The organism is Saccharopolyspora indica (assembly GCF_027853965.1).
In the GTDB taxonomy this organism is placed as follows: Bacteria; Actinomycetota; Actinomycetes; order Mycobacteriales; family Pseudonocardiaceae; genus Saccharopolyspora; species Saccharopolyspora indica.
Genome location: NZ_JAQGLB010000003.1, coordinates 457,318 through 682,962, shown reverse-complemented (window position 1 = coordinate 682,962; position 225,645 = coordinate 457,318). Strand labels below are relative to the sequence as shown.

The 225,645-nt window shown below is 70.1% G+C and carries 216 protein-coding genes and 1 tRNA gene; 120 read left to right on the top strand and 97 right to left on the bottom strand.

Annotated features, from left to right (window positions below):
- Positions 1-35: 35 nt before the first annotated feature.
- A complete protein-coding gene (locus OU416_RS10585; protein ID WP_270926702.1) occupies positions 36-1,376 on the top strand; it encodes an MFS transporter in 1,341 nt (446 codons plus the stop codon).
- Positions 1,377-1,382: 6 nt separating this feature from the next.
- Positions 1,383-3,035 carry an amidohydrolase gene (locus OU416_RS10580; protein ID WP_270926701.1) on the top strand — a complete coding sequence of 551 codons (1,653 nt, stop codon included), beginning with the start codon at positions 1,383-1,385 and terminating at the stop codon, positions 3,033-3,035.
- Positions 3,036-3,047: 12 nt separating this feature from the next.
- On the opposite strand, the gene eutH is transcribed toward OU416_RS10580, so the two are convergent.
- Complete coding sequence (gene eutH / locus OU416_RS10575) at positions 3,048-4,247, bottom strand: ethanolamine utilization protein EutH (protein ID WP_270926700.1); 1,200 nt, start codon at positions 4,245-4,247, stop codon at positions 3,048-3,050.
- A gap of 11 nt (positions 4,248-4,258) precedes the next feature.
- On the bottom strand, positions 4,259-5,509 hold the full coding sequence (locus tag OU416_RS10570; protein WP_270926699.1) for a D-arabinono-1,4-lactone oxidase: 1,251 nt from the start codon (positions 5,507-5,509) through the stop codon (positions 4,259-4,261).
- Positions 5,510-5,641: 132 nt separating this feature from the next.
- On the opposite strand from OU416_RS10570, the gene OU416_RS10565 reads away from it, so the two are divergent.
- Positions 5,642-6,244, top strand: coding sequence for a helix-turn-helix domain-containing protein (locus tag OU416_RS10565; protein ID WP_270926698.1), 603 nt, complete (start codon positions 5,642-5,644; stop codon positions 6,242-6,244).
- Here the strand turns inward: OU416_RS10565 and OU416_RS10560 are convergent.
- Positions 6,228-7,292 (bottom strand): DUF2855 family protein, encoded by a 1,065-nt coding sequence (locus tag OU416_RS10560; protein ID WP_270926697.1) that lies wholly within the window; start codon positions 7,290-7,292, stop codon positions 6,228-6,230. The genes OU416_RS10565 and OU416_RS10560 overlap by 17 nt on opposite strands.
- Positions 7,293-7,424: 132 nt before the next feature.
- On the opposite strand from OU416_RS10560, the gene OU416_RS10555 reads away from it, so the two are divergent.
- From OU416_RS10555 to OU416_RS10515, 9 genes are all read left to right on the top strand, one after another.
- Positions 7,425-8,603 carry an NAD(P)/FAD-dependent oxidoreductase gene (locus OU416_RS10555; protein ID WP_270926696.1) on the top strand — a complete coding sequence of 393 codons (1,179 nt, stop codon included), beginning with the start codon at positions 7,425-7,427 and terminating at the stop codon, positions 8,601-8,603.
- An 11-nt stretch (positions 8,604-8,614) separates the two neighbouring features.
- Positions 8,615-8,926, top strand: coding sequence for a (2Fe-2S)-binding protein (locus tag OU416_RS10550; RefSeq protein WP_270926720.1), 312 nt, complete (start codon positions 8,615-8,617; stop codon positions 8,924-8,926).
- A complete protein-coding gene (locus OU416_RS10545) occupies positions 8,923-10,311 on the top strand; it encodes an FAD-dependent oxidoreductase (protein WP_270926695.1) in 1,389 nt (462 codons plus the stop codon). Before OU416_RS10550 ends, OU416_RS10545 begins: the two co-directional genes overlap by 4 nt.
- Entirely contained in the window at positions 10,311-11,222 is a 912-nt protein-coding gene (locus tag OU416_RS10540) for a dihydrodipicolinate synthase family protein (RefSeq protein WP_270926694.1), read from the top strand. The genes OU416_RS10545 and OU416_RS10540 overlap by 1 nt, the downstream gene beginning before the upstream one ends.
- Positions 11,222-12,223, top strand: coding sequence for a proline racemase family protein (locus tag OU416_RS10535; RefSeq protein WP_270926693.1), 1,002 nt, complete (start codon positions 11,222-11,224; stop codon positions 12,221-12,223). The genes OU416_RS10540 and OU416_RS10535 overlap by 1 nt, the downstream gene beginning before the upstream one ends.
- Before the next feature lie 118 nt (positions 12,224-12,341).
- Complete coding sequence (locus tag OU416_RS10530) at positions 12,342-12,845, top strand: hypothetical protein (protein WP_270926692.1); 504 nt, start codon at positions 12,342-12,344, stop codon at positions 12,843-12,845.
- Between the two features lie 57 nt (positions 12,846-12,902).
- Positions 12,903-13,433, top strand: coding sequence for a GNAT family N-acetyltransferase (locus OU416_RS10525; protein WP_270926691.1), 531 nt, complete (start codon positions 12,903-12,905; stop codon positions 13,431-13,433).
- Between the two features lie 71 nt (positions 13,434-13,504).
- Positions 13,505-14,095 carry a TetR/AcrR family transcriptional regulator gene (locus OU416_RS10520; RefSeq protein WP_270926690.1) on the top strand — a complete coding sequence of 197 codons (591 nt, stop codon included), beginning with the start codon at positions 13,505-13,507 and terminating at the stop codon, positions 14,093-14,095.
- Positions 14,096-14,133: 38 nt separating this feature from the next.
- Positions 14,134-15,795, top strand: a complete 1,662-nt coding sequence (locus tag OU416_RS10515) for an ABC-F family ATP-binding cassette domain-containing protein (protein WP_270926689.1) — start codon at positions 14,134-14,136, stop codon at positions 15,793-15,795.
- A gap of 450 nt (positions 15,796-16,245) precedes the next feature.
- Here the strand turns inward: OU416_RS10515 and OU416_RS10510 are convergent, their stop codons facing one another.
- Positions 16,246-16,485 carry a hypothetical protein gene (locus OU416_RS10510; RefSeq protein WP_270926688.1) on the bottom strand — a complete coding sequence of 80 codons (240 nt, stop codon included), beginning with the start codon at positions 16,483-16,485 and terminating at the stop codon, positions 16,246-16,248.
- A 418-nt stretch (positions 16,486-16,903) separates the two neighbouring features.
- On the opposite strand from OU416_RS10510, the gene OU416_RS10505 reads away from it, so the two are divergent.
- Together OU416_RS10505 and OU416_RS10500 are read left to right on the top strand one after the other, a co-directional pair.
- Entirely contained in the window at positions 16,904-17,752 is an 849-nt protein-coding gene (locus tag OU416_RS10505; protein WP_270926687.1) for a helix-turn-helix domain-containing protein, read from the top strand.
- On the top strand, positions 17,749-17,922 hold the full coding sequence (locus OU416_RS10500; protein ID WP_270926686.1) for a DUF397 domain-containing protein: 174 nt from the start codon (positions 17,749-17,751) through the stop codon (positions 17,920-17,922). Before OU416_RS10505 ends, OU416_RS10500 begins: the two co-directional genes overlap by 4 nt.
- Positions 17,923-18,080: 158 nt before the next feature.
- Here the strand turns inward: OU416_RS10500 and OU416_RS10495 are convergent, their stop codons facing one another.
- Positions 18,081-19,133, bottom strand: a complete 1,053-nt coding sequence (locus tag OU416_RS10495) for a Glu/Leu/Phe/Val dehydrogenase family protein (protein ID WP_270926685.1) — start codon at positions 19,131-19,133, stop codon at positions 18,081-18,083.
- A gap of 79 nt (positions 19,134-19,212) precedes the next feature.
- Here OU416_RS10495 and OU416_RS10490 point away from each other — a divergent pair, with 79 nt between their 5' ends.
- Positions 19,213-19,683: an Lrp/AsnC family transcriptional regulator gene (locus tag OU416_RS10490; protein WP_270926684.1), complete on the top strand. Its 471-nt coding sequence runs from the start codon at positions 19,213-19,215 to the stop codon at positions 19,681-19,683.
- Between the two features lie 13 nt (positions 19,684-19,696).
- On the opposite strand, the gene OU416_RS10485 is transcribed toward OU416_RS10490, so the two are convergent.
- Positions 19,697-21,328 (bottom strand): class I adenylate-forming enzyme family protein, encoded by a 1,632-nt coding sequence (locus tag OU416_RS10485; protein ID WP_270926683.1) that lies wholly within the window; start codon positions 21,326-21,328, stop codon positions 19,697-19,699.
- Between the two features lie 203 nt (positions 21,329-21,531).
- On the opposite strand from OU416_RS10485, the gene OU416_RS10480 reads away from it, so the two are divergent.
- The 10 genes from OU416_RS10480 (at position 21,532) to OU416_RS10435 (ending at position 31,753) form a co-directional block, all read left to right on the top strand.
- A complete protein-coding gene (locus tag OU416_RS10480) occupies positions 21,532-22,281 on the top strand; it encodes an SDR family NAD(P)-dependent oxidoreductase (protein WP_270926682.1) in 750 nt (249 codons plus the stop codon).
- Positions 22,282-22,363: 82 nt separating this feature from the next.
- Complete coding sequence (locus OU416_RS10475) at positions 22,364-23,593, top strand: NADH:flavin oxidoreductase (RefSeq protein ID WP_270926681.1); 1,230 nt, start codon at positions 22,364-22,366, stop codon at positions 23,591-23,593.
- Positions 23,593-25,239, top strand: coding sequence for an AMP-binding protein (locus tag OU416_RS10470; RefSeq protein WP_270926680.1), 1,647 nt, complete (start codon positions 23,593-23,595; stop codon positions 25,237-25,239). The genes OU416_RS10475 and OU416_RS10470 overlap by 1 nt, the downstream gene beginning before the upstream one ends.
- 25 nt (positions 25,240-25,264) lie before the next feature.
- Positions 25,265-26,431, top strand: a complete 1,167-nt coding sequence (locus tag OU416_RS10465) for an acyl-CoA dehydrogenase family protein (protein ID WP_270926679.1) — start codon at positions 25,265-25,267, stop codon at positions 26,429-26,431.
- Positions 26,432-26,601: 170 nt separating this feature from the next.
- On the top strand, positions 26,602-27,474 hold the full coding sequence (locus OU416_RS10460) for a bifunctional MaoC family dehydratase N-terminal/OB-fold nucleic acid binding domain-containing protein (RefSeq protein ID WP_270926678.1): 873 nt from the start codon (positions 26,602-26,604) through the stop codon (positions 27,472-27,474).
- Between the two features lie 13 nt (positions 27,475-27,487).
- Positions 27,488-28,552, top strand: coding sequence for an acyl-CoA dehydrogenase family protein (locus OU416_RS10455; protein ID WP_270926677.1), 1,065 nt, complete (start codon positions 27,488-27,490; stop codon positions 28,550-28,552).
- Positions 28,549-28,971, top strand: a complete 423-nt coding sequence (locus OU416_RS10450) for a MaoC family dehydratase (protein ID WP_270926676.1) — start codon at positions 28,549-28,551, stop codon at positions 28,969-28,971. Before OU416_RS10455 ends, OU416_RS10450 begins: the two co-directional genes overlap by 4 nt.
- Positions 28,968-30,140 carry a lipid-transfer protein gene (locus OU416_RS10445; protein WP_270926675.1) on the top strand — a complete coding sequence of 391 codons (1,173 nt, stop codon included), beginning with the start codon at positions 28,968-28,970 and terminating at the stop codon, positions 30,138-30,140. Before OU416_RS10450 ends, OU416_RS10445 begins: the two co-directional genes overlap by 4 nt.
- Entirely contained in the window at positions 30,137-30,928 is a 792-nt protein-coding gene (locus tag OU416_RS10440; protein ID WP_270926674.1) for a MaoC/PaaZ C-terminal domain-containing protein, read from the top strand. The genes OU416_RS10445 and OU416_RS10440 overlap by 4 nt, the downstream gene beginning before the upstream one ends.
- A gap of 63 nt (positions 30,929-30,991) precedes the next feature.
- On the top strand, positions 30,992-31,753 hold the full coding sequence (locus OU416_RS10435; protein ID WP_270926673.1) for an SDR family oxidoreductase: 762 nt from the start codon (positions 30,992-30,994) through the stop codon (positions 31,751-31,753).
- A 36-nt stretch (positions 31,754-31,789) separates the two neighbouring features.
- Here OU416_RS10435 and OU416_RS10430 read toward each other — a convergent pair whose 3' ends face one another.
- The 4 genes from OU416_RS10430 to OU416_RS10415 form a co-directional block, all read right to left on the bottom strand.
- A complete protein-coding gene (locus OU416_RS10430; protein WP_270926672.1) occupies positions 31,790-33,142 on the bottom strand; it encodes an MFS transporter in 1,353 nt (450 codons plus the stop codon).
- 99 nt (positions 33,143-33,241) lie between these two features.
- Positions 33,242-33,979, bottom strand: a complete 738-nt coding sequence (locus OU416_RS10425; protein ID WP_270926671.1) for an SDR family NAD(P)-dependent oxidoreductase — start codon at positions 33,977-33,979, stop codon at positions 33,242-33,244.
- Positions 33,972-34,646: a GntR family transcriptional regulator gene (locus tag OU416_RS10420; protein ID WP_270926670.1), complete on the bottom strand. Its 675-nt coding sequence runs from the start codon at positions 34,644-34,646 to the stop codon at positions 33,972-33,974. Before OU416_RS10420 ends, OU416_RS10425 begins: the two co-directional genes overlap by 8 nt.
- Positions 34,647-34,663: 17 nt before the next feature.
- The gene (locus tag OU416_RS10415; protein ID WP_270926669.1) at positions 34,664-35,203 is read right to left on the bottom strand and encodes a VOC family protein; all 540 of its coding nucleotides are present in this window, start codon (positions 35,201-35,203) and stop codon (positions 34,664-34,666) included.
- A 267-nt stretch (positions 35,204-35,470) separates the two neighbouring features.
- Here OU416_RS10415 and OU416_RS10410 point away from each other — a divergent pair, with 267 nt between their 5' ends.
- Positions 35,471-37,651: an alpha-ketoacid dehydrogenase subunit alpha/beta gene (locus OU416_RS10410; protein ID WP_270926668.1), complete on the top strand. Its 2,181-nt coding sequence runs from the start codon at positions 35,471-35,473 to the stop codon at positions 37,649-37,651.
- Between the two features lie 20 nt (positions 37,652-37,671).
- Positions 37,672-38,907: a dihydrolipoamide acetyltransferase family protein gene (locus OU416_RS10405; protein ID WP_270926667.1), complete on the top strand. Its 1,236-nt coding sequence runs from the start codon at positions 37,672-37,674 to the stop codon at positions 38,905-38,907.
- Between the two features lie 262 nt (positions 38,908-39,169).
- Here OU416_RS10405 and OU416_RS10400 read toward each other — a convergent pair whose 3' ends face one another.
- Positions 39,170-40,804: an MDR family MFS transporter gene (locus OU416_RS10400; RefSeq protein WP_270926666.1), complete on the bottom strand. Its 1,635-nt coding sequence runs from the start codon at positions 40,802-40,804 to the stop codon at positions 39,170-39,172.
- Positions 40,801-41,385 (bottom strand): TetR/AcrR family transcriptional regulator, encoded by a 585-nt coding sequence (locus tag OU416_RS10395; RefSeq protein ID WP_270926665.1) that lies wholly within the window; start codon positions 41,383-41,385, stop codon positions 40,801-40,803. The genes OU416_RS10400 and OU416_RS10395 overlap by 4 nt, the downstream gene beginning before the upstream one ends.
- 271 nt (positions 41,386-41,656) lie before the next feature.
- Here OU416_RS10395 and OU416_RS10390 point away from each other — a divergent pair, with 271 nt between their 5' ends.
- From OU416_RS10390 to OU416_RS10375, 4 genes are all read left to right on the top strand, one after another.
- Positions 41,657-42,850: an MFS transporter gene (locus OU416_RS10390; protein ID WP_270926664.1), complete on the top strand. Its 1,194-nt coding sequence runs from the start codon at positions 41,657-41,659 to the stop codon at positions 42,848-42,850.
- 60 nt (positions 42,851-42,910) lie between these two features.
- Positions 42,911-43,495, top strand: coding sequence for a TetR/AcrR family transcriptional regulator (locus OU416_RS10385; RefSeq protein WP_270926719.1), 585 nt, complete (start codon positions 42,911-42,913; stop codon positions 43,493-43,495).
- Positions 43,496-43,585: 90 nt separating this feature from the next.
- Positions 43,586-45,946 carry an arylsulfatase gene (locus OU416_RS10380; protein WP_270926663.1) on the top strand — a complete coding sequence of 787 codons (2,361 nt, stop codon included), beginning with the start codon at positions 43,586-43,588 and terminating at the stop codon, positions 45,944-45,946.
- Entirely contained in the window at positions 45,939-46,817 is an 879-nt protein-coding gene (locus OU416_RS10375; protein WP_444420563.1) for a formylglycine-generating enzyme family protein, read from the top strand. Before OU416_RS10380 ends, OU416_RS10375 begins: the two co-directional genes overlap by 8 nt.
- 7 nt (positions 46,818-46,824) lie before the next feature.
- Here OU416_RS10375 and OU416_RS10370 read toward each other — a convergent pair whose 3' ends face one another.
- The 4 genes from OU416_RS10370 to OU416_RS10355 all read right to left on the bottom strand — a co-directional run bounded on the left by OU416_RS10370 (position 46,825) and on the right by OU416_RS10355 (position 51,483).
- Positions 46,825-47,427, bottom strand: coding sequence for a TIGR03086 family metal-binding protein (locus OU416_RS10370; protein ID WP_270926662.1), 603 nt, complete (start codon positions 47,425-47,427; stop codon positions 46,825-46,827).
- Between the two features lie 57 nt (positions 47,428-47,484).
- Positions 47,485-49,020 carry a UxaA family hydrolase gene (locus OU416_RS10365; RefSeq protein ID WP_270926717.1) on the bottom strand — a complete coding sequence of 512 codons (1,536 nt, stop codon included), beginning with the start codon at positions 49,018-49,020 and terminating at the stop codon, positions 47,485-47,487.
- Positions 49,021-49,117: 97 nt separating this feature from the next.
- Positions 49,118-50,026, bottom strand: a complete 909-nt coding sequence (locus OU416_RS10360; RefSeq protein WP_270926661.1) for a GlxA family transcriptional regulator — start codon at positions 50,024-50,026, stop codon at positions 49,118-49,120.
- Positions 50,027-50,151: 125 nt separating this feature from the next.
- Complete coding sequence (locus OU416_RS10355) at positions 50,152-51,483, bottom strand: GntP family permease (RefSeq protein ID WP_270926660.1); 1,332 nt, start codon at positions 51,481-51,483, stop codon at positions 50,152-50,154.
- Between the two features lie 203 nt (positions 51,484-51,686).
- Between OU416_RS10355 and OU416_RS10350 the strand changes: the two genes are divergently transcribed.
- From OU416_RS10350 to OU416_RS10335, 4 genes are all read left to right on the top strand, one after another.
- Positions 51,687-52,028: an MmcQ/YjbR family DNA-binding protein gene (locus OU416_RS10350; RefSeq protein WP_093149523.1), complete on the top strand. Its 342-nt coding sequence runs from the start codon at positions 51,687-51,689 to the stop codon at positions 52,026-52,028.
- 280 nt (positions 52,029-52,308) lie between these two features.
- Positions 52,309-53,520 carry a CaiB/BaiF CoA transferase family protein gene (locus OU416_RS10345; protein ID WP_270926659.1) on the top strand — a complete coding sequence of 404 codons (1,212 nt, stop codon included), beginning with the start codon at positions 52,309-52,311 and terminating at the stop codon, positions 53,518-53,520.
- Entirely contained in the window at positions 53,520-54,416 is an 897-nt protein-coding gene (locus OU416_RS10340; protein WP_270926658.1) for a hydroxymethylglutaryl-CoA lyase, read from the top strand. Before OU416_RS10345 ends, OU416_RS10340 begins: the two co-directional genes overlap by 1 nt.
- Before the next feature lie 3 nt (positions 54,417-54,419).
- Positions 54,420-55,052, top strand: a complete 633-nt coding sequence (locus OU416_RS10335; RefSeq protein WP_270926657.1) for an IclR family transcriptional regulator — start codon at positions 54,420-54,422, stop codon at positions 55,050-55,052.
- On the opposite strand, the gene OU416_RS10330 is transcribed toward OU416_RS10335, so the two are convergent.
- The 3 genes from OU416_RS10330 to OU416_RS10320 form a co-directional block, all read right to left on the bottom strand.
- The gene (locus OU416_RS10330; protein WP_270926716.1) at positions 55,049-55,714 is read right to left on the bottom strand and encodes a DNA alkylation repair protein; all 666 of its coding nucleotides are present in this window, start codon (positions 55,712-55,714) and stop codon (positions 55,049-55,051) included. The two genes, OU416_RS10335 and OU416_RS10330, sit on opposite strands and share 4 nt — an antisense overlap.
- A 103-nt stretch (positions 55,715-55,817) precedes the next feature.
- The gene (locus tag OU416_RS10325; protein WP_270926656.1) at positions 55,818-56,408 is read right to left on the bottom strand and encodes a cysteine hydrolase family protein; all 591 of its coding nucleotides are present in this window, start codon (positions 56,406-56,408) and stop codon (positions 55,818-55,820) included.
- Between the two features lie 69 nt (positions 56,409-56,477).
- Positions 56,478-57,287: a thioesterase family protein gene (locus OU416_RS10320; protein WP_270926655.1), complete on the bottom strand. Its 810-nt coding sequence runs from the start codon at positions 57,285-57,287 to the stop codon at positions 56,478-56,480.
- Between the two features lie 165 nt (positions 57,288-57,452).
- On the opposite strand from OU416_RS10320, the gene OU416_RS10315 reads away from it, so the two are divergent.
- Together OU416_RS10315 and OU416_RS10310 are read left to right on the top strand one after the other, a co-directional pair.
- Positions 57,453-59,954: a M14 family zinc carboxypeptidase gene (locus tag OU416_RS10315; RefSeq protein ID WP_270926654.1), complete on the top strand. Its 2,502-nt coding sequence runs from the start codon at positions 57,453-57,455 to the stop codon at positions 59,952-59,954.
- 136 nt (positions 59,955-60,090) lie between these two features.
- On the top strand, positions 60,091-61,662 hold the full coding sequence (locus OU416_RS10310) for an alkaline phosphatase D family protein (protein ID WP_270926653.1): 1,572 nt from the start codon (positions 60,091-60,093) through the stop codon (positions 61,660-61,662).
- 45 nt (positions 61,663-61,707) lie between these two features.
- Here OU416_RS10310 and OU416_RS10305 read toward each other — a convergent pair whose 3' ends face one another.
- Complete coding sequence (locus tag OU416_RS10305; protein ID WP_270926652.1) at positions 61,708-62,892, bottom strand: ROK family transcriptional regulator; 1,185 nt, start codon at positions 62,890-62,892, stop codon at positions 61,708-61,710.
- Between the two features lie 158 nt (positions 62,893-63,050).
- Between OU416_RS10305 and OU416_RS10300 the strand changes: the two genes are divergently transcribed.
- From OU416_RS10300 to OU416_RS10280, 5 genes are read left to right on the top strand one after another with little or no spacing between them, the layout of a single operon-like run.
- The gene (locus OU416_RS10300; protein WP_270926651.1) at positions 63,051-63,977 is read left to right on the top strand and encodes a BadF/BadG/BcrA/BcrD ATPase family protein; all 927 of its coding nucleotides are present in this window, start codon (positions 63,051-63,053) and stop codon (positions 63,975-63,977) included.
- Complete coding sequence (locus tag OU416_RS10295) at positions 63,974-64,864, top strand: amino acid ABC transporter permease (protein ID WP_270926650.1); 891 nt, start codon at positions 63,974-63,976, stop codon at positions 64,862-64,864. Before OU416_RS10300 ends, OU416_RS10295 begins: the two co-directional genes overlap by 4 nt.
- On the top strand, positions 64,861-65,619 hold the full coding sequence (locus OU416_RS10290) for an amino acid ABC transporter ATP-binding protein (protein ID WP_270926649.1): 759 nt from the start codon (positions 64,861-64,863) through the stop codon (positions 65,617-65,619). The genes OU416_RS10295 and OU416_RS10290 overlap by 4 nt, the downstream gene beginning before the upstream one ends.
- A 41-nt stretch (positions 65,620-65,660) precedes the next feature.
- Positions 65,661-66,566, top strand: a complete 906-nt coding sequence (locus OU416_RS10285) for an ABC transporter substrate-binding protein (protein ID WP_270926648.1) — start codon at positions 65,661-65,663, stop codon at positions 66,564-66,566.
- Positions 66,567-66,577: 11 nt separating this feature from the next.
- Positions 66,578-67,576 (top strand): SIS domain-containing protein, encoded by a 999-nt coding sequence (locus tag OU416_RS10280; protein WP_270926647.1) that lies wholly within the window; start codon positions 66,578-66,580, stop codon positions 67,574-67,576.
- A gap of 41 nt (positions 67,577-67,617) precedes the next feature.
- Here the strand turns inward: OU416_RS10280 and OU416_RS10275 are convergent, their stop codons facing one another.
- Positions 67,618-68,106: a SixA phosphatase family protein gene (locus tag OU416_RS10275; protein ID WP_270926646.1), complete on the bottom strand. Its 489-nt coding sequence runs from the start codon at positions 68,104-68,106 to the stop codon at positions 67,618-67,620.
- A 160-nt stretch (positions 68,107-68,266) separates the two neighbouring features.
- On the opposite strand from OU416_RS10275, the gene OU416_RS10270 reads away from it, so the two are divergent.
- Complete coding sequence (locus OU416_RS10270) at positions 68,267-69,934, top strand: acyl-CoA dehydrogenase family protein (RefSeq protein WP_270926645.1); 1,668 nt, start codon at positions 68,267-68,269, stop codon at positions 69,932-69,934.
- Here the strand turns inward: OU416_RS10270 and OU416_RS10265 are convergent.
- Positions 69,931-70,545 carry a TetR/AcrR family transcriptional regulator gene (locus OU416_RS10265; protein ID WP_270926644.1) on the bottom strand — a complete coding sequence of 205 codons (615 nt, stop codon included), beginning with the start codon at positions 70,543-70,545 and terminating at the stop codon, positions 69,931-69,933. The genes OU416_RS10270 and OU416_RS10265 overlap by 4 nt on opposite strands.
- Before the next feature lie 44 nt (positions 70,546-70,589).
- Between OU416_RS10265 and OU416_RS10260 the strand changes: the two genes are divergently transcribed.
- On the top strand, positions 70,590-71,009 hold the full coding sequence (locus tag OU416_RS10260) for a hypothetical protein (protein ID WP_270926643.1): 420 nt from the start codon (positions 70,590-70,592) through the stop codon (positions 71,007-71,009).
- Here the strand turns inward: OU416_RS10260 and OU416_RS10255 are convergent.
- Both OU416_RS10255 and OU416_RS10250 read right to left on the bottom strand, forming a co-directional pair.
- Positions 70,999-71,520 (bottom strand): GNAT family N-acetyltransferase, encoded by a 522-nt coding sequence (locus tag OU416_RS10255; RefSeq protein ID WP_270926642.1) that lies wholly within the window; start codon positions 71,518-71,520, stop codon positions 70,999-71,001. The two genes, OU416_RS10260 and OU416_RS10255, sit on opposite strands and share 11 nt — an antisense overlap.
- Positions 71,517-72,017 (bottom strand): GNAT family N-acetyltransferase, encoded by a 501-nt coding sequence (locus tag OU416_RS10250; protein ID WP_270926641.1) that lies wholly within the window; start codon positions 72,015-72,017, stop codon positions 71,517-71,519. Before OU416_RS10250 ends, OU416_RS10255 begins: the two co-directional genes overlap by 4 nt.
- Before the next feature lie 132 nt (positions 72,018-72,149).
- Between OU416_RS10250 and OU416_RS10245 the strand changes: the two genes are divergently transcribed.
- Together OU416_RS10245 and OU416_RS10240 are read left to right on the top strand one after the other, a co-directional pair.
- On the top strand, positions 72,150-72,899 hold the full coding sequence (locus tag OU416_RS10245) for an SDR family NAD(P)-dependent oxidoreductase (RefSeq protein ID WP_270926640.1): 750 nt from the start codon (positions 72,150-72,152) through the stop codon (positions 72,897-72,899).
- 178 nt (positions 72,900-73,077) lie between these two features.
- Complete coding sequence (locus tag OU416_RS10240; protein ID WP_270926639.1) at positions 73,078-73,266, top strand: hypothetical protein; 189 nt, start codon at positions 73,078-73,080, stop codon at positions 73,264-73,266.
- Between the two features lie 6 nt (positions 73,267-73,272).
- On the opposite strand, the gene OU416_RS10235 is transcribed toward OU416_RS10240, so the two are convergent.
- The gene (locus OU416_RS10235; RefSeq protein ID WP_270926638.1) at positions 73,273-74,661 is read right to left on the bottom strand and encodes an Nramp family divalent metal transporter; all 1,389 of its coding nucleotides are present in this window, start codon (positions 74,659-74,661) and stop codon (positions 73,273-73,275) included.
- 197 nt (positions 74,662-74,858) lie between these two features.
- On the opposite strand from OU416_RS10235, the gene OU416_RS10230 reads away from it, so the two are divergent.
- Complete coding sequence (locus tag OU416_RS10230; protein ID WP_408642283.1) at positions 74,859-76,235, top strand: hypothetical protein; 1,377 nt, start codon at positions 74,859-74,861, stop codon at positions 76,233-76,235.
- 94 nt (positions 76,236-76,329) lie between these two features.
- Positions 76,330-78,693: a xanthine dehydrogenase family protein molybdopterin-binding subunit gene (locus OU416_RS10225; RefSeq protein ID WP_270926636.1), complete on the top strand. Its 2,364-nt coding sequence runs from the start codon at positions 76,330-76,332 to the stop codon at positions 78,691-78,693.
- Positions 78,694-78,732: 39 nt separating this feature from the next.
- Here the strand turns inward: OU416_RS10225 and OU416_RS10220 are convergent, their stop codons facing one another.
- Positions 78,733-79,263, bottom strand: coding sequence for a CGNR zinc finger domain-containing protein (locus OU416_RS10220; protein WP_270926635.1), 531 nt, complete (start codon positions 79,261-79,263; stop codon positions 78,733-78,735).
- 77 nt (positions 79,264-79,340) lie between these two features.
- On the opposite strand from OU416_RS10220, the gene OU416_RS10215 reads away from it, so the two are divergent.
- A complete protein-coding gene (locus OU416_RS10215) occupies positions 79,341-80,180 on the top strand; it encodes an alpha/beta fold hydrolase (protein WP_270926634.1) in 840 nt (279 codons plus the stop codon).
- Here the strand turns inward: OU416_RS10215 and OU416_RS10210 are convergent.
- Both OU416_RS10210 and OU416_RS10205 read right to left on the bottom strand, forming a co-directional pair.
- A complete protein-coding gene (locus OU416_RS10210) occupies positions 80,164-80,559 on the bottom strand; it encodes a GNAT family N-acetyltransferase (protein WP_270926633.1) in 396 nt (131 codons plus the stop codon). The two genes, OU416_RS10215 and OU416_RS10210, sit on opposite strands and share 17 nt — an antisense overlap.
- 37 nt (positions 80,560-80,596) lie before the next feature.
- A complete protein-coding gene (locus OU416_RS10205; RefSeq protein WP_270926632.1) occupies positions 80,597-83,557 on the bottom strand; it encodes a GH116 family glycosyl hydrolase in 2,961 nt (986 codons plus the stop codon).
- Between the two features lie 334 nt (positions 83,558-83,891).
- Here OU416_RS10205 and OU416_RS10200 point away from each other — a divergent pair, with 334 nt between their 5' ends.
- A complete protein-coding gene (locus tag OU416_RS10200; protein ID WP_270926631.1) occupies positions 83,892-85,229 on the top strand; it encodes an MFS transporter in 1,338 nt (445 codons plus the stop codon).
- Positions 85,230-85,304: 75 nt separating this feature from the next.
- Here the strand turns inward: OU416_RS10200 and OU416_RS10195 are convergent, their stop codons facing one another.
- Positions 85,305-85,784 (bottom strand): NUDIX domain-containing protein, encoded by a 480-nt coding sequence (locus OU416_RS10195; RefSeq protein ID WP_270926630.1) that lies wholly within the window; start codon positions 85,782-85,784, stop codon positions 85,305-85,307.
- A gap of 60 nt (positions 85,785-85,844) precedes the next feature.
- Here OU416_RS10195 and OU416_RS10190 point away from each other — a divergent pair, with 60 nt between their 5' ends.
- Positions 85,845-86,876 (top strand): DNA polymerase IV, encoded by a 1,032-nt coding sequence (locus OU416_RS10190; protein WP_270926629.1) that lies wholly within the window; start codon positions 85,845-85,847, stop codon positions 86,874-86,876.
- Here OU416_RS10190 and OU416_RS10185 read toward each other — a convergent pair.
- Positions 86,873-87,514, bottom strand: a complete 642-nt coding sequence (locus OU416_RS10185; RefSeq protein ID WP_270926628.1) for a TetR/AcrR family transcriptional regulator — start codon at positions 87,512-87,514, stop codon at positions 86,873-86,875. The two genes, OU416_RS10190 and OU416_RS10185, sit on opposite strands and share 4 nt — an antisense overlap.
- 92 nt (positions 87,515-87,606) lie before the next feature.
- On the opposite strand from OU416_RS10185, the gene OU416_RS10180 reads away from it, so the two are divergent.
- From OU416_RS10180 to OU416_RS10165, 4 genes are all read left to right on the top strand, one after another.
- On the top strand, positions 87,607-88,431 hold the full coding sequence (locus tag OU416_RS10180) for an oxygenase MpaB family protein (protein WP_270926627.1): 825 nt from the start codon (positions 87,607-87,609) through the stop codon (positions 88,429-88,431).
- Positions 88,432-88,647: 216 nt separating this feature from the next.
- Positions 88,648-90,369 (top strand): TIGR03767 family metallophosphoesterase, encoded by a 1,722-nt coding sequence (locus OU416_RS10175; RefSeq protein WP_270926715.1) that lies wholly within the window; start codon positions 88,648-88,650, stop codon positions 90,367-90,369.
- 78 nt (positions 90,370-90,447) lie between these two features.
- Positions 90,448-91,353, top strand: coding sequence for a universal stress protein (locus OU416_RS10170; RefSeq protein WP_270926626.1), 906 nt, complete (start codon positions 90,448-90,450; stop codon positions 91,351-91,353).
- Positions 91,354-91,908: 555 nt separating this feature from the next.
- Entirely contained in the window at positions 91,909-93,036 is a 1,128-nt protein-coding gene (locus OU416_RS10165) for an NDMA-dependent alcohol dehydrogenase (RefSeq protein WP_270926625.1), read from the top strand.
- 54 nt (positions 93,037-93,090) lie between these two features.
- Here OU416_RS10165 and mftR read toward each other — a convergent pair whose 3' ends face one another.
- Positions 93,091-93,969 (bottom strand): mycofactocin system transcriptional regulator, encoded by an 879-nt coding sequence (gene mftR, locus OU416_RS10160; RefSeq protein WP_333779630.1) that lies wholly within the window; start codon positions 93,967-93,969, stop codon positions 93,091-93,093.
- 86 nt (positions 93,970-94,055) lie between these two features.
- Between mftR and mftA the strand changes: the two genes are divergently transcribed.
- The 14 genes from mftA (at position 94,056) to OU416_RS10090 (ending at position 106,880) form a co-directional block, all read left to right on the top strand.
- Positions 94,056-94,157, top strand: coding sequence for a mycofactocin precursor MftA (gene mftA / locus OU416_RS10155; RefSeq protein WP_093149417.1), 102 nt, complete (start codon positions 94,056-94,058; stop codon positions 94,155-94,157).
- Positions 94,157-94,429, top strand: coding sequence for a mycofactocin biosynthesis chaperone MftB (gene mftB, locus OU416_RS10150; protein ID WP_270926624.1), 273 nt, complete (start codon positions 94,157-94,159; stop codon positions 94,427-94,429). Before mftA ends, mftB begins: the two co-directional genes overlap by 1 nt.
- 15 nt (positions 94,430-94,444) lie before the next feature.
- Positions 94,445-95,632 carry a mycofactocin radical SAM maturase gene (gene mftC / locus OU416_RS10145; RefSeq protein WP_270926623.1) on the top strand — a complete coding sequence of 396 codons (1,188 nt, stop codon included), beginning with the start codon at positions 94,445-94,447 and terminating at the stop codon, positions 95,630-95,632.
- Positions 95,629-97,527, top strand: coding sequence for a mycofactocin system FadH/OYE family oxidoreductase 1 (locus OU416_RS10140; RefSeq protein WP_270926622.1), 1,899 nt, complete (start codon positions 95,629-95,631; stop codon positions 97,525-97,527). Before mftC ends, OU416_RS10140 begins: the two co-directional genes overlap by 4 nt.
- Positions 97,524-99,473 carry a mycofactocin system FadH/OYE family oxidoreductase 2 gene (locus OU416_RS10135; protein WP_270926621.1) on the top strand — a complete coding sequence of 650 codons (1,950 nt, stop codon included), beginning with the start codon at positions 97,524-97,526 and terminating at the stop codon, positions 99,471-99,473. Before OU416_RS10140 ends, OU416_RS10135 begins: the two co-directional genes overlap by 4 nt.
- The gene (locus tag OU416_RS10130) at positions 99,470-100,408 is read left to right on the top strand and encodes a mycofactocin-associated electron transfer flavoprotein alpha subunit (protein ID WP_270926620.1); all 939 of its coding nucleotides are present in this window, start codon (positions 99,470-99,472) and stop codon (positions 100,406-100,408) included. Before OU416_RS10135 ends, OU416_RS10130 begins: the two co-directional genes overlap by 4 nt.
- The gene (locus OU416_RS10125; RefSeq protein ID WP_270926619.1) at positions 100,401-101,693 is read left to right on the top strand and encodes an FAD-dependent oxidoreductase; all 1,293 of its coding nucleotides are present in this window, start codon (positions 100,401-100,403) and stop codon (positions 101,691-101,693) included. The genes OU416_RS10130 and OU416_RS10125 overlap by 8 nt, the downstream gene beginning before the upstream one ends.
- Positions 101,694-101,702: 9 nt before the next feature.
- A complete protein-coding gene (locus OU416_RS10120) occupies positions 101,703-101,990 on the top strand; it encodes a ferredoxin family protein (RefSeq protein WP_270926618.1) in 288 nt (95 codons plus the stop codon).
- A gap of 1 nt (position 101,991) precedes the next feature.
- Complete coding sequence (locus OU416_RS10115; protein WP_270926617.1) at positions 101,992-102,831, top strand: mycofactocin-associated electron transfer flavoprotein beta subunit; 840 nt, start codon at positions 101,992-101,994, stop codon at positions 102,829-102,831.
- A gap of 46 nt (positions 102,832-102,877) precedes the next feature.
- Positions 102,878-103,660 carry a mycofactocin-coupled SDR family oxidoreductase gene (locus tag OU416_RS10110; RefSeq protein WP_270926616.1) on the top strand — a complete coding sequence of 261 codons (783 nt, stop codon included), beginning with the start codon at positions 102,878-102,880 and terminating at the stop codon, positions 103,658-103,660.
- On the top strand, positions 103,657-104,994 hold the full coding sequence (gene mftF / locus OU416_RS10105) for a mycofactocin biosynthesis glycosyltransferase MftF (protein ID WP_270926615.1): 1,338 nt from the start codon (positions 103,657-103,659) through the stop codon (positions 104,992-104,994). Before OU416_RS10110 ends, mftF begins: the two co-directional genes overlap by 4 nt.
- Positions 104,991-105,677: a mycofactocin biosynthesis peptidyl-dipeptidase MftE gene (gene mftE, locus OU416_RS10100; RefSeq protein ID WP_270926614.1), complete on the top strand. Its 687-nt coding sequence runs from the start codon at positions 104,991-104,993 to the stop codon at positions 105,675-105,677. Before mftF ends, mftE begins: the two co-directional genes overlap by 4 nt.
- 54 nt (positions 105,678-105,731) lie before the next feature.
- Positions 105,732-105,805: transfer RNA gene (locus OU416_RS10095), tRNA-Pro, on the top strand.
- A gap of 115 nt (positions 105,806-105,920) precedes the next feature.
- Positions 105,921-106,880: a tyrosine-type recombinase/integrase gene (locus OU416_RS10090; protein WP_270926613.1), complete on the top strand. Its 960-nt coding sequence runs from the start codon at positions 105,921-105,923 to the stop codon at positions 106,878-106,880.
- A gap of 357 nt (positions 106,881-107,237) precedes the next feature.
- Here the strand turns inward: OU416_RS10090 and OU416_RS10085 are convergent, their stop codons facing one another.
- The 5 genes from OU416_RS10085 to OU416_RS10065 form a co-directional block, all read right to left on the bottom strand.
- Positions 107,238-108,188 carry a tyrosine-type recombinase/integrase gene (locus tag OU416_RS10085; RefSeq protein WP_270926612.1) on the bottom strand — a complete coding sequence of 317 codons (951 nt, stop codon included), beginning with the start codon at positions 108,186-108,188 and terminating at the stop codon, positions 107,238-107,240.
- A gap of 479 nt (positions 108,189-108,667) precedes the next feature.
- Complete coding sequence (locus OU416_RS10080; RefSeq protein WP_270926611.1) at positions 108,668-109,828, bottom strand: MAB_1171c family putative transporter; 1,161 nt, start codon at positions 109,826-109,828, stop codon at positions 108,668-108,670.
- The gene (locus OU416_RS10075; RefSeq protein WP_270926610.1) at positions 109,828-110,370 is read right to left on the bottom strand and encodes a hypothetical protein; all 543 of its coding nucleotides are present in this window, start codon (positions 110,368-110,370) and stop codon (positions 109,828-109,830) included. The genes OU416_RS10080 and OU416_RS10075 overlap by 1 nt, the downstream gene beginning before the upstream one ends.
- Positions 110,367-111,185 carry an alpha/beta fold hydrolase gene (locus OU416_RS10070; RefSeq protein WP_270926609.1) on the bottom strand — a complete coding sequence of 273 codons (819 nt, stop codon included), beginning with the start codon at positions 111,183-111,185 and terminating at the stop codon, positions 110,367-110,369. Before OU416_RS10070 ends, OU416_RS10075 begins: the two co-directional genes overlap by 4 nt.
- A gap of 111 nt (positions 111,186-111,296) precedes the next feature.
- Positions 111,297-111,695 carry a helix-turn-helix transcriptional regulator gene (locus OU416_RS10065; protein WP_270926608.1) on the bottom strand — a complete coding sequence of 133 codons (399 nt, stop codon included), beginning with the start codon at positions 111,693-111,695 and terminating at the stop codon, positions 111,297-111,299.
- A 791-nt stretch (positions 111,696-112,486) separates the two neighbouring features.
- Between OU416_RS10065 and OU416_RS10060 the strand changes: the two genes are divergently transcribed.
- The 11 genes from OU416_RS10060 to OU416_RS10010 are packed head-to-tail and all read left to right on the top strand — an operon-like array spanning position 112,487 to position 123,841.
- Positions 112,487-113,680, top strand: coding sequence for a hypothetical protein (locus OU416_RS10060; protein ID WP_270926607.1), 1,194 nt, complete (start codon positions 112,487-112,489; stop codon positions 113,678-113,680).
- Positions 113,677-113,982, top strand: coding sequence for a hypothetical protein (locus OU416_RS10055; RefSeq protein WP_270926606.1), 306 nt, complete (start codon positions 113,677-113,679; stop codon positions 113,980-113,982). Before OU416_RS10060 ends, OU416_RS10055 begins: the two co-directional genes overlap by 4 nt.
- Positions 113,983-113,985: 3 nt before the next feature.
- Positions 113,986-114,801, top strand: a complete 816-nt coding sequence (locus OU416_RS10050; protein WP_270926605.1) for a hypothetical protein — start codon at positions 113,986-113,988, stop codon at positions 114,799-114,801.
- 1 nt (position 114,802) lies between these two features.
- Entirely contained in the window at positions 114,803-116,170 is a 1,368-nt protein-coding gene (locus OU416_RS10045) for a hypothetical protein (RefSeq protein ID WP_270926604.1), read from the top strand.
- The gene (locus tag OU416_RS10040; RefSeq protein WP_270926603.1) at positions 116,167-117,672 is read left to right on the top strand and encodes an SCO6880 family protein; all 1,506 of its coding nucleotides are present in this window, start codon (positions 116,167-116,169) and stop codon (positions 117,670-117,672) included. Before OU416_RS10045 ends, OU416_RS10040 begins: the two co-directional genes overlap by 4 nt.
- Entirely contained in the window at positions 117,669-119,192 is a 1,524-nt protein-coding gene (locus OU416_RS10035; protein WP_270926602.1) for an ATP-binding protein, read from the top strand. Before OU416_RS10040 ends, OU416_RS10035 begins: the two co-directional genes overlap by 4 nt.
- Complete coding sequence (locus OU416_RS10030) at positions 119,189-120,319, top strand: C40 family peptidase (RefSeq protein ID WP_270926601.1); 1,131 nt, start codon at positions 119,189-119,191, stop codon at positions 120,317-120,319. Before OU416_RS10035 ends, OU416_RS10030 begins: the two co-directional genes overlap by 4 nt.
- On the top strand, positions 120,316-122,187 hold the full coding sequence (locus tag OU416_RS10025; protein WP_270926600.1) for a type IV secretory system conjugative DNA transfer family protein: 1,872 nt from the start codon (positions 120,316-120,318) through the stop codon (positions 122,185-122,187). Before OU416_RS10030 ends, OU416_RS10025 begins: the two co-directional genes overlap by 4 nt.
- Positions 122,184-122,789, top strand: a complete 606-nt coding sequence (locus tag OU416_RS10020; RefSeq protein ID WP_270926599.1) for a hypothetical protein — start codon at positions 122,184-122,186, stop codon at positions 122,787-122,789. The genes OU416_RS10025 and OU416_RS10020 overlap by 4 nt, the downstream gene beginning before the upstream one ends.
- A gap of 21 nt (positions 122,790-122,810) precedes the next feature.
- Complete coding sequence (locus OU416_RS10015; RefSeq protein WP_270926598.1) at positions 122,811-123,476, top strand: GGDEF domain-containing protein; 666 nt, start codon at positions 122,811-122,813, stop codon at positions 123,474-123,476.
- The gene (locus OU416_RS10010) at positions 123,473-123,841 is read left to right on the top strand and encodes a WhiB family transcriptional regulator (RefSeq protein WP_270926597.1); all 369 of its coding nucleotides are present in this window, start codon (positions 123,473-123,475) and stop codon (positions 123,839-123,841) included. The genes OU416_RS10015 and OU416_RS10010 overlap by 4 nt, the downstream gene beginning before the upstream one ends.
- 265 nt (positions 123,842-124,106) lie before the next feature.
- On the opposite strand, the gene OU416_RS10005 is transcribed toward OU416_RS10010, so the two are convergent.
- From OU416_RS10005 to OU416_RS09990, 4 genes are all read right to left on the bottom strand, one after another.
- A complete protein-coding gene (locus OU416_RS10005) occupies positions 124,107-124,520 on the bottom strand; it encodes a hypothetical protein (protein ID WP_270926596.1) in 414 nt (137 codons plus the stop codon).
- Positions 124,517-126,388 (bottom strand): hypothetical protein, encoded by a 1,872-nt coding sequence (locus OU416_RS10000; RefSeq protein ID WP_270926595.1) that lies wholly within the window; start codon positions 126,386-126,388, stop codon positions 124,517-124,519. Before OU416_RS10000 ends, OU416_RS10005 begins: the two co-directional genes overlap by 4 nt.
- A gap of 414 nt (positions 126,389-126,802) precedes the next feature.
- Positions 126,803-131,932 carry a MobF family relaxase gene (gene mobF / locus OU416_RS09995; RefSeq protein ID WP_270926594.1) on the bottom strand — a complete coding sequence of 1,710 codons (5,130 nt, stop codon included), beginning with the start codon at positions 131,930-131,932 and terminating at the stop codon, positions 126,803-126,805.
- Positions 131,933-132,351: 419 nt separating this feature from the next.
- On the bottom strand, positions 132,352-133,326 hold the full coding sequence (locus OU416_RS09990; RefSeq protein ID WP_270926593.1) for a hypothetical protein: 975 nt from the start codon (positions 133,324-133,326) through the stop codon (positions 132,352-132,354).
- 1,004 nt (positions 133,327-134,330) lie between these two features.
- Here OU416_RS09990 and OU416_RS09985 point away from each other — a divergent pair.
- Positions 134,331-134,909 (top strand): hypothetical protein, encoded by a 579-nt coding sequence (locus tag OU416_RS09985; protein WP_270926592.1) that lies wholly within the window; start codon positions 134,331-134,333, stop codon positions 134,907-134,909.
- A gap of 32 nt (positions 134,910-134,941) precedes the next feature.
- Here OU416_RS09985 and OU416_RS09980 read toward each other — a convergent pair whose 3' ends face one another.
- The 29 genes from OU416_RS09980 to OU416_RS09840 form a co-directional block, all read right to left on the bottom strand.
- Complete coding sequence (locus tag OU416_RS09980) at positions 134,942-135,373, bottom strand: hypothetical protein (protein ID WP_270926591.1); 432 nt, start codon at positions 135,371-135,373, stop codon at positions 134,942-134,944.
- 121 nt (positions 135,374-135,494) lie between these two features.
- Positions 135,495-135,770: a hypothetical protein gene (locus OU416_RS09975; RefSeq protein ID WP_270926590.1), complete on the bottom strand. Its 276-nt coding sequence runs from the start codon at positions 135,768-135,770 to the stop codon at positions 135,495-135,497.
- On the bottom strand, positions 135,767-136,153 hold the full coding sequence (locus OU416_RS09970) for a hypothetical protein (protein WP_270926589.1): 387 nt from the start codon (positions 136,151-136,153) through the stop codon (positions 135,767-135,769). The genes OU416_RS09975 and OU416_RS09970 overlap by 4 nt, the downstream gene beginning before the upstream one ends.
- Positions 136,150-136,395, bottom strand: a complete 246-nt coding sequence (locus OU416_RS09965) for a hypothetical protein (protein WP_270926588.1) — start codon at positions 136,393-136,395, stop codon at positions 136,150-136,152. The genes OU416_RS09970 and OU416_RS09965 overlap by 4 nt, the downstream gene beginning before the upstream one ends.
- 154 nt (positions 136,396-136,549) lie before the next feature.
- Entirely contained in the window at positions 136,550-137,092 is a 543-nt protein-coding gene (locus OU416_RS09960; protein ID WP_270926587.1) for a hypothetical protein, read from the bottom strand.
- 123 nt (positions 137,093-137,215) lie between these two features.
- Entirely contained in the window at positions 137,216-137,668 is a 453-nt protein-coding gene (locus OU416_RS09955) for a single-stranded DNA-binding protein (protein WP_270926586.1), read from the bottom strand.
- Positions 137,669-137,962: 294 nt separating this feature from the next.
- The gene (locus OU416_RS09950; RefSeq protein WP_270926714.1) at positions 137,963-139,012 is read right to left on the bottom strand and encodes a DUF4192 domain-containing protein; all 1,050 of its coding nucleotides are present in this window, start codon (positions 139,010-139,012) and stop codon (positions 137,963-137,965) included.
- Between the two features lie 347 nt (positions 139,013-139,359).
- Positions 139,360-140,274, bottom strand: coding sequence for a bifunctional DNA primase/polymerase (locus tag OU416_RS09945; protein ID WP_270926585.1), 915 nt, complete (start codon positions 140,272-140,274; stop codon positions 139,360-139,362).
- Positions 140,271-140,783, bottom strand: a complete 513-nt coding sequence (locus tag OU416_RS09940; protein ID WP_270926584.1) for a hypothetical protein — start codon at positions 140,781-140,783, stop codon at positions 140,271-140,273. The genes OU416_RS09945 and OU416_RS09940 overlap by 4 nt, the downstream gene beginning before the upstream one ends.
- A 39-nt stretch (positions 140,784-140,822) precedes the next feature.
- Positions 140,823-141,401: a hypothetical protein gene (locus OU416_RS09935; protein WP_270926583.1), complete on the bottom strand. Its 579-nt coding sequence runs from the start codon at positions 141,399-141,401 to the stop codon at positions 140,823-140,825.
- Between the two features lie 17 nt (positions 141,402-141,418).
- Positions 141,419-141,556, bottom strand: a complete 138-nt coding sequence (locus tag OU416_RS09930; protein ID WP_270926582.1) for a hypothetical protein — start codon at positions 141,554-141,556, stop codon at positions 141,419-141,421.
- Between the two features lie 199 nt (positions 141,557-141,755).
- Positions 141,756-142,157 carry a hypothetical protein gene (locus OU416_RS09925; RefSeq protein ID WP_270926581.1) on the bottom strand — a complete coding sequence of 134 codons (402 nt, stop codon included), beginning with the start codon at positions 142,155-142,157 and terminating at the stop codon, positions 141,756-141,758.
- Positions 142,157-142,309 carry a hypothetical protein gene (locus tag OU416_RS09920; RefSeq protein ID WP_270926580.1) on the bottom strand — a complete coding sequence of 51 codons (153 nt, stop codon included), beginning with the start codon at positions 142,307-142,309 and terminating at the stop codon, positions 142,157-142,159. Before OU416_RS09920 ends, OU416_RS09925 begins: the two co-directional genes overlap by 1 nt.
- A gap of 50 nt (positions 142,310-142,359) precedes the next feature.
- Positions 142,360-142,575 carry a hypothetical protein gene (locus tag OU416_RS09915; protein WP_270926579.1) on the bottom strand — a complete coding sequence of 72 codons (216 nt, stop codon included), beginning with the start codon at positions 142,573-142,575 and terminating at the stop codon, positions 142,360-142,362.
- Between the two features lie 106 nt (positions 142,576-142,681).
- Positions 142,682-143,353: a hypothetical protein gene (locus OU416_RS09910; protein WP_270926578.1), complete on the bottom strand. Its 672-nt coding sequence runs from the start codon at positions 143,351-143,353 to the stop codon at positions 142,682-142,684.
- A gap of 178 nt (positions 143,354-143,531) precedes the next feature.
- On the bottom strand, positions 143,532-144,131 hold the full coding sequence (locus tag OU416_RS09905; RefSeq protein WP_270926577.1) for a hypothetical protein: 600 nt from the start codon (positions 144,129-144,131) through the stop codon (positions 143,532-143,534).
- A 391-nt stretch (positions 144,132-144,522) separates the two neighbouring features.
- Complete coding sequence (locus OU416_RS09900) at positions 144,523-145,599, bottom strand: DUF932 domain-containing protein (protein WP_270926576.1); 1,077 nt, start codon at positions 145,597-145,599, stop codon at positions 144,523-144,525.
- A 140-nt stretch (positions 145,600-145,739) separates the two neighbouring features.
- Positions 145,740-146,171, bottom strand: a complete 432-nt coding sequence (locus OU416_RS09895) for a hypothetical protein (protein WP_270926575.1) — start codon at positions 146,169-146,171, stop codon at positions 145,740-145,742.
- Between the two features lie 110 nt (positions 146,172-146,281).
- Positions 146,282-146,476, bottom strand: a complete 195-nt coding sequence (locus OU416_RS09890; protein WP_270926574.1) for a hypothetical protein — start codon at positions 146,474-146,476, stop codon at positions 146,282-146,284.
- A 268-nt stretch (positions 146,477-146,744) separates the two neighbouring features.
- Complete coding sequence (locus tag OU416_RS09885) at positions 146,745-146,984, bottom strand: hypothetical protein (protein WP_270926573.1); 240 nt, start codon at positions 146,982-146,984, stop codon at positions 146,745-146,747.
- Positions 146,985-147,131: 147 nt separating this feature from the next.
- Positions 147,132-147,371, bottom strand: a complete 240-nt coding sequence (locus OU416_RS09880) for a hypothetical protein (RefSeq protein WP_270926572.1) — start codon at positions 147,369-147,371, stop codon at positions 147,132-147,134.
- A 93-nt stretch (positions 147,372-147,464) separates the two neighbouring features.
- Positions 147,465-147,635: a hypothetical protein gene (locus tag OU416_RS09875; protein WP_270926571.1), complete on the bottom strand. Its 171-nt coding sequence runs from the start codon at positions 147,633-147,635 to the stop codon at positions 147,465-147,467.
- A 268-nt stretch (positions 147,636-147,903) separates the two neighbouring features.
- The gene (locus OU416_RS09870; RefSeq protein ID WP_270926570.1) at positions 147,904-148,338 is read right to left on the bottom strand and encodes a hypothetical protein; all 435 of its coding nucleotides are present in this window, start codon (positions 148,336-148,338) and stop codon (positions 147,904-147,906) included.
- Positions 148,339-148,590: 252 nt separating this feature from the next.
- Complete coding sequence (locus OU416_RS09865; RefSeq protein ID WP_270926569.1) at positions 148,591-149,532, bottom strand: hypothetical protein; 942 nt, start codon at positions 149,530-149,532, stop codon at positions 148,591-148,593.
- Positions 149,533-149,646: 114 nt separating this feature from the next.
- Positions 149,647-150,147, bottom strand: coding sequence for an NADAR family protein (locus OU416_RS09860; protein WP_270926568.1), 501 nt, complete (start codon positions 150,145-150,147; stop codon positions 149,647-149,649).
- Between the two features lie 304 nt (positions 150,148-150,451).
- Positions 150,452-150,826: a hypothetical protein gene (locus OU416_RS09855; protein WP_270926567.1), complete on the bottom strand. Its 375-nt coding sequence runs from the start codon at positions 150,824-150,826 to the stop codon at positions 150,452-150,454.
- Positions 150,827-151,062: 236 nt separating this feature from the next.
- A complete protein-coding gene (locus tag OU416_RS09850; protein WP_270926566.1) occupies positions 151,063-151,257 on the bottom strand; it encodes a hypothetical protein in 195 nt (64 codons plus the stop codon).
- A 108-nt stretch (positions 151,258-151,365) separates the two neighbouring features.
- Positions 151,366-152,097 (bottom strand): hypothetical protein, encoded by a 732-nt coding sequence (locus OU416_RS09845; RefSeq protein WP_270926565.1) that lies wholly within the window; start codon positions 152,095-152,097, stop codon positions 151,366-151,368.
- 72 nt (positions 152,098-152,169) lie between these two features.
- On the bottom strand, positions 152,170-152,415 hold the full coding sequence (locus OU416_RS09840) for a hypothetical protein (RefSeq protein WP_270926564.1): 246 nt from the start codon (positions 152,413-152,415) through the stop codon (positions 152,170-152,172).
- A gap of 219 nt (positions 152,416-152,634) precedes the next feature.
- On the opposite strand from OU416_RS09840, the gene OU416_RS09835 reads away from it, so the two are divergent.
- Positions 152,635-152,877: a hypothetical protein gene (locus OU416_RS09835; protein ID WP_270926563.1), complete on the top strand. Its 243-nt coding sequence runs from the start codon at positions 152,635-152,637 to the stop codon at positions 152,875-152,877.
- Between the two features lie 495 nt (positions 152,878-153,372).
- Here the strand turns inward: OU416_RS09835 and OU416_RS09830 are convergent, their stop codons facing one another.
- From OU416_RS09830 to OU416_RS09805, 6 genes are all read right to left on the bottom strand, one after another.
- Entirely contained in the window at positions 153,373-153,792 is a 420-nt protein-coding gene (locus OU416_RS09830; protein ID WP_270926562.1) for a hypothetical protein, read from the bottom strand.
- A gap of 409 nt (positions 153,793-154,201) precedes the next feature.
- Entirely contained in the window at positions 154,202-154,570 is a 369-nt protein-coding gene (locus OU416_RS09825) for a hypothetical protein (protein WP_270926561.1), read from the bottom strand.
- 91 nt (positions 154,571-154,661) lie between these two features.
- Entirely contained in the window at positions 154,662-155,987 is a 1,326-nt protein-coding gene (locus OU416_RS09820; RefSeq protein ID WP_270926560.1) for a hypothetical protein, read from the bottom strand.
- The gene (locus OU416_RS09815) at positions 155,972-156,985 is read right to left on the bottom strand and encodes a DUF3560 domain-containing protein (protein ID WP_270926559.1); all 1,014 of its coding nucleotides are present in this window, start codon (positions 156,983-156,985) and stop codon (positions 155,972-155,974) included. Before OU416_RS09815 ends, OU416_RS09820 begins: the two co-directional genes overlap by 16 nt.
- Positions 156,986-157,880: 895 nt before the next feature.
- Positions 157,881-158,102, bottom strand: coding sequence for a DUF397 domain-containing protein (locus OU416_RS09810; protein ID WP_270926558.1), 222 nt, complete (start codon positions 158,100-158,102; stop codon positions 157,881-157,883).
- On the bottom strand, positions 158,099-158,977 hold the full coding sequence (locus tag OU416_RS09805; RefSeq protein ID WP_270926557.1) for a helix-turn-helix domain-containing protein: 879 nt from the start codon (positions 158,975-158,977) through the stop codon (positions 158,099-158,101). The genes OU416_RS09810 and OU416_RS09805 overlap by 4 nt, the downstream gene beginning before the upstream one ends.
- Before the next feature lie 318 nt (positions 158,978-159,295).
- Between OU416_RS09805 and OU416_RS09800 the strand changes: the two genes are divergently transcribed.
- The 17 genes from OU416_RS09800 (at position 159,296) to OU416_RS09720 (ending at position 171,214) form a co-directional block, all read left to right on the top strand.
- On the top strand, positions 159,296-159,691 hold the full coding sequence (locus OU416_RS09800) for a hypothetical protein (protein ID WP_270926556.1): 396 nt from the start codon (positions 159,296-159,298) through the stop codon (positions 159,689-159,691).
- On the top strand, positions 159,688-159,906 hold the full coding sequence (locus OU416_RS09795) for a hypothetical protein (RefSeq protein ID WP_270926555.1): 219 nt from the start codon (positions 159,688-159,690) through the stop codon (positions 159,904-159,906). Before OU416_RS09800 ends, OU416_RS09795 begins: the two co-directional genes overlap by 4 nt.
- Positions 159,907-159,909: 3 nt before the next feature.
- The gene (locus tag OU416_RS09790; RefSeq protein ID WP_270926554.1) at positions 159,910-160,635 is read left to right on the top strand and encodes a hypothetical protein; all 726 of its coding nucleotides are present in this window, start codon (positions 159,910-159,912) and stop codon (positions 160,633-160,635) included.
- On the top strand, positions 160,632-160,823 hold the full coding sequence (locus OU416_RS09785; protein ID WP_270926553.1) for a hypothetical protein: 192 nt from the start codon (positions 160,632-160,634) through the stop codon (positions 160,821-160,823). The genes OU416_RS09790 and OU416_RS09785 overlap by 4 nt, the downstream gene beginning before the upstream one ends.
- A 269-nt stretch (positions 160,824-161,092) precedes the next feature.
- Positions 161,093-162,025 carry a Gfo/Idh/MocA family oxidoreductase gene (locus OU416_RS09780; RefSeq protein WP_270926552.1) on the top strand — a complete coding sequence of 311 codons (933 nt, stop codon included), beginning with the start codon at positions 161,093-161,095 and terminating at the stop codon, positions 162,023-162,025.
- Entirely contained in the window at positions 161,994-163,232 is a 1,239-nt protein-coding gene (locus OU416_RS09775; protein WP_270926551.1) for a methionine adenosyltransferase, read from the top strand. Before OU416_RS09780 ends, OU416_RS09775 begins: the two co-directional genes overlap by 32 nt.
- A 25-nt stretch (positions 163,233-163,257) precedes the next feature.
- Positions 163,258-164,343, top strand: coding sequence for a hypothetical protein (locus tag OU416_RS09770; RefSeq protein ID WP_270926550.1), 1,086 nt, complete (start codon positions 163,258-163,260; stop codon positions 164,341-164,343).
- Positions 164,344-164,386: 43 nt separating this feature from the next.
- Positions 164,387-164,668, top strand: coding sequence for a helix-turn-helix domain-containing protein (locus tag OU416_RS09765; protein ID WP_270926549.1), 282 nt, complete (start codon positions 164,387-164,389; stop codon positions 164,666-164,668).
- A gap of 87 nt (positions 164,669-164,755) precedes the next feature.
- Positions 164,756-165,181 (top strand): hypothetical protein, encoded by a 426-nt coding sequence (locus OU416_RS09760; RefSeq protein WP_270926548.1) that lies wholly within the window; start codon positions 164,756-164,758, stop codon positions 165,179-165,181.
- Positions 165,182-165,190: 9 nt separating this feature from the next.
- Positions 165,191-165,901: a helix-turn-helix domain-containing protein gene (locus OU416_RS09755; protein ID WP_270926547.1), complete on the top strand. Its 711-nt coding sequence runs from the start codon at positions 165,191-165,193 to the stop codon at positions 165,899-165,901.
- Between the two features lie 26 nt (positions 165,902-165,927).
- On the top strand, positions 165,928-166,671 hold the full coding sequence (locus OU416_RS09750) for a helix-turn-helix domain-containing protein (RefSeq protein WP_270926546.1): 744 nt from the start codon (positions 165,928-165,930) through the stop codon (positions 166,669-166,671).
- A complete protein-coding gene (locus OU416_RS09745; protein ID WP_270926545.1) occupies positions 166,671-166,979 on the top strand; it encodes a helix-turn-helix domain-containing protein in 309 nt (102 codons plus the stop codon). The genes OU416_RS09750 and OU416_RS09745 overlap by 1 nt, the downstream gene beginning before the upstream one ends.
- Positions 166,980-167,112: 133 nt before the next feature.
- Complete coding sequence (locus OU416_RS09740; protein ID WP_270926544.1) at positions 167,113-167,925, top strand: SANT/Myb-like DNA-binding domain-containing protein; 813 nt, start codon at positions 167,113-167,115, stop codon at positions 167,923-167,925.
- 19 nt (positions 167,926-167,944) lie between these two features.
- The gene (locus OU416_RS09735; RefSeq protein ID WP_270926543.1) at positions 167,945-169,537 is read left to right on the top strand and encodes an aminotransferase class I/II-fold pyridoxal phosphate-dependent enzyme; all 1,593 of its coding nucleotides are present in this window, start codon (positions 167,945-167,947) and stop codon (positions 169,535-169,537) included.
- Positions 169,538-169,764: 227 nt separating this feature from the next.
- Complete coding sequence (locus OU416_RS09730) at positions 169,765-170,079, top strand: TSCPD domain-containing protein (protein ID WP_270926542.1); 315 nt, start codon at positions 169,765-169,767, stop codon at positions 170,077-170,079.
- Positions 170,076-170,879 (top strand): class I SAM-dependent methyltransferase, encoded by an 804-nt coding sequence (locus OU416_RS09725; RefSeq protein ID WP_270926541.1) that lies wholly within the window; start codon positions 170,076-170,078, stop codon positions 170,877-170,879. The genes OU416_RS09730 and OU416_RS09725 overlap by 4 nt, the downstream gene beginning before the upstream one ends.
- Positions 170,876-171,214 carry a hypothetical protein gene (locus tag OU416_RS09720; protein ID WP_270926540.1) on the top strand — a complete coding sequence of 113 codons (339 nt, stop codon included), beginning with the start codon at positions 170,876-170,878 and terminating at the stop codon, positions 171,212-171,214. The genes OU416_RS09725 and OU416_RS09720 overlap by 4 nt, the downstream gene beginning before the upstream one ends.
- 51 nt (positions 171,215-171,265) lie before the next feature.
- Here the strand turns inward: OU416_RS09720 and OU416_RS09715 are convergent, their stop codons facing one another.
- The 4 genes from OU416_RS09715 to OU416_RS09700 all read right to left on the bottom strand — a co-directional run bounded on the left by OU416_RS09715 (position 171,266) and on the right by OU416_RS09700 (position 176,471).
- Positions 171,266-172,531, bottom strand: coding sequence for a DUF1173 family protein (locus OU416_RS09715; RefSeq protein WP_270926539.1), 1,266 nt, complete (start codon positions 172,529-172,531; stop codon positions 171,266-171,268).
- 161 nt (positions 172,532-172,692) lie between these two features.
- Positions 172,693-173,247 (bottom strand): class IV adenylate cyclase, encoded by a 555-nt coding sequence (cyaB, locus tag OU416_RS09710; protein ID WP_270926538.1) that lies wholly within the window; start codon positions 173,245-173,247, stop codon positions 172,693-172,695.
- Complete coding sequence (locus OU416_RS09705; RefSeq protein ID WP_270926537.1) at positions 173,228-174,292, bottom strand: aldo/keto reductase; 1,065 nt, start codon at positions 174,290-174,292, stop codon at positions 173,228-173,230. Before OU416_RS09705 ends, cyaB begins: the two co-directional genes overlap by 20 nt.
- Positions 174,293-174,317: 25 nt before the next feature.
- Positions 174,318-176,471: a B12-binding domain-containing radical SAM protein gene (locus OU416_RS09700; RefSeq protein ID WP_270926536.1), complete on the bottom strand. Its 2,154-nt coding sequence runs from the start codon at positions 176,469-176,471 to the stop codon at positions 174,318-174,320.
- Between the two features lie 437 nt (positions 176,472-176,908).
- Here OU416_RS09700 and OU416_RS09695 point away from each other — a divergent pair, with 437 nt between their 5' ends.
- Together OU416_RS09695 and OU416_RS09690 are read left to right on the top strand one after the other, a co-directional pair.
- On the top strand, positions 176,909-178,132 hold the full coding sequence (locus OU416_RS09695; protein ID WP_270926535.1) for a helix-turn-helix domain-containing protein: 1,224 nt from the start codon (positions 176,909-176,911) through the stop codon (positions 178,130-178,132).
- A gap of 10 nt (positions 178,133-178,142) precedes the next feature.
- Positions 178,143-178,799 (top strand): YdcF family protein, encoded by a 657-nt coding sequence (locus OU416_RS09690; RefSeq protein ID WP_270926534.1) that lies wholly within the window; start codon positions 178,143-178,145, stop codon positions 178,797-178,799.
- Between the two features lie 164 nt (positions 178,800-178,963).
- On the opposite strand, the gene OU416_RS09685 is transcribed toward OU416_RS09690, so the two are convergent.
- Positions 178,964-182,014, bottom strand: a complete 3,051-nt coding sequence (locus OU416_RS09685) for an SNF2-related protein (protein ID WP_270926533.1) — start codon at positions 182,012-182,014, stop codon at positions 178,964-178,966.
- Positions 182,015-182,085: 71 nt separating this feature from the next.
- Positions 182,086-183,711, bottom strand: a complete 1,626-nt coding sequence (locus OU416_RS09680; RefSeq protein ID WP_270926532.1) for a DUF262 domain-containing protein — start codon at positions 183,709-183,711, stop codon at positions 182,086-182,088.
- 861 nt (positions 183,712-184,572) lie between these two features.
- Between OU416_RS09680 and OU416_RS09675 the strand changes: the two genes are divergently transcribed.
- On the top strand, positions 184,573-185,355 hold the full coding sequence (locus tag OU416_RS09675; RefSeq protein WP_270926531.1) for a DUF1963 domain-containing protein: 783 nt from the start codon (positions 184,573-184,575) through the stop codon (positions 185,353-185,355).
- Positions 185,356-185,497: 142 nt separating this feature from the next.
- Here OU416_RS09675 and OU416_RS09670 read toward each other — a convergent pair whose 3' ends face one another.
- On the bottom strand, positions 185,498-187,981 hold the full coding sequence (locus tag OU416_RS09670; protein WP_270926530.1) for a heavy metal translocating P-type ATPase: 2,484 nt from the start codon (positions 187,979-187,981) through the stop codon (positions 185,498-185,500).
- A gap of 229 nt (positions 187,982-188,210) precedes the next feature.
- Between OU416_RS09670 and OU416_RS09665 the strand changes: the two genes are divergently transcribed.
- The 3 genes from OU416_RS09665 to OU416_RS09655 all read left to right on the top strand — a co-directional run bounded on the left by OU416_RS09665 (position 188,211) and on the right by OU416_RS09655 (position 190,045).
- Positions 188,211-188,426 carry a hypothetical protein gene (locus tag OU416_RS09665; RefSeq protein ID WP_270926529.1) on the top strand — a complete coding sequence of 72 codons (216 nt, stop codon included), beginning with the start codon at positions 188,211-188,213 and terminating at the stop codon, positions 188,424-188,426.
- Positions 188,427-188,655: 229 nt separating this feature from the next.
- Positions 188,656-189,084 (top strand): CBS domain-containing protein, encoded by a 429-nt coding sequence (locus OU416_RS09660; protein WP_270926528.1) that lies wholly within the window; start codon positions 188,656-188,658, stop codon positions 189,082-189,084.
- A gap of 91 nt (positions 189,085-189,175) precedes the next feature.
- Positions 189,176-190,045, top strand: coding sequence for a universal stress protein (locus tag OU416_RS09655; RefSeq protein ID WP_270926527.1), 870 nt, complete (start codon positions 189,176-189,178; stop codon positions 190,043-190,045).
- 62 nt (positions 190,046-190,107) lie between these two features.
- On the opposite strand, the gene OU416_RS09650 is transcribed toward OU416_RS09655, so the two are convergent.
- Entirely contained in the window at positions 190,108-191,106 is a 999-nt protein-coding gene (locus OU416_RS09650) for an Acg family FMN-binding oxidoreductase (protein WP_270926526.1), read from the bottom strand.
- Positions 191,107-191,265: 159 nt separating this feature from the next.
- Between OU416_RS09650 and OU416_RS09645 the strand changes: the two genes are divergently transcribed.
- Positions 191,266-192,153, top strand: a complete 888-nt coding sequence (locus tag OU416_RS09645; protein ID WP_270926525.1) for a universal stress protein — start codon at positions 191,266-191,268, stop codon at positions 192,151-192,153.
- 5 nt (positions 192,154-192,158) lie between these two features.
- On the opposite strand, the gene OU416_RS09640 is transcribed toward OU416_RS09645, so the two are convergent.
- Complete coding sequence (locus OU416_RS09640; RefSeq protein ID WP_270926524.1) at positions 192,159-192,989, bottom strand: universal stress protein; 831 nt, start codon at positions 192,987-192,989, stop codon at positions 192,159-192,161.
- Positions 192,990-193,108: 119 nt separating this feature from the next.
- On the opposite strand from OU416_RS09640, the gene OU416_RS09635 reads away from it, so the two are divergent.
- Together OU416_RS09635 and OU416_RS09630 are read left to right on the top strand one after the other, a co-directional pair.
- On the top strand, positions 193,109-193,519 hold the full coding sequence (locus OU416_RS09635) for a DUF3040 domain-containing protein (protein ID WP_270926523.1): 411 nt from the start codon (positions 193,109-193,111) through the stop codon (positions 193,517-193,519).
- Positions 193,520-193,525: 6 nt separating this feature from the next.
- Positions 193,526-193,795, top strand: coding sequence for a DUF1876 domain-containing protein (locus tag OU416_RS09630; protein WP_270926522.1), 270 nt, complete (start codon positions 193,526-193,528; stop codon positions 193,793-193,795).
- A gap of 19 nt (positions 193,796-193,814) precedes the next feature.
- Here OU416_RS09630 and OU416_RS09625 read toward each other — a convergent pair whose 3' ends face one another.
- On the bottom strand, positions 193,815-196,238 hold the full coding sequence (locus tag OU416_RS09625; RefSeq protein WP_270926521.1) for a glycoside hydrolase family 65 protein: 2,424 nt from the start codon (positions 196,236-196,238) through the stop codon (positions 193,815-193,817).
- Positions 196,235-197,809, bottom strand: coding sequence for a trehalose-phosphatase (otsB, locus tag OU416_RS09620; RefSeq protein ID WP_270926520.1), 1,575 nt, complete (start codon positions 197,807-197,809; stop codon positions 196,235-196,237). Before otsB ends, OU416_RS09625 begins: the two co-directional genes overlap by 4 nt.
- Before the next feature lie 131 nt (positions 197,810-197,940).
- On the opposite strand from otsB, the gene OU416_RS09615 reads away from it, so the two are divergent.
- The 3 genes from OU416_RS09615 to OU416_RS09605 all read left to right on the top strand — a co-directional run bounded on the left by OU416_RS09615 (position 197,941) and on the right by OU416_RS09605 (position 202,469).
- Positions 197,941-200,646, top strand: coding sequence for a bifunctional acetate--CoA ligase family protein/GNAT family N-acetyltransferase (locus OU416_RS09615; protein WP_270926519.1), 2,706 nt, complete (start codon positions 197,941-197,943; stop codon positions 200,644-200,646).
- Positions 200,647-200,731: 85 nt separating this feature from the next.
- Entirely contained in the window at positions 200,732-201,388 is a 657-nt protein-coding gene (locus tag OU416_RS09610; RefSeq protein WP_270926518.1) for a hypothetical protein, read from the top strand.
- A gap of 85 nt (positions 201,389-201,473) precedes the next feature.
- Positions 201,474-202,469, top strand: coding sequence for an Acg family FMN-binding oxidoreductase (locus OU416_RS09605; protein ID WP_270926517.1), 996 nt, complete (start codon positions 201,474-201,476; stop codon positions 202,467-202,469).
- Positions 202,470-202,473: 4 nt separating this feature from the next.
- Here the strand turns inward: OU416_RS09605 and ppsA are convergent, their stop codons facing one another.
- From ppsA to OU416_RS09585, 4 genes are all read right to left on the bottom strand, one after another.
- Positions 202,474-204,732: a phosphoenolpyruvate synthase gene (gene ppsA, locus OU416_RS09600; protein WP_270926516.1), complete on the bottom strand. Its 2,259-nt coding sequence runs from the start codon at positions 204,730-204,732 to the stop codon at positions 202,474-202,476.
- Between the two features lie 34 nt (positions 204,733-204,766).
- Positions 204,767-204,997 carry a DUF1918 domain-containing protein gene (locus tag OU416_RS09595; protein WP_270926515.1) on the bottom strand — a complete coding sequence of 77 codons (231 nt, stop codon included), beginning with the start codon at positions 204,995-204,997 and terminating at the stop codon, positions 204,767-204,769.
- 182 nt (positions 204,998-205,179) lie between these two features.
- A complete protein-coding gene (locus tag OU416_RS09590; RefSeq protein WP_270926514.1) occupies positions 205,180-205,863 on the bottom strand; it encodes a response regulator in 684 nt (227 codons plus the stop codon).
- A 223-nt stretch (positions 205,864-206,086) separates the two neighbouring features.
- The gene (locus OU416_RS09585; protein WP_270926513.1) at positions 206,087-206,275 is read right to left on the bottom strand and encodes a ubiquitin-like protein Pup; all 189 of its coding nucleotides are present in this window, start codon (positions 206,273-206,275) and stop codon (positions 206,087-206,089) included.
- Positions 206,276-206,419: 144 nt separating this feature from the next.
- Between OU416_RS09585 and OU416_RS09580 the strand changes: the two genes are divergently transcribed.
- The 6 genes from OU416_RS09580 to OU416_RS09555 all read left to right on the top strand — a co-directional run bounded on the left by OU416_RS09580 (position 206,420) and on the right by OU416_RS09555 (position 212,833).
- Complete coding sequence (locus OU416_RS09580) at positions 206,420-206,941, top strand: hypothetical protein (protein WP_270926512.1); 522 nt, start codon at positions 206,420-206,422, stop codon at positions 206,939-206,941.
- Between the two features lie 261 nt (positions 206,942-207,202).
- Positions 207,203-208,042, top strand: coding sequence for a universal stress protein (locus OU416_RS09575; protein WP_270926511.1), 840 nt, complete (start codon positions 207,203-207,205; stop codon positions 208,040-208,042).
- A gap of 25 nt (positions 208,043-208,067) precedes the next feature.
- Positions 208,068-208,754, top strand: a complete 687-nt coding sequence (locus OU416_RS09570; RefSeq protein ID WP_270926510.1) for a phosphoribosyltransferase — start codon at positions 208,068-208,070, stop codon at positions 208,752-208,754.
- Positions 208,755-208,924: 170 nt separating this feature from the next.
- Complete coding sequence (locus tag OU416_RS09565; RefSeq protein WP_270926509.1) at positions 208,925-211,633, top strand: cation-translocating P-type ATPase; 2,709 nt, start codon at positions 208,925-208,927, stop codon at positions 211,631-211,633.
- Between the two features lie 52 nt (positions 211,634-211,685).
- On the top strand, positions 211,686-212,294 hold the full coding sequence (locus OU416_RS09560; protein ID WP_270926508.1) for an Rv1733c family protein: 609 nt from the start codon (positions 211,686-211,688) through the stop codon (positions 212,292-212,294).
- A gap of 38 nt (positions 212,295-212,332) precedes the next feature.
- Complete coding sequence (locus OU416_RS09555; protein WP_270926507.1) at positions 212,333-212,833, top strand: universal stress protein; 501 nt, start codon at positions 212,333-212,335, stop codon at positions 212,831-212,833.
- A 70-nt stretch (positions 212,834-212,903) separates the two neighbouring features.
- Here OU416_RS09555 and OU416_RS09550 read toward each other — a convergent pair whose 3' ends face one another.
- Positions 212,904-213,737 carry a universal stress protein gene (locus OU416_RS09550; protein ID WP_270926506.1) on the bottom strand — a complete coding sequence of 278 codons (834 nt, stop codon included), beginning with the start codon at positions 213,735-213,737 and terminating at the stop codon, positions 212,904-212,906.
- A 9-nt stretch (positions 213,738-213,746) separates the two neighbouring features.
- Entirely contained in the window at positions 213,747-214,568 is an 822-nt protein-coding gene (locus OU416_RS09545; RefSeq protein ID WP_270926505.1) for a universal stress protein, read from the bottom strand.
- A 142-nt stretch (positions 214,569-214,710) separates the two neighbouring features.
- Between OU416_RS09545 and fbp the strand changes: the two genes are divergently transcribed.
- Entirely contained in the window at positions 214,711-215,829 is a 1,119-nt protein-coding gene (fbp, locus tag OU416_RS09540; protein WP_270926504.1) for a fructose-1,6-bisphosphate aldolase/phosphatase, read from the top strand.
- A gap of 1 nt (position 215,830) precedes the next feature.
- Positions 215,831-218,545 carry a cation-translocating P-type ATPase gene (locus tag OU416_RS09535; protein ID WP_270926503.1) on the top strand — a complete coding sequence of 905 codons (2,715 nt, stop codon included), beginning with the start codon at positions 215,831-215,833 and terminating at the stop codon, positions 218,543-218,545.
- A gap of 67 nt (positions 218,546-218,612) precedes the next feature.
- Here the strand turns inward: OU416_RS09535 and OU416_RS09530 are convergent, their stop codons facing one another.
- A complete protein-coding gene (locus OU416_RS09530) occupies positions 218,613-218,984 on the bottom strand; it encodes a CBS domain-containing protein (protein WP_270926502.1) in 372 nt (123 codons plus the stop codon).
- Positions 218,985-219,019: 35 nt separating this feature from the next.
- Positions 219,020-219,607, bottom strand: coding sequence for a CBS domain-containing protein (locus OU416_RS09525; protein WP_270926501.1), 588 nt, complete (start codon positions 219,605-219,607; stop codon positions 219,020-219,022).
- A 316-nt stretch (positions 219,608-219,923) separates the two neighbouring features.
- On the opposite strand from OU416_RS09525, the gene OU416_RS09520 reads away from it, so the two are divergent.
- The gene (locus tag OU416_RS09520) at positions 219,924-220,367 is read left to right on the top strand and encodes a DUF7144 family membrane protein (RefSeq protein WP_270926500.1); all 444 of its coding nucleotides are present in this window, start codon (positions 219,924-219,926) and stop codon (positions 220,365-220,367) included.
- 59 nt (positions 220,368-220,426) lie between these two features.
- Here OU416_RS09520 and fdhF read toward each other — a convergent pair whose 3' ends face one another.
- From fdhF to OU416_RS09505, 3 genes are read right to left on the bottom strand one after another with little or no spacing between them, the layout of a single operon-like run.
- Entirely contained in the window at positions 220,427-223,114 is a 2,688-nt protein-coding gene (fdhF, locus tag OU416_RS09515; protein WP_270926499.1) for a formate dehydrogenase subunit alpha, read from the bottom strand.
- On the bottom strand, positions 223,114-224,799 hold the full coding sequence (locus OU416_RS09510; protein ID WP_270926498.1) for an NAD(P)H-dependent oxidoreductase subunit E: 1,686 nt from the start codon (positions 224,797-224,799) through the stop codon (positions 223,114-223,116). Before OU416_RS09510 ends, fdhF begins: the two co-directional genes overlap by 1 nt.
- Before the next feature lie 27 nt (positions 224,800-224,826).
- Complete coding sequence (locus OU416_RS09505; RefSeq protein ID WP_270926497.1) at positions 224,827-225,645, bottom strand: universal stress protein; 819 nt, start codon at positions 225,643-225,645, stop codon at positions 224,827-224,829.

The window sequence follows — 225,645 nt, the reverse complement described above, 5'->3', positions numbered from 1 at the left end:
CCACCACTGAAAATCGCGGAGAGGCGGCACTGCGCATGACCGTCCCCAGCTCCGCTACCCGGGAAGGGCTCCGCGGCGCGTCGAGCCAGGCTCGCCGCGCGGGCATCGCGTCGTTCGTCGGCACCACCATCGAGTGGTACGACTTCTACATCTACGGAACGGCGTCCGCGCTGGTCTTCGGGAAGCTGTTCTTCCCGGACGCCTCGCCCGCCGCCGGCGTGCTCGCCTCCTTCGCGACGTTCTGGGTGGGCTTCCTCGCCCGGCCGCTCGGCGGCATCGTCTTCGGCCACTTCGGCGACCGGATGGGCCGCAAGGGAACGCTGATCACCACGCTGCTGATGATGGGCGTGGCCACGTTCCTCATCGGCGTGCTGCCGACCCACGCGCAGATCGGGGTCGCCGCACCGTTCCTGCTGGCGCTGCTGCGCGCCGTCCAGGGCATCGCCGTGGGCGGCGAGTGGGGTGGCGCGGTGCTGATGGCGGCGGAGAGCGCGCCCAAGGGGCGGGCGTCGTTCTTCGCGATGCTGGTGCAGCAGGGTTCTCCCGCTGGGGCGGTCCTGGCCACGCTGGTCTTCCTCGCCGCGGGTTCGCTGGACGACGCGGCGTTCGCCGCGTGGGGCTGGCGGGTGCCGTTCCTGCTGTCCGGGGTGCTCGTCCTCGTGGGCCTGCTGATCCGCATGAAGGTCGAGGAGTCCGGCGAGTTCGAGCGCGTCAAGGACAGCGGCGAGGTGGTGCGGCTGCCGATCGCCGAGGTGCTGCGCACCGCCTGGCGCAGCGTGCTGCTGGGCATCGGCGCCTCGATCATGGGCATCTCCGCCGCGTACTTCACCAACACGTTCGTGCTGTCCTGGACCACCAACGAGCTGGGCATGGACCGGCAGACGATGCTCTACGTCCTGCTCGGGATCTCCGTCGTGCAGTTCATCTGGCAGCCGATCGCGGCGCTGATCTCCGAGCGCGTCGGCGAGGCCCGGTTCATGGTGTGGTCGCTGCTCGTCCAGGTCGCCGTCGCCGTGCCGATGTTCCTGCTGATCGGCACGACGCAGCCGGTCCTGGTCTTCCTCGGCGTCGCGCTGGCCACGATCTCGGGCTCCGGGTACTACGCGGTGCTGGCGGGGTTCCTCGCCCGCGCGTTCACCTCCCGAGTCCGCTACACCGGGATCTCGCTGTCCTACCAGCTGTGCTCGACGCTCATCGGCGGGACGACGCCGCTGGTGGCCCAGTTCCTGCTGACCACCAGCGGCTCGATCTGGCCGGTGGTCGGGTTCTACGCGGTCCTGCTGCTGATCACCACGGGGTGCGTCGCGGCGCTCGCCGCGGTCACCGCCCGTCGGGAGCCCGCGATGGCCGCCCGGGTCCTCTCGAACAGGAGTTGACGAACCTTGCGCCTCGACGCCATCTTCCACAACGGACGATTCAGCACCCTCGACCGGGAACGCCCCGCGGCGAGCCGGATCGGCGTGCTCAACGGGCGGATCGCCTGCCTGGACGAGGAACTGGACGGGTGCGACGCCGATGTCGTCGTCGATCTCGGCGGTGCACCGGTGGTGCCCGGTTTCAACGACGCGCACCACCACCTGAGCCTGATGGGCAAGGGGATCCGCGAACTGGACGTCTCCTTCGCCGCCGCGTCGAGTCTGGACGCGCTCTACGAAGTGGTGGCGCGGCGGGCCGCCTCGCTGCCCGCCGGTGCCTGGGTCGTCGGCTCGGGCTACGACCAGAACAAGATCGGCGGCCACCCGACGGCCGAAGCGCTGGACCGGGTCGCCGGTGGGCGGCCGGTCTGGTTGATGCACACCTCGCACCACATGGCCGTGGCCAACACCGAAGCCTTCGCGCGCGCCGGATTCACCGACCTCGCGGCGCTGCCGGAGGTGACCGGTGGGCGCGTCGTGCGCGACGCGGGCGGTCGCGCGGAAGGGCTGCTCCAGGAGACCGCGATGCAGCTGGTCGAGCGCGTGCTGCGGCCCGAGCCGGCAGCGGAGTGGATCGCCAACATCGAAGCGGCGTCGCAGGCCGCTCTCTCGGTGGGGCTGACCAGCGTGACCGAACCGGGCATCGGTGTTGCCGACGGCATCGGCAACGGTCCCGCCGACCTGGACGCGTTCATGCAGGCGCGGGAACGCGGTGCGCTCGGGGTCCGGATGACGCTGATGCCCTACATCACCGCGCTGCGCGAGATCGGCGCGCTCGAACCGGGCAACACCTGGTACGGCCTGGACCTCGGTCTGCGCACCGGTTTCGGCGACGAGCGGTTGCGCATCGGGCCGACGAAGATCCTCTCAGACGGTTCGCTGATCGGCCGGTCCGCCGCGATGTGCTGCGACTACCACGACACCCCCGGCAACAGCGGGCTGCTGCAGTTCGAGCGCGAGCAGATCCGCCGCTTCATCCTCGAAGCGCACCGCTGCGGTTGGCAGGTCGCCACGCACGCGATCGGCGACGCGGCCCTGGACGTCGTGCTCGACTCCTACGAGGAGGCGCAGCGGCTGCACCCGCGCGCGGACGTGCGTCACCGCATCGAGCACGCCGCGGTGACCAGCGAGCAGCAGGTGGCGCGGATCGCGGCGCTGGGCCTGATCCCGGTGCCGCAGGGGCGGTTCCTGTCGGAGATCGGGGACGGGCTGCTGGCGGCCCTCGGCCCGGAGCGCAGTCGGCTGGCCTACCGGATGCGGTCGTTCCTGGACGCGGGTGTGGTGCTGCCGGGCTCCACGGATGCTCCGGTGGTCGCGCAGGACCCGCTGCTGAGCATCCACGACATGGTCAACCGCCGCACCGCCTCGGGCGCACCGATCGGCCCGCAGGAAGCGGTGACGGCGGAGGAAGCGCTGCGCGCTTACACGATCGGCTCGGCCCACGCCGTGCACGAGGAGCACATCAAGGGCACCCTCGCGCGCGGCATGCTCGCGGACTTCGCGGTCCTCAGCGACGACCTGCTGAGCGTTGCTCCGGACCGGATCGGGGAGTTGGCGGTGGGTGCGACCGTCGTCGGCGGCCGGATCGCCCACGACGCGGGGGCGTTGCAGGTCTCCTGAGCACCCGTCCGGTCAGCTCTGCGCTGTGTCCAGCTTCCGGACCGAGGGCAGCGCGATCAGGTGGGCCAGGAGGATCGCCAGCACACCGCCGGCGAGCTTGCCCGCCAGCAGCGGCAGGATGAGGTTCGGCTGGAAGTTGGCGGTGAACGCCAGGTGGTCGCCCACCAGGAACGCCGCGCACACCGCGAAGGAGATGCACAGCACCTTGTCCTTCGCCGGCATGTGCTGCACCAGCCGGAACAGCGCGAGCACGTTCGCCGATGCCGCGAGCAGCCCCGCGGTGCCCTCGGGGCTCATCCCGATGCGGCGCCCCAGCGCGCCCAGCGGCCGCGTCAGCCCCTTGCGCAGCACGTAGACCATCGGGAACGCGCCCGCCAGCATGATCCCGATGTTGCCCGCCACCTCCAGCGCCCGGTACTGGTCCTCGGCGTCGGCGATGACCGGGTCGAAGCCCCAACCGCCCAGCAGCGCGCTGAAGGCGCCGGTGAAGTGCTCGACGATGGACACCGCGAGCACGATCTTGAGCGCGGCGTCCAGGAAGCGGCCGAACCACATGAACAGCCGGATCATCGCGGTCGGCCACAGCCGCAGCGCCACCGCCAGCACCACCACGAACGCGATCAGCGGCAGCAGGTTCAGCAGCATCGCCGGAGCGTCCAAACCGGACAGCGGCGCGTCCGACGGCGCGTCGGCGGAGACCTCGCCGCGCACCGTCGTCCCGCTGGCCAGCAGGATCGTGGTGGTGACCAGGACGCCGACCGGGATGGTGAGCACGCCCGACATCACGCCCAGCGCCAGGAACCGGTGGTCGGCGCGGTCCAGGACGGCCAGCCCCACCGGCACCGTGAAGATGATCGTCGCACCGGCCAGGTAGCCGACCACCGAGGCCATGATCCAGCCGCCGGTGGACTGCGCGGTGGCCTGCGCCAGCTGGTAGCCGCCCATGTCCACCGCGATCAGGCTCGTCGCGGCGATCGCCGGGTCCGCGCCGATCGCGCCGAACAGCGGTCCCGCGGTGCGCTCGACGAAGGCCGACAGGTAGGGGATCGCGGCCATGATCCCGGCCACCGGCAGGAAGATCTGCCCGATCGAGCGCAGGCCCTCCACGAACTCGCGGCCCAGGCCGGTCTCCGCGTCGCGGATCGAGGCCACCGCGCCGACGAGCACGAATCCCATCATCAGGTAGATGATCGAGTTCCCGACGAGCTCCATCGCGGGCGCCCTCAGCCGAGCAGCGGGCGGAGGTGGTCGTTGAGGAAGGTGCCCGCGGGGTCGAACTCCCGCCGCACGTCGAGGAAGGTGCCGAACTCGTCGAACAGCTCGGTCATCCGCTCCCGCGTCATGAAGTGGATCTTCCCCCAGTGCGGCCGCGCCCGGAACTCCCGCAACCGCTCGTCGACGGCCCGCAGGAACGGCCAGTAGTCGGTGCCCGGCGCGCCGGAGACGGAGATGACGGTGGTCGCCCGGCGGTGGTTCGGCGACAGGTAGGCCTCGTCCGCGGCTGTCCACCGCACCTCGATCGGGTAGCGCTGGTCGGGGTGCTCGGTGCGCATGAGCTCGCGGATCGCGCTGACCGCGGTGAACCCGTGCTCGGCCGGGACCATGTACTCCATCTCGTGGAACGGCGTGTCGTACCCGCCCGGGTAGACGCGGTAGGCGCGGTCGACCCGGTGCCCCACGGTGGTGACGATGCCGTCCGGCTCGTCGACCTCGACCTCGTCGTAGACCTTGACGTAGCAGTGGTCGGCCATCGGCTGGTCCGGCGGCGCGGGCAGCTGGTAGAGGTCGACGGACTCGTCGCCGGGGCACCAGAAGAAGGAGAAGTGCCGGTGCCGCGCGACCAGCTCGTCCCAGGCCTCGGCGATCTCCTGCCACGGCCGGTAGCTGATCTCCTCGGTGAGGTGGTAGGCGGGGGAGACGGCGAGCTCGACCTCCAGCACCACGCCCAGCGCGCCGATCGACACCTGCGCGGCCCGCAGCCGCCGCGGATCGGACTCGTCGATCTCGACGACCTCGCCGCTGCCGTCGACCAGCCGGACCCGCCGCAGCGCCGCGGAGAAGCTCGGCAGGTCGATGCCGGAGCCGTGGGTGCCGGTGGCGATGGCCCCGGCGATCACCTGCTTGTCGATGTCGCCCTGGTTGGTCAGCGACAACCCGGCGTCCCACAGCAGCGGCCCGAAGTCGCCGACGGTGGTGCCCGCCAGCGCCGATGCCCGCAGCCGGTCCGGATCGGTGGCGGTGATGCCGGTCAGCCGCGTCAGGTCGAGCAGCATCCCGCCGGTGGTCACCACCGGGGTGAACGAGTGCCCGGCGCCCGCGACCCGGACGTTGAGCCCGCGGCTGATCGCGTGCCGGACCGCGGCGAGCACCTCGTCCTCGTCGCGGGGCCGCGCGAACACCGCGGCGGTGCAGGTCTGGTTGCCCGCCCAGTTGGTCCAGATCCGGTCGGTGGTCGGCAGATCGGTCGAGCTCATGCGGGAACCTCCGGATTTCGGCGGTGGTACCACACGTTTCCGGAGCTCGGCGGACGGCGAAAGGGTAGGACGGGTGATGTGGCACGCCGATCGGGTGCGGCGGATAGTCTGCCTGCTGGAGGGAGGTGCCGGATGGCGCAGCTGGAGGCGGTGGGGGTGCTGGCGGCGAATCTGCGCGCGTTGCGCGCCGACCAGGGGCTGTCGCTGTCCGAGGTGGCGCGGCGCTCCGGCATCGCCAAGGGCACGCTGTCCCAGCTGGAGTCCGGGGTCGGCAACCCGACGATCCAGACGGTGTTCAGTTTGTCGAACGCTCTGCAGGTGCCGGTGTCGACCCTGCTGACCGAGCGGACCGCACCCGACGTGGTGCTGGTGCGCTCGGCCGGGCTGGAGGTGCTCAGCAGCAACGCCGTGGACCTGCGCATGCTGCGCCGCCTCGACCTGGCCTCGGCGGTGCTGGAGGTCTACGACCAGCGGGTGCGACCGGGCGAAGTCCAGCACTCGCACGGGCATCCGGGCCGCGAGCACGTCGTGGTCACCGAGGGAACGCTGCGGGTCGGCCCGGCGGAGGCGCCGCACGAGCTGGGGCCGGGGGACTACGTCTGCTTCCCGGCGCACGTCCCGCACACCTACGAGACGGTGGGCGGGCCGGTGACCTCGGTGCTGCTCCTGGAGTACCCGAGCGAGGCGGAGAGCCCGGCGCTCCGCCACCACCCGTCCGTCACGCCGGGACGATGATCGCCGCGGTCAACGGGTCGGCGTCCCCGCGCTCGATCCGCTGCCAGACGCTCCGGGCCTGATCGAGGCCGGTGGTCCGCTCCACGCCGAGGTGTTCTGCGGCCCAGGCCGCGAGCGATCCGCGGGCGGCCCGTTCGCGGGCCTCCATCTCCGGCTCGCCGATCCGGGCCGCGACCTCGATCCGGCGTGCTCCGACGTTGAACCTCTCGACGGGCGGCCCGGGCGGCGTGGCGGGCCCGGACGGGGTGGCGGTGTGCGTGACGCCGACTCCCACGCTGCGAACGAGGGCCGAGCCCAACGTCCGGTGCACCGCGGCCGTGACCGCCGGATTCCCGGCTATGTCGACGTAGACCGTGTCCGCGACCGCGGGGAGGTCGGCGATGTCGTCGTAGGGCAGGACGACGTCGAAGACGCCGGTGCGGGCGGCGATCCCGGTGCGCTCGGCCGCGGTCAGCCCGATGATCCGCGTCCCCGCCTCCCGCAGCACCACGGCGGTCGTGAGCGCGGTGCGGCTCGTGGCGCTGGAGAACACGACCTGAGCGGGACTCCGCTCGCCGAGGTCGTCGGCGAGGTGGGCCGCCGTCGGCGCCACTCCTGCCGTGACGGCGAGCTCCGCATCGCCGACGGAGTCGTCGATGCGGGTCAGGTCGCGGTAGAGCGGGTGCATGTCAGCGCGTTCCGGAGCGGTGGCGCGCAACCCGTCCGGCCGCGGCTCCGCCCGCACGAGCACGTGGGTGGCCATCGGGAGGAAACCGGTGAACAGCTCGCCGGGAGCTGCCAGCGCCGGGTCTCCGTCGACGATGCGCGCAGCGCCCCAGGCGGGCACTCGACCCCATTCGGGGGCCCGCGCCGGGAACGGGGCCCAGTAGCCGAGCTGCCTGCCGAAGCGGGCGTAGGTGAGGTTGTTCGACGTCAGCACGAAGCGCTCGACGCGGAGCAGAACGCTCCCCGATGCCGGGCGGGGCAGCGGGTCCGGTACCACCCGCTGGGTGTGCAGCGGGTCGCTGAGCAGGAACTCCAGGGCTCGGGAGGCCGGTGGTGAGGGCACGGGCCGATGCTACTCAGCCGGTCGGACGACGAGCCTCCGTCGCCGGAGCTCACCGGATGGCGGGCTTGACCGGGTTCGCGGCGGGGTTCTAACGTCGGGAGTGTTCATTTTAGTGAACGCTTGGTGGTGGGCATGGCTCAGTTCCCGGACGTCGTGGTGGTCGGAGCCGGCATCGTCGGGGCCGCCTGCGCGGAGGCGTTGAGCTCCGCAGGACTGGTCGTCCAGGTGCTCGACCGGCACGCGCCCGCGGCGGGCACCTCGGCGGCGGGCGAGGGCAACGTGCTGGTCTCGGACAAGCCGCCGGGAGCGGAGCTGCGGCTGGCACTGGCGAGCCGGGAGCGCTGGCCCGAACTGGCGGGCGCCCTGCGCGAAGAAGTCGGCGGCACAGCGGATTTCGAGTGGCAGGCCAAAGGCGGCGTCGTAGCCGCGACCACAGTGGACGATTCGGTCGCGCTGGAGGCGTTCGCGGCGGAGCAGCGCGCCGCCGGGGTCGATGCGCGGGTCCTGGCTCCTGACGATGCCTTCCAGCTCGAACCGCACCTGACGCGCGAAACCGCGCTCGCCGTGCACTACCCGCAGGACGCGCAGATCCAGCCGGTGCTGGCGGCGTCCGCGCTGCTCGCAGCCGTGCGCAAGCGCGGTGGAACCGTGCGGAGGGCAACCGCTTCCGGTGTGGAGCGCGGAGCCGATGGACGCGTGACCGGCGTGCGCACCGATCGCGGAGTTCTCCCTTGCGGCGCAGTGGTGAACGCGTGCGGGCCGTGGTCGGCGGAGTTCGCCCGCGCCTGCGGGGCTCCGATCGCGATCCACCCGCGCCGCGGCGTGGTCCTGGTGACGGCGCCGGTTCCGGCGGGCACCGTGCGGCACAAGGTCTACGACGCGGACTACGTCGGTGCGGTGGAGAGCGGCGACGCCGACCTGCAGACCTCGACGGTCGTGGAGAGCACCCGGGCGGGCACCGTGCTGATCGGGTCCAGCCGCGAGCGCATCGGCTTCGACGACACCATCCGGATCCACGTCCTGCGCGAGATCGCGCGCAAGGCCGCCGCGCTGTTCCCGGTCCTCGGCCGGGTGCCGGTGATGCGCGCCTACGGCGGTTTCCGCCCCTACGCCCCGGATCACCTCCCGGTGATCGGCGAGGACCCGCGCGTGCCGGGACTCTGGCACGCGACCGGCCACGAAGGCGCGGGTGTCGGCCTGGCGGCAGCCACCGGGCAGCTGCTCGCGGACCTGCTCACCGGCCGCACCCCGCAGGTCGACCCGGAACCGTTCCGGGCCGATCGTCCCGCATTGCTGGAGGAGGTCCCGTGAGCGGCCCGTACCTGGTCCCGGAGCGGGGAGATCCGGCCCGCCCGCAGCGCACCGCTGAGTTCAGCGTCGAGGTCGACGGGAAGCGGGTGGTCGCGAAGCCCGGTCAGACGGTGGCGGCGGTGTTGATGACGATTGGCCGCACTTCGTGGCACAGCACGCGGCAGCACGGGAAGCCACGCGGCCTGTTCTGCGGGATCGGTGTCTGCTTCGACTGCCTGCTGGTGGTGAACGAGGTGCCGGATGTCCGTGCGTGCCAACGGGTTGTGGCACCCGGTGATGTCATCCGCACCCAGCACGGGGCCGAACTGGGAGGTGATTCGTGAACGTCGTGGTCGTCGGCGGCGGTCCGGCCGGGATGAACGCCGCGGTGCAGGCCGCGCGCGGCGGTGCCGAGGTGGTGCTGGTGGACGGCGCCGAGCAGCTCGGCGGGCAGTTCCACCGCCAGCTGCCGACCGAGTTCGCGGCCCGGCGACCGGGGCGCATCCAGCACGGCCAGCGGATCTTCCGGTCCCTCCGGGAGGAGGTCCTCACCCATCCCCGCATCCGCCACCTGCCGCGCAGCCAGGTCTGGGCGCTGGAGGACGGCCAGGTGCACGTCCAAAGTGGACCATCAGATGCACCGGGGCGCGTTCCGCTCGCATTGCGCGCCGACGCGCTGGTGCTCGCGACCGGCGCGCACGACCGGGTGCTGCCGTTCCCCGGTTGGGACCTGCCCGGCGTGTTCAGCGCCGGTGCCGCGCAGGCGATGGCGAAGGGTCAGCGGATCGCGGTCGGCCGCCGGGCGCTGGTGGCGGGCACCGGCCCGTTCCTGCTGCCGGTGGCGGAGTCCCTGCTCGACGTCGGGACCGAGGTCCGAGCTGTGCTGGAAGCCGGGAACCCGCTCGCCTGGCTGCGCCACGCACCTGCCGCGCAGCTGAGCAAGCTCGGTGAGCTGGCGGGCTACGCGGCCAGGTTCGCTGGCCGGATTCCCTACCGCACCCGCACGGCGGTCGTCGCGGCGCACGGCGACGATCGGGTCCGCGAGGTCGAAGTGGCCGAAGTCGACGGAAGTTGGCGGGTGGTCACCGGTTCCGAGCGGCGGATCGAAGTGGACGCCCTGTGCGTCGGGCACGGGTTCGTGCCGCAGCTGGAGCTGGCGCTGGCCGCCCGGTGCCGGATCGCGGACGGGTTCGTCGCGGTCGACGCGGCGCAGCGCACTTCCACGCCTGGCGTGTTCGCCGCTGGCGAGCTGACCGGCATCGGCGGAGCGGATCTCGCTGCGGCGGAAGGAGCGGTTGCGGGCTCGGCCGCGGCCGTGCACGTCGGGACCGCCACCTGGGACGACGTCGAGCACCAGGTCCGCAGATCGCTCCGGGAGGTCCGCCGCGGCCGGGAATTCGCCCGCGCACTGGCCGCGGTGCACCCGATCGGCTCCGAGTGGTCGCGATGGCTGACGCCGGGCACGCTGATCTGCCGGTGCGAGGAAGTCCCGTACCGGGCACTGGAAACGGCGGTGCGGCAGCGAGGAGCGCGCAGCGCCCGGTCGCTGAAGCTGCTGTGCCGGGTCGGCCTCGGCCACTGCCAGGGCCGCATCTGCGGTCGCACCGCGACCGAACTCGCCGAGGGGCTGCTCGGCGCACCGCTGCCCGACCGCGACACCACCTCACGCCGGCCGATCGCAGCCCCGATCAGGCTCGAAGACCTGGCCCGAACCCCAGAGGAGCAATGATGATCAGTCATGACCTGGGCGGCGTCGTGGTGGCCACGGCGCTGCCCTACGCGGAGGACGCGTCAGCGCCGGGCGGTCTGCGCGTCGACTACGACCGCTACGCCGAGCACTGCCGGTGGGTGATCGACAATGGGTGCAGCGGTGTCGGCCCGAACGGATCGCTCGGCGAGTACTCCTCGCTGACGCCGGAAGAACGCCGCCAGGTCGCCCGCACCGCGATCGAAGCGGTGGGGGAGCGCGCCGCGGTCATCGTCGGCGTGCACGCGCCCAGCGCGCACGAAGCGCGGCACTGGGCGGAACTGGCGGCCGAGGACGGGGCGGACGGCGTGCTGTGCCTGCCACCGACGATCTACCGCGCGAACCGCGGTGAGATCCTGCACCACTTCGAGCAGGTCGCCGCGGCAGGGCTGTCGGTCATGGTCTACAACAACCCGATCGACACCAAGGTCGACCTCACCGCCGACCTGGTGCGCGAGATCGCGCAGATCGACGGCATCACCGCGATCAAGGAGTTCTCCGGAGACGTGCGGCGGGTGCTGGAGATCCGCGAGCGGGCACCGGGCCTCAACGTCGTGGCCGGCGCCGACGACGTGGTGCTGGAGTCGCTGCTGATGGGCGCGGGCGGCTGGTTCGCGGGCTTCCCGAACGTGTTTCCCGCCGAGTCCGTCGAGCTCTACGACCTCGCCCGCCGCGGCGAGGTGGCGGCCGCGCGGGCGCTCTACGAGCCGCTGGTGGCCGCGTTCCGCTGGGATTCGCGCACCGAGTTCGTGCAGGCGATCAAGCGCGGCATGGACATCGTCGGACGCCACGGCGGCCCGTGCCGCCCGCCGCGCGGTCCGCTGCCCGAGCAGATGCGCGCGCAGGTCGACGCCGACGTGCAGCGAGCCGTGCAGTACCTGAAGGAGCGGTGATGCGCGCGAATCGGTACTTCAGCGCGGTCGACTCGCACACCGAGGGCATGCCGACCAGGGTGATCACCGGCGGCGTCGGGGTGATCCCCGGTGCGACGATGGCCGAGAAGCGCCTGCACTTCCTGGCCGAGCTCGACCACGTGCGGGAGCTGCTGGTCAACGAGCCGCGCGGGCACTCGGCGATGAGCGGCGCGATCCTGCAGCCGCCGACCCGGCCCGACGCCGACTGGGGAGTGCTCTACATCGAGGTGTCCGGCTGCCTGCCGATGTGCGGGCACGGCACCATCGGCGTGGCCACCGTGCTGGTGGAGACCGGGATGGTGGAGGTGACCGAACCGGTCACCGAGGTGCGGCTGGACACCCCGGCGGGTCTGGTGCTGGCCGAGGTCGCGGTGCGCGACGGGCACGCCGAATCGGTGACCATCCGCAACGTGCCGTCCTTCGCCGTCGAACTCGACGCGGTGGTGGCCGTGCCCGGGCTCGGCGAGATCCGCTGCGACATCGCCTTCGGCGGCAACTTCTACGCGATCACCCCGCTGGCCGGTCTCGGCATCCCCTTCGACAAGGCGGAGAAGGGGCGAATGCTGGACGCGGGCCTGGCGATCATGGCCGCGATCAACGAGCAGCGCCGCCCGCAGCACCCGCTCGACGCGGGGATCGCCGGCTGCAAGCACGTGTACCTGGAAGCGCCGGGCAGCGACGCGGCGCACTCCCGCCACGCGATGGCGATCCACCCCGGCTGGTTCGACCGCTCTCCGTGCGGCACCGGCACTTCCGCGCGCATGGCGCAGCTGCACGCGCGCGGGCAGCTCGGCCTGAACACCGACTTCGTCAACGAATCCCTGATCGGAACGCGGTTCGTGGGCCGCCTGGTGGACACCGCGCAGGTCGGTGACCGGCCCGCGGTGATCCCGGCGATCACCGGCCGCGCCTGGATCACCGGCACGGCCCAGTACCTGCTCGACCCCACCGACCCGTTCCCCACCGGCTTCACCCTCTGAGCCCGGCCCCCGGGCGGGTGGAAGGTCAGGGTCGGGTCGGGGAGTTCCCGGGCCTGCCGCCGGAACCGGTGACCGAGGATCGGTTCCGATCTGCTCGAACCCACCGGGAGGTAATCCGTTGACCGCACTCGCCGCTGACAGACCTGCCCTGCGACCGGGTCCGTGGACCGCACCGCTGCTCGTGCTGACCGGCCTGGCATCGGTGATCTTCACCATCGGCACCGCGGTGCACGGGTTCCTCGTCGTCAACGAGCAGACCCTGCGCCAGATGATGGAACTGGCCGGGGTGGCACCGGAATCCGCGGCCGAGCAAGTGCCGGGGTTCCTGCTCGGGTTCCGGGCGGTGGGCTGCCTGTACGTGATCGGCAACGCGCTGGGCGTCCTGGCGCTGCGGCGGCGGCCGTCCCGCTGGCTGTTCTGGGTGGTGCTGGCGGTGAACGCGACCCAAGCGGCTGGTGTGGTGATGGTGCCGCCCGCGATGTTCACCGCGGCGCGGGAGACCTTCGGCGTGGTGGGAGTGCTGCCGTCCCTGGTCACCGATGCGGGTGCGGGTGTCCTGGCGCTGGTCCTGATCGTCGTTTCGATCTCCACCCGAGGGGCCTGGGGTCAGGTCCGGCGATGAACCCGGCGGCGCGGAAATCGGTCGCGGGTGCGGGCTGGCGCTGCCAGGGTGGTCCGCATGACCGACATCCGCGCCGCGCACACCGCAGACCTCGACCCCATCACGACCAAGGCCGTCCGGACCCTGCTCTGGGACGTCTTCGAGGAGATGCCCGAGCAGGACTGGGACCACTGCCTGGGCGGAATCCACGTGCTGGCGCGGGAAGGCGCGGAACTGATCGGGCACGCCTCGGTGGTCCAGCGGCAGCTGGTGCACGGCGGCCGGGCGCTGCGGGCCGGTTACGTCGAAGCGGTCGCGGTCCACGGCGACCACCGCCGCCGGGGGATCGGTGGCCTGATGATGGCGGAGATCGAGCGCGTCGTCCGCGGCGCCTACGACCTCGGGGCGTTGGGCGCGAGCGATGTGGGGGCGGCGATGTACGAGAGCCGCGGCTGGCAGCGCTGGCAGGGCCCGACCTCGGCGCTGACACCGGCCGGTGTCGAGCGAACGCCGGAGGAGGACGGCGGCGTCTTCGTCCTGCCGGTGGACGTGCCGCTGGACCTCACCGGCGAGATCACCTGCGACTACCGCGAAGGCGACCTCTGGTAGCTGCGACCTGGGCGGATACCGGCCGGAAAATGGTTCGCGGCGACTATCACGGGCGTGATAGCTTCCGCTGCATGAGCTCGTCAGCCGCCAGTTCGCCGAGGAAGCGGATCGTCGACGCCGTGTTCCGGCTCGTCGCCCGGGGCGGCGTCGCGGAGGCTTCGCTGCGCAAGGTCGCCGACGAGTCGGGGATCAACATCGGTTCGGTGCGGCACTACTTCGGCAACCACGAGGGCCTCATGGTCGCCGCAGCGGAGGAGGTCGGCGCGCGCATGGAGCGGCGGCTCAACGCCGCGCTGCCCGCGGCGGATGCCGAGCTGGACGCGGCCGGGCGGCGCGAGCTGGTGGAGGCGGCGTGCCACGCGGTGCTGCCGCTGGACCGCAGCGGCCGGGCGGAGCTGATCGTGCTGGTCGAGCTGATCACCGCGGCCCGGCTGCACCCGGAGTTCCGGTCGCTGTCCACGCGGATGGGCGCCGATCTCCGGACGGTGTTCCGGGAAGTGCTGGCGGTCGCCCGCGTTCCGGATGCCGAACTGGAGGCGGAGCGGCTCACCGCGCTGATCGGCGGGCTGACCTTCGACCTGGTGTACCCGCACGGGGCGCAAGACATCACGGTCACGTCGGACGTGCTGCGCCGCCACATCACCGCGCTGATCCCGGAATGACCTGACGAACTTCTGCGGAACTAGGGGGAACGACTGCCATGGGGCACGTTGAGGTGCAGAAGGTGCACTACGTCCTGCCGGACGGGCGGGTGCTGCTCGACGACGTCTCGTTCCGGGTGGGCGACGGCGCGAAGGCCGCGCTGGTCGGCCCGAACGGCGCGGGCAAGACGACGCTGCTGCGCCTGGTGTCCGGTGACCTCGCGCCGACCGAGGGCAGCATCGTCCGCTCCGGCGGGCTCGGCGTGATGCGCCAGTTCATCGGCCACGCCCGCGACGAGTCAACGGTGCGGGACCTGCTGGTCTCGCTGGCCCCGCCGAGGCTGCGCGCGGCGGCGGAGAAGCTGGAGCGGACCGAGAACCGGCTCATCGAGCAGGACGACGACGCGACGCAGCTGGCCTACGCCGAGGCGATCGCGGAGTACACCGACGCGGGCGGCTACGACGCGGAGGTGCTCTGGGACGTCTGCTGCACCGCCGCGATCGGCGTGCCCTACGACCGGGCGCGCTTCCGCGAGCTGCGCAAGCTCTCCGGCGGCCAGCAGAAGCGGCTTGCGCTGGAGGCGCTGCTGCGCGGCCCGGACCAGGTGCTGCTGCTCGACGAGCCGGACAACTACCTCGACGTGCCGGGCAAGCAGTGGCTGGAGGAGCAGATCCGGGACACGCCGAAGAGCGTGCTGTTCGTGACCCACGACCGGGAACTGCTGCACCGCACGGCGAACCGGATCGTGACGGTCGAGCTGGGCGCGGTGGGCAACCGGACCTGGGTGCACGGCGGAGGTTTCGCCACCTACGACCAGGCGCGCGAGGACCGGACGTCCAGGTTGGACGAACTCCGCCGCCGCTGGGACGAGGACCGGGCGAAGCTGGTGCGGCTGGTCCAGACGCTCAAGCAGAAGGCCTCGTACAACGACGGCATGTCCGCCCGCTACCAAGCGGCGCAGACCAGGCTGCGCAAGTTCGAGGAGGCGGGCCCGCCGGAAGCGGTGCCGCGCGAGCAGCGGGTGCAGGTCAAGCTCGCGGGCGGGCGCACCGGCAAGCGCGCGGTCGTCTGCGAGGACCTGGCGATGGACGGGCTGACCAAGTCGTTCACCAGCGAGATCCGCTACGGCGAGCGCATCGCGGTGCTGGGCGCCAACGGCACCGGCAAGTCGCACTTCCTGCGGCTGCTGGCCCGCGGCGGCAGCGACGACGTCGCGGTGCCGGACCAGGAAGCGCTGACCCCGGTGGCGCACACCGGCCTCGCGCGCCTGGGCGCGCGCGTGGTGCCGGGCATGTTCGCGCAGACCCACGAGCACCCGGAGTTCGCCGGGCGCACGCTGCTGGAACTGCTGATGGGCGGCGGAGAACGCCGCTCGGGCATGACCCGCGAGCAGGCCAGCCGCCTGCTCGCCCGCTACGACATCGTGCAAGCGGCCCAGCGGCCGTTCGACACGCTCTCCGGCGGCCAGCAGGCGCGGTTCCAGATCCTGCTCCTGGAGCTGGAAGGCGCGAACCTCCTGCTGCTCGACGAGCCCACCGACAACCTGGACCTGGTCTCGGCGGACGCCCTGCAAGTAGGCCTGGACGAGTTCGACGGAACGGTGGTCGCGGTGACCCACGACCGCTGGTTCGCCCGCTCCTTCGACCGCTTCCTGGTCTTCCACGCCGACGGCCGAGTCCGCGAGTCGGCCGAACCGGTGTGGCAGGAGGAGACCCGGTGACCGCGTGGGGCCGAACGCGGGCAACGCGCTTCGGCCGCGCCGGAGAAAGTTGGATTTGTGCAGCTCAGAGGCCATGTGTCCATTGACGCGCTGGTCGAACGGGTGTCTACTGAAAGTGCGGTTGAACGACTGAGAGCTCGGTCAGCCGGGGGCTGCAGAGGTGGCCCCGAATGGGATGCATCGTCCAACGCCAGGACGTTCGTAGTCCTGAGACCCGCCAGATCCTGAGGAGCAGGGCGGAGTTCAGAAGTGCGAAAGACGCTCGTTGAACTCGAGCAGGCGTCCCGGACTGAGGGTCTTCGCGGGAGCGGAGGCCCTCGGTTCACGCCTGGCCCCGGGGGCCGTGAGCTTTTCGAGGACGGGGCCCGGTAGCCGGGCCGGGTCGGGGCAGAGCCCGGCTACCGGGAGGACCGGCGCGCTGTCGGGGAGGGAGTCGACGCACCGGCCCGGTCAGGAGGTCTTCTGTCGCCCGGAGTCGGGCAGCGGCGCGGTGTCACCGGGCCATTCGCGCAGCCGGTGGCGGCCGGTGTACTCGGCGGCGCGTTCGGCCTCGACGTCGCCGATCAACCGCCACACGTCGTGGGAAGCATCGCCGGAAGCCCCGTGCTGCCGGTGGGACGACGGTAAGAGCAGCATCGCGAAGATGATGACGTTGATAGCAACGAGAGTCCCCAGCTGAAGCCAGAACACGATGCACCCTCCAATCGTCCGAAGTGGATTCTCAACGACCGGACCGCTTGACGCACCCCTGACCGCGAAGCCCCGCAGGCCCGCGCCGAGCGCTGCGGACCGGAACACCCGAGGAAGCCCGCTGGCAGACCCAGCAGCGCGGCCGAGTGGTGGTCGGATGCCCCACGGCGGCCCACATCACGACGGCCCCACAAGCCCCGCTCCCACCAGGCCGATCGACGAAGTGCGTCTCCAACGACCGCAACCCCGGCGAAGGCAACCACCGAGGCCAACTCTCAACACCGAACATCCGCTGCCTCCCTGGTTCTGATTGATCGCACTGGTTGCGTAGACACCAGCGTGGTTGGTTGCCGAGGTGCACCACCAGTGATCTAATCGGGTGGTCTGTTTGCGCAGGTCAACCGATAGGATGTGGTGCATGCCCGCAACCGCAGGTGCGCCGCGTGCCAGGGCACTGTCGGCAGCTCTCCGCGAAGCCCGGCTGACGAACGGCATGGGATCACGCGAGCTGGCAAGACATCTGGAGCTGTCGCACACCCAGATCTCGCACTGGGAGAACGGCCACCGCGTACCCAACGTCGAGAACGTCGCGATGATCCTCACCGCGCTGCGAATTTCACCGCGCGAACGCGAGAGAATCTTGGATCTGGCGCGGAACGTGGCCGAACCGAACTGGCTCACGGTCGGCATGAACGGCATTCCCCAGCAGCTGGCGGGCGTGGTCGAGTGCGAGCGCTCGGCCACATCCATCGTCGAGTGGTCCCCGATGGTGATCCCAGGCCTGCTTCAAACCTCGGACTACACCCGAGCGATCAAGGAAACGGGTGGTTTGCCGCAGACTGATGTCGAGCTGAGAGTCATGCTCGGCGCAAGTCGCCGTGAAGTGCTCACCGGCCGAGAACCCCTTCAGCTGCACGCGATGATCGGTGAACCCGCACTGCACGAGCCGATTGGTCCAGAGGGCGTGATGCTCGACCAGCTCAGGCACCTGGCGGAGATGGCGAAGCTCCCGAATGTCGTCGTGCAGTTCGTCCCGTTGCGGATCGGATGGCACCCGGGCTGGTCAGGTCCCTTCGTGCTCTACGAGTTCACGAACACCTCGCCGGTCGTTCACTTCGAACACCACAGCTCGGGAGCGTTCATCCCCACCGAGCACGACGTGGCTGAGTACAAGAAGGCAGTCGGATGGATCGGCCGCATCGCGATGGGTGAGGTGGAATCCCGGGATCTGATCGCCCAGACGATCTCCAGCCTGGAGGAGAAATGAACACCCGCAAGTGGCAGAAGTCCAGCTACTCCAACCTGAACGGAAACTGCGTGGAGTTATCCAACCCGCGCGGCTTGATCCGCGACTCGAAGGACCCCGACGGACCGCGCCTCGCGGTTGACGTCGCTGCTTTCCTCGGCGCTGTGAAGGCCGGGCGGTTCGAGCGGTGAGTGTGGTCGTGAGTGGGAAGTGGTGCTGGAGCCCTGTTTCGCGCTCACGACCCCTGTTCGGGTGAGGGGTGAAGGGCACCTTTCGCCGAGTATGTTGGTGGAAGGTGCCCTTCACCTGGGTGCGACCGCTTCGCGTCGTGATCGACTCGCGGTGGCGATCAGGCGTTGTGGGTGGGGGCGGTGGTGAGGCGGTGCTCGGCGATCTGCTGGGCGGTTCGGAGCGGTGTGGTGCCGGTCGAGCGCGCTAGGTCGAGGACTTGGGTCACTGTTTCGCCGATGGTTTCCACTCGCTCGTGGGCGGCTTCGTGGCTGTAGCCCTCCGCTTCCCGGCTGAGCACGTAGACGACGCCGCCCGCGCTGGCGACGTAGTCGGGGATCCAGACGATGCCTCGGTCCGCGAGGGCGTCCGCGACGGAGTCCTCGGTGAGCTGGTTGTTCGCCGGGCCGACGATCAGCGGGGCGGTGAGCCGGGGGACCGTCGACTCGCTGAGCACGCCGCCGATGGCGGCCGGGACGAGGACGTCGGCCGGTGCGGACAGGGCCTGCTCGGGTTCGACCCATCCGTAGCCGCTGGCCAGCGCGACGTCTTTGCGGGACTGGTCGACGTCCGACACCGCGACGTGCGCTCCCTCGGCGGCCAGGCCCGCTGCGATACCGCTGCCGACCGAACCGAATCCGCTGATGATCACCCTTCGGCCGGTGCAGGAGGCGTCGCCGAACACGTGCCGGGCGCCGGCGCGCAGGGCAGCGAGGACACCGGTGGCGGTGGGGCCGCCGGAACTGCCGATCCCGCCGTGCTCCTCGGGCGCGCAGTAGGCGTGCGGCGAGAAGCGCCGCAGCACCGCCATGTCCTCCGGACCCGTGCCGACGTCGGGGCCCGCGCGGTACGACCCCTGGAAGGAAGCGACCAGCTCGCCCAAGTCCTCGAGCGCCGCTTGCCGCAGGTCCGCGGTGAGCTCGGTTTCCCGGTCGAGGGCGATCACGCTCTTGCCGCCTCCGAAGTCGAGCCCGGCCACCGCGGCCTTGTACGTCATGGCCTCCGACAGGCGCAGCGCATCGGCCAGTCCGTCCTGCCAGGTGTCGTAGCGGCGCAGTCGGCAGCCGCCGGCTGCCGGTCCCAGTTCCCGGGAGTGGACGGCGACGATCAGGGGCAGCTCGGAGCGGCTGCCGCGCCGCACGACGACCTCTTGGTGCGCGAATGCTCGGCTCATGCCTCTGAAGCTAGGCTGATGTGCGGAGCATTCGGCTCTGCGCCGAATGAAATTCAGCGGCCGAGTTCGGGGGGTAGTCGTGGATGAACTTGATTCGGCGATCGTGCGCCATCTGCAGGCAGATGGCCGGCAGTCCAACCGGGCCCTCGCCGAGAAGCTCGGCATCGCACCGTCCACCTGCCTCGAACGCACCAGGCTCCTGCACAAGCGCGGCATCATCCGCGGGTACCGGGCCGAGGTGTCGTTGCGCGCGCTCAACCGCTCGGTCCAGGCGATGGTGTTCACCCAGGTCCGGCCGCTGCGCCGGGACGTCGTCACCGCCTTCGAGCAGTCGGTGACGCAGCTGCCCGAAGTCGTCTCCGTCTACACGATGGCCGGCAGCGACGACTTCCTCGTCCACGTCACGGCCCAGGACATCGACCACCTGCACGCCTTCCTGCTGGACCAGTTCACCAACCGCCGCGAGATCGTCAGCTTCCGCACCTCGATCATCTACCAGCACCTCACCAACCCGGTGCTCGACGCCCTGCCCGGGCGGGAAGACGCGTGAGCGGGAGGCGGCATCAGCCGGTGGTGCGGACCTCGGTCCGGATCACCTTGCCGGTGGCGTTGCGGGGGAGCGGGTCCTGCGTGATCCGCCACCGGGACGGGACTTTGAAGTGCGCGAGCTGCTCCCGGGCGTAGTCGTGCAGCTGCTGCTCGGTGAGGGCGCTCCCGGTTGCGATGACCACGACCGCGAACACCTCCTGGCCGAGGTCCGAGTGGGGGACGCCCAGCACGGCGCACTCCTGGACCTCGGGGTGCTCGGCGAGCACGCCCTCGACCTCCGCGGGGTAGACGTTCTCCCCGCCGCGGATGATCAGGTCCGAGCGGCGGCTGCTCAGCCGGAGCCTGCCCTGCTCGACGACGCCGATGTCACCGGTGTGCAGCCAGCGGTCTTCGCGGACGGTGTCGGCGGTGGCCCGCGGGTCGTTCCAGTAGCCGAGCATGTTGTAGGCGCTGCGGACGCACACCTCGCCCTCCTCACCGTCGGGCAGGGGTGTGCCGAGCGGATCGCGGATCTCCAGCTGCACACCCGCGATCGGTCGTCCGAGCGTCTCCGGGGCTTCTGCCAGGTCGGCGGGTGATGCCGCGGTGAGCGCGGTGCACGTCTCGGTCATCCCGTAGCTGTCCACCAGGGACTTCTCCGCCACCGGCAGCCGCTCCCGCAGCCGCTGCTTGAACGCGGCCGACGACGGTGCGGAGGCCAGCGAGAAGGTGGTGAGCGACGACAGGTCGTACTGCGAGATGTCGCCGTGCTCGAGGATCCGGTGCGCCTGGGTCGGCACGGCACCCCAGTTGGTCACCCGCTCGCGCGCCACCAGGCCCAGCACCCGGTCCACGTCGAAAGCGCCCTGGTGCATGACCACGGTGCTGCCGGTGGCCAGCCGCGGCACGGCGAGGTTGTGCAGGCAGGCGATGTGGAAGAGGGGCAGCGCCAGCAGGTACCGCCGGTTTCGCGGGTCGATCGGATCGCCGTGGGCCGCGGCGAGGGCGTCGTTCATGCGGTGGTACTCGACGACCGAGCACACGTTGCGGTGCGAGTGGACCGCGCCTTTGGGGCGTCCGGAGGTTCCGCTGGTGAACAGGATGATCGCGGGATCGTCCTCGGCGACGTCCACGGCGGGCATCGGTGCCCTCGCGTACCGCTGGGCCAGCTCGTCGACCTGCTCCAGCGGGAGCAGCGCAACGGGCGAGCCGGTCAGCAGCGCGGCTCGCTTGGCGTCGGCGACGATCAGGGCCGGTTCGGTCAGCCGCACGCCGTGGTCGAGCTCGCGGGCCGACCACCAGGCGTTGCAGCCGACCGCGACGGCACCGACGGACATCGCCGCCCAGAACGCGAGGATCCACTCCGGTGCGTTGGCGGCCGCGATCGCGACCCGGTCGCCCTTGCCGACGCCGTACTCCTCGCGCAGCGCCGTGGCCAGCGCGGCGACCTGGTCGGCGTGCTGGCGGAAGGAGATCCTCCGGTCCGCGGTCACGATGTAGTCGCGGTCGCCGTGGCGGGCGGAGGCGGTGACGAGCTCGGCCAGCGACCTCGCGCGGTTGCGGAACACCGGGAGCCGGGTGCCGAGCACGTCCTGCTCCACGAGTTCGAATTCGCCACCGGGGCCGGTCAGAGCGGGGGCGGCGGTGCCCGGATCGATCGTGCTCATGTGCTGGCGTTCCTCCTGCTGCTGGCCGGGAATCTGCGCGGCACAGCGTGCGGCACCGGACGGCGGCGAGCGGCGTCCGTTTCCGTTCATCGGGACCCGCGCTCGGCCGCGTTCCCGCTGAGCGGGACAGCGCGCTCGGCGTTCCCGCGATCACACCACTGTTGCGGGCGGACGGGAAGCGCACGGCGATCGGGAGGTGCTGCATGCGGGGCAAGGTCGCGCTGATCACGGGAGCAGGGCAGGGCGTCGGGCAGGGCATCGCGCTCGCGCTGGCCGGGGAGGGGGTGGCGGTGGCGGTGGCGGGGCGCACCGAGGCGAAGCTCAACGCCACCTGCGAGCTGATCCGGGAACGCGGCGGCCGGGCCGAGCCGTTCCCGGTCGACGTGGCCGACACCGGCGCCGTGCCAGCCGTGGTCGAGCAGGTCGTGGGTGCGCTGGGCGGCATCGACGTCCTGGTCAACAACGCCTACACCGGGGCTTACGGCCCGCTGCTGAGCATGAGCGATGAGGACTTCCAGCGAGGTTTCCGCACCGCGCCGTTCGCCGCGTTCGCGTTCATGAAGGCGTGCCACCCGCACCTGAAGGCCCGCGGCGGCTCGATCATCAACCTGGTGACCTCCGCGATGGTGCGGTGGGACACCTCGACCTACGGCGCCTACGCCGCGGCCAAGCAGGCGCTGAAGTCGCTGACCAGGACCGCGGCGGCGGAGTGGGGCCGGGACGGGATCCGGGTGAACGCGATCGCACCGCACGCCCTGTCGCCGGGGCTCAAGGCCTGGACCGAGCACAACCCGGAGGAGGCCGCCGAGTTCGTCGCGTCCATCCCGCTGGGCCGCATCGGTGACTGCGAGGCCGACATCGGGCGCGCCGTCGTCGCCCTGGTCGGCCCGGACCTCGGCTACCTGACCGGGGCCACCGTGCCGCTGGACGGCGGGCAGGCCTTCTTCGGCTGACCTCCCGATGAGCGGGACCGGCGCGGTGCAGCGCCGCCGGATCGCCCTACCTTCGCGGCAACCCAGCGGAACAGGAGTGCTCGTGACCACCACCCAACCCGTCCCGGACGTCTTCAGCCCTGGGAAGATCGGCCCGCTGACCTTGCGCAACCGGACGATCAAGGCCGCCACCTACGAGGGCCTCAGCCACCGGGGCAAGGTCACCCAGGACCTGGTCGACTTCCACGTCCGGCACGCGGCGGGCGGGGTGGGCATGACGACGGTCGCCTACTGCGCGGTGTCGCCGGAAGGCCGCACCGACCGGCACCAGATCCTGTGGACGCCCGAAGCCATGCCGGGCCTGCGCAAGCTCACCGAAGCCGTGCACGACCAGGGCGCTGCCGCGGCGGCGCAGATCGGGCACGGCGGCCCGGTGGCCAACCCCAAGGCCAACGGGGCACCGGCGCTCGCGCCGAGCAGGCACTTCCACAAGACCACGCTCAGCTTCGCGCGGGAAGCGACCCTCGGCGACCTGCGCCGCGTCGTGCAGGACCACGCGAGAGCGGCGCGGATGGCGATCGATGCGGGGTTCGACGCGGTCGAGGTGCACCTGGGGCACAACTACCTGGCCAGCTCGTTCCTGAGCCCGAAGCTCAACCACCGCGACGATTCCTACGGCGGCGGCCTGGAGAACCGGGCGCGCCTGGCGCGGGAGATCGCGCTGGCGGTGCGGGAGGCGGTCGGCGACCGGATCGCCATCATCACCAAGCTGAACATGGACGACGGCGTGCCGGGCGGCTTCTGGCTCGACGAGGCGATCGCGGTGGCGCAGTGGCTGGAGTCCGACGGTTCGGTCGATGCCCTGGAGATGACGGCGGGCAGCTCGCTGAGCAACCCCATGTACCTGTTCAAGGGCGATGCGCCGCTGGACGCCTTCGCCGAGGTGATGCCGCAGCCGATCAAGCTGGGGGTGAAGCTGCTGGGCCGCACGATGCTGCGCGAATACCCGTACCAGGACGGCTACCTGCTCGACGACGCCCGGCAGATCCGGGCGGCGGTGAAGCTGCCGATGATCCTGCTCGGCGGCATCACGAACAAGGCGGTGATGGATCGAGGGATGGCCGAGGGCTTCGAGTTCGTGGCGATGGCGCGGGCCCTGCTCCGCGAACCGGACCTGATCAACCGCATCGAAGCGGACCCGGGCGTGCGCTCGCTGTGCAACCACAACAACCGCTGCATGCCGACGAACTTCACCGGCGCGCGATGCGTTCTGGTCGACCGCAGCAGCCCCCGGTCGCAGACCTGGGGCACCGACGCGGGCTACGTCTCCTGATGAGCAGCGAGACGATCGCCGACCTGCTGCTGGACCGGCTGGGCGACCACCGGCCGGGGCTGCGCTCCCGCGAGCGGACCTGGAGCTGGGACGAAGTGGTCCGCGACAGCGCGGCCCGCGCCGCCCGGCTGCGGCGGCTGCGCGATGACGACCGCCCGTTCCACGTGGGCGTTCTCCTGGACAACGTCCCGGAGTTCGTCCTCTGGCTGGGAGCCGCCGCGCTCACCGGAGCGACGGTCGTGGGCATCAACCCCACCCGCCGCGGCGCCTACCTGGAAGCCGAGGTGCGCCACACCGACCTCCAGCTGCTGGTGACCGATGCGGCGGGCCTGGAGCTGCTCGACGGCCTCGACGTCGGCGTGCCGCGGGACCGCTTCCTGCTGGTGGACTCGCCGGAGCACGCCGAACAGCTCACGCCCGTCGATCCCGTGCGCGATCCGTCGATCAGCGCGGAGACCCGCATGCTGCTGCTGTTCACCTCCGGCACGACGGGGGCGTCGAAGGCCGCGATCTGCTCCCAAGGGCGCCTGGTCGGGCTCGCGCGGCAGAACACCGCGAAGTACCACATCGGCCGCGACGACGTCTGCTACTGCTGCATGCCGTTGTTCCACGGCAACGCGCTGATGGCGCTGTGGGCACCGGCGCTGCTCGCGGGCGCCTGCGTGGCGCTGGCGCCGAAGTTCACCGCATCCGGGTTCCTGCCGGACGTGCGGCACTACGGCGCGACGTACTTCACCTACGTCGGCAAGGCGATCGGCTACCTGCTCGGCCAGCCGGAACGACCGGACGACGCCGACAACACGCTCACGCACGGGTTCGGCACCGAGGCCTCGCCCGAGGACCGGGCCGAGTTCCAGCGCCGCTTCGGCGCGAAGCTCTACGAGGGCTACGGGTCGAGCGAAGGCGCCGGGATGATCGACCAGGCACCGGCCGGACCGCCTTCCGCGCTGGGCGTTCCGGCGCACGCGGGAGTGCGCGTCGTCGACCCGGAGACCCGCGAGCAGTGCCCGCCCGCGGATCTCGACGAGCACGGCCGGGTGCGCAACGCCGAGGAGGCCATCGGCGAGCTCGTCAACACCGAAGGCGCGGCGAAGTTCGAGGGCTACTACAAGAACCCGGCGGCCAACGCCGAACGCGTCCGCCACGGCTGGTACTGGACCGGTGACCTCGGCTACCTCGACAGCAACGGTCACCTCTACTTCGCGGGCCGGTCGGGCGACTGGATCCGGGTCGACGGCGAGAACATCTCCGCGCTACTGACCGAGCGGATCCTGCGACGGCACCCGGACGTCCTCGCCGCCGCGGTCTTCGCGGTGCCCGACCCGCGCTCGGGCGACCAGGTGATGGCGGCCGTCGAGACCCGCGCCCGGTTCGAGGACCTGCACCTGCCGGACTTCCTCGCCGCGCAGGACGACCTGGGCCCCAAGGGGATCCCGCGCTACGTGCGGGTGTCCCGGCAGCTGCCCACCACCGGGTCGAACAAGCTGCGCAAGAAGGAGATGCAGGCCGACGGCTGGCGCACGAGCGACGAGGTGCACTGGTGGCCGGGCCGCGGAGCGCCGTCGTACGCGCCGATGACCGAGCAGGACAAGCGGGAGCTGCGAGAGCAGTTCGCCGCCAACGGCCGGTTGCGCTTCCTGCCCTGACCGGCGCGACCACGAGAGGACTCCGATGGACTTGCGCGAGACGCCCGAGCAGCAGCGGCTCCGGCAGGAGCTGCGCGACTACTTCGCCGGGCTGCTCCCGCCGGACGAACGCAGGCGGGCGGGGGAGGAGGGCGTCGGCGGCTCCCGGTTCCGGGAGGTCGTCAAGGTGCTCGGCCGCGACGGCTGGCTGGGCATCGGCTGGCCGCGCGAGTACGGCGGGCAGGGCCGGTCGGTCGAGGAGCAGTACGTCTTCTTCGACGAGGTCCAGCGCGCCGGGCTGCCGTTCCCGTTCGTCACGGTGAACACCGTCGGCCCCACCCTCATGGAGCACGGCACCGAGGAGCAGAAGCGGGCCTACCTGCCCGGAATCCTCAGCGGTGATGTCGTCTTCGCCATCGGCTACACCGAACCCGACGCGGGCACCGACCTCGCCTCGCTCACCACCAGAGCGGTGCGCGACGGGGACGAGTTCGTGGTGAACGGGCAGAAGATCTTCACCTCGGGCGCCAACACCGCCGATCACATCTGGCTCGCGGCCCGCACGGACCCGCAAGCGCCCAAGCACCGCGGCATCTCCATCCTGATCGTGCCCACCGGTGCCGAGGGCTTCTCCTGGAGTCCCATCGAGACCGTCGGCGGCCTGTCCGTCACGGCCACCTACTACAGCGACGTCCGCGTGCCGCTCGACCACGTCGTCGGCGCGGTCGACGGCGGCTGGCGCCTGATCACCGCTCAGCTCAACCACGAGCGGATCGGCCTGGCGGCGCTCGGCGGCCGCACGATCCAGCTCTGGGAACAGGTGCTGGAGTGGGCCAGGAGCAGCGGAGTCCTCGAAAAGCCGTGGGTGCGAACCGAAATGGCCCGCGCCTTCGCGAAGCTGGAGGCGATGCGGCTGATGAACTGGAAGATGACCACGGCGGTCGCGGAGGGCGCGCTGACCGGTGCGACGGCGGGCGCGGCGAAGGTGTACGGCACCGAGACCCACATCGACGTGCAGCGCACCCTGACCCAGGTGCTCGGCGCGGCCGGGCGGATCCGGCCCGAGTCCCCGGAAGCCGTGCTCGGCGGGCAGGTCGAGCAGCTCTCCCGGCAGAGCGTGGTCAACACCTTCGGCGGCGGCGTGAACGAGGTCCTGCGCGACATGGTCGCCACCCAGGGCCTGGGCCTGCCACGCGGGAAGAGGGGCGCATGAGCAGTTACGAGTCAACTCCAGTTCTGCTCAACGGCACCTCAGGGGACCGTGACGCAACCCAGCCACAAGAAGCCGCCGAACGTGAGATCGATCCCGGACGCGACCACCGCTGTGAATCGCGGAGAGGCGGGACTGGCTACGAGCAGGCTCTGCAGTCCTACGTCGGGCGTGTGCTGGTCCCGGCCAGGGCGGGGCAGGATCCGGTCAACGTGCCGATGATCCGCCACTGGGTCGAGGCGATGGGCGATCCCAACCCGGTCTACCTCTCGGCCGACGCCGCGCGCGCCACGGGCCGCGAGGGCATCGTCGCCCCGGCGTCGATGATGCAGGCGTGGACGATGCGGGGCTACGCCGCCAGCACCGCACCGAGCGCCCGCACGGCCTTCGACGAGCTCGTGGAGCTGCTGGCCGAGGGCGGTTACACCTCGGTGGTGGCCACCGATTCGGAGTTCGAGTTCGTCCGAGAGCTGGTGCCCGGGGACGAGGTCAGCACCGAGGAGGTCGTGGAGTCGATCTCGGCGGAGAAGCGCACCGGCCTCGGGCCGGGGCGGTTCGTGACCACGGTGCGCACCTACCGGGACGCCAGCGGCGCCGTCGTCGCGGTCCAGAAGTGGCGCACGCTGCGGTTCCGGCCTGCGGAGGAGCGGGCGCTGCGCCCGCGACCGGCGGTGAACCAGGACAACGCGTTCTGGTTCGAAGCAGCCATGGAGAAACGGCTGGTCATCCAGCGGTGCTCGTCCTGCGAGGCGCTGCGCCACCCGCCCGGGCCGTGCTGCCCGCACTGCCGGTCCTTCGAGTGGGACACCGTGGAGGCGGCGGGCCGCGCCACCGTCCACAGCTACGTGGTCGCCCACCACCCGCCGCACCCGGCGTTCGACTACCCGCTGCTGATCGCGCTGGTCGAGCTCGCCGAGGGCACCCGGTTGATCACCAACCTGGTGGGCGTCGCCCCGGACGAGGTCGTCATCGGCATGCCGGTCCGGCTGGAGTGGCTGGAAGCGGACCCGGAGCTGGTGCTGCCGGTGTTCCGCCCGGAGAGCTGAAGGAGAACACCGAATGGACTTCCACCTCGGCGAGGAGCTGGCCGCGGTCCGGGATTTGGCCCGCGACATCTTCACCGACCAGGCCACCACCGACCGGATCCGGGAGGTGGAGGCCTCGCCGACGAGAGCGGACGAGCGCCTCTGGGCGGAGCTGGCCAAGGCGGGGCTGGTGGACATCGCGCTGCCCGAGGAGCACGGCGGAGCGGGACTCGGCCTCGCGGGCCTGTGCGTGCTGCTGGAAGAGCAGGGCCGCGCCGTCGCACCCGTTCCGCTGTGGTCGGCAGGCGTGGCAGCGCTGACCCTCGCCGAGCACGGCGTCCTCACCGATGGGCGGATCACCTTGGCGCTGGAGGAATTCGCACCGGCCGAGCCGAGTGCGCCCACCTGCACCGCGACGCTGGAGCACGGTTCCTGGCGGCTCTCGGGCACCAAGGCCGCCGTTCCGGCACCGCAGGGCGCGACCGCGGTGCTCGTGTCCGCGACCTCGGACGACGGCCCCGGGCTCTTCCTGGTGGAGTCCGACGGGCTGCGCTGGGAACCCGCCGAGACCACGGCCAGAGACCTCAGCGCACATCTCCACCTCGACCGCGCGCCCGCACGCCCGATCGGAGGCGTCGAAGCGTTCCGCCGGACTCTGCGCCGCGCGACCGTCGCTCTGTCGGCGATCCAAACCGGCGTCGTCAAAGGCGCTTTGGCGCTCGCGGCCGGATACCTCGGTGAGCGGCACCAGTTCGGCCGACCGCTGGCCACCTTCCAAGCGGTTCAGCACCAGCTCGCCGACTGCTACATCGACGTCGAGGCCGTGGAGGTGACGCTGTGGCAGGCGATCACCTCGCTCGCCGACGACGCGCCCGACGCCGACCGCGCGGTGCTGGTGGCCAAGTGGTGGGCCGACCAGGCCGGCCTGGACGTCGTGCACCGTACCCAGCACGTGCACGGCGGCATCGGCGTCGACGTCGACTACCCGGCGCACCGGTACTTCTTGTGGGGCAAGCAGATCGCGGGCACCTTCGGCGGCGCCGCCGCAGCCCTCGCCGACCTGGGCGAGTGCCTGGCCGTCGCGGAGGTGGCCCGGTGACCGCGTTCGACGAGGTGGGCATCGGCGATCTCCTGCCGCGGCTGGAAATCCCGCTGACCCGGACGCTGATCGTGGCCACCGCCATCGCGAGCCGGGACTACCAGGACGTGCACCACGACCCGGCGCTGGCGGTCGAGCGCGGCTCGGCGGACGTGTTCATGAACATCCTGACCACCAACGGCCTCGTGGACCGGTTCGTCACCTCGTGGGCGGGCCCGGCCTCGGTGGTCAAGGCCATCCGCATCCGGCTCGGCGCCCCCAACCACCCCGGCGACACCATGGTCCTGACCGGCGAGGTGACCGGCAAGGACGCCGAGAGCGGGTGCGTCCGGATCGCGGTCACCGGCGAGAACAGCCGCGGTGCGCACGTCACCGGCACGGTCGACGTCCACCTTCCCGCCCAGGAGGAGCCCGCATGACGCTGTCCCGCTCGGTGGCCATCGCCGGCATCGGCGCGACCGAGTTCTCCAAGCGCTCCGGCCGCAGCGAACTGCGGCTGGCCGTCGAGGCGGTGCTGGCCGCGGTGGCCGACGCCGGGCTCGAACCATCCGATGTGGACGGAATGGTCACCTACACCGCGGAGTCCAGCTCCGACATCCACGTCGCCCGCAACGCGGGGATCGGCGACCTCACCTACTTCTCCCGCGTCGGTTACGGCGGCGGGGCGGCGTGCGGCACGGTGGCGCACGCCGCGGCGGCCATCGCCGCCGGGCTGGCCTCGGTCGTGGTCTGCTGGCGCGCGTTCAACGAGCGGTCGGGCGAGCGCTACGGGCTCGGCCAGGCCGACCGGCCGGTCGACCTCAGCGCCGACCGCGCCGCCTACTCGTGGATGACGCCGTTCGGCCTGAACACCCCCGCGCAGTGGGTGGCCGTGTTCGCCCGCCGCTACATGCACGACTTCGGTGCCACCTCGGAGGACTTCGGCAGGGTAGCGGTGCTGGACCGCAAGCACGCCGCCACCAACCCGCGGGCCTGGTTCCACCAGCGCCCGATCACCCTGGCCGAGCACCAGGAATCGCGCTGGATCGCCGAGCCGCTGCACCTGCTGGACTGCTGCCAGGAGACCGACGGCGGGCAGGCGCTGGTGCTGGTCTCGGCGGAGCGCGCCCGCGACCTGCCGCACCTGCCGGTGGAGGTGCTCGCGGCGGCGCAGGGCTCGGGCGCCGACCAGCACATGATGACCAGCTACTACCGCCCGGCGATCTCCGGCATCCCCGAGATGGGGCTGGTCGGCGAGCAGCTGTGGGCCCAGAGCGGGCTGAGCCCCGGCGATGTCCAGGCCGCGATCCTCTACGACCACTTCACCCCGCTGGTCCTGCCGCAGCTGGAGGAGCTGGGGTTCTGCGCCCGCGGCGAGGCCAAGGACTTCATCCGCGACGGCCAGCTCGAACTGGACGGCCTGCTGCCCGCCAACACCCACGGCGGCCAGCTCGGCGAGGCGTACCTGCACGGGATGAACGGCATCGCCGAAGCGGTCCGGCTGGTGCGCGGAACCTCGGTCAACCAGCCGCCGGAGGTGCGCAACGTGGTGGTCACGGCGGGCACCGGCGTGCCGACCAGCGGCCTGGTGCTGGGAGCGCCGAGGTGACGGCGGCGAGCTGGCGGGGAGTCGGGCTGGGCAGCCGCACCGTCGACTACACCGAGCGCGACGCGATCCTCTACGCGCTGGCGGTGGGCGCCACCGCGCAGGACCTGGACCTGGTCTTCGAGGAGCGGCTGCGGGTCCTGCCGACGTTCGCGCTGACCCTCGCCCAGTGGGCGCCGGACGAGCTGGGTTCCAGGGGCGCGTTCGACACCAGCACCGCGGTGCACGGCGCCCAGCGGCTCGAAGTGCTGCGCCCGCTGCCCAGATCAGGCTCCCTGACGATGACGGCGGCCGTGGCGGAGGTGTGGGACAAGGGCTCGGCCGCGCTGTTCGAAGTGGCGGTGGAGAGCGACTTCTTCGTGGCCACCTGGACGCTGTTCGCCCCGGGCTGCGGCGGGTTCGGCGGCCAGCGCGGCCCCACGAGCCCGAAGCGGCCGCAGGCCGCGCCGGAGCACCGCCTGGCGGTCGCCACCGCCCCGAACCAGGCGGCGCTGTACCGGCTGATGGGCGATCGCCACCACATGCACGTCGATCCGGCAGCGGCCCGAGCAGCCGGGCAACCGAAACCCTTCCTGCACGGCCTCTGCACGCTGGCCGCGACGACCCTGGCGGTGGCCCAGCGGTACGACGCCGACCCGGCCGACCTGCGCAGGCTGGAGGCCCGCTTCGCCGGCCCGGTCTTCCCGGGCGATCAGCTGTCGGTGAGCTGCTGGGGAACCGGCGCGATCGCCTTCGCCGCCGAGGTCGGGCAGCGGCCCGTCCTCACCGGCGGCGGAGTCGACTTCGGCTGAGCGGTTCTTGGCCAAGCGATTGCTTGGTAGGCTGGCGTCGGGTTCTCGACCACGGAGGAGCGCATGGCGGTTCAACTGGACATGGCGGGCCGGGTCGTCCTGGTCACCGGGGGCTCCAAGGGCATCGGCCGCGCCATCGCCGCGGCGTTCGCGGCGGCAGGCGCCGAGGTGGTCACCTGCGCCCGGTCCGAAGTGGACGATCCAGCGCCGGGAACCTCGCACCTGCGCTGCGACGTGCGGGACGCGGAGTCGGTCCGCACGATGATGGACGGGCTGCTCGCGCAGTACGGCCGCCTCGACGTGGCGGTGAACAACGCTGGGGGAGCGCCGTACGCGCTGGCGGCCGATGCCTCTCCGCGCTTCCACGACAAGATCCTGGGTCTCAACCTCGCCGGACCGCTGCTGGTCGCCCAAGCCGCCAACGCCGCGATGCAGCAGCAGGAAACCGGCGGCTCGATCGTGAACATCTCCTCCGTCAGCGCCCTCCGCCCCTCACCGGGCACAGCGGCTTATGGCGCGGCGAAAGCGGGCCTGGACTCGCTGACCCGTTCCCTGGCGGTGGAATGGGCCCCGAAGGTCCGCGTGAACGCGATCAACGTGGGCCTGTGCCGAACGGAGCTGACCGGAGACCACTACGGCGGCGACGAAGGCGTCGAAGCCATCGAGCGCACGATCCCGCTGGGCCGCATGGCCCGCCCGGAGGAGATCGCCCACGTCGCCCTCTTCCTGGCCTCCGGCCTGGCCTCCTACGTCAGCGGAGCAGCGGTCGAATGCCACGGAGGCGGCGAACCCCCGGCCTTCCTCTTCGCGACCCGGAACGGCTGATCCAGCAGCGGGCGCGGCCGTCGGAGAAGCAGCCGGTCAACGCCTCGCGTCGACCTCGGCAGGCTCGGGCCGCGCATCGAGCTTCTCGCCCGCGGTTTCGTGCAGCAGCCAGGCGGACACGAACGTCACCAGGCCCATCGCGACCAGGAACAGCGAAACCGAGGCGGAGGTGCCGGTGGCGGCGAGCAGCGTCGTCATCAGGAACGGGGTCCCGCCGCTGACCAGGATCGCCCCCAGCTGGTAGGCCAGCGACGCACCGGAGTAGCGGATCTGCGGCGCGAACAGCTCCGCGAGGTAGGCGGCCAGCGGACCGTAGGTCAGCGCGGAACCGATCAGGCCCACCGTGGTGGCGATCGCGATCAGCGGCAGCGAAGCGGTGTCCACCATCCAGAACAGCGGGAACGCCCAGAGCACGATCAACCCGGAACCGGCCAGGATCAGCGGCCGGCGGCCGAACCGGTCCGACAGCGCACCGCCGATCAGGATCGCGAACACCATCACCCCGGTCGCCACCAGCGACACCAGCAGCAGCGGCGTTCGCGCGATCCCGAGGGTCCGGGTCGCGTAGTCCAGCAGACCCGAGATGCAGGCGTAGAAGATGGCGTTGGTGGCGAAGAGCAGGCCGGTGCCCAGCAGGACGGGCCGCTTGTGGTTGCGCAGCACCTCCGACAGCGGTGCCTGCGGGACCGCATCCGCGTTGGCCTTGCGCTGCTCCTCGAGCTGCCGGTAGACGGGACCGTCCTCGACCTTGAGCTGGATGTAGAGCACCACCGGCGCCAGCACCGCGCTGGCCAGGAACGGAACCCGCCAGCCCCACGAGGTGAACGCCTCGGGGCTGGTGGCGGCGGTGACCGCCAGGAACACCACGTTGCCGAGGATCACCCCCAGCGGCACGCCCATCTGCCCGAAGGTGCCTGCGAAGCCGCGGCGCTTGGGGTCGGCGTTCTCCGTCAGCAGCAGCACGATCCCGCCCCACTGGCCACCGACCGCGATGCCTTGGACGAAGCGCAGCACCACCAGCGCGATCGGGGCCAGCACGCCGATGGTGGCGGCGGTGGGCAGCAGGCCGATCAGGAAGGTCGCCGAGCCCATCAGCACCAGGCAGATGACGACGGCGCGCTTGCGGCCCACCTTGTCGCCCAGGTGGCCGAAGATCAGCCCGCCGATGGGTCGGGCGACGAACCCGGCCCAGAACGTCGCGAAGGACAGCAGCACGCCCACCAGCGGTGAAGCGCCGGGGAAGAACAGCGTGCCGAACACCAGCGCCGCCGCGGTGGCGTAGATGAAGAAGTCGTACCACTCGATCGAACTGGCGATCAGTCCGGCGGCCATGAGCTTGCGACGAGCTCTCGGATCGGCCGCCGCGGTCGGTGCAGTGCTCTTCGACATGGTCGGTCACCTCGTTGTGAATGAAGGGAGAACTGTTCTCGCGCGCGGTGGGGCGGCACCGCGCTCCGGTGAGCGCGGTGCTGCTCGCGGATTGCCGGATCAGGCCATGTGCAGGCCGCCGTTGACGTGGATGACCTCGCCTTGCACGAAAGCGGCCGCGGAGCTGCAGAGGAAGGACACCACGGAGGCGACCTCGCCGGGGTCGCCGAGCCGCCCCATCGGCGTGGCCGAGAGCAGATCAGCGCCCTTGGCGGCGACGAGGTCGTCGGTCATCGGCGTTCTGATGATCCCGGGTGAGACCACGTTGATCCGCGCGTGGTCGCCCAGCTCCCAGGCCAGGCTGCGGGAGAAGGACAGCAGCGCGCCCTTGGTGGCGGCGTAGTGGGCGTGCCGGGCGCTGCCGCGGTGCCCGGCGACCGAGGCGATGGGCACGATCGAGCCGCCTCGGTTCAGGTGCGGCAGCGCCGCGCGGACCAGGAAGAACACCCCGTCGAGGTTGATCGACACGACGCGGTGCCACTGCTCGTCGGTCATCTCGGCGACGGCTTGCTCGGGGTAGATCCCGGCGGCGGGCACCAGGTGGTCGATGCCGCCGAAGCGCTCGACCGCGAGCTGCGCGAACTCGTCGTTGCTGGCCGAGGAGGCCGCATCCAGCACGAAGGTGGCGGTGCGGGCACCTGCCGGGTCCAGGGTCTGCGCGAACTCGTCGAGGGCCGCCCCGTCGAGGTCGCCGAGCACCAGGTTCGCGCCCGCGGTGAAGAACTGCTGGGCGACCTCGCGGGCGATCGAACCGCCCGCTCCGGACAGCAGCAGCGTTTTCCCTTGGAAGTCAGTCATGTTCGTCCTCGGCGAAGAGTTCGGGATGCTTGGCCAGCTCCAGGCGGGTGCGCCGGATGTGGCCGGTGAGGAAGCGCTCGGCGTCGACGGCGTCGGCGCGCTTGACCGCTTCGATGATGAGCCGGTGCTCGAAGTTGATGAGCTGCTGCCCGGCCGAATCGATGACCCGGGCGTAGGCCCGCCGGTAGTGCTGGGTGGTGTTCCAGAAGCGGTGCACCATCGAGGTGAGCTCCCGGTTGTGGCATCCGGCGTAGGTGGCCAGGTGCAGCTCGCGGTCCAGTCTGAGGAACCGGTCGACGTCGGTGTTGTCCTCGATCTCGGCCTGCAACCGCTCGATGCGGGCGATGTCCTCGGGTGCGAGGTTCGGGATGCTCTCGGCGAGCGCGAGCGGTTCGACCCGCTCCCGGATCTTGTAGATCCCCTCGCACTCGTTGAGGTCCAACTTGGACACCCAAGCGCCGGTGTTGGACTTGAGCACCGCGAGACCTTCGGCGGCCAGGATCCGCAGCGCCTCGCGGACCGGCAACCGGCTGGCGCCGAGCCGGGCGGCCACGTCCTCCTGCCGGATCCGGGCGCCGGGCGCCAGTTCCCCGCTGAGGATCATGTTCCGCAGGTGTTCGGCGACCCGCTGGCTGGCCACTCCCGACGCCGCTGCCTTCTCGGACACGATCTCTCCTCTTCGCACTAGCCTGCGCTGTCCTGCTGAGGTTGCCACAGCCGGACCGGTGCGCCTTCCTCGTACGCCTTGCCGTCCGGGAAGGACACCAGTTCCAGCTGCATCCCCCACGGCGTCAGGAAGTACGCCCAGCGCTGCCCGGAGCTCGGGCCGGAGCTGGCCGTGGGCTCGCCGAGCACGCGGACGCCGTGGTGGCGCAGGTGCGCGACGGCGGCGTCGAGATCGGTGACGTAGAAGGCCAGGTGGTGCCCGCCGACGTCGCTGTTGCGGGGTTGGGCGGTGCGCTGGCCGGGCGCGTCGAACTCGAAGATCTCGAAGTTCGGCCCGTTGGCGCACCGGAAGAACCGCAGTTCCCGCATCACCGCGCGGGGGTGCACGGCCAGGTGCTCGGCCATCCAGTCGCCGTCGGATCGGAACGGGCCCAGCGAGTACACCAGCTCGCAGCCGATCACCTCCACGAAGAACCTGGTGGCCTCGTCCAGGTCGGGCACCGTGAATCCCACGTGCTCGACGCCGGTCAGGCCGGGCAGCCCACGCGATCCGGACATCGCGCTGATCACCTCCACCGCTGGAGCGATCACCATTGGATCCAATGGCGAAGTTGCGACAAGTCTGAGATAGCGCCAGCGGCGTGTCAATACGTGCCCTGCGGCCAATTCTGCGAAGTTTCAGGTGGGCGTGAACTTGAAAATGGATCCAATCGATGCCACTGTTGGATCCATCTTCCGCCCGCCGCGCCGGCTTCCACGGCTGCGGCCGGCGCACCCACCCCCTGGAGGACACCCGGCCGAGCCGGGGCGCAGCAGGAGAGCACCATGCCCACACACCGCAAGCTGACCGCGTCGTCACCGTGGATCGAGGTGACCACCACCAAGGCGGACTGGCAGGCCGCCGACCCGCAGCTGCTGCGGTCGATGTTCGCCCAGACCCTGCTGATCCGGACCTTCGAGGAGCGCGTCCTCGAACTCGCCGGGCAGGGCCTGATCCACGGCCCGGCGCACTCCAGCATCGGGCAGGAGGGCGGGGCCGTCGGTTCGATCCTGCCGCTGACCAGCCAGGACTTCGTCAACGGCTCGCACCGCGGCCACCACCAGTTCCTCGCCAAGGCCCTCGGCCACGTCGCCCCGGACGGCATCGATCCGCAGCGGCCCGTCGCTCCGGCGGTCCGCGAGGTCCTGTCCCGCAGCTTGGCCGAGATCTGCGGGCTGTCCCGCGGTTTCTGCCGCGGCCGCGGTGGCTCCATGCACCTGCAGTGGAAGGAAGCCGGGGCGATGGGCACCAACGCCATCGTCGGCGGCGGTGTCCCGCAGGCCGCCGGGTTCGCGTGGTCGGCCAAGCAAGCAGGCACCGACGCGGTGTCGGTGACCTACTTCGGCGACGGCGCGGTCAACATCGGATCGGTGCTGGAGACGCTGAACCTCGCCGCCGCGTGGCGGCTGCCGGTGTGCTTCTTCATCGAGAACAACCGGTACGCGGTGTCCACCCACGTCGACGAGGTGACCGCCGAGCCCCGGCTGTCGGCGCGCGGCCTCGGCTTCAACGTCCCCAGCTGGCGGGTCGACGGCATGGATCCGCTGGCCGTGCACCTGGCCATGACCGAAGCCGTGGCGCACATGCGCGCCGGTGCCGGCCCCACCATCGTCGAAGCCGAGGTCTACCGCTACTTCCACCAGAACGGACCGTTCCCGGGCAGCGCGTTCGGCTACCGCAGCAAGGCCGAGGAGCAGGAGTGGCGGGAGCGCGACCCGCTGGCCCGGCTCGCCGAGCAGTTGGTCGCGCGGCGCATCCTCAGCTCGCAGGACGTCGAAGCCTGCACCGAGCGGGCCAAGCGGCTGATGGCCGACATCGGCGACGAGATCCTCGAATCCGACCCGGACGGCAAGCCCGGCCAGCGGCGAATCAAACCGGAGGAGTGGCCCGACCCGGCGTTCCGCGACGTCGGGGTGCGCGGCGACCTCGGCGAGTTCACCGGCGCCCGCACCGCCGACCGCGACACCTTCACCGGCGCCACCGCCCAGCGCAAGTTCATCGACGTGGTCGCGGAGGTGATGCGCCGCCGGATGGACGCCGACCCGTCGGTGGTGGTGCTCGGCGAGGACGTGCACCGCCTCAAGGGCGGCACCAACGGTGCCACCCGCGGCCTGGCCGAAGCCCACCCCGACCGCGTGCTCGGCACCCCGATCAGCGAGAACGCCTTCACCGGCCTGGCGGGCGGCATCGCCCTGGACGGGCGCTACGTGCCGGTGGTGGAGCTGATGTACGCCGACTTCATGTGGGTGGCGGCCGACCAGATCTTCAACCAGATCGGCAAGGCCCGGCACATGTTCGGCGGCGACAGCGACGTCCCGCTGGTGCTGCGCAGCAAGGTCGCCATGGGCACCGGCTACGGTTCGCAGCACTCGATGGATCCGGCCGGGATCTTCGCCACCGCCCCCGGCTGGCGCATCGTGGCCCCGTCCACCCCGTTCGACTACGTGGGCCTGATGAACAGCGCGCTGCGCTGCAAGGACCCGGTGGTGGTGATCGAGCACGTCGACCTGTACGGCACGGTCGGCGAGGCCCCGGTCGACGACTTCGACTACTGCCTGCCGGTCGGCAAGGCCGCGGTCCGCCGCACCGGCCGGGACATCACCGTGCTGTCCTACCTGGCGATGACCGGCTACGCGCTGGAAGCCGTCGAGCAGCTGGGCGAGGTCGACGCGGAGGTCATCGACCTGCGCTGGCTGGACCGGGCCAGCATCGACTGGGACACCATCGGCGCCAGCATCCGCAAGACCAACAACGTGCTCATCGCCGAGCAGGGGCCGATCGGCACCTCCTACGGCTCGTGGCTGGCCGACGAGATCCAACGCCGCTTCTTCGACTGGCTCGACCAGCCGGTGCAGCGCGTCACCGGCGCGGAAGCCTCGCCGAGCATCAGCAAGGTCCTCGAACGCGCTGCCATCGCGCGGACCGCTGAGGTCGTCGACGGTCTCCAGAACGCCACCGGCCGCTGAGCCGATTCAGGAGGTACATCATGGCAGAGCTTCTCCGCGTGCCCGAGGTGGCCGCCGACACCACCGAGGTGGTGCTGTCGACCTGGCTGCTCGCCGAAGGCGCCGCGTTCGCCGCCGGTGACCCGCTCGTCTCGATCGAGACCGACAAGGCAGAGGTCGAGGTCAGCGCCGACGCCGCCGGCGTGCTGCTGAAAACCCTGTGCGAACCGGGCGTCGAGGTCTCGGTCGGAGAGCCGGTCGCGGTGCTGGGCGCCGACGGCGAACGCGTCGGGGACGTCGACGCGCTGCTGGCCGAACTGGGTGTCGCGGTCGCGCAGCCCGGTGAGGCGAAACCGGTGGTGCGGCGGGAGGTTCCGGAACCCGCGGCTCCGGTCGAGTCCCTCGAGGACCGCGGCGGGCGGATCTTCGCCAGCCCGCTGGCTCGGCGGCAGGCCCAGGACGCCGGGCTGGACCTGGCCGAGCTGACCGGCACCGGCCCGGGCGGCCGGATCGTGCGCCGCGACGTCGAAGCGGCCATCGCCGCCCGCCGGGAACCGGGCCCCGCACCGCAGGATCCGCGGCCGGCAACGACTTCCGGCGCGTACGAGGACATCCCGCACAGCCGGATGCGCAAGGCGATCGCGACCCGGCTCACCGAGAGCAAGCAGACGACGCCGCACTTCTACTTGCGGGCACGTCTCCAGGTCGAAGCGCTGCTGGCGCTGCGCGAGCAGGTCAATTCGACCGGCCCCGTGCGGGTTTCGGTCACCGACCTGCTGATCAAGGCGGTCGCCAAGGCCCACGTGGCGGTCCCGGAGATGAACGCGGTGTGGCTTCCCGAAGCCGTGCGCCGGTTCCACCACGTCGACATCTCGGTGGCGGTCGCAACCGACGGCGGCCTCGTGACACCGGTGCTGCGCGGTGTCGAGGACTTGTCGATCTCGGCGATCTCCGGGCAGGTGCGCGAATGCGCCGACAAGGCCAGGAACGGCGGTCTGCGCCCCGAGGACCTGCGGGGCGGCTCGATCACGATCTCCAACCTGGGCATGTTCGGCGTGGCGGAGTTCGACGCCATCATCAACCCGCCGCAAGCGGCGATCCTGGCGATCGGAGCGATCCAGGACGAACCGGTGGTCCGCGGCGGAAGCGTCGTGCCCGCCAAGGTGATCGACGTGGTCCTGTCGGTCGACCACCGCGCGGCGGACGGCGCCCTGGCGGCGAAGTGGCTCGACGCCTTCACCAGAACCGTCGAAAACCCTTTGCAAATCCTGATCTGATCCCAAAATCGGGACCGGCCGCTGTGGGACACCGAAACTGGTTTCTTCGATCACGACGGCTACGCGATCGTCCGGGACGGGTTCGGTTATCTCTCCTACCAGGACGCCACTCGGGGTGAGGCGTATCCGGAGGGGGATCCTGCTCGGAGGGGTGCGAGTTCGACGACGACTTCCCGCCCGGCTTCGGTGACGTGGCGCGACCTCCATCCCGAGGGCGACCAGCCCGGGACGTGACCCGCTGCGGGCCACGTCCCGGGGTCGGTCAGGGTGTGTCGTGCCGCGAGGCGGCGACTCCTTCTTCCTTGCCCTTGCGCTGCTCGGCTTCCAGGCGTTCCGCTTCCTCGCCGCCGATCGCTTCGCCGCGGTCGACCAGTCCCGCCACGTCGGAGAGCGGGATCTGCTTGAGGAACAGGGCGAGCAGGAAGGCGATGCCGATGAACGGCAGCAGGTACCAGAAGACCGGGGCGAGGGCGTCGGCGTAGGCCGTGACCACGCCGTCGCGGACCGGTTCGGGCAGCTGGCTGAGGGTCTTCGGGTCGAGGGTGGCGGTGGCGGTCGAGGCGTCGGCCGCCGAGGCGCCCGCTCCGGTGAAGACCTCGGTGAGGTTCTCGGTGAGGCGGGTGGTGAAGATGGTGCCGAACACCGCCACGCCGAGCGCGGCGCCGACCTCGCGGAAGTAGTTGTTCGTGCTGGTCGCGGTGCCGATCAGGGCGGCGGGGACCGCGTTCTGCACCACCAGCACGACCACCTGCATGATCAGGCCGAGGCCCGCGCCGAAGACGAACAGGAAGACGCAGATCAGCCAGATCGGCGTGTCAGCGGCCAGCGTGGTCATCATGACCATGGCGGCGCCGGTGATGACGGTGCCGATGATCGGGTAGATCCGGTACCGCCCGGTCTTGGTGATCAGGCCACCGGAGGCGATCGAGGTGCCCAGCAGGCCCACCATCATCGGCAGCAGCAGCAGACCGGAGACGGCCGCCGAGGTGCCCGAGGACATCTGCAGGAACGTCGGCAGGAAGCCGATGGCGGCGAACATGCCCAGGCCCAGCGTGAGGCCGATCGCGGTGGCGTTGATGAAGATCGGGTTGCGGAACAGGCTCAGCGGGATGATCGGGTCCGCGGCGCGGGATTCGGTGATCACGAACGCGATCGCCGACGCGAGTAGCCCGGCGCCCCACGCCCAGGTCTCCGGCGCGGTCCAGCCGTGCGCCTTGTCACCGCCGAAGTCGGTGAAGAAGATGAGGCAGGTCGTGGCCACCGAGAGGAACACCACGCCGAGGACGTCGATCGGCTGGGTCGCCTTCTTGTTCGGCAGGGTCAGCGCGACCAGCGCGATGATGAACGCGGCGATGCCGATCGGGATGTTGATGTAGAACGCCCACTGCCAGGTGAGGTGGTCGACGAAGAACCCGCCGAGCAGCGGCCCGCCGACGGCCGACAGGCCGAAGATGCCGCCGAGCGGTCCCAGGTACTTGCCGCGCTCGCTGGCCGGGACGATGTCGGCGATGATCGCCTGCGAGAGGATCATCAGCCCGCCGCCGCCGAGGCCCTGCATGGCCCGGAACACCACGAACGTCCAGAAGTCGGTGGCGAAGGCGCAGCCCACCGAGGCGAGCGTGAACATCGCGATCGCCACCAGGAAGAGCCGCCTGCGGCCGAGCACGTCGCCGAACTTGCCGTAGATCGGCATCACGATGGTGGTGGCCAGCAGGTAGGCGGTGGTGATCCACACCTGGTGCTCGACGCCGCCGAGGTCGCCGACGATCGTCGGCATGGCGGTCGAGACGATCGTCTGGTCCAGGCTCGCCAGCAGCATGCCCGCGATCAGCGCGCTGAAGATGATCCAGATCCGCCGCTGCGTCAGCAGCAGCGGGGCGGGAGCGGTCGTTGTCATGATTTCCGTTCGGGGTCGTGGGGTGGTGCGAGGAGCTCGCGGGCGGCGGCGAGCCGGCGGCCCAGGATCTCCGCGTAGGTGCCGGTGTCCTCCGGTGCGAGGAACTCCCAGGCGCTGGCCCGCACGAGGACCTGGACGAGCTGCACGGCGGCAGCCGCCCGGAGGTCCCCGGCGGGCAGTCCTTCGCGCTGCTCGACGAGCTCCACATCGGACTGCTCGTCGCGCAGCAGCCGCTCGAAACCCTTGGTGAGCAGCCGCGGTTCGCGTTCGAACGCCGCGCGGACGTCGTTCATGCTCTCGGCGGTGATGCCCGAGCTGTCCCAGCGGCGCACCGACAGCTCGGCCAGGTCGTCGAGCAGGGTCGGCGAGATCCCGGGTTCGTCCGGTCGGCCGCGGCCGGTGAACCAGGCGGTGAGCTCCTCGTCGTCCCTGCGGGCGGGCACCCCGAGGACGGCGTCGTCCTTCGAGGTGAAGTAGTTGAAGAAGCTGCGCCGGGAGATCCCGACGTGCTCGCAGACCTCTTCGACGGTGAATCCCGACAGGCCGCGCTCTGCGGTCAGCCTGCGGGCGAACGAAGTCATCTGCGCGATACGTCGGCGGCGCACGTCATTTGCACGATTCATTGCATAGTGCATTATTGCACTCTTAGTTGCAGAGTGCATCGAACCTGCCTGTGGTCAAGGTCGCACTCGTCGCTCCCTCGTCTCGCGCGCGGATTCCGGGGTGGATCCGCGCGCCGGCTCGTGCTATCAATTCTAACGATCGTTTCAATTGTTACGAGTGTTCAAGTTTCTTGATGGGAGACCCGAATGCTTCGCACGCTGCTGGACGTCGCCGGAAGCGGTGCGCACCATGGCTAACCCGTACCGCGAGCTGTTCTCGGCGCCCGGCTCGCTCGCCTTCGCCGCGGCGGGGCTCGTCGCGCGAATACCCGTGCCCATGACCGGGATCGGCATCATCGCGATGCTCGCCCAGATGCGCGGCGACTACGGCCTGGCGGGCGCGGTCTCGGCGGCGTTCACGCTGTCCACGGCCCTGATCGCCCCGCAGGTGTCGCGCCTGGTCGACCGCGTCGGACAGGGCCGGGTGCTGCTGCCGGTGACCGGGATCAGCGTCGCCTCGCTCGGCGCGCTGCTGCTCTGCGCCCGCTACGGCGCGCCGGTCTGGACGCTGTTCGCCTTCGCCGTGCCGGCCGGGTTCATGCCGAGCATGGCGGCGATGGTGCGGGCCCGGTGGTCGGAGCTGTACCGCGACTCGCCGCGGCTGCACACCGCGTTCTCGCTGGAATCGGTGGTCGACGAGCTGACCTTCGTCATCGGCCCCGCGCTGTCGGTCTCGCTGTGCACCGCGCTGTTCCCGGAGGCGGGCCCGCTGGTCGCCGCGGTGCTGCTGGCCGTCGGCGTGCTGCTGTTCGTCGCGCAGCGCCGGACCGAGCCGGTCGTGGTGCCTGCCGCGGAGGTCACCCGCGGCTCGGCGATCGAGGGCGGCGCGGTCAAGCTCCTGGTGCTCGTGCTGCTGGCGGGCGGCGTCATCGTCGGCACCGTCGACGTGGTCAGCGTGGCCTTCGCCGAGCACCTGGGGCAGCCCGCCGCCGCGGGGATCGTGGTCGCGGTCTACGCGCTCGGCTCCGGGCTGTCCGGGCTGGTCTTCGGGATGCGCAGGCTGACCGTTCCGCTGCCGCGACTGCTCCTGGTGTTCACCGCGGGCACCGCGCTGACCACGCTGCCGATGCTGGTCGTGGGCGGAATCCCGGCGCTGTCGGTGACGGTGTTCTTCGCCGGGATCTTCTTCGCCCCGACGATGATCGTGGTCATGGGCATGGTCGAGGAGTTCGTCCCGGCAGGCAAGCTCACGGAGGGGATGACCTGGGCGATCACCGGCCTGAACATCGGCGTCGCGCTCGGGGCGGCGGCAGCGGGCCAGGCGATCGACGCCTTCGGCGTCCAGGGCGGATTCGTCATCGCGACCAGCGCGGGCGGGCTCACCTTCCTGGTGGCGCTGCTGGCCTTCCCGCTGCTCGGGCGGAAGTCGCCGGTAGCGGCGTAGCCCGGCGGTGGCCTGCGCGAGCAGGCCACCGCTTCTGCGTACAGTACGGGCGGCGTGGACATGCACTGGGGAGGTGGCACGCTGAGCGAGCCGACCACCGACGGCCGCCGGATCAAGGGCGAGCGGCGCAAGCAGGAGCTGATCGAGGCGACCCTGCGCGTCGTGGCCCGCGACGGCGTGGCGGGCGTCAGCCACCGGACGGTCTCCCGCGAGGCGGGGCTGCCCGCGACCGCGGCGGCCTACTACTTCAACGGCATCGAAGACCTGCTCACCGAGGCGCTCACCCGCTGCATGGACGAGGACGCCGAGCGGATGCGCGTGCTCGCGGAGCGGGCCGACGGCGGCGCCGACAGCCTGCGCGCGCTGGCCGAGCTGATGACCGAGGTCGTCGCCCGCTCGGCGCACCTGCTCGCCGAGTACGAGCTGTACCTCCGCGCCGCCCGCGACCCGCGGCTGCGCCCGCCGACCCACCGCTGGATGGACGCCGTCGCGGAGTTCGGCCGCCGCTACACCGACGACCCGGTCCGCATCGAGGTGCTGGTCGGGCTCATGGACGGAGCGCTCCTGCAGAGCCTGCTCCGGGACCGGCCGCCGACCACCGAGCGGTTCGAGGAGATCCTGCGACTGGTCCTGGGCGAGTCCTGACGTCCCACCCGGTGAGACCGGGAAGCCCGTCGTCTTGGTGGATCCGCCGCGGATGTGGAAGATCATCGGTGGATGCGCCTGGAGGTGTGGATGAGCGACGCCGCCCGTTCCCGCGAGCGACTGCCGATCCCGGACGAGGCCGGGATGCCGACCACCGCGCTGGACGCGCGTGACCAGCGGCCCCCGTTCGAACCCGTGCAACCCGTGCGAGCCCCGCAGGGAGCGCCGAACGTGGTGGTCGTGCTCATCGACGACATGGGCTTCGGCGCGCCCAGCGCGTTCGGCGGTCCGTGCCGGATGCCGACCGCCGAACGGCTCGCCGACGGCGGTCTGCGCTACAGCCGCTTCCACGTCACCGCGATCTGCTCGCCGACCCGGCAGGCGCTGCTGACCGGCCGCAACCACCACTCGGTGGGCATGGGCGTGACCACCGAGATGGCCAGCGCCGCACCCGGCTACACCGGCATCCGCCCGCGCAGCGCCGCGACGCTGGCGCAGGTGCTGCGCGGAAACGGTTACAACACCGCCGCTTTCGGCAAGTGGCACCAGACCCCGGCTCGCGACGTCAGCGCCGCGGGACCGTTCGACCGGTGGCCGACCGGGGAGGGCTTCGAGAAGTTCTACGGGTTCCTGTGCGCGGAGATGAACCACTGGTACCCGCTGCTGTTCGACGGGACGACCCCGCTGGAGCCCGCGCGCAGGCCGGAGGACGGCTACCACCTGTCCGAGGACCTCGTCGAGCACGCGATCGACTGGGTGCGCGACCAGCGATCCCTGAAACCGGACCACCCGTTCTTCGCCTACCTGCCCTTCGGCGCCACCCACGCGCCCTACCACGTGCCCCGCGAGTACCGCGACAAGTACCGGGGCGCGTTCGACCACGGCTGGGACCGGCAGCGGGAGATCACGCTGCGGCGGCAGCAGGAGCTCGGCGTGGTGCCCGAGGACGCCGAGCTGGCGCCGTGGGCGCGAGGCGTGCCGCACTGGGACGAGCTGTCGGCGACCGAGCAGCGGGCGGCGGCCTCGCTGATGGAGCTCTACGCGGGCTTCGCCGAGCACACCGACGACCAGGTGGGACGGCTCGTCGACGCGCTGGAGGAGCTCGACGCGCTGGACGACACGCTGTTCATCTACATCCTCGGCGACAACGGCGCCTCCGCCGAGGGCGGGCTCGGCGGCACGCTCAACGAGCACCGCTTCGCCAGTGGCATCCCGGACAGCGCCGAGTTCATCCTCGACAACGCCGAGGCGCTCGGCGACGCGACGACCCACGCCCACTACCCGGTCGGCTGGGCGCTGGCGATGAACACGCCCTACCAGTGGACCAAGCAGGTCGCCTCGCACTTCGGGGGCACCCGGGACGGGATGATCGTGCACTGGCCCCGCGGGATCGCCGAGCGGGGCGGGGTGCGCCACCAGTTCCACCACGTGATCGACGTGGTGCCCACGGTGCTGGAGGCAGCGGGCATCCCGCACCCGGTCGAGGTGGACGGGATCGCGCAGAAGCCGATCGAGGGCACCAGCATGCTCTACAGCTTCAACGCCGCCGACGCCCCGGACCGGCACCGGCTGCAGTACTTCGAGATGGTCGGCAACCGCGGCATCTACCACGACGGCTGGATGGCGGTGACCCGCCACGGCACGCCGTGGGAGATGGTCCAGGGCGAGCAGCGCCGCTACTTCGACGACGACCAGTGGGAGCTCTACGACACCTCGGTCGACTGGACGCAGGCGCGCGACATCGCCGCCGAGCACCCGGGCAAGCTCAACGAGCTCAAGCAGCTGTTCCTGGTCGAGGCGGGCAGGCACGGCGTGTTCCCGCTCGACGACCGGATGACCGAGCGGGAGAACCCGAAGGAGGCCGGGCGGCTCGACCTCATGGGCGAGCGCCGGTCGATCACCTTCCACGCCGGTGCCAAGCGGCTGACGGAGGAGACCGCGCCGAACGTCAAGAACCGCTCGCACCGGGTGACCGCCTCGGTCGAGACCGACGGCGCGGCGGCGGGCGTGATCATCGCCCAGGGCGGCCGTTTCGGCGGCTGGTCGGTGTACTTCCGCGAGGGGCGCCTCTGCTACGCCTACAACTACTTCGGCCTGGAGGTGCACACCGCGCGGGCCCGCGCACCGCTGGCCGCCGGGCGCCACGAGATCCAGGTGGACTTCGCCTACCACGGCGGCGGTGTCGGCCGGGGCGGTGACGTGACGCTGCACGTCGACGGTGAGCAGGTCGGCGAGGTCGTCGTCCCGAAGACCATCCCGTACTACTTCGCCTTCGACGAGACCTTCGACATCGGCGTCGACCGCGCGACGCCGGTCACCGACGACTACCCGGTGGCCGACAACGCCTTCACCGGCCGGCTGCACCGGGTCCGCGTCGACCTGGGCGAGGACCTGCACGACAACGCCGAGACCGACCGGGATCGCGCCCGGTTCAAGGCCGCCCATGACTGAACGGGCCTGCTGCGCACCGTCGGCGGGACGGTCCACGACGGCCGTCGACGTCTCGCCCGCCGCTGTCGCCCGGACGGAGGGCATGGTGCGGCTCGACGGCGGCTCGTTCCTGATGGGCAGCGAGGACGAGCTCGCCTACCCGGAGGAGGGGCCGGTCCGGACGGTGCGGGTCGACCCGTTCCGGATCAGCCGCACCGCCGTCTCCAACGCGGAGTTCGCCGAGTTCGCCGCCGCCACGGGCTACCGCACGGAGGCCGAGCGGTGGGGCTGGTCCTTCGTGTTCGCGGGCCTGCTGCCCGACGACTTCCCGCCGACCCGCGGGGTCGCGGCGGCCCCGTGGTGGCGCCAGGTCGAGGGAGCCGACTGGCACCGCCCGGAAGGTCCCGGGTCCGATGTGGACGGAAGGGCCGATCATCCCGTGGTGCACGTGTCCTGGAGCGACGCGCAGGCGTACTGCGCGTGGTCCGGGCTGCGTCTCCCGGCCGAGGCGGAGTGGGAGTACGCCGCGCGCGGTGGGCTCGCCGGCTGCCCGTTCCCGTGGGGCGAGGAGCGGGAACCGGGCGGGGAGCACCGGATGAACGTCTGGCAGGGCGCGTTCCCGCAGCACGACGACGGCTCCGACGGCTGGTGCGGCACCTGCCCGGTCACCGCGTTCGAACCGAACGCCTTCGGCCTGCACAACACCACCGGCAACGTCTGGGAGTGGTGCGCCGACCGGTTCGCCCCCGGCAGCCCCGGTCGCAGCGCCCGGGGCGGCTCCTACCTGTGCCACGACTCGTACTGCCGCCGCTACCGGGTATCCGCCCGCCAGGGCTTGACCCCTGACACCTCCACCGGCAACACCGGCTTCCGCTGCGCCCAGGACGCTTGAACCCGGATCACGGCTCGCGGCCCATGCGGCGCAGCATGCGGTGCTGGTCGGTTTCGGCGGTGGCCGGTACCGAGGGCGCCGCGAAGTGGCGGTGCGTGGAGTCCGGGTCGAGCGGGCCTTCGGCGACCTCGGCGTAGAGGCGTTCGAAGTTGTCGTCGACCCACTCGACGAGCCGCGGATCCAGGTCCTCCGGGGCGCCGATGGCGCGGGCGAGGTCCCAGGTGTGCACCACGGTGTCGGCGATCAGCAGGCCGAGCAGCTTTCGGCCGTCGGCCGGGCCGAACGGGTAGTCGACCTCCCGTTCCAGGACACCGGTTTCGGCGAAGGTGGCCAGGCACTCGGCCGCGGCGGCGCGGAACGACTCGGCCGGGTCCGCGCCGAGGGTGTCGTGCTCGCGGATCGTCAGGAACTGGTCGCTGCTGCCGCCGCGCAGCAGCATCCGGTAGATGACGTTCGCCTGCACCAGGTGGCTGACGAGCGCGCGCACGTCCCAGTCCGGGCAGGGCGTCCGGGCGGTCCACTGCTCGGGCCCGACCGAGCGCACCAGGTCGGCGAAGTCCTCGTTCGTCCGGCGCAGGTGGCCGAACAGCACGTCGTCTGCGTTGCTCATGACGATGATCATGCGGTGCGGCGAGTGCCGGTGTCCGGCGGGAATCGGACACCGCTGTCAGAGCACTGTGGACAGGTGCCAGGGGACGAACTCCTCCTCGCCGTAGCCGAGTTCCTCGCTCTTGGTCTCCTCGCCGGAGGCCACCCGCAGGACGTGCTGGAAGATCTGCTCGCCCATCTCGGCGACGGTCAGCTCGCCGTCGGCGATGACACCGCAGTTGATGTCCATGTCGTCGGTCATCCGCTCGTAGAGCGGGGTGTTGGTGGCCAGCTTGATGCTCGGCGCGGGCTTGCAGCCGAACGCCGAGCCGCGGCCGGTGGTGAAGCACAGCAGCTGCGCGCCGCCCGCGATCAGCCCGGTGGCGTTGACCGGGTCGTAGCCGGGGGTGTCCATGAACATCAGGCCGTGGCCGGTGATCGGCTCGGCGTACTGCAGGACGTCGACGAGGTTGGTGGTGCCGCCCTTGGCCGCCGCGCCCAGCGACTTCTCCAGGATCGTGGTCAGCCCGCCCGCCTTGTTGCCGGGGGAGGGGTTGTTGTTGATCGAGCTGTCGTCGATCTGGACGTGCTTCTCCCACCAGGCGATCCGCTCCACCAGCTTCTCGCCGACCTCGCGGCTGACCGCGCGCCGGGTGAGCAGGTGCTCGGCGCCGTAGATCTCGGTGGTCTCGCCGAACACCGCGGTGCCGCCGTGCCGGATCAGCAGGTCCGCCGCCGCGCCGAGCGCCGGGTTGGCGGTGATGCCGGAGTAGGCGTCGGAACCACCGCACTCCATGGCCAGCACGAGCTTGTCCGCGGACACCGTCTGCCGCTGGTAGGCGTTGGCCACCGGCAGCATCTCCTCGATCCGCCGCACGCCTTCGGCCACCGTCTTCTTGGTGCCGCCGAGCTCCTGGATGGTCATGGCGTGCACGGGCATGCCCGGCGGCAGCCGCAGGTCCTCGGTCAGGCTCTTGACCTGGTTGACCTCGCAGCCCAGGCCGATCACCAGCAGCCCGGCGAGGTTGGGGTGCCCGGCGTATCCGCGCAGCGCGCGGCGCAGCACCTCGAAGCCCTCGTTGCCCTGCCCGCTGTGCCCGCAGCCCAGCGTGTGCGTCAGCGGGCAGACGCCGTCGACGTTCGGGTAGTCGTCGAGCACGCCGGAGGCCTCGATCCGGCGGGCGATCATCTTCGCCGCGGTCGCCGAGCAGTTCACCGAGGTCAGCACCGCGAGGTAGTTGCGGGTGCCGACCCGGCCGTCGGGGCGCACGAAGCCCTGGAAGGTGGCGCGCTGCGCGCTCGGCACGTACTCGGTGGGCACCACGTCGGCGCCGTGCGCGTGCTCCCGGTGGAACTCCTGGTAGTCCACGTTGTGGGTGTGCACGTGCTCGCCCGCGGCGATCGGACGTGACGCGAAACCGATGATCTGGCCGTACTTGCGGACCGGTGCGCCCGCCGCGATGTCCACAGTGGCCAGCTTGTGCCCGCGCGGCACCTCGGCGGGCACGTGAATTCCGGAGTAGGTGCCCGCGGCCACGTCGGTGCGGGCGATGAGGACCGAATCGTCGGCGTGCAGGCGGAATCCCAACTCATCCAGCGACGGCAACCGGATCACCCTCACTTCATCATCGTGAAGACACTTCCAAGTGGCGAACCCGATGCTAAACAGCCGACCACCGGATGTCACGGCGAACGGGTACGCCGATCCGGTGTCAGCGCTCCCGGGCGCGCAGGCGGCGGAGCATGCGGGAGTCGGTGAAACCGACCGCCCGCGCCGCGGCGTCGGCGGTCGCGCCCTGCGCGAGCAGGTGCTCGGCGCGCTCGATGCGCAGCGCCTGCTGGTAGCGCAGGGGCGTGAGCCCCGTGGCGCGTGCGAAGGAGCGGGTGAGCGTGCGCTCGCTGCAGCCGCCGGCGGCGGCGAGCTCGGCCAGCGGCAGCGGGTCGGCGAAGCGGGCGTCGATGAGGTCCTGGACGCGGTGCACCGCGTCGTTGAGGTGCGCGCGGTGGCGGAGCATCGCGCTGTCCTGCTGGTCCTCGCCGTTGCGGCGGGCGTAGACGACCATGTCGCGCGCGACCCTGGCCGCCGCTCCCGGGCCGTGGTCGGTGGCGACCAGGTGCAGCGCGAGGTCGATCCCGCTGGCGATGCCCGCCGAGGTGGTGATCCGGCCGTCCTCGACGAACAGCACGTCGCGCACCACGGTCGCCGTCGGGTACCGGCGCGCGAGCTCGTCCTGCAGGTCGTGGTGGGTGGTGCAGCGCCGTTCGTGCAGCAGCCCGGCCTGCCCCAGGGCGTCGGCCCCGGAGCACACGCTGGCCACTGCGCCACCGGCGGCGTGGTGCGCGCGGAGCCGCTCGGCGGAGGCCGCGTGCAGCCGCGGCCAGTGCGGTGGATCGGGCACCCGCGAACCGGGCACCAGCACCAGGTCGTCGGCGGTCAGCTCCGGCCACTCGGTGCCCGCGTGCAGCGGAAGTCCTTGCGCGCTCAGCACGTTCTCGCCCTGCCCGACGTAGGACAGCGCGTAGTCGTGGCCGAGGTTGGCCGCGGTGGAGAACACCTGCGCGGGCCCGGCGAGGTCGAGCAGGTGCAGCCGCGGCAGCAGCAGGAAGACGATGCGTCGCACGATCCGCCCAGCCTACGGCACCCGCTGCAGGTCAAAGCCCGTGAGTGGTTTGTGGGGCTATAGCACCACAAAACGCTCACGGGCCATCACCTGCCGAAACCTCTGTGCGGCCGACGCACCCGGGCTCAGAACAGGAACGCCATCAGCTGGATCGGGATCATGGCGATGACCGAGGCCGCCGAGACGGTGAGGGTCACCGACTTCAGCGCGCCGCGGGTGGTCTGCGGCAGCAGGGTCTGCAGGAGCCAGAAGGTGTTGCTGGTGGCGTGGATGACGAACAGCGAGCCCGCACCTGCGGCCAGGGCGACGAAGACCGGGTCGATGCCCAGCATCGGCATCACCGGGCCCAGCACGCCCGCCGCGGTGATCGAGGCGAGCACCACCGAGCCGACGGCGATGTGCAGCACCGCCGCGACCGCCCAGACCAGCAGCAGCGGGACGAGGGTGTTGGTGGTGAAGTAGTCCTTCAGCAGCTCGCCGAGCCCGACGTCCTTGACCGTCTGCGCCAGCGAACCGCCCACGCCGGTGAGGATCAGGATCTGCCCGCTCTCGTGGAACCCGCGCTTGAACGCCGCTTCGGTCTGCTCCTTGGGCAGCTTCCAGCGGGCGATGGCCAGCGCGCCGACCAGGCCGATCAGCAGCGCGATGACCGGGTCGCCGAGGAAGTCGACCACCGGCGAGGTCAGGCCCATCATCTCGGCGATCGCCCCGAAGGCGATCAGCGCCAGCGCCAGCAGCAGCGGCGACAGCGACAGGGCCAGCGGCGGGAACCGGCGGTCCGCCGCGGGCTCGACGTCGGCGACCGGCAGCTCCTCGGTCTCGTCCAGCTTCGGGTTCCACAGGCCGCGCTTGGCCAGCGCGGTGAACAGCGCCAGCGTGGTGACGATGGTGAACACGGCGGTGACGAGGCCGAAGACGAACATCTTGCCGAACGGCAGGTTCAGCACCCCGGCCAGCGCGACCGCGCCCACGCCGGGCACCACGAACACCAGGCCGACCTCGATGCCCAGCGCCATCGCCGCGCACATCCGGGCCGCGCCGTGCGGGCCGATCTGCCGGGACAACCGGCTGGCCAGCGGCGCGGTGATCACCAGCAGCACGTCGGCGAAGATCGACTGCAGCACGGTGCCGACCGTGGAGCCGAAGGCGTAGGGCAGCGTCTTCGGGCCGAAGAGGCGCACCAGGCGATCGACCAGCTGCTCGATCGCGCCCAGCGAGGCCATCAGCGAACCGAGCAGCACGCCGAAGGCGATGAGCAGCCCGACCTCGGCCATCAGGTCGCCGAACCCGGTGGTGATCGACTTGATCGTCTGCTCCGGCCCCAGGCCCGACACCAGGCCCAGGTAGATCGCGCCGAGCACCAGCGCGATCGCCGGGCTGATCTTGACCCGGAGGATGAGCACCACGACACCGACGATGGTGATCGCGGTGTTGGCGAAGACAACGATGTCCGACATTGGACACATCCGATTTCGTCGGGGCCGGCGCGAGGTCGGCTCCAGTTCTGCCGCGGGCAGCGCTCGTGCGCCGGGGAAGAGTTGTGCTCTACCGGCGGGGACGAAGGCGGACCGGCACAGAATACACACGGCGGCGCGGCGATCAAGACCGTCGCGGCAGGGCGTGAGCGGTGCCTGTCGGTGCGGTGCGCGATGATGTCGGCATGGGTGTGGCCAGCAGCCGGTTCTTCCGGATCATCGAAGGACTCGCCGACGTCGAGCAGCGCGAGGGGCGGGACTACACGTCCTTCAGCGTGCGCGGCAAGGGCTTCGGCTACCACTGGCCGCGCACCAAGACGGTCGGGCTGAAGCAGACCCTGTCCGAGCAGATCGCCCTGGTCTCGGAGCGCCCCGAGGTGTTCGAGGTCCAGTTCACCGCGGGCGGCTACGGCTGGGTCGTGGTGCAGCTGCCGAAGATCGCCGCCGACGAGCTCGAAGAGCTGGTCTACGAGGCGTGGCGCCTCTCCGCGCCCGAAGAGCTCGTCGAGGCCAACCCCCTGCGCTGAATCCGCACTTCCCGCACGCCGTGAGCGCGGCAACCGCCGCTCACGGCGTTTTTTCGTCGCCGTGCGTGATCGTGCGGAATCGCCCGGTAGTCGATGCGGAACTTCCCGTGCAGCGGGCCTTGTGCGGGCTGATCCGGGCGGCTACGTTCGCTGCTGGTCAGTTTTGGGAAGGGTTTCCCAAATAGTGGCACAGCAGGGCTCGCGGAGGCGGACACCTCGTGGCCCACGGGCGCGCACATCGCCCTGCCGCAGATCGCACGTGACAACAGGAGAGGACCCGATGACGTCCACGGGACACGGCCCGCTGACCGGGGTCCGGGTCGTCGAGCTGGGCAACTTCATCGCCGCGCCGACCGCGGGCCGGATCCTGGCCGAGTTCGGCGCCGACGTGATCAAGGTCGAGCGCCCGCGCACCGGCGACGAGCTGCGCAACTGGCGGCTGCACGGCGGTGACGTGTCGCTGCTGTTCCGCGCCATGGCCCGGAACAAGCGCTCGATCACCCTGGACCTGCGCTCCGAGCGCGGGCAGGACATCGCACGGCGGCTGATCGCCGGTGCCGACGTCGTCCTGGAGAACTTCCGGCCCGGCACCCTGGAGAAGTGGGGCCTCGGCCCGGAGCAGATCCGCGCGGTCAACCCCGAAGCGGTGCTGGTGCGGATCTCCGGCTTCGGCCAGACCGGCCCGTACCGGGAGCGCCCGGGCTTCGGCGGCGTCGCCGAGGCCTTCGGCGGGGTGCGGCACCTGACCGGCTACCCGGGCCTGCCGCCGGTGCGCACCGGGGTCAGCCTGGCCGACTCGGTGGCCGGCCTCTACGCGGTGATCGGCGCGCTGATGGGCCTGCTGAGCCGCCGCGCCGGCCGGCCGGGCGAGACCGTCGACGTCGCGCTCTACGAAGCGATCTACTCGCTCATGGAGTCCTCGGTGCCGGACTTCGACGCCTTCGGCGTCACCCGGGAGGCCACCGGCCCGACCATCCCCGGCGTGGTCCCGTCCAACACCTACCTGTGCGCGGACGGCAAGTACGTGGTCGTCGGCGGCAACAACAACGCCATCTTCGGCAGGCTCATGCGGCTGATCGACCGGCCCGACCTGGCCGAGGACCCGCAGCTGCAGACCAACGCGGGCCGCGTCGAGCGCAGCGACGAGATCGACGCGGCGATCAACGCCTGGACCGCGACGGCGGACAGCCCGCGGGTCCTGGAGCTGCTCGCCGGCGCGTCCGTCCCCAGTGGACCCATCTACGACGTGCCGGACATCGTGGCCGATCCGCACTACGCGGCGCGCGGCATGCACGAGCGCCACGCGGTGCGCATCGAGCAGGACCAGACCCGCGACGTGCTGTTCCCGGGCATCGTGCCCAAGCTCTCCGAAGAACCGGGCCGCACCCGCTGGCTCGGCCCGGAACTCGGCGCGCACACCGGCGAAGTCCTCGACGAACTGGGCATCCCGCCCGAGCAGGCCGACGAGCTGCGGACCGAAGGAGTGATCTGATGGTGCTCATCACCGAGGTGTCGCTGCGCGACGGGTTGCAGATCGAGCCGGTGGTGGTGCCCACCGCGGACAAGGTCCGGTTCGGCGAGCTGCTGGTGGAGGCCGGTTTCCAGAGCCTGGAGATCGGCTCGTTCGTCAGCCCGAAGCGGGTGCCGACGATGGCCGACACCGCCGAGGTCGTCACCGGGCTCGCGGGGCGGCCCGCGACCTTCCACGCGCTCGTGCTCAACGAGCGCGGCGCGCAGCGCGCGGTCGAGGCCGGTGCGAAGCACGCGCGGCTGGTGATGTCGGCCAGCGAAGGCCACAGCGAGTCGAATTCCGGTGTCAGCACGGAAGAAGCGATGCAGCGACTGGCCCGCGCGGCGGAGATCCTGCACGACGCCGGGGTGAGCACCGAGGGCTGCATCGCGACGGCGTTCGTGTGCCCGTTCGACGGCGACACCCCGGTGGAGCGCGTGGTGCGCGTCGCCCGGCACTACGAGCGGATCGGCGTCGACGTCCTGCACCTCGCCGACACCATCGGCGCGGCCTCGCCCAGCGACATCACCCGCGCGGTCACCGCCGTGCGCGACGTGTTCCCGATCGAGCGGATCGGCCTGCACCTGCACAGCACCTACGGCATGGCCGACGCCAACGCCTGGGAGGCCTACCGCTGCGGCATCCGCCGGTTCGACGCCGCGCTCGGCGGCCTCGGCGGCTGCCCCTTCGCCCCGGGCGCCACCGGCAACATCGCCGCCGACGACCTGATCCACCTGTTCCACCGCGAGGGCGTCGACACCGGGATCGACGTCTCGAAGCTGGGTGAGCTGCGCGAGCACCTCGCCGGTCTGGTCGGGCACGCGCTGCCGTCGGCGCTGGCGAAGATCCCCGCGGTACCGGCCGAAGTGCGGCGCTAGGCGATGGCCGAACCGTTCGCCACCGGTGTCGGGGTGCTGGACCGGTCGGTCGCGATCCTGGACTGCGTCGAGAGCAACCCGATGGGCACCAGCGACCTGGCCAGGGCCCTCGGGCTGACCGTGTCCACGGCGCACCGCCTGGCCACCGCGCTCGTCGCGCACGGCCTGCTGCGGCGGGACGCCGCGGGCTGCTTCCACCTCGGCCCGCGCTTCGCGACCTCAGCGCTGGCCGAAACCGCGCAGCCGGTGCTGGCGGAATTGTGCGCGGAGACAGGGGAATCCGCGCAGCTGTGGGTGCGTCGCGCCGATCGCCGGCTGTGCGTGGTGAGCATCGAATCGGCGGAGGAGCTGCGCGCCAGCCAGCCGGTGGGCAGCCTGCTGCCGCTTCCGCGCGGCTCGGCGGCGCAGATCCTGCTCGGCGAGCGGAACCCGGACGGGCACCGATGGGTCGAGAGCGTCGAGGACCGCGCCCCGGGCGTCGGATCGGTCAGCGCACCGGTCCGCCTGCACGGTGACACCGTGGCGGCGGTGTGCCTCTCCGCCCCGACGCAACGCCTGCTGCCCAGCCCCGGCCAGCGCTTCGGAGCCCAGGTCGTCGCCGCCGCGGCCCGCATCGAAGCCGCGCTGCAGATCTAACCCTGGCGGCGCACCATCTCGTTGATCCAGATCGGCGCGTAGGGAGACGTGCAGTTCGGCGGTGTCGGGTAGTCCTTGAGCACTTCCAGGCGCTCGCCGATGTCGAGCGCGCGGGCGCGGTGCTCGGCGTGGTCGATCCCGATCTGGGCCAGGCAGCTGTTCATCGCCCACTGCAGGCGGGGCGCGGCGTCCTTCATCTCCGCCTCGATGACGTCGAGCAGCCCCGCCAGGTCGAGGCCCGCGGGCTTCTTGGCCACGCGGTCGGTGGTCAGCGCCCACCCGGCGCTGGCGACCACCGGGTCCGGATCGGCGAACCAGGCCAGGCGCAGCTCCTCGGCGTGCGGGCTCTTCTTCACCGCGTAGTTGACCAGCCAGTCCTGCACCTTCGGGGTGCGCGCCTCGCGGAGCATGGCGTCGAGCTCGTCGCGCTCGAAGGCCTTCGGGCGGCAGATCAGGGTCGCCAGCAGCCGCGCCGCGGAATCGCCCGTCGCCCACAGCTCGCGGGCGAGCTCCTGCTGCGTCTTGAGCTGCTTGGCCAGTGCGCGCAGCTTGCCGAGGTGCACACCGTGATCGTCGCCGTGCTTCTCGTTGACCGCACGCACCTTCGGGTCCTCGAGCGCGGCCAGCTCGGCCAGCACCCCGGTCACCGTCGTCTCCGCCACCTCGGCCCCCTGTCCATCGCGCGGGAGGTTCAGCCTACGCGACACCACGATGACCGAGGTGGCCGAGACGTGCCCGCCCGAGCGCGGGGCGGGCACGATCTGGTCACTCCGAGGTGCCGGTCAGCTCCGCGACGGTGCGGATGGTGGCGAAGCGGCCGGACAGCGCGTACTCGGTGCGGGCGATGATCTCCGCGCTGTGCAGCGTCCGCGGATCGGCCAGCAGCTCGGCCACCGTCTGGTCGGCCGGGGCGTCGCGGTGCGCGATCGGGTTCGTCGCCGTCGCGTCGGTCACAAACGTGACGTCGTAGCCGAGGTCGGAGGCCACCCTGGTGGTCGTCTCGCAGCACTGCTCGGTGCGGATGCCCGCCACGCGGAGCTCGCGGATGCCGCGCTGCGTCAGCAGCTGGTGCAGGTTCGTGGTGGTGAAGGCGTTGTGCGAGGTCTTGGTCAGCAGCGGTTCGCCGTCGGCGGGCACGAGTCCCTCCTGGAGCCGGTTGTGCCCGTTGACCGGGTCGAACACGCCGCCGCTGCCGGGTTCGCTGTGCAGCACCCACACCACCAGGTCCCCCTCGGCGCGGGCGAGGTCCACCAGGCGGTTGACCCGGGTGACGATGCCGGGGTTGGAGATGGCCTGCCACAGCGGCCGCTGCCGGAACGATTCCTGGACGTCGACTACGAGAAGTGCTCTGTTCACGAGCGGAAGTCTTCCCGGCCGCGCCGCGACCGGGAAGGCACGATCACGGCGCGGTCCGGAACGATCCGGTCAGGTGCTCGCGGGGTTGGCCACCGCGGTCAGCGTGCTGAACCCGATCGGTCCCCGGGTGTCGTGGAACGTGCAGCTGCCCGCCGCGACGCCGTCCGCGCTGAGCTGCCCGGTCGCCTCGACGCCGATGATCTCGCCGCGCGGCAGCCGGCCGAGGGTGAGCGTGTAGTCGGCGTTGATGAACTCCAGCGTCCCGTCCTGCCCGAAGTTCACCAGAGGACTGGCGAAGTCGCCCGCCAGCGCGACGCGCACCAGCGGCGACGTCGACTCACCGGCCACCAGGTCGCACCGGTCCCGCACCCACGCGCGGCGCGGACCGCTGGCCCGCCAGTCCGCGGTGGGTCTGCCGTCGGTGTCGAGGATCCACACGTCGAACGGCGGGACCCAGCCGTGGGGATCCGGCCGGGGCGGGCCGAGCTCGTCCGGCTCCGGAGCGTCCCAAGCGGACGTGGCGGGAATGGTGCCCGCGGGCTGCTCGCCGCGGCGCAGCATGACCGCGCTGGCCCGCGCGACCGGCGCGTCCCCGGCGAACACCGTCGCGTCGGCGACCCGGATGCGGCGGCCGTCGCGGACGCGCTGGGTCTCCACGCGCACCGGGGCGAGCTTGGCGTTGCGGAACAGATCCACGGTCAACCGGCTGAAGTGCAGGTCCGGATCGCCGTGCTCGCGTTCCAGCGCGCGTGCGAGCAGCCCGCCGAACAACCGCCCGTGCATCATGTCCGGCGCCCAGGGGCTGTCCGCGTGCGGAGCCGGGACGAGCTGGTCCCCGTCCGGGGTGAAGAACGGTTCGCCACCGGTGGTTTCGGCCATCGATCCTCCTCTGCCGCTTGCCGCGACCCTACGTCACCGATCTTCGCCTCATCGGGGTGAGCAACAGTTTCCGTCGTCCCGTTCGCGTCCTTCCGGCGCTTGCGACCGGATTGACGGCGTGATCGACTCGCTCCTCGATTCCGCACCCTAGCGATGGACGGTCCGATGGCGATGTTCACGTTCCGGGGATCCGGCCGCTCGAAGTGGTCGACCGGCGCAGCCGCGCTGGTGGTGTCCTTGCCGCTGCTCGCGGCGCCGCAGGCGGTCGCGGCACCGTCCTGCGATCCGTTCACCCCGCCGGCGGTCGACGATTCGGTGCCGACGGCGCGCGAGGTCCTGGGCGCCGACCTCGGCGAGCGCGAGGTCACCACCGACGAGTCCGACACCTACCTGCGTGCGCTCGCCGATGCCAGCCCGAACGTCGTCGACGGCGAGCTGGCCACCTCGGTGCAGGGGCGCCCGCTGCGCTACGCGGTGGTCGGCCAGGAGAAGTGGGTGCGGCCGGGCGCGCTGGAGAACATCGGCAGGCAGCTCAACAGGTTGCGCGACCCGAACACGCCGGAACCCCTCGCGCAGCGGATCATCCGCGACACCCCGGCGGTGCTGTGGGTCGCCGGGAACGTGCACGGCGACGAGGAGAGCGGCACGGACGCGGCGCTGCGCGTGCTGTACGAGCTGACGGCCCGCACCGACTGCACCGCGCAGAGCATCCTCGACCACGCGGTCGTCGTGGTGCTGCCGACGCAGAACCCGGACGGGCGGGAGGCCGACACCCGCCGCAACGCCTACGGCTTCGACATCAACCGCGACTGGTTCGCCCGCACCCAGCCCGAGACCGAGGGCAAGCTGGAGAAGCTGCGCGAGCTGCCGCCGCAGATGTTCGTCGACGCCCACGAGATGGGCAGCCCGGACTACTTCTTCCCGCCCAACGCCGACCCGGTCTACCACGACATCGGCGAAACCCCGCTGAACTGGGTCTACAACGTCTACGGCCCGGCGATGCAGCAGGCGTTCGGCCGCTTCGGCATCCCGTACTTCAACGGCGAGTCCTACGACCTGATGTACCTCGGCTACGGCGACACCGTGCCGCTGACCGGCTTCAACGCGGCCGGGATGACCTTCGAGAAGAACTCCGGCGACCCGGTCCCGGAGCGGGTCGGCGAGCAGTACACCGCGATCTGGGCGACGCTCATGGCCGCCGGGGCCCAGGACCGGCAGCTGCTGGCGGAGTGGCGCGGTGAGCACCTGGAGGCGCAGCGGCAGGGCGCGGCCGGTGAGCTCGAGCCGAACCAGCTCTACTGGAACGACGGCGAGATCACCAACCCGGTGCCCGACATCGCGGTCAAGCACTACTTCCTGCGCACCGACGACCCGGCGAAGTCCGCCGAGGTGCAGCGCCTGGCGCGACGGCTCCAGCGGATGGATGTCGAGGTCTACCGGCTGACCACGCCGCTGGAGGTCCCGGACTACACCGAGTACGGGCGCGACCAGCAGTCGGCGACGCTGCCCGCCGGCACGTTGTGGATCCCGATGGCGCAGGGCCAGAAGCACTGGGTGCAGGCCATGCTCAACGAGAACAGCTACGTCCCGTTCCCGTACTTCTACGATGTGACTGCCTGGAGCGGCCCGCTGGTGGAGAACATCAGCGGCGGACGATCGGGTGCCGACCTGCGGCCGCGGGCGATGCCGCTGCCGGAGCAGGCGGAACCGGTGGCGCGGCCGGTCGTCGACGCGCCGCGCACGGCGGTCTGGCAACTGCCGGGCGGCAGCGCGGCGACGGAATCGGCGGGCTGGCTGCGCTGGTGGCTGGACGACCAGCGGCTGGACTTCGGCGACCTCACCGCCGAGCAGATCGCGGCCGGTGCGCTGGACGGTCACGACGTCCTGGTGATCCCGAACGGTTCGGACCAGGAAGCGTTCGACGCGCTCGGCGAGCAGGGCCGGGCCGCGCTGACCGAATGGGTCCGCGGCGGCGGAACATTGATCGCGCTGCGCGACGCCTCGCGGCTGGCGGTGCGCCTGGGCCTCACCTCGGCGACCTACGCCGAGCCGACGTCGGACGTCCCCGGCGCGCTCGTCCGGATGCAGGTCGATCAGGACAGCCCGCTGGCCGAGGGCGTCGGCCCGACGGCGTGGGCGATGTACGAGTACGAAGCGGTGTGGTCGGCCCCGGCGGAGTCGTCGGTGGCGGCGTTCCCCGCCGCGGGCGATCCGGACTGGTACGTCTCCGGGTTCGCCGAAGGCGCCGAGCAGCTGCACGGCAGGACCGCGGTCGTGGACGAAGCCGCGGGCGGCGGCCGGGTGGTGCTCTTCGGCTTCGACCCGAACTACCGCGCTTTCACCAACGGCACGGCCAAGCTGCTGCGCAACGCCATGACCGGGCCTCGACCGGCGAACGCGCCCCAGGCAGCCGCGGCGGTCCGCGCCGAGCCCACCGCGGCAACACCGGGCCGGTTGATCCTCTCGGTGCGTCCGGCCGTCGCCGACCAGGTGCAGCGGTTGCTCGCCGAGCGCGGTGCGTCCGCCGAGGTGGTGCGCGGGCCGGACCTGGTGCGCTTCAAGGTCGACCTCGGCGGGCTGAGCCCCGACGAGCACCCGTGGGCGCGGCGGCTGGCCGACCAGGTCGCCGGGTTCGGCCGCGACGTGGTGGCGATCAGCCTGCCGTGACGGCGGTGCGGGCGGGTTCGCGGTCAACTCCGGCCGCGGGCTCGCCCGGCGTTCATCTCCGCGACGGCTGATCGCGATCTTCCGGATGCCCGTGATCAGCAGAATCGGCCCGTTGTCCGATCGGAAGGAGCAGTGCATGTCCGGGAAGCTGAACCGCCGCAAGGTGCTGGGCATCGGAGGGGCGGGCGCGGCTGCGGTCCTGCTGGGCACGGGCGCGTGGAGCACCGCGGCGGCCGAGGTGCGGATTCGCGGCGGGTACCCGTTCTCGCTGGGCGTGGCCTCCGGCGATCCGCTGCCCGACGGCGTGGTGCTCTGGACCCGGCTGGCACCGGAGCCGCTGGCCGCGGACGGTTCCGGCGGCATGCCCGCGAAACCCGTGCAGGTGCAGTACGAAGTGGCCACCGACGAGTCGTTCCGCGACGTGGTGCGGCGCGGTTCGGCCACCGCGACCCCGGAGCTCGGGCACTCGGTGCACGCCGAGATCTCCGGCCTGCAACCGGGCCGCGACTACTTCTACCGCTTCCGCGCCGCCGGTGAGCTGAGCCCGGTCGGCCGCACCAGGACCGCGCCCGCCGGCGCCGCCGCGCTGGCCTCGCTGTCGTTCGCCTTCGCCTCCTGCCAGCACTGGAAGGACGGCTTCTTCACCGCCTACGAGCACATGGCGGCCGAGGACCTCGACTTCGTCGTGCACCTGGGCGACTACCTCTACGAGTACGACCAGACCGGCAACAAGCGGGGCGTGGCGCTGGGCTCGGAGTTCAAGTCGGAGACCACGAGCCTCGACCGCTACCGCCTGCAGTACTCGCTGTTCAAGACCGACCCGCACCTGCAGTCCGCGCACGCGGCGTTCCCGTGGATCACCACCATGGACGACCACGAGGTGGACAACAACTGGGCCGGGGAGATCTCCCAGGACGACGACGATCCCGCGGTGTTCCTGCGGCGGCGGGCCGCGGCGTTCCAGGCGATGTACGAGAACCTGCCGCTGCGGCGCACCGCGATGCCCGACGGCCCGAACGTGCGGCTGCACCGCAGGCTGAAGTTCGGCGACCTGGCCGACCTCACCATGATCGACACCCGCCAGCACCGCGACGACCAGCCCTGCGGCGACGGCTCGAAGTACGACTGCGACGAGCGGCTGGACCCGCGCCGCACGATCCTCGGCGAGCAGCAGCGGGAATGGCTGCTGGACGGCTTCTCCTGGAACCGCTCGACGTGGCAGATCCTCGGCAACCAGGCGCCGATGGGCGAGACCGACCTCGACGCGGGCCCGGCGAAGAAGCTGTTCATGGACCCGTGGGACGGCTACGTGGCCGAGCGCAACGCGGTGCTGGCCGGTGCGGCCCACCGCGGCGTGCGCAACCTGGTGGTGATCACCGGTGACCGGCACCAGAACTACGCCTGGGACCTCAAGCGCGACTTCGACGACCCGGACTCGCCCACGGTGGCCAGCGAGTTCGTCGGCACGTCGATCAGCAGCGGCGGCGACGGCGCCGACATGACCGACGAGGGCCGCACGATGCTCGCCGCCAACCCGCACATGAAGTTCTTCAACGCCCAGCGCGGCTACGTCCGCTGCACCCTGACCCCGGAGCTCTGGCGCAGCGACTACCGCGTGGTCCCGTACATCGAGCGCCCGGGAGCACCGATCTCGACCCGCGCCACCTACGTCGTCGAGAACGGCAGCCCCGGCGTCCAGCCCGCCTGACCGGGCAGCGGCGGCCGATCCCGGGTGGGGTCGGCCGCCGCTGGGTCACCTGGTCAGGGCGCGGACGTTCTTGCTCAGGGTGCCGGGAGTCCGGGTGAGCTCGGCGAGCCCCGCGTCGGCTGCGAGCGCCACCGCGCCCAGCACGGTCGCCTCGTTGCCGAGTTGACTGGTCGTGATCGGGGTTTCCCAGATGAGCCTGCGCACCGCGTCCTGCACGCCGGGCAGCAGGATGTGGTTCTGGCCGATGCCGCCGCCGAGGACCACGAGTTCCGGGTCGAGCACCGCGACGGTGGCGGTCACGAGGTTGCCGAGGTCTTCGGCGTGGCGCCGCACGGCGGCTTCGGCGGCGGAATCTCCTTGTGCGGCGAGGGCGAACAGCTCGGCGGGCTGCGCCGGGGGAGTGCCGTGGCCGCGCGGCCAGGACTCGCGGCAGCGCTGCATCAGCGCTGCCGATCCCAGGTAGGACTCCAGTTCGCCGCGCTGCGGCGAAGCGCCGCTTCCCCACGGGAAGGGCAGGTAGGCGATCTCGCCGGCGCCGCCGGTCCGCCCGCGCACCACGCTGCCGTTGTGCACGATGCCGACGCCGATCCGCACCCCGGCCTGGAGGTAGACGAACGAGTCGACGCCGTCGGCCGCTCCGTGGGTCATCTCGGCGATCGCCGCGCAGTTGACGTTGTTCTCGACCAGCACCGGCACCGATTCCGGCGGATCCAGCTGCCTGCGGAGGTCTTCCAGCACGGCGGGGCCGCGGCTTCCCTCCGGTGCCACCGGTCCGACCATTGTGGACGTCGCCGCGGCGATCGAGCGCAGCGGTCCGTGCGCGGCACCGAGTTCCGAGCGCACCGAGGACAGCATCGTGCCGGCGAGCGCGTTGGCGTTCTCCCCGGCCGGGACCTCCTCGCCTCGTTCGGCCAGCAACCGGCCGTCCAGCGTCTTGGCGCGCACCCGCACGAAGGTGGACCCGACGTCCAGGCCGAGCACGTGCCCGGCCCCGGGGCCGAGGTTGTAGACGACGGCGGTCCGGCCGGTGGCGCCTTGCCGGTGCCCGCCCGCGGTGACCAGGTCGTGCGCTTCGAGCTGGGTGATCGCGGCGGACACCGTGGGCTTGGAGAGGTTGAGCTTGGTGCCGAGCTGAGGGCGGGTGGCGGCGCCGGAGGTGGCCAGTTCGGCCAGTACCGCGCGTGCGCTGTCCGGTAGCGCCGACGCGACCGTTTCCACTGGGGTTCCCATCACTGCCCTTCTGCGACGCAGAGTCACCACTTCGTACCCGTGATCCTACGGGGGTTAAGCAACCTTCTTAAGTTTGCCTCCGTTCGGAGCAAATTGGGTCTTGTTTGCCGGTTGAGAGTTAGGTAACTTTCCGAACTCAAGAAGGAGGAGGTGTTGAAGTGATCAACATCGGGGTCGACCTCGGCGGGACCAAGACCCAGCTCCGAGCCGCGGTGGACGCGGGCCGGACGCTGGACGTGGTCCGCTCCAGCGACCAGATCTTCGGCGGATCGCTGGGCGGCACGGCCCGGCGGCTCGCCCGGTTCATCCGGGAGTCGGTGCCCGCCGGTGCCGGGATCGGCTCGGTGGTCGTCGGAGCCCACGGCTGCGACACCCCGCGGCAGTGCGGGGTGTTCCAGGAACGGCTGACCGAGGAGCTCGGAGTGCGTTCGCTGGCCCTCAACGACGCCGAGCTCCTGCTGCCCGCCGCCGGGCTGACCAGCGGAGTCGGTGTCGTCGCAGGCACCGGATCGGTCGCGGTCGGCTACCGCAGCGGCGAGCTGCTGGTCGCCGGCGGGTGGGGCTGGATCCTCGGCGACGAGGGCAGCGCCCCGGCCCTGGTCCGCGAGGCCGCCCGCGAGGTGCTCCGGCTCAACGACCTCGGCGAGCACGACGTGCTGGCCGACTTCCTGCTGGAGACGCTGGACGTGCCGGACCTCTCGGTGCTGTCCAAACCGTTCCGCGGCGCCGACGCCGCCGCCGTCGGCCGGTTCGCGCCGATGGTGTTCGCCGCCGCCGAATCGGGTTCCGCCGCCGCCCTGCGGGTCATCGACGACGGCGGCCGCGCGCTGGCCCACCTGGTGCGAGTGCTGGGCGATCGCGGTGCCGACACCAGCCAGGTCGTGCTCGGCGGCGGGGTCGTGGTCGCGCAGCCGCGCCTGCACGAGGCCTGCGCCGAGCACCTGGCGCGCAACGGCGTGCGGTGCGAACTGACGGTCCTGCGCGAGCCCCCGGTCGCCGGCGCGCTGGCCCTGGCGGAATCCGCGGCAGCGGGTTCGCCGCTGTCCGGCAGTCCTGCCCACCACGTCGTGAGGAGCCGAACATGACCGAAGCCCCGGCTGTCCAGGAGGGCCGCCGATCCGCGGAGGTGAGCGGCCCGGTCGTTCCGCTGCGCCGCACGGGATCGCGGATCCTCGCCGCCCTCGTCGTCGTCCTCCTCGTCTGCTGCGCGGCGGTCGTGGTCGACTCCGGGCAGATCAGCTGGCCCGCCGTCGGCGGCTACCTGTTCGACCCGTCCATCCTGTCCGGTGTCGGCGTCACCATCGCCCTGACCTTCGCCTCCATGGCGCTGAGCTGCGTCATCGGCGTCGTCCTCGCGCTGATGCGGATGTCGGGCAGCGCCGTGCTGAGCGCGACCAGCTCCGGCTACATCTGGTTCTTCCGCGGCACGCCGCTGCTGGTGCAGATCATCTTCTGGTTCAACATCGCGCTGTTCGTCCCGGAGATCTCGCTGGGACCGGTCGAGATCAACACCAACGAGCTGGTCACGCCCTACGTCGCGGCGGTGCTGGCGCTGAGCCTGCACGAAGCCGCCTACATGGCCGAAATCGTGCGCAGCGGGCTGCAGTCCGTGCCGCTCGGGCAGCGGGAGGCCGCCGGAGCGCTGGGGCTGACCCCGGCGCAGACGATGGCCAAGGTGGTGCTGCCGCAGGCGATGGCGGTGATCATCCCGCCCACCGGGAACCAGACCATCGGGATGCTCAAGACGACCTCGCTGGTGTCGGTGGTGGCCGCCAGCGACCTGCTGACCAAGGCGCAGCACATCTACACCTCGAACTACCTGGTGATCGAGCTGCTCATCGTCGCCAGCGCCTGGTACCTGGCGCTGACCACCGTCGCCAGCCTCTGCCAGTACTTCATCGAACGGCACTTCGCCCCGGCGGAGCGGAAGCCCCGGCGAACCAGGACCAGCGGAGAGGCGGGACCCTCATGAGCGCGGTGGCAGCTCGCGACGTGCGGAAGACGTTCCAGGGCAGGGAAGTCCTGCGCGGTGTGGATCTGGACGTGCGGTCCGGGCAGGTGGCCTGCATCATCGGCCCGTCCGGAGCGGGCAAGTCGACCTTCCTGCGCTGCATCAACAACCTCGAGCGGATCGACGCGGGCACCATCGAGGTGGACGGCGCGCTGCGCGGCTACCGGCAGCAGGGCGGGCGGTTGCACGAGCTCACCGCGACCGAGCTCGCGCGCAGCCGGGCGGGCATCGGCATGGTGTTCCAGGGCTTCCACCTCTTCCCGCACCTGTCCGCAGTGGACAACATCGCGCTGGCCCAGGTCTCGGTGCGCAAGCGGGACAAGCGGGCGGCCCGGGATCGCGCGCTGGAACTGCTGACCCGGGTCGGCCTGCGGGACAAGGCGGAATCCTTCCCGTCGCAGCTCTCCGGCGGTCAGCAGCAGCGGGTCGCCATCGCCAGGGCGCTGGCGATGGACCCGGAGCTGATGCTGTTCGACGAACCCACCTCGGCGCTGGACCCCGAACTGGTCGGTGAGGTGCTCGCGGTGATGAAGGACCTGGCCGCCAGCGGGATGACGATGGTCGTGGTCACCCACGAGATGGCCTTCGCCCGCGAGGTGTCGGACCTGGTGGCGTTCATGGACGCCGGCGTGATCACCGAGATCGGCCCGCCGTCCCAGGTCTTCGACGCGCCGAAGCACGACCGGACCGCGGAATTCCTCGCCCGCGTCCGATGACCGTCCACTGTGCTCGACCTTTCCGGAATGGAGGCAGCAGCATGTTGCGAAGCTGGAGACGGACCCTGACCTTGGTGGCGCTGGCCGCGGTTTCGCTGACCGGGTGCGGCGGTGGGGCAGAGCCCGCCGCCGACGAGCCGAACGAGCTCCGCGCGATGCTCCCGGAGGAGGTCCGGGAAGCCGGCGTGCTGCGTCGCGTCACCGATCCCTCCTCGCCGCCGTACAACTTCATGGACCAGCAGAGCAAGCAGCTGCAGGGCTTGGAGGTGGACCTGGCCGAGGAGATCGGCAGGCACCTCGGGGTGCGGATCGAGACCGACACCATGCAGTTCCCGGGCATCATCCCGGCGGTGCAGGCCGGCCGCTACGACTTCGCCATGGCGGCCTTCGGCGACTTCCCGGAGCGGGAGAAGATCGTCGACGTCATCGACTACAGCACGGAGGCCACCTCGCTGGTGGTGCCCGAGCACAATCCGCTCAACATCCAGAAGATCTCGGACCTGTGCGGGCACACCGCCTCGGTGACCACCGGCAGCATCCCGCAGAAGCTGCTGACCCTGCAGAACGAGAAGTGCGCGCAGCCGATCGACGTGCTGACCTTCCAGACCGACGACCAGGCGGGCATGGCGGTGCGGACCGGGCGCGCCGACGCCCAGGTGAACACGGTCGGCGTCGCGAAGTACGCCATCGCCAACATGCCGGCCACCGGCGGCCACCGGCTCAAGGTGCTGGAGAGCAGCCGGTACGCGGTCGGCTACCAGGGAATCATCGTCTCCAAGCAGGAATCCGAGATCCGCGACGCCATCGTGGCCGCGCTCGAAGCGATGCAGGCCGACGGCAGCTACCAGCGCGTGTTCGACAAGTGGGGACTGCCGCAGAACGCGCTGCAGAAGATCGCGGTGAACGACGCCGCGAAGTACCAGGACTACCTCAAGCTGGACGACTGAGAAAGGGAATCATGCGTTTCGCGGACGGAATCACAGCTCAGGTCGAGAGCCTGCGCACCAGCGTCACGGCCGTCTCGAAGGCGGTGACCGGCCTCGACCTGCCGCGGTCCGAGAACACCAGCGTCGCGTTCGTGGGCATCGGGGCGAGCTACTACGCCGCGTGGGTGGGCGCTGCGCACCTGCGCGCCGACGGCGGGCGTGCGTTCGCCGCCTCGCCGGGCGAGCTGCTCTCCGGCGAGGGCGGGCAGGCCGACGTCTACGTCGCGGTCTCGGCCTCCGGCCGCAGCCGGGAAACGGTCGAGGTGATGCGCGCCCGGGGTGCCGCGGTGCAGATCGGCGTCGCCAAGACCGCGGAGTCGCCGCTGAACGACGTCGTCGACGCGGTGATCTCCACCGACAGCGGTGCCGACACCAGTCCCTGCACCACCAGCTACAGCGCAACGGCGCTGGCGGTGGGCATGCTCGCCGACCGGATCAGCGGGAGGTCCGCGGGCGGCTGGGAGCGGGTGCCCGAGCTGGTCGAGCGGACCATCGCCGAATCGGCCGGGCCGGTCTCCCGGGCGGGCGAGATGATCCACCACGTGTCCTCGGTCGACCTGGTCGGCTCCGGGGCTTCGTTCGGTTCCGCTGGTGAAGGGGCGTTGCTGCTGCGCGAGTTCCCGCGCGTGGCGGCCACGGCTTGGGAGACCTACAACTACCTGCACGGACCGATGGAGTCCAACGACGGGTCCAAGGCTGTCATCGTGCTCGGCGACGGCCGCGAGGTGGACCTGGCGCGCAGCCTCGCCGGGTTCGGCATCCCGACCGTTCTGCTCACCGAGCAGGACGTGCCGGAGGCGGCGAACCTGGTGGTGTGCAGGCTCGCCGCCGACGGCGGTCCGGCGGTGCGCGCGCTGGCCGAGATCGTGCCGTTGCAGATCCTGACCTCCGGTTGGGCGGCCGAGCGCGGGATCGAGGAGTGCAACTTCCGGTACCGCCAGACCGACACCAAGGTCAAGTCCGCGGCCTGAGCCGGTGGCTGGGCGCCGCGCATCCGGCGGCGCCCAGCGGTTCAGCCCCGCGGTTTGGCGAATTCGGCTGCGGTGGCGCAGCTCTCGCCGATGGCCGACCACGGGCTCTGCGTGCGCAGGACCGCGATCGCTGCGGTCTTGAGCACCACCGGTTCTCCGGTGAGCAGGCTGACCAGGTCCTCGAGCCCGGGGTTGTGGCCGATGACGGCGGCGGTCATCACCGTTGTCGGGATCTCGTGGACGACCGCCAGGAGTTCGCGGGCCGAGGCCACGTAGATCCGGTCGTCGTGCTTCACGACGGGCTCGGCCGGGATCTCGCGGGCGGCCAGCTCCCAGGTCTGGCGGGCGCGCGCGGCCGGTGAGCACAGCACCAGCTCGATCGCCGCCGCGTGCTTGCGCAACCAGCGGCCCAGGGCCGGTGCGTCGCGGCGGCCGCGCTCGGCCAGCGGTCGGTCGAAGTCGTCGGCGTCGTCCGGCCATGCCGACTTCGCGTGCCGGATCAGCACCAGCTCGCGCTGCGCCTCCACCATGTCGAACCTCCTCGCCGAGGTTGCCACCTCACAGTATGCGGCGGTGCGAGACGGCGCCGCCCGTTGGCGGATCGCGGAAGGGATTGATTCGGCGGAAGTCTCAGCGCGCGGTTGATTCGGTATTGGACAGCTCGGCGGGGGCGGTGGAAACGTGCCGGGTATGAACTTCGCCGATCTCGATCCAGCGCTGCGCCCCCTGCTGACCCGGCACGTCGGCTCGATGGACCTGGTGGAGCCGGTGCTGCGGGACGTCGGTGCGGTGGCGGCCGGACGGCTCGACGAGCTGGCCGCGGTCGCGGAGGTCAACCCGCCGCGGTTGCGGCAGTACGACGCGGCGGGCGAACGGGTGGACGAAGTGGTCCACCACCCGGCCTACGACGAGATGTCGCGGCTGGCGTTCGAGCGGTTCGGGTTCGCCGCGATGTCGCACCGGACGGGCGTGCACGGCTGGCCCACCGAGGTGCCGCACGTGGTCAAGTACGGCCTGTCCTACGTGTTCGTGCAGGCCGAGTTCGGGCTGTTCTGCCCGGTTTCGATGACCGACTCGGCCGCGCGGGTGCTGCGCAGGTTCGGCGACCGGTCGCTGTTCGCGCGCGAGATCGACGGGTTGAGCTCGCCGCGCTTCGACTCGCTGCTGACGGGCGCGATGTTCATGACCGAGAAGCAGGGCGGCAGCGACGTCGGCCGCACCGCCACCGAGGCCACCCCGGTCGGCGCGCACTGGACGCTGCGCGGCCAGAAGTGGTTCGCCTCCAACGTTTCCGCCGACGTGATCCTCACCCTCGCGCGGGTTCCGGGCGGCCCCGAGGGCACCAGGGGCCTCGGGATGTTCATGGTGCCGCGGCTGCGCCCGGACGGCAGCCGCAACACCTACCGGATCGACCGGCTCAAGGACAAGCTCGGCAGCCGCTCGATGGCCAGCGGCGAGGTGACGCTGGAGGACTGCTACGCGCTGCCGGTCGGCGACCTCTCGCGCGGCTTCCTGCAGATGGCCGAGATGGTCAACGTCTCGCGGCTGTCCAACGCCATGCGCGCGGTGGCGCTGATGCGGCGCGCGCTCACCGAGTCCGTCGCGCACACCCGCCAGCGGGTGGCCTTCGGCAAACCGCTCTTCGAGCAGCCGCTGATGCGCAAGACGCTGCTGCCGATGCTGCTGCACGCCGAAGCGGGCCTCGGGTTCGTGCTGGAAGCCGCCGCCACGCTCGACCAGGCCGACGCCGGGAGCGCCGATGCGCGCAGGCTGATCCGCGTCCTGACACCGCTGGGCAAGTACCACCTGTGCAAGCTGGCGCGCGTGGTGACCGGCGAGGCGATGGAGATCCGCGGTGGCAACGGCTACATCGAGGACTGGATCAACCCCAGGCTCCTGCGCGATGCCCACCTGGGCTCGATCTGGGAGGGCTCCAGCAACGTGATCGCCCTGGACGTCCTGCGCTGCATCCGCAAGGACCGCGCCCACGAACTGCTCGCCGACACCGCCCGACACCGCCTGGAGCGCATCGCGGACCCGGACGTGGCCGCCGGTGCGGAACACCTGGTGTCCGAAGTGGACGAGGTGCGTGCGCTGGGCGAGTCGTTGCTCGCCGCGGACGACGAGCACGCGCAGGCGCTGTGCGGCGAGTTCACCGATCTGGCGGCGCGGACGACGATGGCGGCGCTGCTGTTCGAGCAGGCCGACCACGAGGTCCGCGCCGGGCTCGGCTACCGGAAGCTGCTGGTGGCCAACACCTACCTCCACCACGTGCTGCGCTCGTCCGACCCGGTCCCGGCGGCCCTGCGCTGGCTGGACGAACTCGTCGACGGCGGCGCGGTACCGGCTCGGGTCTAGTCGTCGGTGAGGCGTGCGTCGGAGACCAGGGCGCACGCCGCATCCGCGAAGTACTGCTCGTCGGCGCCGACTGCGAGCCCTAGGTTGACGCCTTGGGTCAGGCCGACGAACAACGCCCGGAGCGCCGTGGTCAGGCGCTCGGCTTGGTGCCGGGTCACGGTGCTTCCGCCGTGCGTTCGTCCGGTGAACAGCTCGACCAGGTGGTTCTCCTGCGCTTGGACGGTCTCGGCGAGCTGCGCGCCAAGGGCCGGATCGTGCACGGCCATGTCCAGCAAGGTGATCTGGAGCGACTGCACGGGCAGCGCGTCGGGTGCGTCGCAGCTGCGCCGCTGGTGCCGGGCGAAGGCGTCGACCGCGTCGATCAGGTCCAGCTCGGCGGGAACCGCTCGTTCGATCTCCGCGTAGTGCGGTTGCAGGCGGTCGGTGACCAGCGCGACCACCAGGCCGGTCTTGCTGCCGAACAGCGAGTAGATGGCGCCGGTGGTCACCTCGGCCCGCGCGGCGATGTCTTCGAGCTTGGCCCGGTAGCCGTCCCGGGACACCACCTCGAACGCGGCGTCCAGCAGGGCGCGGCGGTTGTCCTCCTTGGCCTGCGCTCTCGTCTTTCGCATAATCTGATTATAGTCGTAATCGGATTACGAGATGAGGGGTGCTCATGGACCACGCGCAGGCCGCGGCGTCGGCGGGGAAGAGCAGGAAGGCCGGGATCGTCGCCGATGGCGCTTTCAAGCTGGTGTTCGCCGCCGCCTGCACGATCGGTGCCGCACCGCTCGGCGAGCTGCTCGGAGTGCCCGGCTGGCTGATGATCGCCTCCGGAGCGGTCCTGCTGATCTGCGGCGCGATGGAGATCGGCTACCTGCGCAGCCGCACGACGCGCACCTACCTGCGCCTCATGATCGCCTACGACAGCTGCTGGCTGCTGGCGACGTTGGCGGCCCTGCTGCTGGCGTGGCTGGGCAGCAGCGCGGGCGGCGAGGTGTGGATCGGCTACCAGACAGCGGCTCCGGTGCTCTTCGCCATCTCCCTGGCAGCCGCCGCACGGCCGGTGCCAGCGGATCGGAAGGTCAGTGCCTGAAGGGCAACCGCCACACGACTTCGCCGTCGTGGACGTCGGCGGTCGGCTTCAGGCCGGCGGCCTCCGCGACCGCGGCCGAGGCGCGGTGCTGCGGGTGGATGTGAGCGAGGACGCCGTGCACCGGGAGTCGGCGGAGCCAGTCGACGAGGGCGAGCGCGGCTTCCTTCGCGATGCCGCGGCGCTGCCACCCGGTGCCCACCATCCAGGCGATTTCGGCGGCGGGCCCTGGGTAGCCGGGGCCGATCGTCGCCTGCACCGCGCCGGTGAGGCGGTTCTCGGAGCGCAACCGGACGACCCAGTTGCACCACGACACCTCGGGATCCGGCGAGCCCGCCAGCATCCGCTCGTAGCGGGCGCGCAGTTCCGCCGCCGTCAGCGGGGCACCACCGATGAACTCGTAGAGCTCCGGCGCGGCCAGCACCGCCGACATCTCCTCGGCGTGGTCGGCGCGCAGCGGTTCCAGGTCGAGCCGGTCGGTCCGGAGCGCGGCCGGCTCGACTCGCCCGTTCACCGCACGGGCTCCCGGGAGCGCAGCACCTTCTCGAACCAGTGCTCGGCGTACGGGCCGTCGTTGAAGGCCGGGATCTCCTGGTAGCCGTGCTTGGCGTAGAGGCGGCGGGCCTCCACGAGGTCGTCGCGGGTGTCCAGGCGGATCGCGCGGTATCCCAGCTGCCGCGCGTGCCGCTCCACCTCGGTCAGCAGCCGGGCACCCGCCCCGCGCCCGCGCACCCGCGGCCTGATGTACATCCGCTTCAGCTCGGCGATCCCGGGTTCGAGCTCGCGGATGCCCGCGCAGCCCACGAGTTCGGCCTGCTCGCGAGCCACCAGGAACACCCCGGTGGGCGGGTGCAGACCGGTGTTGGGATCCTCGGCGATCGCCTGGTCCACCTCGGCGTCGGTCGCCGGGCGGCCGTAGTACCGGCTGGCCATCTCGTCGGTGTACTCGCGCAGCAGGTCCACGACGTTCGGGTGGTCCACGGCGGTGGGCTCGATGTTCCAAGTGCTCACGATCCGATTCTCGCCCGGCCGTCCACCGGATATAGGCCGGGCCTTCGGCTCCGTTCGTGAAACGGACTTTGACCACTTCCGCGCGGGCTGCCTTGAATGGGCCGAGCACACCGGTGTGGAGAGGATCAGCGCATGCGTCTGGAAGGCATTTCGGCGGCGGTGACCGGCGGCGCGTCCGGTCTGGGGCTGGCGACCGCGCGGAAGTTGGCCGGGGCGGGCGCCGCCGTCACCATCATCGACCTGCCCACCTCGCAGGGCGCGGAGGTCGCCGCCGAGCTCGGCGCGCGCTTCGCGGCGGCCGACATCACCGACGAGCAGCAGTTCGCCGCTGCGCTGGACGCGGCCGGGCCGTTGCGCGCCCTGGTGCACTGCGCCGGGCGCGGTGCCCGCATCCGCCTGGTGGAGAAGGACGGCGAGCCCGGTGCGCTGGAACCCTTCGAGGACGTCATCAAGCTGAACCTGATCGGCTCCTACAACGCGCTGCGCCTGGGCGCGGCGCGGATGGCCGAGCACGACGCCGTGGACGGCGAGCGCGGAGCGATCGTGCTGACCGCGTCGGTCGCCGCGTTCGAGGGGCAGATCGGCCAAATCGCCTACACCGCTTCGAAATCGGCCATCGTCGGGATGACGCTCTGCGCGGCGCGGGACCTGGCGAGCAAGGCGATCCGGGTGTGCACCATCGCACCGGGCATCATGGACACCCCGCTGCTGGGCCGCCTGCGCGAGGACGTCCGCAAGTCCTTGGAGGACTCGGTGCCCAATCCCAAGCGGCTCGGCGAGCCGGCCGAATTCGGCGCGCTGGCCTGCAACATCCTGGAGAACCCGTACCTCAACGGCGAAACCATCCGGCTCGACGGTGCGATCCGGATGGCTCCCCGCTGAGCCCGGTGTCCAGAGGATTTCGTCCCGCGTCCCGGCCCGGCCCGCGCCGGAAGAATCACGGCGCCAGGGGTTCTCGGTCGATGCGCCCGGTTTGTACCGTGGACTGGTAGGCAGTTCTCCAGCGGGCGGGTGCCGCTGCGGTGGTGCCCGCCTCCCCACTCATCGGAGGCGGTGCGACATGCGTCCACCCACGCGCGGTCTGGCCGGATCGGTACTGGCGGTCGCGCTGCTGCTCGGTGCGCCCGCGCTGGCTTCGGCGCAGACCGACTGCTCCACCCTGCAGGACCCGGCGCAGTACTCGGCCTGCCTGGACCAGCACAACAGGCCCGAGCACCACCACGACCACCACCATCACCACGACCACTGATCGCGCTCAGCTGAAGACGTTCACCAGGCTGTAGATGCCCAGCATGCTGATCGCGATGCTGCTGACCACCAGCAGGGTGTTGAACGCCCGCGAACCGCGCAGCCGCCGGTCGACCTGCGTGTTGCGCAGGTACCAGGTCGCCACCACCACCGCGGGCAGGAAGATGCCGGTCATGATGCCGCCGATCTGCACCATGACCACCGGTGAGTTGATGAACAGGTAGGTCGCGCCCCACACGATCGGCAGCGCCACCGTGAAGCCGCGCACCCACCTGCCGCGCGCCCGCGCGTCCGACCAGTCCAGCACGCCCAGCGTCGCCAGCACGTTGACGTACATCCGCGACCAGCTCGGGATCGACGCCCACAGCGTCGAGCCCAGCACCGCGATCGCGCCGACGAGGAACCCGATCGCCGCCCACTCGCCGATCACGTCGGTGTACATCTGGGACAGCGTGGTGATCATCTCGTTGCCCTCGAGCACCAGTCCCTGCGGGTTGAGGACCGCCGCGCCCATCACGAAGAACGCCAGCGTGCTGAACGTGTAGATCACCCAGGACAGGAAGACGTCCTTGTACATCACGCGGATCCAGCCGCGGGCGCGCCGCTGCCAGTCCTCGCTGCCGTCGTTCGGCCCGACCCAGCGGGCGTAGCCCTTCTCCACGCACCAGTAGGTGTAGAAGGTGATCTCGTCGGCGCCGACGCCGGTGATGCCGAACATCGCCACCGCCGCGCCGATCGCGCCGACCGGGATGGTGAAGGTCAGCCCGGAGAGCAGGTCGGCGCCGCCGTAGCCGAACGGCGTGAACGGCAGGCCGAGTGCGATCACCACGGTGGCCACGGAGAAGACCGCGACCAGGGCGAAGGCGCCGCGCTCGATCAGGTTGTAGCTGTTGGAGTACAGCAGCGCGATGCTGCCCGCCACGATGATGGCCGTCCACACCGCGAGCGAGGTGAAGCCGAGCGGATCGCCGCCGACCGGGATCAGCATGCTCAGCGCCACCGCCGTGCCGCCGACGATCCCGCCGACCTGCAGCAGCTTGGACAGCGCCATCAGCATCCACAGCAGGTTGATCCAGCCGATCCGGCCGATCTTCGGCGGAACCTCGTTGAACCCGGTCAGGGCGGGCTTGCCGGTGATGATGGTCCAGCGGGCGAGCTCGGCCTGCACGGCCACCTTCACCGCGGTGGACAGGATCACCATCCACAGCAGGGCGAAGCCGACCTCGGCGCCGAGCGCGGTGGTCGCGATCAGCTCGCCGGAGCCGACGATGGAGGCGCTGACGATCAGACCCGGGCCCAGGTACCGGAGGCTGGCCTTCCAGCCGGTGGGCGGTTCCTTGATGCCGTCAGCGGTGAGGAGGTAGGGGTCGTCGCTGGTCGCGTTGGGTGCACCCATCGGCACTCCTTTGTGCAGCCGGGCATTTTCACATCTGTGAAGGAACTGCGGTGGATGTGAAAGCTACAGTCGCGGACATGGCCGGTCAACGGGCGGCGGGACAGGTTTTCGATCGGTCCGGAACGGGCACCTCGGAAGCACGATCCGGCAGCCGGAGCCGAGGCATCCTCTGTGGACTGCGGCTGCACCGAGGCGAGGTGGGACAGTTGCGGCCAGCACGTGCAGTCGCGTCCTTCGACTCCGCGACGGGGATGCTCCGGGCCCTGTCGCGATTCCTCGCCGGACAGGACATCCCCGCGATCGGCCAGGCGCCGAAGAAGCTCGAACCGGTGCTCGCAGCCGTGCTGGCGGGAGTCAACCGGCTGCCCGCACGATGGGCGGACCAGCTCTACGCCGGCAGCGGCGTGAGCGAGGCGTTGCCGCCCGCCCGGCTGGGCGAGGTCGATTCCGACGAGCTCGCGTCCTGGGTCGTCGACCACTACCCGAAGCGCCGGTACCCGGTGGTGTTCATCGGCTCCTCCAACGGCGCGGTGGTGCACCTGGCGGCGGCGCTGGACGCGCCGTGGCTGCCGCAGACCGTGCTGATCCCGGTGCGGCGGCGCGGAGTGGACCGCGACGACCCGCGGGGCGAGCTGGAAGCGGGACGCGACCCGGCCGAGCGGCTGCTGGCGGCCAACCCGGACCTGGTGCTGCACCACATGCACGATCCCAACCAGGACCGGCTGATGATCGCCGGGATGTCCTACTTCCGCGTCAAGTGGCGGCGGTTGCCGGACGCCTACCGCCGGTTCCTGCGCGACCACCTGGTGGCCGGTGGCGCGGTCGTGACGGTCGAGTGCGGACTGTCCTGGCCGGTGACCCGGGTCGGCCCGCGCCACGTGTTCCAGTTCGGCGCCCTGGGCGGCGCGTCCGAGGACGAATACCACTCCGGCGGGCCGCGGGTGGCCGACCTGCTGCGCCGCTACGGCGCCCGCCGCAGCGGCTGGCGGCCCCCGGAACCCGACGAGCGGGCACCGGAAGCCGAGTGGGGCTTCGAACCGGACCTGCTGACCGACCTGGCCGAAGCCGCGCACCAGCACCGCTTCTCGTTGCGGCGCATGCCCTTCGACCACCCCGAGCGGTTGAGCCCGCTCGTCGCCGACCTGCACCGCACCTGGTACGCGCAGCGCGGCCTGCCCGCCGACCGGCTGCTGGTGGAGTCCTTCCTGCTGATGGAACCCTGGTGGGCGTTGCGCACCGGCTCGGTGCCGTTCTGGATGGCGTTCAACACCGAGGGCTCGCACCGAGCGCTGAGCGACTTCCTCGACACCCGGGACTTCGAGGAGATCCGCCTGATGCTCTTCTCGCACGGCACCGAGTCCATCGGCCTGTCGGGCATCGACGACTGGCGGCGACTGCTGGACCGGGCCGGGCGCCGCGGGGAGCTGCTCGGCGTGGACCCGCGCGCGTTCCCGAGGGACTTCGCCGGGCTCGTCCGCGCGCACCGCGAGCTCAGCCGGGTGCGGCCGTGCTGGGAGCTGCCACCGCCGCGCCGGTTGTCCGACGTCGACCCGCTGCTGCCCGCGGCGCCCTGAAAGGGGAATTTTTCCCGCCCACCGGCTGTTGATCCACTCCGGCCAACGGTGGATTTCGCTGCTTCGAGTCGGCGTGACGGATAGGGTTTCGCACATGGTGGGTTCATTGCTGGGGACCGAGGTCCAACGGGTCGAGGACCCGGAACTGCTCCGCGGCCGGGGCACTTACGTGGGCAACCTGGACATCGCGGGCGTCCTGCACCTCGGATTCGTCCGCTCGCCGATGGCGCACGCCCTGATCACCGGCATCGACGTCGCGGCGGCCGCCGCCGCGCCGGGTGTCGTCGGCGCCTTCGCCGCGGCCGACCTGGACGTCCCGATCCCGCCCGCCTTCGGCGGGTTCAACCCGCTCTGCGCGCGCCCGCCGCTGGCCACCGACCGGGTCCGGTTCGTCGGCGAACCCGTCGCGGTCATCGTGGGGGAGAGCGCCGCGGCGGTGGCCGACGCGATCGAGCTGGTCGACGTCGACTACGAGCCGCTGACCGTCGTCGCCGACCCGGAGCAGGCGCTGAACCCGGCGGCCGAGCAGCAGTTCCCGGAACTCGGCTCCAACGTCGCGGGCGGCTTCCGCGACCCGGCCGGTGCCGACGTGCTCGCGGACGCCGAAGTCGTGGTGCGCGCCCGCATCGAGAACCAGCGCGTGGCGGTGGTGCCGCTGGAGGGCAACGCGATCGCGGTCGAGCCCGGTGGCCCGGACCAGGACTACGACGTCACGGTGCACGTGTCCACGCAGATGCCGCACGGGCTGCGCGACGGCGTGGCCGAGGCCTTCGGTTGGGAACCGCGGCGGGTGCGGGTGATCTCCCCGCACGTCGGAGGCGGTTTCGGCGGCAAGGCGGGAGTGGTCTCCGAGCACGCGGTCGCCATTTCGGCCGCACTGCGACTGGGCCGCCCGGTCCGGTGGGTGGAGACGCGCTCGGAGAACATGCAGGGCATGCCGCACGGGCGCGCTCAGGTGCAGTTCGCGGAGCTGGGCCTGCGACGCGACGGCACCATCACCGGATTGCGCTGCCGCGTGATCGGTGACTGCGGGGCCTACGCCGGTTTCGGCGGCTCCCTCGCGCTGAGCTCGACGCGGATGATGGCGCAGGGCGTCTACCGCATCCCGAAGATCAGCTACGACGGGGTGGCCGCGCTGACCAACACGACGCCGGTGGGCGCCTTCCGCGGCGCCGGACGTCCCGAGGCAGCCGCGATGCTGGAGCGGATGATGGACCTCGCGGCCGCGGAACTCGACCTGGACCCGGTCGTGTTGCGGCGCAAGAACTTCCTCGTCCCGGAGTCGTTCCCGCACAAGACGCTGCTCGGCGCCACCTACGACAGCGGTGACTACGGGCTGCCGTTCGACGAGGCCCTGCGCCTGGCCGGCTACGAGGCCCTGCGCGCCGAGCAGGCCCGCCGCATCGAGGCCGGGGAGAAGGTGCTGCTCGGCATCGGGACCAGCGCTTACGTGGAGATCACCGGCGGTGGCGCTGGCGAGTACGCCGAGGTCGAGGTGCACGAGAACGGCGCCCGGATCAAGGTGGGTACCTCCGCGCACGGGCAGGGGCACGCGACGTCCTTCGCCATGATCGTGTCCGACGCGCTGGGCATCCCGCTGGAATCCGTGGAGTTCGTCCAGTCCGACACCGCCGAGGTGCCGCGAGGCGGCGGAACCGGTGGCTCGCGCTCGCTGCAGATCGCCGGGAGCGCGGTGCAGGAAGCCGGAGAACTGGTGCTGCGCAAGGCCAAGGAGCTGGCCGCGGCCCGGCTGGAAGCCTCGGTCGACGACATCGAGCTGACCGGCGGCGGAGAACTCGGTGTGGCCGGCGTGCCCAGCGCGACCATCGCCTGGGCGGAACTGGCCCGCGCCGCGGCCGAGGACGGTGACCGCCTGGCGGCCGACATCGACTTCGCGCCCGGCGGTGCGACGTTCCCGTTCGGCGCGCACGTCTCGGTGGTCGAGGTGGACGTGGAGACCGGCTTCGTCCGCCCGCTGCGGCACGTCGCGGTGGACGACTGCGGCCGGATCATCAACCCGATGCTGGTGCGCGGGCAGCAGCACGGCGGTGCGGCGCAGGGCATCGCCCAAGCGCTGTGGGAGCAGGTGACCTTCGACGCCGATGGCAACCCGGAGGCCGGCACCCTCGCCGACTACACCATCCCGTCAGCGGCGGACCTGCCCTCGTTCGAGGTGACCAACACCGAGACACCGAGCCCGCTGAACCCGTTGGGCGCCAAGGGGATCGGCGAATCGGCAACGGTCGGCTCGACGCCCGCGGTGCAGAACGCGGTGGTGGACGCGGTCAAGCACCTCGGAGTCCGCCACATCGACATGCCGACGACGCCGCAGCGCGTCTGGCAGGCGATCCAGCAGGGTGCTGCGGCGACGCACTGGCAGGAACCACCGGCAGCCTTCGCCGACCTCCCGGCCCGCGACGAAACCACCCCGGAAGACGCCGAAGAAGCAGTCGTCTGACCACGCGCGGAGGCGCCCCCGCAAGGCGCCTCCGCGCACTCAGGTGTCCTTGCGGCGAGCGCGGTAGGTGCGCATCTTGTGGCGGGCTCCGCAGATGTCCATGCTGCACCAGATGCTGTTGTTGCCGGGGGAGCGGTCGTAGTAGAGCCAGCGGCAGTCCTCGGCCTGGCAGACCTTGAGGCGCCCTGGCTTCCCGCTCAGGTCCGCCACCACCAGCGCGACCACGAGATCGCCGATCACCCGGTCCACGGCGGTTCTCCCGTCGACCGGGACCACGATCCGGCCGCCGTGCCAGCGCGGAGCTCCGAGCAGGCGGTGGGCGTAGTCGTTGAGCTGCGCGGAGCCGGTTCCGGCCAGGTGGTCGCGGATTGCTTCGCGGGCTCGGAGCAGCTCCAGCCGCGCGGGCTCGTCCAGCTCGTCGGCGGCGTCCCGCTGGTCGTGGTCGCGCAGCCACTGCCGGGCGTCCGCCAGATCGCGCAGGGCGTCCTCGTCCTGCAGGAATCGTGCGGAGTTGCCGAACTCCTCGACCGGTCGCAGCTCATCCGGTGCGGGCGGGCGGTCGTATGCCATCCGTTCAGGTTACCGGCTTATTGACAGAGCCGGTAACGTTACTGGCATAGGCTGATAGTCGGTAACGGAGGTGTGCGATGGGTTGGGAACTTCCGGAGCGGTTCGAGTCGGCGCACGGGGCGGTTCGCTGGGCGAGCTCCGGCCAGGGCGAACCGGTGGTGCTGATGCACGGCACGCCCTTCTCCTCCTACGTCTGGCGGGACATCGCCGCAGCGCTGAGCGGCCGCTACCAGGTGTTCGTCTGGGACATGCCGGGATACGGGCAGTCGGAGATGCGCGATGGCCAAGACGTCTCGCTGGCTGCTCAGCAGGAGGTGTTCGCCGAGCTCCTGCGGCACTGGGGACTGGCGGAACCGGCGGTGATCGCCCACGACTTCGGCGGCGCCGTGGCGCTGCGGACGGCACTGCTCAGCGGAGCTCGCTACCGGCGGCTGGCGCTGGTCGACGCGGTGAGCGTGCGGCCGTGGGGATCGGAGTTCTTCCGGCTGGCGCACGACCACGCCGAGGTCTTCACCGCACTTCCGCCACTGCTGCACGAAGCGCTGGTCCGCCGCTACATCACCACCGCCGCCCACCGGGAACTGCGCGCCGACGTGCTCGACGACCTGGTCGCCCCGTGGCTCGGGCCGGTGGGGCAAGCGGCCTTCTACCGCCAGATCGGCCAGGCCGACGAGCGCTACACCCGCGAGGTCGAGGACCGCTACGCCGAACTCGACTGCCCGGTGCTCATCGCGTGGGGAGAACAGGACCAGTGGCTGCCACCGGCGCGCGCGAAGGACCTGGCCGCGCGCATCCCGCACGCCGAACTGGCCTGGATCGGCGAGTGCGGTCACCTCGCCCAGGAGGACAACCCGGCGCAGCTGACCGCGCTGATCACCGGATTCCTGGCCGCGGGCGAGGTCAGCTCAGCGCGATGAGCCCGGCATCGGTCGGGCGGAAACCGCAGGAGTCGAAGTAGAACCCGCGCAGGTGCGGCTCGAAGTCCACGTGCAACCAGGTGCACCCGGCATCGGCGGCGCCCGCTGCGGCACGGCGCACCAGCTCGGTTCCGATCCCGCCGCGCTGGTGCGCCGGGTCGACCTTCGGATCGAGCAGGAAGGCGTGATCGCCGCCGTCCCACGCGACGTTGGCGAACCCGATCAGCGCCCCGTCGCTGCCCCGGCCGGTCACCCAGCCCAGGCTGTGCTGCTGCACCCGGTCCCACCAGCCGGATTCCGCACTTCCGCCGTGCGACCGCGTCAACGCCACCAGCTCGTCATCGGACGCAGGACCTCGCCACCGGTAGTCGATCTCCATGCCACCGATCATGCCGCGCCGCGCAACCGAAATTGGTTCAGAGCTGCACTCTGAGTGTTTGACCTGCGATGAGGGTGATCCGGTCGGGGAAGGTGAGCAGCGGGCGTTCCGGGTCGGCGATCACCGGTACTTCCTCGCCGTCGAGCCGGGCTCGCGGTTCGGCGCTGGTCGTGTCGAGGGCGAGGGTGTTCAGGTCCAGGCGGCCGTGGCGGAGTTCGACGGTGCTGCTCCGCTCGGAGCCCGTGCGCTGCTGGCGGTACAGGCCCCAGCCCTCGGCCGTCGTGAAGGCCGCGGCGAAGTTCTCCGGCGTGATCTCGGGGGCGAATCCCAGGTGCCCGCGCGGGCCGTGGTGCTCGAAGCCCAGCAGGCTCGTGTACACCCCGAAGCTCGCCATGGAGCGCGCGTAGTGGTCGCCGCACTCGATCTCGTTGTACGGATTGCGGCGCAGCGGGTCGTAGCGGTCGTGCACCGAGCGGGCGATCGCCAGGCCTTCGGCGAGCATTCCCTCGGCGATCAGGTGCGCGGCGACCTGGTACTCGATGCCGTGCCAGGCCTCGTTGAAGTAGCTGGTCGACCAGTTCTCGCCCGCCTCGTCGCCGCCGCCTCGCGGCCAGGTGCACATGATCAGGGCCGGTACGTCGTCGTCGTAGAAGATGCGGCCGCCGTCGATCGGGCTGTGCTCCCGGTACTCCAGCGGGCGCGGCACGAAGTTGTGCCGCCAGATGCTGCGCAGCGCGGAACGCGTCTCGGCCTCCGGCAGGACGCGCGGCAGACCGAGCTGCGCCGCCCAGCTCTGGCCGAGCAGCTGGTCGGCGAAGCAGCCGCGGTTGGTGTTGACCGAACCCGGGTGCGCCGGGTCGAGTTCGTGGACGAAGTACTCGCCGTTGAACAGATCGCGCACGACGATCTCGGCACCGCGGTCGGCCAGCTCGCGACAGCGCTGCCCGAACCCGTCGTCGCCCACCTCCGAGGCCATCGCCGCGGCCGCCCGCAACGCGGCCAGGTACAGGCCGGACAGCCAGCTGTTGCGGCCGAACCAGGTGGCGTCCTGCGTGTTGGGCTGGGCACCGTCGAGCACGCCGTCCGGTTCCGCGTCCGAGCCGATCAGGTACTCCGCGGCGCGCCGGGTGCGCGGCCAGACCCGGGGCAGCCAACCGGGATCCGCCGACATCTGGTGCTCGCGGTAGATCCGCAGGATCGTTCCGGCCTGCCCGTCCACCGCCGGCGTCCGGTCGGCCTCGCCGCGCATGCTCAACTGCCCGGTCGCGGCGTGGAAGCCGATGCCGAGGTCCACCCGCTCCCGGATGTCGCGTTCCACGGCGGGGAACAGGTGCGCGAGCGCGTGCGCGTAGTGCCAGACGTGCGTGCACGTGCCCGCGCAGCAGTAGGCGCCTTCCCAGCCGTAGAAGCGACCGTCGGAGAACCGGTAGCAGGTCGAGGTGGACAGGGTGGTGGTGTTGGCGGCGACCCGTTCGAGCAGCCAGTGCGGCAGCGTCGAGTCCTCGTACCAGGTGCGGATCCAGCTCGAAGTGCGCTCCAGCAGGTGCTCCTGCGCGCCGTCGAGGTGCGCGATGACCGCTTTCGCGTCGGCGAAGCGGCTCGCGCAGTGCCGGAGCAGCTCGCGGCTGTGCTCCAGGAAGGCCAGGCCTTCCCGGTCCGGTACGGGGAAGAACCACGCCAGCACGAAGCGGACGGTGCGCTGCTCGCCCGGCTGCAACGTCACGCTCGCGCACGCCGTGCCCGCGGTGCGCCGGGAGATCCCGTCCACCCCAGGAGGGCCGGGAGCGGGATCGAGCACGTCTTCCGGGGAGTTCCAGGACGCCGCGGCGGGACAGGTGCGGACCTGATCCGCACCGAGGATCGCCAGCGCTGCGCTGCCGTGGTCGGGCAGCTCGGCCAGCGGCTGCTGAGACGCGTGATCGGTGAGCACGAGCTGGTCGACACCGATGTGGCCCCACGGGCCGGTCTCGTCGTCGACGATCTCGACGACGGCGTCGCGACCCTGCCACGGCCCCAGGTACAGCACCCGGTCGGCCAGCCGGTCGCTGAACGAACCGGTCGCCGAACCGACGATCCGGCCGTCCACCAGGACGTTCAGGCAACAGGTGCCGGGGAAACCGCCGCCGCTCACGCGGAACCGCAGGTAGTTCCGCTCGATGCGGAACGGCGCGCTGCGCAGCCTGCCGGTGGCGCTGTCGCGGGCACCGGCGTCGGTTCCCGGGGCGCTCGCGTGCGAGTCGACCATCCGCATTCCGAACGCGCCCGCCTCGCCCTGGTAGCCCGGGCGGTCGAGGGTGCGGACCGGACCGGCGCCGAAGGCGTCCCCGGTCACCGACCAGCCGGTGTAGTCGGGCTTCTCCCAGTCCTCCAGCAGCAGATCCGGGCGCATCGGGTTCCCGGCGCTGCCTTCGGCGGCCGCGAACTGCACACCTGCCGCGGAGCCGGTGGTGAAATCCTCCGCGCTGAGCCGCAACGGGCGGGTGTGCCTGCTGCCGAGGCACACCGGGTTCTCCAGGAATCCGCCGACCTCCACCTCCACTGTGGACTGCGAGGTGTTCGTGATCGCGTAATCCAGGAACACCGCGGGGTAGGAGCTGTCGTCGATCTCGGTGGGGATGAACGGCGAGCAGGCGCGCAGCCGGATCCGCACCTCCGAACCCGGGTAGTCCACCTCGGCCAGCGGCGGGCGCCCGGTGAACGCCACGTCGGGGAAACCGCGCGCGTCCAGCCACTTAGCGGGCTGCTCGCCGATGCGCACCGCGAACCCGTGCTCGAACGGCGAGCTCGGGATCTGCGGGCGGGTGAAGTGCAGGTCGTGGATGGCCGCCGGCGCGGTCCGGTTGTCGACGTCCCACAGCCACAGCCGCCCGTCGCCACCCAGGTAGAGCTGGCCGCAGCCGATGCCGCCGATCGGCATCCCGACCAGTCGCAGCTCGGCACCGCGCAGTCGGCGCGGCGCCCCGCGTGCGGAGAGGTCCTGCTTCGCTGCCTGGGCCACGGCGCACTCCTTCGTCACGACACGTGCAGAGCGGAGTTCGGGGGAGCGTTCAAGTCTAGGAAGCAGCAGCCCCCGGTTGCTGCCGTCCGCCGTCGCGATCATCCGGACGGACGATCGGGCAGGAATCCCAGCATTCGGGAAGCCATGGCCCTTCCCCGATCCGCGGTGGTGGGCCTTCTGCCAGGCTCGGTGTTCACGGACTGTTCGCACTTCTCCGCGGAGCGTGCGCGCCCAGGTGAGGATGCCCACGATGCGGGAACCCCGTCTCGGCAAGTGGTCGGCCGCGGATTACAGTGCGGTAGTCCGATCGTGTTAACGAGGAGGTTGCGGCGCCATGGCTGTCGGCCACGTCCCAGCACCAGGAGTGCGGGACTCCGGATCATCGGGTGATCCCACCCCGCGGAACTCGACCCGGCAGGTGGTCATCGCCAGCCTCGTAGGCACGTCGATCGAGTTCTACGACTTCTACGTCTACGCGACCGCGGCGGTGCTGGTCTTCCCGCACCTGTTCTTCCCGGCGGGCGACCCCACCGCCGCGACCCTGCAGTCGCTGGCCACCTTCGCGATCGCCTTCGTGGCCCGCCCGGTCGGCTCCGCGCTCTTCGGCCACTTCGGCGACCGCATCGGCCGCAAGTCCACCCTGGTGGCCTCGCTGCTGACCATGGGCATCTCCACCGTGGTGATCGGGCTGCTGCCCGGCTACGCGCAGATCGGCGTCCTCGCGCCGCTGCTGCTGGCGCTGTGCCGGTTCGGCCAGGGGCTGGGGCTGGGCGGTGAGTGGGGCGGTGCCGCGCTGCTGGCCACCGAGAACGCCCCGCCGCGCAAGCGCGCCCTGTTCGGCACCTTCCCGCAGCTGGGCGCGCCGATCGGGTTCTTCTTCGCCAACGGGCTGTTCCTGCTGCTGTCCGAGCTGATGGACGAGCAGGCGTTCCTGTCCTGGGGCTGGCGGGTGCCGTTCCTGGTCTCCGCGGTGCTGGTGGTCGTCGGCCTGTGGGTGCGGCTGAACATGCACGAGACCCCGGCGTTCTCGAAGGTCGTGGCGCGTAACGAGCGGGCCAAGGTGCCGTTCGCGCAGGTCTTCCGCAGCGACTTCAAGGCCCTGATGCTGGGCACCTTCATCATGCTGGCCACCTACGTGCTGTTCTACCTGATGACGGTGTTCTCGCTGTCCTTCGGCACGGCCGAGACCGGGCTGGGCTACGAGCGCTCGTCGTTCCTGATCATGCTGATGATCGGGGTGGTGTTCTTCGGCCTGACGGTGCCGGTGGCGGGCCTGCTCGCCGACCGCTACGGGCGGCGGCCCACGCTGATCATCACCACCAGCGCGATCATCGTGTTCGGCCTGCTGCTGGGCCCGTGGTTCGGCGCGGGTTCGACGGTGGCGACGGTGTCGTTCCTGATCGTCGGTCTCGGCCTGATGGGCATGACGTTCGGGCCGATGGGTGCGGTGCTGCCGGAGCTGTTCCCCACCGCGGTGCGCTACACCGGCGCCTCGGTGTCCTACAACCTGGCCAGCCTGCTGGGTGCCTCGGTCGCGCCCTACATCGCGACCTGGTTGGCCAGCTCCTACGGCCTGGGCTGGGTCGGCGTCTACCTCGCGGCGATGGGCGCGATCACGCTGATCGCGCTGCTGATCAGCAAGGAGACCAAGGAGAGCTCGATCGAGGACTGAGTCCGCCCGCGCGGACAGCTCCGCCCCGCTTGGCCGTCGAGCCAGGCGGGGCGGAGCTCGTTCCGGAGTCGGGATTCAGGCGAGCCGCCCGGCCTCGCGCAGCGAGTCGAGGAGGCGATCGACGAATGCGGTCTGCGCCGGGTTGAGCTTCTCCCGCGCGGTGTCCGGATCGCACCACGAAGCCCGGTCCACTTCCGGGAACAGCTGGCGGCGACCGGACCGCGGTGGCCACTCCAGCTCGAACTCGTTGCTGCGCAACGCGGTGACGTCGAAATCGCCCTCGACCGCCCACGCGGTGACGACCTTGCCGTTGCGCTGCTTGACCTCCCCGAGCGGGAGCAGATCGCCCTCGGACGGCACGGCACCGGTCTCCTCGGTGAACTCCCGGATCGCCGTGGCCCGCGCGTCTTCGCCGGGTTCGTGCTCACCCTTGGGCACCGACCAGGCACCCGCGTCCTTGTTCTTCCAGAACGGTCCACCGGGGTGGACCAGCAGGACCTGCGGGGCGCCCTCGGCGAGCCGGAACAGCAGGATGCCGGCGCTTCGCTTGATCATCCCACCAGTGTCGCGCACCGAGGTCTGGCGGAATCGGCGGAACCCGTCGATGCTGGCAGCGTGGAACGGATCGTGCTGCACGTGGATCTTGATCAGTTCATCGTGGCCGTCGAGCTGTTGCGCCACCCGGAGCTGCGGGGGCGGCCGGTGCTCGTCGGCGGCAGCGGCGATCCGACGCAGCGGGGAGTGGTGGCCGGAGCCTCCTACGAGGCCCGCGCGGCCGGAGTCCGTTCCGGGACACCACTGCGGACGGCGGCCAGCCGCTGCCCCGAAGCGGTGTTCCTGCCCGCCGACAACGAAACCTACCTGGCCGCTTCGGCCGACGTGATGAGCGCGCTGCGCGACCTGGGCGGCCTGCTGGAAGTGGCCGGATGGGACGAGGCGTTCATGCTCGTCGACACCGACGACGCCGAGCAGACCGCACGGGTGGTGCAGCAGCAGGTCCGGGAGCGCACCGCGCTGGCGTGCTCGGTGGGCATCGGGGACAACAAGCTGCGCGCGAAGATCGCGTCCGGCTTCGCCAAACCGGCCGGGGTGTTCCGGCTGGAGATGGCCAACTGGGTCGAGGTGATGGCCGAGCTGCCCACGGACGCGCTCTGGGGCGTCGGTGCGAAGACCGCGAAGAAGCTGGCCGCCAGGGGCATCGCGACGGTCGGCGACCTGGCTCGCACGAAAATGGCGGATCTGGCAGGCGAATTCGGCCCCAACATCGGCCCGTGGCTGGTCGCGCTCGCCCACGGCTACGACTCGACCCCCGTCACCGAAGAACCGGAGGAAGCCCGCTCGCACGGTCGCGAAGTGACCTTCCAGCGGGACCTCCGCGACGTCGAGGAGATGCGCGCGGAGGTTCGGCGGCTGTCGCACGTGGTGGCCGACGATCTCGCGGTGGAGGACAAGGTGGCCCGCCGCGTCGTGGTGAAGGTGCGCGATTCCAGCTTCGCCACGCACACCCACGGCGTATCGCTGCTGAACCCGACGCGGGACGCCGAGGCTCTCGAACGCGCCGCACGCACCGCGCTGGACCGCTTCCCCCTGGACAGGCCGGTCCGGCTGCTCGGCGTCCGCGCCGAGCTGCCCCGGACCAGGCGCTAGCCGCCCGCGTCCGCCGTCCCGAACCCGGCCGCGATGGCCAGGAAGACCTCGGTGCAGCGCTCGACGAGTCCGCGTTCGTCGAACTGCAGCGTGCCGTCGAGCCAGGCCGTGAGCGCCTGCGCCAGCCCGCCCACCATGAAGTGCGTGGTCAGCTCCAGGTGCGGGCTCTCGGTGATCCCGTAGAAGTTCTGCGCCTGACCGCCCAGCAACGCGGCGAACAGCCGTGAGGAGTCCAACCGCCGCTGGGCGAGCAGCGGACTGCTCAAACCGACCGAGAACAGCAGCCGGCCGCGGCGCGGATCCCGCGCGACGGTCCGCACGATGTTCTCCAGCCCGGCGCGCACCTTGGCCCGCTCGCCCGGCCCGGCGGTGGTGACGGCCTCGAGGGTGGTGGTCGCCAGGTCGTCCACCACGTGGTCGTACACCGCTGCGGCCAGCGCGTCGCGGTCGGCGAAGCTCTCGTAGAAGTAGCGCGTCGCCAACCCCGCCTGCTGGCACGCGCCGCGCACCGTCAGGACCGGGCCGTCGCCGGAGGCGCCGAGCAGGTCCAGCCCGGCTTCGAGCAGCTGCGCCCGGCGTTCCGCTCGGCGGTGATCACCCTGCACACCGCCGTAGACCCGCAGTGGAGACGTGCCCATGCGCACAATCTTGACAGATCCGCGAGATCGCTGGTTCCCTAACTGGAAACGGCCGTGTGCAGAATTTGTCTCGGTGCGGAGGGCGGCGGACGGTGACGGCTTCGGCGGACACGACCACCCGGGTCCGGAACGCGGTGACCGGGGCTGGGCTCCTCGCGGGCAACGCGAACGTGATCATGCAGCTGGCCAGGCCCGGGGTGGGCTACGGCGTGGTCGAGAGCCGGGTGGAGAGCGGTCAGCTGTTCCGGCACCCGATCAAGCGGACCCGCACCACCCTGGCCTACATCGCCGTCGCCACGATGGGAACCGCGCGCGAGCGCGAGCTGTTCCGGCGCGGCGTCAACCGCGCCCACGCCCAGGTGCGCTCCACCGACTCCAGTCCGGTCGCCTACAACGCCTTCGACCCCGATCTCCAGTTGTGGGTCGCAGCGTGCTTGTTCAAGGGGTTCGAAGACCTCCACCTCCTCTTCTTCGGTGAGCCCGATGCGGAGACCGCCGAGGCGTTCTACCGCGATGCCGCGGCGCTGGGCACGACGTTGCAGGTGCCGCCCGAGGCGTGGCCGAGCGATCGGGCCGCGTTCGAGCAGTACTGGACCGAATCTCTGGGCCGGATCGCCATCGACGACGCGGTGCGGGAGTACCTCCTCGACGTGACGATGCTGACCTGGCTTCCCCGTCCGGTGTCGGTGCTGCTCGGCCGCTTCAACAGGTTCGTCACGGCCGGATTCCTGCCCGAGCCGTTCCGGGCGGAGATGCGCCTGCCCTGGACCGCCCGGGATCAGCGCCGCTTCGACCGGTTGATGGCGGTGGTCGCCGCGATCGTCCGGCACTCGCCGCCCGTGCTGCGGCAGTTCCCGTACAACCTGATCCTCTGGGATCTCCGCCGCCGGATCCGCACCGGTCGCCCGTTGGTCTGATCGGCGGTCAGGCCAGCTCGGGTGGCGACCGTACGGATGATCACCACTCGCGCGGTCGCAATCCGGGAAGCGCTGCCGCATTGGCCACTGTGGACGTTCCGTGGTGTTGCCAGTTGTTCGTGAGCTCGTCACCTGTCTGGGGGTGGACTGCGCCCATCAAACATGAAAGATTTTCTGATCAGTTCGATGATCAGGGCGGATGGGCTGGGAACCGACATGGCAGGGATCAACAGGCGTGGCTTTCTCCGGGCAGCCGGCATCACCGGAGCCGTACTCGGCAGCGGGTTGCTGAGCGCGACACCGTCGTTCGGGAGGGGCGCGAGGCCTCAGCTGGCGTACAGCGCGGGCACCACGCTGCAAGCCGTGGCGCAGCCGGAAGCCGGGGAGGGCTATCGGCGGCTCACGACAGGCCCGGGGTGGCCGCAGGTGGTCCGCACCGACCTGGTGGTGGGCAGGACGGACCGAGTCGACCGCCGGGTTCCGGTGGTCGCGTTCACCCAGTTCACCGACCTGCACGTGGTGGACGCGCAGAGCCCGGCCCGCTTCGAGTACGTCCACCCGCTGGCCGGCGGTGCGCACCGCCCGCAGGAAACGCTCACCTCGCTCGGTGCGGCTCACCTCGTGCGCCGGGTGAACTCGCTGCCCGGAGCGCCGGTGACCGGACGCCCGATCGACTTCATGATCACCACCGGGGACAGCACCGACAACCACGAACTCGCCGAGCTCGACTGGTACTTCGGCGTGCTCAACGGTGGCCGGGTCACGCCGAACACCGGTGACCGGACCGCCTACGAGGGCGTGCAGGACTCCGGCAACCCGCTGTACTGGCACCCCGACGGTGGCGTCTCGGACCGGTTCCGCGAACTCGGGTACCCGGTGCTGCCCGGGCTGCTCGGTGACGCGCTCCAGCCCTTCGACAGCCCGGGGTTGCGCATGCCCTGGTACGCGGTGTTCGGCAACCACGACAACAGCGTCGTCGGAACGGTGCCGGACGAGCTGATCCCAGGGCTGGTCGACTGGTACACCGGCTCGCACAAGATCATCGGCCGGGACGAGCGGGAGAAGCGCGAGATCGTGGCCCTCATGGAGGGCCGCAGCCAGCAGCGGACGGCCAACGTGATGGCCACCAGCACCGGGCTGATCCGCACCGTCACTCCCGACGAGCGGCGTCGGCCGTTCAACACCGAGGACTTCATCCAGGCGCACCGGGATCCGGCCAACACCGGCCCCGGCCCGGTCGGTCACGGCTTCGGCGAGGACCACGACGAGCCGTACTACACCTTCCCGATCGCACCCGGCGTGACCGGCATCAGCCTGGACAGCACCAACACCGCGGGCTTCGCCGAGGGATCGCTCGGGCTGGCCCAGTTCCGCTGGCTGGAGAAGACGCTCACCGCGGGCAGCTCGGTGTACTACGACGGACTCGGCCGCAAGCAGCAGCAGTCGGTCACCGACGAGCTGTTCATCCTGTTCAGCCACCACACCAGCGGCACGATGACCGCACTGCTGCCGGACTTCCGCCGACCCGGCGAGATCCGCAAGAACGGCGCCTCGGTGGTGCGGCTGCTCAAGCGCTTCCCGAACGTGCTGGCCTGGGTCAACGGGCACACGCACCGCAACACCATCACCCCGCACCACGCCGACGACCCGGCCTGCGGGTTCTGGGAGATCAACACCGCGTCCCACGTGGACTTCCCGCAGCTGGCCAGGATCATCGAACTGGTGGACAACGAGGACGGCACGCTGTCGCTGTTCACCACGCTCATCGAAGCCGACAGCCCCTATCAGGCCGACTACGACGACAGGTCCCCGGACGCGCTCGCCTCCCTCTACCGGGAGCTGTCCTTCAACAACCCGCACACCGACCTGGCCCAGCTCGGCGGGCTCGGCGACCGCAACACCGAGCTGCTGGTGCCCGGCCGCATGCCGACCCGGTAGCCCCGGCTCCACCGGGCGAGGTCCGGCGAAGTCACCCACCCTGGTGCTGTCGTCCTGAGCGGTGCTGGGAGGGCTGGGATGAGTGGGTTCGGACGTGTGGTGGCCGGGGTCGACGGCTCCGCCGTGGCGCTCAACGCCGCTCGCTGGGCAGCGCGCGAGGCGGTTCGGCGGAGATCCGGGTTGCGGATCGTCTACGCGGACCCCACCACCACACCCGTGCTGCCTGAGCTGCCCGGCCTGCACTGGCCGAAGGAGCACCGCGAACAGGTGCGCGATCAGGTCGCGCGCTGCCTGGACGTGGCCGCGGGTGCGGCGCGGGAGCAGGCGCCGGAGGTCGCGGTGGACACGGCGGCCTGCGCCGGCTCGCCCGTGCCGGTGCTGATCGACGAGTCCCGCACCGCCGACCTGGTCGTGGTGGGTGACCGCGGCTTCGGAGGGTTCACCGGGCTGCTCGCCGGGTCGGTCGCCGTGAAGATCGCGGCGCACGCGAAGTGCTCCGTCGCGGTCGTGCCGGACACCGGCGACCCGCTCAGCTTCCCGGTCGCCGGTCCGGTGCTCGCCGGCATCGACGATGACCTCTCCGCCGAGCCGGTGCTGGCGCAGGCCTTCGCCGCCGCGGCGGACTGGGGCGTCCCGCTGCACGTGGTGCACACCTGGGAAGTGGTCGGCCTCGACCTGAAGTGGTTGCGTTCGCGGCTGCCCAGCGATGTCGTCGGGGACACCGCGGTGCGCTTCGTCGCGGAAGTGCTCGCCGGTTGGGGCGAGCGCTACCCGGACGTCGAGGTGCTCAGGTTCGTCGGGCGCGGTACGCCGACGACCGAGCTGCTCTCGCGGGCGCGGGAGGCGCAGCTCGCGGTCGTGGGCGCACGCGGCCGGGGTGGTGTTGCGGGGGCGCACCTGGGCTCCACGAGCCACAAGCTGCTGCACCACTCGCCATGTCCGGTGCTGATCGTCCGCGTGCCCGAACCGGCTGGTCCGGCGTGAGCAGGCGATGGGGTGGATGTACATCGTCGAGACCTGATCGATCGCGTTCCACTGGTACTTCGACAACATGGTCGTGCTCCTTCTCCTCGGGGTGCGAGCTGTTCACCTCTGAACGGCGCAGCTCGCAGGCGAATCGTGCGCGAAATGAAGGAAATTGATTCGCCCGTCATGGCAATGGATTTAACGGTCCACTTTCGACCGTGAGGTGGTCGACCGTGTTCCGCTGGCGTGCCACCAGTGTTGCAGGGATCGAACGTGGATTCGAGCAAATAATGGTCGCCCGATGAGGTGATCAAGGCTGAGGTTGTTTCGCTTTTCGTTGGCCAGTAGTGGGTTTCATGTTTCTGATCGGTTCTGCCGGGAGAAATCGGTTGCGCTGAAACGCAATCGGCGATCAACTGTGGTTGCTTCCCGTTCGGCTGGGCGAGGACCGCCGGAGTCGGCGGCGCCGGATCCCGGGTGAGCGGTCGGAACCGGGCCCTTGACTGAGATCATCCGGCTTCCCATGCTCGGGAAGCCATACGTCCTTCGGTGCCCATTCGACGAGGAGTGGATATGAAGACCAAGGCTGCTCTGCTGCACGGCCCGGGCGAGAACTGGGAGGTCGATGAGATCGAGCTGGGAGACCCCGTCGCCGGTGAGGTGCAGGTGCGGCTGGCGGCATCGGGGCTGTGCCACTCCGACGAGCACCTGCGGACCGGTGCCAGTCCCGCGGCGTTCTACCCGGTCGTGGGCGGCCACGAGGGGGCGGGCGTGGTCACGAAGGTCGGGCCCGAGGTCGCCGGGCTGCAGGAGGGCGACCACGTCGTGCTGGCCTTCATCCCCGGCTGCGGCACCTGCCGCCCGTGCGCCCGCGGCATGCAGAACCTCTGCGACGCCGGTGCGGGGCTGCTGACCGGGCGGGCGATCTCCGACGGCACCTACCGGACGACCTACCGGGGCGAACCGGTCGTGTCGATGTGCCTGCTGGGCACCTTCGCGCCGCACGTGACGGTCAACCAGGCCTCGGTCATCAAGATCGAGGACGACATCCCGCTGGACAAGGCCGCGCTGCTGGGGTGCGGCGTGTCCACCGGCTGGGGATCGGCGACCGAGATCGGCGGGACGCGGGCCGGGGACACGGTGGTCGTGGTCGGCATCGGCGGGGTCGGCATCAACTCGGTGCAGGGCGCGGCAGCGGCCGGGGCGCGGTACGTGGTGGCCGTAGACCCGGTGGAGTTCAAGCGGCAGAAGGCGTTGGAACTGGGCGCGACCCACGCCTTCGCCTCGATGGAGGAGGCCGCCGGAGCGGTTTCGGAGCTGACCTGGGGGCAGAACGCGAACACGGTGATCCTGACGATCGGGGACACCACCGGCGAGCACCTGCAGCCGGCGGTGTCGATGACGGCCAAGGGCGGCCAGGTGGTGGTCACGGGCATGGGCCACCACGCGCAGCTCGACGCCAAGCTCAACCTCTTCGAGCTGACCCTGCTGCAGAAGCGGGTGCAGGGCGCGATCTTCGGCGGGGTCAGCCCGCGCACTCAGATCCCGCGACTGCTGGAGCTCTACCGGCACGGCACGCTGAAGCTGGACGAGCTGGTGACCAACACCTACCGGCTGGAGGAGATCAACACCGGGTACCAGGACCTGCTCGACGGCAAGAACTTGCGCGGAGTCGTGGTCTACGACGAAACCGACTACTGAGCCGCTGGGGCCGGGTGCCACCTCGCGGTGTCCGGCCCCGCGAACCGGTTCGGCTCAGGAGTCGGCGAAGGACAGCCCCTGCTCGGCGAGCTCCTCCCCGAGGATCCGAATCGCCTTGGGGCCCACGCCGTGGATCTTCAGCAGGTCCGCCGCGGTCACGTCCGCGAGCTGGGCGTACCGGGTGAACCCGTGGACGGCCAGCTCGCGGCGCGCGACCTTGCCGATCCGCGGGGTGAGCTCGGTCTGCGCGGCGGATTCTCCGGTGGGCATCCCAGTCTCCTGACGTCTCGTCTCCGCCGCGGCCGGCTGCTCGCGCTGGAGCGGGCCGGTGCCGGAGAATCCGGCGGCCAGCTCGCGCATCGCCGCGTCCAGCAGTTCGGTGAGTTCGGCATCGGATCGGTCCAGCCACCGCTCGTAGGCCGCGAGCGCCACGCCGAGCGTCGCGTGCGCGATGGTCTGGGGAGCGAGCGCGTCGGCGGGCTGTCCGGTTCGTTCGCCGACGAACTCGGCGATGACCTGCCGCCAGGCGTGGAAGCGCAAGGTCGAGTGGGCTTGCAGCGCGGGGACGCCGAGGATCAGCCGCATCCGCCGCCGGTGCGCCGGAACCCGCTCCGGCGGTACCCGGTTGAACTCGACCAGGCAGTGCCGGATGTTGTCCATCAGCGGAACTCCGCTGGGGGCGGCGTGCAGATCGGCGCGCAGCCGGGTCAGCTCGGCGCCGAAGTCGCCCCACGGGACGTCGTTCTTGGACGGGAAGTAGTGGAAGAACGTCCGGCGCGCGATGCCCGCGGCCCTGGCGATGTCGGCGACCGTGGTGTTCTCGAAACCCTGCTCGTCGAAGAGGTCGAAGGCCACCTGCTCCAGCTCGGCGGCGCTGGTCACCCTCCGTCGTCCACCGCTTCGCGCGGTTGCTCCAACGGTGTTGCTTCCCAAGAGGTCCTGCTCCAGGTCTTCCAAATCTGCACCGGGTGCAAATACGGTGTCGGCGGTGGATCGGTCAACGTCGACAGGAGCATCCCATGGCTGAGGAACAGGTCGAAGCGGGAACCACCGAGCCGGTCGTCGAGGAGGAGCTGCTCGTCGAGGAGGTCTCGATCGACGGGATGTGCGGGGTCTACTGATGACCACCGCGGCGGAGTTCGACACGAGCCTGGGCTACCGGTTGAATCCGCAGGTCGCGCTGCGCCCCGAGCCGTTCGGGGCGCTCGCGTACCACTTCGGCAACCGGAAGTTGTCGTTCTTGAAGGTCCCCGAGCTGGTGGAGCTGGTGCGCGGGCTGGGCGAGCACACCAGCGTCGAGGACGCGCTGCTGGCCGTGCCGCAGGAGCGCCGGCCGCAGTTCCGGCGGGCGCTGGCCTCGCTGGCCGCCTCGGACATGATCCGGCCCCGTTGACGGAGTGGAGACGACGTGACTGCGGTGGAACCGGTGCCCTCCCTGGTCGAGCAGTTCAAGGGCGGGCTGGATGCCCCGATCTGCCTGACCTGGGAGTGGACTTACGCCTGCAACCTCGCGTGCGAGCACTGCCTGTCCTCCTCGGGCAGGCGTGATCCGCGGGAGCTGAGCACCGCGGAGATGAAGGCGGTGATCGACGAGCTGCAGCGGATGCAGGTGTTCTACGTCAACGTCGGCGGTGGTGAGCCGACGGTGCGCCCGGACTTCTGGGAGCTGCTGGACTACGCCGTCGAGCACCAGGTGGGGGTGAAGTTCTCCACCAACGGCCTGCGGATCGACCGCGCGCGGGCCGAGCAGCTCGCGGCCACCGACTACGTGGACGTGCAGATCTCGCTGGACGGTGCCACGAGGGAGGTCAACGACGCGGTCCGCGGGCCGGGATCGTTCGACATGGCGATGCGGGCGTTGCGGAACCTCTCGGACGCCGGTATGCGGGACTTCAAGATCTCGGTCGTGATGACCAGGCAGAACGTCGCGCAGCTGGACGACTTCCTGGCCATCGCCGATGAGTTCGGCGCGCAGTTGCGGATCACGCGGTTGCGGCCGTCGGGGCGCGGCGCGGACGTGTGGGACGAGCTGCACCCGACCGATGCCCAGCAGCACGAGATCTACGCCTGGCTGGTCGAGCACGGCGATCGCGTGCTCACCGGCGATTCGTTCTTCCACCTCAACGCGCTGGGCTCCACTCCGCTGCCGGGGTTGAACCTGTGCGGCGCGGGCCGGGTGGTGTGCTTGATCGACCCGGTGGGCGACGTCTACGCCTGCCCGTTCGCGATCCACGACGTGTTCAAGGCCGGCAACGTCCGCGACGCGGGTGGGTTCGCGCGGGTGTGGCGGGAGTCGGAGCTGTTCACCGAACTGCGCCGGCCGCAGTCGGGTGGCGCGTGCCGGTCCTGCTCGGCGTTCGACGCCTGCCAGGGCGGTTGCATGGCGGCGAAGTTCTTCACCGGCCTCCCGCTCGACGGTCCCGACCCGGAATGCGTCAAGGGCCACGGTGAAACGGCGTTGTCCGTTGTGGACAGGGGCGGTCTGCCGAAGCCGTCGCAGGACCACTCCCGGTCCTCGCGGCGCAAGGTGAGCTTGGGGTTGCCGCCGGTTCCGGCCAAGCCTTGCGATTCCAGTCCGCTGGCGGCCGGTGCATGAGCCTCGCGGAAGGCGTGCGGCTCGGTTCTGCCGAAGCACCGTCGCGGGTGCTGTTCGGGCCGCACGAGACGAACCTGGGTCGGGGGCGGGTCATCTCGGACCGCCACGTCGCCTACTACCGGGCGCGGGCGGCCGGCGGCGCCGGTGTGATCGTCACCGAGACGGCCAGCGTCCACGCCTCGGACTGGCCCTACGAGCGTGCGCCGCTGGCCGCTGAGTGCGCCCCGGGGTGGGCGGCGGTCGCCGAGGCGTGCCGACCGCACGGTGCGATCGTTCTCGCCGGTCTCGGGCACGCTGGCTCTCAGGGGTCCTCGGCCTTCTCCCAGCAGGCGTTGTGGGCGCCGTCGCGGGTGCCGGACGTGGTCAGCCGTGAGCTGCCGATGGAGGTCGGGCAGGATCAGATCGACGCGCTGGTGGCCGGGTTCGCCGCTGCGGCGAGTTCGGCCGTGCGCGCCGGATTGCACGGGGTGGAGCTGGAGGCCGGGCAGTTCTCCCTGCTGCGGCAGTTCCTCTCCGGGCTCACCAACCAGCGCTCCGACGCCTACGGCGAGGACCGGGGGCGGTTGTTGCGCGAGGTGCTCGTCGCGGTCCGGGAAGCGGCCGGGGGAGCTGTCGTGGGCCTGCGGCTGTCCTGCGACGAGCTCGCTCCGTGGGCGGGCATCACCCCGGAGCAGGCCACCGGGATCGCACGGGCGGTCGCCGACCGGATCGACTACCTGGTGGTGGTGCGCGGTTCGGCGATGGCGACCTCGGCGACCCGCCCGGACCTGCACACCGAACCGGGCTTCAACATCGACCTCTGCCGCCAGATCCGCGAAGCGGTTCGCACCGGGGAACATCCGCCCCAGGTCGTCCTGCAGGGCAGCGTCGTGGACCCGGGTCAGGCGCAGTGGGTTTTGGACGACGGCATCGCGGACCTGGTCGAGATGACGCGGGCGCAGATCGCCGAGCCGCAGCTGGTCGAGCTGGTGCGCTCTGGTCGTCCTGAGCAGGTCAGGCCTTGCGTGCTGTGCAACCAGAAGTGCCGGGTGCGGGACAACCGCAACCCGATCGTCTCGTGCATCGGCGAGCCCTTCAGCGGGCACGAGGGAACCGAGGAGGCCGGTGCTCCTGCGCCATCGCGCGACGTGCTCGTCGTCGGGGGCGGCCCGGCCGGGATGGAAGCAGCGCGCGTACTGGCGCTGAACGGGCATTCGGTGGAGATCGTCGAGCGAGGCGACGAGCTGGGCGGGTCGTTGCTGCTCGCCGCGAAAGTCGGTGGTCGTGCGCGACTGCAGCGGCTCGCGGACTGGCTCGAGGCGGAGGTGCGCCGACTCGGCGTGCGCGTCACTCTCGGCGCCGAAGCGGACCTGACCAGCCGGGATGTGGTGATCGCGACCGGCTCGGTGCCGGGGCTGCGCGCCTACGAGGACTTCGGCGGCACGATCGTCGACGTCACCGAAGTGCTGGCGCACGATCGGCTGCCGGACGGGCCTGTCGTGGTGTTCGACCCGATCGGCGATGCGGTGGGCGTCGGTGTCGCCGAGCTGCTCGCCGAGCGGGGGAGGGAAACCGCCATCGTCACCCAGGACCAGGTCGTCGGCACGCAGCTCGCCCTGACCGGGGACCTCGCCGACGCCAACGGCCGCCTGCAGCGCGCCGGTGTGCGCCTGGAGAAGCGCTCGCTGCTGCGCGAGGTCCACCCCGGCCACGTGGTGCTCGAGGACGTTTTCACCGCACAGCGTCGCGACGCGCCTTGCGCGGTGGTCGTCCACTGCGGACACCGCCTGCCGAACCCGGAACCGGCCGGAGCGCTGCGCGCCGGGGACTGCGTGGCACCCCGCACGATTCACGAAGCGATCCTCGAAGGCCGTCGCGCCGCGCACCGGATCACCGCGCTGGAGGGCGCGAGATGAGCGAACACCGCTACCTGTTCTCACCGCTGCGGATCGGGCCGGTGACCGTCCGGAACCGGATCGTGTTCTCCGCGCACCTGACGAACTACGCCCAGGACGGAGTGCCGACCGACCAGCACGCCGCCTACTACGCGGCCCGCGCCGCTGGTGGCGCCGGGCTGATCATCACCGAGGAGCACTCCACCCACCCGACCGACTGGCCCTACGAGAAGCTGATCCACGGCTTCCGGCCCGAGGTGGTGCCCGGGTACCGGCGGATCACCGAGGCCGTCCACGCCCACGACATCCCGATCCTCGCGCAGCTCAACCACAACGGCGGGCAGGCGTCCTCGATGTACTCGAGGCTGCCGGTGTGGGCGCCGTCGGCGGTGCCCGACCCGATGTTCCGCGAGGTGCCCAAGGCGGTCGACGTGCACGAGATCGCCGAGGTCGTGGCCGGTTACGGCATCGTGGCCGGGCATTGCGCGGAAGGCGGCTTCGACGGTGTCGAGCTGCAGTGCTCGCACTCCTCGATCGTGCGCGGATTCCTGTCCCCGGCGACGAACGTGCGTACCGACGCCTACGGCGGTCCGCTGGCCAACCGGGCCCGCATCCTGCTGGAGATCATCGACGTCGTCCGGGAGGCGATCGGCCCGGACCGGGCGCTGGGCGTCCGGCTGTGCGGCGACGAGCTGATCGAGGGCGGCACCACCATCGACGAGGCCGTCGAGGTCGCGCGGATGGTCGAGGCCACCGGGAAGGTCGACTACATCAACACCTCGATCGGCGTGGCCACCTCCACGCTCTACATGATCGAGGCGTCCATGACGATCCCGCCCGGGTACGCGCTGTTCATCTCCAACGCGATCCGCCGCGCGGTGGACCTGCCGGTGGTCGGCGTCGGCCGGATCAAGGATCCGCTGCAGGCCGAGCGCGCGCTGGAGGAGGGGCACTGCGACCTGGTCGGCGTGGTGCGCGGGCAGATCGCGGACCCGGACTTCGCGGGAAAGGCCCGTTCGGGGCACCGCAGCGACATCCGGACCTGCCTTTCCTGCAACCAGGAGTGCGTCGGGCGGATGGGCCTGAACCGCTGGCTGGGCTGCATCGAGAACCCTCGCGCGGGGCGCGAGTCCACGCCGCTGCCGATGCCGCTCCTGCGCAAGCGGGTGCTCGTGGTCGGTGGCGGTCCGGCTGGTCTGCAAGCAGCGGCGACCGCCGCCGAGCGCGGCCACCACGTGACCCTGTTCGAGCGGGAACCGTCCACCGGCGGTCAGGTCGCGGTCGCGGCCACCGTGCCCAGCAGGGCCGAGTTCCTCGACGTGGTGCGCAACCTCCGGGCCGAGTGCGAGCGCTTCGGCGTGGACATCAAGACCAACGCGGCGGCCACCGCCGAGATGCTGCGCTGCGAGCAACCCGACGTGGTGGTGCTGGCCACCGGTGCTCGTCCGCAGCCCGTCCACTGGGCCGGCGGGGCGGAACGAGTCGTGGACGTCCGCGATGTGCTGGAAGGCCGCGCGGTGCCCGAGGGCGATGTGCTCGTGGTCGACGAACTCGGCTTCCACCAGGCCGCTTCGGTCGCTGAACTGCTGGCCGACCGAGGCTGCCGGGTGCAGATCACCACGCCGGGCATGGTGGTCTGCCAGGACCTGGGCGTGACCCTGGACATGGAGACCTTCAACATCCGGGCGCACGCGAAGGACATCGGGCAGCGCACCGACGAGGTCGTGATGTCCGCGACCGCCGAAGCCGGCGGGGTCGGCCTGCAGATCCTCAAGCACACCACCGGGAACATGACCGAGGAACGCTTCGACTGGGTCGTCTGCGCAGTTCATCAGGCACCTGAGGACGAGCTGTGGCACGAGCTGAAGGACGCGTCGTTCGCGGTTCACCGGATCGGTGACTGCGTCGCCCCGCGCCGCGCGCACGCCGCAGTCGTCGAAGGACATCGTTTGGCGGTGGGCTTGTGACCGGGCTTCCCGATGTGCTGGCCGTCGTGGTCGTGCGCGACGCGGTGCTGCCCAGCGGCGCCGACGAAGCGGTCGCCGAATCCGGGGGAGCGGTCCTGCTGGTCGGGACGGGCACCCGGGCGGCTGCCCTCGGACTGACCGCTGCGCGGAGGGTCTGGACGAGCGAGGTCCCGCGAGTCGCGTTCGGCGCGTTGGCCGCAGCACTCGCACCGGTGCTGCGCAGTGTCCCGGTGGTGCTGCTTCCAGCATCGCCCGACGGTCGCGATCTCGCCGCGAGACTGGCTTTTCGCGCGGACAGGCAGCTGTTCGCCGGTGCTGCCCGGTGCACCGCCACGCACGTCGAGCTGTCCCGGGCGGATGACCGGCTGGCCGTGGAGGTCGAGCTCAACGGCCCGGTCGTGGTGACGCTCCAACCGAACGCACGCGGCGTGCCCGAGCCGGTGCCGATCCCCGAACCGGTGGAGCTGCCGGTGGCGCTGCCCGAGGACGTCCGGGACGCCGAGACCGTGCAGGTCCTCGACCCGGACCCGGAAACCGTCGAACTCACCGAAGCCGAGCGGATCCTCGGCGCTGGCGCCGGCCTGGTCCGGGCAGGCGAGGACGGCGCCGCGGTGATGCGCACGCTCACCGGAGTCGCCGCCGCGCTCGGCGCGTCGGCCGGTGCGACCAGGGTCGTCACCGATGCCGGGTGGGCAGGACACGACCGCCAGATCGGCACCACCGGAGTGGTCGTCGACCCGGCCCTGTACATCGCGCTCGGCATCTCGGGCGCGGCACAGCACGTCGGCGGGCTCGGCAGGCCTGAGCACGTGATCAGCGTGAACACCGATCCTTCCTGCCCGATGACGGCGATGGCCGACCTCGGCATCGTCGCCGACGCGCCCGAGGTCCTGCGCGAACTCGCCCGCCGACTGAACGGAGCAGCCGATGAGTGAGCGGGTGGACGCGGTGGTGGTCGGCGCGGGCCCCGCCGGCTCGGCGGCCGCGCTGGAGCTGGCCCGCGCCGGTCGCAGCGTCGTCCTGCTGGAACGCGGCCCGTTCCCCGGCGCCAAGAACGTCTACGGCGGAGTCGTCTACGGGCGGGTCCTCGACGAGGTCCTGCCGAACTGGTGGGAAGAGGTGCCGGTGCAGCGCTGGGTCACCCGCCGCAGCACGATGGTCCTGACCGGCACCCAGGCGCTGACCATCGACTTCCGCACCCAGGACTGGGCGAGCGCTCCCCACAACGGCATGACCACCCACCGCGCCGACTTCGACTCCTGGCTCGCGGGCAAGGCGGTGGAGGCCGGAGCGCAGTTGGTGACCTCGACCGTGGCCACCGAGCTGCTGCGCGACGGCGGGCGCGTGGTCGGTGTGCGCACCGACCGCCCGGACGGCGACCTCCGCGCCGAGGTGGTCATCGCCTGCGACGGCGTCAACTCGTTCCTCGCCAAGCAAGCCGGGCTGCTGCCCACGACCGACGCCGCGCACCACACCCTCGGTGTCAAGGAGACCCTCGCGCTGCCGCGGAAGAGCATCGAGGAGCGGTTCGGCCTGCGCGGCGACGAAGGCGCGGACCTCGAAGTCCTCGGCTGCACCGGGGACATCCCAGGTGGCGGGTTCGTCTACACCAACAAGGAGACGATCAGCATCGGCGTCGTGCTGTCGCTGACCGGGCTGGCCGAATCGGGCCGCCGCCCCGAAGACGTGCTCGCCGACTTCAAAGCCCACCCCGGGATCGCCCCTTACCTGCGCGGCGCCGAGCTCAAGGAGTACTCGGCGCACCTGATCCCCGAAGGCGGCTACCGCAGCATGCCGCCGCTGAGCACCGATGGCATGCTCGTGGCGGGCGACGCAGCGGCGATGTGCCTGGCTGCCGGAATCTGGTTGGAGGGCGTCAACTTCGCCATCGGTTCCGGGCTGGCGGCGGGTCGCGCGGCAGCTGAAGCGATCGCTGCCGGGAGCCGGGACCTGACCGGCTACCGCAAGCGGCTGCAGGACGGCTTCGTGCTCACCGACCACAAGAACCTGCAGCGCGCACCGGGCCTCGTGCTCTCCGAGCGGGTTCAGCGCCAGTACCCGAAGCTGCTCTGCGACCTGGCCCAGGAGGTCTTCACCGTCCGCAACCCGGAGCCGAAACCGGGTCTGCGCAAGCTGTTCCGCCGCACGGCCGCCCGGCACGGCATTCGCCTGCGCGAACTCGCCGCGGACGCTTGGGCGGGATTCCGGACCTTCGGGTGAGGAGCGAACATGCACCACGAGATGTCCTTCGCGGACCGGATGTCCACGGTCGAGTTCGACGTAGGCGACCGCCCGCACATCACGGTCGACACCGAGATCTGCCGCTCCTGCACCACCAGGGCGTGCGTGCCGGCGTGCCCGGCGAAGCTGTTCGTGCCCACCGACGACGGCGGAATCCTGTTCAACTACGAGCAGTGCTTCGAGTGCGGCACCTGCTACCAGCTCTGCAACTCGGCGGGCGCCATCACCTGGACCTACCCCGACGGCGGGCACGGCGTCGTGTTCCGGAAGGGCTGACATGCAGATCGTCGCAGCGCTGAGCTGGTCGTGGCAGCGGATCGAGGTCGACCCGCTGACCGGAGCCCTCGCCACCGATCACCGAGGTGCAAACGCCGCCGAGCTCGCTGCGCTGGAGCACGCGCTCAGGCTCGCTGACGAACTGGACGCGCGCGTGGTGGCAGTGACGGTTGGGCCGCCGGAGGCGGACGAGGTGCTGCGAACGGCGTTGGCGGCTGGAGCGCACGAGGCGATCCGAGTGGAGCGCGACACCGCACCCGACGCCCACTGGCTGGCCTCCAACGGCGCTGAAACCGCTCGGGCGATCACCACCGCGCTGAGCACAACCCCCGATCTGGTGCTGTGCGGCGACAGATCGTCAGACGGCGCAACCGGCACGACTCCGGCGTTCATCGCCGCACGCCTAGGCGCCGCGCAGGCGCTCGGCGTCGTCAAGCTCGAGACCGAGGGCCGCACGATCCTCGCCCACCGGCGCTTGGACGGCGGCCGCCGCGAGGTTCTACGCCTGCCGACCCCCGCAGTCGTCTCCGTGGAAGGCGGCACCCGCCTGCGGCGGGCGAGCTTGCCCGCCGTGCTGGCCGCTCAACGCGCTCCGATCCACTCGGTGCCGTTCGAAACGCGTCCGGGACCGAGGGCTTCCGCCCGCCCGCGCCGCCCACGCCCGCGAGAACTCCCGCCGCCGACCGCATCGACCGCGCACCGCCGAATCCTGGAGCTGACCGGCGCGCTCGTCGAGCGCACCCCGCCGACGATCATCGGCCCGCTTTCAGCACCGGAGGCTGTCGACGCCCTCCTGGAGTACCTGCACCGCCACGGCTACCTCGAAGCGGAGCAGTCATGAGCAGCAACGCGACCGCCGGTGTGCGTCGCGGAGAGGCGGGTAGGTCATGAACCGGGTCGCGATCGTCACCGGTGCGGCGCGCGGGATCGGAGCCGCTGTGGTCCGGCAGCTGGCCACCGAGGGCTGGCGCGTGGTCGCCGTCGACATCTGCGCCGAGCTCCCCGGCGCCTCGTATCCGCTCGGTACCCGCGCACAGCTGCGAGAACTGGCCGAGCGGTGGCCGGATTCGGTCCGCGACGTGGTCGCCGACGTCCGGGACGACGCGGCCGTCCGGCGCGCCGTCGAAGTGGCCGAGACCGAGTTCGGCGGAGTCGACGCGGCAGTCGCAGCGGCCGCGGTCATGGCAGGTGGCGAACCGCTCTGGGAGACCACCGACGACCAGTGGAACGCGTTGTTCGACGTCGGTGTCCGCGGCGTGGCGAACCTGGCCCGCGCCGCCGTGCCGAAGATGCTGCAACAACCCGAACCTCGCTCCGGACGCTTCGTCGCGCTGGCCTCGTCGGCCGCGCACCGCGGGCTGTACCACCTCGCCGGGTACAACGCCGCCAAGCACGCCGTGGTCGGCCTGATCAGAGGCCTGGCCACCGACCTGCGCGGCACCGGGATCGCCGCCACCGCGGTCTCGCCCGGCTCGACCCGCACCGACATGCTCACCGCCACCGCGGCCTACTACGACCTGCCCGACGTCGAGGAGTTCAGCCGGCACCAGCTCGTCGAGCGGATCCTGGAACCCGAGGAGGTCGCAGCGGCGGTGTGCTGGCTGTGCGGTGAGCAGTCCTCGGCGATCACCGGAACCGTGGTGCACGCCGACGGAGGTTTCACCGCATGACCCTCCGGCTGGTGCCCGATCCCGGTCTCCGCCGCTTCGCCGGCGGCCGAACCCTGGCGGGCGGCTCACCGTTCCGCGTGCTGCGGCTGAGCGCGGCGGGAGCGCGCCTGGTCGGCCAGTGGTTCGCGGGCGAACCGGTGACCACGGGCGCAGCGCTCGCGAAACGCCTGGTCGGCGCAGGCATGGCGCACCCCGGCTACAAGCGGTCCCGGTTCCGGTCCGAAGACGTGACCGTGGTTCTTCCAGTGCGCGACGACCACCACCGAGCACCGGACTCGTCGATCGTCGTGGACGACGGATCGAGGCACCCGATACCGGGCGCATCGGTCCGGCACGAGGTGCCGCGCGGTCCGGCGGCGGCCCGGAACTCGGGCCTGCGGCTGGTCACCACACCGCTGGTGGCCTTCCTGGACGCCGACGTCGAGGCAGAACCCGGCTGGCTCGAACCGCTGCTCCGCCACTTCGAGGACCCCGACGTGGCGGCGGTGGCGCCCCGCGTCCGCAGCATCCCCGGCAGCAGTGCGCTCGACCGCTACGAGACCGCGAGATCTCCGCTGGACCTCGGTGACCAGCCAGGCCTGGTGCAACCGGGAAGCCGGATCAGCTACGTGCCCACGGCGGCCCTGGTGGTCCGCGCTGAGGTGCTCCGCGAAGCGGGCGGATTCGACGAGGAGCTGCGCTTCGGCGAAGACGTCGACCTGATCTGGCGCCTGGCCCAGCACCACCAGGTCCGCTACGAACCGGCATCCACCGTGCACCACCGACCGCGCCGAACCTGGACAGCCCTGCTCCGCCAGCGCTTCAGCTACGGAACATCGGCTGGCCCGCTCGCCACCCGCCACGGCACTGCGGTCGCCCCGGTCCGGACGTCGCTGTGGAGTGCCGCCGCCTGGGCTTTGCTCAGCACCCGCCGAATCGGCCCGGCACTGGCCGTCACCGCCGGCGCCGCGGCTCTCCTGGCCCGCAAGCTGGGCAAGACCGGAGTGCCGGTGGAGGAATCGCTGCGCCTGACGGCTCTCGGGACGCTCGGCGCGGGCCGCTACCTGGCCGACGCCATCGGCAGGCCCTGGGCACCGCTCGCGATCCCCCTGCTCGGGTCGAGCCGCAGCGGCCGCCGCATCCTGACGGCGGTGGCACTGCGACACCTGCTGGACTGGACCCGCGAGCGCCCACCGCTGGACCCGGCCCGCTGGACTCTGGCCCGCCTCGCCGACGACACGGCCTACGGCTGCGGAGTGCTCTGCGGCGCGCTCCGAACCCGCACCGCAACACCGCTGCTGCCGGTCCTGTCCGACGTCGGCGGCCGCAGCAGCGTCCCGACGGAGCGGTCATGACGGACCTGGCGGATCTGACCTGGCCCGACCTCACCGAACCGGCCCTGCTGGCGGTGCCGCTGGGAGCGACCGAGCAGCACGGCCCCCACCTGCCCTTCACCGTCGACACCGAGATCGCGGTGGCGCTGTGCGAACGCCTGGCCGAGCAGCGCCCGGTCCTGGTAGGCCCACCGGTGGCCTACGGCTCCAGCGGCGAGCACGCGGACTTCCCGGGAACCCTGTCGATCGGCCAGCGAGCGGTGGAACTGCTCGTCCTCGAACTGGTCCGCTCAGCCGACGCGTACGCCGGAGTGCTCCTGGTCTCGGCCCACGGAGGCAACGCCGAACCACTCGGTCGAGCACTGCGAACCCTGCGCGCGGAAGGCCGTCGAGTCCGCGCCTGGTCACCACCGGGCAGACCCGACGACACCCACGCGGGCCGCACCGAAACATCGGTGATGCTGGCCCTGCGCCCGGCGGCGGTCCGCCTCGACCGCGCGGAACGGGGTACGACGACCCCGCTCCCGGACATCCTCCCCACCCTCCGGGAGAAGGGCCTGGCGGCGGTGACGCCCAGCGGAGTCCTCGGCGACCCGCGCGGAGCGACCGCGGCGGAAGGGGAGCGGCTGCTGACGGCCTGGACCCGTGCCCTGACCGCGACCGTCGACGCTTGGACCTGCGAAAACACCGAACGAGGGGGGTAGATGATCGCCCGTTCGGAGGTGCGGTAAGCTATCTGCACACCCCAAGAGGTGAGTCGGGATGTAGCGCAGCTTGGTAGCGCACTTGACTGGGGGTCAAGGGGTCGCAGGTTCAAATCCTGTCATCCCGACGGTGTAGAGGGTCTTCGCAGGTCAAAGCCTGCGGAGACCCTCTCTTTTTGATCAAGACTCGTTCTTCGGAGTCAAGCACGCCGCTTGTCGACACCTTGACTTCGGAGATTCGAAATGCCCCTGATGGATCTTGAAAGACTCACCGACGGCCTCTCGGTGACCTGGGCAGGCTACCTGCGGGACTGGGACCGCAGCCTGCGGTCCGCCAACCGTCCGGAGACCACTCGCTACAACTATCTCCTCGCCGCCGCGCAGCTGGCCCGCTACCTCGCGGAGCACTCACCTGATCCTGACGCCGCAGAGGCCTCTGAAGACCCTGCCGAAGTCACGAAGGCTCATGTCGAAGCGTTCCAGGCCTGGATGATCGAGACTCGCTCGGCAGCTACTGCGGTGAACAAGCACAAGGCCCTGCAGCAGTTCTTCAAGTGGCTGATGTTCGATGAGGAGGAGATCGATCGTTCGCCGATGGAGCGTGTCCGGTTGCCCAAGGCGCCGACCAAGCTCGTCCCGGTGATCGAATCCGAGGCGACTACGCGACTGCTGGAGGCCTGCAAGGGCAAGGACTTTCTCAGTCTGCGCGACGAGGCGATCATCCGCCTGTTCTGCAACACCGGCGCGAGGCTCTCGGAGGTCGCCAACCTGAAGGTGGACGATGTCGATCTGAAGACTGAGTCGGTGACGTTCGACGGCAAGGGTGCCAAGATGCGCCGCGTGCGCATCGGCGCCCGGACCGCTAGAGCGCTGAGCCGCTACCTGCGAGCACGGGCGAAGCGCAAAGCAGCTGGCCTGCCCGAGCTGTGGCTGTCGGATCGGGGAGCAGAGCCTCTTCGCGGGAACGGAATCAAGATTCGCCTCAAGCGGCTCGGCAACCGAGCGGGGCTAACCGGGTTGCATGCGCACCAGTGGCGCCACACCTTCGCCCATGAATGGAAGCTCGCGGGTGGCGACACCGGCGACCTGATGTTGCTGCTCGGATGGGCCTCCGACGCGATGCCGCGGCATTACGGTGCCAGCGCAGCAGCTGAGCGCGCGCAGGAGACTCAGGCGCGCATGGGGATCGGTGACAACGTCTGAGCTAGGCAGGTATAGGACGGGGCTGGCGTGCCTTTAGCTTCGCCAGCCCCGCCACCTAAACAGAAGAGTCTTCTCTCTGCTCAAACCCGGCCTTCCTGCGTGCCCAGCTTCCTTCGTCGTACTGTTGCTGAACGCTCAGCGAGCGAGAGCATGTATGCCATACGTGCGTGGAAGGCCCGACGCGCTCGTTCGTTAGGATCGAGCTTTCCATCCGGATCGACCTGATTCTCGAAACGTGCAAGAAAAGCCCGGGTTCCTGGTTGCGTCCGAGCTGTTCGATCAGTTGTCCTGGCCCAGGACGCGTGTGCAGCAACCCGGGCTCGACGGCTGCGTTGTGACGGGGTCATCCCCTGCTGGCTAGACATCTTCTCCGATTCCCATCCGTAGTTGGGTCTCCTGGGCGCGCTCCGCTGCTGCGCTGGCGCCGTAGTGCCGGGCCATCGCATCGGAGCTCCATCCGAGTAGCAGCATCAGGTCACCGGTGTCGCCACCGGCGCGCTTCCATTCGTGGGCGTAGTTGTGCCGCCATCGGTGGGCGTGGACGCCGGCGATCCCGGCCCGTTTGCCTCGCCTTCGGAGCATGATCTTGATTCCGTTGGCAAGGAGAGGCGCACCGCCACGTTCCGCCAACCAGAGGTTCGGCAAGTCTGCTCCTCGATGTTTGCTTCTGAACCGCAGGTAGCGGCTCACCGCGCGCGCAGTCTTCGGGCCGAATCGAACGCGTCGAATCTTGCCTCCCTTCCCGTGTAGTACGACTGAGTCTGTCGTCATATCGATGTCATCGGTGGCCAGGTTGGCGACCTCCGCAAGCCGTGCTCCCGTGCCGCAATATATTCGAATGATCGCCTCGTCGCGTACGCCGGAGAACGTCTTTCGATTGCAGGTTTCGAGCACCATCTTAGTTTCCTGGCTATCGATCAGGGGGATCAGTTTCGTGGGTTTGGTTGGCTGCCTGATGTGCTGCATCGGCGAAGAGTCGAGTTCCTCTTCATCTTCGGAGAGCCACTTGAAGAACTGCTGCAGGGCCTTGTGCTTGTTCAGTGCGGTCGATGCTGACCGGGTCTCGATCATCCATGCCTGGAACTCCTCTATGTGCGCTCGTCTCGTCTCAACCGGGTCCTGGCTGGCCGCAGCGAATCCGTAGTCGGAACCTCGATCATCTAGGAATTTCGCGAGCTGGACTGCGGCGAGAAGGTAGTTGTAGCGCGTTGTTTCAGGTCGCCCTGAGGATCGCAAGCTTCGATCCCAGTCGATGATGAGGTGGTGCCAGGCGAGTGGAAGTCCTGATGTCAAACGGTCTAGATCCATCGGTTCACCGCCTACCATGCAACCCGGCGGACGTATGAGCCGTGATCGCCCTAGCATCCCCTTTTGGGCGACGCAAAGTAGTTTCGTGATCTACGCGGCGTTTGCGGTTCGCTGGTTTGATCTTCATGGTAGGCATCCCCCGAAAGTCCACCCACATAGGACGTTGAAGATCCTAAATGGACATTCGCTGCCAACTTGGAGTCATGATCCGCTTCGCGCGTGAGGTGCGGGCGCACTTGTCTCTCGTTGGCGGCTGGATCTAGTTCCGAGCCTGTGCCTAATCGGGCCTGCTCAGTGGAAGGTTTGGGAAGTCAACCCTGTTGCACCAGCGTAGAGAGGCGGGAGGTCGTCGTCAAGCAAAGCTGACCCGTATGAGTGATTGTCGCCTATACTTGACGATCGATTGAGGCGGTGACCTGCGTGATTCCCGGGGAGTGCAGATCGGCATCGTCTGCTCCAGAGCTGATGTGGAGTTCGCGCTAGTCCGCGGAGCTGGCGAGGTCGGCGGGAGCAGGAGGTGCATCCGTGCTGGCGGTTCTACTGAAGGCGCGGGAGAGTGCGAGGAGCTGTTGGGAGTCGGCTTCCATGCCTGCGGCGCCCGGTGCGGCGATGACGGAGGTAACGGAAACCTGGTTTCCCTCGGCGCTCCGGGCCAGGCCGGCGCGGATCAGCTCTGCTTGTTGATCTATGGACTTGGTGGAGTCGACTGGTTCGGCGATGTAGGGGCTCAGGCAGACGAGCCCATCCCGAATCTCGATGACACGACGGTAGTAGCGCAGCCGCACGTTGCGCACCAGGAACGCCTCCCGCCGCGATCTGGTCGGAGGGAACAGCGCGATGCTGGGGAACTGGCTGTACAGCGCTTCCCAGAGCGGGCGCAGTTGACGGTAGTGGCGGCGCATCTCAAACCACAGGCGAGCTTTTACTATCCCGGTGCGTGCACCGGGATAGCCGATTCCGAGGAAGAACGCGACGATACCGATCGTCAAGATCGGTGTTGTCCAGGTGGCGGTGCCGGGGATCGGGTCCTTCTCGAAGACGAGGCGCCCGGACGTCGACAGAACTCGTGGAAGATGCGTGCCGAGGCAGTTCACGGCCAGCCCGGCCGCGGCGACGCGCAGGCCGAGGCGAGCCCGTGATCGAGTGTGGTTGGAACAAGTCCATGCGAGGTAGGCCCCGCGAGCGGTCGCGTAGCTCATGTAGGCGTTGCCAATGAGGTAGAACGCCAGCACTTCTGGGTTTTCACCGGCCTGTTCGTAGGCGGCGCCACGATCTCCGGGGGTGCTCACGGCGAAAGTGACCACCAGGGCGCCACCGGTCAGCACGGCGATCACGATCTCGAACCAGCCGCGCGTTCCCACGGTTGTGGGGGTGGCGCTGGATTGCAGAAGCACGATCAGCAGTGCGAAGAAGAAGGTGAGGATGACGTTCTGGATGAGCTTCGGTGACTGGGCGGGTGCTTCGTCGGCTACGCCTGGGATGGTGACGGCAAGCTGGGCTGAGAGCGCGACGAACACGAGGAACGTGCAGATCGTGACAACCCGGAGACCTCGGTCGTGTGGTGCGCGTGCGAGTTGCGAGAGCTTCCATGCTGCCGCGATCGTGGCCGCGGACCACATAAGGATGTTGGGAATCAGCATCACAGCCACCCCTGATGGTCGTCGAACGCGCCTCGCACCCGACGGGCGGCATCGGTCTTGCGATCTGGGGAGATCTTCAAGCGGTCCAGCAGGGTCGCCCACTCCTTGATGACCGTGGCCACCATCTCGGCTTCGCGTTCGAAGGCGGGCTCGTAGCCGTCCCGTCGAAGCGCTCGACGCACCATCTCCGGCGGGATGTCGGGAAAGAGCTGTGTCCAGATGTCATCGTCGTTCTCGTCGCTGCTGTGGCCGCTGATGATGTGGCCGATTTCGTGCAGGATGATGTGTTCCTGGTGCGCGACCGTAGTGTCACGCTGGTACAGGATGTAGTCGGCGTCTTCGGTGCCGATCCATAGCCCGAAAATCCCGGGGGCGGGCAGTGGGTAGGGGTGGAGTTTGATCGGTCGCCCCCGGTGCTCAGCCAGGCGCCTGCACAGCAGGCGAACATCGAGTGGTGCGTCGAGTTCGAGTTCGCGCAGCAGCTGCCGTACTCCGCGGCGCAGCTGCTCGTCATTGCGCCAAGCTCTGGTCTCGCGCTTCATGGGGCAAGCTCGGTCAGAAGACGGTCAAGCAGGGCTGCTGCAGCACGGGGATGGCTGACAAAGCCGTTGTGGCCGCCAGGCATCTCAACGAGCGCGCTGCCCAATTCACGTGCCAGTTGTTCGGCACAGCGGTACTCCCAGTGTCCACGCGATTCTTCGCCGCCGGTAGGAATGATCTGCGGGGGCTGGGGCAACGCCAGCAAGCGGTCGACATCGAAGGTGGCGGCTCGCACAGCGCTGAAGTCGTGGTCGAAGAACCACTGCAGGTTCGCCCGGATGTCGCCGACAGGTGGCGCCGGGCTTGCTTCAGGCTCTTGGGATTCGGATCGATGACCGCCCAGTGCCGCGAAGCGCCGGATCGCGGCGCCGACGTCGTCGTAGGCGAGTGCGGCGACCTCGTCGAGGCCTGCCTCCTGATCGGGATCTTGGACCAGCGATGGCATCGGCGGCTCATGGGCGATCAGCCGCGCTACACGTCCGGGATACCGGACAGCGAGGTCCAGGCCGATCACGGCGCCGATGCTGGGGCCCACCACGAAGGCGGGTTGGGAAGTTACCGCGCCCAGTATGGCGGCCGCGTCGTCGGCGTGGGTGGCGATCGTGACCGGTGCCGAGTTGTCGACGGCTGTGCTGCGGGACAGTCCGCGTCGGTCGTAGCTGATGACTTGGTATCGGTCGGAGAGCTTGTCGGCTAGCTGCTGGGTGGCGCCGGCTTCGCTGAGCCCGCCCTGGATGATCAGCATCGGCGGGCCGTCTCCATGCACTTCGTAGTACAGCTGGGCCCCGTCGGTTGCGATCGTTCCGTGCGTCGCCACGTGCAGCTCCTCCACTCAAGTGGTGTTCATCCACATTGACTGTTCAGCGTTCGATTCTGCATCCCGAATCGCCGAGCGAGGAGACTTCCTGTGGAGCCGAGTCCACGCGGCTCACTCGGACGAGGGATCGTCCTTGCTGGCCTGGAAGTCGATGAACTCCAGCACCGTGCGCAGCTTTTCCGGAGAGAGCTGGCTGGCGCGGGCTGCCAGCTTCCGCACGTTCTGCTCTCCGAGCTGCGCCAGCAGCTCGTACTGGCGGTTGAGCTCACGGCCCTTGTCGGTATCTGAGAAGTACTCGATCTCGACCCTGAAGAAGTCGGCGAGGGCAACGGCCAGCTCGTGGCTGGGCTTGTTCTTGCCGTTGAGCAGATCGTAGAGGTAGCCGCGCGAAACGCCGACTGCCTGGGCGACCTCCGGCTTGCTGAACTCGCCGCCGTCCTCGCGTTTAACACTGGCAAACAGTCGCCGAAGCTTGGCGGCGAAGTCCTCGCCCCGTGCTTCCTCGGTCACTGTCCCCACCTTCTCACTCGACGGTGTGTCGTTTATGCCCAACAGGCTGCCCTAGCAGTCCGGAAAAGTTGACACTTGTCCTGAAGTGTCTTACGTTCGTGAGTGCCTTGTCAAGAATACCGGACAGGGAGCGATGAGGCATCGGTCGCTCGGGGGAGTTGACCTGCCTTGCGCAAGCGGACGGCGTCGGGAATCCCCGTCGCGACCGGATCCCCAGCTTGTTGATGCTGGCTTTCCGATCACCTCGAGTCGGTGATGCCGACTCCCCGTTACCTCGGCGGATATTCAGCGTGGGAGCTGATCCAGCTCCCACGCGGGAGGTGCCAATGAACCAGCCGCGCACCCGCTGCGCCTAGCTCGCGCCCGTCGACCGCAGCCTCGCGGCCACGACCCACACGAGCCACAAGTCCTATACGGGCAGCCGCTCCGATTTTCGCGGAGCTCCCTCTTCCGCTCCGCCGCGGCCCGCCGGCACACCCCGCCCATGGGGTGAATGCGTCGTGATTCCTGCTGTTCAGCGTCCCTTCGGGCACTGGCCGCGGTGCCGCACGCCTTCGTCGCGGCTGCTCTGCCATTCGCGCAATGCCTCGCGCCGTGGGCCGGTGCACGCCCACGGCCGTGGACCAACGCGCCTTCGTCCGGCCCGCCAACAAGCCGGAAAGGGAGCCGACATCATGACCGAACCAGATCAGAACACTTTGGGACACAACGAGTTTCACGCCCCAGCCTGGGTTGCTGATGCCACCGTCACCGGGCTACTGCCAGTGGTGCCCGGCCCTTCAGCATCCGCCGTGCCGACCGCGACGAGCACGGTGCCCTCGAGTCCACCGGCGACGGGCGCGCCCCCGTCGCCGCTCCCGGAGCAGGGGCGCGCGGCCACGGTCGCCGCCAGCCAGTGGCCGCGCGCCTCCTCCGCTCCTGAACAGCAGCGTCCCGCGCAGCCGGCGATGGCCTGGCAGCCCAGCCCGGCTCCGGTCGAGCCGGAGGGGATCGAGCACGACGACCACGAGCTGGCCACTGCCGCCCGACGGCAGTGGGGCGAGCTGCCCTGGTCGGACGTGGTCGCCGCGGTGGAAGCCGGTCGGCTCACCGCCGCGCAGGCCGGGCTGCGTACCGCCGGGGCGACGGGCAACGCCGCGGCGGCGGTGCAGCGGCAAGGTCTGGCTGCCGAAGTCGAGGCGGGGGTGGACTGGTCCGGGTTCGGCGTGGTGATCCCGGTGCTGGCCGCCTCGCCGGGGGATGGGGCGTCGCTGGTGAGCGCGGTGCTGGCTGATGCGATGCAGATCGCCGGTGGCCTGCGGGTGCTCATGGTCGACACGGCCGACCCGGTGCGCTCCGGGCTGGCGGCGGCTGCCCGCTCGGACGGGCCCGCGCTGGCCGGGCCGCATCCCGCGGTGCGGGTGCGGTTCTCCTGGCGCGCGCAGGCGGTGCTGGCGCGGGTGGAGTCCGATCTTCCGGTGCTCGCGCCGGGCATGGTCCCGCCGCCGCGGTTCTTCAAACCCTCGGCCACCACGGTGCAGGCCACCGTGGTCGATCTCAGCCACGACGCCTGGCGGCTCGGCGCGCACCCGCTGGCCGGCGCCGGAGCGTGGCTGCGCGAGGGGACACCGGCCCCGCGCCCGGTGCTGGTGTGCCGGGCCAGCCGCCCGAGCCTGCTGCACGCCGAACAGGCCCTGGCCCGGCTGGAGGCCTGGGCCGGCCACGGCGGGCTGACCGCCCCCGCCCAGCTGGTGGTCGTCGGCGCCAAGCGCTGGCCCGCCGGTGTCTCCGGCGGCGCCGGGCGTCGCGTGAGCGCGCTGCTGGAGGACGCGCTGTTCCTGCCGTTCGACCCGGCCATCGCCGCCTTCGGCGTCACCGCCGAGGCCACCCCGCCCCGCCTGCGCGAGGCGATCACCCCCTTGCTGCGCCGCTGGGAACTGCTGCCCGCGGCCGCGACCAGGCGACTTCCCAGCTTGTCCCGACGCGTGAAGGGAACCGGACGATGATGCAGCACTTCGCGGACACCGCCCTGATGCTTCTGGCGCAGGGAGAGATCCCCAATCCCGCCCCGATCGCGCCGCCCGGCTCGGACAAGATCACCAGCGTCCTCGGCAACGTCAAGTGGGGCGCCGCCATCGCGCTGATGATCGGGTTCTTCGTCGGCCTGACGGTGTGGGTAGGCGGACGATGGGTCGATCACCACCGGGCCGGGAAGATCGGCGTGATCATGATGCTGTGCGCCATCTTCGGCGGACTGTTCTACGGCCTGGCCCACCAGCTGGTCTCGCACTTCGCCGGGGTGGCCTGAGCCATGGCCGCGCCCGTGACCGACCAGCACCAGCACCGCCGCCGGGCCCGGATGCGCCTGTCGGTGATCGTGCTGACGACCGTCGTGATTCTGGCGTTGACCACCGCGTTGGTGGCCTCGCACTTCCTCACCCGGCCTTCTGCCCCTGAGCCCGCTCCGGTGCCGCGGCCACGGCCTGCCCCCTCCTACGGGTGGGACCTGGCCGCCGAACACGAGCTGGCCACACGCCCCATGACGGCCCTGCCGCCCCAGGCGGCCCAACCGCAGTCGCTGACCACCGAGCAGGCCGGGGAGCCGATCATGCTCCCCGAACCTCAGCACATCACGGGCCGGTGGATCCCGGGCGGATTCCCGGCCACCACCGAAGGCGCGCTGGCCCAGCTCAAGGCGCTCAACGAGGCCGCGATGCGCGGCGGAGATCCCGCCACCTACGCCCGCGGTTACCGCTCGCTGGCGCTGGCCGGCGCCCCACCGGCGGAGAGCACCGGGCTGTATTCGCTGCTGCGGTCCATGCGCAGCAGCGCCGGGCTCGACCCGACCGGCACCGTCCCGGATCTGACGGTGACCTACGAGGTCACGCACGGCCAGGTCAAGGGCACCACCGATCGCGGCTACTACGTCGTGGCCTGCGTGCTCGGGCAGCTGAGCGTGGACTACCGCGGCCAGACCATCACCGCCGGGGTCGGTGACTGCCAGGCGCTGCGCCGGGTCGGTGAGCAGTGGCGGATTTCGCCGGGCCCGATGGCGGCCGCGGCTCCCAGCGCCTGGCCGGGCAGCGCGGACGCGGTCAATGCCGGCTACCGGGTGCTGAGGAGCTGACATGTGGCCTTTCGACGATATCGGCGGTTCGATCGGCGACAAGCTCAAGGAGCTGGTGGTCGGCGCGTTCGACTCGGCGATGCAGGCGATCTGGGATGCCGCCCTGTGGATCCTGCGGGAGGTGTTCAAGCTCGTCGACGAGTTCTCTGTGTTCACAGTGGACACCCGCGACGGGCCGGTCGGCGTGCTGTGGCCGATGATGCTGTGGATCTCCGGCACGCTGGCGCTCGGGCTGTTCTTCTGGCAGCTGACCGTGACCAACCTGCGCGGCGGCCGCGGATTCATGCGGCTGGTCGGCGGCCCGGTGCAGTACGGCATCGCGCTGGCGGTGACCGTCGGGGTGGTCGCCGCGTTGCTGGCGGCCAGCGATGGGCTGACCAACGGCATCCTCACCTACGGCCTGCAGTCGTCGAACTTCACCGACGCGCTGGAGCACACCAGCTTCGGCGACGGCGCGGTGGACGGCATCAAGGCGGTCGTGCTCGGGCTGTGCGCGATCGTCGGGGTGATTCCGGCCTCGATCGGCTACGTGCTGGAGATGCTGTTCCGCGAGGCCGCGATCTACGTTCTGGTGGGCACCATCCCCGTCACGGCGGCCGGGCTGCTGGCCAACGTCACCAAAGGCTGGTACTGGACCGCGGTTCGCTGGATCGTGGCGCTGGTCTTTATGAAGCCGGTGCTGGGGATGACGCTGGTGCTCGGGGTCGCCATCGCCGGCGGATCTCAGGGGCTGTCCGGCCTGCTGGCCGGGATCGGCGTCCTGATCATCGCGCTGTTCGTGCCGTTCGTGCTGTTCCGGTTGCTGGCCTTCGTCGATCCCAATTCCGATGCCGGCGCGGCCTTCCGCGACGCGCTGTCCTCGGTCGGAGTCGACTCCTACGGCGGTGGGAGCCCGGCGTTCCAGGCTGCCCGGTCCACCTTCGGCGGCGGTGATGGCGGTGGGGACGCGCAGGAGGACGCCAACACCGCCCGCTTCGACCAGGCCTCCGGTGGATCCGGCTCCGGCTCCGATGGGGGCGGGGATGGGGACGACGACTACTGGGCGAACTGGTTCGCCAATAAAGGCAAACCGAGCTGGCGCGGGCGATTTGACGCGTGGCGAGCCCAGTTCGGCTCCGACCCCGACACCGACACCGGTGGCGGTGGCGGTGGCGACGGCGGTCACGGCAATGGCGATCCCGACTCCGGGCCCGATGACGGCGGCGGGGATGACGACACCGAACCGCCCGAGCCACCCGACCACGGCGGTGGCGGCGGAGGCAACGACCCGAACCAAGGCGGCGGCCCCCGCGGGGGCGGCGGCGGTCCCAAGGGCGGCGGTGGCGGCGGAGGCCCCGCCCCAGAAACGGAAGCGGCGGTGGTCTTGTGAGCAGCAACGTTCGGATCTATCGAGGACTGGCGCGCAGGGAGAACGCGGGCTGGATCCTGGGGTTGACCCCGTGGCAGGCGATGACGTGCCTGGCGCTGGCGGTGCCGGTGCTGCTGGCGGTCTCGGCCGGGCAGTTCCTGCGGGCGCTGATGCTGGCCACCGTCTGCGGGCTGATCGCCTGCCTGGTGGTGGTGCCGGTGCGGGGACGCCCGGCGGTGCGATGGCTGTTCCACCTGGTGCTCCACCAGCTCGGCGCCGCGACCCGCTGGTCGCAATGGCAGTCCAAAGCGGCCTCCGGAATACCGGTGGACCCCGACGAGCCGGATCTGCCCGGTGTGCTGCAGCGGGTGTCCTTCCCGGACGGTCCGGTGTTCAAAGACCGCGGGCGGATCGCGCTGATCCACGACACCGCCGAGGGCCGGTGGGGCGCGACCGCCCGGCTGACCCACGGTGGCGTGGGCATGCTCTCCGACGATCAGTGCGAACGCCTGGCCTCGCGGCTGGGCAACCTGCTGCTGTCGATCGGGCACCGTGACGTCATCGACCGCATGTCGCTGCTGGTGCGCACCGTGCCCGACGACGGCAGCGCCTACGAGGTGTGGCGCAGCCAGCACGAGGTCGCCGACGCCCCAGATCTCGCGCGCCGCGCCGCGGTCGAGCTGGATCGCTCGATCGGCTCGGTCAGCGTGCACCACGAGGTGTTCGTGACGGTGACCGGCACCGAGGACGCGCTGCGCAAACCCGCGGCCGCCGCCGGCGGCGGGGTCGATGGCCGGGCTCGGGTGCTCTACCGGGTCTTGGATGGCCTGGAGGACCAGCTCAAGGCCATCGGTGCTGAAGGCGTGCACTGGCTGTCCGGTTCCGAGCTGGCCGAGGCGATCCGCACGGCGTTCAACCCGGCGGCCTCGGCGGTACTGAGCACCGAGCGGCTCACCACGGAGGCTCACGGGCTGCCCAAGGCCGCGGCCGGGCCCACCCAGGCACCGTCACCGCCGGCACGCCGCTACGACCACGACGCCTATTCCACGGTGTCCTACTCGGTGCTCATGCCCGAAGCCGGCACGGTCTTCGGCTCGCTGTCCCCGCTGCTGGCGGTCAAGACCGCAGGTGAACGGCGCAGCCTGGCCGTGCACTACGAGGTCATGGACGCCCGCCGGGCCTCCCGCACGGTGCAGAACTACCGATTCCGCGCCGGTGTCCTGCGCGACTACAAGGCCAGCAAGGGGTTCTCGGCCAGCGCCTCCGACGAGCGCGAGGCCTCCGGAGCGAAGGCGCAGGAACGGGCGGTGACCTGGGGGCACTCCATCGTCCGCTTCGCCGCGGTGGCGGCGGTGACCGTGCCCGCGAGCTGGCAGGTCGAGGACCACGCCGCCCGGCTGGAAAGCGCTGTGGCCGGACGGTTCCGGCTGCTGCGCCTGGACCTGGCGCAGGACAGCGCCTTCGTCGCCGCGTGCCTGCCGGTGGGCATTGGCCTTCCCCGCACGCGAGGTGGTCTGCTGTGACACGCACACCCGAACGCACCGCCGAGCAGCTGCTCACCGACTTCGGTGCGCCACCGGCCCGGCGACCGATCCCGCAACCACCACGGCGGCGCCGCGAGCGCTCCCGGCAGCGGGTGAACCGGCCGATCGCACCGCGGCGCGGCCGCGCCCGCCCCGGGCTGGGATGGGCCCCGGTGGAAGCGCCGCTGGCGGTCTACCAGGCCGCCACCTCCGAGATCGGCGGACTGTTTCCGCTGCTGGCCTCCAACCACGTCCCGGCCGTCGGCGCCCGCATCGGCTACGACGTGCACTCCGGCGGGGCGTTCTACGCCCATCCCGTGGAGTGGGTGCTGCGCTCGATGTGTGCCAACCCGAACATGGTGATCTTCGGTGAGCCGGGACGCGGCAAGAGCTCCACCGTCGTTGCGTTTCTGCTGCGCATGATGCTCTTCGGCGTCCGCACCTTGGTCTCCGGCGATGTGAAAGGGGAGTACAGCCCGCTGATGCGGGCGTTGGGCATCACCCCGATCGCGCTGGGCCGCGGCTCGGCGGCGCGCCTGAACGCCTTGGATCTGGGGCCGCTGGCCGCACGCTGGGATTCCTGGTCGGCCGACCAGCAGCGCGAAGAACTCGACGGGGTGCTGGGCCGGTGGGTCAAACTGCTGACCGCGCTGGCCGAAGCGCAGGGCTACGCGCCCACCGTCACCGACGAGGCCGTGCTCTCCCAGGTGCTGCGGCGCCTGGTCGGCGTCGACGCCGCCGGAACCCGGCTTCGGCCGGTGACCATCCCCGACGTGCAGCGCGAGCTCGCCGACCCCAGCCCGCAGCTGTGGGCCGACACCCGCTTCGCCGACCGCCGCCAGTTCCTCGACACCCTGCGGCCGATCACCGACGCGCTGGCCAACCTCATCTCCGGCCCGCTGGCCGGGCTGTTCGACGAGCCCACCAACTTCGAGCTGGACTGGTCCGCCCCGATCCAGAGCATGGACCTCTCGCTGCTGCGCAGCCGCGGCGATCAGGCCGTGGCGGTGGCGCTGACCTGCCTGGGCTCCTGGTCGTCGATGATCACCGACTTGCAGGACGACGGGGAGATCCGCGTAGTCGTGCGCGACGAGGTGTGGCGGCAGATGCGGCTGGGCCCCAAAGCGGTGCAGGCCGTGGACTCCGACCTGCGGTTGTCCCGGGCGGAGAAGAAGATCCAGATCCTCGTCGGCCACAAACCCTCGGACTTCCTGTCGGTGGGCAGCGCCGGGTCCCAAGAGGTCGCCATCGCCAAGGACCTCCTCGCCCTGTGCTCCACGAGGATCCTGTTCGGACAGTCCACCCGGGTCGGCGGGGAACTCTCCGCCGACTTCGCGCTCTCGGAGAAGGAAGGGCAGGTCACCACCGGTTGGTGCATGGAACGCCCCGGCCGCGCGCTGTGGAAGATCGAGAACAACTCGGGCCTGAAGATCCAGACGGTGCTCTCTCCGACGGAGCTGCGCACCTTCGACACCAACGCCCAGCTCCGGGCGCGCACCGAACCAGGTAGGCCGTCATGAACGGCAGGATCTGGCCGCTGCTGGTGATCTCGCTGGCCGGCGCGGTGCTCATGCCCGCGGCGCTGATCACGGCCGTCCTGCTGGTGGTCACCAGCGGACTGAGCCTGGTCGTCGGGGGTTGCGGTGGTGACGGCGGGCCCGGAGGCGGCACGCAGCAGGTCGGCGACCAGCGATGGAACGCCGAGCAGATGACCAACGCCCAGACCATCACCTCGGTGGTCCAGCAGCGCCGGCTGCCGCAGCGGGCCGCGGTGATCGCGATCTCCACCGCGATCGTCGAATCGCGGCTGATCAACGTCCACCACGGCGACCGCGACAGCCTCGGCCTCTTCCAGCAGCGCCCGTCGATGGGCTGGGGCACGCCCGAGCAGGTCACCAACCCCGGCTACGCGACCGGGAAGTTCCTGGACCACCTCGTGGACCTGGAGGGCTGGCACCGCATGCCGCCCGGCGTGGCCGCGCAGAAGGTGCAGCGCAGCGCGTTCCCCGAGCGCTACGGGCCGCAGGAACCTCCAGCCGGTGAGTTGATGGAGAAGTTCTGGCAGGGACCGGACAACCCGCTGCCCCCAGCCGGCGGCGGTGGTGATCCGGCGCAACAAGCCTCTTTCGAGGCCGCGCTGGGCTGCCCGGACCAGGGTGGCTCGAACATCCCGCTGGACTCGCAGAAACTGCCGCCCGGCTACCAGCTGCCGGCCGATCCCCGGCAGCGCGCCGCGGTGTCCTTCGCGCTGAGCAAGCTTGGCGCCCCGTACGTGTGGGGCGCCAAGGGACCCAACGCCTTCGACTGCTCGGGGCTGATGCAGGCCGCGTGGGCCCACGCCGGGGTTGCGATCTCAGCCGGCACCACCACGCAGAAGAACGACGGCCGCGCCGTCCCCGGAATCGGCGAGCTCCAGCCCGGCGACCTGGTGTTCATCCCCGGCTCGCCGTCCATTGGCGGCTCACCCAGCAATCCGCGGCACGTAGGCATGTACGCCGGGCACGGCCTGATCGTCAACGCCTACGACGAATCCACCGGCGTGATCCTGGAGCGCCTCGATGCGTGGGCGCCGGAAGTCGTGGCCATCCGCCGGGTCGCCGAACCCGCACCACCACCGCCCGCCGATCCACTGCGGAGGCAGTCATGAGCCCAAACCGTGCGCGCCGCGTTTCTCCGGCCGGTGACCGTGACCTCGTGCTCATGGGGATGGTGGGCGCGGTGCTGGCCGCGCTGACGGTGCTGGCCGCCGCGCTCATGCTCGGCGTCGCCTCGGCCACCGTGCTGGCCGGTGGCCCGTGGCAGCTGCCCGCCGTCGACACCTGGCTGTCGGCCGTGCTCTCCGTGCTGGGCAACCCGCAGGACCCGGCCGCCGAGCTCGGTATCCCGTGGGCACCGGTGCTGGCAGGCGAGCCGGGTCTGTACTGGACGGTCACCACGGCGATCATCGCCGTGGCCGTGCTCGTGGCGGTGCTGGTGGGGCGCCGCGTGTGGCGCCGGTACGGGCCGGTGGATCCCGGTCACGCCTCCCGCGAGGACATCCGCCGCGAGTTGTCGCTGGAGGCCGCGCGGCGCACCGCCGAATGGACCCGGCCCAGCATGAGCCCGCGCGAGCGCCGGAAGGCGCCGCTGGAGGAAGTCGCCGCGCCCCTGCACCGCAGCCCGCACGGGAAGCCCATGTGCACACCGCTGGAGAACCCCACCGGCGCGTTCGCCCCGACCCAGTCCGGCAAGTCCCGCCAGGACCTGGTGCACAAGGCGCTGGCCGCGCCCGGCGCCCTGGTGTGCTCCACCACCAAACCAGACCTGGTGGAATTCGCGGCCCTGGCCCGCACCCGCCGCCCGAAAGCCGGGCCCGTACTAGTCTTCGACGCCACCGGGGAAGTGCGCTGGCCGGCGAAGGTGCGGCCCTCGCCGATCCCCGGCTGCACCGACTTCACCGTCGCCCGGCGCCGCGCCGAAACGCTGGTCGACGCCGCGGCGGTGGGCCTGGAGAACACCGGCGGCAACGACAAGGTCTTCCGCGAGCGCGCCAAGACGGTCATCCAGTCCTACCTGCTGGCCGCCGCCCACGCCCGCCGCGGCATCGGTGATCTCGTCGCCTGGTCGATCACCAAGCCCCCGGACCAGGAGCCGGTCGAGCTGCTGCACCAGCACGGATTCCGGGAGCTTGCCGACAACCTTCGTGCGGAGATCGGCATGGTCGCCGAAACCTCCGACGCGGTGTGGTTGTCGGTGCGGCGGGTGATCGAGCCCTGGCTGGACCCGAACTTCCGGGAGCTGTGCTCACCGAAACCAGGGGAGGAGTTCGACGCGCACCGCTTCGTCCGTGCGCGGGGATCGCTGTTCCTCATCGCCGGCAAGCACCAGGCCGCCCAGGTACGGCCGGTGCTGACCGCGCTGGTCGAGGACATCGTCACCACCGAACAGGAGATGGCGCTGGCACAGCCGGCACGGCGCCTGGACCCGCCGGCGACCAACGACCTCGACGAGCTCTTCGACGCCACGCCGCTGCCGCGGCTGCCCGACATCCTGGCCGACTCGGCCGGACGCGGGGTGATCATCCACTGGGCCGCCCAGTCGATGGCGCACCTGGACGACCTCTACGGCGAGACCGGGCGCCGCCAGCTGCTGGACAACACCACCACCCTGACGCTCTGGGGCGGCATGAAGGACCCCAAGCTCCTGGAGTGGATCTCCACGATCGCCGACCACCACGAGCGGCGGCGCTTCCAGCAGCAGTCTGACGGGTTCCTCGGGCTCGGCCGCACCTCCGTCGGTCTGGAGAGCGTCCCGACCTACCGGCCCGGCGCGGTCCGCAAAGTCGACCGCGGCCGCGTCCTGGTCTTCCACCGCCATCTCAACCCGATCCTCGCCCGCACCGTCGACGTCAAGCAGCGGCCCGACTGGAAGCAGCTGCAGGCCGACGCCCAGACGGTGCGCACCGGCGAGATCCCGGTCTCCGCGGACGGCTACGCCCTGGCAGACCCGGCTTACCCGGAGGTGACGCCGCTGTGAGCGACGAGGACATCACCCCCACGCCCCGCCGCGGTGACCAGCACGAGAACGAGCTGGAACGGCAGATCAGCGCGCTCACCGAAGTCGTCGGAGCGCTGGCCAGCAAGGTCAACAAGCTGCGGGCCCGCCTCGAGGCCGTCGAAAACGGCCACCCCGGCAGCAGCGACGGCGACAGCGAGCGCACGGGCGCCAAGGAACACGACCGCCCGGCGCCGTGGGTGATGTTCAGCCCGCCCGCGGCCGCCGAAGACCGCCTCCACCACACAGACAACCACACTCCACTGTGGACCATTGAGAACTTCGTGGCCTGGTACAACCTCACCTACGTTGGCGTGGCCGGAGGACCCGCCAAGCCGATCCCCAGCTGCTGGCGCGACCACGAAGGCCTGCCGATGGAAATCGGCACCCTGGCCTACAGCTGGCGCGCAGCCAACATCGGCCGGTCGGCCAACGTCCGCGACGCCCAGTACTGGCACGACGCCTGGCGCCCGCGCTTCACCACCCGGCTCCTGGACTGGGTGCACCCCCACTGCCTCGACGGCCGACACCGCGACACCGGCGCGCCCCCACGCCCCGACCGCTTCACCCCACCCAGCACGTAGCGAGAAAGGTAGGACCCGAACATGCGCCACCACCACGACCCGCACGTCACCGCCCACGCTCACGCCTCGCTGCCCGGATCCTGGGCTGCGATCGCGGCCACCGTCGCGGCCGGATGGGCGCTCACCGCCTGCCAGCTGCGGCACCGCACCCGCCAGCTCCAGCTGGCCCAGCGCGACCCCGTCACCGGCCTGCTCACCCGCGCCGCGTGGGAAACCGCCGCGCACCACGCGCTGCGCCACCACACCCGCATGGTCGGCGTGGTCGACCTCGATGGCTTCAAGGGCGTCAACGACACCCACGGCCACCACACCGGCGACCTGGTGCTGCGCGCGGTCGCGGCCCGGCTGACCGCCGTTCTCGGCCCCGCGGCTCTCGTCGGCCGGCTCGGCGGAGACGAGTTCGCCTTCGTCACCGGCCTTTCCTGGCTTCACCACCTCGACCACCTGCAGGACGCCCTGGCCGCACCGATCCCGGGCCACGGCAGCGCGCCGCTGCGGGTCGGAGCCTCGCTCGGGGTCGCCGTCGCCTGCAGCGTCGAACTGCCCGCCGCGCTCGCCGCAGCCGACCGCGCGATGTACCAGGCCAAATCCCGGAGGAGAACGCGCTCGGCGGACAACCAGACCGTGCGCCTGCCCCGCGCCCGACGACCCCACCACGACGACGACCAGGTGGTGATGAACCGATGACCACGCACTGGGACGAGCGCGCCGTGTGCTCCGGCACCATGCTCGAGCTGTGGTTCGGCCCGCAGGACTACGACGAGCCCCGCGATCAAACCCGCTGGCGGCAGCGGCGCGCCGCCGAGATCTGCGCCGGCTGCCCCGTGCGCACCGAATGCCTGGCCGAGGAACTCACCCGCCCGATCGCCGAGCAACACGGGTTCCGGGCCGGGATGACGGCCCGCGCGCGCGAGCGCCTGCTCGCCCGATGGCGCGACGCCGGGCTCATTCCGGCCCTGCGACCGCCTGAGAGCATCGACGTTGTGCGGGCCCTGTTGTTGAGAGGCGATGACGACACCGATCTGCCGGAGACCCGCGATGGCGGCACCTGACCACCACCGTGGGCTCCCCTCACCGTCAACGACCCGCTTCCGGAGTCCGGCCGTGGCCACCACCGAGCCCGGTGACCACGTGCAGAAAGTTGGACTCGCGGTTGGTGGTGGATGAGCACGGGAACCACTGCATCCGCACTACGAGCAGCTTATCGATCACCAGGGATCGGGATGGTCGCGCGAGGACTGGGGCCTCGCCGTGTCGGTGCAGGTTTTCGGTTTTCAATCCATCATGGTGCTCTTATGGTGGGTCAGGCGGTCACGACTACCGAACGCGAAGTTTCGCGCGGTCGCGTCCGAGGCTTGGGAGCCGCACGTTGTCGAGCGGTCGCAGGACCAGGCCGATGCGGCCCTCGATCTTGCGTACGAGGACTTCCTCGGTGTCCGCATGTAGGGGAACGACCATAAGCCGAATCCAGAGGTCAGCACGGCCGGCAAGTACATGTTCCTGAATCCGATCACTCACCTGTCCGGCACGGAGAGTGCTGCCGACGTAGCGAATGATGTTGCTGCTGTCCGCAGTGATGTAGACAGCAGCTGAGAAGGCTGACCACACCTTGTCATCGGTAACCTGGAGGACCGACGCAGCCGCCGGGACGCGCCGGAGGAGTGCGTCGCCAGCCAGATCACAGGCGGTGTCATAGGCGTCCGGGGTGAGCATGCGTGTCCGGTGGTTCATCGGCCGACCTCGCTGCCGTCGAGGTCGGGACGCATGCGAGCGGCCCGGCGCCGAGCACTGCGCCAATCCCCGACCATCTCGACGATCGCGTCGAGTGCGTCTTTGATCGACCGGCTCTCGAAGCCCCGTGTGTCCACCAACAGCACCCCGGCATGATCGGTGACCTTGGCGATGTCCTGCGCCGCTACGAGCGCTGCGTCGAGCTTGTCTTCGAACTTGCTGATCGCGGCGGCGAAGAGATCTTCGGGGCTGTCGTGAGAGATGCCCTCCTCGGACAGCTCCGCCAGCTCTCGCAGACGGCTGGGAGTCAGGATCTTGGATTCGCGGAATCGCCGGTCCTGCGGGTCGGACGCGTCGGGCAGTTCCTGCGCGTCGCGGCCGGCGCGGCCGTCCAGGATAATCTGGCACAGCTGCCGCAGGCCGGCGTCAGACTTGGCCAGGTGCTTTAGAATCTGCTGCGGCTCGGTGTTGTTCCCGCGGCCGTATTCGGATCGGGTCAGCAGCTGGGTTCGTCCGCCCACTAGGTGGTAGCTGGCAAGGGTGACGAGTTCGGCGGTAGCAAGGCCGGTGTCGCCCCCGGCCTGCACGACTTCGCGGATAGCGTCGCTAAGAAGGTCTAGCGGTTGCCGGCGGGTCAATGCGACGCCGCGCAGCGGCGCCCATCGCCAGCTACGCTCGAGTGCGGCACGCAACGCGGTGAGCCGCTTGTCGTTGGGGAAGCCTCGCAGGGCGACCTCGGCGGCCAGCTGAGTGCGTTCCTCCAGTTTGGGCTTGGTGCCGGTGAGGTCGGCGATGGCTTCGTTGACCGCGCGTGCCTCGCGCTTGTTGGGGTGAGGGTTGAGTGCCCCACATGCGAGTACGGCGACTTCATCGTCGAGGAGTTCGTGGTCGCGGTTGCTGCCGTCGAGGATGTCCCGGACCTCGTCGATGGTCATGCCCTTTGGCACCGGAAGTAGCGCCTGTTCGTAGAGATTGTCCACCGCAGCGTTGGCCTTGGCGTTGAGTGTGGTGGCGGTGGAGAAATTCATCGGCGGTGACATGTGGAGATGCGCGACAAGCCGCCGACGCGCGCGGTCGAACCGGCGCGCAGCCGAGTAGCCGATGATGACCCGGGCGTTGGGCATGATCGAGCAGCGGACCTTGCGGGCCTGTTCGTCGGTGACGATGTCACTGGTCGCCCACTCGACGAGATCGCGGTGCAGCGAGGCCGCCCGGCGACTTCCGGGCCGCAGGTTCCAGACCGCGTCCTTAAACGTGATCCCTAGGCCTTTGTGGACAGCAACAGTCCGGCCGAACCCATCTGTGGACTCAAGCCGGGTAACAGGGCCAACGTCGTTGGAGGTCAGCCGCAGGAAGCTCAGCCAGCCGGGGGTCTCGATTCCCCGTTCCTGGATGGAGGGCACGTGTGGGTTGTTATTGAACATGTCGTCGATCCGCGGGCCCATCGCGTCGATCATCGCCTGGGCCGAGTCCATCTCGAAGGTCAGCAGCGGCTGCCCGTCTATTGCGCCAAACCGGGGCATGCCGACGGTGCCGCGCGCGTGCTCGCCCTCGAAACGGATGTTGTCCGGCGCGGGGACGATCCGCCAAGCGAGGACGTCGAACTCGATGTATGTGAACTCCTCGATGCCGAACCGTTGGATCTTCGGCGAGCGCAGGGCGTTGCGGAGTTGCTGCTGGTTTGCGGCGGCGTTGGCGAGGACTTCGGCCAGCTCGTGGGGCAGACCCGCATCGACACCGACGGCGATGCTTTTGTCGAGTACGGCGGTCGAGGCGAGCGGCCGCAGCCGCGCACCGATCATCTGGTGGTCGACGATGTGCGGTTCGGCAGCGTCGGGTTCAGCGGCTGGCAGAGATGCAGAAGTCACGGGGGAGTCCTCCTCGGGCTCTCGGTTTGATCACCGCGGTGGCGATCAGAAAGCGAGGGCCTGGGCCAGACTCGGCACCGCGCCCCCACCTGTCCCTCTCGGCCGGGCGGCCGTCCAGGGGTGTGGCGCACACCGCCGACTCACTGTTCCTTCAGGACACTCGCCGACTGTGACAGGTGGAGCCTTGGTCCGGCCGGGCTTCTAGATAAAGCAGCGGTCGAACTGGAACTAGCGAATTGGTGATGTGATGTAGCTGATCTTGGACAGTAGCACACGGCCCTCTCCCGCCGGTCGGGTAGGACGCCAGCGCGCCGGACCTGCCCGGGATGACGAGGTTGTGCTGTCGGAAGGCAGCTTCAACATCGAGGTCCCGGGCAGATCGACACGGCGGTAGCCCCTGCTGGGAGTGGGTTTTCAGAATCCGTTCCCGGAGTGGAATCCGCTGCCGTAGTCGAGTTCCTCGTCGTCGGTGTAGCCGTAGCGTTCGTAGTAGCCCTCGTCCTCGCGGCGGGTGTGTTCGTCGTCGAGGTCGTCGGCTCGGCGTTCCACTGCGTCGTCGCGGGCGTCTTCCCGGGTGTCCAGGACGTCGTCGCGCAGCGCTTCGAGGCGTTCGAGGGCGTCGTCGCGGTGGAAGTTCGGGTTGGGGTGGCTCATCGTCTTCCTCCAGTGATCGGTGATCTGGCGCCAGGCGGTGGCCTGGACGCCGTGGCCGCCGGGGTCGACGCCCAGCGGAGCTTCGGGGACCACGCCGGTGATCCGGTAGGTCTCTCGGTAGGCGGCGGCGAGCCCCACGAGGTGATCCCAGCCGTCGGCGGCGTCGGGCTCGGTCGGCCGGGGGCCCAGCGCGGCGGCCCACTGCGGTGGGTGGGCCGCGACCTGGGTGCGGAGGTCGTCGAGGCGGTCGCGGGCGGTGTCGTTGAGCCGGTGCAGCTCGTCGGTGAGGTCGGAGTCGGTGTCCTGGATGGTGCGGTGGGGCATGGGCAGCCACGGCAGTACCGGTTGTTCGCCGGCTCCGTGCTCGCGTTGCTCGCTTAGGTGGTCGACGAGGACTTGGCTGGCGACGCGGTGTTCTTCACGCTGATCACCGGGGTCTGGGGTGTGGTTGGTGAGCGCGTGGGCGGCGGCGGTGACGGCGGCCTCGGCGTCGAGGCCTTCGGCGGCGCCGGCCGCGGCGTGGCGCCACACCAGGTTCCATGCCGGGTCGGTGACATCGGCTCCGGGAGCGTGGTCGCTGGTCAGGGTCTGCCAGCGGCGGACCTGGGCATCGTCGGGTTCGCTCATGCGGGCGGGGGGCCGGTTCTGGGCGAGGTGCTGCTGGATGCGCCAGCGCAGCACGGCGGCCGGGTCGTCGGTGGTGTCGAGGCGGCGTTGGGCGGCGGTGTGGCGCACGAGCCGGTCGGTTTGCCATCCGGTGAGCTCGGCGTGGAGCAGGGTCGCCAGGAGCGCGTCGGTGGCGGGCTGTTCGAGGGTGGCCGGGGCGTGGTCGGCCAGCACCTGGCGGAGGTGCTGGTTGAGCAATTCGGTGGTGGTATCGCGGTGCTGACTGGTGACCGCCGAGAGCGGTTCGGTCTGCTCAGCGGCGGTGTGTTCGGCGAAGGCCTCCAGCAGCTCGTCGGGGTCGAACTCGGCGCGCAGACGCTCCAGGACGTCCTCGTCCTCGTTCTCCCCGCCGCCGGTGGAGGTGGCGGGATCGGGGCGGTGTTCGGGCGGTGCCCACTGTCCGATGAGGTCGTGCCAGGCGCGGCCGCGCAGGCCCTGGCTGTCGGGCTTGTCCCCGAGCGGGCGGGTCGGGTCGTCGCCGGTGATGGCGTAGGTGTCGCGGTAGGCCGCGCCGAGCCCGACGAGGCGATCCCAGCGCTCGGCGAGCTCGGGATCGGCGGCGGGGCGTGGCCCCAGCGCCGCGGTCCATGCGGGCGGGTCGGTGCTGGCCTGGGCGCGGAGTGCGTGATGGCGGCTGCTGATCGCGGTGTTCAGGCGGTCCAGGTAGTCGCGCAGGTCGTCGCTGAGGCCGGTGTGGTCGGGGTGGGCCTGCCAGGGCAGTGCCGGGTTCCACCCGGCGCCGTGGGCACGCTGATCGGCCAGCACGCCGCCGAGAACCGTGGCGGTGAACTCGGGTGCGGGCATCGGGTCGTTGCCGGGCCGCTCGGCGAGCAACCGCGCCGACTCGGCTATCGCGGTCTCGGCGTCGAGGCCTTCGGCCGCAGCGGCCGCGGCGCGCCGCCACAGCACGTCCCACCGGGGCTGCTCGACCTCGACTTCGGGAGCGTGATGGTGCACGAGCTGCCGCCAGCGGTCGATCTGCCCGGACGTGGGGTCGGCGAGGCGGTCAGGTGGACCGCGGTGCAGCAGCTGCTGCTCGATGCGCCACTGCAGCACCGCGGCCTGATCGTCGGTGCCGTCCAGTCGGCCTTGCCCGAGGGCGACGGGGACGAGGTGTTCGGTTTGCCAGCCGAGGTCTTCAGCGGTGCGCAGGGTCTGCCGCAGCGCCCCGGCGGCGGGCAGCTCCAGCAGGTGCGGGACGTCCTCACCGAGCACGGCTTCGATGCGGTCATCGAGCGGGAGGCGGGCGACGTGGTCGTGGTGGCCGATCAGGGTGCGCAGGGACTCCTCTTCGTTCAGCGACGCGCGCAGTTCCTCGGAGGCGGAGGTCTCGGCGCTGGTGCGCTCCAGCGCGGCCTTCAACATGCCGCGGGCGTCCTGCTCGGGCGGGGTTTCCTGGTGAGAGTCGATGACGTGCTTGATGCTTTCGGCGTAGACCCGGTTGTCGAAGCGCGCGCGGGTCATCAGGGTGTAGAGCTGTTCGCGCGAGAGGCCCTGGGGCACCAGGCCGTGGGCGCTGCCGTCCACCGACATGCCCTGCGAGCGGTTGATCGTGGAGGCGTAGGCGAGCTCGAGGTGGGTCGTGACGTAGTCGGCGGGCAGCACGACGGTGCCGCCGCTGGCACGGTGGCGGACCTTCACTGACCCGCCGCGCCGCACCTTCTGCACCTCCCAGGTGTCGCCGTTCTTCACGAAGTCCGCGCCACCGAACAGGGGCTTGAGCCGGTCGTTGTGGCGGGTGACGACCCAGTCACCGGCGCTGGCGCGGGTACCGTCGTGCAGCTGGACCGAGCTGTCGGGGTCGACGTCGCCGCGCCGCAGCCGCAGCTCGCGCGCCTGCAGGTTGAGGGCGACGACGTCCTCATTGGAGGGCACGATCAGCAGGGTCTGCCGGCCTTCGTCGAGGTCGGTGCGCCAGGCGCGGTGCGCGGCGTCGCGCATCGTTTCCCGGCTGCCTTCCTGCACCCAGCCGCGGTCGAAGTAGTAGTCCAGCCCGGCGGGGTCGGCGGCGTGCAGCAGCAGCGACGCCTCGGCCTGGGCCTTGTCGGCGAAGCGGACCACCTCACGCAGCCGAAGCGCGCCGTGGTGCTGGGCGAACCAGCGCACCGCGCCCCCGGCTTCCACGGAGGCCAGCTGCCGGTCATCCCCGACCCACCGCACGTCCGCGCCGCGCTCGAGGGCGTAGCGCACCACGTCGTGCAGCGTGTGGGTGCCGGCCATCGACACCTCGTCGACGATGAGCACGTCACCGCGGCGGAAGTCGAAACTGCGCTCGGCCACGCCCATCTTCAGGGCGGTGGTGACCTGGTGCAGCGTGTGCGGGCGGGCATTGATCGACTGCCCGAGCTCTTGGGCGGCCCGCGCGGAGGGACCGAAGGCGAACACGCGGCCACCTTCGGCGCGCCAGGCCTCAGCGAAAACCTTCATTGTGGTGGTCTTGCCGGTACCGGCCGGGGCGTAGAGCAGCTGGACCCGGTGGCCGGAGGTGGCGAAGCCCCGCACCGCCTCCTTCTGGCCGCGGTTGAGCGTGGTCCCGGCCTTGGCCAAGGCGTGCTCGACGGCGTGGAAGGTGGTCCGCACGCCGCCGCGCAGGCGTCCCCATTCGGCCAGTGCCGCTTCTTCGCGCAGGGTTCGCTCGGTGGTGAAGCGCTGGGCGTTGTGCTCGACGAACACGCTCTCGCCCGAGCGGCGCTTGAGCTCGGCGGGCTCCTCGACCAGCGACGGGGAGTGCAGGGCGACGGTCTCGCCGGTGGCGAGGACTTCCTCGACAATGCGCTCGACGAGCTGCTCGCGGGTGCCGGAGGCCACCCGCAGGTGCGCGCTCTGGCGATGTGCCTCGGCCAGCAGGTTCCACTTGTTGAAGTGGGAGTAGTAGTCGCTGACGGTGGCCAGGGTGTCCTCGGCCAGTGCCGCCACGTCGACCTCGGCGACCGGCTCAGCGGGCCCGGCGAAGAGCCGCCGCCCGAGCACGGTCCCGAGCGTCGCGGGGTTGACGAGCTGGGCCGCGTGCTCGCGCCAGCGGCGCAGGTGCTCGGTCAATGGCAGCGGCCCGGGTTTGGCCTCGCGGGTGCCGTACTGGGCGCGGCGCCCGATCTCCAGCACCTCTTTCGGGCTCGGTTCGCGGCCATGCTGGCGGCGGAAGTCCACGATGCCCGCGGCCCGTGCCTGCTCCACCGCGCTCGCGCGCTGAGAGAACCCGGTCAGCAGTTCAGGCGCCACACCGTCGAGCTCCCACACCGGCCTTTTCGCATCGACGCCGTCCTTCGCGCGCTGGCTCCAGCGCGCGCCGTGCTCGCGGAAGAGGTCCCGGAGCCGGTTGTTGTAGTACTCGCTGGTGGTGACCGCGGCGGCCAGCACGGTGCGCCCGTCCAGAGAAGTCCATTTCCCGTCGGGGCCCTGCACCTTCGTGCTCACCACGGCGTGGGTGTGCAGGTGCGGGTCGCCCGCTCTGCTGTCCCAGTGCTCGAAAACCGCCGCGGTGATGCCCTGCACGTCGTACTGGCCGCCACTGCCGCCGTTGCCCTTGCGGGTGAAGGCGACGTTGTCCTGGAAGTAGCCCAGGGTGTCGTTGACGGCCTGGCGCTGCAGACCGGCGATGAGCTCGCGGGTGTCCTCATCGGACAACGCCCACGCCACCGACACCGACTTCGGCGGGGCGAAGACGAGCTCGAACCCGGCCGTGGCGGACTTCATCTCCCGCTTCTGCTCGGCCAGCCACCGGTTCAGCTGCGCCTGGCTGGGCCGCTCACCACCGTGGGCATCGATGTAGGCCTGTTCCTGCACCGTCCGGCGGATCCCGGCTCGGGTGTCCTCGTCAATCGGCGCGCCGACGGGCCGGCCGTTATCCAGGTTGTGGGCCTTGTAGGCGTCGATGACCTTGCTGCGCAGCTCATCGGCGCCGGCGTGCTGGCGGAACCGGTAGCCGAGCTTGGTGGCCTTCAGCGCCTCCTCCACCGTGGCGCCGGCGGCGATCTGCTCGGCCTGGATGCGGTCGGCGTCCGGGTGACGCCCCTCGCCGAACAACGCGTCCATCTGGGCAGCGGTGACCTCACCGTCGACGCCCAGGCTCTGCGCCCCGCGCCCGAACCACTGCCCGGGCGGGTAGCCGTGCTTGATGTAGTAGTCCGACAGGGATTCACCGGGCTCGAGCTGGTGATCGCCGCACGCGACCTGGCCGGTCAGGTATTGATACCCGCCGGGCGAGATCTTGCGGACTCCGATCACCCGAACCCCCGCACTACGCCGAATGCCTCACCGAGGCAGTGCATTCACGCTAAGCAGCGCGACTGGGTCGCCCGTCGCAGACTCGATCGATACAGAACCGGGGGGCATTCCGAATGCAAGAGGTGCTGTGTGGAGGTGAGGGGGCAGCGCGGGCCGGGGACGGCAGGGCGCCGGGCGGGCCCGGAGGGCCAGCCCGGCGCGGGAGAACGGCGGGGCGAGCGTGCGGCGCGGGCCGGGGACGGCAGGGCGCCGGGCGGGCCCGGAGGGCCAGCCCGGCGCGGGAGAACGGCGGGGCGAGCGTGCGGCGCGGGCCGGGGACGGGGCGGGCTGGCGGCGGCCGGAGGGCCGGGCCAGCCCCGAACGCGGCATGAAAAAGCCCCCCGGCGTATGCCGGGGGGTGTGGGCGGGAGGGGTGGCCGCTAGGCGGCCATCAGCTCGGCGGGTTCGTCGGCGGCCAGCTCGGCGAGGTCATCGGCGGCGGGTTCGTCGTCGGCCTTCTCGGACTGCTCACCGGCGCTGGCCGTCACGGCCGCGATCGCGGCGGTGACGGTGGGGTCGGTGTCCAGCTGGCGGCAGTCCACGCACAACCCGTTGCGGACCTGGCGGATGCCTCCGCACGGGCAACCGGGGGCCGATTCCGCGTCGTCGTCGGGCAGGTTGGCGGTCACCCACGCGGCCACCGTGTCGCGGTCGGCCTGGGCGGTGAAGCGCTGCCATTCGCGGCGCAGGTGCTCACGGGCGTGCGGGTAGTGCTCGGCGAGGTAGCCGCACAGGGCCTCGATCATTTCCGTACGGGTCGCGCCGTCCGGGACTGCGATACCGGGGCGGCCCAATTCGCGGCACTCCTCGCACAACCCGTCACGGTGCGCGCGGTCGGCCACGCTCGGAAAGACGTTGCAGCCGAACACCACGCAGGGGCGGCCGTCGCGCACGGGGGTGCGCCGGGTGTCGCCGCGCCCCTCTCCCCGGTCGCGCACGGTCGGGGAGACCGCCACCTCGTCGTAGTCGACGGCGTAGCCGTCGCTCACCTCGTCCCGGCGGGGCTGGTCGTCGACTCCGACACGACCACCGTCGAAGTAGGCGCGGACGGCGCGGGATTCGGTGCGCGCAGCGCGGCGCGGCCGGATCTGGTCGCGGTCGGTCCGGGTGTGCACGGCGGCGCGGGCGCGGGCCTGCTCGATGGCGGCGCGGTCCCAGCGTGGCGCGTGAGCGGGCTCAGGCTTGGCGGGCTGTCCGTCGGCATCTGGAGCGCAGGCCTCGATTACCTGCCGTGCCTGCGCGTCCGAGCGGTGCCACAACTCGCGCAACCTGGGCAGTGCCCGGGCCAGCGGATATGCGCTCAGGATACGACCGCATTTGGCCAGCGTGGCGAGCTCGGGGGTGTCGGCACTCATGATGGTCTCGCGCCATTGCTCACGCGCGGCGATGGGCTCACCAGCGCGCAGCAGGGCAGCAACGGAAAGAACAGAATCAGAAATAGTCACAGTGTGCGACATGAGAATTCCCCATCAGCTATTTTGCACGATCGCCGGGCTTGGCCTTCCCGGCGTTCCTACATGTTTAATTGTAGGAAAATAGCGGTTCATCCTCAACTCGAAACGCGTTTTTCGAGACCCTTTTACGGAGTATTACCACACCGGATTAACCTTCCCTGACCTGCGTTTTTGCAGCATTGAACCGGCGGCCTGCCACCGTAAATGACTTCGCTCGCGCTGTTGCAGTATCTTTCTTTTCCCCGTCGCTTCGTATAGGCCAATCATTGCGTGTGGGGCTGCCGGGTCAAGGGTGGGGCCCCAAAATCCACCGAAATTGTCCGGAGCTTGCGGAGGACAATTTCGGTGGATTTTGGGGTGCCCTTGACGCGGCAGCCCCACCCGTTAATACAATGAGGCCGCGAAGGGCCGGGGGAAAGGAAGAGAATGCTTTTATTGTTCGGAGCGAAGCGGAGAACAATGCCTCGTGTGTGACTGCGGGCGGGTGTGCACGGCCGCTCGGCCGGTGGTGGGCGGGCTCGCGCTCCCGGGGTCGGCTCAGTCGAAGGCGGCTCGCCGTGCCCGGGTGATGGGGTTGCGGCGGTGGGGTGGTGTGCCGGTTTGGCGGGCCCGGGCGTCTGGGTTGCCCGCTACACTGATCGTGTCCCGGTGCGCATGGGCTTTCAGCGGCCTTGCACGGCGCCGGGCATCGGCCACGCGGTTCTTGGCCGAGCCCACCGCACGGTGGGTAAGCCCTTCGGGGCTTCCGCGTCGGCACGGTGGGCGTGCCCGGCACAGCTGGGCACGCTTTCGCCGTTTCTCCTCCCTGCTTCGTTCTCGGCGCGTCGGGACGCCGGCGGCCCCTGCGTGGTTAGCGTCGGATGCGGTTTCGCATTCAGGCGCACCGTTGGAGGAAGGAGTGCGGCATGGCCGAATCCGCCACCACTGAGGGCAGGCGACCGCGCCGGTCGGCCCGGATCAGCCGACAGCTGGAGGAAGCCCGGCGCCGCAACGTGCAGCAGCTTGCGGAGCAGCGTGAGCGTGAGCGGCGGGTCGAGGGCGCGTTGCGGGAGTTCGTCGAAGCCGGGGACGCGATCGCGATGGAACGGGCGGCCTGCGAGGACAGGATCGCCGTGTTGCGCCGCAAGATGGAGGTCAAACAGGAGGAGTCCGAAGCTGCGGTCGCGGGGGAACGGGACCGGCAGGCTCGGGCGGCTCTGGAGATCCATGAGGCGGGCCGCACGGTGGAGCAGGTGGCCGACCTGCTGGAGCTCAGCGGTGAGAAGGAAGCCCGGAGGCTGATCGCCGCTGGCCGCCGCACCGGCGATGCTGACGCCGGTGGGCAACGGGAGGACAACGACGCCGGCGATGCCAACAGCGAGGAGCGGGCTGATTCAGCCGGGCCAGAATTGGGTGCCGGCGGGGAGACCACCGGGCTCGAGGCGGCGGGGACGCCGTGGCCCCAGGCCGTGGAAGACGGCCGGGTGGCCACGGCGGGCCCCTAGTGCTGGGCGTTGTTGCTGCGCCGGTTCGGTGGTCAGGCCCGGGTGGCGGGCCGTCCGTACATCACCGAGCGGGCCATGGCGGTCTCCCGCCGGTAGCCCCGCACCCACAGTGCCACGATGCCCGCGGCCCCGATGAGGACCAGTGGGAACGCCACGGCCCTGATGGGCTCGCCCTGGGCGAGGGCGGTGGCCAGCGGCAGCGCGACTGCCCCGATGACCGCGCCCAGCAGGCGCCGGCGTGCGGCGGCCGGGGCGAGCCAGCGGCGGGTCAGCCAGGCCGCGGCGAAGCCGCCCGCGGCGCCGATGACGGCAAGGACCGGGAATCCGGCCAGCCAGGCGCTGTCGTAGATGAAGGCCTGGCCGGTGATGATGTTGAGCAGGCCTGCGGCGGCGGCGCCGAGCAGCACGCCGAGTCCGGCGGCACCGCAAAGCCGGGCGAAAACCACAAACGCGCGGAACCTCATGTCGATCGACGATACGGCACCGCGGTAGTCGGTGCGGAATCGTCGGCGCGGGCCGCGCGCTCCGGTCCGCGCTCCGGTTCGCGGTCCGCCGTGGGCCGGTCGGAGCGGGCGACGGCGGTGCTCAGCCGGTGGCACGGCTGCCTCCCTCGTCGCGGTCGGTGAAGGCCGTACGGGCGCCGATCAGCGGTGTGGAGCGGTCGCGCAGCACGGTCCCGGGTGGCACCTCGACGACGTCGACGGAATCGGCCAGCTCTGACCATTGCCAGCGCGCGCCGGTGCGGCGGGCGTGTTCACGCCACCCTCGGCGGAGCACCTCGAGAGCCTGCTCGGCGTCGCGGCCGCAGGCCATGAACTCGAACGAGCCGGTGTGCAGGATCGCCAGGTAGGGGCCGTTCATCGTCGGCCGACCCGGTGGTCGGCCGCGGTGCGGCGGGCGGCGTCCTCGCGTAGCCGGGTCGCGAGCGCTCGCGGGTCGCGGAGGGCTTCGCGGAAGAACCGGAGATCGCGGCGCCAGGCGTCATCGCAGATCCCACACCGATGCCGGGTCGAGTCGGCGGGTGCGTGGAGGTCGGTCCATTCGCGGCGGCCTTCGCACAGCCAGCAGTCCGCGCGCCAAAAACCGCACAACGGCCATCCGGTGGAGAAGCCTTCGCTGGAGCATTCCGGGCATCCGCAGCTGGTGGCGGCAGCGGGCGGCCGGGAGGGGATCGGCGGTGCCTGCGGGACGAATGCCTGGGCGTAGGAGTTCACGAGATGGTCGAAGTGATCGGGGGCGGTCATGGTTCCTCCCGGTCGCGTGGGGTGACGGGATGGCCGGGGTGGCTGGTCAGGTGGAACTGACGGCACCGGGAGCAGTAGTAGGCGCGTCGTTCGCGCCGCTGCTGGTGGCCGTGCAGGGTCGCGAGGATCCGGCACTCCAGCAGGGCCAGTTCGGCGTCGCGGCGGGTCGGGTAGCTGCGTTTCGGGCAAGCCCGGCGGTGCTCGGGAGGCAGACCACCGCCGGTTCGCGGCGGCGTGCACATCGGACGGTTCCTTTCTCCGGCCGGTCGGCGAGGGGTACGGGTGTGGTGCGGCAAGACCGGGCCGGGCACTCGCTCGGGGGAACACGAGTGCCCGGCCGGGAGCGGGCAGCGGGCGCCGCTGGCGGGACGGCGCGCGCCCAGCTCCGCCACGGGGTCAGCGGAGGGCAACGGCTGGGGGCCGGATGAGGCGGTGGGTCCGGTGGAACCAGCACGACGCGGTGCCGGCGGCGAGGTCGGCGTCATGCTTTTCCAGCCAGTGCCGAAACAGCGGGTACCGGGCGTTGACGGTGTCGATGAGCCAGTCGTCGAGGTACTTGCCGACCGTGCGGTGCGTCCAGCACGCCGCGTCCCTCCAATAGGAATCGGGGGGAGGCATGAGCACGGCGAGGTCGTCCCAGGGGAACAGCCGCTCGCGGACCTGGTTGGCGACCCACGTGGCGAACCGCTCGCGCTGTGCGGGGTCGATCCGGGCGTGCGCGAGCGCGATGCGGACGAGTTCGGCTCTGTCCACGGTGTTTCCGGTGTCCTGGTCGGTGACGGTGGCGCGGGTGTACTCGACGAAATGGCGGGCGCAGGAAGCTCTGATGCTCTCCAGCGCTTCCAGCGCGGTGACACCGTCACGGACCTCGGTCCATTCGACACGGGCATCGGGGTTGTTGGTGACGTCGTCGTAGCGGGTGAGCTCGACGCTGTACATGGCTTCTCCCAAGCGAGATCCGGCCCGGCCCCGACGGCGTGCGGGGCCGGGCCGCGGTAACGGGTTCACGGCACGGGAGGGCGGGGCCGACCGGGTAGTGCGTCGCCGGCCCCGCTACGGAGATCAGAACGGCGGCGTCTCACCGGCCGCGGCGGCCGCTGCGGCGGGCTCAGCGGCCCACGGGTCACTTTCGGGCTGGGCGTTGCTGCTGCGGGTGACCTTGTTGACCTTGGCGGTCGCGTAGCGCAGGGCCGGGCCGATCTCGTCGACTTCCAGCTCGAAGACGGTGCGCTTCTCGCCTTCCTTGGTCTCGAAGGAGCGCTGGCGCAGCCTGCCCTGCACGAGCACCCGCATGCCGCGGGTCAGCGACTCGGCCACGTTCTCCGCCGGCTGCCGCCAGATGTTGCAACGCAGGAAGAGGGCCTGGCCGTCCTTCCACTCGCCGCTCTGGCGATCGAAGGTCCGCGGCGTGGAGGCGACCGTGAAGTTCGCGACCGCGGCACCGGAGGCGGTGAAGCGCAGCTCCGGGTCGGCGGTCAGGTTGCCCACAATGGTGATACCGGTTTCGCCAGCCATGATCTTCTCCTTACGTGACAACATTAATTTCGTGCAGATCAAGTGATTTCGAATTCAGCGGAACCCGAATCAGATCAACCACTGACAGCCGGTCGGCTGTTCTTGTTGCGGTCGATCTGCGGCTTGCCCAGCGGTGAGGGGCGGTTGTGTCAAGCCGCGCATTTTGGCTTGATGCAACCGCCCCTCACCGCTTTTCTTGGAGCAGATCGGGCGCAACAAGAGCACCCGGGGACGCCCCGAGCCCCAGCACCTCCAGGTGCCGTCCGAACCCCGGGGCAGGCCGTGCTCCTCGGATCAGGGATTCACCGGAGGCGCACCGGTGAGCAGCTGCTCGGCCTTGAGGGCGGCCTCGCGGACGGTCGGCCGAAGCACCTCGCGAGGGTCGAGCCCTGCGTCCGTGGCCGTTTGAAGCATCCACCCCAGCATGTGCTCCGGAGCGTCCTCAGCGATGCGGGTCAGCGCCGCCCGCACCAGACCACCTTCGCCGCGCAAGAACGCCGAGACCGCCAGCAGCGCCAGGGGCTCGGCCACCTCCGGCGCGGGTGCCTTGCGGGCCAGGAGCATCCACAGCTGTTCGGCGGCGCCGGCCGAGTCACCCACCGCGGTGCTCATGGCCAGATCGCGCACCTCGGTGTCGGCCACCGCGACCTGCACGCGCAGCAGCTCCTCGTCGGTGAGCGCCTGTCCGGCGGCGATGCGGTCGACGGCGCCGAGCACGATCCGCAATCCCTCGACCTCGCTGATGTCCTCAACGGACTCGTTGAGCAGGACCTCCAGGCGCTCGGTGAAGCGGGCGACCTCGTCGATGTCGGGGGCGATCAAGGCCGCGATCTCCTCCCGGCTGCCGAAGGTCACCGAGCCCTGCATCGCCATCGCGGCGGCGACAGCCGAGGACTTCGGGTCCGGCACCGTGCCGGTGCTGTGCGGATCGTCGTAGTGCTGCCACCGCTGGCCCGCGGCGATCGTCGGGACGTACATCGAGTACGTGGCGATCCGGGCTGCCCCGAGAAGGGTTTGGAGGATGGTGATCAGCTCGGCGTGCGGCAGCTGCTGGTCGGAGGCCGGGGGCTGGCTGCCGGTGTTGTGGGTGCAGCTGCGGCACGAGGTGGCGGTGCACGTGCCGGTGCCCTCGGTGACGACGAACAACATCGCACGGTCGAGCCGGCACCTCCCGAGAGGGCCGGTCAACAAGCCCGTGGCGAAATTCTGGTACTCGCTCGGGCACGGCAAATCGGTCCGTGCCATGAGACCCACTTCCAGCTGGCCTTCCGATTCCTTCAGGGTCGCCACAACAAGCGACTCGGCCGGGTAGAACCCCAGAAGAGCGGGGATCGCTGCCAGCATTTCTGCTGGGGTGTCCATGCGCGCAATGACTTCGGTGTCGCCGGACATGTGCTGCCTCCTGTGCTGCTGATCGGACGTCGCCGACCGCTCACCCAGTCGCCTCGCCGGTGTCGAACCGGCTCGTGCCCGGGTGGGCTGTCGATCTGCGTCCCGCGGATCAGCCCGGGCTCACCGGTGCAGGGGTGCGCGCAGCGCATCGCGCAGCGACGCCGCAGGCGCCCCTGCGGCGGTGGGCCCGGGCTGATGGTCTTCGAGCAGATCGAGGGCCCGGCGCAGGAGCCCGGTCAGGAAGCAACCCCGCTCCACCGCCCATCTAGTCCGATGTGGGCGGTGGGCTAGACGCGCGGTCAGGTCCTGGTGATGGTGCGGGGGTGTTGGCTGCCCCAGCGCAGGCCGTCGCGGATGGTGCGCTCGGCCTCGGCCGCGGTGAAGTCGTCGACGCCGATGTGCCGGGCTGCCGCTTGCTGCAGCGCCGCGGCGGCGGTGGGTTCGTCGAGTTCGCCGCCACTGACCAGCCGTCCGAGGCTGCCGGCGGCCCGCAGCAGCGTGTGGTGGCGGGTTCCGGTGCCGGCGAGGGCGACCGCGGTAGTTTCCCGCTCGACGACGGCGCGGACGTAGGCGCTGGCCCGCGCAGAGGGCAGGGCGAGTTCGGCCGGTTCCGGCGCCGGTGGCGGGGTGAGGCCCTCCACCAGCCAGTCGGGCAGCGCCGCGATCGGCGCGGCGTGCCGCACCACGTAGAGCCCCTCACCGGCCAGCACGGAGCCCGCCGCGACGACGTAGCCGCCGTGGCCGCGGGAATCGACGCGCCAGCCCAGACGACCGACCGTGCAGCGCAGCTCGCTCTCCGGCGGCACGGCGAAGTACAGGTGACTCCCGCCCCGCGGGGTGTCCACGGTGAAGGTGTCGGGGAAGGGCTGTCCGGCCGCGGCGGCCAGGCGGGCGAGCACGTCCTGGCCGCCGCGGGCACCGGCGAAGTCCTGCGGGGGCGGCTGGCCGTGGCCGTCGTCGAGGTCGATCACGTGCAGGCCGCTGGGCCCGGTGGCGATGCCGATGTTGAAGGGTGCCTGCGCCCACCACCGGCGGATCTGGGTCTCGTCGCGAGTGGCGGCCTGCTCCCACGCGCTGACGGCCGCGGCCTTCGCACCGGGCCGCAGCGGGATCACCGCGTGCCCAGCGGCGGTGGCGTCCAGCGCGGCCTTCAGCAGCCGCGGCGGTGTGACTTCGGCGGCGGCCGCGATGTCGGTCGGACTCGGACTGCTCATGGCGAATCGTCCTCCCTCGTCCACGGTAGGGCCGGTCGTACCGGGGGCGTCGCACGCAACGCGCCCTGTTTCCAGGCCTCCCGGCGGACCAGGCGGCCCAGCCACGGCGGGGACGGCGGGAACGTCCCGGTGCCCTCCTCAGGGACGAGACCGTTGACGGTGAGCTCCCAGTAGTCCCCGCGCGGACCAGCGGGCGCGGATTCGCTGCGCGAGACCACCGTGATCACTACGTCGCCGACGGTGCGCACGACCGCAGTGACCTCGATCCCGAAGGGAACCCGGGTCGGAGTCTCCAGCTCCCGGAAGTGCAGGCGCACCGGGGCGGCGGGCAGCGCGCGGGCGACTTCGGCCAGCACGGCACGCGCGTGATGCCAGGCACCGCAGTCACCGGGGGCATCGTCGCGCACCGGGATATTGGCCTCGACCTCCGGCAGCACGTAGCTGCGCCGGTAGTCGTGCCAACCGAACATCCGTGGATGGCCGGTGCCGGGCAGGGGCGTGATCGTCATGGGGTCCTCCAGGAAGAACCGGGCAAGATGGCGGTTCGATCAGGGCTGGGCTGGTGTGCCGCGATGAACGCGGTGGATCCGCGGCGGCGTGATGATCGTGGTCGTGCCGAAGCCGGTGCGGGCGTAGAAGCGCTCGCCGACGGCGATCACATCGCCGGCTACCAGCGACCGGGTGGCGTGCCGCTGGTAGCCGACGGTGCGCACATCGGGGTCCGGGCCGTCGTCGATGGTGCATACCCGGAAGGTCTGCTCGGCGAGCTGGGCGGCGGTGAGCGTGGAGGTGGTGGAGTAAGAGAAGACCTCCACCACGACGTGACCGACGCGATAGCCCGTCCGGGCGGCCTCGGACGCGACGTTGTGAAAGACCCGCACCCGCACCGGCCGGTGCGGTGGGGACGGTGCCCGCTCGGCTCCGGTTGTGGTGTGTTCGTGGGACAGGGCCTGCGCGGCGGCGCCGAACTGCTCTCGCGCCGCCAAGACCGCTGCCGCGCGGGCGCCGCTGGGCTGGCACGCGGCGCCGCCGAGCAACCGCATTGCCCGGTCGGCGTGCTCGAGTGCGCTGCGCAGCGCGTCGTCGCTGGAGTCCTGCTGGTCGGGAAGTGGGAAAGGCCTGAACATCGGGTTCCTCCGGGGGTTCAGCTGTCGTCGCTCTTCCCGCCCCGGCCCTCAATTCGCGCGATGATCGCGTTGAGCAAGGCCGGGAACTTGAAGAGGGCCATGAACGCGGCGATGACAACGATGAAGGCCAGGAAGGGCTCGATTTCGTTCCACATAGGACGATTCCTTGTCGGATACGGGGTCGTTGAGGTGCCGTTGGATCGCCGGCCTTGACCTGGGCGGGTGCTGGTGAGGCGCTGCTGGTAGATCGCTCGTCGCGACGTCGGCCATCGCTCCGCGGACACGAGGTCCGTGGTGATGGCCGGTGAGGTTCGGGCCGCGCAGCCACGGCGGAAAGTCGGCCTTCGCCTGCAGTTAGGACGGCGTGCCGTCGTCGAACGGCTCCAGGAGGCTGTAGGCCTGCTCCAGGTTCGTCGTTCCCGAAGAAGCCCGGCAGGCCTCAAGGAACTCGGGGAGTCGGGCGCGTGGGAGCCAGCCGCGCTGTGCCACGACGAACCCGGGGTCGCCCCACCAGCCGGTCAGCGGGTCGTCGCCGTCATCCCAGGCCGCGCGCTGTGCGCTGGATCCGACCTCGTCCGCCCGCGCGAGTCGCTGCTCCGGCGAGCCCGAGGCCTGATCGGTGAGATCGCGGTAGGTGTTCAGGTGACGCAGCATCTCCTCGCGGGTGCCGATCACGGACGGCGGCCCGTCGGCGATCCCGCGCCACTCGGCGTACAGGTCGAGGTTCCGGGCGGCTTTGATGATGTGGCCGCCCATCAGCGGTGCCTCATCGTGTTGCGTTGCGGGGCGGTGGGCTCGCGCACCGCCTGCACGTCCTCGGGCAGGTCGAGAACGCCGCGGTCGGGCAGGCGGTGCGTGTCTGCCGCGAGGACGGCGCGGGCACCGGCAGGCGCAGCGGGTCGGGGCATCGTTAAGCCTCCCTGCTGGTCCATTGTGGACCACAGTGGTTGTGGGGGTGTTAATGCAGGTGGGTGCGGTCGCAGTCGGCTCGGTGGGTCTCCAGCCAGTACCGCGCCCCGTCGAGGTGGCCGGAGGCCTCCAACACGGCGACCAGCGCGTTGACCTCGGTGCAGCACATGGCCTGGGCCAGGTAGTCGGCGACCAGCCCGTTGTCGAAAACGTGAGCGAAAACGGCTGCCGGGTCGTAGTGCGAAGGCAGGTCGGTGGTGGACATCGGGCCTCCGGTAGAAGGCGGGAAAGGGAACGGCCGTGGCGCCAGGACCGGTGTGGGATCGGTGCCGCCGGTGTTCCTGGCGGCGCCGATCCCGTACGGCGGCGTCTCAGCTGGACAGGCGGGTGCCGTTGACCCGGACCACGACGCCCGGGTCGGCGTCGACGGTGTCGATGTCGAGGGTCACCGTGCCGTCGGCGGAGGAGGCGGTGAGAGTGAGGCGACCGAGGTCCATCGCCGGACGACGGGCGGGACGGGCCAGCCACAGCTCCGGGCTCGCCGGGTGGTGATCATCGCGGTCCTGCACCCGGGTCGCGAACAGGCCGGAGGTGCCGGTTTCCAGCGCAGTGATCTCGTCGGTGCTGGGCAGCTCCGCGGAGAAGATCCCTTCCTCGCCGCCGCAGCCGTCGTCGTCGGACTCCCAGAAATTGCCTGGGCGTTCGGCGCCGATCGCTGCGGTCAACAGGAACTCAATGCGAAGGAGCAGAGCCGCCCAGTCATATCCATCGCCAGTGCGGTAGTACTTCAACTCGTTGGGCAGGCGGTTCTTGGCGTTCCACAACGTCGCGGTGGTGCCGCTGCGGACGGCGTGCAGCAGGAACCCGACCGGCTCGACTTCGCGGTCGCGGGTGTTGATCTCGATCACCTCGGCGTCGGGGAACACGTCGCGGACCAGACGCGCGACTTCGGCCATGGCCGCGTGGTGCAGCTGTTCCTGCGCGTCGTCGAGGGTGCGGGTGGCGCGGTCCAAGGCCGTGGACATCGGGAAGTCTGGGTGCATCGCGATCAACGTGGTGTTCCTTTCAGTGGGAGGTACTGCGCCGGGGCCTCGGCTCCGGCGCGCTGGTCACCGCCACGAATAGAGCGCGAAGCTCCCCGAAAAACGGATGCCTTCGGGGGCGCGGGGCGGATGTCCCGTAAAGACCTGCGCTCACGGGCGGCGGACGAAGAGAAACTGGTCAGGCCAGGTGGTAGACCAGTCGGGCAGGTCCCGGTCGGATGTCGTCGAGGGACACCGTGATCGGGGTACCGGGCGGGAGCGGGAAGTCGCTGCAGATGTGCACGACCGGGAACCCGTCCTCGCCGGGGAAGACCGCGGTGGTGAGCCCGAGGGCGTCCAGGCAGTAAGTCAGCGGGATTGCGTTGTCCACGTCCTCCTCGAGGACGCGGACCGTGGCCAGGCGCAGGTCCGCCTCACAGGGGCCATCGGTCCGAACGAGGGCGCTGGTGATCGCGAAACCGCGCTGGTGGTCCTGGTCATCACCGCGGACTGGGGCGTCGCGGACTTCGCTGCCGTAGTACATCGCCACGACCTGCGCGGCGGTGAGACCACGGGGTGAAGCGGGCAGGTCATCGCGCTCATCGCGGTCGTCGGGCCAGTCCTCGCGGACCATCTCGGCCAGGTGCTGCAGCGCTTGGCCGTAGGTCAGGAACAGCCTGCGCTCGTCGACGCCGGAGCGGCACCACCAGTGCAGCGTCCACACGGTCAGCCCCGGCGGGGGCACGATGAGCACGCTGCTGCCCTCGGCGGTCGGCGGGGGCGTGCTGGCCGGGGTCATGGCGTGCCTCCCCGTGCCGGGCTGTTCTCGCCGCACCGGTCCCACCACCGCAGGCCGGTGCGCCGCGCGACGTCCCGAAGGACGGGGGCCTCCCCCTCGCAGGCAGCGGCCAGCAGAACCGACAGCTCACTCATGGCGAAATTCCTTCCTGCACAACGGGAATAAGGAAATGCAGGCAGCAACATCCGGCACCGTGGCGAGACGACGGGGCGCCGGGCAGTGCGCTACCCTGGGCGTGAAAGCGCCCCTGATCGGGTCCTTTCATTCGGAAAAAGCGAGTTCCGGCGAATCCGTTGGTCGCGTCCCGGCAGGTTACGGCCGCGAGCTCTTTCGGGAGCGGTTCGCCGGGCCTCCCAGCCTCGCGGTGCCGGCGAGGGTGGGAGCCCACAACTCAGGCTGCCAGCAGCAGATCGAAGACCTGCTGCTTCTTCTTCCTCACGTCGTCGCTGCTGATCACGCGGGTGGCACGCACCAGCTGACTGCTGGCCGGGGCTTCGCGGTCGAAGTACTCGGCGAAGGCCTGCGCGGCGGCCCACTGGCTGCCGCAGATGGACTTCTGGGTCGGCGCCGAGGCCCACAGCCGCACGAGCTGGCTGTGCCGGCGCCGGTGGTTGCCCAGGGTCCGCGAGCTGGGGTTGGCATCCAGCGGCCAGACGGTGTGGATGATCTCCTCGAACTCCCGGAGCGTCATCTCGGTGTTGAGCATCCGCGTCGCCTCAGCCTCGAAGGCTTCGGCGTAGCGGTACATCAGGCCCAGTTTCGAGCGGATCTCGGCGACGTTGATCTCACTCTTGCTGGTGTGGCGGATCGCTACCGAGCTGACGTGGTTGCGGATCGCGTAGGGCAGCTGGTTGCCGCACTTGATCCGGTAGGGCACGAGCATGACCCGAAACGCCGAACTGCCGTCGTGGGAGTTGAACACCACGAGGTGCAGCTCGTGGTGGTCGAATCCGCCCACACGCATGGTGCCGGGCAGCTTCATGGTGACGAAGGTGTGGCGGCCGCGCTTGAGCTGGCCGGCCTCGGCGACGCCGGCTGCCCCGGACTCGGCGACGAGCGTGTCGATGAGATCGGCGGAGTCCTCGTTCTGCTTGACGCCATACCCTTCACCGACGGCCGACAGGTAGCGGGTACGCCCGGTGCGGGGGTCGTCGGCGACGAGCATGACCTGCTCGGGGTTGTCGATGCTGGTCACCCCGTGCTCGGTGATCTCGGCGGCGGACTGGCGCAGCTTGCGGATGTTCCAGTCGGCCAGCCCCGCTCGAGTGAGGGCGTCGCGGGCGTTGCGCGCGCCGGTGACGGTGGTGCCGACCTGCGCCCAGGGCGTGGTCCGGGTCGGGTCCAGCGGAAGCAGCGTGTCGTACATGTCCGGTCCCTTTCGCTCGGAAAATGAGCGCGACGCCGGGCTGGTCAGGCCCGACGTCACGTAGCTGGTGGTGCCGGCCCCGGTTTTCTCGGTGGGGCGCACTCCAGGCGGCCCCGCCGCCGGGCGGGGGTCAAGCGCGCGTTTTTCGCGCTTGAGACTCGTCCGCGCGGTGGGGCAGAGTGCGGCGCCCTCACCGAGCACCGGGTGCCGGTGCCCCCTTTTTCCCTGTTCCAGCAGGAAAGTCAGTCAGCGTCGCGGGCGGCTTCGAACAGCTCGTAGGCCAGTTCCTCGGCTTCCTCGGGGGTACTGGCGAGGACGAGCTCGCCCACGCGCTGGGCCGTCTCGTCGCCGGTGTCGTCGTCGTAGGCGGAGATCTCGCCGCGCAGGACGGCGGCGATCTGTGTGGCGCCGCACCGGGTGTTGTCGCGCAGGCCGAACACGGTCCACCGCCGTCGGCCCGACCGCAGTTCCTCAGCGACCGCGTCAGGCTGGTGGCCGGGGTCGATCCCCAGCTCGATGAACCAGCGCTCGAGGGCGGGTACCACCTCTGCGCCGGGCCAGCCGCCGTCGCCCTCCTCGAGGACCTTGACGGTGGTGAACAGACTCATGATCGCGGCGCCCTCGGTGGTGTCGGGGTCGATCCGGTCAGGAGCGGTGTCGGTGTCGTTGCTCATGGTGGCTCCTTCACTCGGAAACAGCTCAGCGCGGGCAGGGAATGGTCAAGTCCCTGCCCGCGCCGCGGATGGCTGTCGTGCCGGCGCCGGGTGAGCGCCGGTGGATGGGGCTAGCCGAGGTTCAGGTCGCCGTGGATGTCGCCGTTTTCGTCGGCGTACTGAGCGCCCAGGTCGTTGGCGGCCGGATCGGTGTTGATGTTGGTGACGGCGCCCTTACCGTCCTTGCCGGCGTGGCGGCGGACGGTGCCCTTGCCGCTCTGGATGACGGTCTCGGAATCGTCGTGGTTGGTGTTGCGGTGGGTCACGGGATCGGTCCTTTCACTCGGGTTCGGTGGATCTCCGCCGGTGGCGCGCAGGGAGGCATGGTCAGCACCCGTGCGCATCCGCGGCGGGGTCGGTCGCCGCGGATCAGCACGCGGCGGTGATCAGCGGGGAGGGGAGGCAGGCGAGAGCTCTGGCCGGCGGCTGAGAAGCGTGGTGCGCAGATTCGCGCCGGGGTGGTGAGGTGAGCACCGGGCCGGAAAGCACGAAGCCCCCGCAGCGTGGTGCTGCGGGGGCTTCGCTCTGCTTACTTCACGGGGCTGCGGTTTTGCTCTCCGGCGGCGGGCTGGGGTGCACCTCGCCCTCGCACGCCCATCCGCGGTTGAGCTCGTCCTGCGGGTGCTCGGGGCTCCACAGCTCCAGCAGCACGGAGGTCCCGTCGAGGTCGGCCCATTTCCGGGTCGCCAGGTTGCGGGACTGCTGGGTGGCGTAGCGGATCGTTCTGCCGTTGCCGCGCAGGATCCGGAACCGGCTGCTGGCGCGGGCATTCACGTGTGCTCCCGCGCAACGTCCTGGGTGCAGGGCATGGGAACCTCCTGGGCATGGGGAAAGCGGCGATCGCCCGCTGAGCCCGCGCGGCGAAACGAGCGGACCACTCGACGTTGCTGGTCGGCGTGCCCTACCCGGAGCCCCCCGGGGTCAGTCCTCGTCGCGCAGCAGACGCAGGTGCGGCGGCGCGGCCGAGGGCGGTTCCGGCGCGCAGGTGCAGTCCACGCGTTCGATCAGCCGGGTGATCGCGGCGGCCATGGTGTGCGCCCCGGAGATCTCGGCACGTTCCCGCGGCGACATCTCGGGGCGTTCCTGGGCGTGGTCGCGCAGGGAGAGGACCCGCTGGTAGAGCTCGGCCACAGTAAGCGGGCCGCGGTCGCTGGTATCCATCGCCCCACTTTCCCCTTCGCTGCCCGGACCCCTCGGTGAGGTGTCCGGGCAGCGAAGGGGGCGTCGTGTGGGCGGGGACAGCAACCGGAGAGGTCAGCCGGTGGACCACTTGTTCTTGTGGGCCCAGAAAATCTCGCCGGTCTTCTCCGCGACATCACGATCGTGCTCGACAGCCGCGTCGGAGAGTTCCTCAATCTTGTCGAGGTCCTTGGCGGTGATCGCGTCGGCGAGTTCCTTCTCGTGCTGCTCACGGTTCCACGCCACGGCAGGTTTCCTTTCACTCAGGCAGCGAATGCGGCGCCGGGCCGGCCAGCCCGTGACGCGCGTCTGTGGTGAGGGCCCCGGGTTCTCGGTGGGGCGCACTCGTCCCGGCCCCAGGGCCGGGGCGGGGTCAAGCGCACGCATTTCGCGCTTGAGGCCGGCGTCGTCCTGGGGCCGAGTGCAGCGCCCCTACCGAATGCCCGGGGCCGTGCCCACGGGACCTGAAAAGCCGCGGTCTCGGAGGCGTTGTTACTCAGCCGATCTGGGCAGGTCAGTGGCTGGTGGAAGGCTGCGATGCGTCAGTCTCGGCGAGGACCAGCGGTACCTCCGGGCCGATTTCCTTGACCAGGCGGCGTTCGAGCGCGGCCTGGTCAAGGAGAGCCTCCAGCTCTAGGGCAATACCGGTCATCTTCAGATAACGGGCGCCGAACCCGTTGCTGAAGTACGGGAAGCCGTTGGGTCCGAAATGCGCGTCCTGCACCCAGCAGGGCTCGCCGTAGAGCCGGGACAGGAAGTAGGTGTCCGGTTGGTCGCTGCTGGGGAACAGCACGTCGAGGTGCGCGTCGAGGCCGACCAGCCGACCGACGAAGCTGGTTTCCGCCCGGCGCTCGACTTTCACGACGGTGGCGGTGACGGTCACGGGCTCCTCGCCGGGCTGGGCGGCGAGGGTGACGCGCTGGCTGGTGCCGGTCTCCGGGCTGGTCATGGTGAACTCCAGATGATTTCGCTGGTGGATAGCGAGAGGCGGCTACTGAGAAGAACCGAAGGTGCTGGCCGGCTCAGTGGCGTACTCGCCGGGTGCTGGCGGCCGGAGAACGGTCTTCAGACCGCACGGTTTTCGTGGCTCGGTCTCGGGCCTCCGGTCTCGAAGCGCGGGAAGGGAGAGGACGGGGGACGGCCCCGTCACCGGGGAAGTGGTGACGGGGCCGTCGTTCAGGGGTGACCGGGTGGTTCCGGATCAGGCGTGGCAGTCCATGACGACCAGCCACATGTCTTCGCTCAAGCCGTCGATGTAGTCGTTGGCCTCGGCCAGGTAGTCGTGGCGTTCCTGCGCGGTGCCGGTGGGCAGGCCGTGGTCATCGAGCGGGCCGGAGCACAGCCACCGGCCATCGTGGGTGAGGGTCGCCGAGCCCGGGATCGCCTCGAGACGCCGCTGCACCAGGTAGTTCTCCCTGCTGGTCTCTCCGAAGACGAGCTCGGGGTCGGTGAGCGGGAAGCCACTGAAACTGGCGTGGGCGTTCAGCGCGGTGATGCGGGGCTGATCGTGGTAGTCGCGAGCGGCCTGCCTCATGCTGTAGGTCAGCGAGGCTTCCCACCGGGCTGCGGCGGCCTCGAGCTCGGTGTGTACTCGCCGGCCGTACTCCTCGTTCGAGGCGCCGGTGGTGTTGCGCCAGCGCAGGCAGGCTTCCAGGATCTGCTCGCGGATCGGGAGCCATGGCTCGGCGGCGGCTTCGGCGTCCTTGGCGCGGGCGGCGAACTCCGACCACGGCCGGGGCGCCGGGGTGCCGGCGACGATGCGCTGGAAGTCTTCCCACTGCACGCGGGCGAGCTCGGCGGTGTCGTCGCGCTGGCCGTTGAGGTCCAGGGCACGGATCCGGCCACCGGTGGCGAACCCGGCGACCAGGGGACGATGCAGGTTGGCCGGGCTGAGCTGACCGGGGATGACGTCACGCGGATCGGCGTTGCCGCGCACCCGCAGGGTCGCGGCCCAGCGGCCCCCGAACTCACACCCGTTCCAGGTGCCGCGCGGGTTCCACCAGTGATAGTCACCGGTCTCGCTGTCGTACTGCTGGGCGGCTTCGATGTCGAGGTGCAGCGGAGCCATGAGTGTCAGCACGGCCTGGGCGGCGACCTCGAGGCTCGTTGCGCCGACGGCGACGGTGACGGGGTAGTGCAGCATCGGGATCCTTTCCTCGGAATCGATACGCGGCAGGGCTGGTCAATGCCCCGTCGCGCTGGAACACCCGAGGCGGGCCCACCTTCAGGCGGGCCCGCCTCGGGCAGGTCGGGAATTTCAGGCAGCGCGGGCGGATACGCCCTCGCTCGCCGGCGCCGTGGGCCGGGGCGTCGCGGCCCGCAGTTCAGCTCGCAGCTCCATCAGGTAGATGCCCAGGAAGTTGCGGCCGGGTTCATCGCACGCGGCGCGGCCGCAGCGGCAGTCACCCCAGAGCTGGTCGTGCCAGCGATTTCCTTCGACGAGCCGGGTCTCGCCGGTCGCCAGCAGCTTCGCGGCCAGATCCGGATCGGCGAACTTCCCGCGCAGGACCGCGCGCATCACCAAGTGCCGAGCCGAGTCCCAGTCCGGGCGCAAGCTCACCCGTCGGCCGCGGCGTTTCGCTTCCCGTGGCGTGGCCGCGGCCGCGATCCAATCGCGCTCCCGCGGGTCCAGCGTCTTGCCGCCGTGGAACGCGGCTTCGGCACTCGGGTAGCGGCGACGTTCCGCGCCGACCACCGCAGCGGGATAGAAGTTGCTCAGGAAGAAGTGCTCGCCGCGGAACGTCGCGATCTCCCTCACGAATACCTCCCAGGTCCGGGCCCCCGCGGGCTCCTCGATCTGCGTCCCGCGGATCAGCCCGGGCTCACCGGTGCAGGGGTGCGCGCAGCGCATCGCGCAGCGACGCCGCAGGCGCCCCTGCGGCGGCGGGCCCGGGCTGATGGCCTTCGAGCAGATCGAGGACCCCCTGCGGTGCTCGCCTGCCCGGCACTGCTTCAACAGGCCAGCTGTCGTAGGTCTGCTGAGTGAGATCGGTGTCCCTGGCCAGCCGGGACCGCCCGGATGGGGAGGACGGTGCGGTCCCGGCGGGGAAGGGTGGTGCGGGTCAGTCCTCGTCGACGACCGTGAGGCAATGCACCGGGATCCCGGCGAAGTCGTGCTTCTCCTGCCCCCACAGGTGCCCGTAGCGCTGGGTGGTGCCGAGCTTGCTGATGGAATCCGCGTCCAACGACACGGTGGCCAGCCGCTTCCCGCGCTCGGTCTCAATGGTCTTCACGGTGCCGGTCAAGCCGTTGAGGTACTTCGGCTTGAGGCTGTGGGTCCGCACTCGGCTGCCGGTCCTCACGTTGGCAGCGGCCTGGTCCAGCAGCGCCCGGGCCCGGGTGTTGATGGCCTTGAGGATGACGTCGAAGTCGCCCTCGCTGCTGCTCTCCTGGATCCACCGCACGACGTCGGTGATGGAAATGGCTGGTTCGGACATCCCAGAACTCCTTGATATATCGGGGAAATTGAGGCGCAGGGCGAGGACATCGCCTTGCGCAAACCGCCCGCCTGACGACGGCAAGCGGGACGCAGGTGGGTGGGCGATTCACGAGGACGCGAGGTTCGCCGGTCCAGGGGCTCGCCGGATCAGGCGAAGTGGAGGTGCACCGGCCCCGCATCCCCTGGTACCGGCGGATGCGGGGCCGGTGATGTCGAGCGAGGTGGGCCGCGGTGCTAGCGGAGAAGGGTGGTGCGGCGGTGCCGGACGTCGCAGGAGATGACCGGGCGTCCCAGCTGCCGTGCGTGGCGCAGGGTGGTGGCGGTGCCACCACTGGTGTGCTGGGGGTCGTGGGCGGCGTCGGCCCAGATCAGATCCGCTCCGGCCGCGCCGCCGCTGATCGCCGTCGTCGTGGCGAACTCGGTGCGCAACCGGGCGGCGATGCAGCGGGGCTCTCACGAGGGGTCTCCAGACAGACGACAAAGCGCCCCTGATCCACGTGGTCAGGGGCGCCCAGAACCGGAATGCGGCAGTAGCGATCAGGTGTTGAAGACGTACGGGCTGTCCTCGCCGTCGGCGAAGAGCTGGTGAATCAGCGCGGCGGCGGCCGGGCTCGCCGTTGCCGCACTGTCGGTGGCTGCGGACTGCCAGTTCTCCCGCGTCCATCCGCGTCCGGGGTCGACGGCGGTGACGACCGCGGGGCATTCGACACCGTCGAGGAACGCGGTCGCCTCGGAACCGTGATCGGGGTCGCGGTCGATCACGATCTCCAGCTCCCGATCGGCCGGGGGCGTGCTGATGTGGTGGTCGACGGTGGCCTGATCAGGAAGTGCGATCCGGAAGAACGCGACGCCGCCGGTGGCGCGGAGCAGCACCCACCCTTCCGGGCAGCGGTCTTCGAGCGCGTCCGGGTTGCCGAGGGCGATGGCGGCGGCGTCGAGGTGACCGTTGATCACCTCGACGGCATCAGACCAGGTTTTCCCGTTGCGGTAGCGGAACCTGTCGAGAGCTTCGGGCAAGGTGTTGTCCGCATGCCAGAGCAAGGTGCCGTCGGCGGCGTAGATCGCCTCCAGCGACTTCTCGCCCATGAAAGCGTCCCAGGCGACGTCGATCGTGCCGGAGGCGGCGTCGTGCAGGGCGGCGGTGATGATGCGGCTGATGTGGATCAGCTGGATACGGCAGCACTCCTCGGCCGCGGCGGCCAGTCGAGCTCGAGCCCGATCGGCGTGCTGGGACAACGGTTCACCGGGAGCAACAGGCAAAGCGATCACGAGTTGGTCTCCTTCACTCGGAAAAGCCACCGGCGGCGGTGTGGTCCGACCCGCGACGATGTGGTGGCGGGGTCAGGCAGCCAGCTCGCTGAGCAGAGTGGCGAGGGTCTGGCGGGCGTCGGCGACGGCGTCGTCGATCAGGTCGTAGTCACCGGCGGTCGTGGCGAGCGCGTTCTGCGGGTGCTCGTCCGGGGCGATGGTGGTGCTGATCCCCGCGGTGCCCAGCAGCACGCCGGCTGCGCGGACCTCGACGGTGACGATGCGCCAGTTGAGAGCGAGGGCCAGGCGCGCGTCGTCGCGGACGTCGCGTTCGGCCATCAGGTGCGCGAGGCCTCGCGCTAGCCGCGGGCCGCGTAGATCTCCCTGCGGAGTGCGAGGGATTGCGCGGGCAAAAAGTAGGAGCGGTAGGCGAGATGCCCGACCATGCTTCTGGGCAGCATGACCGCCTCTGGCGGGACGGGGCGGCCGGAGCGGAACTCGCGGAATTCACCGAGCCAGGAGGTGTCGGGGTCTGGATCGGGTGCGGAGGTGACGGTGATGGTGAACCTGGGGTACACCGTCGAGCACCTCAGTGTCACCCGCCGCGACGACCCTGCCGACCTGACCTGGGAAATCACGGTGCGCTGGGACGACGGCCATCGCACCACCCACTGCACGGCCTGGAACCCCAGCATGGGCGACCGACCGCTCCCGCCCCAGCAGCCGGACCCGCCGACCGCGGCGAAACCCCACCCCGGCAGCACGAGGACTGCGCGGGCTGCCGCTCCCGGTTCGGGCTGATCCGCGCCGCCCACCGGCTCGGACTGCTCTGACCGACAACCCGCACCACCAGGAGCGATCCCGTGCACACCAACACCCTCACCGAACAGCAGCTCCAGCACTACCTGGCTGCGCGCCGCGACTACGTGCCCGCGACCGCGGCCTACCGTGCGGCAACAGCACCGACGTCGACCGTGCCGCCGTACCGCATCGGACCCGGCCCTGACCGGATCACGCTCGTCTTCGACGACCGGCCCGATCTCGCACAGGCACTCGCAGGGCTGCGGGTAGCGCAGGTCGGGATCCTCGTCGTCGGTGACGATGAACTCGCCGGCGCCGCCGCAACCGCCGCAACCTTGACGGGCCCACAACCCGCGGAGCCGGGTCTGGTGGTAGCCGGGTGGCGGGGTGATCTCCACGGTCATCGGTGGTCTCCTGATTTCGCTCGAGAAGAAGGACGGTCCCGGAGCTTGGGCATGTCCCGGGACCGCCCGGAAAAAAGGGGAGAGAACGGGGTTACAGCGGGGCGGTCCACACCTCGCTGCCGGGATGCCGGGCGTCCAGCTCCACTTGGAATTCCTCGACGCGGCGCCGCGCGCTGGCCTTGTCCGGGAACACCGCGGCGTGAAGGTCCCCTGCGGTGGTGTTCCCGGACGGCGTCATCCGCAGCACGGTGTCGTGCCCGGCGAGCCGGATGAACACCCCGTAGCTGGGCCGCGCCACCTCGGGCGCGACTGCCCGCTGGTCGGTGACGCACCCCGGCAGCGCCTGCAAGCTCTCCGATTGCCCGGCCGAGACGGTGCGCCCGTCGACGGGCACCGCCCGGCCGGGACGCAGGAACCAGGCGAACCGCCCGTCGGGTTGCCGCTGGACCGACATACCGCAGACCTCGCAGCCGCGGCCGCCACCGCCGAGGCTCATCCACGTGTGCGGCATCAGGTCATCACCTGCTCGGGGTCGATGGCACCGTGCTGCGCGGTCTGGCGAGCCCAATCCCGGATCCAGAACGAAGTGCTTCTCGTCTTCGGTGAGGTCGCGGGGCAGGTCGATCAGCTCGCGGGCCTGGCGGTGCAGCTGGGATTGCTTCTTGGTCAGTTTCGCCACGGCGGGCTCCTGTCCACGTGGTGGTCGGGCCTCCCACCGGGTGGTGGGGGTGCACTCGCCCGGCCTTGCCGACGCGGTGCTGTCCAGCCGGCGCTTTTCCGGCTGGACAGCGGCGCGGCGGTGAGGCAGAGTGCGCCGCCCCCACCGCCCGTGGAGCCCCGGCCGCTCGCCTCCTTCTTTGTCATGCCGGGGACGGCAGAACGCCCCGGACCTCGGTGGTCCGGGGCGTTCTCGGTGGGAGTCAGATCCAGACGGACAGGTGCTGGTAGGCGTTCTCCTGGCGGCACCACCCGCAGTGGCAGAAGGCGTGGTGCAGCTCGGCGCGGAACCGCAGCCGGTTTCCCTCGACGCTCGTGCCGCCGTCCACCACGATCTCCTGGCTCATGTTCTCCCGCTCCAGCGCCTCGGGAACGGAGAACCAGATCCGCTCCACCTGACGATCTCCATGCGGTCCGGCCAGGTAGCGGCGGATCGCCTCGGCCAGCGGCGCGCACTGCTCGGCGGTGGCCGGGCGGAAGTGCAGGTCGATGTCGAACATCACCGGTAGCGGATCGGACTCCCGCGGCCGCCTGGCGCCTTCGGCGCGGAAGATGATCCGGGCGGACCTCATCAGCGACGGCACCCGATACGCGGGGGCCTGGTGTGCAGGGGTGTCAATGGCATCGGGTTTCCTTCCTCCAGAGGGGAATCGGACGGTTCGCTCACTGCGGGCCGGTGTTGGTCGCCGCGAACAGCGACGACTCCGCGGACGTCGGTGCCGACGTGCCGGTCAGGTCGATCAGCGCCGCGGCGGTCTCGTCCTCGAGGTCGAGCAGGTCCTCGCCCACGCAGGTGCGCCAGCGGGTGTCGAAGCCCTCGCGCGCCTTGTCATGAACCTGTGCTGGTGCGGCGACGTAGAACTCCTCGACCTGCGGGTACCGGTCGCCGTGGCGTTCGGCGAGCCAGAGCCGGGTGTGCCCGCCTTCGTGACGCAGACCAGGCCGCCGTCCGAGCCGGTCGGCGAGCTCGGCCAAGAGCAGCGTCGCGCTGAGCCGGTCGCCGCGGTGGACCACTTCGACGGCCCGCCATGCCGCCGCCGGCGCCGAGTAGCAGCGGCGCACGCGGTAGAGCGCCCAGTCGGCAGCGGCGATCGCCTCCTCGGCCAGGGCGAGCACCGCGGTGGCCTGGCCGAGTTCGAGCTTCTCGCGCAGGGTGCCGCCGGGCCCGAACAAGCCGGAGCGCTTGTTGAGCGCGACCGTCACGTACTCGTCGGCCAGGTGCGGCGCGGCCTCGGCGGGCAGCGCCTGGAATCGGGCCAGCTGCTCCGGCCAGCCGGTCTTCCCGCCGGAGAAGGGGCATTGCCTGCAGCAGGACTTGGGCCACCACACGCCGAACAGCTCGTGCAGGTAGTCCCGGCAGTCCTCCCGGGACAGGCCCGCGGCGTGGATCGGGTAGATCGCTCGTCGTTGCCCGCCGAGGGTGACCGCGGCGTCGCCGACGATCCGGTTGCCCTCGGTGGCGCTGAACCCGACGGCGTGAACGTAGGGGCGGGAGCCGACCTCGCGGGCCCGCCACACATCCAACGGCCCGCCCTTCGCCTTCGACGAACACTTCCTGGAGCCACCGAGCTGGGGGAGCACCCCGTTACCGCGGTGCTCGTCCGACAGCGCGAAGAAGCCGTGCTCGACAGGGTCGGCGTGCATCCGCTGCGGTGTCCGGGTGTCCTGCAAGACCACGATCCCGTCGCGCTGCGCGGGGCCCGCGCGGGCGACCTCGACCATCCGGACCCGGTACTGGCGCAGCAGCGGCAGCACGTGCCGCTCGACCAGGTCGGCGGTGGAGGACCACTCGTCGCCGGTCTGAGCGGTCATCACGATCAGGTTCGAGAGGTCCTCAAGCAGCTCGGGCGGCCGGAAACCGGGATCGAGCAGGGTCCGCACGACCCCGGCGGTGGACTCAGCACCCATGCCGTAGCTCCAGCACACCGGCGTCGCACCGGTGTGCTGGAGCTCGAACAGCGGCGCCGGGCGGCTCACTGCTGCTTCCATGCGGGGCGGAGGTTGACCCGGTCGACGCCCGGCGTGTCGTAGGCAGTGACGAACTCCGGCGGCATCTGCTCGGTGGTGTGGTGCCCGGAAAGCTTGTACCAGGCGATGGTCCAGGTCGCCTCCTTCTCCCCGGGCCGCGGCGGGTAGAGCGGGTTGGGCACGCTGACCGACTTCTTGTTGACTCGGACCACCCGCAGCCACATTCCGCGGTAGGCGACCCAGTCGCCCTTGGCGACCTGGTCCGGGCCGAGCGTGGAGGCCTTGCCCTCGTTCTGGAGCTGGGCGAAGACTCCCTTCCAGTGGTCGATCTGCTCGGTGAGGGTGGCGATCTCGCGCCGCAGGAAGGCGGCGCGTTCCTCGCCGGAGGGGTCGGCGTCGAGTTCTCGCTGCAGCTTGCGCTGCTCGGCCTCCATCGTCTCGATCCGGTTGGCGACGGTGACCGGGGTGTTGCGGACCGCCATGTGAAGCGAGGCGCTGTGGGCCTGCCGAGCGAGCTCATTGGCGTAGGTGGCCTGCTCGAAGGACTTCCCGAGGTTCTTCCACGCCCGCTCGCGCCGGTTGCGGTCGGCATTCTCGCTGTGATGCCCGACGAGGATCGGCTGGCCGAACGGGATGCGGTCGAAGACATCGGTGGCCTTCTTGTGCGTGGCGGCGGCCTTGTCCGCCTGGAGGTCGGCGCGCTCTTCAAGACGGGCTTGACGCTGCTCCATCCGCTCGGCGAGGTCGTGTTCCTGCTCGGCGACGCTGGGCATCGAGTCGTCGAGGTCGCGGGTGACGGTGTAGCCCAGGTCGGTCAGGATGTGCTCGATCTCGGCGATCGGTGCCGGTTTGGACTGGCGGTGCCGCGAGGACCGCAGCAGCCACGCGCCCGCGAACCGCGACCAGGTCCACGATGGATGGTCCTTCAGCGCCAGGTGGGCGGGGCTGTTCTTCGCGGTGCCCTCAACGGTCGTGCCGCCCTCGTAGTCGTGACGGATCGTCAAAGTGGTGACAGGCATGGTGGGTGTCCTCTTCCGCTCGGACCTGCATGGCGACGCAGGCGGTGTGGTCGAGCCGGGACACACGGCCTTCAGGGGTGAGCTCGCGGCAGCAGGCACGAAAAGGGCCCCGGTCAGGGACCGGAATCAGGCCTGGAACTCGCGGACGTAGCCGCGGAGGGACTTGAAACCGAACGGCTTCGGTGCGTCTCCTGCTACCTGGAGATCGACCTGCTTGGCCGGGGTTGGGGTGTCTCGGCTGATGCCGCCCCAACGCGGGCCGGGCGGGAGCCGCAAGCCCCCGAAGAGCGATGATCGGGAGCGAGGAACGAGCGGACGATCACCGCGTGGGGCTTGCGACTCCCGCCCCGGATCGCGTAGGCATCAGGCAGCCGAGACACCCCAACCCCAGCCGAGACCAGACAGCTCCGTCACCCAGCGCGAATAATGCTTGGGCGCTGGCTTTCGCTCTGCAGCCGAAGCCGTTCGGGCGCCGACACGGTGTTCCTCGACTCCGTCCTCCCACCAACTCGAGGTGTGGTTGACCGCCGGGATGACGCGCACTGCGCGCGATGCCGGCAGATAGCGATGATGGCCGTCGGGGCCCGGTCGGCGAGCGCCGCCACCGGCCCGAGACCTGTGCTCTAGCTTTCCCTGAAGGTCCGAAGCCGTGGCGAGTTGGAGCGCTATCGACGTCTGCGGTCCTTCAGCAGCGAGGTTGCTGAAGGCCGCCAGCGGGCCCCGGGGACGTGATTTCTCATCCCAGAGGCGTGTCCGAGCGCACCTTGTGAAGGGTGTGCGGCATCATCCGGTGTGAGCTCGCTGAGCTCCGCAAATAGACGCCCCTCCCGGCCACCGAGTCTGGTCGGGAGGGGCGTCGGCTGTTCGCAGCACTTCGTTTAGAGCTGTGGTGGTGCTAGTCGAACGTGCCGGTCTTCATACTCCGGAGGAATTGGGTCCATCCTGCGTCGGTGAAATACAGCAGGTCGCCTAACGGGTTCTTGCTGTCACGAACCCACCTGGAGCCGTCTGCGCCGGCGACCTCCACGCACTGACCGTTGGCCCCGCTGTAGCTGGACTTGCGGAACGTAAGGTTTCGCGGAGCGGGCTGGTGCGTGCTGCGTTCTGGCTGGGTCACGTCGTCACCTCCTTCCAGTGCTTGAGCGCCTGTTGAATGATCGCCCTTGATTCTTCGGGAGTGGCCGCGATGGCCTGCAGGTGGCCCCACTCATGCCGGTAGACGGCGATGTCTTTCGGGTCCTCGAGGTAGAGGCCGGTCGTCATCAGCTCGTGGTAGACGACACCCGGGTCTCCGACCATCTCGGGTGGGAAGGTCATCAGGGAGAACGTGCCACCTTGCTGTGCCATGTGCCCTCCAGCGTCCTGCTTCAGGATCTGGATGTCGACCCGCGGCCGTCGAGACATCGTCAGCAGGTGTTCGAGCTGTTCACACATGATCTCAGCGCTGCCACGTAGGCGCGTCAGAACGGATTCCTCGAGCACAACCCATAGGTGTACTGGGTCATCCTGTCGTTCGAGGATGTGCTGGCGGCCAGAACGCAGCTCGACACGCTGCCGGACGTCGGCATCGCTTAGGTCGCGGTCGGCGCGGATGACCGCTTCTGCATAGCGCGGGGTTTGCAGCAGGCCGGGGATGAGCAGTGCGTCGAAGGAAGCAAGCTCAGCGACGCCGGTCTCCAGCCCAAGGTAGAGGTTGAACCAGGCCGGAACGGCCTCAGAGAACTTCTCCCACCAGTTCTTGCCCTTGCGAGCTGCCTCCACAATCCGCAGGAAGTCCGGCAACCGCTCGGGGACACCGTAGAAGCCGAGAAGGATCTCCAGTACTGGCTTGGAGGGAAGCCGCTCCGCGGTCTCCAAGTGCCCGACCTGTGCTCGTGACATGCCGAGCCGTTCCATGACTTCGGAACGGTCTTTACCAGCTTCTTTTCGGAGCTGGCGGAGGTTGAACGCGATCCAGCGCTTCAGCAGCGCTGGACTTCCGGTGGCGACCACCCATGTCTCCTTCGCCTGTCGGCCATGCCTGTCAGTCCTGGGCATACCACGTCATTTGATCGTGGATGGCGAACCAATATCACCCGGATGGGCCCATCCGTAACGCTTGGCCGTGTAGCAGCTACACGGTAGCGTCTCGTGTAGCTGCTACAGATTCAACGCTACAGCAGCTCGGCCGGGTGGAGTACTCCGGTGCATCCCACAAAACCGCACCGTCGAGCGCTCCACCCGGCCCGCCCGAAGCGGCGGCGGTCCCGTCGGCATTCCCCGAACCGCCGGGACCGCCGCCTTCCATGAACAACAGATCGGGGGATCGCCATGGACCTGGCCGTCGACGACGCAGACACCCGCGAGCGCGAGGAGCTTGCACGGCATCTGAAACGCCTGGTGGAGCACGGTTTCGAAGGTGCTCCGGTCACCGGCGCCGAGGGGATCGAGGCGCTGGTCTACCGCCGGGGCTGGACCTCGGCGGTCCTCGACGTCGTGGTGGTCGTCGACCGAAGGGACGTCGATGCCCTCCGCACCAGCGGGGTGAACCCGCTCGATCCCTCCACTCTCGGGCAGGGAACCGTCCAGTGGAGACAGTCGGGCACCGTCGTCGACATCGTCGCCGCGATGCTCGCTCTTGACGCTCCTGCCGGAGGATTCCCGATCCGCACCTCCGGCCAGCCCGTGCTCACGGCCTCCTCCTGCGGGGAGCTGTGGACGCCATGACCATCCACACGACCGCGGCCGGGCTGCCGCTCCGGGTGACCGGGACGCTCGGCCCCGCCCCGGAGATCACCGCGGACCGCCGCCTGGAGGTCATGCAGCGCATCCGGGACGAGCTGGAACGCGACGAGTGGCCCACGACCCCCGCCACCGCCGAGAACGGCGGATGCGATGAGGATTTCAGCTGGCTGCAGCCAGCTGACACCGATCAGAGGTGACCCGTGACTGCAGCTTTGGCTTCGCTGTCCAACCTGGACACACCGATTCCGTTGCTCGCGCTGGCGCGCAGCGGCTACCCGGAACGCCAGGCCGAACTCCCACCCGTCGAGGACTACAGCTTCCTCGTCGCGGTCAACCAGGCCTTCCCACTGGTGGAGCACGCCCAGCAGCGCCGAGGAGATCTCGGCGCGACCGTGCACGTCTTCCGAGAACGCAGCACGGGCGAGTTCGCCGTGCTCTACCAGCACGATGACGGCCTTCACACGGTGAAGGAGTCGGCGGGCAGCACCTTGCTCGACCAGCTCAACCAGCTGGCCGGGCCGCGCCGGGCCGCCCTCCGGCGGCCGCGTGGTGCGAGCTCGTCGGCACCGGCGATCGCGCTGCTGCGCGGCCTGCCGCGCAAACCGGCGACCAGGGTGTCGGTCCTCGAGCACGACGCGCTGCCTGAGGTGCTGGCCGCCGCGCTGCCCGGCGTCGAGCACAGCCGGAGCTCTCTGGGCCCGCTGATCGACCAGCACCTGCTGATCGACGCCGCGACCGGCTCGGCGGTGCTGGCCACCCTCATCTGGGACCGCGCCCAGCACCGGACCCGGACCGAGATCGCCGAATCCGGACGGCGCCGGTTGTGGGACGAGCTGGTCTCCCTTTGCCAGGAGTGGAACGCCCACGGGCGTCGGATCCCGGAGCACTGGCAGCCCACCGCAACTGCGGCGGGGGCGCTGCGGTGAGCGTGCTCGCGGCCGGCGGATTCCTGGTGTGCGTGGCGGTGCTGGTCGCCGCCGGGATCGTGGCCGCTGTGTTCGGCGCGCTGGCGCGCTGGCGAGTGCGCCGCGGCACCCGCCAGGTCCCGAAGCTGGTGCCGGTCGGGGAGACCACAGAGGCCCTGCACTGGCAGCGTCCCGGCCGTCGCGAGTGATCTGACCCGTCCCCGGCCTTCGACGCCGAGGACACCAGGTCGCCGGTCCCGCCGCCCCCACCCCGGGTTTTCTGGTCCTGTCCCGGGAAGGCGTGGCCGGTTCACCGGTTCGGTGCGGGTGCATTCCCGATGCGCAGGCACAGCCCGCACCGAACCGGCCTTTCCACTTTCCATTCTGGAGTCCCCGTGTCCCTTGACCTCGTGCTCATCTCGGTGCCGGCCATCAGCCCGGCCGTTCACCCAGCTGCCGGTCGCCGGGAGGAGCCGTGATGCACACCGTTCAGCGGGCCCTGCTGGTCGGGGCCGGACTGCCCGGCCTGCGCTATCTGCCCGCCTTCAAACGGCTGGACGGCAAATGGTGTGTGCTGGAGGGCATCGTCGGCACGGCCGCGTCCGCGGAACTGCCAGGTGTCCCGGTGTTTCCGCGGCTCGACACGGCCCTGGTGGCGCTGCGGCCACACGTGGTGATCGTGACCGCCCCACCGCCGGCGAGCCTGCACCTGGCCCGCCAGGCCGCCCGCTTCGGGGCGACCGTGCTGGTGGAGCCGCCCGTGATGATCAGCGCGACGGGATGGGTCCCCAAGCCCAGCGATGAGCGGATCTACGTGGCGTTGCACTCCCACTTCGCACCGGGGCTGGCCGGTCTGTTCCTCGAGCCGCCCGCAATCGAGCGGGCCGAGGTGGACCTGGTCTGCCACCAGGGCGCCGAGGACTTCGGGACCTGGCAGCAGTTCTGGAACCACTCCGGGGGGATCTTGCACCAGCAGGCCCTCGCCGGGATCGCGCTGGCGATGCGGCTGCTGCCCAGGTCAACGGTGCTCAAGTGCACCGGCCGCCGGTGGCACCGACGCGAGCACAGCCCGGCCGAGGACGCCATCGACGCCGAGGTGCTGTTCACCGACGGCCGCCGGCTGGCCATCGACGCCCGCACCGACGCCCCCACCGACCTGCACCGGCGCCACGAGCTGCGGCTCGTGCACGGCACCAAGGTCACCGAAATCGCCGGACGCAACCTCGAAGCAGGCCTGGCCCGGCGCACCACCGCGCCCAGCGAGACCGCGCTGCGCACCCAGATGCTGCGCGCCGTCGCCGACGTCGCCGACGACCGCCTCATGCACGCGAGCCTGTTCGAGTTGCGGGATCTGCCGAAGGTCCTGGAGGTGATCAACCGTGTCTACGCCGACTGCGTCGTGGCCCGGTGACCTTCCGGTGGAGCGGGTTGAGCGCAAAGGCCTGGGCAGCCCGGACACCCTGGCCGACGGCATCGCCGAGCTGGCCAGCATTTGCTACGCCCAGCACTGCCGAGACCGGCTCGGTGTGGTGCTGCACCACAACCTGGACAAGGTCGCGATCCACGCCGGGCACCTGCTGGTCTCCGGCGGCGCCGCCCGCTACGACACGCCGATCCGGGTGATCATCGGCGGCCGGGCCTCCAGCGCCTTCGCCGGCGAAACCATCCCTGTGCACGACCTGCTCGTCGACGCCGTCTACGAGCAGCTGGCCCTGGCGCTGCCCGGCTACGACCACCTCCTCCTCGACATCCAGGTCGAAACCGGCAACACCAGCCGGTTCGCCCACTGGTACCGGCCCCGCGGGCTGCACGACCTGCCCGAGCTCACCGAGTTGCGGTGCACCGACTCGGCGCACCTGGTCGCCTGCGCACCGCGGACCCGCACCGAGATCGCCACGCTGCTGGCCGAGGCGTGGCTGGCCGAACAGCCGTGGGCGGGCAGCGACGTCAAGGTCCACACCCTGCGCCGGGGACGGCAGCTGGAGATCACCGCCCGGGTGCCGGCACTGCTGGTCCGGGACGAAAGCCCCAGCGGTCTCACCGAATTCCGCGAGCTGCTGCGCCACGCCGAGACCACGCTCACCGAGCTGATCCACGCCGCGGCACCGGACCTGGCGGTCACGGTCGGCTGCAACACCGCCCAGCACCCCGCCGAAACCGGGGCGCTTGACGGCGACTACGTCACCCTGTCCGGCAGCGCGCTCGACCTCGGCGAGTCCGGAGCGACCGGCCGCGGCAACGACCGCCACGGCCTCATCAGCCCCGCCCACCAGGCGGGCAACGAAACCACCTACGGCAAAGACCCGACCGGGCACGTCGGCAAGGTCGCCGCGTGGCTGCTGGACGAGCTCGCCGCTCACATCGCCGCCACCCACGGGCCCTGCCGGATCAGCGGTTCCTGGCACATCGGTTCCCGCTTTGACGACCCCGCTCTGCTGCACCTCGAGGTCGACCCCGACGAGCAGCCCGCGGCCGAGGAACTGCTCGGCGAGCTGCTGCCCGCCCTCGTCGCCGACCACCGGTGGCTGGAGGACCTCCTGGACACCGAACGCTACCGGCCCCGCCGGGCGCCCTCGGCCGCCTGGGAGGCCGAACTGCGCCACCACCCCTACTTCTGACTCCTGAGCCGACAAGGGACTTGCGATGTGTCTTCGTTCCGCCCCCGCCACCGTGATCCTGGCCAGCCAGGACGCCACCGAAACCATCACCGCCGTGACGCAGGCCGTCGATGACGCGCTATGCGATGACGCCGGGCTGCTCGAGGGCGTCACCTCGCTGATGCTGCTCGCCGACGCCAGCGCCACCCCCGGCACCGCGCTGACCTTCGGTGCCGTGCGGACCCGCAACCGCAGCCTGATCCGCACCGACCGGGAGCACGGACGCGGTCAGCGGATCATGCACGCGCTCACCGAGGTCACCGCGCCCAGCCCCGTGCTCATCGCCGACACGGCCAACACCACCCCCAGCAGCGAGACCTACCGCGGGCTGCTGGACCGGGTGCGCGGCGGCGCGGCGATCGCCATCGCCGAGCACCCTCACTTCTGGGATCACGGCCACGGCCTGCTCACCGACCTGCTCGCCCGCCCGCTCACCGCGGCCACCCTGGGCCAGGACGTCCCGACCCCACTGGCCACCGACCTCGCGTTGTCGCCGAAGGCCTGGCGCACCGTCCGGGCACAGTGGACGAAACTGGCGCCGGAGCTGCGCCGCTGCGCTGGGGGACACGGCATCGACACGTTCCTGCTGCAGGCCGCGGCCACCACCGGGCCGATCGCCCGGGTGCGGGTGCCCCACGTCGGCGGGCACCCGGAACCGGCTCTGGCGCAGCTGCCCAGGATCTACCGCGACGTCGCGCCGCTGCTGCTGGCCCCGGCCGCCACCCGCATCCCGCAGGTCGTCGAGCTCGCCCTGCCCCGGCTGGCCGCCCGCAGGGTCCATCCCGAGGAGATCACCGCCCGCCGCGAGCGCCTGGCCGGCCTCGCCCGCACCGAAGCCGGAGCGCACTGGAGCGCCGCGGTGGCCGGCGCCTGGCACTCCATCGCCACCACCACCTGCGAGGACGCCCGCGACGCCGCCGACCTCGTCCTCGACACCGCCGAGCGCCTCTGGCCCGCCTTCGTGCACCAGCTGCGGCACGCCTTTCAGCTCGGCGCGACCAGCTCCGCACCGCAGTGCCAGCAGCAGCGGTGGCGCTGGTCCAGTGACGTGATCACCGCCATCACCAAGTAGCCACCCACCCCCGCACCGATCCGGGAAGGAACGAAAGCCCCCGATGTACTGGAACCTGAGGTTGGTCGCCGCCGAGCGCGGCATCCACAAGATGGCCGACCTTCAGCAGCGTCTCGCCGAGCACGGCAACAAGTTCGCCTCCGGGAAGATGTACGGGCTCTGGTCCGGGCGCCCCATCAGCGTCCGGCTCGACGACCTCGCCGCGTTCTGCGACGCCCTGGACTGCGGCGTCGAAGAGCTTTTCACCCGCGAGCCCGCCACCCTTCCCCTCCCCGCCGCCGACCCCGGCGAGCCGGACGTCACCTCGTACACCGGGCGGCGGTAACCAATGCGAGCCCGAACCCGAGCCCGTGCCCGAGCGGGAGCGCGAGCACTGCGGAAAGCCCCGGATGCCTGGGAAAAGATCGCCGAGGTGGTCCTGCGCGCCGAGCGGTGCAGCGCCGAGGCGGCATGGCAGGCCAGCGAAGCCGCAGCGACGTCCGGCCACCGCTGCACTCCAGGCGAGCTCCCGGTCCTGGTGATCCGAGCGGGTGTCGTGGCGGCGTGGTTCGTCGCCGACGGCCGCGCCCGCACCGAAAACCACGGCCTGGTGCTGATGCCCCCAGCGCCGTTGGAGCCGTGGCTGGCGCGCTACCGGCCCTGCGTGCCGTGGGTCTGGGCCGAGGAGTTCGCGCGCGTGCTCACCCACGCGGGCCACGACACGCTCGCCCGGGCCTACCGCACCGTCCAGTCCCAAGCCGACATCCACACCGGCCCCGACCAGCTGTGGGAATCACTGAGCTCCGCCCCGTCCGAGGAACACCTCCGCTGCACGACAACCACCCACCCGAGCAACTGAGCACTGCCCATGCCCGAGCCACTGACCACCGCTGAGCGCGACTCGATCGCCGCCCTGCTCGAGTCGGTCGAACCGATCAGCGCCATCGCCCGCCGAGTCGGCCGCCACCCCGACACGGTGAGCGCGATCCTGCGCTCCCGGCCCGCAACTCAGGCCGTGCGCGCCGTGGCCCTGCGCAACCGCACGATCGGCATCGTCTCCCTGCTCATCCACGGCGCCTCGATCCGCGCCGCGGCCCGTGCCCACGCCGTGAGCGCCACCCACCTCCGATGGCTGCTCGCCCCGGTCCGCCAGTGCCTCACCGAACTGCAGGCCACAACGCACTGGGACGGCGACACCGAGCCACTGCTAGCGATCCGATGCCCTCACACCGAGGACGTCACCCGCCGGTTCCAGCGCGGGCGCAGCACCGTGCGGGACGTGATCGCCGCCGCCGAGCACGCCGAGCACCACCGCCTCGACGACCTGCTCCACGCCATCGACCTCGCCCGGGCCGGCCCACGGCCCCGGCCGCGTATCCGAGCGTTCAGCGTCGAAGAACGCGCGCGCATTCGCTACCTCCGCGACATCGAGCAGCTCATGTGGAAGGACGTGGCCAGGCACTTCCCCGACCGCACCTGGGGAACCCTGGCCGCCCGGTACCACCGGGACAAAACCGGGTGGACCAGCCCGGCACCAGCCGGCACCGGCGCCGGAGCTGCGCGGGGAGGGAATCGATGAACCCGAGCAAGCCCCGATCTTCCTCCGTGAGCGACGACGAGCGCGAGGCCATCGCCGTCCTGCTGGCAGGAACCGACACGATCAACGCCATCGCCCGCCAGACCGGACGCAACCGGAACACGGTGCGCAGGATCCTGGAGCGCGATCCCGAACTCCAGCGCCTCCGTGCCGCGGCGTTGCGCACCCGCAACCTCCAGATCCTGGATGAGCTGATCAACGGCGTGCCCCCTGTGCGCATCGCGGCCTTGCACGGAGTGGGAACGCACGTCGTGAGCACCGTGGCCGCGCCGATCCGCGACCAGATCACCACCGCACGCTCCACTCGCCCGTGGACCGGAGAAGACCTGGCTCAGCTGCTCGTGTTCCGCCCGCGCATCGACACGGTGATGGCGCGCTTCACAACCGGGCGGGCCACGGTGCGCGAGGTGATCGCCGCTGTCACCGCGGCCGAGAGCGCCCTGCTCGAAGAGCTCCTGCGGGCCAGCCTCGGCGAACCTGACGCCCTTCCACCGAAACGGCAGGCCATCCGCTTCACCCAGGAAGAGCGGCTGCTCCTGGTGCGGCTGCGCGAGGTCGACAAGCTCACCTGGCCGCAAATCGCACGGCGCTTCCCCCGTCGGCACCCCCACGTGCTCCAGGTCCGGTACCACACCGACCGCACACGGCGAACCTTCGACGCCGACCGGCTCCCCGCACCGGACACCCAGCAACCCGCGATCACCCACCAGAGCGCACCCCACCACGCCCCCGACCAGGAAAGGACCTTCTGATGCACCCGACGTTGCACTGGAACCTGCGCACCACGGCCGCCCGCCGCGGCATCTGGAAATCCATCACCCTGCGGAACCTGCTGGCCGAACGGGGCTACCACTTCTCCGCCGCGAAAATGTCCTCGTTCTGGACCGGACAATTCAAGTACATCAAACCGGCCGACCTCGCCGCGTTCTGCCAGACCCTGGACTGCCGGCTGGACGAGCTCTTGACCTTCCACCCCGCGCAGTCCACGCCCGTCGAACCCGCCAAACCCGGGACCAGCCCCGACTTGTGGACCACCGCACGCGTGACACCGGAGCGGTGACCATGGGCAGCGAGCCCCGAAGCGCAGGTGCCACGGCAGGAGCACCGTCGCCGATCCGCAGCGCCCCACCGCGGTGAGCGAGCGACTGCGCGCCCGTTCCCTCCCTGACGGCGCAGGATCCAGTCCAGGGCCGGTGGAAGCGCCGAGAGGCCCGGGCCCGCTGTGCCTCACCGACGACGAGCGCAGCGACATCGCTGTCCTGCTGGCCACCACGCACTCGATCAGCACCATCGCCCGCGTGGCTGGACGAAGCGAATGCGTGGTGGCAGACGTCCTCCAGTCCGATCCCCGGGCTCGGGAACTGCGTGCCGCGGCGTTCTTTACGCGCAAGCTGACGATCCTGGAGCGCCTGCTCGCTGGCTGGACCCGCAAGCAGGTGTGGAAACGGCTCGCGATCAGCCGGACGCTGGTGGACGATCTCGCGGTCCCGATCACCCAGGAGATCGCCACCGCCCGCCGGACCCGGTCATGGACCGGCGAGGACATGGGCATGCTCACCCACTCGCGCCCGCGCATCGACCCGGTCATCGCCCGCTTCCGGACCGGCCACGCCACCGTGCACGACGTGGTCACCGCTGTGGAGGCCGCCGACCAGCACCTGGCCGAGGACCTGCTCGTCCAGAGCGCGCGCAACGCCGCCACCCGCACGCCACGACCAAAGCCCGTCCCCTTCACTCCCGAGGAACGGCTCCGCATCGCCCACCTGCGGGAGCAGGAGTGCAAGACCTGGGACGAGATCGCCCAGCACTTCCCAGGCCGCTGCGCTGACGCACTGCAACGCCGCTACTCCAAAGACCGCAAGGCCAGCGCCATCACCGCCGAACTCGGGGCTCCCAGCGCCGAGCGCCCCTCAGCACCATGCCGACAGCCAGGTGGTCGAGGACCGGCTGCGGCCGACGACCAGCCCCGTGCCACCCGCCAAGAGCGCATCCCACCAGGAAATTGAGAAGACACCGAGGTTTCCGATGCAGCGGTTCGCAGACCTGTACAGCGTCGTCTACGACCTGATCGATGACGCCAAGCGCGATCACGACCTGGTCGCGCTGCATAAGGGCTCCCACGGCTCCCCGGACCCGCATCCGGTGGTGCTGGGAATGGGACGGCACCTGTTCGACCAGGGCAGGGGACTGCTGTCCTACGTCGGGCACCGCGCGGGATCCAACGGAGCGCAGGTGATGCCCGAGCATCTGCTGCGGTTCGACCTCGCCCACCAGCCGCGGATCAGCACCCGCGCGATCGCTGCGGTCCTGGCGGCCACGATCCGCCGGGACGGGGAATCCGCGCGGGATCTGCTGGCCCGCCTGGCCGCGCGGCCGCACCGGCTCGGCCAGTACCGCGGCGGGTCCTCCGGCTTCGATGAGGAAGCACGCGCCGTGGCCGTCACGCACCTGCGGCAGGCGGGGATTCCCGCAGGGCTTTTCGAGGTGATGATCTGCTGCGGCGGCGCGAAAGGCGTGTTCATGTCCGCCTGCGGTGCGGTGATGTGCCGGCACGAGAACGAACGCGTGCACCGCATGTCCGGGCGCCTGCTGGCGCCGGTGGGCTACTACCAGTCGCTGCGGGTGGTCCCGCCGGTGTTCGGCGGCACCATCGACACCGCCAACGAGCTCACCGGCCAGACGGTGGCCGCGTGGCTGCAGCACACCAGCGATGTGGCCGGGCGGATCGTCTACGTGCCGCTGGTCAACAACGTCGACGGCCAGGTGCTCGATGAGCCCCGCGCCCACGGCATCGCCGAGGCGGTGCTGACCCACAACCACCGCCACCCGGCGAATCCGGTGTGGGTGCTCGGCGACGACGTCTACATCGGCAGCTACCTCGACGTCGCGGTGCGGCCCACCCCGATCGGCTCGGTCACCGGCACCGACCTCGGCGCCCCGGAGCTCGGGTCGATGACTGAGTGGACCGTGACGGTGGTGACCAGCTCGAAGACCTTCGCGCTCCCGACCGCGCGGGTCGCCTTCGCCCACACCAGCAACCGGGCACTGCGGACCGGAATGGCGCACTACGCCACGATGCTCTCCCACGGGCGCATCCCGCAGGGCGACGAACTCACCGCCGCGGCCGCCCTCGCCCTGACCCCGCAGAGCTGGATCGACGACTGGAACAACCGCTACCAGCAGCGCCTCCGGTGGCTGAGCGACCAGCTCGACGCGCTCAACACCGAGCTCGGCCGCCCGGTGTTCCGGATCATCCCGCCGCAAGGCGGCTGGTACGTCGCGCTGCGCATCCACCCACGGCTGCTCGGCGACCGAAGGATTCAGTCCAGTGTGGACATGCTCGCGTTGCTGCTGCACTACGACCCGCACCGCCGCGCCAGCGGCCTGGCCCTGCTCCCCGGCGAGCTCTCCGGCTACAGGGTCAGCACCGAGGCGCCGGAGTTCGTGCTGCGGCTCAGCGTCGCCGTCGACGACGAGACTCTGCGGATCAGCGTGGCCCGGCTACGCGAGGCCGCCCTCACCCTGTCCGGCCCGGACGCCGGAGCGGTCATCGACGGCGCCCTGCGCCGCGCCGAGCAGGTCGCGCCCGCGACCGTGCGCACCGGGCACATGACCTGATCGGGTAGCGGCGTGCCACAGCCGCAGCGTCGGGACCCGCCGCTACGATCACCCCCACATATAGTGGATCACCACATTCGGTAACCCTACAAATTGTGTTGAGGAGTAACGTTTTGTCCGAGGTTGTCACCCCCGCATCGGTCACTCCGACGATCACCCGGCGCCGGATGCCACGCCGCCGAGTCGGTATCCGGCGCGATGTCTCCATCGCCGGCACTGACTTCGCCGTGACGGTCAACATCGCCGACGGCGACCTCGTGGAGGTGCACCTCGCCACCGCCAAGCACGGAACCTTCGGCGCCGGCATGACCGACGCTGTCGCCCACCTGCTCACCACCGCGCTGCGCCACGGCATGCCGGTCGAGGAGTTCGTGCGCACCTTCCTCAACACCCGGTTCGAGCCGTCCGGGTTGAGCGATGACCCCGACATCGGCCGGGTCTCCAGCCCGATGGACTACCTCGCGCGCCGGATCGCGCTGGACACCCTCCCCACCGAACGCCTGGTGAGCCTCGGCATCGCCGAACCCGCCACCGCGGCATGAGCGAGGAGACGCGGGGCGAGCTGGTCGGTCACTACGACCGGCTCGCCCCCCGCTTCCTGCAGCACTGGCGCTACAACAGCGGGTTCATCACCTGGATGACCGGCCGGATCCGCCACCACACCGCCCTGGCCGGCCGCGACCGGCTCCTCGACGTCGGATCCGGCCCCGCCCTCTACGCGCGGCACCTGGCCGCGCACACCACCACCCCGGTGGTCTGCGCGGGCCCCTCGCCGCAGCTGCTCGCGCGGATCCCGCTGGACCCGCGGCTGGTCCGCCGCCACGCCACCGCTGAAGAACTCGCCGATGGGCAGGAGGAATGGGACGTCATCCTGCTCAAGGAATCCATGCACCACGTGCCCCGGCACCGCCGCCGCAGCACCCTGGCGGGCCTGGCGCGCCAGCTCGCGCCCGGCGGCCGCCTGGTCGTCATCATGCTTGCGCCGCAGCTCGGGCATCCGCTGTTCAGCGCGGCCCGCGAGCGCTTCGAGACCGCTCACTTCACCCCCGAGGCCGCCTCCCAGATTCTCACCGACTGCGGGCTGCAGGTCGCGCTCCACGACGAGCAGCACACCGTCACCATGCCCACCGAGAAGTACCTGGCGATGGTGGCCGACCGCTACATGTCGCTGCTGACTCACTTCGACGACGGCCAGCTCAACGCCGGTATCGCCGAAATCCGCCACGACAACCCCTGCGTCGACATCACCTTCAACGACCACTACGTGGCCATCGTGGCCCGGAAACCGCCCGGCCACCGTCGCCCGCATCCACCCGCACACACCCCGGAGGATCGACCATGACACCCGAGCACAACCGCGAGACCGAGTTCGACCGCGCCGAAATCCTAGAGTGGTTCCGCAGGCGCCTCCTCGAGCTGATCCGCACCGACCTCAGCGACGTGCCCGGGCTCGAACCACGGTGGGAGCCGCGGCTCACCGAAGAGCTGTTCCCGCTGGTGCTGGCGGCCATCGCCAACGACCGGGACCGCACCGCCGTCCTGCTCGACGAACACAGCACGGCGGCGCGGCCGTGGGCACGCACCCGACGCGCACTGCCCGAACTCGCCCAGCAGCTGCGCTCCAGCGCAAACACCCTCAGCGCCCCCGTTCTCGGCCCGCTGGAGCCGATCACCTGACCGCCCACCAACACTCGGGTTCCGCAGAAGGACACCCGGCGGCGCCGGGTTCTAGCGGGTGACGTCGGGCAGCGGGCCACGCACGTCCCACTCCAGCAGCTTCTTCCCGGATTCGCGGTAGGCGGCCTGCTTGGCCCGCTTGCGCGCCTCGTAGGTCGCTCGGCCCTGCACACCCCAGACCTCGACGAAGGTTTCCGGCTCGGAGTCGACGAGGACGAAGTCGGGGAAAACCGCACCGCCGTCGTAGTGCAGCGGCTTGAGAAACGCCCGGCGGGCGGCCACCAGGGCATCGGCCATCTCCGCCTCGTGGGAGGAATCGCAGGGCACGTAGGCGTCGTTGGTCAGCATCGCCGCCATGTCCTCGATCATCGGGTAACCCTTGCGGCTGCGCGAGACCAGGCACAACACCACCTGGCGGCGACCGGAACGCTCGGCTTGCGAGCTGAAAACGGCAGGGTAGGACCGCTGGACGCGGTCCATCAGCTGCTGAGTGCCGAACAACGCCGACCTCTGGTGCGCCAACTTCACCCGCACGCCGAACTCGGTGGGCTCGACCGCGCGGACCTCACCGAGCACCAGCCCCCGCCGGTGAGTCCGCCCGGTGCTGGTCAAGCGGCCGAGGAAGCGCTCCCAGGCGGCGTTGAGCTCGTCGGCGCGCTCGCGATCGAAGGCGGGCACGATCCACAACGCGCTCGCCAGCGGCCGCCGGTTGACCGTGCAGTCCCGGGCCTGCTCAGCCAGCAGACCGCGACACGCACGCCAGTTCCGGCGCCCACCGTGGGGATGCCACACGTTGAGCTGCGCGGACTCCCACAGCCAGTGCAGCAGCGCCAGCAACCCCACCGACCGCCGCCCCGTGCTCACCGAGCTGCTGCGCCCGGCACCAGCGGTGACCGGCTTCGGCGCCGGATCAGCCGAGACACCCGTGACGGTCAGCTCCTCCGACAGCCGGATCGACGTGCCCTCCTTGCCCGCGACGATGGCCGCCGAGTACGTGCTGCGCCCCGAGACCTCGGCCGGACTGCGGAACCAGTGGCAGCCCGGCGCGTGCTGGTGCCCGCTGGACGGCCAGTTCGCCAGGTGATACCGCCCCTCCCGGCAACGGATCACCAGCCTCACGACCTGATCATCCCGGCACAAGCACACCGCGTGCCCGAACTCGCTGCGGGCCCGCCCGAACAGCCTCGTGTACCGATCCGGGTTCTTCTTCAGCGCCGCCACCGCGACGACCTGGTCGGCCAACCGCACCTGGGAACCCGTCGAAACCTCGCCCGTAGCCGGCACACCGGTGGGCTCACCACCAGGGAAAGAGGCCATGACCGACGTCCTCCCGCCAGAGGCTTTCGCTGCTCCAACTACTACAGCGATCCTCCCAGGATACGGCTCCACTGTCGTGCGCACTTCCACCACAGACGACCGCAGAAAGGTCGGGCGGACGGTTGAGCGAAGTGGGTGCTCGCCCGCAGTGCGATGGGCGGTCAGTGTTCGCGGCCGAGCAGCATGTGCGGGTAGCCGCGGTTGATTTCCTCGCCGAGGTCGAGCTGTAGGGATGCGATGAACTGCTCCAGTCGTTCAGTAGCGTCGTCGATGCTCTCCGCGTCGCCCTTGAACTCGAACTCGACGAAGTCACCGCCATCAACGACGTGATCGAAGACGACCTCGACGTCGGGAAGCCGGTACTCCAGACGGGTTTTGTCAACGGTGACCAACGGCTGGAAGTCGAGTGCTTCGAGCATCCTGCGGACGGCCTCGACGTCGTTAACACGGCTCTCGAACTCGTCGGCGTGAGTCTTGGTCACGGCCTCCACGGGATACCAACGCTTGAAGTTGAGCGAGGAGCCACGGTCCTCGGTGCGGAGCCGCAACCAGTCGGAGATGACTTCGGAGGCGAGGAAGTCGCGGTGCGGGGCGTTGTAGTAGACGTCGATCTGCCGACTCGGTTCGCTGGGCTTGGCGCCGAGCTGTTCGAGCGCGTCCTGGAGAGCGGACGGGTCAGGCAGGGCGAACTTCTTTTCAATCTCGATGTACTGCACGGGAAGCCAGCCTTTCATTGTGGTGATGGAATAGCGCGGTGATGTCGTCGATCTCGTCCTGCCTGAGCGGATTGTCCAGGCAGGTGAGTGTGGTGGTGATCTGGTCGGCGTTGCGGAATCCGAGCAATACGGCGGCGTCGGGAGCGTGCTGGAGGGCGTAGCCGACAGCGATCCGGGCAAGGGCAGCCGGTGTGGTGCCGAACCTGGTGCGCAGGGCAGCGAGTTTGCGGTCCAGCGTGGCCAGCGCACTGGGCTGGAACTGCGGATCCCGGGAGCGGTGATCGGTTGGGCTGAACACTGGTGGCGGGCAGGCGGGGTCGCGCAGCAGCAGGCCCTGGGCGAGGGCTTGCTTGATGAGCACGCCGACGTGGTGGCGGCGGGCGAAGGTGAAGATGTCGGTCTCCTGCGCGGTGTAGCGGGGGCTGAGCACGTTGTACCGCACGGTCACGACATCCGGATGGATCTGGTGAAACAGGTGCAACCATCGGGTGATGGTCGCTGCGTGCTCATCGTTGCCGGCGGCCCATTGTTCGGCGAAGGTGTGCGGTGCGCGTATCCCGACGGCGCGGATCAGACCTTGTTCTCGAAGGTCGTGCATCACCTCGACCGCGCCGGCCAGGTACTGGTCGTTGTCCCCGAAGTCAGTGCTGTGCAGGAAATAGAGGTCCAGGTAGTCGGTACCGAGGTTGTCCAAGGTGGTGGCGAACTGGCGGCGGATCTGGTCGGGGTGGTACGGGTGGCAGGCGGTGCCGGCGAAGTAGCCGACCTTGCTGGAGAGCACCAGGTCTGCGCGACGGGTGTCGCGCAGGAGACGGCCGAGTAGGCGTTCGGACCGGCCGAGGCCGTAGACGTCGGCGGTGTCGAACAGGCTGACACCGAGTTCGCGGGCGCGAGCGAGCCCGGCGAAGGCCTCTTCTTCCTCGATGTGATCCCAGCCGATCGGGAGACCCCGGTTGGTGGCTGGGCCGCCGATGGTCCAGCAGCCGGCGCCGAGGACGGAGACCTCGGCGTCCAGGCCGCGCAGAAAGCAGCGCTGCACGGACATCCGCATATTCTCCTTCCGGTCCGGGTCAGGTTCCGCAGGGGTCGGCAGCGTTGATCAACCGCCAGGTCGTGGGTTCTGCCCAGCGGTCGTGTTCGCGATGCAGGAGTTGCCGGTGCCGATCGGGCAGGCCGTCGCTGACCGGGCCCAGGGCGGTCTCGAGCTCAGCCGCCAACGCGGCAAGAAACTCCTCGGCCAGAGCCGCGCACCGGGAAGTGAGCTCCTCCGGTCGGTGCGGCCGGAGATCGGTGGCGGCCGCGGCGTCGATCAGGGCGCCGAGCAGCTGATAGGCGGCGGTCTTGATGCTCCGGCGGAGTTCGCGGACCAGTTCGTAGGGGCGGCCCTGAAGGATCTTCTCCATGCTCTTGAGCGTGTAGTCGAAGGCGAAGTTGCGGTCGATCCACAGCTGCGCCCACTGCGAGGCCACGCCGATACGCCAGTCGGCGAAGCGGGCGTGCACCCGCCCCATCGACGGGTCGACTGCCCCGGTGAGCCGCGAGGCCTCTGCCTTGCGGGTGTAGGCGGCGCCGATCAGGCATTCCATCGACACGAGCATGTAGCTGATGCCGGTGTAGAACGGCAGACCCGTGGTGTGCTCGGCCACCCAGTTCTGGTCCCGGACACCATCGACGATCTCCTCGACGCTCAGCTCGGGCTGAGGACGCATCAGCAGGTCGGTGCGCCCTTGGAAGGCGTAGGTCTGCTGAAGCTCGAAGAGGGTCATGAGCTGGTCGAAGGTGATGTAGGTGAACCGGGGTGGCACCCCGAGTGCGGTCAGGGTGCGGATCGCCAGCACGTTCTGGGCACTGGTGGTCTCCTTGTTGAACCGTTCCAGGATGGAGGTCACGCCCGACTCGACGCCGAACAGGCAGCGCCGTAGCCCGCGGTCGACCAGGCCTCGCCACAGATGGCCGCGCTGGATGTGCCAGTCCCGGCCTTGGTCCAACCGCACGGCCTGATCGACCCTGCAGGACGTTTCCCAGGCGAATCCGGCCTGGTGGAGTGTGTCGGCGACCTTCAGGGCACGGGATTCCGCGTCCGGGCCCCGGCCGATGAACTCCTCGTCGACGAGGTACAGGATTCGCCCGGCGTGCGGGTGCTGGTCGGCAATCGCACCAATTTCTTTCAGCAGCCATGGCAACGCGTCCGGTTCCGCACCGGACCACTGTCCTTTGTGGCCCCGAGGGCAGAACGAGCAGAAGTTCGTGCAGCCACGGCTCGATTCGAGCTGGGCGACTCCGTTGTGGGCGAAGGTCTTGTCCAGGAGGTCCAGCTCGGGCCAGATGTCGGTCTGCAGCCGATTCGCGACGGTTGCGCTGCGGCGGCGTGCTCCGATCGACAGCGTGCCTTTCCCTCGAGCGGCGCCGGTGTAACCGGCGCCGCGGATGTGGGACACGGCAAGGTCGTTGTGCCAGTGCGCGAGCACATCAGCGATGGTGGGCTCGCCGGCACCGCGCCCAATGATCAGCTCCGGGTAGCGCTCCAGCAGGAACTGTTCGTTGCGGGCGGTCAGACTGCCGCCTGCGACCACCATCGGTGGGCGCTGCGCGCTGGTGATTTCGTCGAGCAAGTGGGCCATCAGGTCGTGTTGGCCGAAGGTCGCCGAGATCCCTACGATGTCGATCCCGCCAGTGGCGACGCGGGCGAGGATGTCTTCCATGGACACGCCGAGCTGCATGTCCATGAGCTCGACCTGACCGAGCAGGGTAGCGCGGGCCGCCCGCGCGAGATCGGAGATCGCCAGCGGAAAGCGAGGCAGCGGGAAGTTCTCCGGGTGGTACAGCGAGGCCAGCAGAAGTCGTGGCCGCAGCAGCCGATGGCGTCCTTCCCGGGTGATTTCCGCGGTGGCCAGCCAGCTGTCCGAGTCGCTGATCGTCATGTGCTCGGCGGTCCAGGCCGGCCACACGCGGGTGCTGTGCGGTTGACCGGACAGGTCAGCCACGGTCCAGCAGCTGGTTACGGCATTACCCGGTTCGTGCTCGATCAGGGCCAGCCGTCGGTCCAGCGTGCCGGTCACCACGACCGTCCGCCCGTCGACGTGCTCGCGGAGCGCTGCGTGGATGTGATCGGGGTTCGCCAGCGGCGTGGACCACACCGCGCTGCCAGCGGCGGGCAGAGTGGTGGTGACATGGGCGAGGGCATGGGCGAGCCGATCACGTGGAGACAGGCGCAGAGCGCGCATCCGATCCTCCGGTGATGTCGTTGCGGAAACAGGTATTTCAGGGCAGGAAGCACCCGCTCCGGGTCCATGCCGAGAAGGCGGGTGAGGTACGAGTTCGTGGCGGAGGCCGCCACGGGCAGTGCGGACACTCAGCACACGCGCCACGGCCTCAGCCGACGTGTCACCGAGGCTCACGTTTTGACCGCGGTGGGAACCTGCCGTGCCGACCGGTCGGGGCACGATCGGCACGGCAGGAGCTGGAGCCGATGTCGCCAGAAGTAGCGCGCGAGGAGAACCCGGTCGCATTCCCCGTGCCTCCGTGATCGCAGTCGTGACCGCTTCTGGCTTTGCCGGCTGATGTGCTGGAACGGACGCTAAATGCGTCTGTCAGGGGGAACCGGGAGGATTTCTCTGGGTTCGGTATCTCTGGGACTGGAAAGTTGAACTCCGTGCGAGGGATGACCGACGACATGACCATCGGTGAGCGCGTGGCGTTCTACCGACAGCGGCGCGGCCTGACCCAGGCGGTGCTGGCCGGCCTGGTCGGGCGCAGCGAGGACTGGCTACGCAAGGTCGAGCACGCGGTGCTCCCGCTCGATCGGCTGTCCGTGCTGCGGCGACTGGCCTCCGCTCTGGATGTCTCCCTCGGTGATCTGATCGGTGAGCCGGTGCTGATGGCGTGGGCCGATGAGACCGGCCGCCGAACCGTTCCCGCGCTGCGAGTGGCCTTGATGGACCACCGGCAGTTCCTCACCGGCCCGCAGCCAGGAGAGCCGCCCAGCCTGACCGCCTTGGCATCGGAGATCGCCACGCAGTGGGGCGACTACCAGAACTCCCGCTACGCCCGCCTCACGCAACGACTCCCACTGCTCATCACCGATGCCCAAACCGCCTGCCAGCACTACGGACAGGGCAGCGACGACGGACTGGGTGCCCACGCATTGGCCGCCAGCGCACACCAACTGGCTACCGCGTTCCTGACCAAGCTCGGCGAGGCCGACCTGGCGTCGATCTCGGCCAGCCGCGGACTTGCCGAGGCCCACACCAGCGGCAACGACCTCGTGATCGGATCGCTGTACCGTTCCGTGGCCCACGCCTTGATCTCGATCGGAGAATTCGAACAAGCTGTCGCACTCACCCGCGCCGCCGCGGACCGCCTCGAACCCGGCCTCAGCCGCGCAACCCCCGAGTACCTGTCGGTGTACGGGACGCTGCACCTGGTCGGCGTGGTTGCCGCCTCCCGACGCGAAGACCGCACCGACACCACCGCGTTCCTCGCCGAGGCCGACCAGGCCGCGACCCGGCTCGGCCATGACGCCAACCATGTGTGGACCGCGTTCGGCCCCACCAACGTCAACATCCACCGGGTCACCGCGGCCATGGAACTGGGCGATGTCCAGGTCGCCGTCGACATCGGGCCCCGCATCGACACCAGCGCGCTGCCCATCGAACGCCGCGTCCGCCACGCTATTGAGACCGCACGCGCCTATGTCCGGTGGAACCGCACCGATGACGCCTTAGCACTGCTGCTCGAAACCGAGCGCTATGCCGCCGAACAGGTCCACTACCACCGGCTTTCCCGAATTCTGGTGCGGGAGATGATCCGGCTTCCCCGCGCTCCTACCCGGGCTATCGAGCTCGCCTACCGCATGGGTGTGCACGGTACCGACCCACGCCCGTAGAGTCCCCGGCATGGGAACCACCGAGCTTGCCCAGGACCTGCGAGCCGACGTCCAGCAGCTGTGGGACTACCACGACATGGGACACGCACCGCGCCGCTGCGACATCGGCATCGGCCTCGGCTCTCATGATCTGGGCGTCGCGATCCACACCGCCGAGCTGTACCGCCAGGGCATGTTCCCGCACATCGTGTTCACCGGTGCGAACGCACCCACGACCATCGAACGGTTCCCCCGCGGTGAGGCCGTCCACTACTGTGAAGAAGCGATCCGTCTCGGTGTGCCCGACGAGGCGATCACGATCGAGACCGAAGCGACCAACACCAGCGAGAACCTCACCAACACACGCCAAGTGCTTGCCGATGCCGGCAAGCAGCCTGCTTCCGTGATGCTGATCTCCCGGCCTTATCAGCAGCGCCGGGCCTACGCGACCTGCCGCAAGGTCTGGCCCGAAGTCGAGGTCGTGTGCTCCTCCCGACCACTGCCGCTCGACGAGTACATCGCCAGCATCGGCGACGTCAACCGAGTGATCAACATGCTCGTCGGCGACACGCAGAGGATCACCGCCTACGCCGAGCGGGGTTTCGCCATCCCGCAGGAGGTCCCGACTGAGGTCGACGCGGCCTACCACCGGCTCGTCGAGGCAGGCTACACAAGCCGCCTGATCTGACCCTGAGCCGGATTCGCCATGGCGTAGGATCAGCGGGGCTTGCTAACCCGTGACACCATACCGAGCCCGCGTGGGGCGTCGGTCCTTCCGGGCTTTATCGTGTGTGTCCCTGAGCTGGTCTCGGTGCTTCCGGCTTCTCACCGCGACGTTGCGTACGATTCGATTCACGAATCATTGGGGTTTCCCCATGGCAGAAACGCCATCCATGTCAGTAACTGGACCCGTTCTAGGGCTTCCTCGGGCGGGATCCGGTGCCTGGCGGCGACGGCAGTCCGGGCTGGATCCACCAGAGTCCACAGTAGGTTGTGGAAAAGGTGTGTATCAGTTTTTTCATCTAGTTTGGACAGTTGGTGGTCCGCTTCGCTCAACCAGTCGTCTGTGATGACTTCGCAGCGGTTCAAGCAGTCAACTAAGGTTGTGTTGGTGGGTTTTCGTCGACCTTGTACGAAGTGGCACATTGTACGTTCTGCACCCGCGTCGGTTTCCACCTGGAAGCAGAAGACTGCTTCGGGTGTCACTGGGCAGCGGGGGTGAGCGGCACCGGCTCCGGGCGGTACGGATTCGATGGCTTTGCGGATGAACGGGATGCGCAATGCATTCCCGAGCTCGGTACGCGCTCGCTCGTAGGGGCCGAGCGGCGGCGGATGCTCGATGTGTCCGAGGTGCGCTAACACCGTGGCGTAGTCGCGGGGAATCTCGATGGAGTGCGGAAGCAGCGCAATGGGGACCCCGACGGTGGAGGCTGCTGCCGCGATCTTGTCCTGAAGGATGGACATCAGCTTCAGGACGAGGTCGAGCGCTGTGTCTGGCAGGACGCTGAAGCAGTGCACGGTGTCATGTTCGGAGTCGTACCGGTCGAGACGTCCGATGCGTTGGCCGAGGGCTTGCGGGTTCCAGGGGAGGTCGTAGTTGATGAGGATGCTCGCCTGTTGAAGATTGTGTCCTTCGCCCAGTTGGTCGGTACCGATGAGCAGGTCGTAGAGGTCCTCGGGAGGGGTGCTCCGGACAGTGCCGTTCAGTCCCGCTGCCGTACGGGGGACGAAGTTGGCCAGAGTTCCCAGGAGGGCGTCCTTGGTCAGGGGATTCTCCGGCGCGGCCGTTGCAGTCCGGCCCTTATAGACCGTGAGGTCCGGGTCCACTTCTATCGCGGTCTCCAATTTGGCATGAAGATCGACAGCTGTCTTCCGAGAACAGGTCAGGATGAGGGTCTTCTCGCCGGGATGGTTCCTGGCAAGGTGGCGGAGAAGGTCATGCAGGACCGAGAACTTCGCATCGTCAGTGGTGGCGCGGCCAGCAGCTCGAGCCATCCACCTAAGTGAGTCTCGGTCATGGGTGAGGTCGGACTGGAGACGATCTGTTTCAAAGTCCGACGCTGGTTGCCGGTCAGCATCGTCGATCTGATTGATCAAGCGATCCAAGGCGTCGGCGGCCGTGTCATCGTCGCTGTCGAGCAGTTCCTCATCCATGATTCCCGTGGTGAACGCTTTGGTGAGTCGACGGCCCAGTTCGGGGCCGGGCGTGAGGACCCAACCTTGTTCGAGGTACTGCAGTAGCACCTCGATCCGGTTGGCGAGCCGCTGGGTGGTGCTCGCGAACGCCGCAGGTGATGATTCGAGCCGCTTGAGCAACATGCACTTGATGAACGGGGCCAGCGGGACGCGCTTGGCGCTCGTGCTTCGCCGGTACTCTTCGGTCCGGTACGCCGCGAGCGTCAGCGGTTGAACGCGGCGACGTGATCCACGAAGTTCACGAAGCTGTCGCTTAGCATCTGGCAGGGCTCCAGCGCCGAGCGCATCCAGGACGTCGCCCAGCATCCGCCGGTAGTCCGCGGTGAGACAGTAGTGGAGAGGTTTGTGATCCCGGTGCGGGAATCGCGTTGCGCTTTCCGGGTATGCCGAAGTGATCAGCGAGCGGCTACGACGCACCATTCGACGATCCAGTTCGCGGTAGAAGTTCTGCATAGCCTGATCGTTGGGCGCGTACTTCAAGGGATGCCGGCACACCGCGAACATCCGCCAGCCGGGGCCTGATCGGCCCTTCGAGCGCTGGGAGGTTGCCGCGTTGACAGGAGCCCAGTGCTTCTCAAGGTTCGGGTCTGCCAGGCATAGCAGCTCGTAGAGATCCAGGCAGCTGTTGTTCACCGGTGTGGCTGTGAGAAGCAGGATCCGCGGGCGTGGTTTCTGGCTTGCCAGGACCTTGCGCACAGCTGCGACGCGTTGACGCTCCGGGTTGCGCAAGTGGTGGGCCTCGTCACAGATAATCAAGCCGTAGTCGATCCATCGCTGGTCGCCGGAGTCCCGATCGCCGATCACCTCACGTACGAGCTTGTCGTAGCTGATGACGTTGAATGGGATCGGCCATTTCTGGAACGTGTCCGTCCACATCTGCTGCAGGTTCGCCGGGCAGACGATCAGAACGCGCCCCCAGTTGTGCTCCACTCCGTGCAGCGCAATCGCGAGGGCTTCGTCGGTCTTGCCCAGCCCAACGTCGTCGCACAGGAGGGCGCCGCCGAGTCTGTTGAGGATCTGCAGGGCCTTGGCGACGCCGTCGCGTTGCCAGCCGGTCAGCGGGAGCTGGGATTGGTGATCGACTTCATCGCCGAAGATGTGGTAGAGCATGGTCAGATAGATCAGTTCTGGCCGATAGGGGACGAATCTTCTGCGGATGATGCCCGCGAGGTCGTAGGGCACGGCCTCGTTCCACCACTCGTCGAGGTACTGCTGAGCGACTGGCGCGGCGGTTCGTTCGGTGCACGCGGCCATTTCGCGGTTCCACCGTGATCCGGAGAGCGTCAGGTTGGCCGATCCGATGACTGCTTCTCCCGTGTCCGGCAGGAGCAGTCCCTTGGCGTGCATCATCCGGCGTTCTTCACGGCGGCACTCGATGGCCCCGTCCTTGAGTAGGCTCGTGAGTTCCAGCAGTGCCATGCCGCGCTGTCGGGAGATTGGAATGTGGTTGATCTCCGCGTGCAGGGTCGTATCTGCCTTGTCCAGCAGGCTGGCGAGGTCGGGTTCGTGGCCAACACCTGGAAGTCCAATGAGGATGGTGACGTCGTCGGGTTGGCTCACTCCGCAGAGTAGCCTGATCGGAACGCGCGAATTATGGAGTTTGTGCAGTGCGGGAAGAATCTCAACCAGCCCTCGAACACTCACGAACCCGGTGAACAGCGTAATGGCGCTCCGCTTGCGCTTGGCGTAGGACTCCATCCACTTCATGAGTCCAACACTGATCGACGTGCTGGATTCATTGACGAGAACGAGTTCGTGCTCAACGTGTCGTGGCTCCTTCATCGCCCTGGTCCCCAGGGAGCGGAGGAGGTTGGTTCGGGGTCGTCTCGGAGTGGCCCGACATCGTCGAGGAAAGCCTCGATTCTCTGGGCCAGCAGCGGTGTTCGGTTCTCCTGGAGCCAGTCGGCCACGTCCTTCGGCTGAAGCTGACGAGGCGGCAGCAGCAAGCAGTGCGCGGCCAGTGCGTCATCGTCCGGTTTTAGTTCTTCGGCTGCCGCGTAGGTCCATCCTCCGTGGCTGGCGATGATCTCGAAGGTCGTGTCGGTCATGAACGTGTAGTGCGACATGAGTCCCGCAATGTGCTCCTCGCACAAGGGGCGTAGCCGCATGCGCGGGCTTGGATGCCAGAGGTCGTCCACCGCAAGGTCGCGCATCGTGCCGACGGGGTGTGCGCTCGTCATGGAGAACAGCGTCCCGTTCGTGCCGAAGCTCGTCTTCTGCTTCGGTGTAGGATGCAATCTTTCCTCCGTGTACGGAGCTGGCCGCCCCGGTGGAACCAGCGCAGCGATCCCAGCCTGGATCTGTTCATAGGAACCGCCGTTGAGCACGACGTTCAGCGTGTCGCGCGCAGTGCTCGGACGACCGAAGAACAGGTTGCCTGCGGCAATGTGCGCAATCCAGCGCATCGGGAACAGATCGGCGCTGGCGTGCGGCACTCGATCAAAGAGAGCCATGAGAATATCGACGACGCCTGGCGCGGAGATGACCTCGTCGTGCACGAGACCGTGTTCGTGCAAGTAGCGGATCACGACAGGGCAGACTTGGCGAACCCGCTTGGCTGCGTCTTCGACTGTCTCCGCGTCGGCTCGTACGGCGTTCAGCTTGCGCTGATCGGACGGCAGCATCAGCTGAAGAGCATTGTTGAGTCGCCTGCGGGTGAACGCCTTGCCCAGGTGCTGCGCTGCGGCCTCATCGAGTGCTGGGTCGATGTAGTTGCGGAGCAAGGGCCCGAAGCAGCTGGCCAACAGCGACAGCTCCAGCTCCTCCTGCTTCAGGGACAGCTGCGTCGCCCGGCTGTTGTGGCGCTTGAAGGCCAGGAAAGGATCATCAATGTCGTCGGGTAACCATTCCAGCAACAGCTGTGCGTTCAGGACGTCTGCGAGGAAGTGGTCGAACTCCAGTGCCGACGCGTCCGTCATGGGAAAGCCGGCCTTGGCGAGTGCTTCCGGGAGTGCCTTCTGCTCGCTGGCGACCAGCAGGTCTGCCAGTGACACCTGCGGCCCGCGGTGCCGGCCCTCGGCGATTACCACCTCGCCGCGACGATTCGTCGTCAGCATGACGCCCAACCGATCCCCTCCGCATGCGGCCCAACGATCAGCTGGCATCCAACCGGGGAGGGCCCCGAATGCAGCCAGCGTGCCAGCGCACCTCTGTTGGCCGTCGACAATCCACCACTTCGCCTCCGACCGGTCCCGATACCGGCCGGCCGCTGGCGATGCGCCACTAGCCGGTTCCCACAGCAGAAGGGAATTGATCGGAATCTTGCGGCGAAAGGAGTCGATCAGGTGCCGCACCCACATCACGTCTCGGTTGAAGATCCGTTGAAACTCCAGTACGTCGAACTGGCCCTCTTGAGCCAAGGTCATAAACTCGCGGACTGTCATCCGTTCCGGCTTGTCTGGCACCCTGCACCTCCAGGTCAGGTCGAACACGGTACGGCTCGGGGTCGACGTGCGGATAGAAACAAACGGCCTCACTCGAAAGTGGCGCGAGATTCATAAAAGTGACTGAGGGGTGGCATCAACGGTCACGCTAACAACGGTAAGGTAATCCAATACCACCGAACGAATGACGATGAAACGGGTCGAAGCGCGGCCTGTCGTCGAATTTTCAAGGTTGCCCGAACAGGCTTGTGGAGTGGATTCCTGGCCCCACGAGGTGAGCGGCGTGCATGAGCTCCTGGAGTGGTGAAGACCGTGTGCGCGACGTTTTGGGTGGTCGCGTCGTCGCGGCTGTGTGGTCCGTCGCGCCGATCTGGTCGGGGTGGGGTGGAGAGACGCGCAGGCTAGTGGAGTCGTGGTACCGGCTCTCCATTCGAGGTACGGCGACCTCCTCGCCGAGCGCAACACGCTGCTCGAGCGAATCCGTGTCGAGTCGGTTGGTCCGGCCGGGGTTTTGGTAGCGCGCACCTGGCGGATGGCCAAGGGGCTGTAACCGCCGCTTGCTGTGCCGCTAGTCGTTTGATTGAAACTGTTTTGTCAGTGCAAATTGAAATGAGTCTTCGGGGGCGTCGTGACGCGGCCGTGCCTTTATCGGCGTCCCATCGATGCCGCCAGGCCCGGTGACACCCCCCCCGGATCATGCGTTCGGCGGGGGAAAAGTCATGCCGGACGTGGAGACCAGGACTCCAAGATCAGAGCCACGAGAAGGTGCAGGGGAGTCAGCGCCAGGTCACCGCGTGCGTGGGGCCGAGTGTTGAACAGCAGGTTTTCTGGCGCCGAGTGGCGGTTTTGTTTGGTTGGGGTGGCGGGCCATAGATTCGGCCCATGACAGACACGGAGATCGCTGACGAAACCCACGAGGCGAGGGCCGCCCGGTTCCGCACCGAGGCCGCCGCTCGGGGCATTCCGGCCGCCGAGGTCGAAGCGCACATACGCACTGCCCGCCCCGCGATATACCTCGCTGCGGACGGCCCCGGCCCGGTAGTTGCGCTGACCGGAGGGAATCCACCGCTGCCCGAGGGCGCCCCGGCACCGACCGCCGCGTTCGTCGGGGCCGTCGACTGCGCTGCCCTGCCGCCCGGAGCGACGGACCTGCCGCTGCCCTCCGAGGGCCGACTGCTGTTCTTCGCAGATCCCGAGCCGGGCACTGGGGCGGTGGCCGCCGACGCTGTGCGCTACGTACCGGCCGGGACGCCGTCGGCGGAACACCTGGGCGCCCCGGATGACGGTGCGGGCACCTACCGCCGTGGACGACTGGACTTCTGCTTCCACCAGTGGTCGTGGCCTTGGCACGAGGAGGACGACGACGAGGAGTCGCAGCAGGCCGCGGAGCTGGAGTCCGCGTGGTCGCACGTGGTCGGCTGGCGTCCCCGCTGGCGGTTCCAGCTCGGTGGGGAGCCGGTCCTGTTCAACTGGGATCCGGTCGAGGCGGCCCAGGACGAGGTGCCGCTTCCCGCCGCGGACGACGAGTGGACGCTGCTGGCCACCTGGCGCGGTGACGACGACTGCGACGAGCTGGAGTCGGCCCTGTTCCACTGGGTGATTCGCCGGGCCGATCTGGCCGCGCTCCGCTTCGACCGGGTGTACGTGTACGTGGACGCCTTCTGATCGTCGAGGCGGTGGACGTCCGGCAAGTCCTCATCGGACTTCTGCGGAGGAGTGCTGGTCGCGGCCAGCCGACCAGCACGGTCACCTCGCAGCGGACGGCGAACTGGCAGCTCCCGAACCGCCGGTGCCGAAGAGTGGCCGATCAACGATCCGGTGCCTTCGACTGGGCGATGCGGTGGCGGCGCAGGCGGTTGGCGTTGCCCACCACCGACAGCGAGGACAGTGCCATCGCTGCGGCAGCCAGGATCGGCGACAGGCGCAGCCCTAGCACCGGGTATAGCGCACCGGCGGCGATGGGCACGCCGACTGCGTTGTAGATGAGCGCGAAGAACAGGTTCTGGCGGATGTTGCGCATGGTCGCCCGAGACAGGCGGATCGCGGTCGAAACGCCGCTCACCGAACCTGAGATGAGGGTGATGTCGGCGGATTCGATCGCGACGTCGGTCCCGGTGCCGATCGCCAGCCCCACGTCCGCGGCCGCCAGCGCCGGGGCGTCGTTGATGCCATCGCCGACCATGCCCACCCGGCGCCCTTCGGTTTGCAAGTGGCGGATCTCGTCGGCCTTGTGCTCCGGGAGCACCTCGGCGAGCACCCGGGAGATCCCCACCTGTCCGGCGATGGCCGTGGCCGTGCGCGCGTTGTCCCCGGTGATCATGACGGTCTCGATGCCGAGGCGGTGCAGGGCGGTGATCGCGGCTGCCGAGTCGTCCTTGACCGTGTCGGCCACCGCCAGCACACCAGCGGGCCGGCCGTCCAGCGCGGCCAGGATCGCGGTCTTGCCCTGCTTCGCGAACGCGGCAGCGGGCCGATCGAGCTCGTTGGTGTCGATTCCCGCTTCAGCCAGCAGCGTTCTGGTCCCGACCAGCACGGTGTGGCCCGCGGCCGTGGCGCGCACGCCCTTGCCCGTGATCGAGGTGAAGTTCGCTGCCGGTGGCACCGTTAAGTCCTGCCGCCGAGCCCCGGCCACGATCGCGGCCGCCAGCGGGTGTTCGCTGTCGGTCTCGGCGGCGGCGGCGAGGGCGAGCAGTTCCTGCTCGTCGTGGTCTCCGGTGACGTGGAGATCGGTGAGAGCTGGTGCGCCTCGGGTGATGGTGCCGGTCTTGTCCAGCACGACGGTGTCGAGCTTGTGCGCGGTCTCCAGCGCTTCGGCGGAGCGGATCAGGATCCCCGCTTTCGCGCCCTTGCCGGTGCCGACCATGATCGACAACGGGGTGGCCAGTCCCAGCGCGCAGGGGCAGGCGATGATCAGCACCGCCACCCCGGACACCAGAGCATTGGTTGCTGCCGGAGGCGGACCGGCGATGAACCATGCGGCGAAGGCGATGATCGCGATGACGATCACGGCAGGTACGAAGTAGGCGGAGGCGGCATCGGCCAGGCGCTGGATCGGTGCGCGGGAGGCTTGCGCGGCCTGCACCAGACGGATGATCTGGGCCAGCATCGTGTCCGCGCCGACCTTGGCCGCCCGCACCCGCAACGAACCGGTGCCGTTGAGGGTGGCGCCGATGACGGTGTCCCCGGAACGCTTGGTCGCCGGCATCGGCTCTCCGGTGACCATGGACTCGTCCACCGCTGAACCGCCGGAGAGCACGGTGGCGTCCACCGGGATCTTCTCCCCGGGCCGGATGAGGATCTCGTCGCCGACCACCACCTCCTCGAGCGGGATCTCGGCTTCGACTCCGTCACGGATCACGTGGGCGGTGCGGGCCTGCATGCCGAGCAGGTCGCGGATGGCCTCCCCGGTGCCGGCCTTGGCACGGGCCTCGAACAATCGACCGAGCAGAATCAGCGTCAGGATCACCCCGACGGCCTCGAAGTACACCTCCTGCGCCTCGGACGGGATCGCGCCAGGAGCGAGGGTGACGATGAGGCTGTAGCCGTAGGCCGCGACGGTGCCCAACGTGATGAGGCTGTTCATGTCGGCGTTGCGATGCGCCAGCGTCAGCCATCCGCTGCGATGGATCGGCCAGCCCACGTAGACCATCACCGGCGTGATCAGAGCCAGCTGCAGCCGCTGGTCGAGCAGCACCGCCGGCATCCAGCCGACGTGGAACAACTCGCTTGTCATGACCGCGAACAGCACCGGCATGGTCAACACCGCGCCCACGACCACCCGCCGGGTCAAGTCCTTGATCTCCGCTCGGCGCTCGGCAGCTTGCGCGGCCTCTTCCTCGGCCGCCCCCGCGCTGGTCACCACCGGGGCGGGGGCGGCTGGTCCGGCCCTCGTCGGTACCTCGCCATCGGCCTGTCCATCAGGCACCACCACGAGCTTGCCGTGGATCATGTTCATCCCGCAGGCGAACCCGAACGTCCCCGCTCGCGTGGGCATCAGGCGCACCGAGGTCCGCGTGAACGCGGGCAGTGCGGCCGTGACGCCGAGATCGGCAAATACCACGCGAGAGGTGCAGTCGCCCTCCTCCTGCCTGTTGAACACCAGCTCAACCGGCGTGTTCTGCCGGACCTGGATCGTCTCCGGCCGGTACCCACCCCTGACCGTCACCTCGACGCGTTGCACCCCGCCGACGAACTCGGCGGAATGGGCGTTCCGGGGCCCGAAGAAGTACCAGACCACTGCGCCCACGGCTGCCAAGGCGGCGACCAGCACGACCAAGTCGACAACAGACATGTAGGCCTTCCCCCGGGGCAACAGCACACCTGTCAACGAGCGACTCATGCGTCTCAAGACGCATCAGCACCTTCCACCGGCCAGGGAATGTGAACACCTGTCCGGGCCGTTCGCCTCTAATGGCGGACTCGGGACCCCCCAACACTAGGGATATACGCCCTGGAGGTACCCGTGAGGCGGCCCGTTCTGAACACAACACGCCAGAGCAATCGTGATCGGACATGCGGCGATGACCAGTTCGTCCGGACCTGAGCCCGGCACCGGCGGCAAGCACCGCGGGTGGTGGCACTGGACGATGATCGTCTGCTGCATCCCGATGCTGGCGATCGCCATCGCCCTGGTCGCCACCGGAGTGGTCAACGCCGGCTTCGTGCTCATCGCGGCCGGCTGCGTGCTGATGATGATCCTGATGATGTGGGGCATGACCGGCGGCAGCGAGAACTGATGCTGCCCGCCGGCCCCGCACGTACGGCCGGCACAGGCCTGCCGAGCTCTCCGCTGAGCCCTCTGACTCGACGTCGGCACTGCCTTCAAGTGCCGCGACGCGGAACGACTATTCGATTGCGGCGGTGGAAGCTGTCCTCGCCGCGCTCTGAGTTCGGTCGTGACCAACTCCTCTGGTTCTGGTCGAGGGGGTGCGAGACGGTTGCTCCGGGTGGTCTTCGAGGTGGGACATGACTAGTCGGAGGAGTTCGCTGGACCTCGCGAGTACGCCTGTGGTCGCTGTCCGGCCCGAGTTGGACGCGATGGGGGCGTTGTACGAGATGTACGCGCGGGAAGTCCATCATCTTGCCGTCGTGGCTGATGATGGGGCGGTGGGTTTGGTCAGCACGGCAGATCTGTTGCGGGGTATTGCTGCCTGGTACCCGAAGACGGTGGTGACCGTTGGTTCGTTGTGCTCGATGCCGGCGCCCGCGGTGGAGGCGTCTGATGGCATTGAAGTGGCTGCACAGAGCATGATCGACGCGCGGACCGACGGGGTTCTGGTCATGCGGAACGGGTGTGTTCGCGGGGTGCTCACCGCGGTTGATCTCGTCCGCAGCATCGCCCAGGGCCCTTCGGAACCGGGCGAACGTGTGGAGCACGAAGGGAGAGGGGACTGAGGGGTGTCCTTGGCGAAGCCCGGCGCGGTTCGGACGTCCTGCCGGTGCCAGGAGCTGATGGCAGAACCTCCAGGAGGGCAGGGAACGACGAATGCGGCGCGTGCTCGCGGGAATCGACGGTTCTGCGGAGTCGGTGACCGCTGCGACGTGGGCGGCGGCCGAAGCGGCCCTGCGCAGTGCGCCGCTGTGGCTGGTGACCGTGGAGGACTCGATCACCTCGCACGACTGGGCCGTGGTGCGCGGCGTCGTCGAGCGATGCCGCCGAGAACACCGCGGTATCGATGTGACCGGAGTTGTGATTCCCGGTTTCGCCGCAGATGCGCTGGTCCGGCAGTCCGCTGATGCGCAGCTGCTGGTCGTGGGCTCACGTGGCCGTGGCGCCTTCGGGGAAGCGTTGCTCGGTTCGGTGAGCCGGGCAGCGGTTGAAAGGGCGAGCTGTCCGGTGGTGGTTGTGCCGAGGCGCAGGACTGGTTCGGCCTTGGGGCCGGTGGTGTTCGGAGTGGCGGATCCGGCGTATCGGTCGGATGCCGTCCCGTTTGCCTTCGCCGAGGCCGCGATCCGGCGGACCTCGCTGCTCGGGGTGCACGTGTGGCAACCGATTGTCGGCAGGCATACCCGATCTGAGACCTCAGGTCCACTGTTGTCCACAGTGGATCATGCACGTAGCGCGGTGGCGGCATACCTCACCTGTTGGGCGGCCAGGTACCCGGAAGTCCAGCTCGGCATCGAGGTTCGTTGCGGCAATCCGGCCGAGGAGCTGAGCCGCGCGTCTGCGTCGGCGCAGCTGCTGGTGCTCGGACACCGCAGCACGGTACTCGGCTTCGGCTCGGTCGCCCACGGGGCACTGCACCGGGCGGACTGCCCGGTGGCCGTCGTCGCTGAAACTCACCACGGTGAGGACGCCGCCTTCTACAGCGGGCGAGGTGATGCGGGTGAACGAGACGCGGAACCAACCCCCTGACGACCTTCTCGCAAGGTGCTGCTCCCGGACGAGCAGCTGGCGGAGACCCGCGCTGCGCGGGGTCAACCCTGCCCAAGCCCGTCGATGAGCAGCTCGGCGGGTTCGCGGCGGGGTGCGGCGGAGGTGGTCGTCCCGTGCCCGATTCTCAGCAGTGCTTGCGGTGCCGCGTGCCCACCTAGGAGATCGTGGACTTCCTGACGGGTTTCCGGCAGTTCGAGGACTTGGGAGATCACCGAGGCGGCCAACCCGCGCGCAGTCGCGGTCAGCCACAGCCGCTGCAGAGCCTGTCCGGACTGCAGTTCGGCCTCCTGGTCGTCGGTGCGGCTGCACAGCAGGGCCAGCAGCGGGTGGGATTCGAACTTCGTTCCCGGTGCACGTTCGGTCTGACCGGCGGTGAAGTCACGGTTCACCCACTGGTCCTGGGTCCCCGGCTTGGGGCCGGCGGCGGACAACGGCACACCCTCGGAGCTGTCGTCACCACGGCCGACCCAGGCCGCCAGCTCAGCCAGGTATCGCTCGTCGGCCATCTGCACGCGGTGTGCCCGGTGCACCAGCCCTTCGAGCGTGCCCAGTTGCCCCGGAGGTACCACGTGCAACCAGGTGTTCTCCTCCTGCACGGCGTGGACGAGCTCGTGCCGGTCCTCGGTCGAGACCGGGGTGTCCTGGAACGGCTGCCGGTGGCTGTGCCGCAGGGGGATCGCCTCGCACAGCTGGACGTCACCGGGGCGCGGATGTTCGTGCCCGCCGCTGCGGATCTCCGCCAGCGCCGTGACTGCGCCCAGGTGCGGCAGCAGAGTCACCAGCGGGTGGACTCCCGCCTGCGCCAAGGCCAGCCGGAGATTGAACAGAGCGGCTCCGCACGCCAGCCGCAGTTCCCGGTCTTCCGGGTCCGCCACGGGCAATCTGCGCTTCGGGTCCGCGTGCAGTTCGATCAGGTGCGGCATGATCCGGAAACGCCAGGGCTGGCTGTTGTGCAGCGACGGGGCCATTCCGGCGAGCCGGACGACCTGTTCGACCTGGCAGTGGGTCAGACCAAATGCTGCGGGGAACGTCGTCGGCATCCTCACCTCCGCGGGCTCGATGTGCTCACGATGCCTGTTGTGCCGGCTCGTGGGGGAGGGCCCAATGACCTCGGTGGGGCTGCACTGGTGACGAAGTGCTCTGATCCGGCAGCGCTCATCTGCCGCAGCCTGGATCCGGCGTGGGAGGGGGTGTTCCGGATGGTGAAGAGCGTTCGCAGACCGGTGGTGGTGGGATACGACCTGGCCGCGCAGTCCCGCCGAGCGGTGTGGTGGGCGGCGCACGAGGCGTCCGGTCGCCGTTTGCCGTTGCAGCTGGTTCATGTGCTGACCTGGCCGTTCGAGAAGAGCGTCCCGGTTGTCGTGCCGGGTGAGGGCGATGTGCTGGAGCCGTTGCAGGACATGCTGCGGCGGGAACTCGGAGAGCTGGTCGCGGGTTGCCGGGAGATCGACGCGGAGCTCGAGGTGCGCGACGAGTTGCTGTTCGGGGATCCGGTCGAGATGTTGGCGGAGTTGTCGAGCGATGCTGAGCTGCTGGTGCTGGGCGGGCCGCGTGTCGAGGTCGAGATGGGGGTGCTGGGCTCTACTTCGGCGGAGCTGCTGACCCGTCGCAGCGGGGCTCCGGTGGTGGTGATTCGAGGCGCGGGCGAGCAGCCCGATTCGCGTCCCGTTGTGGTGGGCGTGGACGGGTCGGCGGCGAGCCGCAAGGCCATCGGATTCGCCTACGACTTCGCTTCGCGCCACGGCAATGTGCTGGTCGCGGTGCACGCGTGGAGCGACCTGCCGCTAGATCTTTTCACGTGGGTGCAGCACTGGGAACTGCCGTGGGCCGAGGTGCGCGAGGAAGCGATGGAAGTGCTCGCTTCGTGCCTGGCCGGTTGGGGCGAGCACTATCCCGATGTCAAGGTCCGGCGCGCGATCAGCCCGGAGAAACCCGCTGATGCATTAATCAGGGAAGCACAGGATGCGGCGCTGGTAGTGGTGGGCAGCCACGGCAGGGGGCTGTTCCGGCGCGCGCTGCTGGGCTCGGTGAGCCACGCTGTCGTGAACCGGGCCCGGTGCCCGGTCGCAATCATGCGAACTGGGTGAGCTTGTCACGAATCCGCCGCTGCGTCGCGGACTACGGCCACCGGGCACGGAGCGTGATGCAGCACGCCCGCCGCTACCGAGCCCAGCAGGAGCCCGGCGAACCCGCCGCGACCGCGGTGCCCGACGACCAGCAGACGAGCTCCTTCAGCCGCGGCGGCGAGTTCGGCCACCGGGTGCCCTCGCTGCGCGATCCTGTGAACCGGCACGTTCGGGTAAGCCTCGGCGCAACCGGACAGCTGCTCGGCGAGGCCGCGCAGCGCTTCGTCGCGTAGTTCGACCAGCTCGTGCTCCAACGGCGGCACGATGGGCGTGGGCTCCACGTACTCCCACACCTGCACGGCCAGGAGCTCGCACTCGTAGCGGGCTGCGGCATCGAGCGCGTAGCGCAGTGCGGCCCGGCTGCGCGGGGAGTTGTCCAGGCCGACCACCACCGGTCCGTCGCTGCGGTGGTCGCGGACGACCACGACCGGGCTCCGGGCGTGGGTGGCCACTTTGGCGCTGACCGATCCGAGCAGCGTCGCGGCCAGCGGGCCGCGCCCGCGTGAGCCGACCACGACCAGCTCCGCGGTGTCGGAGAGCTGGACCAGCACGTCCGCCGGGTCGCCGTGCACGACCCTCGCCGTCACCTCCAGGCCCGGTTGACGGGAGCTGAAGCGGCTCAGGATTGAGCTGACGGTTTCCCAGGCTTCGTCATCAGTCGACCGGTCCCCGGTGGCCATCACGATCTGCACCTGCTCGACCCGTCGGAGCTCGGCTTCCTCGACGGCCCACGTGGCAGCTGCCAGCGACCCTGTCGAGCTGTCCACCCCGACGACCACCTGCCCACCCGAATGCATGTCGACTCCCTGCCGCGGACGTACTGGGTGCACCTCGGGTACCCGGACCCGCACCGCCGCACGGGGCCGTTGGACTCTGATGTCGAGATCTACGTGCGGCCACCGTGAGACGTCGAGCGATGTCGCTGCTGCTCGCCGACCTCGATCGCCGCGTGCACGTGCTGAGCGACTTGGACGCAGGGCCCATCGGCTCTGTTCGACGCGCTCGTCGTTCGGGCATGCTTCTGGCGCAATGTTTCCGTGCTCGTCGGCCTGGAGGTTCCATGTTGCGGCGCCACGAACGGCGACTCTTCGACGCGATCGAGCTGCGGTTGCGCTCCGAGGACCCGGATTTCGCGCGCAGGATGGCCCAAACCCGCCTGATGGTGCGTGTCCTGGCATGGTTCACGCTGGGCCGAGCGCTCGGCTCGGTGGCGGCTTTCCTCGCACTGGTCTCCCTCGTCTTGGCCGAAGGCGCGGCGTTCCTGGTCGCCGGGAGCCTCGCTGCAGCACTGTTCGCGTGCTCCGGTCGGCGAGTTCGATCGGAGTGATGCGCGATGCTCAAGACAGAACACTGGTCGGTCGACATCGACCTCACGGAGGAAGACGACCGCACGTCCGCGAAAGCACGGCTGCGCACGCGAGACGCGACCGATCTTCAAGGCGCGGGTGTGGCCAAGCGAAACCCCGACGACACCAATGTGCCGGAGATCGGGGCCGAGCTGGCTGCGGCGCGCGCGTTGTTCGAGCTGGCCCACCACCTGCTGCGAGCGGCGACGACCGACGTGGAACAGCTGACCGGGGAACCGGCCCACCTGCACAGCTGACACCGCCTCCAGCGCTTGATCAAGTCGAGTCGCCCTGCCACAGCCGGTGTTCGAGCGAGAAGCGCGCGGTCTCGCCGGGGCCGAGCAGGACGGTCCGGTCGCCGCAGGCGCAGGTGATGGGTGGCCGGGCGGGGCCGGGCGCGGTGCGCACGGTGGCGGTGCGGCCGGTGACGGTGATGGCCAGAGGCTGGCCTCGGTAGCGGAGAGCCAGTTCGAGGTCGCCGAGCTCGGTCGGCCACTGCGGGTTGAGGCGCAGCGCGCCGTCGCGGACTTCGATGCCGGCGAAGCAGCGTTGGAGGAGGTCGATGCTGCCGGCCATGGCGGCGAGGTGGATGCCTTCGCTGGTGGTGCCGCGCTGGGTGTCGTGGATGTCGGCGGCGAGCACGTGGTCGAAGAACTCCAGCGCGCGGTGCCGGCGGCTGCGGGCGAGGACCCAGGCGTGCACGACCGCGCTGAGGGTCGAACCGTGGCTGGTGCGCTGGAGGTAGTACTCGATGTTGGCCGGGATCGTGTCGGCGGGCATCGGGTATCCGAGGCCTTCAAGAAGTCCGGCCAGTTCCTCGGCCGAGAGCAGGTAGAACAGCATGAGCACGTCGGCCTGCTTGGAAGCCTGGTAGCGGTTGGGGTCGTCGCCCTCGGCTTCGAGGATGCGGTCCAGCCGGTGGATGTCGCCGTAGCGGCGCCGGTAGCCGTCCCAGTCGAGCTCGGCGAGCTGGTCGTAGCCCTCGAACTGGCTGATGATGCCGTTGCCGTGGAAGGGCACGTACATCCGCTGCGCGATCCGCTTCCACCGGTCGAGCTCGCCGTGCCGCAGGTCGAGCTGCTCGACGAGCTCGTGGCGCCGTTCGGTGGGCAGTTCGCGGAGGACTTCCGCGGCGGTGCGGCACAGCCAGGCCGTCATGACGTTGGTGTAGGCGTTGTTGTCGATGCCCGGGGATTCCCGCCCGGGGTAGCCGGTGTGGTACTCGTCCGGGCCGACCACGCCGCGGATCACGTAGCGGTCCCGGCTGCGGTCGTAGCGGGCCAGCGCGGCGAAGAACCGGGTGATTTCCAGCAGCATCTCCGCGCCGTGCTCGCTGAGGAACTCGTCGTCACCGGTGGCCCGGTGGTAGTGGTGGATGTTGTGGGCGATGGCGATGCCGACGTGGCGCTGCAGGTGGGTGCGGTCGGGCAGCCAGCGTCCGGAGCGCGGGTTGAGGTGCAGCCGCTGGCTTTCCTCTCGGCCGTTGCTGCCGCTCTGCCACGGGAACATCGCGCCGGTCAGGCCTGCCTCGGTGGCGGCGCGGCGTGCCCGGTCGAGCCTGCGGTAGCGGTACATCAGCAGTGCTCGGGCCAACCGGGGACGGCGCAGGGTGAGGGTGGGCAGCACGAACAGCTCGTCCCAGAACACGTGCCCGCGGTAGGCCTCGCCGTGCAGCCCGCGAGCGGGTACTCCGACGTCGAGATCGCTGCTGTTGGGCGAGATCGTCTGCAACAGGTGGAACAGGTGCAACCGAACTGCTCGCTGAGCTTCCTCGCTCATCGACAGCCCGCAGTGGAATTCGCGGTGCAGCCTGGCCCACGCCAGGGTGTGCGACCGGCACAGATCGTCGAAGCCAGGAGCGCAGAGCACCTCGTCCACGGCTTCGATGACCGGTTCGGAAGTGGCCGAGTCGCGCGAGGTGCGCAGTGCGGTGATCTTCTCGATCCGGGCTTCGGATCGTTGGTCGAGGCCGATGGTGATGTCGTGGGCGATCAGGTCGTCCTGCTGGACCAGCGTGTGCGCGGCGTCGACCGGCTCGCCATCCACGAACACCTGTGCGCGCGCGGCTTCGGCGACGCGAACGCGCGACTGGGACGTCCGCGCGTGCAGCACCACGGTGTCCGGTGCGGACTGGAAGGTGTGGTGGTCGGTGAGGTGCTGGGCGTTGAGCGCGCGGTAGCGGGCGACGCCGCTGTTGGTCACGCGCCCGTCGATGCCGCAGCGGAATGTGACGTGCCCGGACCAGTCTTCGGCGACCAGCGTGGTGTCAAGCCCGGCGAGGTGCTGCTCGGCCATGTGCACGAACCTGCGCTGCACGACCCTGGTGCTGCGCCCGTGCTCATCGCGGAAGCGCAGGCGGCGCACCAGGATTCCGCGTTCGAGGTCGAGCTCCTGCTCGTGGTCGAGCACCTCGACCTGCTGGAGGTCGAGCCACCGGCCGTCGTCGATCCGGAAGGTCAGCAGCAGCCAGTTCGGCATGTTGACCAGCGACTCGTCGATCGAGTCCCGGCCCGAGATCTCCGTGGTGAGCCGGTTGTAGCAGCCCGCGACGTAGGTGCCGGGGTAGTGCACGTCGTCGGCGACGGACTCCGGGGCGGCGCCGCGGGTGGCGAAGTAGCCGTTGCCCAGCGTGCACAGCGCTTCGCGACGGCCCTCGTCGTCCGGGTCGAAGCCCTGGAAGCCGAACTGCCAGACGCTCATGGCGCGGGTCGTCTCGTGGTCGGGGTCGCGATGCGGGTAAGCAGATCGATCAACGCGCGCGTGCCGTCGACGCTGCAGTGAGCCCAGGTCGGGCGGTCGCCGTGTTCGGCGCTGACCACGACGATGCCGAGCCCGTCCTCGTGGACCTCGCGCAGCGCGTCCTCGTCGGTGTAGTCGTCGCCGGCGAACACCGGAACGAGCTCGGGGCCTGTGAGTCCAGCTCGCTCCAGCAGCCAGCGCACCGCCCGGCCCTTGTTCCAGTCGATGTCGGGCAGCAGTTCGACCACCTTGCGGCCGTGCGCCATCCGCAGTCCGGGAAGCTCTGCACCGACCTGCCGGGTGGCTGAGATCACTCGGTCGACCTCATCCGGCCGGACGTTGCGGTAGTGCACGGCGAGCGCGAAGCGCTTGCGGTCGACCAGCGCCCCGGCCACCGGTGCCAGCTCGGCGGACAAGCGCTGTTCCGCGACGTCGAGAGCGGGCAGCGCGGCCTCGCCCGCTTCCTGCGCGATCGGCACGTCACCGGGCCCGGCCAGCTCGAACCCGTGGCTGCCCGCGCACCACACGCCCTCGACCCGAACCCGGCCGCGCACATCGCTGAGATCGCGGCCGCTGATCACGGCCACCGGGCACCGGCGGGCGAGGTCCTGCAGCGCCGTCCGGGTCCGCACCGACAGCGAGACCTTCGCCGGGTCCTTGCGGATCGGTGCGAGGGTGCCGTCGAAGTCCAGCAGCAGCACCGGACGACGATCCCGCAACCGGGAGCTGATCTCGTTCCAGTGCACGAGCCCGTCGGGGACCTCGGACAGCCGCCGCTGCCCGGGGAACGCGATGGCCACCTCGTCCAGGCTGGACACCACCACGTCCGCCCCGGCGGCGGCCAGCCGGCTCGGCAGACCTGCCCGGTCGACGCCGAGCACCAGCGCGAATCCACCAGCACGGGCCGCCGCCACACCCGCTTCGGCGTCTTCCACGACTGCGGTCTGAGACGGTGGGACGCCCAGCCGCCGGGCGGCTTCGAGGAAGAGCGCGGGATCGGGTTTGCCGGGCAGTTTCAGTTCCGCCGCAACCACGCCGTCGACGCGGACGCCGAACAGCTGCTCGATGCCCGCGCGTTCGAGCACGCGGGCGCAATTGCGGCTGGCGGAGATCACGGCCGTCTCGACGTGGTGCCGGCGCAGCGACTCGACGAGTGAGATGGCATCGGCGAACACCTCCGCGCCCTGCTCGTCGAGAGCGCGCAGGAAGTGCTCATCCTTGAGCTTGCCCAGTCCGTGGGCGGTCTCTCTACCGGCTTCATCACCCACGTCGCCGCGGGGCAGACAGATTCCGCGGGAGTGCAAGAAGTCCAGGACGCCGTCGACGCGAGACTTGCCGTCGACGTGGTGCCGGTAGTCGTCATCGGTGAACGGGCGGTGGTCCTCCGGCGGAGCCGGGGAACGCTCGGCCAGGTACTGGTCGAACAAGACCTTCCACGCCGCGGAGTGCAGACGCGCGGTGTTGGTCAGCACTCCGTCCATGTCGAACAGCACAGCGCGGTGGACGTGGGGATCGATGCTGGTTGCGACCATGGCGGCTCCACACCTTGAATCGGCGTGCTCGCGGAGTACCCACAGTGCTGGAAGAGCAGGCGGGCTCTATCGTCGCTACCGAGGTGGAGCGCGCTTCTCCCGAGCGGAATCGGGTGAGAGGAGCCGGTCCGGTGTCAACGGCAGGCAGCGGGGCCAATCCCGGGGTGGACGAGCAGGTCGTGCGCGCGGTGCTGGCCGATGGAAGCGTCGTCACTGTTCGGTTCTTGGAGCGTGGGGACCTCGCTGAGCTCGAACACCTGCACGGCGCGCTGTCGGCCGAGGACCGCTACCTCCGGTTCTTCGGTGCACCTTCGGACGCCAGCATCAACAAGTTCCTGCGGGGTCTGGTGGAGCCCAGCGGTGCGCACGTGGTGGCGCTGGGGGCGTTCGAGGGGACGCGTCTGATCGGTGTGGGCCACTACGAGCTCGTGCTCCCGGAGGTGGCCGAGGTGGCCTTCGTGGTCGAGCACGCCCGGCATGCGCGCGGGGTGGCGACCCTGCTGCTGGAGCACCTGGTCGCTGTGGCTCGCCAGCGCGGCGTCCGGACGTTCGTCGCCGAGGTCCTGGCGGAGAACTCGGCCATGCTCCAGGTGCTGCGCGACAGCGGCCTGCCGCACGAGGCGCACCTGGACGGCTCCAGCTACCAGGTAAGGGCTGCGCTGGACGCCGGTGAGCCGTACCAGGCCAAGGTCGGCGACCGCGAGCGGATCGCGGACGTCGCCAGCCTGCGGCGAGTGCTCAGCCCGGCCTCGGTGGCGGTCATCGGCGCCGGACGCCGGCCCGCATCGGTAGGCAACGCTGTGCTGCGCAACATCGTTCACGGCGGGTACGGCGGAACGGTGCACGCGGTCAACCGCAGCGGTCGCGAGGTCCACGGCGTCGCTGCGGTGCGGTCGGTGGCTGACATCCCGGAACCTCCGGAACTCGCGGTGGTGTGCGTGCCGGCGGAGAGCGTTCCCACCGTTGCCGAGGAGTGCGGTCGGTGCGGTGTGCACGCGCTGGTGGTGGTGACGGCGGGGATCACCGGACTGCCGGATGTCGCCAACGGGCTGCTCACCGCGGTGCGACGTTGGGGAATGCGGCTGGTGGGGCCGAACTGCCTCGGGCTGGTCAACTCCGATCCGCAGGTCCGGTTGGACGCGACGTTCGGCGCAGCCGGGATCCCGGCAGGTGCGGTGGGCGTGGTCACGCAGTCCGGCGGAGTGGGGATCGCACTGCTGGAGCGGCTGGGTGCCGCCGGGCTGGGTGTGTCCACCCTGGTGTCCACAGGGGACAAGTACGACGTGAGCGGCAATGACATGCTGCTGTGGTGGGAGCGCGACGAGCGCACCCGGATCGGCGTCCTCTACCTGGAGTCCTTCGGCAACCCCCGCAAGTTCTCGTGGCTCGCGCGGCGGATCGGCCGGTCCAAGCCCTTGGTGGTCCTGCGCAGCGGCAGCAGTCCGATCGCTCAGCGCGCTGCCCTTTCGCACACCGCGGCGACCGCGACGCCCAGCAGCACCCGGGACGCGCTGCTGCGGCAGACCGGCGCTATCGGCGCCGACGACTGGGAAGAGCTCGTCGCGGTGCTCGGCCTGCTGAGCTGGCAACCGCTGCCCGCGGGGCCGCACGTGGCGGTGGTCAGCAACGCCGGCGGGCTGGGCGTTCTCGCCGCGGACGCCTGCGCGCGGGCTGGACTGGAGTTCGCGGATTTCCCGCAGGCACAACGAGAACTCGCGGATCTGCTGCCGGGGCAGGCCAGCGCGCGCAATCCGGTGGACACCACGGCGACCATCGACGCGGTCACCTTCGGGAGGAGCCTCGAGGTCGTCCTGCGGGATCCGGCTGTGCACGCACTCGTCGTGCCGGTCCTGCGCACCGCGATCGGCGACCCCGGCGACGCGGTCGCCGAAGCCGTGGCCCGAGCCCGTGCCGCCGGGTGCGACAAGCCCGTGCTGGTGGTGCGGCCGGGTCAGCAGGAATCGGTCCGGGCGCTGCCCGCCGGAACGTCGCAGGTCCCGGTGTTCGCCGATCCCGCGCTCGCAGCCAGGGCCTTGGCCGACGTCGTCGGATACGCGACCTGGCTGGCTCGGCCGCGTGGTGCGGTGCCGGACCTCGGCGGGATCGACGTCGGGGCTGCGCGCGCCGCGGTGGTCGCAGCGCTCGACGGGTCGCCCAGCGGTAGGTGGTTGGAGCCTGAGGAGGTGCAGGGTCTGCTCACCTCGTTCGGCCTGTCGGTGGTGCCCACCACGCTGTGCCGCACCGAAGCCGAAGCGCTCGCCGCGTTCGGCGAACTGGGCGGCAGCGTTGCGCTCAAGGTCAGAGCGGAGGGAGTTCTGCACAAGGGCCGGGCAGGCGGTGTGCTGCTCGGTGTGTCCACGGTCGCTGAGCTGCGCGCGGGGTGGACGCGCTTGCGCGAGCGCTTCGGGGCCGGCTTCGGCGGGGTGGTGCTGCAGCCGATGGTGGAACCGGGGCGGGAATTCCTCGTCGGCGTGCTCAGCGAACCCTCCTTCGGGCCGATGATCGTCTTCGGCATGGGGGGAACCGATACCGATCTGATCGCTGACCGCAGTCGTCGTCTGGTCCCGCTGACGACTCGTGATGCCTGCGAGATGCTCGATGAGCTGCGGGCCGCGCCCGGACTGTTCGGACCCGACGCCGACCGAGCGCTGGACACCGGCGCGGTGGTCGACGTGCTGCTGCGAACGGCGCGGTTGGCCGAGCTGGTGCCCGAGGTCGTCGAAGCCGACCTCAACCCGGTCATCGCCACCGGTAGCGGGGTGCGAATCCCGGACGCGCGGATTCGCTTGGAACCGCGCGTGCTGGGTGATCCCTTCCTCCGCGAACTAGGGGGTTGAGCTCGTGACCATCGCCTCTACCTGGCTGGAGATGGATGTCCGACCGTCAGGAGGGCCTCCCGGAATCGAGGCGAGGAGCGAGCACATGGGTGACAGGACTGACGAGACGCGGACGCATGCCTCCGATGTCGATACGGCGACGTGGGAGGTCACCGGGCGCTCGGTGACGATCGACGACTTCGCGCCGCGCTGCGACGCCGGTGTGGTCGAGCACGTGGTGACCGATGCTCCGCCGGAGGAGATGTACCGGGCGCTGCGGAACCTGGATCTGCTCGACATCCACTCGCGGATCGCGGACCTCGCCTGGCGGATCCGGGGACTGCCCGAACGGATCGAACGACACGTCCCGCCCCGGGAACCGACCAGGCTCACCTTCGACGACCTGTGCACCAGCGGCGAGTGGGTGCAGCTGGGAGAACAGCCAGGACGTGAGGTGGTCTTCGGCGCGGTGGGGAGGTTCTGGACGCCGATCGTGCGCATGGAGGAGGTCTCGGCGGAAGAGTTCGCGAAGTACGGCAAGCCGGGCCGAGGAAAGATCGTGACCGCGTTCTCGGTGCGCCCCTACGGCCGCGGCGGCAGCCTGGCGACCTACGACGTCCGCACCACGCTCAACGATCCGATCACCCGCCGGATCTTCACCCTGTACTGGCGCACGGTGCGGCCGTTCGTCAAGGCCATCATGCGCGCCACCCTCCGCACCGCGGCGAGACGAGCGGCTCGACCAGCAGTCGAGAGCGGTTGACGGATTCCCTCCCGCCGCTCGGCTTCGCACCGCGCGTCGCGGGTACCCGTGCAGCGGAAGAGGCGAAACCGAGGGGAGTGACGCGATGTCACGAAGAACGATCCCGTCGCAGGCGACGATGCGCGCGGCGCTCGCCCTGGCGTGCCGGGCCCCGTCGGTGCACAACAGCCAGCCGTGGAAGTGGAAGCTGGCCGAGCACTCGGCACACCTGTACCTGGACCCGTCGAGGCTCCTGCCGACGATCGACCCCACCGGGCGGGAGATGGTGATCAGCTGCGGCGCGATGCTGAACCACGCCCGCATCGCGTTCGCGGCCGAGGGCTGGCTGGCCCGGGTGCACCGGCTCCCGAACCCGGCGCAGCCAGAACACCTGGCGTCCATCGAATTCGCAGAACTGGCCGGGGTCGACCCCCACGTGGAGGCGCTGGCGGCAGCGGAATCGGAACGGCGCAGCGACCGGCGCCCGTTCCTGACCGACCCGGTCCCGCAGGAAGTCCTGGCACCGCTGCGGGAAGTGGCCCGGCTGGAGTCCTGCACACTCACCTTCGCGCTGGGGGACCGGGAGCGCCGGGAGCTGGAGCTGGCGATCGAGCACGCCGGGTCGGTGCAGCGTCGGCAACCCGAGTATCAGCAGGAACTCGCTGCTTGGGCGGGGCGGCACGCTTCCACCGAAGGGATTCCGGCGCGCAGCCTGCCCGCCGAACACCTGCGCGGCATGCCCGAGCGGGACTTCGCACTGGTGGCGGAGGGGGAACTGCCGGTGCCGGTCCTGGACGACGGTGCGGTGCTGGCGGTGCTGTCGACCCGCGGCGACACCTTCGACGACTGGCTGGCCACCGGCGAGGCGCTGAGCGCGGTGTTGCTCAGCGCGACTGAACAGCGCCTGGCGACGTGCACCTTGAGCCAGATCGGCGAGGTCGCCGACTCCCGCAACGAGGTCCGGAAGGAGGTCCTCGGTGGAAGCGGCTGGCCGCAGCTGGCCGTCCGCGTCGGCTGGCCGGTGACCCACGAGTTCCCCGGACCGCTCACCCCGCGCCGCCCGCTGTCGGAAGTGGTCGCGCCGCTGTTCCCGCGGGACTGAGGGATCAGAGCCGGGTCCGGGCCGCCTCCAGCAGGATCTTTCGTTCGGCCAGGTCCACGGCCTGGCGCACGGCGGGCACCGCGTCGGCGTTGACCGAGATGGACGTGATGCCCAGTCGGACCAGGTGCTCGGCGAACGCCGGGTCGTTGGACGGCGCCTGCCCGCACAGCGATGAGGTGATGCCGGCCCGGCGAGCTGCGCCGATGATGGTGCCGATGGCGTCCAGCACCGCCGGGTCGGACTCGTCGAACAGCGGCGCGCACACCTCGGAGTCGCGGTCGACGCCGAGGACGAGCTGGGTGAGGTCGTTGCTGCCGATGGAGACCCCGTCGATGCCCATGCGCGCGTACTCGGGCAACCAGTGCTGCACGGAGGGCACTTCGGCCATGACCCACCGGTGCAGCCCGTCGGAGCTCCCGAGCGGGCTGCGGTCGATCTCCTCCAGGCACTTCTGCAGTTCCCACCGGGTCCGCACGAACGGGATCATCAGGTGCAGGTTGGCGCTCTGCTCCCGCACCTGGGCGAGAGCGGCGAGTTCGACCCGGAACAACGACGGATCGCGCACGTAGCGGTAGCAGCCGCGGTACCCGATCATCGGGTTGTCCTCGGCCGGTTCGAACTCGTCCCCGCCGGTGAGGTGGCGGAACTCGTTGCTGCGGAAGTCCGCGGCGCGGTAGACGACCGGCCGGGGGAAGAACGCCTTCGCGATGGTGGACAGCGCTTCTGCGATCGCCGCGGTCACCTCGGCTTCCCGCCCTGCGGCGAGCATGCGGCCGGGGTGTTCACCGCTGAGCGCCTCGGTGAGCAGGAATTCCGCTCGCAGCAGCCCCACTCCGTCGACGGGCAGCGCAGCCGCTCGTTCAGCCTGGTCGGGCATCGCGAGGTTGAGGTAGATCCGAGTGACCGGGGAAGGCGTGGACCCCGCGGGGAGCCGAGCCACCTCGGTGAGTTGGCGGGGCGCGCTGACGGTGCCTTCTGCGACGGTGCCCTTCGCACCGTCCACAGTGACCTGCATGCCGTCGCGGAGAGCCGTGGTGGCCGTGCGGGTGCCCACCACGCACGGCAGTCCCAGTTCCCGGGCGACGATCGCCGCGTGGCAGGTCATCCCGCCGCTGTCGGTGACCAGCGCGGCCGCCTTGCGGATGGCGGGCAACCAGTCCGGTGCGGTCATGGGCGCGACCAGCACCTCGCCGCGCACCAGTGCTCCGGCCTCGGTGGGCGATTGCATCACCCGGACCGCGCCCGAAGCGGTGCCGTAGGACGCGCCGAGCCCGGACACGATGATCGAACCCGACTCGGCGGGCGGGCGATGCCGGAGAGTGGTGATCGGGCGGGACTGCACCAGCCACCACGTGCCGTCGGCGATCGCCCACTCCACGTCCTGCGGGCTTCGGTAGTGGTGCTCCACCCGGGCCAGCAGGCGCGTGAGGTCGGTGATCTCACCGTCGCTGAGCACCCGTTGATCGCTCTCCTCCGGCGCCACCGCGACCCGGGCCTGCCGACCACCGGTCTCGCGCACGATTTTGAAGTCCTTGCGGCCGACGTTGACGTGCTGCAGCCGGGCGTCGGTCTTGCGGACCGTGTAGGTGTCGGGCTCCACGGCACCGCTGACGACGGATTCGCCGAGTCCGAACCCGGCCTCCACCAGCACCTCGTCGTCCGCCCCGCTCGCCGGGTTGGCGGTGAACGCCACGCCGGACCGGTCCGCGTCCACCATTCGCTGCACGATGACCGCCATCGCCGGGGTCTCGTGCACGCCCTGCGCCGTGCGGTAGACGATCGCTCGCGGGCTGAACAGCGACGCCCAGCAGTCGACCACCCGAGCTGCCAGCTCGTCGGAGCCGGAAACGTTGGTGAAGCTCTCGTTGACACCGGCGAAGGACACCTCCGGAGCGTCCTCCGCGGTGGCCGACGACCGCACTGCGACCCGGCAGTCGCCATCGAGCTCGGCGTACGCCTCCAGCAGAGCCGCGCGCACCGGTCCCGCCAACCCGGCTTGGTGCACCGAACGCTGCAGCCGAGCGCAGCATTCGCCGAGTGCGTCGGGTTCGTCGACGGCATCGCACGCCTCGGCCAGCAGCCGGTCGAGTTCCGGCTGCGCGCCGGCCTCCGACATGCAAGCGCGGTAAGCGTCGGCGGTCACGGCGAATCCCGGCGGCACCGGGAATCCCGCGGAGGTGAGCTCACCGAGGTTCGCCCCCTTGCCCCCTGCCAACGGCACGTCCGCCAGACCGAGTTCAGCGAGCCAGCGAATCCACGACATGCCCACCTCGCAACCAACTGGTTCCCCCGCGGCATCACGGGTTCGTTCTTCGCACGGCGTTCAACTTCAGGTGGTGGGGGAGGCGGTGCTCCAGGTGAGCGTCCGGGCCGGGGAAGAACAAGCTCACCTTGCCGTCATCGAGCCAGTGCACCCGGTAGGGTTCGCTGCCTCCCGGACCGCATGCCTCGATGATCTGCCCCCGGCGGCGATGACCACCGAGGTGAACTGCCTCGATGATCAGCCAGTCGCCCACTTCCGCATGCATGCCAGGTCCCCTCCGCAAGTCTCGCACTTGCAAGCGAGCCCGAACGAGAGCCGAAGGGCTCCTGAAGTCACGGCCCGGTGCTGCCGAGCGAAACCCTCGATCGTGCAATTCACGAGTCCCTGCTTGCCGGATGCAGCCGGAGCCCGTCCAGCAGATGCACCGCCCCTGCCGTGATCGTGGATTCAGAGCCGATCGTGCGGCCGGTGGTGGTAGTGGAGTTCGGTGGCGATCACAGCTGCTTGCGTTCGCCGTCCGACCCCCAGCTTGCCCAGCAAGCGGGAGACGTAGTTCTTGACGGTCTTCTCCGCCAGGAACATCCGTTCCGCGATCTGCCTGTTGGTCAGGCCTTGCCCGATCAGATCGAGGAGAACGCGTTCCTGGCCGGTCAGGCCGGGCAGCTCGGCCGACTCGTCCAGCTTCGCTTGCAGCTGCCTCACCAGTGCCCCCGTCGCCCGCGCGTCCAGGAGGCGTCCGCCTGCGCCCGCGGTGCGCACGGCTGTGACCAGCTTCGTGTCCTTGATGTCCTTGAGCAGGTAGCCGGCGGCCCCGGCGAGAAGCGCATCGAGCTTGGCCTGCTCGTCGGTATGGGCGGTCAGCATCAGGCAGTTCACCGCCGGCATTCGAGAGCGCAACTCCCGGCACAGCTCGACCCCACTGCCGTCCGGCAGCCGTACGTCCAGCACCACCACCTTCGGTCGCAGCGGCGGGATCCGGGCCAGCGCCTCCCGGACCGATGCCGCCTGCCCGATCACGGTGAGATCGTCCTCCGCCTCCAGAAGGTCGGCCACACCGACCCGGGCGATCTCGTGATCATCCACCAAGAAAACCGTGATCCCACCGCTCCCGGCGAGGTCTTCACTGGTCATGGTGTCAGCGTAAAACCACTGCGCGCCGCACTCATCCTGGAAACAAACCCAGCTCCGGCGAACTCTGCAAATTCTCCACGGTTCTCGCGGCGGGCACGTGTGCGACTCCGCTCCGCGCAACCACTTCCGACCGGCCCGGTTGCTGAGTTCGATCGGGTTCGCCGCAGTTCCCGGTGATCATCACGTGAGCTTGATGTTCCAGTTCGCAGTCCATGGCCGGGTGTCACTGCCCGCCTTTCTGGATGTAGGAGCGAACGAATTCGTCGGCGTTGTCTTCGAGAACGTCATCGATTTCCTCCAGGAGAGATTCGGTGGCGCCGTCGAGCTCGTGGCGGCGGTCCGCACCTCGTGGAGCGGGGGCGGGTGGGTCGTCGTCGTGGTCGACGTGCTTGCGGTTCTTCTCCTGTCGCATTGCGCCACCTCCTGCGGTCGGTGCCCCGTTCTCCGTTTCGGATGCGTCGAGAGCAACGCGTTCACAAGAATTTGAAGAGGCTGCAGACCTGGCATAGGGGCGTTCGGCCCTTCTCCGGCGATCCGGTGAGACCTTAGATGGCAAGTGGCGGTCGACCGCGCGCTCGAGTCGGGTGATCGCTTTCTCGACGGGAGCGGAGTTGCAAGCTTGGTGGTGAGTACTGTGCGGTCACGTGCCGCGTCGGACGACGCCCTCTTGTTCGACGGCAACTGGGCGGACATCGTGAGCGAAGCCGAGGCAGCCGGACGCGCCGTCGCAGGGCTGTTCGAAGCAAGGGGCGAGTTGACCGATCTGGGGCGAACCGTGCGGGTCGAGGTCGAGGTCGGTCCTCCTGGGAGTCCTTTGGTGGCGTGGCTGTTGTGCACAGGACGGGCGCGCTGCTCGAGCTCCGGCATGGCAGTGGTTCCCACCGACGTCGAGATCCCGGATGCCGACTGGGCAACGGCTCTGCAGATGCCGGCCGCATACGGGGAAGCTTTCTGCGCCGTGCTGACCGAAGAAGCCGGGGCAATGGCAGTGAGCCACGTCGTCCTCGCCGCGGAGCCGATCGACGTACCAGAACCTCGACAGCGGACTCGGGCGACGAGCGCTGAACCGCGTCTGTGACTGTGCGCGCGAGAGCCGAATGGTGATCGTGCTTCGAGCGCCGCATCTCGTCGGGGGAAGGAACCTTCGGCCAAGCCGCAGGGTTGACCCGGGACCGGTTCACCGGTCACCTCACACCGGCCAGGCGAAACCGTCGCTTTCACTGAACCATCTCGGACGGCTGCGCAGGACTGCTCTACCTGGGTACACAACTGGTGGCGACAACCCGGTCGCACTGGCCCAGGCGGCACTGCTTGGTGGAAAAGATGGGGTGGTCGTGTCATGACGCCGGAACAGGGCTTGCCGGTGCTGGTGGGGGTGGACGGTTCAGAGCAGTCTTCGGTGGCCGCGCTGTGGGCCAGCGAGGAAGCCGACCTCCGGGATGCACCGCTCCGGCTGGTGGCGGTGGCGCAGCAGGGGGCGGATGAGGAGGCGTGGGAGTTCCTGTCGGATGCGGCGGATCGGTGCCGAAGCGAGCGCCCGCGCGCGGAGATCTTCGAGGAGATCAGGCACGGCCGTCCCATCGAGGAGCTCATCTGGGTCTCCGATGGTGCGCAGCTGCTCGTGATCGGATCGCGGGGGCGCGGGCGCGTCGCTGAAGCGGTGCTCGGGTCGGTGAGCACTGCAGTTGCGATGCACGCCCGATGCCCGGTGGTGGTCGTTCGCGACGCTCGCAGCAGCTTCAGACCCGGACCTGTTGTGGTGGGGGTGGACGGTTCCGAGCCGAGCCGGGCTGCCCTGCGCTTCGCCTTCGAGGCCGCTGCCGCGCGGCGGAAGGAACTGGTGGCGGTGCGGGTGTGGCGGCCGATCTTCGCCGAGTACTCCTGGATGGACAGCCCGTCGGGTGCGTCCTGGTTCAGCTTGGAAGACGCGCAGCGCGAACTGGCCGACGAACTCGGGGAGTGGCGTGAGAAGTACCCGGGCGTCGAGGTCCGCGGTGACGTCCGCTTCGGGCATCCGGTGGAGGAACTGGTCTCCGCCGCGCTGCACAGCCAGCTGCTCGTGGTCGGGCACCGCGGTATCGGCGGGTTCGAGCGCCTGCTGCTCGGCTCGGTGGCCAACGGCGTGCTGCACCACGTCGACAGCCCGGTAGCGATCGTCCGAGGGTTCCACGCCGTGTGAGTCGAGGATCTGCTGGAGGTGCGACATGCCGTTCGGTGATCGCAGGGACGCGGGGTGGCGGCTGGCCGAGCGGCTGCGGCACCTGCGAGATGAGGACGTGGTGGTGCTCGGCCTGCCGCGAGGTGGGGTTCCGGTGGCCTTCGAGGTGGCTCGTGCGTTGGATGCCCCGCTCGACGTGATCGTCGTGCGCAGGCTCGGTGTCGCGGCCCACCCCGAGCTGGGCATGGGCGCGATCGGTGAAGGCGACGTGCGCGTGATCGACGATGAGGTGATGTGGCGAACCGGTGTCCAGCCCGGCGAGCTCGCGGAGATCGAGCGTCGAGAACGTGGCGAACTGGACCGGTGGGCGCAGCTGTACCGGGGAAATCGCGCGCGGATGGACCTCTCGGGGCGAACGGCGCTCATCGTCGACGATGGGATCGCCTCCGGCTCGACAGCGGCGGTGGCCTGCCGGGTGGCCCGTGCACAGGGCGCCGCGCGAGTGGTGCTGGCGGTTCCGGTGGGGCCTCCCGGTGCACTGAAGCGGTTGCGGGAGTCCGTGGACGAACTGGTGTGCCTGGAAGCACCGGAGGACTTCCGGGAGATCGGTGAGCGGTACGCGGATTTCACCCCGGTTTCGGAAGCGGGGGTCGTCGAGCTGCTCGACCTGGTCTCCCAGGCACACCCCGCGGCTCGTCGCGCGGAGCCGGGCGAAACCGTGCGCGATGCCTGATCGGGGACAGCTCGTGACCATCTTCCCTGGCAGGCGGGTGTTCGGACGCGCGATCGTCGTGCGCGGTGGCCGACGATGGGGGCGAGCCGTGGTCCTTACCGAAGTGAAGCAACTCCTGGTGGGAGACGACGTTGCGGTCGAACGGCCCAGCGGACCGGGGAAGTAGCCGAGTGGCACCTCCGCGTCACACCCGGCTTTCCGGTCGATCTCCGGCATCGCCGGAGGTGGATCCGCGTGAGTCGACTGCGCGTCTGCTCCGGGACCTGCGGACCAGCACAGGGGGACTCACCGGGAGGGAAGCACAGCGACGGCTTGAGGTGCACGGACCCAATGCGCTGCCGCTGCGCAAAGCGCAGCAGTGGCCGGTGGCGTTGCTGAAGCAGCTCACCCATCCGCTCGCACTGCTGCTCTGGGTCGCCGCGGTGCTGGCCTGGATCGCCGGCACTCGCGAGCTGGCCTGGGCCATCGTGGCGGTGGTCGTGCTGAACGCGGCGCTGGCGTTCTGGCAGGAGGAACAGGCCGAGCACGCCGTTGAAGCGCTCGGCGAGTACCTGCCGCAGCACTCCGAGGTCCGGCGCGACGGCCGTGCTTCGTCGGTGCTGGCAGCCGATCTCGTGCCAGGCGATGTGCTGCTGCTCGGAGAGGGCGATCGGGTACCAGCGGACGCCCGGCTGCTCAGCGGTGCGCTGGAGATCGACGCCTCCGCGCTGACCGGCGAATCCAGCCCGGTGGAAAGAGCAGCGGATCTCCCCGACACCGCGAGTCGGCCGGTCGACTCCCCGGTTCTGGTCTTCAGCGGCACCGTCTGCACCGGTGGCGCGGCTGAGGCAGTCGTCCACGCGACCGGCCGGCACACCGAGCTCGGCCGCATCGCCACCCTGTCAGCCCGGGTGAGGTTGGCGGAAAGCCCGCTGGAGCACCAGGTGCGGCGGGTGGCTTGGCTGATCGCGGCTGTGGCCACCGGTGCTGCCGCGGTGTTCTTGCCGCTCGGGGTGCTGGCCGGATTGAGCTGGACCCAGGCGTTCCTGTTCGCCATCGGCCTGCTCGTCGCCAACGTTCCCGAGGGGCTGCTGCCCACGATCACCCTCGCGCTCGCCGCCGGGGTTCGAGGCATGGCCCGGCGCGGTGCGCTGGTCAAACGCCTGTCGGCGGTGGAGACGTTGGGCTCCACCGCGGTCATCTGCACCGACAAGACCGGAACCTTGACCCGCAACGTCATGCGGGTGGCAGAAGCGCGGGATGGCCTCGGTTCGCTCACCTCGACCGACCCCGATCTCACCGCGGCGCTGGCTCGGTGCACGACTGCGGACCCACGTGCCGGAGCCGGGGACCCGATGGAGCTGGCGCTGCTGGTGTTCGCGGAGTCATCCGGGCTCGGGCTGACTCCCGAGGTGCGGCACTCCCAGCGGGTCAGGCTGTTCCGCTTCGACCCGCACCTGAAGCGAATGACCACTGTGGACCGGGTCGGCGACGGATTCCGGGCGAATGTCAAAGGCGCACCCGAGGAACTTCTCACCCGGTGCACCAGCGCGTTGTCCGACGCAGGTGTCGAGCAGACCCTGACCGATCGGGAACGTGCCCGGCTGGCCGCCGTCGTGGACGGCATGGCCGATCGCGGGCTGCGGGTGCTGGCCGTGGCCGGCCGGGCCTTCGACCACCCGCCGGAGGACCGGACTGTCGTCGAGTCGCAGCTGTGCCTGCTCGGCGTGGTGGGGCTGATCGACCCACCACGCGCGGAGGTGGCGGCTGCGGTTGCGGCGTGCCACTCGGCGGGGATCCGGGTGCACGTGGCCACCGGCGACAACGGGCGCACAGCGGCGGCGATCGCTCAGCAGGTCGGCATCGGTGCTGATCACGTGGTCGACGGGCCTGCGTTGGACGCGATGCCCGAGACCGACCTCGACGCGCTGCTGACCAGTGGGCAGGAGATCGTGTTCTGCCGGGCCGCGCCCGAGAGCAAGCTGCGCATCGCCGATGCCCTGCACCACTGCGGGCAGGTGGTCGCCATGACCGGCGACGGTGTCAACGACGCGCCTGCCCTGCGGCGAGCCGATCTCGGTGTCGCGATGGGTGCCAGAGGGACGGACGTAGCTCGTGAGGCGGCCACCATCGTGCTCACCGACGACAACTTCGCCACCATCGTCAGCGGTGTCGAGGAAGGCCGCCGGGTCTACGACAACGTGCGCAAGTTCATCCTCTACATCTTCGCCCACGCAGTGCCCGAAGTGCTGCCGTTCCTGATCTTCGCGCTGTCCGGCGGCGCTGTTCCGCTGCCCCTGACGGTGCTGCAGATCCTGGCGATCGACCTGGGCACCGAGACGCTGCCCGCCCTGGCGCTGGGGCGGGAACGCGCTGAGCCCGGTCTGATGAACCGCCCACCGCGGCAACGAACGGAGAGCGTGGTCACGGGGCGTCTGCTGCTGCGGGCGTGGGGGATCATGGGCGTGGTCTCGGGGATCCTCGTCCTCCTCGGGTTCTTCGCGGTCCTGCTGGCAGCCGGGTGGCGGCCGGGCGCGGACGTGGTCGGCGACCCGGTGTTGCATCACGCGTACCTGCAAGCGACCACGGTGACCTTCCTCGGCGTCGTCTTCTGCCAGATCGGCACCGCGATGGCCTCGCGGACCCAGTACGCCGCACTCCGCGACGTCGGGGTGACCAGCAACAAGCTGCTGCTCGGCGGCTGTGCGTTCGAGTTGGCCTTCGCGGCCGCGCTCGTCTACCTGCCCGCGCTGCAGGCGGTGTTCGGCACCGCGCCACCTCCGGTGTGGGCGTTCGCGCTGCTGGCGCCGTTCCCCGCCCTGGTGTGGGCCGCCGATGAGCTCTACCGCGCCCGGGGTCGGGCGCGGTCTCCCCGTGTCTTCGATGACGAAATGCCCTGATCGCACCCTGCCGGAACCCCGAGTCTGGAAGCAAGCAACTCGGGAGAACGTGATGTGCGCTGGATGGCTGTCGGCCGAGGCCTGCTGGCTCGGTCAGACGTTGGGGTTGAAACCGAACCCGTTGCGGCGTCGCCGGGACCGCATCGAGGCTGTCGTGCTCCTCGCACTGCTCGTCGTGGCGTTGGCAGTCGTGCCGTTGGGGGCGCTCGCGTGGGGCACGGCTTCCTACGAAGCGGATGCGCGGGCAGCGGCCACCACTCCGGTGCGGCATCAGGTGGAGGCGGTCGTGATCGCCGAGCCGCGCACGGAAGTCGTGGGTGTCAATTCCGACTTCCAGGTGACCCGGCACCGAGCCGAGGCGCGGTGGCCCGGGGCTGATGGCGTTCCGCAGGTCCAGACGATCGACGTGGGGCCGGGCAGCGAGGTCGGCAGCACGATCGCGGTGTGGATCGACGATGCCGGGCGCCTCGCGGAGGCGCCTCGGAGTGAGACGCAGCTTCGGGCGGCGGCCGTTGGGGGCGCCGTGGGAGTGGCCATGACCGGCGAGGCGGTGTGCGCGGCGTTGATCGCCTGCGTTCGGACTGCTGCCAATGCGCGTGCGGGCAGGGCGTGGAAACGAGAATGGGAGATCGTCGGGCCACAGTGGACTCGGCAGTACTGAGCGCTGTGCGGGCCTCGACGGGAATGCGAGCGGACATCATGGCCAGCCAACAACAACCGCTTGTGGTCGGGGTGGACGGCTCCGATGCCAGCGCGCGGGCATTGCGCTGGGCGTTGGGGGAGGCGCGCCGTCGTGGCACACCCGTGCACGCGCTCACGGTGTGGGAGTCACGCGCGGTCATGGCCGGACCCGCACCGCTGCTGATGAATCCGAACCTGGCACCGCACCACACGCGCGAACAGCACTGGCAGGACTTGACCCGGCTCGTGCGCGATTGCATGGGCACCGCGTCGAGCCCGGAGATCCATGCCGAGCTCGTCGAAGGCGACGCAGCCGAGGTCCTCGCGGACAGGTCAGCGGACGCCGCGATGCTGGTGATGGGAGATCGCGGGCGTGGCCGACTGGCGGATGCGGTGCTGGGCAGCACGGCCTTGCGCTGCATCCACCGCGCGCGGTGTCCGGTGGTGGTCGTGCCCGCCGGTGTGGAGTCGGATCCCGAGCCCGCCGGCGCGCAAAGCATCGACCCGGTGCTGGGCTGAGGGCGAAGAATCCGCACGACAGCTCACCGGTTGGCCGTCTGTCCGCTCTGCGGGCTGGAGGAGGCTCGGCTCAGCCCGTGCCTTCCGCACCGCGCACGACGGCAACCGGGCATGCGGCGTGGTGCAGTACGCCTGCCGCCACCGACCCCAGGAACAGGCCATCGAAACCTCCGCTCCCCCGGTGGCCCACGACGAGCAGCCGCGCATCACGCGCGGAGTCGGTCAGGACCGACACCGGGTGGCCTCGCTGCACCACCTCACGGGTTGTGACCTGCGGGTACTGTGCGCGCAGCGGCGCGGTCTGCTTCTCCAGCGCCTGCTCCACCTCGTGCTGCACGCGGTCCCGGTCAGGTGGTGCGAGCGGCGCCGCGAGCAACCCTTCCTCGTGCCACGCCTGCAGAACGACCAGATCGGCGTGCAGCCGGGCGGCTTCGGCGTAGGCGAACCGCAAGGCTTGCAGGCTGCACGGTGATTCGTCCACTCCCACGACCACCGGCCCCACGGTGATCGGGATGTCCTCGCGCACGACGACCACCGGGCAGGCAGCGTGAGTGGCCACGCCCGTGCTCACCCCGCCCAGCAGGGCGTCGGTGAAGCCGCCGTGCCCGTGCGCGCCGAGGACCACCAGCTGCGCTTGCGCACTGCGGTGCACCAGCTCCTCGACGGGATGGCCGGTGGCGACCTCTGCGGTGATCACGACGTCAGGGGTCTGCACGCGGCATTTCGCCGCGATCTTGTGCACCGCTTGCTCCGCGTGGTCGGCCCGGGTGGGGTCGTCGTTGACGATCACCAGCTGCAACCCGGCATTGCGCCGACTGGCCTCCGCAGCCGCCCAGTACGCCGCCTTCACAGATCCTTCAGAACCGTCCACGCCCGCTACGACGGGTTGCTCCGGTACCACCATGATGCCTCCTCACCTGCACTCGCCGCGTACGACGGCCACCGGGCACGACGCGTGCTGGATCACGCCGCCGGCGACCGAGCCCAGAAGTCCGGGGAACTCGCCCCTCCCACGATGGCCGACGACCAGCAGTCGCGCGTCGACGGCCGCCGCCGCCAGCTCGGCCACCGGGTGTCCGCGCTGGACGACTTCGCGGACCGGCACCTCCGGGTACTGCTCGGTCCACCCGGCGAGTTGCCGGACGAGGACTCGTTGCGCTTGCTCCCGCACCTCGGTCATCTCCAGGCTCAGCGTGGGCACGCTCGGGGCATAGCCGACGTCCCGCCACACGTGCACCGCCACGAGCCCGGCCGCGTGGCGTGCCGCGGCGTCGAAGGCGAATGCCAGCGCAGCGCGACTGTGCCGCGAATTGTCCAGCCCGACGACGACCGGGCCGGAGTCGCGGTGGTCCCGCACGACGACGACCGGGCAGTGCGCGTGCATGGCGACCTTGGTGCTGACCGATCCGATCAGGATCGCGCTCAGCGAGCTGTGCCCCCGTGCGCCGACGACGAGCAGCCGCGCCTCATTCGATCGCCGCACCAGGACGTCGGCCGGATGTCCGTGCACCACCTCCGGCGAGATCTCCAGACGTGGATGGCTGCTCGCCAACCGGTCCACCACGGCCGACACGGTCTCCCACGCCTCATCGTCACGCAGCGGATCACTGCTGGCCAGCACGAGGCGCAGCTCAGGTGCTCGGAGCAGGTCGGCCTCGTGGGCGGCCCACATCGCCGCACCGATCGAAGACGTGGAGCCGTCCACCCCCGCGAACACCGGCAAGTCCGCAGCCATGCTCACACCCCCATGCCCGTCGGCCCAGGTGAGCCACCTCCCGGGTACCCCGGATGTGCACCGGGAATAAGGCCGGTCGGCCCTAGTGGCGGGAGTTCAGCGCGACGGAGAGTGTTCCCGGATCCTCGGCCAGGAGGTCGCGATGGTTACGTTGAGCATCATCAAGGCCGACACAGGTGGTTTCGTCGGCCATTCCGCCGTGCACCCGGACATGGTGAGCGCGGCCAAGGAAGCCCTGAGCGCCGCCGTCACCGATCGGCTCCTGGTGGACGGGGCGACCGCCTGCTGCGGTGACGACCTGTCGTTGATCATGACCCACGAGCACGGCCCGGATGCCGAGGCGGTGCACTCCTTCGCCTGGGACGTCTTCCGGCAGACCACCCGGATCGCCCAGCAGCTCGGTCTGTACGGAGCCGGGCAGGACTTGCTGTCGGATGCCTTCAGCGGGAACCTGCGCGGCATGGGCCCGGGATACGCCGAACTGGAGTTCACCGAACGCCCGAGCGAGCCGGTGGTGTGCTTCCTGGCGGACAAGACCGAGCCGGGGGCGTGGAACCTTCCGTTGTACAAGGCATTCGCCGACCCGTTCAACACGGCCGGGCTGGTCATCGACTCCAAGATGCACGCCGGGTTCCGCTTCGAGGTCTACGACCTCTACGAGGAGAAGCGGATCTGGTTCGATTGCCCGCGCGAGCTCTACGAGATGCTCATGTTCATCGGCGCGCCCGCGCGGTACGTGATCCACTCGGTGGAGTCCAAGACGCTGCACGAACAGGCGGTGGCGACCTCCACGCAGCGGTTGTCGTTGATCGCGGGCAAGTACGTGGGCAAGGACGACCCGGTGATGATCGTGCGCTGCCAGTCCGGCCTGCCCGCGCTCGGCGAAGTGCTGGAGCCGTTCGCCTTCGCCTACACCGCAGGCGGGTGCATGCGCGGTTCGCACCACGCGCCGATGATGCCGGTCAGCGTCCGCGACGCGCACCCCGCTCGCTTCGACGGGCCACCGCGGGTGGTCGCTCTGGGTTTCCAGGTCCACGACGGCATGCTGATCGGACCTCGGGACCTCTTCGACGACCCCTCGTTCGACCGGGCCAGGGCGCAGACCAACGAAGTGATGGACTACCTGCGCCGCCACGGCCCGTTCGAACCGCACCGGTTGCCGCTGGAAGATCTGGAGTACACCACCATGGCAGAGCTGGAAGAGCGCTTGGCCGAACGGTGGCAGCCGATGCCCCAGGCCGCGGTGCCCGCGCCGCGCTGACTTGATCGCAGCAGGTTCTGCGCCACCTCACCACCTCGAAGCTCACGAGGTGGTGAGTGGGCTGCACACCGACGCGCATCGAGGGCTGACCACCGCGGAGGCTGATCGGCGGCGGGACCGCTTCGGCCCGAATGCGCTGCCCCGGTCGGCGGCGGCAGGCCCTGTCGTGCGGTTGCTCCGGCAGGTGCGCGATCCGCTGGTGTACGTGCTGCTGGTGGCAGGTGTCGTGACGCTGGCGCTCGGTGAAGGCGTGGACGCCAGCGTCATCTTCGGCGTTGTCGTGCTGAACATGATCATCGGGTTCGTGGAGGAGTCGAAGGCCGAATCCGCGCTGGACGCATTGCGGAAGATGGTGCGCGCCGAGGCACGAGCGCTCCGTGAGGGCCGTGCCTGGACCATCCCGGCTGAGGACCTGGTTCCCGGTGACATCGTGCTGGTCGAGGCCGGTGACCAGGTACCCGCAGATCTGCGAGTGATCCGCGCGGCCGACCTGCACGTCGACGAGTCCGCGCTGACCGGCGAATCGGTGCCGGTGGTCAAGGAACATCCGGCCCTGCCCGAGCCCACGGTGGTGGCGGATCGCCACAACATGCTGCATTCGGGCACCCTGGTCACCGCCGGGTCCGGCGTCGGCGTCACGGTGGCCACCGGTGCCGCTACTGAACTGGGCAGGATCTACCGGTTGGTCGGTGCGGCGGAGAAACTGGCGACTCCGCTGACTCGCAAGCTCGCCTGGTTCAGCAAGATCCTGACCGTCGCGATCCTGGCGCTGGCGGGGGTGACGTTCGGCATCGGGGTGGCCCGCGGGCAAAGCGCGGTGGAGATGTTCACCGCAGCCGTCGCGCTGGCCGTCGGAGCGATCCCCGAGGGACTGCCGGCGGCGGTCACCATCACGCTGGCCATCGGAGTCGGCCGGATGGCCCGGCGGCGCGCGGTGATCCGACGCCTGCCCGCGGTCGAAACACTGGGCAGCACGACCGTGATCGGGTCGGACAAGACCGGCACGCTCACGGAGAACCAGATGACCGTGCAGTGCGTGTGGACTCCTGATGGCCGGTTCGAGGTCACCGGCTCGGGCTACTCACCGGACGGCGAAGTCGTCGGTCGGACACGCTCCGAGGCGCTGCGGTGGTGCCTGCTCGCCGGCGCGGGCTGCAACGACGCCGCGCTCGCCCAACGCGACGGCCGTCCCATCGCCGTCGGCGACCCCACCGAAGCAGCCATGTTGGTGGTCGCGCACAAGGCGGACCTGGAACTCCACGACGCCGAGCTCACCCGGGTCGCGACGATTCCCTTCACCTCCCACCGCCAGTACATGGCGACCCTGCACGAGATGCCCGACGGCGACGGGAGGGTGGTGCTGGCCAAGGGTGCGGTGGAGCGAGTTCTCGCGTTGTGCGGCGCGGAGATGGCCGCTGACGGCACCCATCGGCCGGTCGATCGACGCGCTGTGCTGGCCGCGGCCGAGGAACTCGCCGGAACCGGGCTTCGGGTACTGGCCACGGCCATGAAACCTGCTGCGCCACAAGACGATCTCGCGGAGGCTTCGATGTCCGGGACGCTCGTCCTCACCGGGCTGCAGGCCATGTTCGACCCGCCACGCGGTCATGCCGCCGACGCCGTGCGCGCCTGCCGCGACGCCGGGATCAAGGTCGCGATGATCACCGGTGATCACGCGGGAACGGCCACTGCGATCGCGACGCGCATCGGATTGCTCGACGCCAGCACGCACGCGGAGACCCTCACCGGTGCCGATCTGGCGGCCCTGCCGGAGCAGGAGTGGCCGGCTGCGGTGGACCGGGCCTCGGTGTTCGCGCGGGTCTCACCCGAGCAGAAGCTCCGCTTGGTCAAGGCGCTCCAGGCCCGTGGTCATGTGGTGGCGATGACCGGCGACGGCGTCAACGATGCCCCGGCACTGCGCCAGGCCGACATCGGAGTCGCGATGGGCCTCAGCGGGACCGAAGTCGCCAAAGAAGCCGCCGACATGGTGCTCACCGATGACGACTTCGCCACGATCGAGGCTGCCGTGGAGGAAGGCCGCGGCGCCTTCGACAACCTCACCAAGTTCATCGTGTGGACCCTGCCGACGAACATGGCAGAGGGGCTGGTCATCCTCGCGGCCATCGTCGCCGGTTCCGCCCTGCCGATCCTGCCCACCCAAATCCTGTGGATCAACATGACCACTGCCGTCGCCCTCGGCCTCATGCTCGCCTTCGAGCCCAAGGAGGCGGGCAGCATGCAGCGTCCGCCGCGCGACCCGGGCACACCGTTGCTCACCGGAGCCCTGGTCCAGCGAATCCTGCTTGTCTCGGTGCTGCTGGTCGGCGGCGCGTGGTGGCTGTTCGAATGGACGCAAGCCACCGGAGCAACGCTGCCCGAGGCCAGGACCGCGGCCGTGAACTTCTTCGTCGCCGTGGAAGTCGCGTACCTGTTCAGCTGCCGGTCGCTGAACCGCTCGATCTGGAGCATCGGCGTTCTCGGCAACCGCTGGGTCGTGGGCGGCGTGGCGGTCCAAGCTGCCGGGCAGCTCGCGATCACCTACCTGCCGGTGTTCAACTCCTTGTTCCACACCGCCCCCATCGGCATCGACCTGTGGTCGCTCGTCCTCGGGCTGTCTCTGCTGGCATGGCTGGTCATCGCCGCCGACAAGCGTTTGCGACGCCACTTCGACCAGGCAAATCCCGCACGACCCCCGGTCTTCCACGACCAGCGTTGAGCATCCCGCCGAATGAACTGTGCGTCACGGCGGCTAGGCACCTCAGGCGAGTGGGGCGGGAGGCTTGTCAGAGCCACGTCTCGATCGCCAGGAGGTCTCGCATGGAGATGACTCCCACGACCGCAGGGCCTCGTTTGACAGGCAGGTGACGAACGCCGGCATCGAGCATCCGGCGCGCGACGTCCCGGATGTCTTCCTCGACGGCGGCTGTTTCGAGTTGGTGGGAGGCGAACGCCGTGGCTGTGGTCTGCCGGGGGTCGGCTTGTTCCGCGATTGCCCGGACGAGGTCTCGTTCGGAGATGATGCCGATGATCCGGTCGCCGTCGAGCACGGCGAGTGCTCCGACGTGGTCAGCGGTCATCCTCCGCGCGACGTCGGCGAGCGCATCCGTCGCGTCGCAGGTGAGTGTTCCAGGGTGGAAGACTTCCTCGACTCGCATGGCTTCACCTTCTCCGTCTCAGTGCCGTTCGGCGGCTAGGTGGGCGGCTGGCGTTTGGTCACGGTGACCTGGCGGGTGCCTAGGGTCGCCAGTGCCACCGCCCGGGCGACCTCGCGCGCATGCGGGTCGTCGACCGGGTCGGTGATCATGACCGCGCCATCGCGCACCGCGACCGGCCACTGCTCGAACCCGCCGCACCGGTCGAGGTTGCGGCGGATGTCGCTGCGGATCACAGCGTCGTCACGGGCGAGCCCGCGCATCAGGTCACGCCTGGTGACGATGCCGACGACGATTCCGTTCTGGACGACGGGAACGGTGCGCAGGTTGTGCTTGAGCATCGTTTCGGCGATGTCGGCGCAGTCGGTGTCCGGCGCCGCAGCACGCACCTTCTTGGTCATGACCTGGCTGACGAGGGTGGGCGGCGTGCTCGTCCGGACATCGCGGACGCGGCTGCGGGGGTCGTGGGCGATCGCGTCTCTGATCAGGTCGGCCTCGGTCACGATGCCGATGAGCACGCCGTCATCGTCGACGACTGGTGCGGCCGTGAAACCGCGTTCGGCCAGCACCCCGCTTGCGGTCCTGATCGAGTCGAAGCCGCGGACGGTGACGACCGGCCGTGACATGACGTCTCCGGCTTGCATCGTGCCTCCCGACTGAATCCGCCGCAGCGGAGTTGGCCGCGGTCGCCACTCTGCCCGGTGCAGCCGCCGTCCGGGAGGGTCGATCGGCCTCGATGCGCCTCCCGTGTGAGAAGCGCGTGGTGCCAGGGGCCGTTGGGCCCTTGGTAACCCCAAGTTCTTTCGCGATTCTGGGGTATCGAGCCGCACTTCTGCGAGACGTCGTGTCGAACACGCAGGAGCGGGCCGACGACGCCCGCGTCGGCGGCATCGGCGGTGACGCTGATCCGCGATCGGGCGCAGATCGAAGGAGATGGGGAACATGGCACACGCGGGACACGGGGGCGTCCACTACCCGACGGCTCGGGAGTCCTGGGCCGGTGGCGTGGAGTTGTTCGCCGCCGTCATGATGATCATCGTCGGGATGTTCCACGTCATCGTCGGGCTCACGGCGATCCTGCAGAGTTCGTACTACGTCGTCACGGCGAACTACGCCTTCACCTTCGAGGTCACGGCCTGGGGCTGGGTGCACCTGGTGCTGGGCGTCCTGATCGCGATCACAGGTATCGCGTTGACTATGGGCCAGTCCTGGGCGCGGGTCGTCGGCATGATCATCGCCGGTCTCAGCGCGCTGGGGAACTTCTTGTTCATCCCGTACGAGCCGGTGTGGTCGCTGCTCATCATCGCGATCGACGTCGCCGTGATCTGGGCGCTGGCCGTGGATCTTCGCGAAGGTGCGCCGCGCAGAACTGTTGTCGAGAAGTAGTCGAACACATCCCGCCGCGTGCCGGGAGGGTGACCGCACTACGCGCGCCCCGGTTGCGCTCACACATGCTGTTCGGCATGTTCAGGCCGGATTCGGACGGCGGTGACCTTGTACTCCGGGCAGCCGGTGGCGGTGTCGGTGTGCGGCGAGGTGAGGTCGTTGACGGCGGCCTCCGGGAAGTGGAAGGCGGCGAACACCTGGCCGGGTGCCACGTCACGAGTGAGGTGCGCGGTCAGGGTGGTCCGACCCCACCGGCTGGCGATGGTCACGTCCGAGCCGTCCACTACGTGCAGGTGCGCGGCGTCGACCGGGTGGAGTTCGAGCGTTTCGGCGGGAAGCAGTTCGGCGTTCGGGGTGCGGCGGGTCATGGACCCGGTGTTGTAGTGCACGAGCCGTCGACCCGTGATCAGGAGGTACGGGAATTCGCCGTCGGGTTGTTCCCCTGGCGGGAGGTAGGGGCGGGCGGCGAGCGCGGCGCGACCGTCCGGCGTGGCGAACCGGTCGAGGTGGAGCACCGCCTCGCCGGGCTGATCGAGGGTCCTGCAGGGCCAGTGCAGGGGGCCTTCGGCGTCGAGCCGCTGGTGAGACAGGCCGGCGAAGACCGGCGTCAACGACGCGCATTCGGCGAGCGCGTCTGCAGGGGTGCGGCAGCCCAGATCGATCTCCATCGCGTCGGCGATGCGGTGCAGGATGTCGAAGTCACTGGTCGCACCTCCCGGTGGGACGACGGCTGGGCGTACCCGTTGGAAGCGGCGGTCGAAGTTGACGAAGGTGCCGTCCTTCTCCAGGAACGAGGCCGCCGGCAGAACGACGTCGGCGTGCTCGGCCGTTCGGGACGGGAACACGTCGTGGCAGACCACCAGGTCGCAGGCTCGCAGGGCGTCGCGGACGTGGGCGGCATTGGGATCGCTTTGCACGATGTCCTCGCCGATGACGTGAATCGCTTTCAGCTCGCCTGCGATAGCCGCGTCGAACATCTGCGGGATCCGCAGGCCCGGGCGCTCCGGTACCGTGTGTCCCCAGATCGCCGCGAACCGGTCGCGGATCGCGGGGTCGGTGACGGGCTGGTATCCGGGCAGGACGTCCGGGAGCGCTCCCATGTCGGAGGCGCCTTGGACGTTGTTCTGCCCTCGCAGCGGCAAGATCCCGCAACAGCCAGGGGTACCGACTGCGCCGCGGAGCAGGGCCAGGTTGGTCAGGGTTCGCACGCCGTCTGTGCCGTGGGCGTGTTCGGTGATGCCCAGGCCGTAGACGATGACGGGACGCTGCGCTCGCCCGAACAGCCGCGCAGCGTCGATCAGGTCCGCAGCCCGCACATCGGCGATCTCGGAGGCAAGGTCTGGCCGGTAGTCCTCGACCAGCCTCGCGAGCTCGGCGAAGCCCGTGGTGCGCTGGTTCAGGAATTCGTGGTCGAGGTGGTCCTCGGCGATCAGCACGTGGGCCAGTGCGTTGAAGACGGCGACGTTGGAGCCGGGCCGGGCTTGCAGGTGGACGTCGGCGAGCGCGGCGAGTTCGGTGCACCGGGGGTCGATGACGACGAGGCGGGCCCCGGCCAGGACGCGTTGCTTGATGCGGGCTCCGACGACGGGATGGGCTTCGGTGGGGTTGGCGCCGGCGAGCAGGATGCAGTCGGCGTGGTCGAGGTCGTCGAGCGGGTTGGTGCCGCCGGCCAGGCCGAGGGAAGCGGTGAGCCCGGCCGCCGAGGGCGCGTGGCACAGGCGCGAGCAGTTGTCGATGCTGTTGGCGCCGATGGCGGTGCGGATGAACTTCTGCGCCAGGTAGTTCTCCTCGTTGGTCGCCCGCGCGGAGGAGATCATGGCGATGGCGTCCGGTCCGTGCCGGTCCCTGATCGAGGTCAACCGGTCGGCGACCACGGCGATGACGTCGTCCCAGGTGGTTTCGACGAGTTGTCCGCCTCGGCGGACCAGCGGGGCGGTGAGCCGGTCGTCGGCGCGACCGAAGGTGTGCGCGAACCGGCCCTTGATGCAGGCGTGGCCGCGATTGACCGGGGCCCCGCGCGTTGGGGTGATCGCGGCGATCTCCCCATCGCGGGTGTGGACGTCCAGGGTGCAGCCCACACCGCAGTAGCCGCAGGTGGTCGTGGTCGTCGTCGTGACGGGGCGGAGGTCGAGCAGCCCGGGTTCGGACAGCGCTCCGGTGGGGCAGCTGTCCGTGCACCCGCCGCACCCGACGCAGGGCGAGGACGCCCAAGGCCCGCCGTCGCCTGCGGTGACGACCGTGTCGAAGCCGCGACCGGTGAGCTCGAGGGCGAAGGTGCCCTGGACCTCTGCGCACATGGCAACGCACCGGCCGCAGGCGATGCACAGGTCGCGGTCGAGCTTGACGTACGGGTGGGAGTGGTCGGTGCCGCGATGGTGCGTGGCGCCGGCGAAGCTGCTGGCCGTGATGCCGAAGTGGGCGCAGGCCCGGACGAGTTCACTGCGCTGGGCGGGGGCGTCCAGGGCACGTGCGGGCAGTTCGGAGACGATCAGTTCCACCGCGCCCTTGGCCGCCTGCCGGGCAACGGGATCGTCGAGGCTGACGCGCATGCCCTCCGAGGCGGGAGTGGTGCAGGCGGCCACGACGTGCCCATTCGCCCGTACCAGGCAGGTCCGGCACGACCCGCGTGGCGACAACCGCTCGTCGTTGCAGAGCGCGGGCAGTTCGCGCTGGGCGGCGTGCACGGCACCGAGCACGCTGGTGCCGTCCAGAACCTCCACGGTGGTCTCGTTGATGTGCACGCGCATCAGGCATCTCCTGAGGTGAGCTCGTCCCGGTAGACGCGCAGCAGGCTGCGCACCGCTGCGGGCACACCCCGGCCGAAGGCGCACATGCTCGCGACGGACATCACCTCCAGCAGCTTCTCGTGCTGGGAGAGGATCTGTTCGGAGCCGGTCGGGAAGTTCGCGGCCATCTCCCGGCCGCGGCGGGTCCCGACGCGGCACGGTGTGCAGGCGCCGCAGCTTTCGGCTGCGGCGAAGCTCCACACGTGCTGGAGCAGTTCCCGTGCGGTGATCTGGTCGTCGATGGCGACGAGACTGCCGTGCCCGAGAGCCACACCGGCCTTGGACAGGGCCTCGGCGAGCAGCGGGACGTCCAGGTCATCGGGGGAGAGGAAACCTCCGAGCGGCCCGCCGATCTGCAGGGCCCGAAGCCGGAATCCGGGTTTGAGGCCACCACCGAGGGTGTCGACGAGGTAGCGCAGCGGGACGCCGAACTCGACCTCGTACACGCCGGGATGCCGGAATCGCTGGCTCAGGCACACGAGCTTGGTCCCGGTTTCCCGCTGGTCGCCGAGCTTGGCGTAGGTGGCGCCTCCGTGGCGCAGCACCCACGGCACCGCGGCGAGGGTCTCGACGTTGTTCACCGCGGTGGGAAGACCGGCAAGCCCGGATTCGGTCGGATACGGAGGCCGGGGCCGGACGCCGCCGCGCAGTCCTTGCAGGGCGTGCAGCAGCGCGGTTTCCTCGCCCGCTACGTAGGAACCGGCGCCCTGCACGACCTCGACGTCGAAGTCGAACGACGAGCCGTGCACACCGCACCCCAGGTGCCCTGCGGCACGTGCGGCCTCCACTGCGGCTTGCATCCGCGCGACGGCGACCGGGTACTCGGATCGCACGAACACCACACCCCGGCTCGCGCCGGTCGCGAAGCCGGCCAGCGCCAGTCCTTCGAGGACGCGGTCGGGATCGCTCTCCATCAGCAGCCGGTCGCAGAACGAACCCGGGTCGCCCTCATCGCCGTTGGCCACCACGAACCTCGGGCCCGGACTGCGCGCTGCCGACCGCCACTTGTCGGCGACCGGGAACTCCGCGCCGCCCCGACCCCGCAGCCCGGCCAACGCCACTTCAGCGCGAACCGCGCCGGGAGATTCCGCGGTCACCACGTGCGGCCACACCTGCCAGGAGCGTACCTCCCCCGTCAGTCCAGCGAGGACCACGGCGTTGCGGCTGGCCACGCGGTAGGGGATCGCGGGTGCCGCCGCGACCGGGTGCTCGGCGGCCAGCAACCGCTCACCGAGATCAGGACCGGTGATCGGGGTGTGCCCGTCCAGCGCGGTCGGCGAGGCGTAGCAGTAGCCGAGGCAGTGCACCTCGGTCAGCGACACCGAGCCGTCGGGACTCGTGTGTCCGGGAGCGACGCCCAGCGCGGCCTCCGCCAGCGGCACGGTGTGAGCACCCGCCGACACGAAGCACGAGGTACCCGCGCAGATCCGCACGTGACGGGTGCCGCGCGCCCCGCCGAAGTCCGCGTAGAACCCCGCGGCTCCGGCCACTGCCGCCACCGGCAACCGGAACTCCTCGGCGATGGCGTGCAGCTCCCGCCGGTCGACTCGGCCGTGGTCGGCCGTCGCGTCGTGCAGCCGCTGGAGCACCCCGGTTTCCTCGCTCCCGAACCGCCGCTCCCAATCGGCGAACGCATCTCGCCCCATGTCTCTCCCTCATCACCGAACAGGTGATCAGCCGGGCACCACCGCCACCGGGCACGGCGCGTGGTGCAGCACACCCCTGGCCACCGAGCCCACCAGCAAACCGGTGAACCCGCCGAGTCCGCGGTGGCCGACCACGAGCAGCTGCGCCTGGTGCGCCGCCTCCCGCAGCGCCTGCACCGGTGGAATGTTCGACACGACCCGGCGCACCGGTACGTCCGGGAAATCCCCGGCCACGGCGGACACCTGGTCGGCGAGGCTCTGGTTGGCGGCTGCGACCAGCTCGTCGCGATCCGGGTGGTCGTAGGGGCCGGGGATGAAGTAGGCGTTCGGCAGCGCCTGCACCGCGACCAGTTCGACGTGGCGCCGAGCGGCCGCCTCGAAGGCGAAGCGCAAGGCCGCTCGGCTCCCGGTCGAACCGTCGATGCCGACGACGACAGGTCCTGATTCCGGCGGGGGCGTGCCGGGCACGACGACCACCGGCGTGGACGCATGAGTGGCCACCGCGGCGCTGGTGGAACCGAGCAGCGTCTCCCGGAACGCACCCTGCCCGCGAGAACCCACCACGACCAGCAACGCGGAAGCCGATCGGCGCACCAGCTCCTCGGCGGGATGGCCGAGACTGACCTCGTCAGTGATCTCCAGCTCGGGCGCCGCCTGCCGGCAGCTGCCGCTGATGTCGTGCACCACCGCCTTGGCGTCCGGCTCACGGGTGGGGTCGTTGTTCACCAGGACCAGGTGCAGCGGGACCGACAGGCGGACCGCTTCGCCTGCCGCCCACAGCGCCGCTTGCAAGGACGGCCCGGAACCGTCCACGCCGACCACGACCGACTGCTTCGTCCGCGCCAT

Excerpts from the sequence above, each read along its gene's own strand:
- OU416_RS10080 (WP_270926611.1), bottom strand. The coding sequence starts at position 109,828 with ATGCTGATTCCCAACATCCTTATGTGGTCCGCGGCCACGATCGCGGCA.
- OU416_RS09895 (WP_270926575.1), bottom strand. The coding sequence starts at position 146,171 with ATGAGCAACGACACCGACACCGCTCCTGACCGGATCGACCCCGACACC.
- OU416_RS10495 (WP_270926685.1), bottom strand. The coding sequence starts at position 19,133 with ATGAGCCGAGCATTCGCGCACCAAGAGGTCGTCGTGCGGCGCGGCAGC.
- OU416_RS10445 (WP_270926675.1), top strand. The coding sequence starts at position 28,968 with ATGACGCTGTCCCGCTCGGTGGCCATCGCCGGCATCGGCGCGACCGAG.
- ppsA (WP_270926516.1), bottom strand. The coding sequence starts at position 204,732 with ATGTCGTGGATTCGCTGGCTCGCTGAACTCGGTCTGGCGGACGTGCCG.
- OU416_RS10120 (WP_270926618.1), top strand. The coding sequence starts at position 101,703 with ATGCACCACGAGATGTCCTTCGCGGACCGGATGTCCACGGTCGAGTTC.
- OU416_RS10310 (WP_270926653.1), top strand. The coding sequence starts at position 60,091 with ATGTCCGGGAAGCTGAACCGCCGCAAGGTGCTGGGCATCGGAGGGGCG.
- OU416_RS10370 (WP_270926662.1), bottom strand. The coding sequence starts at position 47,427 with ATGAGCAACGCAGACGACGTGCTGTTCGGCCACCTGCGCCGGACGAAC.
- OU416_RS10195 (WP_270926630.1), bottom strand. The coding sequence starts at position 85,784 with ATGATCAAGCGAAGCGCCGGCATCCTGCTGTTCCGGCTCGCCGAGGGC.
- OU416_RS09720 (WP_270926540.1), top strand. The coding sequence starts at position 170,876 with ATGACACCCGAGCACAACCGCGAGACCGAGTTCGACCGCGCCGAAATC.
- OU416_RS09630 (WP_270926522.1), top strand. The coding sequence starts at position 193,526 with ATGCTCAAGACAGAACACTGGTCGGTCGACATCGACCTCACGGAGGAA.
- eutH (WP_270926700.1), bottom strand. The coding sequence starts at position 4,247 with ATGGAGCTCGTCGGGAACTCGATCATCTACCTGATGATGGGATTCGTG.
- OU416_RS10005 (WP_270926596.1), bottom strand. The coding sequence starts at position 124,520 with ATGAACCACCGGACACGCATGCTCACCCCGGACGCCTATGACACCGCC.
- otsB (WP_270926520.1), bottom strand. The coding sequence starts at position 197,809 with ATGGTCGCAACCAGCATCGATCCCCACGTCCACCGCGCTGTGCTGTTC.
- OU416_RS09915 (WP_270926579.1), bottom strand. The coding sequence starts at position 142,575 with ATGTCCACCACCGACCTGCCTTCGCACTACGACCCGGCAGCCGTTTTC.
- OU416_RS09725 (WP_270926541.1), top strand. The coding sequence starts at position 170,076 with ATGAGCGAGGAGACGCGGGGCGAGCTGGTCGGTCACTACGACCGGCTC.
- OU416_RS09870 (WP_270926570.1), bottom strand. The coding sequence starts at position 148,338 with ATGACCAGCCCGGAGACCGGCACCAGCCAGCGCGTCACCCTCGCCGCC.
- OU416_RS10470 (WP_270926680.1), top strand. The coding sequence starts at position 23,593 with ATGAGCAGCGAGACGATCGCCGACCTGCTGCTGGACCGGCTGGGCGAC.
- OU416_RS10050 (WP_270926605.1), top strand. The coding sequence starts at position 113,986 with ATGGCCGCGCCCGTGACCGACCAGCACCAGCACCGCCGCCGGGCCCGG.
- OU416_RS09520 (WP_270926500.1), top strand. The coding sequence starts at position 219,924 with ATGGCACACGCGGGACACGGGGGCGTCCACTACCCGACGGCTCGGGAG.
- OU416_RS10520 (WP_270926690.1), top strand. The coding sequence starts at position 13,505 with ATGAGCTCGTCAGCCGCCAGTTCGCCGAGGAAGCGGATCGTCGACGCC.
- OU416_RS10395 (WP_270926665.1), bottom strand. The coding sequence starts at position 41,385 with ATGACTTCGTTCGCCCGCAGGCTGACCGCAGAGCGCGGCCTGTCGGGA.
- OU416_RS09920 (WP_270926580.1), bottom strand. The coding sequence starts at position 142,309 with ATGCCCCGACCCGCTGCGCCTGCCGGTGCCCGCGCCGTCCTCGCGGCA.
- OU416_RS09755 (WP_270926547.1), top strand. The coding sequence starts at position 165,191 with ATGCCCGAGCCACTGACCACCGCTGAGCGCGACTCGATCGCCGCCCTG.
- OU416_RS09555 (WP_270926507.1), top strand. The coding sequence starts at position 212,333 with ATGGCCAGCCAACAACAACCGCTTGTGGTCGGGGTGGACGGCTCCGAT.
- OU416_RS10540 (WP_270926694.1), top strand. The coding sequence starts at position 10,311 with ATGATCAGTCATGACCTGGGCGGCGTCGTGGTGGCCACGGCGCTGCCC.
- OU416_RS10315 (WP_270926654.1), top strand. The coding sequence starts at position 57,453 with ATGGCGATGTTCACGTTCCGGGGATCCGGCCGCTCGAAGTGGTCGACC.
- OU416_RS09605 (WP_270926517.1), top strand. The coding sequence starts at position 201,474 with ATGTCACGAAGAACGATCCCGTCGCAGGCGACGATGCGCGCGGCGCTC.
- OU416_RS09625 (WP_270926521.1), bottom strand. The coding sequence starts at position 196,238 with ATGAGCGTCTGGCAGTTCGGCTTCCAGGGCTTCGACCCGGACGACGAG.
- OU416_RS09975 (WP_270926590.1), bottom strand. The coding sequence starts at position 135,770 with ATGAACGGCCCCTACCTGGCGATCCTGCACACCGGCTCGTTCGAGTTC.
- OU416_RS10305 (WP_270926652.1), bottom strand. The coding sequence starts at position 62,892 with ATGGGAACCCCAGTGGAAACGGTCGCGTCGGCGCTACCGGACAGCGCA.
- OU416_RS10455 (WP_270926677.1), top strand. The coding sequence starts at position 27,488 with ATGGACTTCCACCTCGGCGAGGAGCTGGCCGCGGTCCGGGATTTGGCC.
- OU416_RS09665 (WP_270926529.1), top strand. The coding sequence starts at position 188,211 with ATGACCAGTTCGTCCGGACCTGAGCCCGGCACCGGCGGCAAGCACCGC.
- OU416_RS10010 (WP_270926597.1), top strand. The coding sequence starts at position 123,473 with ATGACCACGCACTGGGACGAGCGCGCCGTGTGCTCCGGCACCATGCTC.
- OU416_RS09830 (WP_270926562.1), bottom strand. The coding sequence starts at position 153,792 with ATGCCGCACACGTGGATGAGCCTCGGCGGTGGCGGCCGCGGCTGCGAG.
- OU416_RS10165 (WP_270926625.1), top strand. The coding sequence starts at position 91,909 with ATGAAGACCAAGGCTGCTCTGCTGCACGGCCCGGGCGAGAACTGGGAG.
- OU416_RS09765 (WP_270926549.1), top strand. The coding sequence starts at position 164,387 with ATGTACTGGAACCTGAGGTTGGTCGCCGCCGAGCGCGGCATCCACAAG.
- OU416_RS09595 (WP_270926515.1), bottom strand. The coding sequence starts at position 204,997 with ATGCATGCGGAAGTGGGCGACTGGCTGATCATCGAGGCAGTTCACCTC.
- fbp (WP_270926504.1), top strand. The coding sequence starts at position 214,711 with ATGGTTACGTTGAGCATCATCAAGGCCGACACAGGTGGTTTCGTCGGC.
- OU416_RS09940 (WP_270926584.1), bottom strand. The coding sequence starts at position 140,783 with ATGACGATCACGCCCCTGCCCGGCACCGGCCATCCACGGATGTTCGGT.
- OU416_RS10200 (WP_270926631.1), top strand. The coding sequence starts at position 83,892 with ATGGCTGTCGGCCACGTCCCAGCACCAGGAGTGCGGGACTCCGGATCA.
- OU416_RS09865 (WP_270926569.1), bottom strand. The coding sequence starts at position 149,532 with ATGCTGCACTACCCCGTCACCGTCGCCGTCGGCGCAACGAGCCTCGAG.
- OU416_RS09855 (WP_270926567.1), bottom strand. The coding sequence starts at position 150,826 with ATGTCCGAACCAGCCATTTCCATCACCGACGTCGTGCGGTGGATCCAG.
- OU416_RS09735 (WP_270926543.1), top strand. The coding sequence starts at position 167,945 with ATGCAGCGGTTCGCAGACCTGTACAGCGTCGTCTACGACCTGATCGAT.
- OU416_RS10235 (WP_270926638.1), bottom strand. The coding sequence starts at position 74,661 with ATGGGTGCACCCAACGCGACCAGCGACGACCCCTACCTCCTCACCGCT.
- OU416_RS10285 (WP_270926648.1), top strand. The coding sequence starts at position 65,661 with ATGTTGCGAAGCTGGAGACGGACCCTGACCTTGGTGGCGCTGGCCGCG.
- OU416_RS10340 (WP_270926658.1), top strand. The coding sequence starts at position 53,520 with ATGGTGCTCATCACCGAGGTGTCGCTGCGCGACGGGTTGCAGATCGAG.
- OU416_RS10535 (WP_270926693.1), top strand. The coding sequence starts at position 11,222 with ATGCGCGCGAATCGGTACTTCAGCGCGGTCGACTCGCACACCGAGGGC.
- OU416_RS10295 (WP_270926650.1), top strand. The coding sequence starts at position 63,974 with ATGACCGAAGCCCCGGCTGTCCAGGAGGGCCGCCGATCCGCGGAGGTG.
- mftF (WP_270926615.1), top strand. The coding sequence starts at position 103,657 with ATGACCCTCCGGCTGGTGCCCGATCCCGGTCTCCGCCGCTTCGCCGGC.
- OU416_RS10320 (WP_270926655.1), bottom strand. The coding sequence starts at position 57,287 with ATGGCCGAAACCACCGGTGGCGAACCGTTCTTCACCCCGGACGGGGAC.
- OU416_RS10210 (WP_270926633.1), bottom strand. The coding sequence starts at position 80,559 with ATGGAGATCGACTACCGGTGGCGAGGTCCTGCGTCCGATGACGAGCTG.
- OU416_RS09640 (WP_270926524.1), bottom strand. The coding sequence starts at position 192,989 with ATGCATTCGGGTGGGCAGGTGGTCGTCGGGGTGGACAGCTCGACAGGG.
- OU416_RS09955 (WP_270926586.1), bottom strand. The coding sequence starts at position 137,668 with ATGGCTGGCGAAACCGGTATCACCATTGTGGGCAACCTGACCGCCGAC.
- OU416_RS10390 (WP_270926664.1), top strand. The coding sequence starts at position 41,657 with ATGGCTAACCCGTACCGCGAGCTGTTCTCGGCGCCCGGCTCGCTCGCC.
- OU416_RS10175 (WP_270926715.1), top strand. The coding sequence starts at position 88,648 with ATGGCAGGGATCAACAGGCGTGGCTTTCTCCGGGCAGCCGGCATCACC.
- OU416_RS09690 (WP_270926534.1), top strand. The coding sequence starts at position 178,143 with ATGGGAACCACCGAGCTTGCCCAGGACCTGCGAGCCGACGTCCAGCAG.
- OU416_RS09650 (WP_270926526.1), bottom strand. The coding sequence starts at position 191,106 with ATGCCGACGACGTTCCCCGCAGCATTTGGTCTGACCCACTGCCAGGTC.
- OU416_RS09705 (WP_270926537.1), bottom strand. The coding sequence starts at position 174,292 with ATGTCCGTGCAGCGCTGCTTTCTGCGCGGCCTGGACGCCGAGGTCTCC.
- OU416_RS09935 (WP_270926583.1), bottom strand. The coding sequence starts at position 141,401 with ATGTTCAGGCCTTTCCCACTTCCCGACCAGCAGGACTCCAGCGACGAC.
- OU416_RS09905 (WP_270926577.1), bottom strand. The coding sequence starts at position 144,131 with ATGACCCCGGCCAGCACGCCCCCGCCGACCGCCGAGGGCAGCAGCGTG.
- OU416_RS09545 (WP_270926505.1), bottom strand. The coding sequence starts at position 214,568 with ATGGCTGCGGACTTGCCGGTGTTCGCGGGGGTGGACGGCTCCACGTCT.
- OU416_RS10585 (WP_270926702.1), top strand. The coding sequence starts at position 36 with ATGACCGTCCCCAGCTCCGCTACCCGGGAAGGGCTCCGCGGCGCGTCG.
- OU416_RS10565 (WP_270926698.1), top strand. The coding sequence starts at position 5,642 with ATGGCGCAGCTGGAGGCGGTGGGGGTGCTGGCGGCGAATCTGCGCGCG.
- fdhF (WP_270926499.1), bottom strand. The coding sequence starts at position 223,114 with ATGCGCGTGCACATCAACGAGACCACCGTGGAGGTTCTGGACGGCACC.
- OU416_RS09660 (WP_270926528.1), top strand. The coding sequence starts at position 188,656 with ATGACTAGTCGGAGGAGTTCGCTGGACCTCGCGAGTACGCCTGTGGTC.
- OU416_RS10335 (WP_270926657.1), top strand. The coding sequence starts at position 54,420 with ATGGCCGAACCGTTCGCCACCGGTGTCGGGGTGCTGGACCGGTCGGTC.
- OU416_RS09980 (WP_270926591.1), bottom strand. The coding sequence starts at position 135,373 with ATGAGGTTCCGCGCGTTTGTGGTTTTCGCCCGGCTTTGCGGTGCCGCC.
- OU416_RS10425 (WP_270926671.1), bottom strand. The coding sequence starts at position 33,979 with ATGACTGACTTCCAAGGGAAAACGCTGCTGCTGTCCGGAGCGGGCGGT.
- OU416_RS10270 (WP_270926645.1), top strand. The coding sequence starts at position 68,267 with ATGAACTTCGCCGATCTCGATCCAGCGCTGCGCCCCCTGCTGACCCGG.
- OU416_RS10350 (WP_093149523.1), top strand. The coding sequence starts at position 51,687 with ATGGGTGTGGCCAGCAGCCGGTTCTTCCGGATCATCGAAGGACTCGCC.
- OU416_RS09635 (WP_270926523.1), top strand. The coding sequence starts at position 193,109 with ATGTCGCTGCTGCTCGCCGACCTCGATCGCCGCGTGCACGTGCTGAGC.
- OU416_RS09745 (WP_270926545.1), top strand. The coding sequence starts at position 166,671 with ATGCACCCGACGTTGCACTGGAACCTGCGCACCACGGCCGCCCGCCGC.
- OU416_RS09670 (WP_270926530.1), bottom strand. The coding sequence starts at position 187,981 with ATGTCTGTTGTCGACTTGGTCGTGCTGGTCGCCGCCTTGGCAGCCGTG.
- OU416_RS09585 (WP_270926513.1), bottom strand. The coding sequence starts at position 206,275 with ATGCGACAGGAGAAGAACCGCAAGCACGTCGACCACGACGACGACCCA.
- OU416_RS09825 (WP_270926561.1), bottom strand. The coding sequence starts at position 154,570 with ATGAGGTCCGCCCGGATCATCTTCCGCGCCGAAGGCGCCAGGCGGCCG.
- OU416_RS10355 (WP_270926660.1), bottom strand. The coding sequence starts at position 51,483 with ATGTCGGACATCGTTGTCTTCGCCAACACCGCGATCACCATCGTCGGT.
- OU416_RS09800 (WP_270926556.1), top strand. The coding sequence starts at position 159,296 with ATGGACCTGGCCGTCGACGACGCAGACACCCGCGAGCGCGAGGAGCTT.
- OU416_RS10220 (WP_270926635.1), bottom strand. The coding sequence starts at position 79,263 with ATGGCATACGACCGCCCGCCCGCACCGGATGAGCTGCGACCGGTCGAG.
- OU416_RS09780 (WP_270926552.1), top strand. The coding sequence starts at position 161,093 with ATGCACACCGTTCAGCGGGCCCTGCTGGTCGGGGCCGGACTGCCCGGC.
- OU416_RS10260 (WP_270926643.1), top strand. The coding sequence starts at position 70,590 with ATGGACCACGCGCAGGCCGCGGCGTCGGCGGGGAAGAGCAGGAAGGCC.
- OU416_RS10500 (WP_270926686.1), top strand. The coding sequence starts at position 17,749 with ATGAACACCCGCAAGTGGCAGAAGTCCAGCTACTCCAACCTGAACGGA.
- mftB (WP_270926624.1), top strand. The coding sequence starts at position 94,157 with ATGACCACCGCGGCGGAGTTCGACACGAGCCTGGGCTACCGGTTGAAT.
- OU416_RS09510 (WP_270926498.1), bottom strand. The coding sequence starts at position 224,799 with ATGGGGCGAGATGCGTTCGCCGATTGGGAGCGGCGGTTCGGGAGCGAG.
- OU416_RS10485 (WP_270926683.1), bottom strand. The coding sequence starts at position 21,328 with ATGAGCACGATCGATCCGGGCACCGCCGCCCCCGCTCTGACCGGCCCC.
- OU416_RS09560 (WP_270926508.1), top strand. The coding sequence starts at position 211,686 with ATGTGCGCTGGATGGCTGTCGGCCGAGGCCTGCTGGCTCGGTCAGACG.
- OU416_RS10045 (WP_270926604.1), top strand. The coding sequence starts at position 114,803 with ATGTGGCCTTTCGACGATATCGGCGGTTCGATCGGCGACAAGCTCAAG.
- OU416_RS10465 (WP_270926679.1), top strand. The coding sequence starts at position 25,265 with ATGGACTTGCGCGAGACGCCCGAGCAGCAGCGGCTCCGGCAGGAGCTG.
- OU416_RS10290 (WP_270926649.1), top strand. The coding sequence starts at position 64,861 with ATGAGCGCGGTGGCAGCTCGCGACGTGCGGAAGACGTTCCAGGGCAGG.
- OU416_RS10480 (WP_270926682.1), top strand. The coding sequence starts at position 21,532 with ATGCGGGGCAAGGTCGCGCTGATCACGGGAGCAGGGCAGGGCGTCGGG.
- OU416_RS10265 (WP_270926644.1), bottom strand. The coding sequence starts at position 70,545 with ATGCGAAAGACGAGAGCGCAGGCCAAGGAGGACAACCGCCGCGCCCTG.
- OU416_RS09835 (WP_270926563.1), top strand. The coding sequence starts at position 152,635 with ATGGTGAACCTGGGGTACACCGTCGAGCACCTCAGTGTCACCCGCCGC.
- OU416_RS10115 (WP_270926617.1), top strand. The coding sequence starts at position 101,992 with ATGCAGATCGTCGCAGCGCTGAGCTGGTCGTGGCAGCGGATCGAGGTC.
- OU416_RS10085 (WP_270926612.1), bottom strand. The coding sequence starts at position 108,188 with ATGGATCTAGACCGTTTGACATCAGGACTTCCACTCGCCTGGCACCAC.
- OU416_RS10125 (WP_270926619.1), top strand. The coding sequence starts at position 100,401 with ATGAGTGAGCGGGTGGACGCGGTGGTGGTCGGCGCGGGCCCCGCCGGC.
- OU416_RS09530 (WP_270926502.1), bottom strand. The coding sequence starts at position 218,984 with ATGCGAGTCGAGGAAGTCTTCCACCCTGGAACACTCACCTGCGACGCG.
- OU416_RS10215 (WP_270926634.1), top strand. The coding sequence starts at position 79,341 with ATGGGTTGGGAACTTCCGGAGCGGTTCGAGTCGGCGCACGGGGCGGTT.
- OU416_RS09840 (WP_270926564.1), bottom strand. The coding sequence starts at position 152,415 with ATGGCCGAACGCGACGTCCGCGACGACGCGCGCCTGGCCCTCGCTCTC.
- OU416_RS10245 (WP_270926640.1), top strand. The coding sequence starts at position 72,150 with ATGCGTCTGGAAGGCATTTCGGCGGCGGTGACCGGCGGCGCGTCCGGT.
- OU416_RS10055 (WP_270926606.1), top strand. The coding sequence starts at position 113,677 with ATGATGCAGCACTTCGCGGACACCGCCCTGATGCTTCTGGCGCAGGGA.
- OU416_RS10430 (WP_270926672.1), bottom strand. The coding sequence starts at position 33,142 with ATGTCGAAGAGCACTGCACCGACCGCGGCGGCCGATCCGAGAGCTCGT.
- OU416_RS10435 (WP_270926673.1), top strand. The coding sequence starts at position 30,992 with ATGGCGGTTCAACTGGACATGGCGGGCCGGGTCGTCCTGGTCACCGGG.
- OU416_RS09675 (WP_270926531.1), top strand. The coding sequence starts at position 184,573 with ATGACAGACACGGAGATCGCTGACGAAACCCACGAGGCGAGGGCCGCC.
- OU416_RS09685 (WP_270926533.1), bottom strand. The coding sequence starts at position 182,014 with ATGAAGTGGATGGAGTCCTACGCCAAGCGCAAGCGGAGCGCCATTACG.
- OU416_RS09505 (WP_270926497.1), bottom strand. The coding sequence starts at position 225,645 with ATGGCGCGGACGAAGCAGTCGGTCGTGGTCGGCGTGGACGGTTCCGGG.
- OU416_RS10170 (WP_270926626.1), top strand. The coding sequence starts at position 90,448 with ATGAGTGGGTTCGGACGTGTGGTGGCCGGGGTCGACGGCTCCGCCGTG.
- OU416_RS09575 (WP_270926511.1), top strand. The coding sequence starts at position 207,203 with ATGACGCCGGAACAGGGCTTGCCGGTGCTGGTGGGGGTGGACGGTTCA.
- OU416_RS09570 (WP_270926510.1), top strand. The coding sequence starts at position 208,068 with ATGCCGTTCGGTGATCGCAGGGACGCGGGGTGGCGGCTGGCCGAGCGG.
- OU416_RS09960 (WP_270926587.1), bottom strand. The coding sequence starts at position 137,092 with ATGTACAGCGTCGAGCTCACCCGCTACGACGACGTCACCAACAACCCC.
- OU416_RS10555 (WP_270926696.1), top strand. The coding sequence starts at position 7,425 with ATGGCTCAGTTCCCGGACGTCGTGGTGGTCGGAGCCGGCATCGTCGGG.
- mftA (WP_093149417.1), top strand. The coding sequence starts at position 94,056 with ATGGCTGAGGAACAGGTCGAAGCGGGAACCACCGAGCCGGTCGTCGAG.
- mftE (WP_270926614.1), top strand. The coding sequence starts at position 104,991 with ATGACGGACCTGGCGGATCTGACCTGGCCCGACCTCACCGAACCGGCC.
- OU416_RS09930 (WP_270926582.1), bottom strand. The coding sequence starts at position 141,556 with ATGTGGAACGAAATCGAGCCCTTCCTGGCCTTCATCGTTGTCATCGCC.
- OU416_RS09925 (WP_270926581.1), bottom strand. The coding sequence starts at position 142,157 with ATGGGCGGCCACATCATCAAAGCCGCCCGGAACCTCGACCTGTACGCC.
- OU416_RS10280 (WP_270926647.1), top strand. The coding sequence starts at position 66,578 with ATGCGTTTCGCGGACGGAATCACAGCTCAGGTCGAGAGCCTGCGCACC.
- OU416_RS09590 (WP_270926514.1), bottom strand. The coding sequence starts at position 205,863 with ATGACCAGTGAAGACCTCGCCGGGAGCGGTGGGATCACGGTTTTCTTG.
- OU416_RS10415 (WP_270926669.1), bottom strand. The coding sequence starts at position 35,203 with ATGTCCGGATCGCGTGGGCTGCCCGGCCTGACCGGCGTCGAGCACGTG.
- OU416_RS09770 (WP_270926550.1), top strand. The coding sequence starts at position 163,258 with ATGTGTCTTCGTTCCGCCCCCGCCACCGTGATCCTGGCCAGCCAGGAC.
- OU416_RS10525 (WP_270926691.1), top strand. The coding sequence starts at position 12,903 with ATGACCGACATCCGCGCCGCGCACACCGCAGACCTCGACCCCATCACG.
- OU416_RS09970 (WP_270926589.1), bottom strand. The coding sequence starts at position 136,153 with ATGACCGCCCCCGATCACTTCGACCATCTCGTGAACTCCTACGCCCAG.
- OU416_RS10015 (WP_270926598.1), top strand. The coding sequence starts at position 122,811 with ATGCGCCACCACCACGACCCGCACGTCACCGCCCACGCTCACGCCTCG.
- OU416_RS09715 (WP_270926539.1), bottom strand. The coding sequence starts at position 172,531 with ATGGCCTCTTTCCCTGGTGGTGAGCCCACCGGTGTGCCGGCTACGGGC.
- OU416_RS10405 (WP_270926667.1), top strand. The coding sequence starts at position 37,672 with ATGGCAGAGCTTCTCCGCGTGCCCGAGGTGGCCGCCGACACCACCGAG.
- OU416_RS09610 (WP_270926518.1), top strand. The coding sequence starts at position 200,732 with ATGGGTGACAGGACTGACGAGACGCGGACGCATGCCTCCGATGTCGAT.
- OU416_RS09795 (WP_270926555.1), top strand. The coding sequence starts at position 159,688 with ATGACCATCCACACGACCGCGGCCGGGCTGCCGCTCCGGGTGACCGGG.
- OU416_RS09950 (WP_270926714.1), bottom strand. The coding sequence starts at position 139,012 with ATGCTGGCAGCGATCCCCGCTCTTCTGGGGTTCTACCCGGCCGAGTCG.
- OU416_RS09655 (WP_270926527.1), top strand. The coding sequence starts at position 189,176 with ATGCGGCGCGTGCTCGCGGGAATCGACGGTTCTGCGGAGTCGGTGACC.
- OU416_RS10570 (WP_270926699.1), bottom strand. The coding sequence starts at position 5,509 with ATGAGCTCGACCGATCTGCCGACCACCGACCGGATCTGGACCAACTGG.
- OU416_RS09965 (WP_270926588.1), bottom strand. The coding sequence starts at position 136,395 with ATGTGCACGCCGCCGCGAACCGGCGGTGGTCTGCCTCCCGAGCACCGC.
- OU416_RS09815 (WP_270926559.1), bottom strand. The coding sequence starts at position 156,985 with ATGCCTGTCACCACTTTGACGATCCGTCACGACTACGAGGGCGGCACG.
- OU416_RS09985 (WP_270926592.1), top strand. The coding sequence starts at position 134,331 with ATGGCCGAATCCGCCACCACTGAGGGCAGGCGACCGCGCCGGTCGGCC.
- OU416_RS10140 (WP_270926622.1), top strand. The coding sequence starts at position 95,629 with ATGAGCCTCGCGGAAGGCGTGCGGCTCGGTTCTGCCGAAGCACCGTCG.
- OU416_RS10505 (WP_270926687.1), top strand. The coding sequence starts at position 16,904 with ATGCCCGCAACCGCAGGTGCGCCGCGTGCCAGGGCACTGTCGGCAGCT.
- OU416_RS09645 (WP_270926525.1), top strand. The coding sequence starts at position 191,266 with ATGGTGAAGAGCGTTCGCAGACCGGTGGTGGTGGGATACGACCTGGCC.
- OU416_RS09700 (WP_270926536.1), bottom strand. The coding sequence starts at position 176,471 with ATGCGCGCTCTGCGCCTGTCTCCACGTGATCGGCTCGCCCATGCCCTC.
- OU416_RS10275 (WP_270926646.1), bottom strand. The coding sequence starts at position 68,106 with ATGGTGGAGGCGCAGCGCGAGCTGGTGCTGATCCGGCACGCGAAGTCG.
- OU416_RS10075 (WP_270926610.1), bottom strand. The coding sequence starts at position 110,370 with ATGAAGCGCGAGACCAGAGCTTGGCGCAATGACGAGCAGCTGCGCCGC.
- OU416_RS10135 (WP_270926621.1), top strand. The coding sequence starts at position 97,524 with ATGAGCGAACACCGCTACCTGTTCTCACCGCTGCGGATCGGGCCGGTG.
- OU416_RS10025 (WP_270926600.1), top strand. The coding sequence starts at position 120,316 with ATGAGCCCAAACCGTGCGCGCCGCGTTTCTCCGGCCGGTGACCGTGAC.
- OU416_RS09880 (WP_270926572.1), bottom strand. The coding sequence starts at position 147,371 with ATGGATACCAGCGACCGCGGCCCGCTTACTGTGGCCGAGCTCTACCAG.
- OU416_RS10375 (WP_444420563.1), top strand. The coding sequence starts at position 45,939 with ATGACTGAACGGGCCTGCTGCGCACCGTCGGCGGGACGGTCCACGACG.
- OU416_RS10090 (WP_270926613.1), top strand. The coding sequence starts at position 105,921 with ATGCCCCTGATGGATCTTGAAAGACTCACCGACGGCCTCTCGGTGACC.
- OU416_RS10225 (WP_270926636.1), top strand. The coding sequence starts at position 76,330 with ATGGTGGGTTCATTGCTGGGGACCGAGGTCCAACGGGTCGAGGACCCG.
- OU416_RS10185 (WP_270926628.1), bottom strand. The coding sequence starts at position 87,514 with ATGGGCACGTCTCCACTGCGGGTCTACGGCGGTGTGCAGGGTGATCAC.
- OU416_RS10385 (WP_270926719.1), top strand. The coding sequence starts at position 42,911 with ATGCACTGGGGAGGTGGCACGCTGAGCGAGCCGACCACCGACGGCCGC.
- OU416_RS09550 (WP_270926506.1), bottom strand. The coding sequence starts at position 213,737 with ATGGTGGTACCGGAGCAACCCGTCGTAGCGGGCGTGGACGGTTCTGAA.
- OU416_RS10110 (WP_270926616.1), top strand. The coding sequence starts at position 102,878 with ATGAACCGGGTCGCGATCGTCACCGGTGCGGCGCGCGGGATCGGAGCC.
- OU416_RS09945 (WP_270926585.1), bottom strand. The coding sequence starts at position 140,274 with ATGAGCAGTCCGAGTCCGACCGACATCGCGGCCGCCGCCGAAGTCACA.
- OU416_RS09820 (WP_270926560.1), bottom strand. The coding sequence starts at position 155,987 with ATGGAAGCAGCAGTGAGCCGCCCGGCGCCGCTGTTCGAGCTCCAGCAC.
- OU416_RS10410 (WP_270926668.1), top strand. The coding sequence starts at position 35,471 with ATGCCCACACACCGCAAGCTGACCGCGTCGTCACCGTGGATCGAGGTG.
- OU416_RS10400 (WP_270926666.1), bottom strand. The coding sequence starts at position 40,804 with ATGACAACGACCGCTCCCGCCCCGCTGCTGCTGACGCAGCGGCGGATC.
- OU416_RS10030 (WP_270926601.1), top strand. The coding sequence starts at position 119,189 with ATGAACGGCAGGATCTGGCCGCTGCTGGTGATCTCGCTGGCCGGCGCG.
- OU416_RS09910 (WP_270926578.1), bottom strand. The coding sequence starts at position 143,353 with ATGCACCCAGACTTCCCGATGTCCACGGCCTTGGACCGCGCCACCCGC.
- OU416_RS09990 (WP_270926593.1), bottom strand. The coding sequence starts at position 133,326 with ATGAGTGCCGACACCCCCGAGCTCGCCACGCTGGCCAAATGCGGTCGT.
- OU416_RS10515 (WP_270926689.1), top strand. The coding sequence starts at position 14,134 with ATGGGGCACGTTGAGGTGCAGAAGGTGCACTACGTCCTGCCGGACGGG.
- OU416_RS09695 (WP_270926535.1), top strand. The coding sequence starts at position 176,909 with ATGACCGACGACATGACCATCGGTGAGCGCGTGGCGTTCTACCGACAG.
- OU416_RS10380 (WP_270926663.1), top strand. The coding sequence starts at position 43,586 with ATGAGCGACGCCGCCCGTTCCCGCGAGCGACTGCCGATCCCGGACGAG.
- OU416_RS09525 (WP_270926501.1), bottom strand. The coding sequence starts at position 219,607 with ATGTCACGGCCGGTCGTCACCGTCCGCGGCTTCGACTCGATCAGGACC.
- OU416_RS10240 (WP_270926639.1), top strand. The coding sequence starts at position 73,078 with ATGCGTCCACCCACGCGCGGTCTGGCCGGATCGGTACTGGCGGTCGCG.
- OU416_RS10345 (WP_270926659.1), top strand. The coding sequence starts at position 52,309 with ATGACGTCCACGGGACACGGCCCGCTGACCGGGGTCCGGGTCGTCGAG.